Here is a 225354-nt window from a genome sequence, read left to right as displayed (position 1 = left end):
CAGCGCCCGGTCGGCGCCCTGTTCGTCGGCGGCGGCCACATACAGCGCCAGCAGCCAGGGTGCCGTCGCGTTGATCGTCATCGAGGTGTTCATCTTCTCCAGCGGGATCTGCGAGAAGAGCGCGCGCATGTCGCCGAGATGGGCGACCGGGACGCCGACCTTGCCGACCTCGCCGCGCGCCAGCGCGTGGTCCGGGTCGTAGCCCGTCTGCGTCGGCAGGTCGAAGGCGACGGACAGGCCCGTCTGACCCTTGGCGAGATTGTTGCGGTAGAGCGCATTGGAGGCGCTGGCCGTCGAGTGGCCCGCATAGGTGCGGAAGATCCAGGGCCGGTCCCGTGCCGGCCCTCCCGCCTGCGCGCCCGTCTTTGCGGCTTCGCCCTTGTGGCTCTGGCTCATGGATCGTCTCCTCGAACGTCTTTGCCCGTCCGCCGCCGGATCGCGCGCGCGGACGTCTCCCTTTTTTCGCCGGCCTGCCGCAGCGGTCGCAACCGCCCGCAGGCCGCCCTCCCGCGCGCCCTGCACACCGCCTTCCCCGACGGTCATTCTAGGTGCAATGCAAAAAACACTCTTGGGCAATTGCGAGAATTAAGCAATAGTCCAATAGCGGGGCACGTGTTTTTGGCACGATAGTTTCGTGAAGGCGACGAAGCGCCCGGCAAAGCACCGGAATCGATAATGCGTCGCAACATGAAACACATCGCGGCCAGAGCCCGGGAGGGGGCACGCCATCGTGCGACAGCGGTTGAAGAGAAGGACGGGAGGACTTCGGGAAATGGGTAATGCGGAGCAGGCGAACGACAATCGGGAGATGGGAGAGCGTCCGATGAAGGACCTTTACGAGATCGGCGAGATCCCGCCGCTCGGTCATGTGCCGAAGAACATGTACGCCTGGGCGATCAGGCCGGACCGGCACGGACCGCCGGAAGAGGCGATGAAGCTGGAGGTGGTTCCCACCTGGGAGCTCGACAGCAACGAGGTGCTTGTCCTCGTGATGGCCGCCGGCGTCAACTACAACGGCATCTGGGCCGGCCTCGGCGAGCCGATCTCGGTCTTCAAGGTGCATGATCTGCCCTATCACATCGCCGGCTCGGACGCCGCCGGCATCGTCTGGGCGGTCGGCTCCAAGGTGAAGCGCTGGAAGGTCGGCGACGAGGTCGTCATCCACTGCAACCAGGATGACGGCGACGACGAGGAGTGCAACGGCGGCGACCCGATGTTCTCGCCCACCCAGCGCATCTGGGGCTACGAGACGCCCGACGGCTCCTTCGCCCAGTACGCCCGCGTCCAGTCGCAGCAGCTCATGCCGCGCCCGCAGCACCTCACCTGGGAGGAGAGCGCCTGCTACACGCTGACGCTCGCCACCGCCTACCGCATGCTCTTCGGCCATGCGCCGCACCAGCTCCGTCCCGGCCAGAACGTGCTGATCTGGGGCGCTTCCGGTGGCCTCGGCGTCTTCGGCGTGCAGCTTGCGGCGGCTGCCGGCGCCAACGCCATCGGCGTGATCTCCGACGAGGACAAGCGCGATTACGTGCTCTCGCTCGGCGCGCGCGGCGTCGTCAACCGCAAGGATTTCGACTGCTGGGGCCAGATGCCCACGGTCAATTCGCCCGAGTACAACACCTGGCTCAAGGAGGCCCGGCGCTTCGGCAAGGCGATCTGGGAGATCACCGGCAAGGGCAATGACGTCGACATGGTGTTCGAGCACCCGGGCGAGGCGACCTTTCCGGTCTCCTGTCTGGTGGCGAAGCGCGGCGGCATGGTCGTCTTCTGCGCCGGAACCACGGGCTTCAATCTCACCTTCGACGCCCGCTACGTCTGGATGCGACAGAAGCGCATCCAGGGCTCGCATTTCGCCCACCTGAAGCAGGCCTCCGAGGCCAACAAGGCGGTCATCGAGCGGCGCATCGACCCCTGCATGAGCGAGGTCTTCCCCTGGGAGGACATTCCGCGCGCCCACACCAAGATGTGGAAGAACCAGCATGCGCCTGGAAACATGGCCGTTCTCGTCAATGCCCCGGTGACGGGCCTGCGCTCCTTCGAGGACGTGCTTGCCGCCGGCCGCGGCTGACGCGCAAGGACCAGGCCCGGCGCGAGGGCTCCCCGCCCTCGCGCCGGGCCGTTCGTTTCGGACCCGCAAACGGATGACGGTGTGCCGCGGCGTTCCCCGGCGGGCCCTACTCGCTCATGGCGAAGATGCGGACCTGCTTGGAAAAATGCGAGTGCCGCAGGCTGAAGAGGTGATGCAGGATGCTGTCCACGTCATCCGGGTAGAAGGGCTTGCGCAGGAAGGCGCGGGCGTTGACCTTCTGCGCCGACTGGTCGAGCGTGTCGTTGTATTCCGTCGACATCAGGATGACATCGGAGCCGCGCGCCAGTTCCGCCAGCCTGTCGGCGAGTTCGATCCCGGTCATGTTCGGCATGTTGAAGTCCGAGAAGATCACCCGGTACGGCCGCTCGCGGATCTTCTCCAGCGCCGCCTTGCCGTCCTCCGCCTCGACCACGTTGAGGCGGAAGATCGACCGGTCCAGGACCTTGCGCACGATGCGCCTCACGGTCGAGGAATCGTCCACCACCAGAACGTCGAAGCGCGTGTTGATCGTCTCGTGAACGTCGAGGACATGGGCCACCTGCGACGCGGTGAAGGGTTTGGGCAGGAAGTCATAGGCCCCGAAGGCCTTGAGCTGCTTTTCCGCCGCCTCGCTCAGCCGGTTGGACATGGCCACCGCGAAGGTCCGCGATCCGAGCACATGGATCGCCGCCATCACCTCGATGCCGGAAAGCTGCGGCATGTTGATGTCGAGGAAGGCAACGTCGAATTTTTCGCTGCCGAGCAACCGGACCGCTTCCTTGCCGTCGGCGGTGGCGACGATGTCGACTTCTCGGCCCGTTCCAGTGATGGCGCGGGCGATAAACTTGCAAACGACGGAACTGTCGTCGGCGATCAGGATCCTGATCCGGTCTTCGGATGTATCGGCCACGAGCAGTCCGTTTTTTTGCTGCGTTCTGCAGCAGATAGCCCGGAAAACCTTGCGTTCTCGTGAACAGTCCCGTCTCTCCGCCATCCGGCGGAAACGGATTTTCAATCCCGTCGGTGATAGATCTCCTCACCGCCGGCCCGCGTCGCCGCCGTTCCGACACGAGAACGGGTCAGTCTGCGCGCTTGCCGCCGGCCGAATCCGCGTGCCGCATCCCGGCCGACCGGCCATTCGACCCGTTTTCGCGAGGACCGCATGCCTTCCTTCCGCTCGCTTCGCCTCCCGGCCTCCGCCGCCGCACTTGCCCTTGTCGCCGGCCTCCTGGCCGCCTGCACCCCCGACCGGGTCTCCGTTCCGCCCTATTACGCCGATCTCGCCCGCGTCGACGCGCGGATCGACAGCGCCACGGCGGCGCAGATGATCTCGACCTACCGCGAGAAAAACGGCAAGGGCGCGCTCACGGTCGATCCCGTGCTCATGCAGGTGGCGCGTCGCCAGGCCGAGGCGATGGCCGCCGCCAACGATGTGCGCGCCTCGCTGCTGCCCGGCAACACGCTGAAGGCCCGCCTGGCCAGTACCGGCGAGACCAAAACCTACGCCGTCGAGAACGTCAGCGCCGGCTACCGCACCCTCGCCGAGGCCTTTTCCGGGTGGCGCGAGTCCCCGCGCCACAACGAGGTCCTGCTCGACGGCAAGGCCACCCGCATGGGCATCGCCACCGCCTACGCGTCCGGATCGAAGTACAAGGTGTTCTGGTCTCTGGTGCTGGCGGGCCCGGCGGAGTAAACCTGCCGCACCGCACAACACCGCCCGCGACACGGGCGATTGAACGGAACGCCCGCCATATGCTTTCGCCCGCAACCTCTCTCGCCGAACTGACAGACCGCTTCCGCTGGCAGATCCCGTCTGCCTACAACATCGCGGAAGCGGCCTGCGGCCGTTTCGCCACCTCGCAGCCGGAGCGGATCGCGCTGCTGCACCAATGCGCCGACGGCGGCACCCAGCGCTGGAGCTATGGCGCGCTTCACGCCGCCTCGGGCCGCCTGGCCAACGCGCTTGCCGCCCTGGGGATCGTCCCCGGCGACCGGGTGGCGCTGCTGCTTCCGCAGACGCCGGAAACCCTGATCGCCCATCTTGCCATCTACCGCATCGGCGCCATCGCCGTCCCCCTCGCAAGCCTCTTCGGCGTCGAGGCGTTGCGCTACCGTCTCGAGCACTCGGGCGCCGCCGCGATCATCACCGACGCGCCCGGCCTGGCCAAGGTCGAGGCGCTCGCCGATGCCCTGCCGGCGCTGCGCCTGCGCATCCTCACCGGCCCGGTAACGGGCGCGCTGGCCGAGGGTGTCCACGGCTTCGACGCGCTGCTCTCGAGGGCCCGCGACGGGTTCGCCAGCCTCGCAACGGGTCCCGATGATCCGGCGCTGATGATCTACACCTCCGGCACCACAGGCCAGCCCAAGGGCGCGCTGCACGGCCACCGGGTGCTCGCCGGCCACATGCCGGGCATCCAGATGTCACAGAACTTCATGCCGCAACCCGGCGACATCCTCTGGACGCCGGCCGACTGGGCCTGGGCGGGCGGGCTGCTCAACGCGCTCTTCCCCGCTCTCAGCCTCGGCGTGCCGGTGGTCTCGTGCCACCTGGGCAAGTTCGATCCCGAGCAGGCCTTTGCGCTGATGCGCGATCATGGCGTGCGCAATGCCTTCATTCCGCCGACGGCGCTGAAGATGATGCGCGCCGTCGCCAATCCGCGCGCGCGCTACGACCTGCGCCTGCGCAGCCTCGGCTCGGCCGGCGAGGCGCTCGGCCGCGAGACCTACGACTGGGCACGCGAAACGCTCGGGCTGCCGGTCAACGAGTTCTACGGCCAGACCGAATGCAACGCCGTCATCGCCTCCTGCGCCGAAATCGGCGTGTCGCGCGCCGGCGCCATCGGCCGCGCCGTGCCCGGCCACGAGATCGCGGTGCTTTCCGCCGAGGGCGTGCCGCTCGCCGCCGGCGTGCAGGGGCAAATCGCCGTGCGCCGCCCCGATCCGGTGATGTTTCTCGGCTATTGGAACGATCCCGAGGCGACGGCGGCGAAGTTCGTCGGCGACTGGATGACCACCGGCGACCAGGGTCTCATCGACGACGACGGCTACGTCCATTTCGTCGGCCGCGACGACGACATCATCACCTCCGCCGGCTACCGCATCGGGCCGAGCGAGATCGAGGATTGCCTGCTGGCCCATCCGGCGGTGGCGCTGGCCGCCGCCGTCGGCAAGCCCGACGCGCTGCGCACGGAAATCGTCAAGGCCTTCATCGTGCCGGCCGCCGGCGTCACGCCCGACGACGCGCTTGCCGACGAGATCCGCGCCTATGTGCGCACACGGCTTTCGGCCCATGAGTATCCGCGCGAGATCGCCTTCGTCGACGCGCTGCCGATGACCACGACCGGCAAGGTCATCCGCCGCCTGCTGCGCGACGAGGACACCGCCCCCGCCGCCATCGGCTGTTCCTGACCGGGGTCAGACGTCTCAGCGCCGACGTAGCAGCGCCTTGACCACGGCCCGCGCCCGGTGCTCCAGCGCTAGATCGGCCCCCCCGAGCCACAGGCGCAGGTCGGCGAACCGCCCGCCCGCGACAAGCCCCGTCGCATAGGCGACCCGGCCCGGCCACAGCGGCTCGATCATCGAATGTCCCGGTATGGCCAGGGAATCCGCATCCACGATGCCATCGGATGCAAGCGTGTGGCGCATGGCGATCCGCGCGATCTGCGATCCCGGCGACAGACGTCCATGATCCTCGTCGAAGGCGATCTTCCACGACCACGCCCGCGCCCCGTCGCGCAGCATAGCCATCATCGCCACCGGCCGGCCGTCGAGCCTGAGCGCGTCGATGCGCAGCCGCCCGGCCCGCGCGCTTGCCTCGAGGAAATCGCGGGCAAAGGCCGCCCGTCCGGGGTCGGCGACCAGCGCCGTGCCGGCCCGCCCCTTCCAGCCTGCCGCCTCCAGCTCGAGAAACGCCTCGATCGCCTCGGGCAGCGTTTCCACCGTGTCGGCACGGGTGGCGGAGACCGCGCCAAGATCGGCAAGCCGGCGCATCTGCCGGTCAAGCTCCTTGACCCGGTGGCGGCTCACCGCCCGCTGCTGCGCAGCACCTTCGATACCCGTTGCATGCCCGGCGCGCAGGCGTGCGCCGCAGAGCGCCAGTCGCGGGCCATTGCCGTCGCGCGTCGCCGCCATGCCCGAAAGCAGTGCCGCCACGGGGCCGTCGGTACGCAGATACGGAAAGGCGACGAGCCCCGTTCCCAGCGCCTCCGCCGCCGCCGCGCACAGGCTTGCCGCCGTCTCGGCATCGGCCTCGGGCGCGAACAGCGGCGTGCCGAGCGGGCCGTAGTCGCCGGCATGGGCGACGGCCGCCGGCGTCAGCAGGCCGACGCGCCGACGGCTGAAGGGAGCAAGCGCCAGGAAGGCGCCGTCCGCCTCGCGTCGGATCGCGACGACGCGTATCTCCCTGCGGTCGAGCCGTGCCGCCAGCGGCCGCAGGAACTCGGGGCGAAAAAACGGGTTCGGTTCGATGGCGCGGTCGGCGAGCCTGTTCCACGCGGCCAGAGGCGCGTCGGCGGCATCCACCGCGAAGATCAGGCTGCTCGTCCCGCTCACCGTGCGCACCCGCTCTCCCCCTCGTGCGGCGCCACGGTCGGCGTCTTGCCTCCCCGCGTCCCGCACCGTCGCCCTTTTGCCGGCAATTGCCATACCGCACGTCCTCCGCCCGCCCGCGCGGCCAGGCGCGGGTGCGAACGCAAGTGTGCCACAACCGCGTGGCTTGCGCCTTCGCGGCGTTAGCATTTGGTTAACCCTGCGCGCGCCCCGTGTTGGAGCGCCAGACGAGAGGATCGATCCCCAGCCGCCGGCGCGCCTGCCAGGCCAGCGCCGCCGCCTCGAACACCATCGCGCCCGCTGTGGCGACCGCCGCGCCGAGAATGCCGAGCAGCGGGATCAACACGATGTTGAGCCCGATGTTGACGGCGAAGGCCGCCGCATAGACGCCCGCACAGGCCTTCTGCTGGTCGGCCATGGTCAGCAGCGCGTCGACCGGCCCGACGGCGGCGCGCGCCAGCACCCCGGCAAGCAACACCAGGATCACCGGATAGCCGCTGGTAAAGCCGTCTCCGAACAGCGCCAGCAGCAGCGGCCCGACCGCCGCCAGCAGGCCGGCGAGCAACAGCGTCGGCCAGAAGGTCCAGCGGGCGCTTTCGTCGACGAGCCGAGCCAGCTCGGCATGCTCGCCCGCGTGATAGAGCCTGGAATAGCGGTGCGCGGTGGCCGAGCGCACCGCGAAATAGACGAAATGGGCCAGCGCCGGCGTCTTCGAGGCGGCGAAATAGATCGCCACCTGGTCCGGCGGGCACCAGAAGCTCACCATCACCACGTCGGCGCTGGTGATGAGCTGGAAGAAGCCCTCGACAAGCAGGATCGGCACCGACAGCCGCAGCCACTCGCCGATGGTCCAGGCCTCGCGCGGCGGTCGCGCCAGCCGCTGCGGCGCGAGCATGCGCGCCAGCGCCAGCCCCTGCAGCAGCGTCACCGTCCAAGTGGCGACGATGGTCACGATCACCGCCGAACTCGCGGTTGCCGGCACGCCCGCCGCCACCGCCGCCGCCATGCCGGCGAGGATCGCCAGCGGCCGCCAGATGAAGGTCGGCAGCATGGCGGTCAGCGTCCAGTCGTGGGCGCGCGCGATGCCGTCCTGGATGCTGCCGATGGTGAACATCGGCAGGCAGACCGCGCCGAGCACCAGCGGCAGCACGTAGTGGGAGGAGATCCGCTCGCCCGCCAGAACCACGACGGCGATGCCCGCGAGCGCCACCGCCGTCGCCGCGAGCCCACCCGCCGCGCGGCTGCCGATCAGCAGCGCGGCAAGCCGCCCCTGCTCGCCGCGCGCGCGGTATTCGGGAATCAGCCTGAGAACGGAGGAGGAAAAACCGAGCGGCGTGAAGATGCCGAGAATGACGACCAGCGTCCACACGACCGCGTAGATGCCGTATTCGTGCCCGCCCATCAGCCGCGCCAGCACCACCTGCATGACATAGGCAAGCGCTGCGCCGAGCACCCGGGTGGCGAAGACGACAAGCGCCATGCGCTGCGCCCGCGCCGTGTCGAGCTCGCCGGAAACGATTCCGCGCAGGCGGTCGAGCATCGGCAGCACGCGACGCGACGCCGCCTCCGGCAGCACCCATGCCGCCATCCGCTCGGTCAGGGCAAGCCCCCCGGCCAGAATCCGTGTCAGCATGGGCAGGCGCTGGACAGCGGCGCGCATCGCAGGGCGCATTCCTGCGGCGCGGAGCGCGGGCGCAAACAGACCCGCGCCGGTTCGCGCGTTTCTGCCCCGATCCGATGGCCCCGGCGGTTCGTCACCTTGTTCCCCGTCCCTTGTCCCTTGCGACAACAACCATGTGCCACCATTCTGCCGCCGGGCAAAGTCCCTGGCGGCAAACGGCATGGCGGCGTGGTCCCAACCGTGCTTCGCGCCCGTGCGGGCGGGCCCGTCGGCGGGCCTCCTCAAGGCTGCAAGCCTAGCGGGCGACTTTTAATTTTCCGTCGCCCGCCGCCGGCGGAGCCGGGCGGCGCGCCGGTCACGTTTGCGTGAGGCGCCAAACCGCTGACCGGCGACGGAATCGGGACGGCTGTCGAAAACCCGGGGCGGACACGTTCAATCCCTCTTGCGCACCGCCTCCTTGTCCGCTATCAAGCGGCCACCTCGGCACGGTTCCCGGTCAGGGCGGTTCGGCTTATGCCACCGCGGAGCGGGCAGGATCGGGGCGGCGGATGCAAAATCCGCCCGGCGATACGGTCTTCCGCATCGCCACGACATAGCGGGCCGTCTGGACCCGCGTTTGGTGCGCCGGTGTAGCTCAGTTGGTAGAGCACGTCATTCGTAATGATGGGGTCGGCGGTTCGAGTCCGTTCACCGGCACCACTCTTTTTCTCCCGAACACATCCGAAACGCGCGTATCGCCTGTGCGCGCGGCGCGAGCTTGACCCATCCGGCATTCCGACGGAGGCTCTCTTCAGAGTTGAACCTGGGGAGGGGGTCATGTTGAAAAAGGCATGTGGAAGAGTGGCGCTTTCGGCTGCGCTGGCGATGTTTCCGGGGCTTTGCGCCGCAGCCGGCCAAGATGTCCGCGCTCAAGCCTATGACGCGGGAAACGACAACCTCTGGTACGCCTCGCCAAATGTGGCCGTCATTTCCCGGCTTCCCTTCGACACCCGCTATGTGATCCACCTTGCCGGGGCCAACGACTTTACCCATCGGGTCGAGATCCTGCGCGACATGCGCCGCCTCTCCTACGGCGGATCAGCGCTGGTGATCGAGGAAGAGGCAACCGCCCTCGTCGCGGGACGCGACATCGCCCTGTTCGCTCCCGCCACCGCACTGCCGCCGAACGTGCCTCTTGGCACCTACGCCCTGCAAGGGCTCGACAAGGGACGCCTTACCTTCAACCAATGGGGCGGAACACTCGGCGTCAGGCTTATCCACCACGACAGCACCACGGCGCCGGCGGATCTTCCGGTCCTGCGCTTCAAGACGGAGCAGTTCCTGCGGGTCTGCATCGACGGGGTGGTTGCGAACGCCGCTCCCGCAGGCACGCCAGACCCGCTCGTTGCCATTTCCGTCGACGGCAAGCTCATCCTGCGTTCCGCCCCGGGAGCGCCGCCGGAGCCGGCGCTCTGGCGGCGGGGCTGCGTCGACACGGTTGGTCGCAAGGTCGACGTCACCCTTGTCGCGATCGCAAGGCCGGACACGGACCTGCCGCCTCCCCAGGGCCTCCATCGCGTAAGCGGGAAGGTCTTTTTCGCCCCGCTTGCCGAGGTGCGGGCCGAAACGGACCTGGCGAACACGCCATTTCCGCATCGGCCACCGACCGGCCGCAGCTTCACCGCCACATGGAGCTCGACCCTTCGGCAATCGGTGATCGCCTCCGACCTGCCGGAGCCCGAGCGCTACCTGCTGACCATGGATGACGACTTCGATGGCACGCCTGCAAACCTCGAGGTTTCGAGCACGGGCGGAACGCCCGATGCGCAGCTCCACGAAGGCGGCGGCCTTGCCCTCGAAACCGCAAACCTGCGGCTGGATGGCCTTCCGGCCCTTGGCAGCTTCACGCTTCTCGGCTATGGAGAGGGCGACTTCCGTCCGGTCCGGTTCGCGGTCGAGGGCAGCCCTCGCAACGCCAACAGCTACATGCCGACGAGCATCGTCGCGCGCTTCGACAGACCGCAATTCGTAAGGCTGTGTGTCGACGGCTCGCGCCGCACGGACACGGCCGACCCGTCCGAGCCGACGGCTGTCCGGGGCCCCCATCTCGTGCCTTTCCGAAACGGCCAGCCGCTCGGGCCATCTGGCAGGGTCGCGGCGATGGACGCCGGTTGCACGGATTTCGTCGCCTGCGACATCGACGCCGGCATGCTCGGCGACAAGCTGGTTCCGGGCCTCAGGCGCATTGACGCGACGCTCTACCACCGCCCCCTGCCCGCGCCATCGGCTGCCTGCCGGTAGCCCCCCTCACCTCGACAGGTACGTCGACTTGATCTGGTTGGCGATCCTGGCGAATTCGGCGATCAGGTCCTCGTCGCTGTCGGCGCGGTAGTAGTTGTCGGAGCCCGACGCGCAGTCGCTCATCACCTTGTCCGCGGCCGATCCCTTGGCGATCTGGAAGCCGACGGTGATGATGGTGATGCCCTTCGCCTTGATCGCCGTGCACAGCGCCCGGGCGCGCGTCGCGCTCTCGCTGCCTTGTTGGGCGATCCAGTCGTAATTCACCCGCCCGACCCGGTCGGGCGAAAACCAGGTGTTAAAATCGCCGTCGGTCATGACGACGAGATATTTCACCACGCGCTCGTCGCTTGCCGGCGCCGGCGCACTCTTCGACGGCCACAGCGACGACCAGTTCGAGGACAGCATGTACCAGCCCCAGGCAATGCCCGTCTGACCGGCGGTGTTGCCGCCTGCGCCCAGCCGCGCGACCTCGTAGAGCAGCGTGCCCGGCTTCTTCGTCGAGCCGGGATCGAGCGTCAGCGGCACCGCCACCGCCGTCGGACAGACATAGCCCGAGGAGGACCGTATCTTGCTGCCCTGGCGGTAGAAGGCGGTCATGTACCCGGCCTGCTGCGCGCCCGGGCCGATCGGCGCCACCATATGGGAGGCATCCGTATAGGCCTGCGCCCCGTCGCGCTCGCTCACGCAATAGGGATAGCTGGTGCGGCTCTTGCTGGCGCCTCCGGTTGCCTCCGCGGCCAGCGTCGCACCGATGTTGACGCCGGCGCTGTAAGGCACCAGCGCGACGCGCACCTTCTCGTTGGTGGAGACGCTCGCCGGCGGGATCAGCGTGTTGACGAAGCCGGCAGCCGCCTCGCGCAGCCCGGCTATCTTCGTGCCGGCCATCGAGCCGGTCACGTCGACGACCAGTGCCGCCTCGACGCTCTTCGGGTAAATCGCCTGCGCGCCACTGCTGACCGGGATCGTCTTCGGCCCCATGCCGGCAAGGCGGATGAAATAGGTCGGAACCTCCGAGCGGGCCGAGACAGCGATCCGCCGCGCCTTCGTGTCGATGGAGGGCATGTCCACCACGATCTCGACGCCGGGGATCGCCGACCCTTCCGCGTTGGCGCCGAAGTAGGCCTCATAGTTCTTCTTCAGGTAGTCTTGGATTTCCGTTTCGCTCATGTTGCGCGTCGACAGCTCGCGCGCCACCGCCAGCATCGCCGCGTCGAGACCGCGGGCAATCGCCTGGCGCTGGTTGATGGCGCGGGCAAAGTCGATCCCCGCCCCGGCGATGACGATGATCAGCACCAGCACGATGGCGAGCATGGGAACGATCGCGCCACGACGCTCGACGACGAGCGCCCGCGCCTGGACATTGAACCGGCGAAACAGACGAGACGGCATGTGGACCCCTCCACGCCGGCTCGCCGGCGCCTATGACAGATCCGATCATCCCATGGCGGTCATGCCGGAAGGTTAAGGCACGCGCCGGAACGCGGTGATTCGCGCGCCTCGGTTGACGCAGACTTAACGCGGCGGCGGGACCACCCGCTCACGGCTCCAGTTCGGTATCCCAGTAGAGGAAATCGAGCCAGCTCTCGTGCAGGTAGTTCGGCGGGAACAGGCGGCCGTTGTTGTGAAGGTCCTGGACATGCGGGGCGAAAGGCATGTGCATCGGCCACATGTTGATGTCGCGGCAGGACTTGTTGGCCTTGCGCAGGTTGCAGGGAGAGCAGGCGGTGATCACATTGTCCCAGGTCGTCTGGCCGCCCTTGGAGCGCGGGATCAGGTGATCGAAGGTCAGCTCCTCGCGGGAGCCGCAGTACTGGCACTGGAAACGGTCGCGCAGGAAAACATTGAAGCGGGTAAAGGCGGGGTGCCGGCTGGGCTTGATGTAGCTCTTGAGGGAAACGACGCTGGGAAGCCTGAACTCGCTGCTCGGACTTCGAACCAGCACGTCGTACTCGGAGACAATATTGACCCGGTCGAGGAAAACCGCCTTGAGGGCGTCTTGCCACGACCATAGCGACAACGGGTAGTAAGCCAGCGGACGGTAGTCCGCGTTAAGCACCAGGGCCGGATGAGCACCTGGAGAGATGGCGACGTTCACACCTTCGCTCCTCATGCCGATGCCTCGGAACCGCCTCGTGACGATCCCGGATGCCCGCATAGTGTAGAGCGAGAGTGACAGTCTTGTGAAGTCGCTTCGGACGCGACGTCATGCGAAAACGCGCGCGGGAAGGCTCTCCCCGCGCGCGGTCGTGTCAGTCGTCCGCGCCGATGCGGCGCGCGGCCGCGTTCAGCCCTTCGGCCACTCGCGAATGTCGACGAAATGCCCGGCAAGAGCCGCCGCCGCCGCCATCGCCGGCGACACCAGATGGGTGCGGCCCTTGAAGCCCTGGCGTCCCTCGAAGTTGCGGTTCGAGGTCGAGGCACAGCGCTCGCCGGGGGCGAGCTTGTCGGCGTTCATGGCAAGACACATGGAGCAGCCCGGCTCGCGCCACTCGAAGCCGGCGTCCTTGAACACCTTGTCGAGGCCCTCGGCCTCCGCCTGGACCTTCACCAGGCCGGAGCCCGGAACGACCATGGCGCTGACGCTCTCCTTGACCTTGCGCCCGCCGATGACGGCGGCGGCGGCCCGCAGATCCTCGATGCGCCCGTTGGTGCATGAGCCGATGAACACCCGGTCGACGGCGATGTCGGTGATCGGCGTGCCGGCGGCAAGGCCCATGTACTGGAGCGCGCGACGCTTGGAATCGCGCCGGTTCTCATCGGCGATCTGCTCGGGATCCGGCACCCGGCCGGTCACCGAGATCACGTCCTCCGGGCTGGAGCCCCAGGTGACGATCGGCGGCAGGTTCGCCGCGTCGAGCCGGATCTCCTTGTCGAAGTGGGCGTTCTCGTCGGTGAAGAGCGTCTTCCAGTAGGCCACCGCCTTGTCCCAGTCGGCACCCGTCGGCGCCTTCGGCCGGCCCTTGATGTAGTCGAAGGTCTTCTCGTCGGGTGCGATCAGGCCGGCGCGCGCGCCACCCTCGATCGACATGTTGCAGATCGTCATGCGCCCTTCCATGGACAGCGCACGGATCGCCTCGCCGGCGTATTCGATGACATGGCCGGTGCCGCCGGCCGTGCCGATCTCGCCGATGATCGCCAGGATGATGTCCTTGGCGGTGACGCCGTCGGGCAGAATGCCGTCGACGGTCACGCGCATGTTCTTCGCCTTGTTCTGGATCAGCGTCTGGGTGGCGAGCACATGCTCGACCTCCGAGGTGCCGATGCCGTGGGCGAGCGCGCCGAAGGCGCCATGCGTCGAGGTGTGGCTGTCGCCGCACACGATGGTCATGCCCGGCAGGGTGAAGCCCTGCTCGGGACCGACGATGTGGACGATGCCCTGGCGGTCGTCGGTCTCGCTGTAGTACTCGACGCCGAACTCGGCCGAGTTCTTCGCCAGCGTCTCCACCTGCAGCGCCGATTCCGGATCGTCGATGCCGTGACTGCGGTCGGTGGTCGGCACGTTGTGGTCGACAACCGCGAGCGTCTTGCCGGGCTGGCGCACCTTGCGGCCGGTCATGCGCAGACCCTCGAAGGCCTGCGGGCTCGTCACCTCATGCACCAGGTGGCGGTCGATGTAGAGGAGCGACGTGCCGTCCTCCTGCGTGTTGACGACATGGTCGTCCCAGATCTTGTCGTAAAGGCTGCGTGGCGTGCTCATGGCTGGCTCCTCGGAAAAGGGCGTCGGAGAATTTCGCGAAACGGAAAGGGGCACCGGGTCGGGTCGGTCCCGCCGGACCGCGCGAAAGGCGCGTCGGGTCCGCTCAGGCTGACAGCTTCGGCGCGGGCGCAAGCGGGCCGGCGTCGAACGTGGCGCTCAGCCTGGCGTGGAAGCGTGCGGGCAGACGGCGGCGGTCCTGCATGACGATGCGGCACAGGCGGCGCGTGGAACAGGCGGGCACGGGCGCAAGGATGCGGCCGGCGCCGGTCGGCGCGCCGTCGATCCCGGTCCCCCGGTAGTCTGCCCGGGCGTCCACCTGTCGGTCGCTCACCCTGTCCCTCGATACCGCGCTGTCCGCATGTCGCCAAGGCTCCCCCGCCGCGGTTCCGCGGAGGCCTTGCCGTGCCCAAGCCTCTTCAATGGCGCAAAACGGCGATGCGGGTCAAGGCGCGATTGCGCGCCCGCGCCGCGCCGCCGCCTCAGCGCATCATGTTCGGCAGGAACAACACCAGCGCGGGAACGCTCGCGATCAGCGCCAGCCGCACCACGTCGGCGATGACGAAGGGAACGATGCCGCGAAAGATCTTGCCCATCGGCACATCGGGCATGACCGTCTTCAGGACGAAGACGTTGAGCCCGACGGGCGGGGTGATCAGGCTGATCTCGGTCACCACCACGACGACGATGCCGAACCACACGAGGTCGTAGCCGAGGCCGCCCATCAGCGGCGCGAAGATCGGCACCGTCAGCAGAACCATGGACAGGCTTTCGAGCACCATGCCGAGGCAGAGATAGACCAGCAGCACCAGCGCCAGGATCGCCGGCGCCGGCAGGTCGGAGGCCCGCGCCATGTCGGCCAGCGCCGTCGGCAGACCGGCGATGTTGACGAAATTGGAGAACACCAGCGCCCCGATCAGCACCATGAACATCATGGTCGTGGTCGCCGCCGTGTCGGCGAGCGTTTCAAGCAGGTTCGACCAGGTCAGCCGTCCCCGGAAAAGGGCAATGAGGAAGGCGCCGCTGGCACCGATGCCGGCGGCCTCCGTCGCGGTGAAGGCGCCGGCGTAAATGCCGCCGATGACGAGCGCGAAAAGCGCCAGGATGCCGGTCACGCCGCGCAGGGCGGCGAAGCGCTCGGCGTAGCCCATGCGCTCCGCCGGCGGCCCGGCCAGCGGGTTCACCCAGCACACGACGCGAACCGCAGCCATGTAGCCGAGCATGCCGAGCACCCCCGGCACGATGCCGGCGATGAACAGCCGGGCGATGTCCTGCTGGGCGGTGACGCCGTAGATCACCAGGATCACGCTCGGCGGGATGAGGATGCCGAGCGTGCCGCCGGCGGCGATGACGCCGCTCGCCAGTCCGTCGTCGTAGCGGTAGCGCCGCATCTGCGGCAGCGCCACCTTGCCCATCGTGGCAGCCGTCGCCAGCGACGAGCCGCAGGCGGCGGAAAAGCCGCCGCAGGCGACGGCGGGCGCCATCGCGAGGCCGCCGCGCCGGTGCCCGAGCCAGGCGTGGCAGGCGGCATAGAGTTCATCGGAAAGCCCCGCCCGCGTCACCAGGTTGCCCATCAGAACGAAGAGCGGCACCACCGAGAGCGAGTAGGAAAGGCCCGTGTCGAAGGTCGTCTGCCCGATGATCGCCATGGCCGGGGTAAAGCCGAGGATCAGGGTCAGGCCGACGCCGCCCACCGCCGCCATGGCAAAAGCGATGGGAACGCCGGCGAACATCACGACGAGAAGGAGAAGAAGGCCGGGAAGCCAGGTTTCCATGCTGAAATCCTTGGGAATGCCCCGTCAGGCGCGGCAACGCTTTGGTGGGTCCAGGGCGCGGGGCCCCAGGGTCCCGCGCCGGGATCGGGACGGCCGGCGCGGCGTCAGTCGCGCCGGAAGACGAGGACGAACGCCACCAGCGCGGAGATACCGGTGAAACCGGCCATCACCCCGGCGACGGGTCCGAGCGGGATGCCCAGGTAGACCGTGGCGTCGCCATAGGCCGAGAAGTCGCGGGCGCTGATGCCAAGCCGCCAGGCGAGGATCGCCAGCATGACCGCCGTCGCCGCCAGCGCGAGCCGTGCGAGCACGGCGCGCGGCAGCCGCGGCAGCCGTGCCGTGACGAGATCGACGGTGACATGATCGCGGCGCGCGGTGACGATCGGCAGGCCGACAAAGATGACGAGCGCCAGCAGCACTTCCGTCAGCTCGAAGGCGCCGGGCAGCGGGGCGTTGAAGAGATAGCGGCCGATGACGTCGACGAAGGTGACGAGCATCATTGCCAGCAGGATCAGCGCCGCGAGCACATGCAGCACGCGCCCGGCGATGGCGACGGCGCGTCCGGGGCCGTCAGGCTCCGGACGCTTCGCCGGACCGGAGGTCGCATCGGTCATTTCGCCGCGGCGACCTCGGCCCTCAGCATGTCGAGGGCGGCCTTGCCGTCGATGCCGGCGGCCTTCGCCGCCGCGAGAAAGCCGTCGTTGATGCCTTCCAGCTTTTCGACGATCGCCGCCGTCATGGCGTCGTCGGCGGGGGCCAGCGTCACGCCCTTGTCGAGCATGGTCTTGGTTCCGGCCGCGTCGGCCGCGTCCCAGGCCTTGCCCGCGAGCCGGGCCATCGCCTCGCCCGACACCTTGTCGATCGCCGCCTTGTCCTCGTCCGACAGCCGGTTCCAGCTGTCCCGGTTCATGATGACGAAGAAGGACGTGTTGTAGAGGCCCCCGGGCACCGAAATGCCATGACGGATAACCTCGTCGATGCGGAAGAAGGGCACGGATTCAGCCGGGAAGAGAATGCCGTCGGCCACGCCGTTCGACAGGATCTCGTAGACCTGCGGCGACGGCGCCTGCACGCCGATCATGCCGAGCCGCGAGGCGACCTCGGAGACGATGCCGCCGCCGATGCGCATCTTCAGCCCCGAAAGGTCGTCGAGCGAGGCGACCTCCTTCTTGGTCGTGTAGATCATGCCCGGGCCATGGGTGAAGACGGTCAGCAGCTTGACGCCGTCATGCTCGTTGGCCTTGGACAGCATCGCCTCCTGCACGCGCCAGTAGGCAACGGACAGCGCCTCGGCGCTGTCGGAGAGGAACGGCCCCTCGACCAGCGGCGTCAGCTTGAAGCGGCCGGGCGTATAGCCGTGCACGCTGTAGCCGACGTCGGCGACGCCGGAGCGGATCAGGTCGAACTGCGCCGGCGGCTTGCCGATCGGCGAGGCCATGATCTCCACCTTGACCCGGCCGTTGGTCGCCTCCGCCACCTGCTCGCCCCAGGGCGCGAGAATGTCCTTCACGATCGGGTGCGACGGCGGCAGCCAGTTGGAGACGCGCAGGGTGGTTTCCGCCGAGGCGGAGGTGGCAAGGCCGAGCGCGGCAACGCCGGCCAGCATCGCAAGAAATTTCCGCATGTTGTTCCCCTCATTGACAAAAGAACGCGGTGCGGGTCAGGCCTTCTTTGGGTCCTTGACCGTGTCGCGAACACTGCCGCTCCGCCCACCGAGTGCATCCTCGGCGATTTTACGGAGCATATCCAGTTTGATCTTGCCGAGCGCGTTGCGCGGCAACTCCTCCACCAGAACGACGGATTTCGGGTGTTTGTAGCGGGCCAGCCGACCATCGAAGCCGGCAAGCACCGCCTCGGGCGTCACGGCCGTGCCGGAGCGCGGCACCACCACGGCGACAGGACTTTCGCCCCAGCGTGCGTCGGCGACCCCAACCACCGCCGCCTCGCTCAACCCGGCGATCTCGCCAAGAACCCGCTCCAGCTCCGCCGGATAGATGTTCTCGCCACCCGAGATGATCACGTTCTTGATCCGGTCCTTGAACCAGAAGACACCATTCTCGTCCTGCAACGCCAGATCGCCGGTGCGGAACCAGCCGCCGTCGAAACTCTCGCGCGTCGCGTCCTCGCGCCCCCAGTAGCCCGTGGTGATGTTGCCGCCGCGCAGCTGGATCTCGCCGATCTCGCCAGGTGCGGCCGGACGGCCGTCGACCACCACCCGCGCCTCGGTCATTGGCCCGGCGCGGCCAATGGCGCCGAATTCGGCGCGCGGGTCGGCGCGGCGCTGGTAGATCGCGACCGGCCCCGTCTCCGTCGCGCCATAGACCTGCAGCACCGGCACGCCGCGCTCCATGACGGCGCGCATCAGCACCAGCGGCACGTCGGAGGAGCCGGTGGCGACGAGCCGCAGCGACGAAAGATCGGCCCCAGGCCAGTCGGGATGCGACAGGGTGGCGACCAGCGTCGCCGGAACCAGCACCGTCATTGTCGGCCGGTGGTCGGCGAAGGCCTGCAACGTCGCCGCCGGATGGAACCGGTCGTGCAGGATCACCGTCGCACCCTGGCGCAGCGCCGGGGTCGTCTGGATGTTGAGCCCGCCGACGTGGAACATCGGCAGCACCGTCAGGATCGTATCCTCGCCGGTGATCTCCTGCATGTGGCAGGCGTTGTCGGCGTTGGCCTCGAGCGCCGCCTGGGTCAGTACCGCGCCCTTCGGCCGCCCGGTGGTGCCGGACGTGTAGACGATGAGAAGCGGATCCTCGGCGCGGCCCGCGCCCGCGCCCGCCGCCAGCGACGCGCCGCCAGCGGTTTGCGCGATCAGCCCGCCGCGCGCCGGATCGACCGGGCGCGTGGCGATGCCGCCGGCAATCTCGGCGACGGTCGCCGCAAAATCCGGATGGTGATAGAGAAGCCGCGCGCCGCTGTCGGCGAGCGCATGGGCAAGCTCCGGCGGCGCCAGCCGCCAGTTGAGCGGCACCAGGATGGCGCCGATCCTGGCGCAGGCGAAGAGCAGCGCCAGCATGTCCGGCGCGTTGGTGCCCAGATAGGCGACCCGCTCACCGTGGGCGATGCCTTCCGCATCGCGCAGATGGCGGGCGATGCGACCGACCGCCCGACCGAGATCCCCGTAACCGAGACGCTCGCCGGCGAAGAGGATGGCGCATTTGTCGGGCCGTTCCGCCGCATGCGCCTCGATCCAGCGGTCGAGGGTCGTCACGCGTCGCTCTCCCCCGGCAGATAGAGGCTCTCGCGGCCGATCCGGTCGAGGCAGATCTCCGCCGTCCACGGCAGCATCAGCGATCCGCAGCGGCTGTCGCGATAGAGCCGCTCCAGCGGCAGCGACTTCAGCATCGACTGGCCGCCGCAGGTCCTGACCGCGAGCTGGCAGATCTCGTTGGCGTTCTCCATCACAGTGTAGTGCGCCGCCCAGGCCCTGAGCATCTGCTCGCGGGAGGGGTCGGGGCGTGCGTCGGAGATCGCCTGGAACCACAGCGCCTTGGTCTGTTCCAGCATGATCTGCATCTGGGCGACGCCGATCTGCTTGGTCGGGAACATCCGCCGCTTCACCGGCGGCAGGCCCGGCCATTCACCGCGCAGGTATTTCACCGTGAAGTCGTATGCGGCCTGGGCGATGCCCATGTAGGTCGGTGACAGCGTCATGAACATGTGCGGCCAGCGGTTGGCGGCCTGATAGTAGACGCCGCGCGGCATCAGCTGCTCGTCGTCGGAGACGAAGACGTCCTTGAACAGAAGCGTGCGCGAGACCGTGCCGCGCATGCCGAGCGGATCCCAGTCGCCGACGACGGAGACGCCCTCAGCGCTGGCCGGCACGGCGATATACATCGTGTCCCGGCGCGAGGGTTTCTCGCCCTCCTTCATCTCGCCGCACAGCACGCCGTAATAGTCGGCATGGCCCGAGAGCGAGGCGAAGATCTTCTTGCCATTGATGATCCAGCCGCCGTCGACGCGCTTCGCCGAGGTCGAGAACGGGGCCGCGCCCGCGGCCGCCGCGCCGCCTTCCGAGAACGGCTGCGAGTAGATCGCGCCATCCTTGAGGATGCGTTCGTAGTGCACGGCGCGCCGCCGGCGGTGCAGCTCGCGGTCCTGCGCGCTCATCTCCAGGTCGTCGGTGAGCGCGCCGGTCCACAGGCAGGAGCAGACGTGCATGTTCCAGGTCAGCGCCGTCGCGCCGCAGTAGCGGCCGATCTCGGCCGCCGTCATCATGTAGGCGCGGAACGGCGCGCCGTGGCCGCCGTCTTCCTTCGGCACGCAGATGCCGAGAAGCCCGGCCTCGTGCATGTCGCGGTAGTTCTCGACCGGAAAGGTCGCCTCGCGGTCGTATGTCTCCGCCCGCGGCGCGAATTTCGCCTTCGCCACCTTGCGCGCCAGAGCCGTGAGTTCGGCCTCCTGCCCGGTCAGGCGAAAGGCGTCGGGATCGAAGATCGGCTTGTCCTGGTCCTCGACGGCGGCATCGCCGAGCTTTGTCTCGTGCAGCGTCATGAAGAGGCTCCTTGCCTGTCGTTGGCGGGATGGGCGGGGGCGGAATGGGCGGTGCCGGAAAGAAAGTCGCGCAGCAGCGCCGTATAGGCTTGCGGGCACTCCAGCGGTGCCAGGTGGCCAATGCCCTCGAATTCCGCATAGCGGGCGCCGGCGATCTTTTCCGCCATCTTGCGCATGGTCGGCGCCGGCCCGTTGCGGTCCTGAGACCCGGCGACGACCAGCGTCGGCACCGCAATGCGGGCAAGCGTCTCGCGCCCGTCGAAGGTGGCGAGACAGCGGATCGCGGCCCGATAGGTCGCCTCCGGCACGCGGGCCATCGCCTGCGTTGCAAGCGGCACCGCGGCCGGATCGCTGGCCGAGCCGACGAGATCAGGCACAAAGGCCCGCGCAAGCTCGGGGATCGTGCGCCCCTCGTCGAGGGGGGCGAGCCGTTCGGCGACGAAACGGGTCTGGAACGAGCCGTCGCGGCTGCCGAACGCGGGCACGGTCGCCGACAGCACCAGCGCCTCGACCCGCTCCGGGTGCCGGGCGATGAAATCCTGCGCCACCATGCCGCCGATGGAATGGCCGAGCAGCGTCACGCGCCGCAGGTCCAGCCGGTCGAGAAACCCCAGCAGCGCCGCCGAAAGCGCCTCGAAGGTCATCGGGTCGACCAGCGGCGTGCCGCCGTATCCCGGCAGGTTCCAGCCGATGGCGTCGAAGCCCGCGCCCAGCCCCTCGATCTGCGGCTGGAACATTTCCGCGCCCGCGCCGATGCCGTGCAGGAAGACGACGGCCCGGTCTCCGCGCGCCGCGCGGATGTGATCGCCCACGCCGCTCATCGCAGCGCCTCGATCAGCTCGCCGTCGACAACCGCCGGCACCCCGTCCAGCGAGATCGTGCAACCGCGCACGGGGATGTCGAAATGGCCCTTGGTGTAGCGGCCGGCGAACTCGTTGGCGCCGGTGGAGAACAGGAAGTTGCCGGCATAGGCGCGCACTTCCGTGCCATTGGTCTCGCGCTGGTCGTACATGGTCAGCGCCTCGTAGCGCGCCGCCTCGCTCATGCCGAAGCCGACATGGGCCACCGCATAGGCCTCGCGCTCGCCCCAGGCGGCCAGGTAGCGCCGCGTCAGCTCCGCATCCGTCCCCTCGCCCTCGATCCGCGTCACGTAGTCATCGACGATGGTCAGGCGTACCGGGCGTTCCAGGTAGCGCTTGAAGGTGAGGTTGATGTCGCCGGCGTCCAGCACCAGCGTGCCGTTGACGCTGTGCGCCGCGGGGAACGAAACGACCAGCCCGGCCGGCCAGTGGGCAACCGAACCCGGCCGGTCGCACCAGCCCCATACGCCGACGGTCGAGGCCCCGGTCATCGCCACCGTGAGATCGGTGCCCGCCGCCGAGGTGACGCGCATCTCCCGGGCCTCGCGGATCAGCTTCACCGCCTGGCGCACCCGGTCCTTGTCGCGCTCGGCCGGCACCAGCCGCTCCAGCGCCTCGGGATGTTCGTTGGAAATCATCAGCACGCGCGCGCCGTTGGCGATCACCCGTGGCAGTTCGGGCGCATGCAGCAGCCCTTCCACGGTGAGGTCGACGACAAGGCCGCTGGCGGCGAGCGCCGCGAGCGCCGCGTCGTGACCGGCCAGCGCCGTCGAGGCACCAGTCGAGCGCACCGGCACCGGCGCGTCCTGGCGCGGCGTCGGCACCACCACGTGGAACACCTTCGCGCCGAGGCGCTGCAGGGCAAGTTCCGCGATATGGACGTTGAGCGTCCGCGACTGGGTTTCCGAGAGGATCGCGACCTGTTCGCCACGGGTGACCTTGCACAAGGCGAACACCCGCTCGAAGGCGTCGATCCATTTGCCCTCGATCCTGTCGGCCAGCATCAGCGACCTCCCCCTTTTCGCGCCACGCGGACGACGCCGGGGCGCATCGCCGCCCGGCCCCCGCTTCGCGTCCCCCTCGCCCGCGCCGGATGGATCCGGTCTGATCTTGCGCGAACCTCCCGTTTCACGCAGCAAGCGAAAAGAACTTGGAGGATCGTAGCAACAGAGTTATTATATGAAAAGGAATATTTTTAGGCATGAACTTTGTAACCCGCCCATCCGGCGGGCACGCGGGGAGGAAACGCCATGACCGACGACGCGCGCGCCGACACCGGGAAGGACGCCGAACCGGGGCCGGGGCTGGCGCCGGAGGATGCCCGCCGATTTCGCGCCGCGCTCGGGCGCTTCGTCACCGGGGTGACCATCGTCACCACGCTGGACGACGCCGGCCGGCCGATCGGCCTCACCGCCAATTCCTTCAATTCGGTCTCCCTCGATCCGCCGATGGTGCTGTGGAGCCTGGCGCGACGCTCGCGCAACCTCGCCCTGTTCGAGGAGGCGCGCCACTACGCCATCAACATTCTCGCCGCCGACCAGCACGGCCTGTCCGACCGCTTCGCGCGCCCGGCAGAGGACCGTTTCGCAGATGTCGACTGGACCCCGGGCGTCTGCGGCATGCCGGTGATCGCCGGTGTCACCGCCGTCTTCGAGTGCCGCAACGAAACCCGCGTCGAGGGTGGCGACCACATCGTCTTCCTCGGCCGCGTCGAGGCCTTCGAGGAGGCCGATCGCGTACCGCTGATCTTCCATTCCGGCCGCTACGCCCGGCCGCACTACGCCGTGCCCGGCCTTGCCTCCGCACGGGGCCGCTGAGGTGGGGGACCCCGCAAGTCCGGCACGGGGCCGCTTCGTCGACGGCTACCTGCTCTACCTTCTGGCGCGCGCCTCCAGCATCGCCAGCGCCGAGTTTCACGAGGAGCTGCGCGGCCTCGGCGTGCCGGTGCCCGTGTGGCGGGTGCTCGCCTCGCTCAAGGGCACGCCCGGGCTCACCATCGGCGAGCTCGCCCGCCGCTGCCTGGCCAACCAGCCGGCCATGTCGAAGACCGTCGAGAAGCTCGTCGCCGGCGGGCTCGTCACCCGGATCGCCGACGAGAACGACCGCCGCCGGGTCTGGGTGCGGCTGAGCGACGAGGGCGAAAGCCGCGTCGACACGCTCATTGCCAGGGCCGAGGTGCATCAGGCGCGCCTTGTCGAGACCATCGGCGAGGACGAGGCGGAGGCGCTTCGCATCGCCCTCGCCCGCGTCGTCGAAAAGGCCTCTGCGAAACCGGCAAGCGACTGCTGAGAAACACTTTTTCCTGAAGCTCTCCCCCTCTCGGCGCGACCACCGTCACCCGCGCGGCGGTGGCCCGTATTATCCCAATGTCGCGGTTCGCCCGCTTTCCGCTTGCGGTTAAGGTCGGGATCGAGACGGTGCGCGCGCAACCTTGCGGCGTGCTTCGTTGGCCGGCTGGCCGCCTTCAGGCGGTGCTCCGGCAGCCGGGACGGGGGCGGCCCGCGGTGCTGGAGGAGCACCCGTGAAGCCACGATACGGAAAGACGCAGCGGCATGGCCCCATGGGGCCGATCGGCGCGGCAATCCGAAAGACCCTTGTCCCGTGCGAGCAAGAAGTCGTGAGTGGAGGAACTTCTATGAGCACTGGCAATGAGTCCGGCCGGGCCTATTGGAAAGCCAATCTGGCCCTGATCCGGAATTCTCTGATCGTCTGGTTTGTCGTCTCCTTCGGGATGGGCATCCTGCTTCGTCCCGTCCTTTCAGGCATCAAGGTCGGCGGCACCGACCTTGGTTTCTGGTTCGCCCAGCAGGGATCGATCCTCGTATTCCTGGTTCTGATCTTCTTCTACGCCTGGCGCATGAACGCCATCGATCGCCAGTTCGGCGTCGAAGAAGAATAAGCGGGAGACATCAGTGATGGATCAAACAACCCTCAACTACATCGTCGTGGGGCTGTCTTTCGCGCTCTACTTCGGCATCGCCATCTGGGCCCGCGCGGGCACGACCGGCGAGTTCTATGCCGCCGGCCGCGGCGTTCACCCGGTCATGAACGGCATGGCAACCGCTGCCGACTGGATGTCGGCCGCCTCCTTCATCTCCATGGCCGGCCTGATCGCCTTCACCGGCTATGACAACTCGACCTTCCTGATGGGCTGGACCGGCGGCTACGTGCTGCTCGCCATGCTGCTCGCCCCGTATCTGCGCAAGTTCGGCAAGTACACGGTTCCCGAGTTCATCGGCGACCGCTTCTACTCGACCACGGCCCGCGTCGTGGCCGTGATTTGCCTGATCGTCATCTCCGTGACCTACGTCATCGGCCAGATGACGGGCGTCGGCGTGACCTTCGCCCGCTTCCTCGAGGTGGATGTGACCACGGGCCTTCTGATCGGCTCGGCGGTGGTGTTCGTCTACGCGGTGCTCGGCGGCATGAAGGGCATCACCTACACCCAGGTCGCCCAGTATGTGGTTCTGATCACCGCCTACACGATCCCGGCGATCTTCATCTCCATCGCGCTGACCGGCAACGCCATCCCGGCGTTCGGCCTGTTCTCCGACCACACCGCGAGCGGTGTGCCGCTGCTGACCAAGCTCGACCAGGTGGTGACCGACCTCGGCTTCGCCAGCTACACCGGGCACCACTCCAACACCTTGAACATGTTCCTGTTCACCATGTCGCTGATGATCGGCACCGCGGGCCTTCCGCATGTCATCATCCGCTTCTTCACGGTGCCCAAGGTGGCGGATGCGCGCTGGTCGGCCGGCTGGGCGCTGGTCTTCATCGCCCTTCTCTACCTCACCGCCCCGGCGGTCGGTGCGATGGCGCGTCTCAACATCATGGACACGATCCAGACCGGCCCTGTCGGCGCGGAGGACGGCAACCTGCTCTATACGGAGCGTCCGCAGTGGATCAAGAACTGGGAGCAGACCGGACTTCTGAAGTTTGACGACAAGAATGGCGACGGCCGCATCCAGTTCTACAACGACAAGAACGCGGCCTATGCCACGAAGGCGGAAGGCTTCGGCTGGAAGGGCAACGAGCTGTCCGTGAACCAGGACATCCTGGTGCTGGCCAACCCGGAGATCGCACGGCTTCCCGGCTGGGTGATCGCACTCGTCGCCGCCGGTGGCCTCGCCGCCGCCCTGTCGACGGCAGCCGGTCTGCTGCTCGCCATTTCCTCGGCGATCTCGCATGATCTGATCAAGTCGGTGTTCAACCCGGGCATTTCCGAGAAGGGCGAGCTCAACGCCGCCCGTATCGCGATGACCGGCGCGATCATTCTGGCCACCTACCTGGGTCTCAACCCCCCCGGTTTCGCGGCCCAGACCGTGGCGCTCGCCTTCGGCCTCGCCGCCGCCTCGATCTTCCCGGTCCTGATGATGGGCATCTTCTCGAAGCGCATCAACTCGGCCGGCGCGATCACCGGCATGCTCGTCGGACTGGTCGTGACCGTCGGCTATGTGTTCACCTACCTCGGCATGTTCTTCATTCCGGGCACGAACCTGCTGCCGAACACGCCGGCAAACTGGCTCTTCGGCATTTCGCCGGCCTCCTTCGGCACGATCGGCGCGATCTTCAACTTCGCGGCGGCCTACATCGTCTCGATGCAGACGGCGGAGCCTCCGCTGGAGATCCAGGAGCTTGTCGAGTCCGTGCGCGTTCCGCGCGGCGCCGGCGCGGCCACCGACCACTGATGTCCCGGCCCGGATCCCGCGATCCGGGCCGCTCGAACCCGAACCCCGCCCCTCACCGGGCGGGGTTCGTCTTTGCCCGCTTCGCCCGGGACAGACGGCCTTTCCTGCCGTAGCATCGGAACACCGCCGCCGTTCCCGGGAGGAGATGCGGGTCATGACGTCCGACACAGCCACGTTCAGCAGTCCCGACAAGTGCCGCTTTTTCGAGCGCCACCATCCGTTCGACCTCCTGCCCATGCGCGAGCTGGAAGCGCTGGCCGCCGCCGCCACGCCGCGCGACATCCCCCCCGGCACGCAGCTCTTCGCCGCCGGCGAGACGGTAACGGCGCTCTATGCCGTGGAAACCGGCGAGGTCGACCTGACCTCGGCGGAAGGCGCACTGATCTCGCGCTGCCTGTCGGGCGAGGGCTTCGGCGCCCGCAGCCTGATGCGCAACGGCATCGCCCAGCTCACCGCCACGGCGACGACCCCGACCCGCGTCCTCGTCATCCCGGCCGCCTGCTTTCACGATCTTGCCGCCCGCTACCCGGCCTTCGCGGCCTATTTCGACCGGATGCGCGACGTCGGTCATCGCCGCATCGCCGCCCAGGCAGAAGGGGCGGCGGCCGAGATCTCCGTCGACCTCCGGGAACTGATGACCACGACACCGGTGATCGTCCCCACCGACATGAGCGCCCGCGCCGCCGCCGGCATCATGGCGGAGAAGTCGATTTCCTGCGTTCTGGTCGGCACCGCCGAGCGGCTTGCCGGAATTCTCACCTCCGGTGACCTCACCGCCCGCGTCCTCGCCGCCGGCCGCGATCCGCTCGTGCCCGTCTCTGCCGTGATGACGCCGGATCCCGCCGCCCTGCCGCCGAGCGCAACCATGTTCGACGCGCTGCTTGTCATGAGCGGACGCGGCATCGGCCATCTGCCCGTCGTCGAGGATGGCCGCCCCGTCGGCATCGTCACGCGCACCAATCTGGTCAGCCGCCAGTCGCTTTCCGCCGCCGCGCTGGTTGCCGACATTGCCCGGCTGACCGACATCGACGCGCTCGCCGCCGTCGTCGGCCGCGTGCCGCAGCTTCTCGCCCAGCTCGTCGGCCTCGGCGTCGAGGCCTACCGCATCGGCCATCTCGTCACCTCCGTCACCGACGCGCTGACCCGGCGGCTGATCGCGCTCGCCGAGGCCCGCCTCGGTGCGGCGCCGGTTCCCTATCTCTGGCTTGCCTGCGGCTCGCAGGGGCGGCGCGAGCAGACCGGTGTTTCCGACCAGGACAATTGCCTGATCCTCGACGACGCCTTCGATCCGGCGCGACATGACGGCTGGTTCGCCGAGTTCGCCCGCCTCGTTTCCGAAGGGCTCGACGCCTGCGGCTATTTCTTCTGTCCCGGCGACATGATGGCGACCAACCCGCGCTGGCGGCAGCCCGCTTCCGTGTGGCGCGACTATTTCGCCGGCTGGATCGCCCGGCCCGATCCGATGGCGCAGATGCTGGCCAGCGTCATGTTCGACCTGCGTCCGATCCACGGCGATACGGCGCTTTTCGCCGGCATGCAGGCAACGACACTGGAGGCGGCGCGCAGGAACTCGATCTTCCGCGCCCATATGGCTGCCAATTCGCTCAAGCACACGCCGCCGCTCGGCCTGTTTCGCGGCTTCGCCCTGATCCGTGGCGGCGAGCACAAGGACACGCTCGACCTGAAGCACTCCGGCGTCGTGCCGGTCGTCGATCTGGCCCGCCTTTACGCGCTCACCGGCGCGCTCAGCCCGGTCAACACCCGCGAGCGCCTGTTCGCCGCCCGCGACGCCGGCGTGCTCAGCCAGTCCGGCGGCAGCGACCTGATCGACGCCTACGACCTGATCTGCAACATCCGTCTCGCCCATCAGGCGCGCCAAGTGCGCGAGGGCGGGAAGCCCGACAACTTCATGGCCCCGAGCACCCTTTCGGCGCTCGAGCGCAACCACCTCAAGGACGCCTTCGGCGTCATCAAGACCTTGCAATCGGCCATCGGTCACGGCAACCAGATGGTCTAGGCTCGCGGCGGGCCGGCCCGAAACAGCCGGTCGCGCCGACAGCCCTTTTACGCCCTTTCGTTCACGCGCCGGCCTCTCGCGGCCCGGCCCGCCAGTCAGGAAAGTCCAGACCGACGATGTTTCTTCTGCTCATGAGCACCGTCGCCCTTGGCGCGGCCCTCGCCGGCCTCGTCATGATCGCCAATCGCCTTCTCGGCGGCCGCCTGCCGCGCTGGCTCGCCCCGGCGGTCGCCGGCATCGGCATGTTCGGCTTCACCGTCTGGATGGACTACGGCTGGTTCGACATGACCTCCGGCAGCCTGCCGCCGTCGATGATGGTCGTCGGCAGCTACGAGACCAGCAACCCGCTCCAGCCCTGGACGCTGGTGCGGCCGAAGATCAACCGTTTCGCCGCCGTCGATCTCGACACGATCGAGCCCAATGCGAAGGACCCGCGCTTCCGCCGGATCCGCCTCAGCCTCTTCACCCGCTACGAGCCGGTGCGCCACATCGTCCAGATCTACGACTGCGAGAGCCGCCGCCGCATCGACCTGCTGCCCGGCGAGACCGCCGACCCCGCCGCCGTCGCAGACGCGGCCTGGGCACCTGTGACCGATGATCCGCGCGCCGTCGCCGCCGTCGAGGCGATCTGTTCGAACTGAGGGACGGATCCGCCTTCGCGCCGACCCGCGGGACGTGCCTCTATCCCCGTCCAGGGCCGGGTGCGCATTGCAGGCGCCGCCGCGCCAGGACGCCCGTAGCCGCGTGACAATCTCGTCTTCGAAAGCGACAAGTTTGCGTTGTTTTCATTGCAAACTTGCAGGAAACGCCGCGCTTTGGCGTAGTTGAGGGCACCCTGCAAAAAGGGCGGCCCGGTTTCCCGGCCCGCCCCTTTTTCACATGCGTCTCGACGCGTGGCCTTGCGACCCGGCAGGCCGATCAGGCCGGCCGGTTCTGCCGGTTCTCGATCAAATCCTCGACCACGGCCGGATCCGCCAGCGTCGAGGTGTCGCCAAGGTTGTCGAAGCTGTCCTCGGCGATCTTGCGCAGGATGCGGCGCATGATCTTGCCGGAACGGGTCTTCGGCAGGCCCGGCGCGAACTGGATCAGATCCGGCGAGGCGATCGGTCCGATCTCCTTGCGCACCCAGTCGCGCAGCTCCTTGGCGAGCGCGTCGCTCGGCTCCTCGCCCTCCATCAGTGTCACATAGACATAGATGCCCTGGCCCTTGAGGTTGTGCGGATAGCCGACGACCGCCGCTTCCGACACCTTCGGATGGGCGACCAGCGCCGACTCCACCTCGGCCGTGCCCATGCGGTGGCCGGAGACATTGATCACGTCGTCGACGCGGCCGGTGATCCAGTAATACCCGTCCGCGTCGCGCCGGCAGCCGTCGCCGGTGAAATACATGCCCTTGTAGGTCGAGAAGTAGGTCTGCACGAAGCGCTCGTGGTCGCCGTAGACCGTCCGCATCTGCCCCGGCCAGCTGTCCAGCAGCACCAGGTTGCCTTCCGTAGCCCCTTCAAGAATAGAGCCTTCCGCGTCGACCAGCGCCGGTTGCACGCCGAAGAACGGCAGCGTCGCCGACCCCGGCTTCAGGTCCGTCGCCCCGGGAAGCGGCGTGATCAGGATGCCGCCCGTTTCCGTCTGCCACCAGGTGTCGACAATGGGACAGCGTCCGTCGCCGACGTGGTCGTAATACCACTGCCAGGCTTCCGGGTTGATCGGCTCGCCGACCGAGCCCAGGATCCTGAGCGACGAGCGATCGGTCTTGGCGACATGCTCGACACCGGCGCCCATCAGCGAGCGGATCGCCGTCGGCGCGGTGTAGAAGATCGAGACCTTGTGCTTGTCGACCACCTCCCAGAAGCGGGCGGGCGAGGGATAGGTCGGAATGCCCTCGAACATCAGCGTTGTCGCGCCATTCGCGAGCGGGCCGTAGAGGATGTAGGAGTGGCCGGTGACCCAACCCACGTCCGCGGTGCACCAGTAGATATCCTCGTCCTTGCAGTCGAAGACATATTCATGCGTCATCGAGGCATAGACGAGATATCCGCCCGAGGTGTGCAGCACGCCCTTGGGCTGGCCCGTCGAGCCGGAGGTGTAGAGGATGAACAGCGGATCCTCGGCGTTCACCTCGACCGGCTCGCAATGGTCGGAGACCCGCTCGACCTCCTCGTGATACCAGACATCGCGCCCGGCCTGCATGGCGATGTCGCTGCCGGTGCGGCGCACCACCACCACCTTGTCGACGGAAAGCTTCTCGACCGCCTTGTCGACATTGGCCTTCAGCGGCACCTTGCGGCCGCCGCGCAGACCTTCGTCGGCGGTGATCACCACCCTGCTTTCGCAGCCGGAAATGCGCTGCGCCAGGCTGTCCGGGGAAAAGCCGCCGAAAACCACGGAATGCACCGCGCCGACGCGCGCACAGGCGAGCATGGCATAGGCCGCCTCGGGGATCATCGGCAGGTAGATCGTGACCCGGTCGCCCTTCTTCACCCCCATCGCGTGGAGCACGTTGGCGAAGCGGTTCACCTCGTGGGCAAGCTCCTTGTAGGTGATCACCTTGTGCTCGGACGGATCGTCGCCCTCCCAGATGATCGCCGGCTTGTCGCCGCGCGTCGCCAGATGCCGGTCGACGCAATTGGCCGAAACGTTGAGCGTGCCGTCCTCGAACCACTTGATCGACACGTCATGCGGATCGTAGCTGGTGTTCTTGACCTTGGTGTAGGGCTTGATCCAGTCGACGCGCTTGCCGTGCTCTCCCCAGAACGCCGAGGGATCGGACACCGACGCCTCATACATTTCCCGGTACTTGTCCTTGTCGACGAGCGCGTTGGCGGCAACCGACGCCGGAACCGGATAGATGGTCTCGGACATATAATCCTCCCGAATGCATGTCGCGGCACGCCGGAGCGTCAGGCGCCCCGGTCTTCGCAGCGCATTATGGTGTCGCGCACGGCGGGCGTCCACTTCACCCGCTTCGTTCTTTCGTATGTTGAGGAGGAACCCGTAGACGCCCGGACGCCAAAGCGCGGGCGGACGCAGCGTCCCCAGCCCGACCGCGGTTCAGTCGTTCTGGCCGATGCCGCCCTCGAGATCGTCAAGCACGTCGCGCCGCGAGGCCGCATCGCCGGCCAGAAGGTGCACCAGCGCGACAAAAGGTCGCCGCCCCGCCCGCGGCAGCGGCGCCCCCCGGCGGCGGCCGTCGCGGTCGACCTCGCCGAACCACACCGGCACGACCGGACCGGCCGGCGCCCCGTCTGGGTCATCCTCACCGACGGCGGCCACGGCATCCTCCGCGTCACCGGCCGTCTCCCCGCAGACGATCTCCAGCTCGGGCTGGGCCAGGCCGCGCTTGCGCCGCGGCGCGGGCCGCTCAAGCACGACCACGGCGCCGCGATAGTCCTCGAGGCTGTCAAAGGAAACGCGCGTAAAGAGATAGCGACGCCCGGAGGCGCCGACGAGATACCGGTATCGGTCGCCAAGACCGAGATCTTCCACAGCGCGCGGGGCCGGCGCATCGCCAGCCACCGGCTGCGCCTTAGCGCAACCCTTGGTCATGGCCACAATATAGAACGGACAGGGAACAGGCGCCAGAGCAAATGCAGCGCCCCGGGTTCGGCTCGCCGCGCCCCGTGCAGCCCCTGGCGGGAGAGCCCGCTCAGGAGAGGTTCAGCGGCTTGCCCCGCGCCGCCATGCGGGCGGCGGCGCGCTCAATCACCGGCGAGCGGCAGCCGGAGGCCGCAGCCTCGCCGATCAGCCGGTCTGAAGCCTCCTCGACGGCTTCCACCATCTCCCCGTAGAAGGTCTCGATATCCTTGCCAGGAGGGATCGGCGGCAGGAACTCGACGATCACCTTGCCTGGAAAGAGCGCCCAGCCCCGGCGCGGCCAGTAGAGGCCGGAGTTGACCGCCACCGGCAGCACCGGGCAGCCGATCTGGCGGTAGAGATAGGCAACGCCATGCTTGTAGCGCGGCTCCTCGCCGGCGCCGCGCCGCGTTCCTTCGGGAAAGATCAGGATCTGCCGCCCCTTCTCGACCGCCTCGCGCGCGCGCTCGGTCATAGCGGCGAGCGCCACCGAGCGCTTGCCGCGATCAACCGGGATCTGATTGAACTTCATCGTGTACCAGCCGAAGATCGGAATGTACTGCAGCTCCCGCTTCAGCACATAGACCGGAGCCGGAAAATGCGGCAGCAGCGCAAAGGTCTCCCAGGCCGACTGGTGCTTGGCGGCGACGATGAAGCCGCCCTCGGGAATGTTCTCCAGACCGCGAAACTCGACCCCAAGCCCGACGATCCAGCGCAGCAGCGCCAGATTGACCCGCGCCCAGAATGGCACCACCGGCCAGCCGGTGCTGCGAGGCAGCGCGAAGACCGGCAGCGAGACGACCATCAGCACGAGCGTCGAGACGTAGAACAGGAACTGGAAGACGAGGGAACGCAGGAGGATCATGGTGGGTCCGGCCGGCAAAGAGGTTCGGATCTGGAATGCAAGGTCCCGTCGCCGGGACCCGCGGCATCGCGGCGCGCCCTCAGCCCGGCAATCTGCCGGTCGACATGACGATCCTGAGCCAGGAGAGCATATACTTCAATTGCTCGCGCAGAAGAAGCAGCGAAACCTGCGGATCGAGATACCAGCGGCGAAACTCCATGCCGTTCGCCTGCACCGCGACCGGGATGAGGTCCACATCGTCGGCGGCCGAGCGCAGCTCCAACAGGGCGCGCGGCATGTGATAGGCGCTGGTGACGACGAGCAAGCTCGTATAGCCGCCGTCATGCGCCCATTTCGCCGTCTCCGAGGCGTTCTCCAGCGTGTTGTTGGCATTGCGGTCAAGATCGACGCAGCAGTCGAAAAGCGCCATGTCGCTCTCGGTCAGGCTGACGATCTGGCGCGGCGTCGTGTCCGGATGGACGCCGGAGATGAGCAGGCGCTCGGCGCGCCCCTCGGCCAGGAGGTCGAGCGCGATCTTGACCCGCTCGCTGCCCCCGGTCAGCACGACGATGGCGTCCGCCTGGGGCGCGGCTTCCGGAGCATCAATGGCGCTCAGCCGCGCCACCGCATCGGCAAAGCGGATGAAACTGCCCACATAGAACCCGATCAACAGCGCGAGCGCGACGAGCAGCGCGACCGGCCAGACCCGCCGCCGCTTCCCCCGCGATCCCGGTGCGACGGCCGGGTCCGCGCTGCCGGAACCGGACGCAAGAGGAGCGGCAGCCGGAGATGCTCCGTCTTCCGTCACCTTCGTCCGGGGGTCAGTCTGGGTCATCATGCCTTCGTGCTGGAAAAGGACGCCTGGAGAGATCAAGCGGGGCGACTACATCATCCCGTCTTCTCCCATCCCTGCCGAAATTGAACCGGTTGGCAAGCGCCACGCGGATTTCCACAAGCCGACGCGGGGAGCCTGAGCCGCCATCGCATGCGATGGCGGCGGGAAAATGGAAGACCGTCAGGCAAACATGGCGAAGAAGCGGCGAACCGCAACCGCAGCCGCGCCCGCCGCACGCAAAATCGCCTTGCGCAGGCGCGCGGCCAGCCGGTCGAAGCTCTCCCGGGAACGCCGCGCGCGGCTTTCCGCCCCCGGCATTTGGTAGAGACCGAAACGCACGGCCAGGATGACGGCGAAGGTCAGCCCCCAGGCAAGCAGCGTATCGGAGAGGAAGTGGCCGCCAAAGGCGACCCGGTTCAGCGACAGCGCCAGGCAGAGCGGCAAGACGGCGGCCAGAACCCCGGCCCGCCAGGCAACCGGAACGAGAAAGGCAAGCGACACCAGCCAGAAACTCGACGAGCCCTCGCCGGAGACAAAGGAGCAATTGGTGTCGCAGTAAGTGCTGATCTGCCAGACCGGAACATAGGGCGCATCGCCGCCGAACGCCTCGACCATGACAGGCCGCGGCCGGCCCCAGTTGTTCTTGAGCACCGCATTGACGAGCAGGCCGGGCCCGAGCGCCAGTGTCGAGAGCAGGAACAGCTGCGGGCGCAGCGCGATCCGCCGGCCGAGATCAGGCAGGAAGGCAGCGGCAAGCACCAGCGCAACGCAGGCCCCGGCGATCAGCTTGACGAGAAACGGCCCCAGCTCACGCAGCCGCATGAAGAAGGGATGGGCGGAAACCCAGAAGCCGGCCGTCGGATCGTAGAAGAGCCGCGTGGCGGCCAGGTCGAGCGCTGGAAAGAGCAGGAACAGCAGACTGACACCGGCGATCCAGCCAAATGCCACACAGGCAAGCGACCAGGTCTCGCCAGCGGCGAGCGCGCGCCGGAAACCGCGGCGTCCTTCAGGACCGGTGGCCGGCGGGGTCGGTGTGTCGGACGGCATGGCGGAACCCCGGACAGGTGACAACTGCGCCACGCGAGGGCGTGCGGGCGCGGCGGATCGCGCCGGTTATAGACGCGGGCCGCGGTCACGTCCAACAGCGCGGCGCGGCGACGCAGCCGCTCCGGAGTCGCGCGGCACCGCATCGATGGCGGGCAGGCGCGAAACCGGCTATGAAAGCGGACTGACCGGGCAGGGATGCCCCGCCGGCCCCGCGCGCTTTCAGGAGCCTGCTGCATGAGCTTCATTCCCGACGTGCCGACGATGCTCACCTTCACGCTCGCCTGCGTCATTCTGGTGCTGACGCCGGGTCCCGACATGACGCTCTTCATCGGCAGGTCGCTTTCGCAGGGCCGCGCCGCGGGCATGGTCTCCATGCTCGGTGCCGCCGCCGGAAATGTGGTGCACACGCTGCTTGTCGCCTTCGGCCTTTCGGCGCTGATCGCCGCCTCGGCGGAAGCCTTCCTCGCGGTCAAGCTGGTCGGCGCGCTCTACCTGCTCTGGCTCGCCGTCCAGAGCCTGCGCCATGGCTCGGCCCTCAGCATCGCTCCGGGACAGGACCGCACGCCCAGCCCGCTTTCGCGCGTCTTCGCAACCGGCTTGCTGGTCAACCTGCTCAACCCCAAGATCGTGCTGTTCTTCCTCACCTTCCTGCCCCAGTTCGTCGCCGCCGACGATCCCGACGCGGCCGCCAAGCTGATCTTCCTCGGCCTGTTCATGGTCGTGGTGGAACTGCCCATCTGCGCGGCGATGGTGCTGACGGCGGAAGGTTTCTCCAAAAGCCTGCGCCGGTCGCCACGGCTCATGCGCGCCATCGACTGGCTCTTCGCCGGTGTCATCGGCGGCTTTGCCGTCCGGATCCTGATGACCAGTCGGGGCTGAAACGCGCCGTGCCAAGCTCTTGCCGTCTTTTTCGACAAGCTAGGACAACGGAAACGCATCCGCGCCCCGGACCGGGACACAGAGCAATCGGGCGAACATGACCCAGACGAACGCGCGCACGACCGGGCGGATGGGCCTCGCGGTCCTTGCCCTTGCCACCGCCCTGCCCGCGCACGCGGGCAATGGAAGCAAGGACGGAGACGGTCCACCGCCGGCCTGCCTTGCCGACAGCAAGGCTCCCGTCGAGATGCTTGACCTGCGTGGCCCCGATGCGCGGGGCGACTTCCAGGATGCAGGGGGGAGGATCTACATCAGCGCCGACCTCGTGCCGCTCGCCGCCGCAAGCGGGAGGGAGCCGGGTCCCGGCGCGTTCCGCAAACTGAGCTTCGTCGATGTCGCCGGGCGGCCCGACCGCTGGCAACGCCGAAGCGGCCACCTGAGCAACGCCGATGGCCGGGGCTGGCTTGCCCGGGACCTCGTCGAACGCGGCGAGGCGGCGGTGATGCCGGCGCTGCTCTCGCCGGATTGCCTGGCCCCGCTGCTGCGCGCCGAGGAGACGGCCCGGCGGGAAGCCCGCGGCGGCTGGGCGCGTGAACAGGCCTTGCGGGCCTCCGACACCGCAGCCATCGCCGCGCGTGCCGGGCACTTCGCGCTGGTTGTCGGGCGGGTTCTTTCGGTTGGCGAAACGGACAGCACGCTCTATCTGAACTTCGGTGGGCGCTGGAGCACGGACTTCACAGTGACGATCCCGGCACGCAAAAGGAATGAATTCGCTGCCGCCGGGCTTGACGTCGCGGGTCTCGAAGGGGCAGCTATTCGCATACGCGGGAGCGTTCGCAATTCGGGAGGGCCCGCGATATCGGTCTCTCACCCCGCGCAGATCGAACGGCTCGACAAGGATGGCACGCGCCGGTGACAAGGCTTTCCCTTCGCGACATGACCAGGTTTTTCGCCAGGGACGATCGGGCGAAGGCCGGCACGCATCCGCGCCGGCGACGCATTGCCGTTGTCGCGACGCTGGCCGCGCTGGCCCTTTCCGGCTGCCAGTTTTCCGGATCCGGGCCGATCGACATCGGCACCCCGGCACCCGGCACGCTGCGCCCGGGCCTGGCAGACGTCGGCGCGCGCGAGCACCCGCGCGTCGTCGCCACCTATGGCGGCGTTTACGAGGACCGTGGCGCTGAACGCGCCGTTGCCCAGGTGGTCGGCCGGCTGGTGGAAGCCTCCGACGACCCCTCGCAAACCTACCGCATCACCATCCTGAACTCGCCCGCCGTCAACGCCTTCGCCCTGCCGGGCGGCTATCTCTATGTGACACGCGGCCTGCTGGCGCTGGCGACCGACACCTCGGAAGTGGCGGCCGTGCTCGCCCACGAGATGGCCCACGTCACCGCGAGCCACGCGATCAAGCGCCAGCAGCGCGCCGAGGCGACGGAACTGGCCGGACGCGTGCTCGGCAACGTGGTGCGCGATCCCGACCAGGCGCGCGCGGCGATCATCTCCTCTCAGCTCTCCTTCGCCCGCTTCTCGCAGATCCAGGAGCTGGAGGCCGACGCCGTCGGCGTGCGCACACTGGCGCGTGCCCACTACGATCCCTTCGCCGCCGCCCGCTTCCTTACCGCCATGGGCAACTTCGCCGCCTACCAGAGCGCGCAAGGCGCGGGCAAGGGCGCCCCGGACTTCCTGTCCTCGCATCCCACCACGCCGGAGCGCGTGCAGACGGCGGTGCGCGCGGCGCGCCAGATCGGCGCGCCGGGGCTCGGCGAGCGCGACCGCGACGCCTATCTCACCAAGATCGACGGCATGCTCTACGGCGACGATCCGCTGGAGGGCTACATTCGCGGCCGCACCTTCCTGCACAAGGCGCTTGGCATCACCTTCTCCGCCCCCCAGGGCTACATCATGGAGAATTCGCCCGAGGCGGTGCTGGCCAGCAACCCCTCCGGGACGGCACTGCGCTTCGACGGCGCCGACCTGACCGACTTCAGCTCGCTGCGCGCCTATATGACCAGCGGCTGGATCAATGGGCTGATCGCCGACAGCGTGCGCGAGGAAACGGTGAACGGACTGCCGGCGGTCACGGCCTCGGCGATCACCGACGGCTGGTCGTTCCGCATCGCGGTGGTGCGGATCGGGCGCACCGGCTACCGCTTCATCTTCGCCTCGCGCAGCGGCGGCAGCAGCTTCGACCGCGACTATCAGGCAACACTGGAAAGCTTCCGCCAGCTCACGCCGACCGAGGTCGCGCGGCTCCGGCCGCTGCGCATCAAGGTCATCCGCGCCGACGCCGGCGACACGCCGGAACGGCTTGCCGTGGGCATGAGCGGCGTCGAGCCCGAGCGGCGGCTGCAGTTGTTCTCGATCCTGAACCAGGTCACCCCCGGCGAGGCGATCCCCGCCGGCACGGCGCTGAAGCTCGTCGTCGACTGAAGCGCGCGGCGAACGCGCCGGCTCAGTCGCCGTCGACCTTGCGATAGGGCTGGGACTGGTAACCGGTCAGATAGGCAAGCGACCCGAGGCCCGAAGCGACCTGCTTCGCCGCCTTGAAGGCCTGGCGCTTGCCCTTCGCCGGAACCACCATCAGCGCCAGCGCCAGCGGGGTCTCGAAGAGCACCCCGCCAGCAACCCGGCCAAGCCCCTTCACGAGACTGCGCATCATCGCATTCGCTCTGCCGGCGCGCTTCTCGTGCAGGCGCGAGATATTGCCGGCGACGCGGAACGTGCGCACAAGCTGCCACCCCAGCCGGGTGCGGCTTTCAGGCACCAGTTCCTCGACGACCGCGTCGGGGATCCAGACGATCTTGCCGCCCACATCATGGACACGGGTGAAGAAATCCGTGTCGCTGCCGCCGGTGAACCGCAGCGCCATGTCGAAATGCAGCGCCAGCCCGCCGTCGGACTTTTCCTTGAAGACGCAGGTATCGACGAGCGTGTTGTGGCCTTCCGCCTTGCCCAGCACCGTGCCGTGAGGCCGCTTGTTGACCTGCTTCGGGATCATCCAGTCCGGCGTGCCCGGCGGATAGGTGTAGATCACGCGCCCGTAATGCACCTCGCCCGGATGGGTCTTCGTCGCCTCGACCATGGTGGCGAGCCAGTTCGGCAGCGCCACCTCGTCGTCGTCGATGTAGAGCACACGGTCGAACCCCGCATCGGCTGCGAAGACGCCGCAGCGGTCGCGGGCGAAGGGAATGCCCAGTTCCGTCTCGAGCACATAGTGGACTTTCCAGCCCGTTTCCCGCTCGACCTCCTCGCACACGCCGCGCGAGGTCTCCCGGTCGTGGTTCTCGACGACGACGATCTCGGCCGACACCCAGTCGGGAACGGCCTGCGCGCAGACGGAGTCCAGACAGGTCCGCAGCAGGCGGGGGCGTTCACGCGTGCAGATCGCGACACATAGCTTCATCCGGCCATTCATCCGGCATGTCCTTTCCCGACGCCCGTCCCGGCGTCCGTTTTCCCTGGAGGCCGCGACGGTCCGCGGCCTGATCGCGGGCTAGACCAGGATCCAGCCGCGCGGAAACAGCTCGTCGACATAGACCCGGCGCAACTCGTCGCGCGCAAACCACTGGCGCGGCGCGATCACCTGTCGCTGCGGGTTGCGGCCAAGCCACGCCCCCCACCAGCTGAAGCTGGAGTTGGCGATGACGTGATGCGCGCAACGGCTCATCAGGTGAAGATCCTGCTCGCGGGTCTGACCTTCGACAAGCCGCCTGTTCGGCCAGTGCGCGGTCAACTCCGCCGCCGCCGCGATGTCGTCCGAAAACACCAGGAACTCCGCCCCCGGCACCAGCCGCGCCATCAGCGCCGCCGCCCGGTCGTAGTGCTCGGCACCCAGCACGCCATGCACCGCCGTCGTCGCCGCGTTGGCGACATAGTCGCCCCGGCGCACATGGACGGAGACGCTCGTCTCGCGCTCGGCCAGGGCCAGCAGATCCGGTGCGATGGTCGGCGCGACGCGCTCCAGATCGAACAGCGACCGCACCTCCCCGGCGCAATCGGCGAAGAACTGCTCCGACTGGAAGTAACCGGCGACATAGGTGCCCGGCGCGATGTCGAAATACCCGTCGGCATGGCACATGCCGTCCTGAAAGAACCGCGGCCCCTTCCAGAGCCGAAACCGCTTCTTGCCGCGCCGCGAGCGTCCGGAAGAAAGCCTGCCGAACAGGCCGCCCGGCTCCGGTGGCTGCCAGATGCGTGGCGCGATGCCGAAGACGTCGAGCGCCAGCCTGGCGTGGGCCGGCTCCGTCTCCAGCGGATCGATCAGCAGCGGAACCCCAAGCCGGCGGGCGGCGGCATGGCCGGCGGCATACTGGAACATCTGGTTCCCGAGCCCGCCCCAGACGCGCATGCAGACCGGCGCGACATCGCCCATCGCTTCCTTGCTGCCCGTTGCTTCCTTCGTCACGCGCCTGTCATTCCCTGCGGTTTGCCTTCAGCCCTTGTTAGTCGCCAACGCCCGGCGGAACAAGCGTCCTTCGCCCGGCCACGCGCCGCAGCACCGCTCTTGCGCGAATTGAGCAGGATCAAGGCAGCACGCCCGCGGTTCTTGTATTCATGATATGGAATATCTTGAGAAGACCCCATGCCTGGGAGACGGACAATGGACCTGACCGGCCTGATGGACGCAATCGGCGAGGCGGAGACATCCGCGCTCGGCGGCCTGCTGATCGGTGCCGCCTTCGGTGCCTTCGCCCAGCGCAGCCGCTTCTGCCTGCGCGCCGCCGCCGTCGAATTCGCGCGGGGCGAGATCGGCATCCGCGTCGCCATCTGGCTCGTCACCTTCTCCTCGGCCGTGTTCCTCACGCAGGCGCTGATCGCGCGGGACCTGCTCGATGTTTCGGAGGCCCGGCAATTCGCCGCCCGAGGCTCGCTGTCCGGCGCCATCATCGGCGGCGCGCTGTTCGGCTGTGGCATGGTGCTGGCGCGCGGCTGCGCCAGCCGCCTGCTTGTGCTGTCGGCGACTGGAAACCTGCGCGCGCTGCTCTCCGGCCTGATCTTCGCGGTTGCCGCCGAGGCCTCGATCCACGGCATCCTGTCGCCGCTGCGCGACCGTCTCGCCGGCCTGTGGACCATCGGCGGGCGCGACAGCCTCGATCTGCTGCAGGCGCTGCACCTCCCCGAGGGCGCCGGGATCGCCATCGGCCTCGCCTTCGTGCTCGGCACCGTCGTCCTTGCCCTGCGCGCCCGGCTCGGGCCCTGGGGATGGATCGGCGCGGCCGGCGCGGGCGCCACCGTCGCCGTCGGCTGGTGGTTCACCTATCAGCTCGCCACCCAGGCCTTCACCCCGATGAGTGTCAAGAGCATGACCTTCACCGGCCCCTCGGCCGACACGCTGATGGTGGTGCTGACGCCGCCGGGCAGCAACATCGACTTCGACGTCGGGCTGGTGCCGGGGGTCTTCATCGGCTCGGCGCTCGCCGCGCTCATTGCCCGGGAATGGCACCTGGAGGGCTTTCGCGACGGCCATTCCATGCGCCGCTACATCCTTGGCGCGGTGTTGATGGGCTTCGGCGGGATGCTCGCCGGTGGTTGCGCGGTGGGTGCCGGCGTCACCGGCGGCTCGATCTTCGCGCTCACCGCCTGGGCAACGCTCTTCGCCATGTGGGGCGCGGCCGGGCTGACCGACCTTCTCGTCGACCGGCTGCCGGAGCATCTGGCGGCGCGCCGGGCCGTGGCCCGGGGCCACCCGGCGGAAGCCGGCCGCGCGCCCCTGGCTCCCTGATATCGCTCTTCTGCCGTCGCAGGGCTGCGGTGCGCTCCCCCCGTCCCTACCAGGGATGTTCGCTGCCGTTCCATTGCAGGAAGCGGCCGGTGTCGGCCATCGTCAGGCCGCACGCCACCTTGCGAATGCCGGCGGCACTCTCCTCGACCGAGAGCTCCGCCTCCGGCCCGCCCATGTCCGAGCGCACCCAGCCCGGATGCAGCACGGCGACGGCAATGCCCTCGCCGGCAAGATCGAGCGCAAGCCCCTGCATCGCCTTGTTGAGCGCGGCCTTGGTGGAGCGATACGCATAGCTGCCGCCGCGCGGACGGGCGAACGAACCCATCTGGCTCGAAACCGTGACGATGCGCGGGGTCTCGGCCCGGCGCAGGCAAGGCCGCAGCGCCAGCGCAAGACGCATCGGCGCCAGCGTGTTGACGCGAAACTCCTGCTCCCAGGCGTCGAAATCGAGATCGTCGAGCGACTGATGCGCGCCCAGCACACCGGCATTGTTGAGGAGAAGGTCGACCGTCTCGTGCTCGAGCCGCTTGGCGAAGACCGCGACGGAGGCCGGATCGGCGACATCGAGCGGCCGCACAACAAGCCGCCCGGCGTGGGCGTCGCCAAGAGCGGCAAGCGCTGCGGCCGTTTCCGGGCGACGGCAGCCGGCGATCACCCGCCAGTCGCCCGCTTCGAGAAAGAGCCGCGCGAGCGCGAGGCCGATGCCGCGGTTGGCACCGGTGAGAACGATGGTCGAGGGCATGGGGAAGCTCCTGAGGGAAAGCTGTCGCAGGAGGCGCAGCGTGCGCCGCCGCGCCCTTGCCGGTCAAGCCGTCCTCAATAGCCTTTCTGTCGGCGGCGCAGGGAGACCTGCCGGTTCGAAGCGGCGATCGCCTGGTCGAGCGTGACGATACCCTGCACCTCGAGCAGGCCGACAAGCCGCAGCAGCACCTCCGCCGTCGCCAGCGCATCGCCGAGCGCCGTGTGCCGGTCCTTCTCGGGAATGACGATGTTGAAGCGCGCGGCAAGCGCGTCGAGCGTCAGGCTCTCGCCCGCGCCGAAGACATGACCGGCCAACAGCACCGTGTCGAGCACCGGTTGGTCGAAGACCACCCCCGCCTTGTCCCGGTTGCGGGTCAGGAAACTCATGTCGAAGGCTGCATTGTGCGCGACGAGCACGCTGTCGCCGACAAAACGGTGAAAGGCCGGAAGCACCGCACCGGCCGTTTCCGCGCCGACGACCATCGCATCGGTGATGCCGTGCACCCGCGTCGAGGCGGCCGGGATCTTCCGGCCCGGGTCGATCAGCGTGTCGAAGATCTCGCCGCGCAGCACCCGGCCGTTGACGATGCGCACGCCGGCGAGCGACACCAGCTCGTCGCCACGCGAGGGCTCAAGCCCCGTCGTCTCCGTGTCGAAGACCACGCAGGCGAGCGCGCGCAACGGCGTCTCGCCGATCTCCGCCGGGGTCTCCCGGGCGAAGAGGTCGAAATCGTAGAACTCCGGCCGCGCATCGTCCGGCGAGAGCGTCGCGACAGGCGGTTCCGGCTGTTCCCGCTCGGCGGCCAACGCCAGCGGCAGGCGCAGGCGGGCCCGCCCGTCCGGATCCCGGTCGGGCCACATCTCGGTCTTGTGCCGGCTGAGAACATCGTGCCCCGTCATCAGACCGAGGCTTTCGTCGAGCGGCTCGTCGAGCCACTCCTCCATCCGCGCCACCGGCAGGGTCTCCCCGCTCCAGGCCAGCTCGAGGCAGGCGCCGCTGCGGTGGCGCGACACGGCAAGGCGGAAGCTGCGCGTCCCCGCATCGACCGCGATCCGGTTCAGCACCCGGTCGACCAGTTCCACCATCGAGGCGCTGTCGCAGGAGAGCCACAGCGGATCGCCCCAGGTCTCGACCTCGATGGTCCGCCCCTCCGAGCGGCGGGCGAGAATGCAATCGACCAGCGTCGTCGAGTAGACCTCGCTCATCGGCCAAGCCCCCGACAGCAGGTCGCCGGCAACCTCGTCGAGCCGGTCGAGCCGCTCGCCAAGCACGCGCGTCTCGTCGTTCACCGTCTTCTTCATGGCCGCGAGGCGTCCGTCGGCCGGCCCGGAACGGCGCAGCAGCACCTCCGCCGCCATGGCCAGGGAGGCGACGCGCTGGCGCATGTCCTGCGTCACGTCGTGAAGCAGACGGTCGCGCCAGATACCGGCGGCCAGTTCGTCCGTCACCCGGTCGAAACTCACCACATAGCCTATCGGTACGGTCGCGCCGGCGTCGAGCACCAGCGACATGCGGCCACGCAGGGAGTCGTGCGCGCCCTTCGTGGCGCTGACGAAGGAGGCGGAAAGCCCGTCCTTGTGCCCGACGTGGCGACCGCTGGCGAAACGGCGGCCGAGCCGCTCCAGCGAATGGCGCAACGGCTGGGCGACGACGAGATCCGTCAGCGCCCGCCCGAGCCCGCAGGCGGCCTGCTGGGTGCCCCGGTCAAGCAGTTTCCGGGCGAAGCGGTTGTAGAGCAGGATGCGATGATCGGTGGTGCAGATGACGACGCCCTGCTGCAGGTCGCGCAGGACCGCCTCCAGACGTCCCTTCTGGTGCTCCGCCTCGGCCGTCGCCCGCGCCACCTGGGCATCGACCTCGCGGCGCGCTGAAGAAAGCGCCTCGCTCGCCTCTCGCATGGCCGGGGCAAGCGCGCCGAGATAGCGGGCGCGCGCATCCTCCATGCGCCCGCGCCCGCCCGCATGGACAGCGGCACGCAGCTCCGCGCCCAGCGCGTCGAGCGGGCGCACGACATGATCGTCGAACTTCAGCCAGACCCATGTGACGAGGCCGGCGATGGCAAAGCCCGAGACCAGTCCGGCCAGAACAAGGCGGTCAACCGATGGCGCATTGGGACCACGCGCCAGATAGAGCCCGGCGGCGACCAACACCGCCACGGCCCCTCCGGCAATGAGCGCGAAAAACAGAAAGACGCGAAGCCTCAGGCTCCAGCGCGCGACGCGCTCAGGCATGGCCGGCGGCCACCGCCGGACACGCACCCAGAAGCCGCCCGACGGTGCCGGTCAGCGCGTCCGCGGAAAACGGCTTGCCAAGAAAGGCGTCCGCCCCCAGCGCCAGCCCCTTTTCCTCATCCACCGGCCGCGAGGCTGCGCTCATCAGGATCATCGGCATGTTCCGCGTCGCCTCGGCGGCGCGCAGCTCCTGGCACAGCGCATAGCCCTTGCCATCCGGCAGGGCGGCATCGATCAGCAGCAGGTCCGGGGCGGCGTCGGCGATCGCACGGCGCGCGGCCTCTACCGTTCCCGCCATTCGCACCGAGTATCCGTCGTCCTCGATCACGTCCCTCAGAAAGCCCGTCAGGTCCGTCTCGTCGTCGACGATGAGCACAGTCTGGGTCATTTTCGCAGTCCTCCCGGTCCGGGATAATGGTACGCCGCGACCGGGGTTTCCAGAACGTCCTTCGTCTATAGGTGAAGTTGCGCGCCCGCGCACTGGCCATGACAAGACCGGCAATGCCGGGTACAAGGGCCGAAACGACCCGCCACCTTCCCTCTCCAGTCGCGAACGGCCGGCCACATGACCAGCATTTCCATTTCCCCTTTTCTCGGCACCTGGATCCTCGATCTCGACGAGAGCGAATTCGACCAGAGCGACCTTCCGCGCGCGGCGACATGCCGGATCGAGGAGGAGTTCGGACTGGTGACGATCCGCACGTCGATCGTCTCGGTCGAGGGCGAGACCATCGAGGGCGAATTGTCCGGCGTTCCCGGCGGTCCGGGCCAGCGTCTGTCGGAAAGCGGCCTTGCCGACAGGCTGACGCTGTTCTTCGAGGATGAGATGACGCTGACCTCGCAGGCCTCGCGCAAGGGCATCGTGCTGATGAGCGCCCGGCGCACCCTGTCGGAGGATGGCGGCACGCTGGAGATCGAGCAGACGGTCTCCGTCCCCGGTCAGGGCGACGTGGTCAACACCGGCGTCTACCGCCGCGCCCAGTAGACAGAAAGCGCGCCGCTACAGAAGCTGCGGCCAGCGCATCACGGCGAGCACGAGCAGCCAGGCGGCCAGCGAGATGCAGCCGGCGGTGCGGAACCGCGAGATGGTGCCGCGCGAATCCACCTGGTCAAGCAGCCGCCAGGCGGTGACGAAGCGCAGCAGCAGCCCGTTGAGCCCCGCCAGCGCGATCAGCGCGATCTTCGCCACAAAGGCCGGATCGGCGCTGTGCGCGAAGGGCCGCTGGCTGAAAAGCGCAAAGCCCGTGACAAAGGCCACGGCGAAGGCGACGAGCACCGTGCGGCCGAGCACACGGGAAATGTCGGCAAGCGGCACGCTCCGCCAGAAGCCGATGAGGCGCAGGTCGAAGGGCACCACCGCGCCGACGAGGATCGTGGCGGAAAGCGCATGGACTGCCGTGACCGCCGCACGCAGATCGGCCGAGCCGGCAAGCCATGCGGCCGGGGCGGAGTCCGCCAGATAGTCGAGAAAGGGCGCAATCTCCTGCATGACGCTGGGTTCCGATGCGTGGCGCGGTGACGGCCGGATTTCCCAGCCTGCCCTCCCGACATAGACTGATTCTTCGCGGTCCGGCCATTGCGCCCGGCGTTGCCGCCGCGATACACGCATTTGTCCGCGCTTGTTTCTGCTTGCAACCCGGGCGAAGCGGACTATCAAACGTGGATCCGTGCGGGCCCGCGGAAGACGCCAACCGGATATCGTGCTCCGCCTGTCTCCGCAACGTCCGGCGGCATTCCGCCGCGAGAAAGAGATGCCTTGTCGATGACCACATCCGCCATCTCGATCCTTCCCCATGTCCGTCCCGGCGACGAGGCCGCCGCCACGCGGATCTATGTCGACGCGCTGATCCAGAAGCTCAGACCGTTCTTTGGCACGGCGGAGGCAGCCGCCGGTTTTCTCGGCCCCCATATGCGCCGCGACCGGGCGGTGACCGCCATTCGCGACGGGCGGATCGTCGGCATCGCCGGCTTCAACCTCGACGGAAAGGGCCTGTTCGAGCCGCGCTGGCGGGATTTCCGCTCGAAGTTCGGCGCCTTCGGCGCGGCGATCCGCGTTGCCGGCCTGTCGCTTCTGGAAAAGCAGGACGAGCCGGACTGCCTGGCGATGGACGGCATCGCCGTTGACGAGACCGCGCGCGGCACAGGCATCGGCAGCGCCCTGCTGGAGGCGGTCGTCGCCATCGCCCGCCGCAAGGGCAGGAAGACCGTGCGGCTCGACGTGATCGACACCAACCCGCGTGCCCGTGCGCTCTACGAACGGCACGGGTTCGTCGCCGGCGCGCCTCGCGCGCTCGGCCTGTTCGAGCCGATCTTCGGTTTCACGAGCTCGACCCCGATGACCCGGCACGTGGCGGGGGGAACCGGAGACGCATGAGGCGAAACGAGGACGCGCTCGGCGAGGCCCCCGCCACCGCTCCGGTGAGCGCGTGGCACGCGACGCCGGATGATGTTGCCGGCGATGCGGCCGGCGCGCCGCGCACCCTCGATCGCACCGCCATGGCGGTGGTGCTGCTGCTCGTCGCCGTCTTCGGCCTGGCGCAGGGGCTGAGCTACCCGCTGCTTTCCTTCATTCTCGAACGCCAGGGCGTGCCGGCCTGGCTGATCGGCACCAACGCGGCGATGATGGCCATCGGCCTTCTGGTCTCGGCGCCGCTGATCCCCGGACTTGCCCGACGCCATGGCGCGGCCCGCCTCGCCCTTGTCGCCGCCCTCGCGCTGGCCGCGCTCTTCGCTACAATCGGCCTCTTCCAGTCGTTGTGGGTGTGGTTTCCGGCCCGTTTCCTGATGGGGATTGCCGTCAACACGCTCTATATCGCCAGCGAGACCTGGGTGAACCAGCTTTCCCCCGACCGCATCCGCGGCCGCATGCTCGGCCTCTATGCCACCGCGCTCGCGGCCGGCTTCGCCGCCGGCCCGGCGACACTCTCGGTGACCGGCACCCTGTCACTCGCCCCCTTCGCCATGTGCACCGCGATCGCCCTCGCCTGCGCGCTGCTGATTGTCGCAGTCGACGCGCGCCTGCCACGCTTCAGCGGCGGCGAGGTCGGCTCGATCCGCGCCATCGTGCCGAAGATCCTGTTCCTGCTGGCGGTGACGGCAACAGCCGCCGCCTTCGACCAGGCAATTCTGACGATCCTGCCCGTCTACGGCCTCGCCAACGGGCTTGATACACGCGCCATCACCCTGGCGCTGGCGATCATGGTCGTCGGCAACATCCTCTTTCAGGTACCCATCGGCATCGCCGCCGACCGCTACGGCCCGCGCCGGGTGATGGCAACGCTCTGCGCGCTGGCCATTGCCGGCGCGGCGCTCCTGCCCCTGCTGATCGCCACCACCTGGACGCTCTGGGCAATGCTTTTCGTCTGGGGATCGGCCGCCTACGGCGTCTACACCATCGCGCTGATGGAACTCGGACGGCGCTATTGCGGCGCCATGCTGATCGCCGGCAACGCCGGCTTCGCGCTGATGTGGGGCGTCGGCGGCTTCGCCGGGCCGGCCCTCTCGGGACTCGCCATCGACACCATCGGCAATCACGGCTTTCCGCTGCTGCTCGGCGCGGTCTATGTGGCGCTCTTCCTCGCAACGCTGATGCGCCCCGCCGGGCAAGACCGGGCGGAGCGCGAGTCAATGACGGCCCCGCCGGCTCAATAGCCGGCGGCAAGAGCTCCCTGGCGGCGCGGATCGGCAGCTCCCGCGAGACCACCTTCAAGCACCATAACCGACTGGGTCGAGCCCATGGTCGGCTTCTCCGCTATGGTGTGGCCCTTCTCCTTGAGGATCGCCAGCGTGTCGGGCGAGAAGCCCTCCTCGATGCGGATCTCGTCGGGAAGCCACTGATGGTGCATGCGCGGCGCCGCGCTCGCCTCGGCGATGTTCATGCCGTGATCGACCACATTGAGCACGATCTGTAGCACCGTGGTGATGATGCGGCTGCCGCCGGGCGACCCGGTCGCCAGCACCGGCTTGCCGTCGCGAAACACCAGCGTCGGGCTCATCGACGAGAGCGGCCGCTTGCGCGGCTCGACCGCATTGGCATCACCGCCGACCAGCCCGTAGGCGTTCGGAACACCGGGCTTGGCCGAGAAATCGTCGAGCTCGTTGTTGAGAAGGATGCCTGTGCCAGGCGCCACCAGGCCGACTCCGTAGGAGAAGTTCAGCGTGTAGGTATTGGACGCCGCATTGCCGTCCTTGTCGATGACGGAATAATGCGTCGTCTCGTTGCTCTCGTAAGGAGCAGGCCGACCCGGCGCGATCTTCTCCGCCGGCGCCGCCCGGGCGGGGTCGAAATCCGCCATCCGCTTTTTCGCGTAGGCCTTGTCGGTGAGGCCCGCGACCGGCACATCGACGAAATCCGGGTCGCCGAGATACTCCGAGCGGTCCGCATAGGCCCGCTTCATCGCCTCGGCCATGACGTGCATCGTCGCCGCCGACCCGAAGCCGGAGGCCTTGAGATCGAAGGGCTCCAGCATGTTCAGAATCTCGACGATGTGTACCCCGCCGGAGGACGGTGGCGGCATCGAGGCGATCTCGTAACCGCGGTAGGTGCCGGTGACGGGCGTACGCCACTTGGCCTCATAGCCGGCCAGATCCTCCACCGACATCGACCCGCCCGCTCCGCTGACGCGTGCGGCGATCGCCTCGGCGATCGAACCGCGATAGAAACCCGCCGGCCCTTCGCTGGCGATCTGCTTCAGCGAGGCGGCAAGCTGGGGCTGACGCAGGATTTCGCCCGGCCGATAGAAGCTGCCGTCGGCCTTGTAGAAGATCGCCGCCGCCTCGGCGTCCTTCGAGAGACGCGCGTGCACCTGCTCCAGCGAGCCGGCGAGATCGTCGGAAACGACGAAGCCCTCGCGCGCCAGCACGATGGCCGGCGCGATCAGCTCGGCGAAGGTGAACTTTCCACTGCCGAAACGCCCGTGCGCGGCATGCATCCCAGCGACAGTGCCCGGAACGCCGATGGCCAGACCGGTGTAGCGCGACTTGGTGCTGTCGGCATTGCCCTCGCCGTCGAGGAACATGTCGCGCGTCGCCCCGGCCGGTGCCAGTTCGCGGTAGTCGAGCGCATGGGTCTCGCCCGTCTCCGCCATGTGGATCATCATGAAACCGCCACCACCGAGATTACCGGCGCGCGGCAGGGTCACGGCAAGCGCAAAGCCCGTCGCCACGGCAGCGTCGACCGCATTGCCGCCCTTGGCAAGGATCTCGCGCCCGACCCGCGTCGCCAGCGCTTCCTGGCTGGAGACCATCCCGCTGCGGGCAAGAACCGGGTGGAACCGGTCGTCGCCCGACAGGATCGGCAGCGGCTCGGCCGCCTGCGCCCCAGGTACCGCCTGTTCGGCACGCACGCCGCCGCCCGTGCCAAGAGCGATGGCCAATGCGACGCCGCCAAGGGCCAGCCCCCTCATCCAGTTCCCCAACACGCCGCCCGTCGCGACATGCCTCTCGTCTTGGCGCATTTCCGCCCTCCCCCTTGGGTGTCCCGCCGGCGCGCGTATCGAACCGGACCTTGCTCCCCAGTCTGTCGGCAATCGGGTGCGGAAGGAAGTCTCTTCGCGTCCTGCGCGAAGACAACGAGAAAACGCGGCCGGATTTCTCCGGCCGCGTTTGCGAAATCATCGAAAAAGGTGGCCCGGGATCACGGCCGCCAGGCTGCTCAGGCAGCGGCCTTCTTCGGCTTGATCAGGCCGCGGTTGACCAGCACTTCGGCGATCTGCACCGTGTTGAGCGCGGCGCCCTTGCGCAGATTGTCGGCGACAACCCACATGTTGAGACCGTTCTCGACCGTGGCGTCCTCACGGATTCGGCTGACGTAGGTCGCATCCTCGCCGGCGGATTCATAAGGCGTCATGTAGCCACCGTCTTCATGCTTGTCGATGACGAGCACGCCCGGCGCCTCGCGCAGGATGTCGCGGGCCTCCTCGGCGGAGATCGGCTTCTCGAACTCCATGTTGACGGATTCCGCATGGCCGATGAAGACCGGCACGCGCACGGCGGTGCAGGTGAGCTTGATCTTCGGATCGAGCATCTTCTTGGTCTCGGCCAGCACCTTCCACTCTTCCTTGGTGTAGCCGTCCTCCATGAAGACGTCGATGTGCGGAATGACGTTGAAGGCGATGCGCTTGGTGAATTTCTCCGGAGTGATCGGATCGTTCACGAAGACGGCGCGGGTCTGGTTGAACAGCTCGTCCATCGCGTCCTTGCCGCCGCCGGAGACGGACTGGTAGGTCGAGACGACGACACGCTTGATGGTGGCCGCGTCATGCAGCGGCTTCAGCGCCACGACGAGCTGCGCGGTCGAGCAGTTCGGGTTGGCGATGATGTTCTTCTTGGTGAACCCGACGATGGCGTCGGCGTTCACCTCCGGCACGATCAGCGGCACGTCGGCGTCGTAGCGCCAGGCGGAGGAATTGTCGATGACGACGCAGCCCTGAGCGGCGATCTTCGGCGCCCATTCCTTGGCGACGGTACCGCCGGCAGACATCAGGCAGATGTCGACGTCGGAAAAGTCGAAATGATCGATCGCCTGACAGGTCAGCGTCCTGTCGCCGAAGGAGACGTCCACGCCCTGCGAGCGGCGGGAGGCAACCGCCACCACTTCGCTTGCCGGAAAGCCGCGCTCGTCCAGGATATCGAGCATTTCGCGGCCGACATTGCCGGTGGCGCCAACGATTGCAATCTTATAAGCCATTGATTTAGATCCCTTTCTACCACTCCCCGCTTCCGGAGCCAAGGCGAGTGCCATGGCTTCGGGTCCTCCGGTCCCCCTGAACCGGGGGAGCACGGAACGGGAGGGCCTTCAGAACGTCGTTTTGCGGGTCGTCGTCGTCGTGAGGCCGGCAGCAGATGCCTGGCCCGCGCTGTCCAGCGCGCGCACGTTCGCTTTCGCGGCTTTCGTCGCGAAACGGAACGGGGCAGCAGGGGCGCGTCGATCGGTCATGTGATCCTGGCGGGTCGGACGAGTCCGCCGGGCGCGCATCGAAGGAAGCGCGCCTCGGGCTCGGATGGCGTTTAAATGCCGTCAGCGGGGGAAATTGTCAACCGCCGCCCGGGCACGCGCCACGCATCCGAACATCTCGAATCCGCGACAAACGGCGGATTACGCAGGGTCGAGACGAAAGCGCAGAAGCAGCGTACGCTGCAGGATCGAACGGTTGTCATCGGAAATGATCGTCAGGATCGTCTCGCCGGCGGCGTTGCGATGGACAGCCAGACCTTCCATGTTGTCGATCTGGTCGGTGTAGCCGGCCTCCAGCAGCACGCTGCCCCGGACGTGGCCGCCAGGAACCAGTTCGGCTGCCGGCAACAGGCGGATGCGCATGCCGATGCCGTGGCGCAGCGTGAAGCGCCGCTCGAGCAGCAGCAGATCGCCATCGGCCAGGAAGGCGGCATCCGTTGCATCATAGGCGTTCTGGCGCTCGACGGTGAAGGTGCCCGGCCGCGGCCCGCCGATCAGGAAGCCCGGCAGGTCGGCCTCATTGTCCGGCCCGCGCTCGGCGATAACCACCAGCGCGCCTTCCAGCGGACCGCTGTTGGCGGCCGCCATCGCCTCCATGCCCTTGTTGTGGCGCAGGTGCTTGATGCCCTCGGGCGTCGCGATCTCGCGGCCCGGCGCTGCCGGATCGAGCGGCCACGGAAAGGCGTAGATCCGGGGATCGCGCTCGGTGGAGACGAAAAGCTCGTCGCCCTCGGGCGCGCGCCGGAGCGTCACCGCCTCGCTGTCGTTGCGCCCCACGTCGGCAAGTGACAGGCCTCCGGGGCCGATGATCGGCGCAATGCGCCCGTCACGCACATCCGTCGGACGCCCCGAGGCATCGGCGACGATCTCGGCCTCGAACCAGAGCCCGTTGTCGGCGATGGCGATCATGCGGCCGCCATCGGGCGTCACCACAAGACCGGACAGGCCGCCCATGTTGCGGTTGCCCGACTGGAGCTCGAGGCCACCGAGAAAGGTCAGCCGCCCGAAACGATCGTCGTCGCGTCCAATGGCAAAGGACGGGATCGGTGTCACCCGCAGCGACACCGCCTGCGGCTCGATCCGCGCGGCGCGCGCCTCGGGCGCAAGAAAGCCGAGCCCTGTCGCCACCGCCAGAGAAGCGACAACAAGGCCTGTGGCGAGCCGCCGGACCGCGTTTCGCGCCCGGCCGCCCCTCGCCTCAGCGCATCGCACGGCGGCGCGTCCGGCCCGTCGGGCGCGTGGTCTGCTCGTCGAAGAGATCGGCGAGCTGGTCGGTCATCGCCCCGGCGAGTTCCTCTGCGTCGACGATGGTCACCGCACGGCTGTAGTAGCGGGTCACGTCATGGCCGATGCCGATGGCGATCAGCTCCACCGGCGAGCGCGTCTCGATCTCGTCGATCACATAGCGCAGGTGCTTTTCCAGATAGTTGCCCGGATTGACCGACAGCGTGCAGTCGTCCACCGGCGCGCCGTCCGAGATCATCATCAGGATCTTGCGCTGCTCGGGCCGGCCCAGCAGGCGCTTGTGCGCCCAGTCGAGCGCCTCTCCGTCGATGTTTTCCTTCAGCAGCCCCTCGCGCATCATCAGGCCGAGGTTGCGCCGGGCCCGCCGCCAGGGCGCATCGGCAGACTTGTAGACGATGTGGCGAAGGTCGTTGAGCCGGCCGGGCTGCGCCGGCTTGCCGGCGGCGAGCCACGCCTCGCGCGACTGTCCGCCCTTCCACGCCCGCGTGGTGAAGCCGAGGATCTCGACCTTGACGCCGCAGCGCTCCAGCGTGCGCGCCAGAATGTCGGCGCAGGTGGCCGCGACCGTGATCGGTCGGCCGCGCATGGAGCCGGAATTGTCCAGCAGCAGCGTCACCACCGTGTCGCGGAAGTTGATGTCGCTTTCCTGCTTGAAGGCCAGCGGCTGGTGCGGGTCGATGACGACGCGCATGAGCCGCGCCGTGTCGAGCAGGCCTTCCTCGAGATCGAACATCCACGAGCGGTTCTGCTGCGCCAGCAGCTTGCGCTGCAGCCGGTTGGCAAGTCGCGCGACCGCGCCCTGGAGATTGGTGAGCTGCTTGTCGAGATGACCGCGCAACCGGTCGAGCTCGGCCGTGTCGCACAGCTCTTCCGCCGTCACCATCTCGTCGAAACGGGTGGTGAAGACCTTGTAGTCCGGTCCCGCCGGCTGATTGGAGAAGGGCATCTCCCGGCGCGGACTGTCGCCTGGCTCCTCGGCCTGGTCGGCGCTCTGGTCGTCGGCGAGTTCGTCGAGATCGCCGTCGAGACCCTCGGTCTCGCCGGCTTCCATCTCGTCCCCGGAGACTTCCATCTCCTGCGGGGCGCCCTCGTCCTCGCCGCTGTTTTCCTCACCCTCGGCCGAGGTCTCGCCGCGGTCGTTGCCGCCCTCGGACTCCTCGCCCTCGTTTTCCTCGTCCTCGCCCGGCTCGCCGAAGTCATCGTCCATGTCGAGGGAGGAAAGCACGGAGCGCAAGCGCTTGCCGAAGTCCTGCTGGTCTTCCATGCGCTCGGCCAGCCGGTCGAGCGCGTCGCCCGCCTTTTCCTCGATCCAGGCGCGCCACTGCTCGATCATCGGCTGGGCGCTGCGAGGCGCCGGCCGGCCCGTCAGGCGCTCGCGCACCATGTAGGCGACCGCCTCCTCGAGCGGGGCGTCCTCGCGGCTCGCCACATCCGAATAGGCCGCCTTTCGGCAGCGGTCCTCGAGCATCGCCGAGAGATTGTCGGCGACGCCAGGCATGCGGGTCGCGCCCACGGCCTCGCAACGCGCCTGCTCGACCGCATCGAAGATCGCACGGCTGGTGTCGCCCTGCGGCACCATGCGCCGGTGCAGCGCCGGATCGTGGCAGGCGATCTTCAGCGCCATGGAATCGGCCAGGCCCCGGGTGATCGCGATCTCCGCCTCCGTCGGACGCCGCGAGGGGTCCGGCAGGCGCGCCGTGTGGCCGGCAAGCGACGGCCGGTCCGAGGTGTAGAGCACCTCGAGTTCCGGATCGCCGGCAATTGCGCGCATGGTCTCGCCGATCGCCCGCTTCAGCGGCTCGGTGGTCGGCTTCGACTTGTCGGATGGCGGATTTCGCATATCGGCGGCTTAGCTCATCACCACGTTGGCGGCGGATTCCGGCAATTCCTCGCCGAAGCAGCGCTGATAGAACTCGGCCACCAGCGTGCGCTCCATCTCGTCGCACTTGTTGAGGAAGGTGACGCGGAAGGCGAAACCGATGTCTCCGAAGATCTCGGCGTTTTCCGACCAGGTGATGACCGTGCGCGGGCTCATCACCGTCGACAGGTCGCCGTTGATGAAGGCATTGCGCGTCATGTCGGCAAGGCGGACCATGCGCGACACGACCTTCCGGCCTTCCTCGTTCTGGTAGTGCTTGGCCTTGGCCAGCACGATCTCGACTTCGTTGTCATGCGGCAGGTAGTTCAGCGTCGTGACGATCGACCAGCGGTCCATCTGGCCCTGGTTGATCTGCTGCGTGCCGTGATAGAGGCCCGAGGTGTCGCCGAGGCCGACCGTGTTGGTCGTGGCGAACAGGCGGAAGGCCGGATGCGGGCGGATGACGCGGTTCTGGTCGAGCAGCGTCAGGCGGCCGGAAACCTCGAGCACGCGCTGAATCACGAACATCACGTCCGGGCGGCCGGCGTCGTATTCGTCAAACACCAGCGCGATGTTGTTCTGCAGCGCCCAGGGCAGGATGCCATCGCGGAATTCCGTGACCTGCAGGCCGTCGCGCAGCACGATCGCGTCCTTGCCGACGAGATCGATACGGCTGATGTGGCTGTCCAGGTTGACGCGCACGCAGGGCCAGTTGAGGCGGGCGGCGACCTGCTCGATGTGGGTCGACTTGCCGGTGCCGTGATAGCCGGTCACCATCACGCGGCGGTTGCGCGCGAAGCCTGCCAGGATCGCCAGCGTCGTTTCCCGGTCGAAGAGGTAATCCTCGTCACGGTCCGGAACATGCTCGCTCGGCGTGGAATAGGCGGGAACCGTCAGGTCGGTATCGATGCCGAACACCTTACGCACCGAAACGGTGGTATCGGGAAGATTGTCGGCGGCAAGGGTCGTGTCAGTCATGAATCCTCCGCTGGCCCGTGGGAGAACGGGTCCGGGACAGGTGCAACACATCCGCTGGCGCGGACGAAGTTCGGCAGGCTTGCCAGTGCGCCGGGCTTCCGGTTCGCCACACGGCCATTGCCGCGCGCGAAAGCGAACCTTCGATCCGAAATCGCACTAGACCCAAGTATTTGCAGGCGTCCTTATCGAGACCGAAGTTCGTGCGGGGAATGCCGCAGGGTCTGACGAACTCCGGCATCGGGACACTAGCCCTAGAGATCGGCCCGGCCAAGTGAAAATGGTTGAGCCGCGACAGCAGCCACGCGCTGCGGGGCCCGTCGGGCTCAGCATAAACCGGCCTTCTTCAGCAGCGCATAGGCCTGGATGATCTCGCGAAGCCGGTCCTCCAGCGACCGGTCGCCGCCGTTGGCGTCCGGATGCAAGCGCTTCACCAGCTCCTTGTAGCGCGCCTTGATTTCCGCATCCCGCGCCGTCTGGGTAAGTCCCAGCGTATCGAGGGCGCGCGCCTCCAGCGGCTTGAGCTTCGGCCGCCGCGCCCCCGAAGTCCCGTCGCGTCCGCCAGATGTGCGCGAGCGCGAGCGGGCCTCCGCCCGGGCCTTGGCCGCCGCGCGCGGATCGATGTCCGACCACGCCGCCGCATTGGCGGCCTTGGCGTTGACGCCCAGCTTCCAGGTCGGGCGGTGACCGGTCAGCGCGTCGCGCTGGTAGGCGCGCGTCTCGTCGTCGTCCATGCCGGAGAAGTAGTTGTAGGACTTGTTGTAGAGACGGACGTGGTCGAGGCAGAAATGATAATACTGACCGTCCGCGCTGCGACCCTTCGGCGCACGGTGCGTTCCCGCCGCGTCGCAGCCCTCCCACTCGCATGTCCGCCCGACCGTCTCGGCCCGTGCGCCGGGCGAGGTCTTGGGTTTGATGCGTATCCGGTCGAAAATGTCGGAAGTCACCGCTTCGTGTCCATCATCCGTTTCAGGTTCCCGTTCCCGATCCCGTCGCGCCCCGTTCGAGGCTCTCGGCAAAGCGGCCGAACAGGATATCCGCGCAAGCCGCGCGGCGCAAAGTGGAGGAACGCCCATGAAGCGCGGCGGCGCTACGCGAGCACGGGCCGGCCGAAAGGCGAAGCGCATAGATAGGCCCGCCGCACCCGGTTCGGCAAGATCTTGACGCCGGCGAATTCTCGGCCAAATGAATAGGCATGAGCATTCGAGACGAAATCCAGAAAAGCCTCTCCGACGCCTTCGAGCCGGAACTCCTCGAAGTGGTTGACGAGTCGGAGAAACATCGCGGTCACGCAGGCTGGCGCGAGGGTGGGGAAACCCACTTCCGCGTTCGCATCGTCGCGCCGAGCTTCGCCGGCATGACCCGCATCGCCCGCCACCGCGCGGTCAACGATTGCCTGGTCCCGGCCTTCGACAAGGGCATGCACGCGCTGGCCGTCGAGGCGCGCGCGCCCGGCGAGCCGGACCCACGCGGCGGCGGACGCGCCAACTCCCCGGAGTAGGCGCGCAAGGCACAAGCGCGGTTTTTCGAAGGATTACCCCGGCCGGAAACGGCCGGGGCGCTTGCGCTGACTGATGCGCTCAGGCTACCGGAGCCGACGGCGCGACGGGCGGGGCAACGGGCACCGCCGCGCTGATCTGGCGCACGGTGCCGGCCACGCTCTTCGACAGCGGCAGGATGCGCAGCCGCGTGATCCGGTTCTTTTCCCGCTTCAGCACCGTGAACCGATAGCCGTGGAAGGTGAAGGCCTGCCGCTCGTCGGGGATCATCCGCGCCTCGTGAATGACGAGACCCGCGATGGTCGTGGCCTCGTCGTCGGGAAGGCGCCAGTCGACGGCGCGGTTGAGATCGCGGATCGGCACGGATCCCTCGACGATGATCGAGCCGTCGGGCTGCGGACGGACGCCGGCAAGCTCCACGTCGTGCTCGTCGGAGATCTCGCCGACAATCTCTTCCAGGATGTCCTCCAGCGTCACCAGTCCCATCACCTCGCCATACTCGTCGACGACAAGGGCGAAATGCGCCTTTCGCTTCAGGAAGGCGTTGAGCTGATCCTGCAGGCTGGTGGTTTCCGGCACGAACCACGGCGGCGATGAAAGCTGCTCGATGTCGATCATCGCCGGGTCGCTGCCCGCCTTGGCGAGCGCGCGCAACAGGTCCTTGGCGTGCAGCACGCCGATGTAGTTGTCGGTCTGCCCGCGCCACAGCGGCAGGCGGGTGTGCGGGCTCTCCAGAGCATCACCGATCAACTTGGCCGGATCATCGTCGGCGTTGAGGGCGATCATCTTGGTGCGGTGAACCATCACATCGGACACCTCGAGCTCGGCCAGGTCGAGCAGGCCGCCGATGCGGTCACGCTCCGCCTTGACCAGGCCGCCCTCGAGATGCTGGAGATCGACGGTGCCGCGCAGCTCGTCATGCGCGGAAATGAAGTTGCCGTTGGTCGAGACGTCGACGCCGAAGAGACGCAGGATGGCGCGCACAATGACCTCGACGCCCATGACGACCGGCGCGAAAAGCGTCACCACGGGACGCACCACCGGAGAGACGGCAAGCGCGAAACGATCCGGATTGGAGATCGCCCAGGTCTTGGGCAGCACCTCGGAGAAGATCAGCACCAGCGCGGTCATGACCAGCGTCGCATAGACCACGCCAGCGTCGCCGAAAATGTTCAGCAGCACGTTGGTGGCAAGCGCCGAGGCCAGGATGTTGACCAGGTTGTTGCCGAGAAGCAGCGCGCCGATCAGCCGTTCGCGGGCAAGGATCAGCCTCGAGACGACGCTCGCCCGCTTGTCGCCGCTCTTCTCGTATTGCAGCATCCGGGCGCGCGAGGCTGCCGTCAGGGCCGTCTCCGAACCGGAGAAGAAGCCAGACAGCGCCAGCAGGACGAGGATGGCGAAAACCGACAACCACAGGCTTGCGTCACTCATGTCTCAGCTCCATTCGCAAGGACGACGGGCCCGCGGCGGTTCCGCGCTCAGGCGTCGGCCAGTTCGTCCCGCAGGAAGTCGCGCAGCAGGTCCGGATCGACCCCACGCTCGACGAAGGCCTCGCCAATCCCCCTGACGAGGATCAGCGTCAGCGCGCCGCGGCTCACCTTCTTGTCCTGCGCCATGATGTCGAGGAAGGTTTCGGCCGGCGGCATCTGTCCGGGCACATCCGCGATATGGGTCGGAAGGCCGACGGCCGCAAGATGGGCGCTCACCCGTTCCGCCGCTGCCGCCGGGCAGAGCCCCATGCGCACCGACAAGGAGAAGGCGAGCCGCATGCCGATCGCCACGCCCTCTCCATGCACGAGGCGCGCGCCATCATAGGCGACAATCGCCTCCAGCGCATGGCCGAAGGTGTGGCCGAGATTGAGCAACGCACGGGCGCCCGCCTCGAACTCGTCGCCGGCGACAACCCGGGCCTTGGCCTCGCAGGAACGCGCGATCGCCTCTTCGCGCTCGCCCGAGCCTGAGAAGACCGCGCCGTGGTTTTCCTCCAGCCAGGCGAAGAAGTCGGCGTCCCCCAGAAGCCCGTATTTCGCCACCTCGGCATAGCCGGCACGAAACTCGCGCGCGCTCAGCGTGTCGAGCAGCGCCGTGTCGGCGATGACCAGCGCCGGCTGATGGAACGCGCCGATCAGGTTCTTGCCGTGCCGGGTATTGATGCCGGTCTTGCCGCCGACGGAGGAATCCACCTGGGCAAGCAGGCTCGTCGGCATCTGCACGAAGGGCATGCCACGGCGCACGCTCGCCGCGACGAAGCCGGCGAGATCGCCAACGACACCGCCGCCCAGCGCGACAATTGCGTCTCCGCGCTCGAGGCGGGCCTCGAGCACCCGGTCGCAGACGGTCTCATAGACATCGAACCGCTTGCTCGCCTCGCCGGGCGGCAGCAGGATCGCCGAGTGGCGAACGCCGGCGTCGTCGAGCGCCGCCTGCAGCCGCTCCAGATGAAGCGCGGCGACCGTCTCGTCGCTGACGATGGCGACCCTCGCGCCGGGCAACGCCGAAGCGACATGTCGGCCCGCCGAGGCGAGCAGCCCCCGGCCGATCAGGATGTCGTAGCCGCGCGCCCCGAGTTCGACGGCGACCCGCCGCACGGGCGCATCACCGCAGGAAGCTTCATCATGGGCAGGGGTCATCGGGATCTCGCGAGTTCGGAATCGGAATCGGCATCCGCGTCCAGGACGATGCCGAGATGGGCTTCGAGCGCCTCGACAATGTCGAGGACGACCTGTTCATGCGGCACATCCCGCGACAGCACCATCAGGTCCGCCTCGGCATAGACCGGCTCGCGCTCGGCCAGCAGCGCGGCGAGCGCGCCCTTGGGGTCCGGGTTTTCGAGCAGGGGCCGCGTCGGCTTGCGGCGCACCCGGTCGAAGACGATGTCGAGTTCGGCCTTGAGCCAGATCGACAGCGCCGCCTCGCCAACGGCCGCGCGCGTCTCCGCGTTCATGTAGGCACCACCGCCGGTCGCCAGGATCTGAGCACCGTTCTTCAGCAGCCGGGCGATCACACGCTGCTCGCCGGCGCGGAAATAGGGCTCGCCGTGCTGGGCGAAGATCTCCTTGATCGTCAGGTTCGCGGCGATCTCGATCTCGGTGTCCGCGTCGACGAAGGGCAATTCCAGCGCCTGCGCCAGCCGTCGGCCGACGCTCGACTTGCCGCACCCCATGATGCCCACCAGCACAAGCGGCCGGTCGCCGAGCGCATCGACGATGCGGCGCGCCCGCGCCGGAGCGACAGTTCTCGTCATTGCGCACATGGACCTGGCAACCTCCCCGTATTCCTCCAAGGCTTTGCCCTTGTCGCGCCCGCCTCGTCAAGCCCGCCGACCGGTCGCCCTTGCATTGAGGGCGCGGATTGTTCAAAAAATCGGACGAAGCTTTCGCCCTCGAGAAGACCGAAGCCGCCATGCCAACCCTGTCGCGCCTGATCATTGCCCTTGTCGTGCTGTCGGGTCTGGCGGTCGCCGGCGTCTATGCCCTGGGCACATTCGTCACCCCCGAGCCGCATGAGATCACCGTCCGCCTCAAGATGGACGGCTTCGGCCGCTAGGTCTCCCGAGCGCGGCAAGCGCGGTGCAACGATGATGTGCGAAAGAAGCGCATGGCGAATGACGAATACCTGATCGAGAGCTTTCTGGAGATGCTGTCGGCCGAACGCGGCGCGGCGGCGAACACGCTGGAGAGCTACCGGCGCGATCTCGAGGGCTTTCACGAGTTTCTCGGCTGCACCGGCCGGACCGCCGTCGAGGCGACCAAGGACGACGTCACCGGCTACCTGTCCGACCTCGCCGCGCGCGGCTTCGCGGCCACCACGCAGGCGCGCCATCTCTCCGCGTTGCGCCAGTTCTTCCGCCACCTCTATTCCGACGGCCTGCGCACCGACGACCCGACCCGCACCGTGGCCAGTCCCAAGACCCGCGCGCCCCTGCCCAAGGTGCTCACGGTCGGCCAGGTCGATGCGCTGCTGGACGCCGCGCGCGCCGCCGCCGAGGCCGAGCACGACACGCCGGCGAAGGCGATCCGCGCTCTGCGCATGCACGCGCTGCTGGAGGTGATCTACGCGACGGGCCTGCGTGTCTCGGAGCTGGTGGCGCTTCCCGCTTCCGCCGCCAGGCGCGAGGAACGCCTGATCGCCGTCACCGGCAAGGGCAACAAGGAGCGCCTGGTGCCCCTGAGCCAGGCCGCGCGCGCCGCCATGCGCGCCTATGTCGCCCGGCGAAAGACCCAGGGCGCGCGGACGGAAAGCCGCTGGCTGTTTCCCTCCCATGGCGACAGCGGCCACCTGACCCGACAGGCCTTCGCCCGCGATCTCAAGGCGCTTGGCGTCGCCGTCGGCATCGACCCTGGATCGTTGTCGCCGCATGTCATGCGCCACGCCTTCGCCTCGCACCTGCTCCAGAACGGCGCGGATCTGCGCGTCGTCCAGCAGCTTCTCGGCCATGCCGACATCTCGACGACGCAGATCTACACCCATGTGCTCGACGAACGGCTTCGCGCTCTGGTCGAGGACCACCATCCGCTGTCTCGCGGAAGCTGACCGCAACAGCCGGCCCCTGGCGTCTCTAGACCGCGATCCCCGCTCCCCGTCCGCAGGCCGCGCGGTAATAGGCCCAGAAGAGCCGCGCTGCAGTGCCCCGCTCCGGCGCCCAGCGCGCGGCGATGCGGGCAAGCTCGGCCGGTTTCGGCCGCGCCTCGAGCCCCAGCGCGCGGCGCACCGCCTCCTGGAGCGCCAGGTCGCCAGCGGGAAAGACATCCGGGTGCCCGGCGCAGAACAGCAGGAAGATGTCTGCGGTCCACGGACCGATGCCCCGGATGGCGACGAGCCGGCGATGGGCCTCCTCCCCCGGCATCACGGCGAGGCCGGCGAGATCGAGCCCTGCGCCGATGGCGCTGGCAATCGCCCGCAAGGTGGCGATCTTCGGCCGCGACAATCCGGCGCCGGCCAGATCCGCGTCGGCAAGACCGTCGAGAGTGTCCGCCGTGAAGGGCGCGACCAGCACCTCGAGCCGGGCAAAGATCGCCGCGGCGCTCGCCACCGACACCTGCTGCGCGGTGACGATGCGGGCGAGCCCGGCGAGATCCGCCTGCTGCCGGCGCAGCGGCAGCGGCCCTGCGACATCGGCGATGGCCGCGAGATCGGGGTGGGCGGCGACGAGGCGCGCCAGCCCGGCAGCGAGATCCGCCTCCTCATGAATTCCCGAAAGCATGACGCACCCCGCCCTTGTTCGCATGCCTGCGTGCCCGAGCCGGTGACGGCGGTCAAGCCGCCAGCGCGAAAGCGGTCATTGACCACGCCCGGCTTTTCCCCGATTGAGGCAGGATGACGCGCCCTCCCGTCTTCCGCTTCGCCCCCTCGCCGAACGGCCGGCTCCACCTCGGCCACGCGCTCTCCGCGCTGCTCAACCACGATCTGGCGCGGGAGCGCGGCGGACAGTTCCTGCTGCGCATCGAGGACATCGACACAACCCGCTGCACGCCGGAGCTGGAGGCAGGCGTGCTCGAGGATCTCCGCTGGCTCGGCATCGACTGGGACGCGCCGCCGCGACGGCAGTCGGAGCATTTCGACGACTACGCCGCCGCACTGTCGCGGCTTGAGAGCGAGGGGCTGGTCTATCGCGCCTTTCTGACCCGTGCCGAGGTCCGCGCCGCCGTCGCCGCGCGCGAGGCGGAAACCGGCGCGCCCTTTCCCCGCGATCCCGACGGCGCGCCGCTCTACCCGGGCGACCGGGCGCTGCTGCAGCCGGAGGAAATCGCCGCGCGCGACGGCTCCGGCGCCCCCTTCGCCCTGCGCCTGCGCATGGAGCTGGCGCTCGAGCGCCTTGCCCACCCGCTTGTCTGGCGCGAGGAAGACGACGACGGCGCGACGCGCGAAATCGTCGCCGATCCGTCGGGCTGGGGCGACGTTGTGCTGGCACGCAAGGACACGCCGACGAGCTATCACCTGGCGGTGACGCTGGACGACGCGCTGCAGGGGATCACCCACGTCGTACGCGGCGCGGATCTCTTCGAGGCGACCTCGGTCCACCGGCTCTTGCAGGAACTGCTGGGCCTGCCCGCCCCGGTCTACCGCCATCATCGGCTGATCACCGGACCGGACGGGCGCAAGCTCTCCAAATCGCACGGAGCCACAGCACTTGCCGCCCTGCGCGCGCAAGGCGCGACGCCCGAGGGGATCCGCGCGATGGTCGGCATGACCGCAGAGCGCCTGTCGTAAGCCGGATCAGCTGCCGAGGAAGACCAGCCACAGACCGGTCGTCACCACCGCAAGCGCCGTCGTCAGCGTGATCGAGTTCGCCGACATGGCGTGGCCGGTGCCGAAGCGGTTGGCGAAAAGGAAGGCATTGATGCCGGTCGGACAGGCCGCCGTGAGCGTCGCCACCGAGATCCACAACGGCGGCAGGTGCACCACATAGGTCGCCATTGCCCAGACGATTGCAGGCATCGCGCCGATCTTGAGGACGGACAGCACCAGTCCGGGCGCGAGATTGCCGCGGATGCCGTAGGCAACCATGCTCATGCCCAGCGAAAACAGCGCCACCGGGATCGTCGCGCTGGCGATACGGCCGAGCACGTCGGCGAAGATGCCGGTGACGGGCCAGCCCGTGAGCCGCCAGAGGCCGCCGCAGACGATGCCGATGATGATCGGGCTGGTGGCGAGGTTCATCGCAACGCCCGCCATCAGCTGCGGCAGCGGCTTGGGCTGCTGCGTGCCGTCGAGGACGGCGGCGCGCTCCATCAGCAGAGCGCAGACGACCGTCAGCACCGGCAGATGGATCGAGATCAGCACGAAGAGCGGCACCAGGCCGGCCTCACCGTGGACGGCGGTGATCAGCGGCACGCCGACGAGCACGGTATTGGCGAAGCCGGCGTTGATGCCGGCGATGACGCCGGCGCGCGCGTCGCGCCTGAACACCTTGCGCACCACCAGCGTTCCCAGCGTCCACACGACGGCGACGCCGGTGAAATAGGCGAACCAGAACCCCCACGGCGAAACCCCGTCGAGCGAGCTCGTCGCCAGCGTGCGGAAGATCAGCACCGGGATGGCGATGACATAGACGAAGCGCCCGAGCGCGTCGCCGATGCCCGCGTCGAGCACACCGGTACGCGCCGCCGCATAGCCAAGGCCGATCAACACGAAAAGCGGCAGGACAATGGTGAGGATCTGATCGATCATGCCGCTGTTTCGCATGCCCCGCGCACGCCGACAAGCACGCAGGCTCCGGGCTCAGGCGGCGATCTCTCCCAAGGCGGTCGCAAGGCTTGATTTGGCCGGCGGCCTCGGCAAAGTGAGCAAGGGTCGAATCCCGTGCGGCGGCCATGTCGCGACGGGCTACCGGCCGGAGCGGAAAGGCCGAGGATGACTGACGGACCGGATGACTGCGCAACGCCTCGCGAAGCGGCGCCGGACGAGCTTGCCGTTCTGCTGCACGACCTGCGCACACCGCTTTCGGCGATGCGCACGGCGGTGGAGATCGTTTGCACCGACCCCACGACACCGCGCCAGGCCGACGCCTTGAAGACGCTGGAAATGGCGATCGATTCGCTGCTGGCGATCACCCGCGCCGCCCTGCCCGGCGACGACCTGCCGGCCCGCGCGGAAACCCGCGACACCGCCCGAGACACCATCGAGGCGGTCGCCGACCTGTTTGAGCCGCATGCCCGCTCCCGCGGCCTGTCGCTGTCGCGCGACATCTCCGACGAACTCGCGAGCTACGGGCTCACCGACCCGCTCGGCCTCAGGCGGGTGCTCTCCGTGCTGTTCGACAACGCGCTGAAATACACCGGCGAGGGCGGCCTGCGGCTGACGGCCAGCGTGCGTCGCGGAGGCCCCCACCCCGAGCTCTCGCTGACGCTTGCCGACACCGGGATCGGCATCGAGACGGACGAGCGCCAGCGCCTGTTCCGCCCCGGCGGTCGCGGCCGCCGCGCGGAAGGCCGCGCGGGCGGATCGGGCCTTGGCCTGTGGAGCGCCGCCCGGCTCGCCGCCGCCGAAGGCGGCCGGCTGGAGCTTGTCGCGACCTCGCCGATGGGCAGCACCTTCGGTCTTCGCCTGCCACTGCTCGCGCCGGCTCCCGCACCAGGATCCGCCGCCGCGACCTCAGAGCAGGCAGCGCGCGCCGTCGCCGCGGACGAGGCGGCGGCCGACAGCCGGCGAAGGCGGCTTCTCGTCGTCGACGACAATGCCGCGAACCGCCGGATGATGCGGGCGATGCTCGAAGCGGTCGGCTTCGACGTGACACTTGCCGAAAGCGGCGAGGAAGCACTGGAACGGCTCGCCGACGCCGTGCCCGACGGAATGCTGCTCGATCTCACAATGCCGGGCATGGACGGCGTCGAGACGCTGGCCCGAATCCGCGCGCAAGCCGAGACGCGAACGCTCCCCGTCGTCGGCATCACCGCCGCGATGGCCCCGAACCGGTCCGACCTGGCCCGCGCCGGCTTCTCGAGCGTGCTGACCCGGCCCGTGCCGCCGGCGCATCTGTTGAAGGCGATCGACCGGGCGTTGACCGGCCCCCGCGACCGGCAGGACTGAGCCACCGCGCCGCGCAGGCGCGGTTCAGATGACGACGATGCCGGTGTGCTTGGCTTTCTGCTCGGGCTCCACATGGATCGTGGTGCGCGCGCCCGGCACGTCCCGGGAGATTGCATCCTCGATCCGGTCGCAGATCTCGTGGGCCTGTTCGACCGTCATTCCCGCCGGCACCACCAGATGGAAATCGACGAAGATGACATGCCCGGCCGAGCGCGTGCGCAGGTCGTGGGCCTCCAGGGCGCCTGCCCCGGAGTTCGAGATGACCTCGCGGATCCGGTCCTGCAGCGAGGGGGCGACCGCCTCGTCCATCAGCCCGCCGACGGACTCCTTCATCAAGCCCCAGCCCGACCACAGGATGTTGAGCGCCACAAGGCCCGCAAGCAGGGAGTCGAGCGAGCGGATGCCGGTGAGATAGACCAGCCCGACGCCGACAAGCACGCCGACGGAGGAAACCACGTCGGTCACCAGATGCTTGCCATCGGCGGCAAGCGCCATCGAGCGATGGCTGCGTCCGACGCGGATCAACACCCACGCCCAGGCGCCGTTGAGCACGCTGGCGAGCGCGTTGACGCCAAGGCCCTCGACCGTGAAGGCGATCTCGCGCGGATTGTTGAAGGCGATCCAGGCCTCGCGGGCGATCGACAGGGCGGCAAGCACGATCATCACGCCGACGATGACGGCCGCAAGGTATTCCGCCTTGTGGTGACCATAGGGATGATTGGTGTCGGGCGGCTTGGAGGCGAACCACACCGCGACGAAGGCGGCCGCCGCCGAGGCGACGTTGACAACCGATTCAAGCGCATCCGAATAGAGCGCGACGGAGCCGGTCCACCAGTAGGCCAGCGTCTTGAGGGCGAGCACGACGACCCCGACGACGATGCTTGCAAGCGCGATGCGCAGGCGAAGGCTCATGAACGGCGACCTTTGCGACGTGTCTCGCGCCGCAGCGGCCGGGTGCCGGGGGGCGCGGCAAAGGCCTAGCCGGTTTTACCGTCCGTGACAAACCGCCGTGCCCGCTTCTCACAGGGTACGACGCAAGGCTTTCGCCTCAGAGCGTTCCCGCCCCCAGGATGCGGCCCGGCCGGCCGGCTTTCTCGATCTGGACGAGGGCGGCGCAGCCGCCGGCATTGAGCTTGCGGATCTCGCTGGCCGGAATCTGGAACACGGCCTTGCCGCCTTCCCAGACGCCCACCGCCCGCATCGCCTTGACCACATGGTGATAGGTGATGTTGCGCCCTCGGTTTTCCCCGCGCGGGATCGCCACATCCACCGGAGGCGCGACGAAGGCGACCATGACCGTCGCCATGCCCGTGCCCGCCGGCAGTCGCCCCTCGACGCTGATCTCGATGCGCTCGTCGATCCGGCGCAGCGACACCTTGACGGGAAGAGCCGGGCTTGTCTCGAGCACCTGGCCCAGCGCCTTCCTGTCGCTGCCGACGACATGGGTTGCGCCGTTGACGACGACCTGCGGCGTGTAGACCGCGCGGTCGCCGCGCGCCTCGGCATAGTCGCGCTGGCGGCGGCTGTTTTCCGGCGAGGCGAGCGTGTCGTGCCAGCCGAGATAATCCCAGTAGTCGACGGGATAGGTCAGCGTCACCAGATCGCCGCGCCGCACCAGTTCTCCCATCAGCCTGTCCGCCGGCGGGCAGGAGGAGCAGCCCTGGCTCGTGAAGAGTTCGACAACCGCGCGCGGCGGCTCAGCGCGCGCCGGAGCGGCGGCGAACGACAACGCGATCAGCGTCGTCAGAAGCGCGGCAAGGGCCGCGCGCGAAAACTGCGCAGGTGCAGGCATCTGGAAACCGCGGCGTCGGATGTGGCGGCGGGAACCGGGCGGCTCCCCCTCTTGTCGAAAGCAAGATAGGCCGCGTCGGGATCAAAGGCCATTCACGAGGACTTGAGACCTCCGGCCACCGGCCGTCAACCGCGCGGGTCGGCCAGGACCTTTTCGAGCTCGGGCAGGAACACCTGCCGGTAACTCGCCTCGGAGAGCGGGCCGATGAACTTGTAGCGGATCATCCCGGCCGCATCGACGATGAAGGTCTCCGGCACGCCGTAAACGCCCCAGTCGATCGCCGCCCGGCCCTTGTCGTCGGCTCCGACCCTGTCGTAGGGGTTGCCGAGCGCTCCGAGGAACCGGCGGGCATTCTCCGGCTTGTCCTTGTAGTTGACGCCGAGAAGCTGGGCCTTTCCCGTCGCCGCCAGTTCCTCCAGCAGCGGATGCTCCTGCCGGCAGGGTGCGCACCACGAGGCGAAGATGTTGACGACGCTGACCTTGCCAAGCAGGTCGACCCGGGCAAAGCCCGGCACCGGGTCCCCCTTGGCAACGAGACCCGGGACGGCGGGCAGTGTGAACTCGGGCGCCGGCTTGCCGATCAGCGCCGAGGGCACCTCGGACGCATCCTTGCCGCTCAGCAACTGGGCCAGGAACAGGGCGGCGAGCAGCCCGAAGACGACGAGCGGCAGCAACGCCATCAACGGCAGGCGGCGTCGCTCGCGCGTCGGGGTCTCCGGGTTTACCGGCTCGTTGCTGCTCATGATCCGGTCTCCGCGGAGGCGGGCCTGGACCGACGGTTCACGCCCTCGGCCTCCAGCGCCGCGATCTCGCGCGTGATCCGCGCCCGCGCGGCAAAGAGCCAGACGAAAAGCGCGGCGACAACGCCGGCGGTGATCCCGTAGCAGGCGAGGATGAAGCCCGCGTGCGGACCGAGCAGCTCGACAGGCATCATTTCGCGGCTCCCATGCCGGGCTGGGCCCTGGTCGTCGCCGGACGGGCGGTCGCGGTATGCCGGCTTGCCGCCTGCAGGCGCATGGTCCGCAACCGGCGCGCCAGGATGCCGTTGCGGATCGCCATCAGGTGCATGACCAGAAAAAGCAGCGTGAAGGCCACGGCCATGACGATGAGCGGCCATAAAATCGTCGGGTGGATCGCCGGCCCGCCGACGCGCAACACGCTCGCCGGCTGGTGCAGCGTATTCCACCAGTCGACCGAGAACTTGATGATCGGCAGGTTGATCGCACCCACGAGCGTCAGCACCGCCACCGCCTTGCCGGCGCGGATCGGGTCCTCGACCGTGCGCCACAGCGCGATGAGCCCGAGATACATGATGAAGAGCACCAGAAACGAGGTCAGGCGCGCGTCCCAGACCCAGTAGGTGCCCCACATGGGCTTGCCCCACAAGGCTCCGGTGACCAGCGCCACGAAGGTGAAGGCCGCCCCGATCGGCGCCGCCGCGCGCGCCGACACGTCGGCGAGCGGGTGCTTCCAGACAAGCGTTCCGAGCGAGGCCATCGCCATGACGGCATAGCACATCATCGCCAGCCAGGCCGCGGGCACGTGCAGGAACATGATCTTGACCGTCGCGCCCTGCTGGTAGTCGTCCGGGGCAACGGCGAAGGTCAGGTAGAGGCCGACCGCGAAGGCAATCGCGCAGAACGCGGAAAGCCACGGCAGGACCCGCCCCGAAAGGGTCAGGAAGCGGGTCGGATTGGCAAGGTCGAGAAGGGCCATGGAACGTTTCTAGTGTGGGTTGGTCCGGCTTTCAATGGAGGCGTGCGCGACATGCCGTCCGACGGCAGGCGCCAGGTCAGTCGCTGGAGAAGCGCAGCGCCGCCCCGGCCGCGACCGGCCCGACGACCGCGGCGACCAGTGTCAGCGCCGACAGGAACAGGAACGGTGTCTGGAAGGGCGTGGGCCCGCCCGCGGCAGCCCCCGCCGCGCTGACGCCGAAGATCAGCACGGGGATGCTGAATGGCACCACCAGCACCGCAAGCAGCAGACCGCCGCGCCGCAGCGAGACGGTGAGCGCGGCGCCCACCGCGCCGATCAGCGTCAGCGCCGGCGTGCCGACCAGAAGCGTCAGCGTCACCGCGCCGGTCGAAACCGGCTCCAGGTTGAGAAAGATCGACAGGAACGGCGCGGCCGCGACCAGCGGCAGGCCGGTTCCAAGCCAGTGCGCAAGACACTTGACCAGAACCAGCAGCTCCAGCGGCCGTCCGGCCATCAGCATGAGGTCGAGAGAGCCGTCGTCCCGGTCGGCCTGGAACAGGCGGTCAAGGCCGAGCAGCGTCGCCAGCAAGGCGCCGATCCACAGGATCGCCGGGCCGATCAGCGCAAGCAGCTTCAGGTCGGGGCCGACGCCGAAGGGAACAACCGTGATCACCGCAAGGAAGAACAGCACGCCGATCAGCGCACCGCCGCCGACCCTGAGCGACAGTTTCAGTTCGCGCAGGAAGAGGGCACTCGCCCAGCCGCGCGGCGCGGCCGGAGCCGGCCTGAAGGAAGTCTCCCCGCTCATTCCGCCTCCAGCCTGAGATCGAGGACACTCGGCAACGCCAGTTCCTGATGGGTTGCGGCGACGATCATGCCGCCGGCAGCAAGATGCGCGGTCATCAGCTCTGCCAGCGTCGCTTCGGAGGCGGCGTCGAGTGCCGAACTCGGTTCGTCGAGGAGCCAGATCGGCCGTGGCACGACCAGCAACCGCGCCAGCGCCAGCCGCCGCCTCTGCCCGGCGGACAGATAGGCGGCCGGAAGGTCCAGCGTATGGGCGATGCCGAGCGTCTCCAGCGCGTCGACGAGGCTCGCCGCCCGCCTCAGCCCGCCGCCCTCGGTGGGGGCGAGGAAGGCAGCCCAGAAATCGAGGTTCTCGCGCACGCTGAGCGCCGGCTTCAGCGCATCGAGATGGCCGAAATAGTGGCAGTGCTCGGGCGGCGTCCGCTCGGCCATACCACCTTCAAGGCGGATGTGCCCGGCGGCCGGCGCAACGAGGCCGGCGATCACCCGGATGAGGCTCGACTTGCCGACGCCGTTGGCACCGGTGACCACCAGCGCCTGCCCGCTCTCGAGGGAAAACTCCACGCCGGAGAGCACACGACGACCGCCGCGCTCGCAGGCCAGGTTTTCGACAATGAGGCGCATGGACCGGATCCGTTGGGGCGACAGGGGGGCGAAAACGCCTTGGCGAGGCGGCGCAAGACCGCATCCATGACCGAAGGGTTTGCCCGAGCCGGGGGCACCGATCAAGACGCAATCGCCCGGATGGCATGCTGCGGCCCCTGCCCTAACCGATTGGCCTAGGAAGAAGGAGGCTCTATCCGCTGGCCCCGGGCGCTGAAATTCGCTATACGGGCGCCGAAACGCGCGCGTTCGTGATCGCACGCCCGCGGAACGTCATTCCTCCGGTCCCGGCGCTCCCCAAGACGGCGCCTCGATACCGGACGGTGCAAGCGTGGCGCGGGTGGCCAAGGGGGCCCCGCGCGCCCGACAGACAAAAGGGACCGCCAGCCGTGACCAAATCGCTCGACAGTTTCAAGGCCAGGAAAACCCTCAAGGTGGGTGACAAGACCTACACCTACTTCTCGATCCCCGAGGCCGAGAAGAACGGGCTGGAAGGCGTCTCGCGACTGCCCTACTCGCTCAAGGTGGTTCTTGAGAACCTGCTGCGCTTCGAGGACAACCGCACTGTCACCGCCGACGACATCCGCGCCGTCGCCAAGTGGCTCGTCAGCCGCACCTCCGAGCACGAGATCTCCTACCGCCCGGCCCGCGTGCTGATGCAGGACTTCACCGGCGTTCCCGCCGTGGTCGATCTGGCCGCGATGCGCGACGCCGCCGTGAAGCTCGGCGGCGACCCGAAGAAGGTCAACCCGCTGGTGCCGGTCGACCTCGTCATCGACCACTCGGTGATGATCGACTACTTCGGCACCAAGGACTCCTTCCGCCGCAACGTCGAGCTCGAGTACGAGCGCAACGGCGAGCGCTACGAGTTCCTGCGCTGGGGCCAGTCGGCCTTCGACAACTTCCGCGCCGTTCCCCCGGGCACCGGCATCTGCCACCAGGTCAACCTCGAGTATCTGGCCCAGACCGTGTGGACCCGCGACGAGGATGGCGAGACCGTCGCCTATCCGGACACGCTGGTGGGCACCGACAGCCACACGACGATGGTCAACGGCCTCGCCGTTCTGGGCTGGGGCGTCGGCGGCATCGAGGCCGAGGCGGCCATGCTCGGCCAGCCGATCTCCATGCTCATTCCGGAAGTCGTCGGCTTCAAGCTGAGCGGCAAGCTCAACGAGGGCATCACCGCGACCGATCTGGTGCTGACCGTCGTCGAGATGCTGCGCAAGAAGGGCGTTGTCGGCAAGTTCGTCGAGTTCTACGGCCCTGGTCTCGACAATCTCTCCCTCGAGGACGCGGCAACCATCGCCAACATGGCGCCGGAATACGGCGCCACCTGCGGCTTCTTCCCGGTTGACGACGACACGATGGGCTACCTCCGCTCCACCGGCCGCGACGCCGACCGCGTTGCCCTGGTCGAGGCCTACTCGAAGGCGCAGGGCATGTTCCGCACCTCCGAGACCGCTGACCCGACCTTCACCGACACGCTGGAGCTCGACCTGTCGAGCGTCGTGCCGTCGATCGCCGGCCCGAAGCGTCCGCAGGACCGCGTCGCGCTCACCGAGGCCGCTCAGAAGTTCTCCGTCGCCCTCGACGACATCAAGGGCGGGCGCAAGAACCAGGACTCGGTCCCGGCCGCCAACGGTGAATCCCGCTTCGTCGACGAAGGCGCCACCGGCGTCCTCGACCGTGCCGGCCAGCGCCACGCCGTCGACGGCCGCGACCACGGTCTCGCCGATGGCGACGTCGTGATCGCCGCCATCACCTCCTGCACCAACACCTCGAACCCGAGCGTGCTGATCGGTGCCGGCCTCGTCGCCCGCAACGCCCGCAACAAGGGCCTCAAGGTCAAGCCGTGGGTGAAGACCTCGCTGGCGCCGGGCTCCCAGGTCGTGACCGACTATCTCGCCAAGGCCGGCCTCCAGGAAGATCTCGACGCGCTCGGCTTCAACCTGACCGGCTACGGCTGCACGACCTGTATCGGCAACTCCGGCCCGCTGGCCGAGGAGATCTCGAAGGCGATCAACGACAACGACCTCGTCGCCTGTTCGGTGCTCTCGGGCAACCGAAACTTCGAGGGCCGCGTCAATCCGGACGTGCGCGCCAACTACCTGGCCTCGCCGCCGCTCGTCGTCGCCTACGCCATCGCCGGCAGCCTCAACGTCGACCTGACGAGCGACCCGCTCGGCGAGGACGCCGACGGCAATCCGGTCTACCTCAAGGACATCTGGCCGACCACGCAGGAGATCACCGACCTGATCCGCTCCTCGATCACCGAGGAGATGTTCCGCACCCGCTATTCGGACGTCTTCAAGGGCGACGAGCACTGGCAGGGGATCAAGGTCGAGGGTGGCATGACCTACTCCTGGCCGACCGGTTCGACCTACGTGCAGAACCCGCCCTATTTCGAGGGCATGACCATGGAGCCGAAGCCACTCGAGGACATCGAGAGCGCCGCGGTCCTGGGTCTGTTCCTCGATTCGATCACCACCGACCACATTTCCCCGGCCGGTTCGATCAAGGCGGAGTCCCCGGCGGGCGTCTACCTGCAGGAGCACCAGGTCGCCAAGAAGGACTTCAACTCCTACGGCTCGCGCCGCGGCAACCACGAGATCATGATGCGTGGCACCTTCGCCAACATCCGCATCAAGAACCAGATGGTTCCCGGCGTCGAGGGCGGCGTCACCATGAAGGACGGCGCGGAGAAGTGGATCTACGACGCGGCGATGGAATACAAGGAGGCGGGCACGCCTCTGGTGATCTTCGCCGGCAAGGAATACGGCACCGGTTCCTCGCGTGACTGGGCGGCCAAGGGCACGACCCTGCTCGGCGTGCGCGCCGTCATCGCCCAGTCCTTCGAGCGTATCCACCGTTCCAACCTGGTCGGCATGGGCGTTCTGCCCTTCACCTTCAAGGAAGGCGAGAGCTGGCAGTCGCACGGCATCACCGGCACCGAGCGGGTGACGATCAAGGGCGTCACCGACCTCAAGCCGCGCCAGATGGTCGACATCGAGGTCGTCTTCGCCGATGGCACCGCGAAGACCATCGAGGTGCTCTGCCGCATCGACACCGAGGACGAGCTCGAATACGTCCGCGCCGGCGGCATCCTCCAGTACGTGCTGCGCAACCTCGTTTCCAGCTAAGCAACGCAACCAGCACCGCAAACGGAAAAGGCCGGCGTTTCGCCGGCCTTTTTCTTTGGTCTCCAGAAAGCCCCCTCGGAATGGACGGCCGTTGCCCTCTAGCAGCCGAGCAGCGCATCGAGCAGCGCCTCGTAGATGCGCTCGACGGTTTCAGCCGCATCCCCGCCAAGGCGGTGGAAATAGGAAAGCCCGGGCGCGGCATTGACCTCAAGCACCGCCGGCGCCGGGTCCCCGGGACCGCTCGCCATCAGGTCGACGCCGGAAAAGCGCAGGCCCAGCGCCGCCGCTGCCCGCACCGCCGCCTCCGCGAAGTCCGGCGAGAGTGCGTCGCTCACCTCGACCGCCGCGCCGCCGGTCGAGAGGTTGGCGTTGGCGAGAAGCGCGACCTTCTCGCCAAGCGCCGGCACCGTCTGCGGCCCACGCCCGCCGGAGGCGAGATGGGAGAGAATGCGCGGATCGTCGGCGGCGATGCGCGTGCCGCGGCCACCAGCCGAGAACCCCTCCAGCGCATGGGCGATCAGAACCGACAGCGGACTGGAGCCATCGCCGGTCACCGAAAGCGGCCGTCGTTCGAAGGCGGCAAGCACTTTCCCGTCGAGCACGACGACCCGGAAATCCCGACCAGCGACCGTCTCCTGCACGAGCACCCGCTCATGCCGCGCGAAGAGTGTCGCAAGGGCGCCGTCGAGCCCGTCGGGCGCGCCGACGCGCATCACGCCATCGCCCTCAGACCCCTCGTTCGGCTTGACGAAGACGGGATATCCGGCTGCCTCGGCGAAGGCCAGGGCATCTGCGTTGTCGGGAAGACGGCGCGCCACATCCGGGTTCTTGAGACGAAGCGCGGCCCGGCGGGCCGGCGAATGAAGCAGCAGCCCGCGCGGCACGCGCAGGCCCGCCTCGGCCAGGAAGCGGGCGGCGTAGTCCTTGTCCTTGGCCAGCGCCGCAGCGCCCGCGCCATTGATGTCGAAATTGGTGCCCTTGAAGAAATGCCGGCGACCGTCGGCCCCGACGATCGAACCGGCATAGCCATAGATCGGCTCGATCTCGATGCGCGCCCCGCGCTTTGCGCAGGCGCGCGCCAGGATCGACACCCAGACCGGCAGGCGCGCGCCGGTCACGGAAGAGGAGGCGGAGCCCTGAACGCTGCCCACCGGCACGACTTCCCGTTTTCGATCAGTTGTTGCCGCGACGCTGCATCAGGTTGGCGTTGTAGTCGATGGTGAAGAGCTTGGGGTTGGTCGGCCCGTTGACCTTGGTGTTGTAGATCGCGACCGAGGTGTCGTAGCCCTGCGCGTCCGTCACGGTCCACTGCTTCAGCTCGGTCGACTTGGCGTCGAAGATCAGCGTCAGCTTGCCCGTGCCGAAGGTCGACGTATCGGAAAGCACCACGGTGACCAGGTCCGGCTCGACCGAGACGGAGGCAACCTCTGCGTCCTTTTCCAGGTTGATCTGGCTGGCCAGCAGGAACCGCAGCGGCGTCTCGCTGAGCGGCCAGATGTCCTGGGTCGCGAGCTTACGGTCCTTCACCGACACAGACTTGCCGTCGGCGATGATGTCCACCTTGGAGGGCGGGTTGTAGTAGAAGCGGATCTTGCCAGGCCGGGCGAGGTAGAACTTGCCCTCGGCGCGCTCGCCGTTGGGGCCGAACTGGATGAAGTCGCCGTGCATCGTCTTGACGCTGTTGAAATAGGCGTTGACCTCGGCAAGCGTCTGCTTCTGTTCCGACGACAGGGCCGCGGCGCGGGCGGTCCCACTGATCGGCAGGGCGAACGCCGCGCAAAGCACGGCAATGCGCAGCAGGAATGAGCGGCGGGCGATTGTCATTCTGTCAGGCTCCGTCGATGTCTCGTGCACTGGCGCTATCAGGCGGCTGTGGCGAAGTTGCGGCTTCCCGCCGCCGGTTTCAAGCCGTCGGGAAGAATGAATGGCGGGGTGCGGGCCGCGCCCGCCGGGCATCCTGCCAAGGGGGATGGCACGGGTCCGTTGCCGGCCAGCCCCCTCAGAAATCCTCCTCGACGCCGTTCTGCACCAGGATCTCGCGCTTTCCGGCGTGGTTCGCCGCGCCCACGAGGCCCTCGTTCTCCATCCGCTCGATGAGAGAGGCGGCGCGATTGTAGCCGATCGACAGGCGTCTCTGGATATAGGAGGTCGAGGCCTTCTTGTCGCGCAGGACGATGGCCACCGCCTTGTCGTACAGGTCGTTGCCCTCGCCGTCGGAACCGCTGGCAAGCGCATCGTAGGGGCTGTCGCCGCCCTCGTCCTCTTCCGTCACAGCCTCGAGATACTGCGGCGTGCCCTGGCGCTTCAGGTGGCTCACCACGTCCTCCACCTCCTCGTCGGCAACGAAGGGGCCGTGGACACGCTGGATGCGGCCGCCGCCGGCCATGTAGAGCATGTCGCCCTGGCCAAGCAGCTGTTCGGCACCCTGCTCTCCAAGGATCGTGCGGCTGTCGATCTTCGAGGTCACCTGGAAGGAGATGCGCGTCGGGAAGTTCGCCTTGATCGTGCCGGTGATGACATCGACAGAGGGACGCTGGGTCGCCATGATCAGATGGATGCCGGCGGCACGCGCCATCTGCGCCAGACGCTGGATCGCGCCCTCGATGTCCTTGCCGGCAACCATCATCAGGTCGGCCATTTCGTCGACGATGACGACGATATAGGGCATCTGCTCGAGGCTCAGCTCCTCGTCCTCGAAGATCGGCTCGCCGGTGTTGCGGTCGAAGCCGGTCTGCACCGTGCGCGTGAAGACCTCGCCCTTTTCCGCCGCCTGGGCGGCGCGGGTGTTGAAGCCGTCGATGTTGCGCACACCCATCTTCGACATCTTCTTGTAGCGCTCTTCCATCTCGCGGACGGTCCACTTGAGCGCGACGACGGCCTTCTTCGGGTCGGTGACGACCGGGGTCAGAAGATGCGGAATGCCGTCGTAGATCGACAGTTCCAGCATCTTCGGGTCGATCATGATCAGTTTGCACTGCTCCGGCGTCAGCCGGTACAGGATCGACAGGATCATGGTGTTGATCGCCACCGACTTGCCCGAGCCGGTGGTGCCGGCGACGAGCAGATGCGGCATGCGCGCCAGATCGGCGATCACGGGCTCGCCGCCGATGGTCTTGCCGAGCGTCAGCGCCAGCTTGGCCTTGCTCTTCTCATAGTCGGAAGAGGCGAGAAGCTCACGCAGGAACACCGTCTCGCGGCGCTGGTTCGGCAGCTCGATGCCGATGGCGTTCTTGCCCGGGATGACGGCCACACGGGCCGAGATCGCGCTCATCGAACGGGCGATGTCGTCGGCCAGGCCGATGACGCGGCTCGACTTGATGCCCGGTGCCGGCTCCAGCTCATAGAGGGTGACGACCGGACCCGGGCGCACCTCGATGATCTCGCCGCGCACGCCGAAGTCCTCCAGAACGCCCTCCAGAATGCGCGCGTTCTGCTCCAGTGCGTCGGTGTTGACGGCGGACTGGCGCGTGCCGGCCTTCGCCTCGGCGAGCAGATGCAGCGCCGGCAGCTCATAGGTTCCCGGATTGCGCAGGAAGGAGGGTTGCGCTTCCTCACGCACGCGGCGCCCGGGCTTCGGCCGGCCGGCCGGCGGCACGACGCGTCCCGGCGCCGGCGCGGTTTCGGCACGGCTGGCGGGACCGGCGATGGCGCGCGGCAACGGCATCTCGTCGAGCGGATCGTCGTCGAGATCGGGCAGGTCGTCGATGGTGCCGGCGGGAGCGTCCGGGACGTCGTCGTCCAGTTCTTCCGCCTCGGCGGGATAGAAGGCGTCGAGACCGTCGTCCTCCTCCGGCATCAACCGCTTGGCCAGCGTGCGGCGCAGCCGCGCGAAGCCGCCGTGACGGGTGACGGGATCATCGTCCTCGGTCTCGCGGGGCGCATCCGCCTCGTCCTCCCAGCCGCCGTCCCAATCCGCGTCGTCATAGTCGTCCGCACCGGCGGACGCGCGCACGGGGCGGCGTGCCGCCTTGCGGCCGGAGACCATGCGCCGGAGCGTCGTCCGCGCCAGCAGCGCGGCATGAGTGGCCGCCCCCATGAGGGCGGAAAGCCGGCCGCCACGCTCGTCTTCGTCGTCGTCATCCTCGTCAAAGTCGGGAACCGTTCCGACGGAGCGGGCATGACGCGACGGCTCGGGCAGCGGCGCAAGGAAGGGCTCAGGGTCGCGACCGAGCCAGCCGGCCGCCCGCAGCATGAACAGCACGGCGGGAATGCCGAGGCCGAAGACGCCAAGGATGACCGCCATGCCGGCGGTCATGCCGGAGGTCAGCTTGCCCGGCAGAAGATGCACGAAATCGCCGAGAAACCCGCCGAGACCGGTCGGCAGCGGCCAGCTCCCCGGCACCGGCAGCGCCGCCAGCGCACCGGCGGAAAGCAGGGTTCCCGCGATCCAGAAGCCGATGCGGCGCGTTGCGATGCGCGTCTGGCGCGCCGTCAGCAGACGCCAGCCCCACAACACCACGGGCACGAGGAACACCGCCGAGGCAAGGCCGATGGACTGTATGAAGACATCGGCGATGACCGCGCCGACCGGGCCAAGCGCGTTGCGCACCGGAGCCGATGTGGCGTGGCTGAGGCTCGGGTCGGCGGTCGACCACGTGGCAAGCGCGGCCGCCAGCGCCGCGCAGAGCGCGATCAGCGAAAGGCCCATGGCACCGATCATGTTGCGCTTCATGAAGCGCTTGAACGGTCCCTGCGTGTCTTCCAGGCCGAGAGCCGCGGCGCGGCCGGGGCGGACGGATGTGGCGCGGCGCATGGTTCAGCCTCCGAGCACGGCGACGACGCGCGAAAGCGCCGTCTCGATGGTTTTCGCGTCGTCGACGAGCGCGAGACGGATGTAGTCCGCGCCCGGATTTCCGGCGGCTCCGTCGAGCGCCAGATAGGCGCCCGGCAGCACTTTCACCCCGGCCTGCGCCCACAGCTTCCGCGTCACCTCGACGCCGCCGCCGAAGCGGGCGACATCGAGCCACAGGAAGAAACCGCCCTCGGGCACGACCGCGCCGAAGAGCGGCGAGAGGATGCGTTCGGCGACCGCGTATTTCTCGTTGTAGAGACGCCGGTTTTCCGCCACATGCGCCTCGTCGGCGAAGGCCGCGGCAGCGACAGCCTGCAGCGGCAGCGGCACCTGCGGCGCGGCAAGCCCGCGGAACCCCGACCAGGCGGCGAGAAAGTCCGGGTCGCCGGCGGCAAAGCCGCAGCGCAGGCCGGCGAGGTTCGAGCGTTTCGACAGCGAGTTGACCGTCACGATGTTGGCATAGCCCGCGCCCATGGCGTGGGCGGCCTCGAGCACGCCCGCCGGCGGCGTGCTCCGGTAGATCTCCGAGTAGCACTCGTCGGCGACGATGAAGAAGCCGTGGCGACGGGCCAGTTCGATGAGCTTGCGCCAGGTCGCCAGATCGGCAACCGCGCCCTGAGGGTTGGCCGGCGAGGCGTAGTAGAAGGCGAGCGTGCGGTCGAGCAGGTCGGGCGAGAGCGCGTCAAGGTCGGGCAGGAAGCCGGTCGCCCGTGTGGCGTCGAGGCCGACGAACTCGGCGTCCGCCAGATGGGCGGCGGCGGCATAGGTCTGGTAGAACGGATTGGGCATCAGCACCGCCGCGCGGCCGGCCGGCGCAACGCGACCTTTCGCCGCGAGATAGTCGCGCACGCCAACGGCGGCGAACGTCAACCCCTCGCGCGAGCCGTTGAGCGGCAGGATGCCGCGCGCCGCGTCGAGCGATCCTGCAAGGCCGTAGCGCCGGTCAAGCCAGCCGGACACGGCGGCGCGAAACGCATCGGTGCCGCGAATGTTGGGGTAGCGGCTGAAGTCGGCCAGATTGTCGGCGATCACCTTGCCGACGAAGGCGGGCATGGCATGGCGCGGCTCGCCGATCGTCATAACAAGCGGATCGAGCCCGGGTTCAACGCCCGCGATCAGCGCGGCCAGCCGCTCGAACGGATTGGACGAGGGCAGAGCCTGGCGCGCGGACGGGGCGGACGGAGACATTGCGGCGGGTGCGGACATGCTATTCGACAGACTCCATCGATCGGACCGGGGGCCTTGCGCCGAAGCAAAAGGGCCCGTTGTCCGACTGCGACCATGCGGCGGGCACCGCGCCGCACGGCCTGCGACCGCGCGACGGATCTGCCCGTCTTTGCCGCAAGCCTATCGATGGGTGGTAAATCGCTCATTAACCAAGCCGCATTCCGCGCAGGGAAATGCAATCAGCCCGGCCGGAGGCAGGTGCGACACCGCTCAGAAGTCGCAGGCGATGCCCTTGACTTCCCAGTCCTCGTAGCGGGTCGGCTCCAGCCCGCCGCGCCCGTCGACCTCGCGCGGCAATGTTTCGGCGCGCGCATCGATGGCCTGGCGTCTGGCGTCGGCTTCGCGCAGCGCGCGCTGCGCCGCCGGCGGGAGATCCTCGAACCGCCGACGCGTTGCCTCGGCCGCATCGCCGCCGGAAACCGCGATCTCGGTCTGCGAAAACCCGGAAGCAGGGTCGGTTTTCTTGGTCGATGTGTCCATCTGATGCCTCCTAGTGCGCAATCCGTCCGGCTGTTCGCTCTTGCGAAGCCGCCGCTCGCCGCCAACATATAGGATGAAAGGCGCGCCTGTGAAACGGCGTCCGCGTGTTGCTGGAGGGCAGAGACCCCTATGAACTATTTTCGCACGGCACTTCTTCTTGCCGCGATGACGGCGCTGTTCATGGGCATCGGCTACATGATCGGCGGCCAGGGCGGCATGATCATCGCGCTGGTCGTGGCCGGTGCCATGAATCTCTTCAGCTACTGGAACTCCGACAAGATGGTGCTGAGGATGCACCATGCCGTGGAGGCCGACGAACGCCAGGCGCCGGAGCTCTTCCACATCGTGCGCCAGCTTGCCGCGAACGCCGGCCTGCCGATGCCGAAGGTCTATCTGATCGACAACCCGCAGCCGAACGCCTTCGCCACCGGCCGCAACCCGCAGAACGCCGCCGTCGCCGCGACAACGGGCCTGCTGCAGAGCCTGACGCGCGAGGAAGTGGCCGCCGTCATGGCGCATGAGCTTGCCCACGTGAAGCACCACGACACGCTGATCATGACGATCACCGCGACCATCGCCGGTGCCATCTCGATGCTCGCCAACTTCGCCTTTTTCTTCGGCGGCAACCGCGACAACAACAACCCGTTCGGCTTCGTCGGCGTGCTGCTGGCGATGATCGTCGCCCCGCTAGCCGCGATGCTGGTGCAGATGGCGATCAGCCGCACGCGCGAATATGCCGCCGACCGCGAGGGTGCCGCGATCTGCGGCAACCCGATGTGGCTCGCCTCGGCCCTGCAAAAGATTGCCGGCGGGGCGGCGCAGATCCGCAATCCGGATGCGGAACACAATCCCGCGACCGCGCATATGTTCATCATCAACCCGCTGTCGGGCGAGAAGATGGACGGCCTCTTCTCCACCCACCCGAACACGGAAAACCGCATCCGCGCGCTGATGGAGCTCGCCGGCGGCGGCGGAAGCCCCGCGCCGATGACCGGCGGCGCGCCGCGCACCGATCCGCCCGGCCCCTGGGGTCGCCGCGCACGCGCCTCCAGCGAGCCCCGTCGCGGGCCCTGGGGATAACCAAGCACCATGCGCGGGCCGCGCCCCCGAACGACCGGGGGCGGCGGCCCGTTTCGGCCTTTTTCCTTGTGAAGCGCCACGCAAAGCGTGCATAAGCGCTCTTCGCCCCGCAGGCGCGCGTCAAGCGCGACGCGCCAGACCACGCGGGCGCCAACCCCCCGAAAGCCGACGAACGTGACCACTTCCGACCGAAATTCCGCCAAGGGCCGCACCGGCTCGAAACCGCCGCACCGTTCAGGGGCGCCCGCTGGTCGCGGCGGCACCGGCAAGCCCGGCGGACCGGCCGAGCGGACGCAGGATCGCGACAGGACGCCACGCCGGAGCGACGTCACGGTCGAAGGTCTCGCTGCGCGGCTGGCGGCGATCGATATTCTTGGCCGCGTGATCGCCGGCCGGCGCACCCTCGACGAGGATCTCGACGAGACGCGCGGTCATGCGGGCTACGGTGCGCTCGACGCGCGCGACCGCGGCCTGGTGCGCGCGATTCTCGGCGCCGCGCTCCGCCGGCGCGGTCAGATCGCGGCAATGCTGACCCGCCTCGTCGCGAAGCCGGTCCCGGAAAAGAGCGGCATCGTTCACGATATCCTTCATGTCGCGGCAGCGCAGATCCTGTTTCTCGACGTCGCCGACCGCGCCGCCGTCGACCTTGCCGTGCGGGCGGCAGAGCGCGACGAGCGCGCGCGCCCCTACAAGGGGCTGGTCAACGCGGTGCTGCGCCGCCTTTCGCGGGAGCGCGAGGCGCTGCTCGAGGCGACCAGCGAGCCCTGGCGCACCGCGCCGGTGTGGCTCTACGCCAACTGGCAGCGCGCCCACGGCGAGGAAGCCGCCCGCGCCATCGCGCTGATGCACCGCCACGAGCCCAACCTGGATCTCACGGTGCGCGGCGACATCGACGGCTGGGCGGAAAAGCTCGGTGCGGTGAAACTCGGTCCCCAGACGCTCAGGCTCTTCCACGGCAGCGGCCGCGTCGACCAGCTCGCCGGCTATGATGAGGGCGCCTGGTGGGTGCAGGACGCCGCCGCCTCGATCCCCGCCCGGCTTCTCGGTCCGGTCGAAGGGCTCGAGGTCGCCGATCTCTGCGCCGCGCCCGGCGGCAAGACCGCCCAGCTCGCGGCCGCCGGCGCCCGGGTCACCGCCGTCGACATCTCGCAGCGCCGGCTGCGCCGCCTGTCGGAAAACCTGAAGCGCCTCGGCCTCGACGCCAGGACCGTCACCTCCGATCTTTCCGCCTTCGAGCCGGCCGAGCGTTTCGACGCCATCCTGCTCGACGCGCCCTGCTCGGCGACCGGCACCATCCGACGCCACCCGGAAGTCGCCTGGACCCGGGGCAAGGAGGATGTCGCCGCCCTTGCCGAGCGGCAGGCCGTGCTTCTGCAGCGCGCCTCCGGCTGGCTGAAACCGGGCGGACGGCTGGTCTTTTGCACCTGTTCGCTGGAGCCGCAGGAGGGCGAGGCGGTGGTCGATGCCTTCCTCGCCGCCAACCCGGATTTCGTCCGAGATCCCGCCAGCGCGGAGGAAACCGGCATCGACGGGCTCGAAGCCGCGATCACGCCGGCCGGCGACCTCAGGACGCTGCCGGCGCAGCTCTCCCGCCCCGAGGCGGCCGAGGGCGGCCTCGACGGCTTCTTCGCCGCCCGCCTCCGTCGCGTGCCGCGAAACGCCCCGGTAACCGCTCCCTGAAGACATCCGCACGAATTGTCGGCTCAAGCGTAACGGATCGCTAACCCTGTTCCGTGAAACTGGCCCGGCGACGGTGGCCATTGATTCAAACGTTCGGGAGGGATCTTGACGCAGATGACGCTTTCATCCTTCGCCGAACGGGCACGGGTCTGGCGTCTTCTCGCGCAGACGGCCTGGGTTAACCTCTTGCGGTGGGTCCATGGCGGCCCGTTGTTCCGCTGGCGGCCGTTTTCCGGGTCGCCGCAGCGCCTGCTCATCGCACCGCAGGACCTGCGCACGGCCGACGGCACCAATGCCGCCGACATCTACGCGGGACGCTTCCTCTTCGCCGGCCAGATCGGCGAGACACTCGGCCGCACGCCGTTCGAGATCGAGCCGCCCTCGGCCGACTGGGCGCGGGCGCTCCATGGCTTTGGCTGGCTGCGCCACCTGAAGGCGGCCGAGACCATCGTCGCCCGCCAGAACGCCCGCGCGCTCGTCGACGACTGGATGCGCCACTGCGGCTACTGGCACGACATCGGCTGGGAACAGACGGTGGTCACCCGCCGGGTGCTCGCCTGGCTGTCGCAATCGCCGCTCATTCTCGACGGGTGCGACCGGGAGTTCTACCGCCGCTTCCTGCGCTCGCTCGCGCGCCAGGTCCGCTACCTGCGCCGCACCATCAACGAGACGCCCGACGGCGTGCCGCGGCTGCAGGCGACGATCGCCGTCGCCGCCGCCACCGTCTCCATGTCCGGCCAGGGGCGCTACGTGCGCCAGAGCATGCGCCGTCTCGACCAGGAGCTGGCCCGCCAGGTTCTGCCCGACGGCGGCCATGTCTCACGCAACCCGGCCGCTCTTCTCGACATTCTCGTCGACCTGCTGCCGGTGCGCCAGGCTCTGACGGTGCAGGGCATGCCCTCGTCTCAGACGGTCATGCAAGCCATCGACCGGATGATGCCGATGGTTCGTTTCTTCCGCCATGGCGACGGCGCCTTCGCCCATTTCAACGGCATGGGCTCGACACCGGCCGATCTCGTCGCCACGATCCTTGCCTATGACGATGCGCGCGGCCAGCCCCCCGTCAACGCGCCGCATTCCGGCTACCAACGCATGACAGCCGGCGACACCGTGGTGCTTGTGGAAACGGGCCGGCCGCCGCCGCTGCCGCTCAGCCACAATGCCCATGCCGGCTGCCTCTCCTTCGAGCTGTCGTCGCGGCGCACGCGGATCATCGTCAATTGCGGCGTCTCCAACACCGAGCGCGGCGCCTGGCGCGAGGTGGCACGCGCCACCGCCGCCCATTCGACCGCGACCCTCGGCGACATGTCCTCCGCCCGCTTCCTCTCCGACACCCGTTATGGCGGCTGGCTCGGCTCGCCGATCCTCTCCGGCCCGACCAGCGTGCCGGTCGAGCGCGAGGAAGGCCCGGCCGGCATCCGCGTCGTGGCCAGCCACAATGGCTACCAGGATAGCCATCACATGGTGCACCAGCGTGATCTGACCCTGTCGGAGGATGGCACCGTGCTCGACGGCATCGACCGGTTCAAGGCGACGGGCAAGGTGCCGGTGCGCGACGAATTCGCCATCCGTTTCCACCTGCATCCGGCGATCAAGGCCTCGACACTGCGCGGCGGCACCGCCATCGTTCTGCTCGCCGCCGATGGCGAGGCATGGGAGTTCGTCGCGCCGGGATGCGAGATGGCTATCGAGGAATCCATCTATCTCTCCGACACGTTCGGCCATCGCCGCACCGAGCAGATCGTCATCTACGGCCGTTTCGCCCATCGCCGCGAGGCGGCCTGGCAGCTTCGACGCACGGCCTCGGCCCGCACCGCGCGCCGGCGCGTCAGCGACGGTCAACCCGGCGAGGAACTCGACCTTTAGCCATCAACGGTTTCCGTAACGGCATTTCGGCTTTTCAGGCGCTTCCGGCTTCCGGTTGGCGCTGCTTCGTGCTACGGCGCTGCCATCGTCTCCCCCGCCGAAAGCCGAAGGATCCGTACCATGGCCGTTGCGTCCAAGCGCATCCCCGTTCCCGATCTCGTTCCCGTCAAACGCGCCCTCCTGTCGGTTTCCGACAAGACCGGCCTGATCGACTTCGCCAAGGCGCTCTCGTCGCGCGGCGTCGCGCTGGTTTCGACCGGCGGCACCCGTAAGGCGCTGGCCGACGCGGGCCTTGAGGTCACGGACATTTCCGAGGTCACCGGCTTTCCGGAGATCATGGACGGCCGCGTCAAGACGCTGCATCCCTCCGTCCATGGCGGGCTTCTGGCCATTCGCGACGACGCCGAGCACCGCGCCGCGATGGAGGCCCACGGCATCCAGGGCATCGATCTCGTCTGCGTCAATCTCTATCCGTTCGAGGAAACCGTCGCCTCGGGCGCCGACTTCGCGCTGGCGATCGAGAATGTCGACATCGGCGGTCCGGCGATGACCCGCGCCGCGGCCAAGAACCACGCCTATGTGACCATGGTCAGCGATCCGGCGGACTATGCGTCGGTGGTCGAGGCGCTGGACGCCAACGACGGGAAGGTGCCGCTGGAGCTGCGCCGCAAGCTCGCCCAGAAGGCCTTTGCCCGCACCGCCGCCTATGATGCGGCCGTCTCCAATTGGTTCGCCGGCGAGATCGGCGAGGATGCGCCCGCCCATGTCGCCTTTGGCGGCACGCTCGCCAGCCTCATGCGCTACGGCGAGAACCCGCATCAGCAAGCCGCCTTCTACAAGACCCCGGAAACCCGCTATGGCGTCGCCACCGCCCGCCAGGTGCAGGGCAAGGCGCTGTCCTACAACAACATCAACGACACGGACGCCGCCTTCGAGCTGGTCTCGGAGTTCGATCCCGCCGTTTCGCCCGCGGTCGCCATCATCAAGCACGCCAATCCCTGCGGCGTTGCCACCGGCAAGACCCTGAAGGCCGCCTACGAGAAGGCGCTGGCCTGCGACCCGGTCTCCGCCTTTGGCGGCATCGTCGCCCTCAACCGGCCGCTCGATGCCGAGGCCGCCGCCGAGATCGTCAAGATCTTCACCGAGGTGATCATCGCGCCCGACGCCAGCCCCGAGGCAATCGAGATTGTCGCCGCCAAAAAGAACCTGCGCCTGCTGCTGACAGGCGGTCTCGCCGACACCCGTGCCGAGGCCAAGGTCGTCAAGTCCGTCGCCGGCGGCCTGCTCGTTCAGGACCGCGACACCGGCAATGTCGACGATCTCGACCTCAAGGTGGTGACCAAGCGCCAGCCGAGCGCTCAGGAACTGGCGGATCTCAAGTTCGCCTTCCGCGTCGCCAAGCACGTCAAGTCGAACGCCATCGTCTATGTCCGCGGAGGCGCGACAGTGGGCGTCGGCGCCGGGCAGATGAGCCGTGTCGACAGCGCCCGCATCGCCGCCCGCAAGGCCCAGGACGCCGCCGAGGCGGCCGGTCAGGAGACGCCGGCGATCATCGGATCGGTGGTCGCCTCCGATGCCTTCTTCCCCTTCGCCGACGGCCTTCTGGCGGCAGCGGACGCGGGCGCGACAGCGGTGATCCAGCCGGGTGGCTCCATGCGTGACCAGGAAGTCATCGATGCCGCCGATGAGGCCGGCCTTGCCATGGTCTTCACCGGCATGCGCCATTTCCGCCACTGAGCATCAGGCCTTATGACAAGACAAAGGGCCGCCCCTGAGGGCGGCCCTTCGATTTTCTTCCCGGGTTCTGCGCGAAAACCTCCTGTCAGAACTGTCCAGCGCGCTTGTGTCGCGGCGCGGGACTGTCGCGCCGCCTTTGCAATTGACGTCTAGACTTCCCAAATAAGAAGAGGTCGCAAGCGCCCTTGCGGAACCGAACAGGGTTCCGGGAGGCGAAAAGACGGTCTCGACAGGGAGGACGTGACATGGGCAACGGTTCCGAAAATCCGGGCTTCGATGCGGACTATCTCGGCCCCGAGCAGGAAGAGCAAAAGGCCAGGGTCTCGGCGCGCATCTTCGATGCCGCCCGCAAGGCCGCAGGCCAGATCCCCTTCATGCAGGACGTGATTGCCAGCTACTACTGCGCCCTCGACCCGGCGACGCCGGTGCGCGTGCGCGGCGGCATCCTGGCGGCGCTGGCCTATTTCGTCATGCCGATGGATGCCATTCCCGACATGCTGGTCGGCATCGGCTACACGGACGACGCCAGCGTGCTGATGGGCGTGATGGCGCTGGTGCGCGCCCACGTGCGCGACGAGCACATCGAAGCCGCGCGCAGCTCCTTGAACGGCTTGAAGAAAAAAGCGGCCTGAAGCCTGGCGCAAGCGGCGGTGTTAACGCGGTCGCTTGCCTGGCTCGGAGCGTTCCGGATCCGAATCCGTTGAAGGCGGCGCGTTTACGCGCCAGCAGCCCGCCTGTCTCCCGGCGACAAGCCAGTAGACGAAGCCAGCCACAAAGCCGGCAGCGGCCGGCACCAGCATGCCGCGCGCCGCTGCTTCGCCTGCGCGCGCGCCATCTCCCATCATCCACATGACCGCGCCGATCGCTCCGCCCACGGCGAGGTGAAACACGATGCCGCGCAGGCGGAACAGCTCGGAAACGAGAATGCCGACGAACGCCGGCGTGAACGCCAGCCCGCCAATCACGCTGGTCCCGACGATGGCAAAGCCGAACGCAGCGCCCGCGCCAACCGGATCGGTCGCCGGATCGAGGGCTCGGAACAGGCCGAAGGCGATGAAAAACCCCGCCGCGACGATGGCCAGCACCAGCGCGAAGACGATGCGAATGGACTGGGCGAGAAGCCGCCCGCCGTCAACCATGCCGGCCCTGCTCAGGCGTTGCCGGCGGAGGCTTCCAGCGCCGCCCGCTCACGCGCCCTGAGGCGTTCGGTCTCGGACTTGAGCTGGCCGCAGGCGGCGAAAATGTCGCGCCCGCGTGGGGTGCGGATCGGCGACGCATAGCCGGCGCGGTTCACCACCTCGGCGAACGCCTCGATCTGCTCCCAGTCGGAACAGGCATAGGGCGAGCCCGGCCAGGGGTTGAACGGGATCAGGTTGATCTTCGCCGGGATGCCCTTGAGCAGCCGCACCAGCTCGCGCGCATCGGCAAGGCTGTCGTTGATGCCCTTCAGCATCACATATTCGAAGGTGATGCGGCGGGCGTTGTTGAGGCCGGGGTAGTTGCGGCAGGCCTCGAGCAGCGCCGCCAGGTTCCACTTCTTGTTGATCGGCACCAGTTCGTCGCGCAGTTCGTCGCGCACCGCATGCAGAGAGATCGCCAGCATGCAGCCGATTTCCGCGCCCGTGCGCTCGATCATCGGCACAACGCCGGAGGTCGACAGCGTGATGCGCCGCTTCGACAGCGACAACCCGTCGCCATCGGAGGCGATCAGCAGCGCCGTCTTCACCGCGTCGAAATTGTACAGGGGCTCGCCCATGCCCATCATCACGATGTTGGTGACGAGACGGCCCTCGCTTGGCACAGCCGCGCCGGCCAGTGTCTCCCCCTTGGGGAAATCGCCGAGCCGGTCGCGCGCGACCAGCACCTGGGCCAGAATTTCTTCCGCCGTCAGGTTGCGCACCAGCCGCTGCGTGCCCGTATGGCAGAAGCTGCAAGTCAGCGTGCAGCCGACCTGTGACGAGACGCAAAGCGTGCCGCGCCCCTCCTCGGGAATATAGACTGTCTCGATCTCGACCGGTCGGCCGGCGCCGCGCGGCGGAAAGCGGAACAACCACTTGCGGGTGCCGTCGCTGGACACCTGCTCGGACACCATTTCCGGACGTGCGATCGTGAAGGCGGTCTCGAGCAAGGCGCGCATGTCCTTGGAGACATTTGTCATTTCCGAGAAGTCGGACGCACCGCGGACATAGAGCCAGTGCCAGAGCTGGCCGACGCGCATGCGGATCTGACGGTCGGGCACGCCGATGCCGGCGAGCGCCTCGCCAAGCGCCTGGCGGTCGAGGCCGATGAGGCTCGGCTTTTCGGCGGATCCGGCGGCGGACGGCTTCACGGCGGCCGCACCAGTGGCATCAAGCAAGGTCACAGTCATGTCGCGATCCAGGAAACAGCTCCCACCAGGGTCATCCGCAGCGGGCGGCGCCCGTCGGAGCGCCTTGTGGCAAACGCCAAAAGGCGGTGTCAGGACGGCACCGCCTCATCTTCGTCGTGCGCGCTTATACCCGATTATGCCGGGCTTGTGACCCCCCTGTCGCTCACGGGGTTGGCCTTTGGTTCCACGGCAACGCGAAAAGGGCGCCGCGCGCCCTTTTCACATCGGTCTTTGCCGCGGCTCCACCGGTGTCGGCGGCGCTGCGGTCCGTCTTTCCTACTGGCAGGCCTTGTCGGCCGCGCTGATCGACGCGGTCACGCCCGAGAGCGAGAACGTATAGGTGGTCTGGGTGCCGCGCGACGAGACGCCGCTCACCACCATCGACCGCCCTGCCTTCATCGCCCCGACGAGCTGACGCTCTTCTGTCGGATTGGCCATCCAAGCGCCGTCGTTCTTCGTGAACATGGTGAACTTGTTGCCGTCAATGTCGACCGACACCGAGGACTGCTCCTTGAAGGAATAGCCGACGATCACGCTCGGTTCGTTGTTGACGTTTTCACCCGGACGATTGGAGATGAAGAAGAAGACATCGCCGTGATTACGATCGGACGGTGCGAGTTTGGTCGGCTTCGACAGTGCGTAGCAAACCTTCCCCTTGGCTCCGCCGTAGGAATATGTGTCCCAGTCATTGTTCTGGCCGATAAGAGTCGGCGTCTGAGCCTGCGCCGACGCGCCCGTGAGGGCGACTGCCAAAAGGGCCGGGATGAGCGTTCGTGCCTGCATCATTTCCTAAACCGCTACTGCTGACATTCGGATTTTGGACGAATTCGATGCGCTTCCGTCACCTTGCTTTAAGGTTACCGCATCGCAAGTTACGAAAGGGTTGATGACGCCACTCCCACATGGTGTCGCGGCAAAAACCCGCTATGATTGTTCGCGGGCCACGCTGGCGATAAAAATCGGGCGAGAGTGTGACAGTGGCCGGAATGGCCGATATGCGCGCCGTTCGCGCCCTTTTCGCCCAGCCGGCAAGCCTCGCGGTGGACCAGGCGGTCGTTTCTTGTAAACGTGCAGGATCGGCCTTTTGGAAACGGGGGGCGCGCCGCGCGCGACGGCGACCGGGAAGGAAAGCGACCGGCTGTTGTCCGGTCGGGAGACGACGGGGTCGAATGACACGGTTCTTTTTCCGCCCGCCCGAACATGGCGGGGCGGCGTGATGTCTTCGGCGGCGGAGCATTTCTCGAGCCTGATCCGGCGCGTGGCCGAAGCACGCGACCAGACCGCTTTTGCCACACTCTTCGACCATTTCGCACCCCGGCTGAAATCCTATCTGGTGCGCCTGGGCACCGACGCGACCGAAGCGGAGGAACTGGCCCAGGAGGTGATGATCACCCTCTGGCGCAAGGCGCATCTCTTCGACCCGGGCCGCGCCAGCCCCTCGACCTGGCTCTTCCGCATCGCCCGCAACCGGCGCATCGACGCGCTGCGCCGTGACCGCAGCAGCGAGATCGACATCGACGACCCGGGCCTGCGCCCGGCAGCCCCTGACGACGCCGACGACCTCATAGACGCGCGCACCCGCGAGGAGCGCGTGCGCGCCGCCCTCGCCGACCTGCCCGACGACCAGGCCGACCTGGTGCGCCGCGCTTTCTTCCTGGGCCGCTCGCACAGCCAGATCGCCGAGGAAACCGGCGTGCCGCTCGGCACGGTCAAGTCGCGCATCCGCCTCGCCTTCGCCAAGCTGCGCAAGCGCTTCGAGGACGATGCCGCGGTCGACACCGACTGATCCCCCTTGCCATCGCCTCCCCGCGAAGCTGCCCACCAAACGAGAACGGGCGCCCGCATCAACTTGATGCAAGCGCCCGGTTCAAAAGGATAATTAGCCAGCTAGACTACGTCAGTTGCTAACCCCGAGCAGCCGGCAGATCTCGTCGAGTTGCTCGACCGAGGCATATTTGATCTTCAGCTCGCCGGTGCCCTTGTTGGCCTTGTGGGCAATCGCGATCTTGAGCCCGAGACTGTCGGCAAGCCGCTTTTCCAGCGCCTTGGTGTCGGCGTCCTTCTCCGGTCTTGCCGCCGTCTTGCCGCCCTTCTTGAGCGCATCCGGGTCCTGCGCGAGACGCTCCGCCTCGCGCACGTTGAGCCCCCTTTCGACGATCAGCTCCGCCAGCGCGGCCGGGTCCTCGGCCGTGATCAATGCGCGCGCATGGCCCGCCGTCAGCAGCCCTTCCGCCAGATAGTCCTTCACCGAGTTCGGCAGCTTCAGCAGCCGCAGCGTGTTGGCCACATGGCTGCGGCTCTTGCCGATCACCCGGGCAAGCTCGCTCTGGCTATAGCTGAATTCCTGCACAAGCTGATCGTAGCCGAGACCTTCCTCGATCGGATTGAGATCGGCGCGCTGGACGTTCTCGATGATCGCCAGCTCGAGCGCCTCCTGATCCGTGACGTCGCGCACGACGACGGGCACCAGGTGCAGACCGGCGCGCTGCGCGGACCGCCAGCGGCGCTCGCCGGCGATGATCTCATAGGCGTTGTCGCGCCCCTGCACGGGACGCACCAGCAGCGGCTGCACCACGCCCTTCTCGCGGATCGAGTTGGTCAGATCCTCGAGATCCGCCTCGGCGAAGCTCTTGCGCGGGTTGCGCGGGTTCGCCGTGAGAAACTCGATCGGCACCTTCCGCGTGTCGCGCGGCGGGCGCGGATCGGCCGGCGGTTCGGTGCCAACCTCGCCAATGAGCGCCGCAAGGCCCCGTCCCAGCCGCTTCTTCTTGCTACCCTCTTCTTCAGCCATCGACCGTCACCCGCTTGCCGTTTCGACGACCCGCGCGGCGCTTTGTCGCGCCTGCCGGGGCCGTCCGTTCTTGTCGTTCAAATGCCCTGCCCCGTCCGTCATTGCCGACGTTGCGGAGGCGAATCGATTGCCGCGCCGGCTCTCGGCCCTCAGGCCGCGACGCCTCGCAGCGTGCGCTCACGCTGAATGATCTCCGAGGCAAGCCGCAGATAGGCCTGGCTGCCCGAGCACTTGAGATCATAGAGAAGTGCCGGCTTGCCGTAGGACGGCGCCTCCGACACCCGCACATTGCGCGGGATCACCGTGTCGTAAACCGCATCGCCCATGGTCTCGCGGACATCCGCCACGACCTGCGCGGAGAGATTGTTGCGGCTGTCGTACATGGTCAGCACGATGCCATGGATCGAAAGCTCGGGATTGAGCGCCGTCTTGACCTGCTGGACGGTCGACAGCAACTGGCTGAGGCCCTCCAGCGCGAAGAACTCGCACTGCAGCGGCACCAGGATCGAGTGCGAGGCCGAAAGCGCGTTGATCGTCAGAAGGTTCAGCGACGGCGGACAGTCGATCAGCACATAGGTGAAGTCCGGCGCGCCCTCGGTCCGCCCGTGCTCGGCCAGCTCCGAGATCGCCTTGCGCAGCCGGTGCGCCCTGTCGGAGCTGCCCGCGATCTCCAGCTCGACGCCGAGCAGGTCCATCGTCGACGGCGCGACCCAGAGACGCGGAACATCCGTGTCCTGAAGCGTTTCGGCCAGGGAACAGTCGCCGGTCAGCACGTCATAGGTCGAGAGGTCGCGGTTACGCCGGTCGATGCCCAGGCCCGTGGAGGCATTGCCCTGCGGATCGAGGTCGATGACCAGCACGCGTTCGCCGATGGCGGCCAGCGCGGTGCCGAGATTGATTGCCGTGGTGGTCTTGCCGACCCCGCCCTTTTGATTGGCAAGTGCCAGGACACGCGGCGATTGAGGAAGCATGCTCATCCGGATCTAGCCTTTCCCTGTCGCACGACGGGGCCGGATCCGCGCTAGCGTCAGGATCCGGCTGTCGGGATCGATGAGACTTTCTCTTTCTACCAGATCGAAATCCCATTGGTGAGACGCTTGCGCGACCTCCTCGCGGAAATTTCTTCCCTTGTGGAAAATGGAAAGGGCGCCCGTCGCCGAAAACGGTTCGGCGTAGGCGCAAAGTTGCGAAAGATCGGCGAGCGCGCGCGCCGAGACCGCCGTCACCGGGCCGGCATCGCCAGGCTCCGCAACAAGCCGTGCACCGACCTTCTCCACCCGATCCGCGTGAACGCTCGCCGGACAGCCGGTCTCCCGGATCACCGCCCGGAGGAAGGCGACCTTGCGCTGGTTGCTCTCAATGAGATGCACATGCCCCCCTCCCCGCTCCATCATCACAATCGCGGTGACAAGACCGGGGAAGCCGGCGCCGCTGCCAAAATCGGCCCACACGCGGGCATCCGGCGCGCAATCCGCGACCTGCAGACTGTCGGCCACATGGCGCAGCCACACCTCGGACAGCGTCGACGGCGCGACGAGATTCTGCGCCTTCTGCCAGTGCAGCAGCAAATTCACATAAAGCGTCAAGCGCTCGACTGTTTCACGTGAAACGGAGAACCGTCCGTGAAGCACTTCCGGGCCATCCGTGGGGCTGAGAACCGCCGGTCTGCTCATGCCGCGTTCTCCCCGCCAGCCGCCTGGGCCGCGCGTCCCTCGACCGGTCGCGCGCTCTTTTTCACATAGGACAGCAGCAGCGTCAGCGCCGCCGGCGTCACCCCGTCGATACGCCCGGCCTGTCCGAGGGTCTCCGGACGCACCGTCTCCAGCTTCTGGCGCGCCTCGTTCGAAAGCCCTCTCACAAGCTGGTAGTCGAGATCGGCGGGAAGCCTCAGGGCCTCGTCGCGGCGCAGCGCCTCGACGTCGGCCGACTGGCGCTTCAGATAGACCGCATAGAGCGCATCGATCGCCACCTGTTGCGCACAGGCCGGATCGAGCGCCGCGATTTCCTCCGGCCACAACCGCGCAAGCGCGGCAAGGTCGATGTCTGGATAGGAAAGGAGATCATAGGCCGAGCGCCGAACGCCGTCCTGATTGATATGCAGGCCGGCACGGCGTCCGTCCTCGGGCGTCGCCGTCAGGCCATGCAGCCGTTCGGTGATGTCGGTGAGCATCCCCTGTTTGGCGCCAAAGGCCTCGCGCCGCCGCGCGCCAACGCAGCCAAGCGCGATGCCGAGCGGTGTCAGACGCTGGTCTGCATTGTCCGCGCGAAGCGACAGCCGATACTCGGCGCGCGAGGTGAACATGCGATAGGGCTCCGAAACGCCGCAAGTAACGAGATCATCGATCATCACGCCGAGATAGGCCTGGTCCCGGCCGAAGACCGCCGGCGCCGATCCGCCGACCTTGAGCGCCGCGTTGAGCCCGGCGACAAGCCCCTGGGCCGCGGCCTCCTCGTAGCCGGTCGTGCCGTTGATCTGCCCGGCAAGGTAGAGCCCCGGCAGGCGGCGCGTCTCCAGCGTCCGCGACAGCTCGCGCGGATCGACATGATCATATTCGATGGCATAGCCGATGCGCCGCACCTCGACATGTTCCAGCCCAGGGATGCTGCGCAGAAACGCCATCTGCACGTCCTGCGGAAGCGAGGTGGAAATGCCGTTCGGATAGACGGTGTCGTCGTCCAGGCCCTCGGGCTCCAGGAAAATCTGGTGCCCGTCCCGGTCGCCGAAGCGGACCACCTTGTCCTCGATCGAAGGGCAGTAGCGCGGCCCCTGACCGGTGATATTGCCGGAATACATCGCCGAGCGATGCAGGTTCTCGCGGATGATCGCGTGCGTCTCGGCCGTCGTGCGGGTGATGTGGCAGGAGATCTGCGGCGTCGTGATTGCATCCGTCAGCGCGGAAAATGGTTCCGGGTCCGAATCGCCCTTCTGCTCGTCCAGCCCACTCCAGTCGATGGTGCGGCCGTCGAGCCGCGCCGGCGTGCCGGTCTTGAGCCGGCCGAGCTGGAAGCCATGAGCAAGCAGCGACTCCGCCAGCCGCACCGCCGGCGCCTCGTCGGCCCGTCCTGCGGCAATGCGCTCGTCGCCGATATGGATGACGCCACGCAGGAAGGTGCCTGTCGTCAGCACCACGGCAGGCGCGGCAAGCTCCCGCCCGTCGGCAAGCCTGAGACCCGAGACCGCGCCACCGGAGACGAGCAGCTCCGCCGCCTCCCCCTCGACGACCTCAAGTCCGGCCGTGTCCAGGATCGCCGCCTGCATGGCGGCACGGTAGAGCTTGCGGTCGGCCTGGGCGCGCGGTCCGCGCACCGCGGGTCCCTTGCGCCGGTTGAGCAAGCGAAACTGAATGCCGGCGATATCCGCAACCCGCCCCATCAGACCGTCGAGCGCATCCACCTCGCGCACCAAGTGGCCCTTGCCGAGCCCACCGATCGCCGGATTGCATGACATCACGCCGACGGTGTCGAACCGGTGGGTGACCAGCGCCGTGCGCGCACCCGTCCGCCCGGCCGCCGCGGCCGCCTCGCAGCCGGCGTGCCCGCCGCCGATCACCACCACGTCGAAACGCGCGCCGCCCGCTGTCGGAACCTTCGGTCCGCGCGTTGATCCCGTCTCCGTCATTCCGTCGATCTCGTCCAGATGCTCAAGCCCTCGAGCCCGCCCGTGCCGGGCGTCCCGCGTAATCTGCGTGTCTTACACCATCCCGCCGGTGAAGACGACGACCATCCTAGACCGGAACGCATCCGAGTCGGTCGCCCCATTTCCGCGAACAGGCAGAATGCCGGAAGGCTCGGGACCGGCAAAGCGCGCAAGATCCGGCCTTTGCGTCTGTCATTACGGAGGAGTCTTCATATCGGTATGGAATCGATCCCGGGATTCCGCTGTTTCACGTGAAACGACCGTTTACTTGCCGATACAAAACTCGCCGAAAATCACGTCCAGCAGATCTTCGACGCCGAAACGGCCGGCAATCCTGCCAAGTGCCTCGCCCGCCAACCTCAGGTCTTCCGCCCTCAGTTCGAGCGGACGCGAGCTGTGGAGAGCCGCTTCGAGCGCCGCCACGGCGGTGTGCAGATGCACCTTGTGGCGCTCGCGGGTTGCTACCGCCTCGCCGATGCGCCCCATGCGGTCCTCCGCGAACCGGGCAAGATCGGCAATCAGCGCGTCGACCCCTGACCCTGTGCGCACCGAGATCCGGTGCCGTGGAGCACCGCCGGCATCGCTTGCCTCCGCCAGATCGGCCTTTGACGCGATCCGCCACAGCTCGGCGGCAAGATCCTCCGGCGGGCTCTCCGATGCGGTCGCCCCGTCTGTGTCCCCGGCCACCAGCCACAACGCGAGGTCGGCCGAGGCCGCCCGCGCCAGCGCCCGGCGGATGCCCTCGCGCTCGACCGCCCCACCCGCCTCGCGCAGGCCGGCGGTGTCGACCAGCGTCAGCGGATAGCCTCCGAGATCGAGATGCACCTCGATAACATCGCGGGTCGTGCCCGCCTCCTCGGCGACGATGGCGACATCCCGCCGCGCCAGCGCGTTGAGCAGGCTCGACTTGCCGGCGTTCGGCTTTCCGAGCAGCACCACCTGCAACCCGTCGCGGATGCGCTCGGCGCCCTTTGAGCGGTCGAGGTGTTCGCCGATGTCCCGCGCCAGCCGGGCCACATCCGCCCACATGCCCGCCGAAACATCGTCGGGCACATCCTCCTCGTCGGCGAAATCGAACTCCGCCTCGATCAGCGCCCGCGCCCGTACGATCCGTGATCGCCAGCCGTCGTAGAGCGCGCCAAGCGCGCCCCCGGCCTGGGCCAGTGCCATGCGCTGCTGCGCCTGCGTGTCGGCGGCGATCAGGTCAGCCAGTCCCTCCACCTCAAGAAGGTCGAGCCGGTCGTTGTCGAAGGCGCGCCGGGTGAACTCGCCGGGCTCCGCCGGCCGGCAGCCGTCGATGGCCGCCAGCGCCTCGAGCACGGAGGCGACAACCGCGCGCCCGCCATGGCAATGGATCTCGGCGACATCCTCGCCGGTGAAGCTCGCGGGGCCGGGAAGCCACAGCACCAGCGCCATGTCGAGAAGCGCGCCCGAGTGCGGATGACGCACCCGTTGCATCGTCGCGCGACGCGGCGCCGGCAGTCCCCCACACATCGTTTCGAGAACGAATCCGCTTTTCGGGCCGGAGACCCGGACAACGGCGACGCCGGCGGGAAGTGCACCGCTCGACAGGGCATGAATGGTGTCGTCGCTCACCGTTGCGTCTCCGAATCGAGGCGGGCGCCAAGGGCAGGCACCCTCGCCGGTGCGACAATGCAGCCCTTTGCCTTGTGTTCGTCGGTCACTGCCTTAACTCTCTCCATAGGGACCCGCGCCGGGACCGTCATCTCATAGCCGGGAACAGACATGACCGACAACCGCCTCGCAGGGGCCACCAGCCCCTATCTTCTTCAGCACAAGGACAATCCCGTTGCCTGGCGGCAATGGGGGCCGGAGGCGCTTGCCGAGGCGCGCGAGGCCGGCAAGCCGATCCTCCTGTCGGTCGGCTACGCCGCCTGCCACTGGTGCCACGTCATGGCCCACGAGAGCTTCGAGGACGACGAGGTCGCCGCCGTGATGAACGAGCTGTTCGTCAGCATCAAGGTCGACCGGGAGGAACGCCCGGACATCGACCAGATCTACATGAGCGCGCTGCATGCGCTTGGCGAACAGGGCGGCTGGCCGCTCACCATGTTCCTGACCAGTGACGCCGAACCGTTCTGGGGCGGCACCTATTTTCCCAAGACGGCGCGCTGGGGCCGTCCCGGTTTCATCGACGTGCTGCACGCGGTGGCCACGGCCTACAGGTCGGATCGGGAGCGAATCGAGCAGAACCGCGCCGGGCTGATGGCCCGCCTGCGGCAGATGCCCCGCGATATCGGCGCCAGGAACGCCATCGTCTCCGGGGCGATCGTCGCCGCCGCCGGCTCGCGCCTCGGCTCCCTGCTCGACCCGGTACACGGCGGCCTTCGCGGTGCCCCGAAGTTTCCGCAAGCACCCGTTATGGAGCTTCTGTGGCGGGCTGGCCTGCGCAGCGACCTGGGTCTGCGCGATGAAGTGCTCAAAGCCCTGCGAGAAATGAGCAACGGCGGCATCTACGATCATCTCGGCGGCGGCCTGTCCCGCTACTCGGTCGATGAACGCTGGCTCGTCCCCCACTTCGAGAAGATGCTCTACGACAACGCCCAGTACCTGCGCCATCTGTCACTGGCCATCGCCGCCGCCACCGACGCGGAGACCGTGGATTTGTTCCGCAGGCGACTCGATGAAACCGTCGCCTGGCTTCTGCGCGACATGCGCAACGGCGACGCCTTCGCTTCGAGCCTTGATGCCGACAGCGAGGGCGTCGAGGGCAAATACTATGTCTGGCAGGCGGATGAGGTGGTCGACATTCTCGGCCCCGACGATGCCACCCTCTTCAACCGCACCTACGATATTTCCAACGGCGGCAACTTCGAGGGCGCCAACATCCCCAACCGCCTGGCCGGCGACGACGACATCATCGGCGATGTTTCCGAGGAAGATCTGAAGGTCTGGCGCGACCGCCTGCTCGCGGTCCGCTCCGAACGGGTCCCTCCGGAACGTGACGACAAGGTTCTAGCGGACTGGAACGGCCACATGATATCGGCTCTCGCGGAGGCTGCCCTGCTTGTTTCACGTGAATCGTGGCGCGATGTCGCCGTCGATGCCTGGCACTTCATCGAGCGTGAGATGGACGGCAGCCAGGGCCTTGCCCATGCCTGGCGGGACGCCCGCGCCACACGTCCGGCCTTCGCGACCGACCACGCGGCGCTGATGCGTGCCGCCCTCTCGCTTGCCGAAACCGCGAAGGACAGCGAGGAGGCGGAGGCCTGGGTGTCCCGCGCCATGGACCATGCGGAACGTCTTGAGGCCGGCTATGCGCATGAAAACGGCGGTTACTGCCTGACTTCGTCCGCCGCCTCGGATGTGATCGTGCGGCCCTACTCCCCGCTCGACGAGGCGGTGCCGAACGCCAACGCCGTTGCCGCCGAGGCGCTGCTCCGGCTCTGGACGATCAGCGGCAGGCCGATATTCCGCAGCCGCGCGGAAGCCACCTTCAATGCCTTCGCAGGCGAAATCGCGGAAAATGTCTTTGGCACCGCGGGTCTGCTCTCAGCCCTCGACACCCGCGACAACGCGGTGCTGGCGCTTATCGTGACTGCGGACGGACAGCGCCCGACGACATTCGACGCCGCGCTCAGCGGTCTCGCCGATCCGGCCCTGGTAACCTTCCTCGCCCGGGACGGCGCCGACTATCCGGCAGAAGACCCTCGCCATGGCAAGATCGCCCAGGCCGGACGGCCGACCCTCTATCTGTGTCGCGAAGGGGCTTGCGCCGCCCCCCTGACCGATCCTTCCGCCATTGCCGAGGCTCTCGCCGGCCTTCGCTCCCGCGACTGAGGTTGCAAGCCCTAGGTGGCAGGGCGCGCCAGCCGGTAGAGCACATGGCGTGACAGGCGGTGATCCGGCGGCAGCAGCGGATGGGCGAAGTCGCCGTGTTCGTCGCGCGTCATTGCGATGCGACGCATCACGGCCTGGGACGGCAGATTGCCTTCGGCGGTGAACGCCACGATCTCATCGAGCCCAAGGGTTTCGAAGCCGAATCGAAGCCAGGCCTGGGCTGCCTCGGTGGCGATGCCACGCCCCCAGGCATCGCGGACCAGGCGCCAGCCGATCTCCATCGTCCCTTCTGCCCCGGGCACCACATAGCCCGGCCGGTTCAATCCGACAAAGCCCAGAAATCGCCCGGTCGCCTTCTCCTCCACCGGCTGAAAAGTAATATCCCCCGCCGCCTGCTTCTCCATCAGCCGCGCGAAGAACGTGTCGTTCTGGCTCGGCGACAGCGGCTCGGGGAAATGACGCATCACGTGCGGATCGGCGTTCATCGCGGCCAGATCGGAGCGGTCGGCTTCACGCCAGGGTCGAAGCACCAGCCGCTGCGTGGCAAGGATGGTCCCGTTGTCATCTGCTTGCATTGGCATTCTCATGCGGGCCTGCGCCGGATCTGTTTCAGACCCGAATCCATATGATTCACGTGAAACAGTCTCACACCCGTTCCGGTACCGAATCCACCCTTGACGCAAAACACCCGCACCGGAGGACCGATGCGGGTGTTTCACGTGAATCCCGATACCTGCCGGCGCGCCCCAGGCGCGTCGGAGTCAACAGGAGTTATCAGGTGTTCATGCTGTCGAAGAAATCGTCGTTGGACTTGGTCTGGCGCAGCTTGTCGAGCAGGAACTCGATCGCGTCCACGGTGCCCATCGGATTGAGGATGCGGCGAAGGACAAAGGTCTTCTTGAGCTTGACCGGATCGACCAGCAGCTCTTCCTTACGGGTACCGGAGCGCTGGATGTCGATGGCCGGGAACACGCGCTTGTCGGAGATCTTGCGGTCGAGGATGATCTCGGAATTGCCCGTGCCCTTGAACTCCTCGAAGATCACTTCGTCCATGCGGCTGCCGGTATCGATCAGCGCGGTCGCGATGATCGTCAGCGAGCCGCCCTCCTCGATGTTACGCGCCGCGCCGAAGAAGCGCTTCGGGCGCTGCAGGGCGTTGGCGTCGACACCACCGGTCAGCACCTTGCCCGAGGACGGCACGACAGTGTTGTAGGCGCGGCCGAGACGGGTGATGGAATCGAGAAGAATGACAACGTCGCGGCCGTGTTCGACCAGGCGCTTGGCCTTTTCGATGACCATCTCCGCGACCTGTACGTGACGCACCGCCGGCTCGTCGAAGGTCGAGGAGACGACCTCGCCATTCACCGTGCGCTGCATGTCCGTGACTTCTTCCGGACGCTCATCGATCAGCAGGACGATCAGGTAGCACTCGGGATGATTGGTTGTGATGGCCTTGGCGATGTTCTGCAGGAACACCGTCTTGCCGGTGCGCGGCGGCGCGGTGATCAGGGCGCGCTGGCCTTTGCCGAGCGGCGCAACGAGATCGATGATGCGCGACGAGTAGTCTTTCGTCGGCTGGCCTTCGACTTCCATCTTGAACCGGTCATCCGGATAGAGCGGCGTCAGATTGTCGAAGTGGACCTTGTGGCGGGCGTTTTCCGGGTCCTCGAAATTGATCTTGTTGACCTTGAGAAGGGCGAAATAGCGCTCGCCTTCTTTCGGGCTTCGGATCTCGCCCTCGACCGTATCGCCGGTGCGCAGGGAAAACCGGCGGATCTGCGACGGTGAAATATAGATGTCGTCCGGGCCGGGGAGATAGTTTGCGTCCGGGGAGCGAAGGAACCCGAACCCGTCTTGCAGAACCTCAACGACGCCCTCGCCGATGATGTCGATATCCTGCGCAGCGAGCTGCTTGAGGATCGCGAACATGAGCTCTTGCTTGCGCATCGTGCTCGCGTTTTCGACCTCATGCTCCTCGGCGAAGGCAAGGAGCTCGGTCGGCGTTTTGATCTTGAGATCGGAGAGTTTCATTTCCCGCATGGGCAAGGGACGGTCTTCTGCTAGAGGGATGATATTTTGCGTCGATCCTGCCAGACGTGCCGCCTGGCATGGGAATCGAAGGAAAGAAGGGATTTTCTGCGGGTCGCGAACCGGACAGGCCAGTGTCCGGTCTGGAGACGACCGGTTCCGTGAATTGGAACCTGAAACCATGCCCACAGGATTGAGGTTGGGCGAACCTACATTCTTCGTGCGCCTCGAGCAAGCGCGTTTTCGCGCCTCCGGCAAAGAACGTATAACAAAATTCGAAAGGAAAGGCGACAGGGAACGCTGCGTCACCTCGCCTTTCCGATCAGAACGGCTTGAGTACCACCAGAAGGACGATGCCGATCATCAGAACCGTCGGGATTTCGTTGACGATGCGATAGTGTCGGTCGGACTTCGTATTGGCATCCTTGGCGAAAGTCTTGACGCATTTCGACAGATAGCCGTGCAGGCCGCTCATCAGCAGCACGAGCGCAAGCTTTGCGTGGAACCAGCCGTCACGAAACACGTCCGCCTCGATCGCCACCCACAGACCGAAGATCCAGGTCGCGATCATCGCCGGGTTCATGATCGCCTTGAGCAGGCGACGCTCCATCACCTTGAAGATCTCGCTCCGCTCGCTGCCGGCGGGAACCTGCGCGTGGTAGACGAAAAGCCGTGGCAGATAGAACATCGCCGCCATCCAGGCGATGACCGACATGATGTGGAAGGCCTTCAGCCAGAGATAGAGCATCGCCTTATCCCCTCGGATCCGGAGCGGAGCGCACCAGTTCGATCATGCGGCCGACCTCTTCCGGGTCCGCCTCGGGGGTAACGCCATGCCCAAGGTTGAAGACCAGCGGTCCGTCGCCCAGAGTTTCCAGCACCCGCGCCACGCCTTCCGTCAGCGCCTCGCCGCCGGCGACCAGCCGCATGGGATCGAGATTGCCCTGTACCGGCACGATCTCCTGGATCTCGCGGGCAAGCGCGCCCGGCACCGTCCAGTCGAGGCCAACAGCATCAACGCCGGTCCCTTCGATGAAGCGTTTGATCCGTGCCGCGGATGCCTTCGGAAAGCCGATGATCTTTGCGTCCGGAACTTGTGCCCGAACCCCCTCGACGATGGCCCGCGTCGGCGCCACCGACCAGCGCTCGAAACCGGCATCGTCCAGGACGCCCGCCCAGGTGTCGAAGATCTGCACCGCGTCGGCCCCCGCCTGGAGCTGGCGCACCAGATAGCGGATCGAGGCAGTGACCAGTTCGTCGATGAACGACTGCATCAGCGCAGGATCGCGATAGGCGCCGATCCGGGCGGCGGTCTGGTCCTGGGTGGTATGCCCGGCGACCGAATAGCAGGCGACCGTCCACGGGGCACCGCAGAAGCCCAGGAGCGTGGTTTCCTCAGGAAGCTCGGCGCGCAGGCGCCGCACGGTCTCGATGACCGGATCGAGATGGCCCTCGGCGCGGGTCTGGTCGAGCGCCTCGACAAGGCTCGCCTTCAACGGCTCGAGAACCGGACCGCGCCCTTCCTCGAAGCGAACCGGGTATCCGAGCGCGTCCGGGACGACGAAAATATCAGAGAACAGGATCGCCGCGTCGAAGCCATAGCGCCGGATGGGCTGAAGGGTGACCTCCACCGCCAGATCCGTGTCGTAGCAGAACTCCAGAAAATTAACCTTACTTAAACGTGTACGGCGGTACTCAGGGAGATACCGGCCCGCCTGACGCATCATCCAGACGGGAGGGGGCCAGAGCCGTTCTCCGGCAAGAACCCGCATCACGCGCCGCGAACTGGTTTCCGTCACGAAGACCCCCATAAAAATAGAAAGAAGAATCCTTGAATAGGATTCTGTTGTTTTTGTTAGTCGGTGATGATCCGGGATTACCGGTTCTCGACACCCGTCCACATGACTCATTCGCATCGCGCTTGTCGAGCCGATGCGGTTGACGGCAAAACCGACTGAAGTCTTGATAACACGAAAATGTTCGCAGCTTCAATCGCTTGTCGGATCGTTAACGCTTTGTTAACTTTTAAGGCGGAGTGGCAAAACCTGGGGACGGGGAAGGAACAATCGGGTTGTCCACCTTTCACGGATCGTTTTCGGATCCGTCTCGCGCGCTGCTGTGGGCTGTTGATTGTTTCGAGACATCGGGCATGCTTTTCGGCGGCCCTCTCCAAAAGGCCCGATTTATGAGTCTTTTGAACACGTTGGCTGCGAGGCGGGGATAACAGCTTGGGAAAAGGTCGTAACTTCTTCCACCTGCACATGGTTTCGGACTCCACAGGCGAGACGCTGATGACCGTCGCCCGTGCCGCCGCCGCCCAGTATGAGGACGTGCAGGCCATCGAACATGTCTATCCGCTGGTACGCACGTCCCGGCAGCTCGACGACGTGCTGGCCGAGATCGAGCATGCGCCGGGCATCGTGCTCTACACGCTTGTCGACCCGGAACTGGCCGAGCGGCTGGAACGGGCCGGCCGGGCCCATGGCGTGCCCTGCGTCAACATCCTCTCGCCCGTCTTTTCCGTTTTCCAGTCCTATCTCAACGTGCGGGTGACAGGCCGCATCGGCGGCCAGCATGCGCTCGACGCGGAGTATTTCGACCGCATCGAGGCGCTGAACTTCACCATGCTGCATGACGACGGCCAGATCCCCGAGGATCTCGACGAGGCCGATGTGGTGCTTCTCGGCGTCAGCCGCACGTCGAAGACGCCGACCTGCATCTATCTCGCCAACCGGGGCATCAAGGCCGCGAACATCCCCATCGTTCCCGACATTCCGCTGCCGCCGCAGATCAACCATGTGCGCCGGGCGATGGTCGTTGCCGTGATTGCCTCGGTCGAGCGCATCCAGCAGGTCCGGCAGAACCGCATCCTGTCGCTCAACGCGGCCAGCTTCGGCAACGAGAGCTATGTCGACCGCCGCTCGATCGCCCGCGAGATTGCCATCACCCGCAAGCTCTGCGCCGAGCGCGGCTGGCCGGTGATCGATGTCACCCGTCGGTCCATCGAGGAGACGGCGGCGGAGATCATGAGCCTCTATCGCGCCCACAAGAGCGCGCTGGCCAAGGCTTTCTCCGCCTGATATCGCCTTTGGCGACACGGATTTCGTGACCAGAAGACCATGCCGGGAGACCTCATGACCGATCTTGTGCTCGCAAGCGGCAGCCGCATCCGCGCCGAACTCCTGACCAATGCGGGATTGTCCTTTGCCGTCGATCCCGCGCAGGTGGACGAACGTGCCGCCGAAGCCCCGCTGCTCGCGAGCGGGTCGTCGGCCGAGGACATCGCCAGCGTTCTCGCCGAGGTGAAGGCCCAGGACGTCAGCGCCCGCCATCCGGGCGCGCTTGTCATCGGCGCCGACCAGGTGCTCGAGTTCGATGGCGAGCGTCTGGTCAAGCCGGAGGACATGGAAGCCGCCCGCCGCCAGCTCCTCGCCATGTCGGGCAGGACCCATGCGCTCCACTCCGCTGCGGCGGTGGTGCGCGATGGGGAAACCCTGTGGACGCATGTTGGAACGGTACGCCTCAAGATGCGGAAATTCGGGCCGGAATTTGTCGGGCGCTATCTGGCGCGTGTTGGCGAGACGGCGTTGACAAGTGTCGGCGCCTATCAGCTCGAGGGGCCCGGCATCCAGCTCTTCGAGGCGATCGACGGCGACTATTTCACCGTTCTCGGCCTGCCCCTTCTGCCCGTGCTCGACGAACTTCGCCGGCTTGGAGCCATCGAGGCATGACGCGCCGCGTCGCCATCACCGGATCGCCGGTCGCCCATTCGCGCTCGCCGGTCATTCACCGCCACTGGCTGGCCGCCCATGATATCGATGGCACCTACGACAGGCTGGAGGTTGCCCCGGAAACGGCCGCGGATTTCTACCGCGATTTCGCAGCAAGCGGTCTCGTCGGCTGCAATGTCACCGTTCCCAACAAGGAAGCGGCGGCGGCGTCCTGCGACGAGCTCGACGATGCGGCGCGGGCCATGGGCGCGGTCAACACCATCTGGCTCGACGCCGAAGGCCGTGTCATGGGGGCCAACACCGATGGCCTCGGCTTCCTCGGCAATCTCGACCAGATCGTCCCGGGCTGGGATGGCGAGGTCGCGCACGCCACCGTGCTCGGCGCCGGCGGCGCTGCCCGCGCGGTGATCTGGGCGTTGCTCTCGCGTGGTGTGAAAACTGTGGCCATCGTCAACCGAACTCGCGACAAGGCCAGTGCCCTGGCCGAGCGTTTCGGAGCCGACTCCATCGCCATGGGATGGGATCAGCTTGGGGAGATCCTGGGGAAGACGGATCTCCTCGTGAACACCACCTCGCTTGGCATGCACGGCCAGCCGCCGCTGCAGATCGACCTCTCCCCGCTGTCGAAAACCGCGATCGTCAACGACATCGTCTATGTGCCGCTGGAGACGCCGCTGCTCGCGGCCGCCAGGGCGCGGGGCAATCGCGTGGTCGATGGCCTCGGCATGCTGCTGCATCAGGCGGTGCCCGGCTTCGAGCGCTGGTTCGGCGTCCGTCCGCGGGTGACGGAGGATCTTCGCGCCGCTCTTCTCGCCGATCTCGGGATGTCGGAATGATTGTCCTCGGCCTCACCGGGTCGATCGGCATGGGCAAGTCGACGACGGCCGGGATGTTCGCCGACGCGGGCGCCGCCGTCTATGACGCCGATGCCGCCGTCCACGCGCTCTACCGGGGCGAGGCGGTGCCGCTGGTCGAGGACGCCTTTCCCGGCACGACAAGCGGGGGAGCCGTCGACCGCAAGCGTCTCGGCCGGCTGGTGATCGGCGACGCCGACGCGATGAAGCGGCTGGAGGCCATCGTCCATCCGCTTGTCCACGCGCGCGAACGGGCGTTTCTGGACGATGCGCGCGCCACCGGTGCCCGTGTCGCCGTTCTCGATATTCCGCTGCTGTTCGAGACCGGGGCGCAGGGGCGCGTCGGTCCGCGCGTCGTTGTCACCGCCAGTCCCGAGGTCCAGCGCGCCCGCGTGCTGGCGCGTCCCGGCATGGATGAGGCGACCTTCGAGGCGATCCTCGCCAAGCAGATGCCCGATGCCGAAAAGCGCCGCCGCGCCCATTTCCTTGTGGATACCGGCCAGGGGATCGACCACGCCGGCCGCGCGGTTGCCTCAATTCTGCGCGCCGTTGCAGCCCTTGGCTGAGCTGCGGGGCATGTGTGAAGGTGGTGGAAAACACGTCTCACAAATCCTGGACGGATTGTTGAGAACGGATGTGTTCTTGTCCGTGCGAGACAGGTCCCGGAGACTTGCCTAAGACAGGTGCCGGAACGCGCGCCCCGAGCCGGGTCCCCGGCCCGCCATCCCGCAACACATCATCCGCACAGGCTTCCCCGACATGCGCCGCGAAATCGCCTTCGACACCGAGACCACCGGCCTTGATCCGCGAAACGGCGACCGGCTGGTGGAAATCGGCGGGGTCGAGCTCGTCAACCACGTGCCGACCGGGCGCACCTATCACGTCTACCTGAACCCCGAGCGCGACATGCCGATCGAGGCGTTCAACGTGCACGGCCTGTCCGAGGAGTTCCTGTCGGACAAGCCGAAGTTCGCCGAGGTGGCGGAGGAGTTCCTCGAGTTCGTCGGCGACGGTCTGCTGGTCATCCACAACGCCAGCTTCGACATGGGCTTCATCAACATGGAGCTTGCCCGCATCGGCCGCGGTCCCATCCCGAACGAACAGGTGCTCGACACGCTCGCCATCGCCCGGCGCAAGCATCCAGGCTCCCCGGCCTCGCTCGATGCGCTCTGCTCGCGCTATGGCATCGACAATTCGCGACGCACACGGCACGGCGCGCTTCTCGACAGCGAGATCCTCGCCGAGGTCTATATCGAGCTGATCGGCGGCAAGCAGGCCGGTCTGTCCTTCGCCTCGGCCGAGGAGGAGGAGCAGAGCCTGCGCGACGCTGGCGGCCTGGGTGCCACCCGCAAGCCCGCCCGCCAGCGGCCGGTGCCGCTGCCCTCCCGCCTCGACGAGGCGGCCCTTGCCCGTCACCGCGCGTTTGTCGCCGGCATGGGCGACAACGCCCTGTGGCGGGCCTACGACGGCGAGACCTGAGCGCCCAGCTCGATTGATTTCCTGGCGGAAACGAAAAACGCCCCGGTCTCGGCCGGGGCGTTTTCATGAAAGCAGGGAGGCGGCGGCGCCTCACAGCATCGACGGCAGCACCCGGTCGGGCGGACGGTGGCCGTCCATGAAGGTCTTGATGTTGATGATCACCTTCTCGCCCATGTCGACGCGACCCTCGACGGTGGCCGATCCCATGTGCGGCAGCAGCACCACCTTGTCGGAGGCGACGAGCTTCGGGTTGACCGCCGGCTCGTGCTCGAACACGTCGAGCCCGGCGCCGGCCAGGTGGCCACTTTCGAGCTGACGGATCAGGGCCGCCTCGTCGATCACCTCGCCGCGCGCGGTGTTGACCAGATAGGCATTGGGCTTCATCAGCTTCAGCCGGCGAGCGGAGAGCAGGTGATAGGTCGCCGGCGTGTGCGGGCAGTGCACCGAGACGACGTCCATGCGGGCGAGCATCTGGTCGAGGCTTTCCCAGTAGGTCGCCTCGAGCTCCTCCTCCACCGCGTCCGGAACGCGGCGGCGGTTGTGATAATGGATCGACATGCCAAAGGCCTTGGCCCGGCGCGCCACCGCGCGGCCGATGCGGCCCATGCCGATGATGCCGAGCCGCTTGCCCCAGATCCGGTGACCGAGCATCCAGGTCGGGGACCAGCCGGTCCACGCGCCCTGCTCCAGCACCTTGATGCCTTCCGACATGCGCCGCGGCACGCTGAGGATCAGCGCCATGGTCATGTCGGCGGTGTCCTCGGTCAGGACCCCCGGCGTGTTGGTGACGGTGATGCCGCGGTTGTTGGCGGTGATGACGTCGATGTTGTCGACGCCATTGCCGAAGTTCGCGATCAGCTTGAGGTTGGGCCCCGCCTGGGAAAGAACGGCGGAATCGATACGGTCGGTGACGGTCGGCACCACCACATCGGCGGTCTTCACTGCCTCGACGAGTTCCGCCTGGCTCAGCGGATGGTCGGTCTCGTTCAATCGTGTCTCGAAAAGTTCGCGCATGCGCGTTTCGACGACATCCGGCAGTTTCCGGGTCACGACGACCAGCGGCTTCTTCTTCGGCATGCTCCTCGCCTTCCGCACTCTATTGAGGGCTCGTTAACCCTGCCTGATCCAAACTGCGTCGTCTCCTGATCCCGACGATGCAACAGACCCGTCCTCATTACCAGATGACCGGGTCAAAACAAGGGATCGGCTTCGATTGATTCCGCCCGCACCCCTCCCGGATGCCGGGGGGGATCGGCGAAACTGCCTTGAAATCGCGCGATTCGCGCGGTCAGGGTGGCGACACGTTCCCGACGAAAGTGCAAGGCTGGATGCGCGCCCTCCCCGCGCGGGTCCGCCCGCCGATTGCCCGGCGAAGAAGAAGGATTGTCCAGAGATGTTGCGTCGTCCCTCAGGCAGAAACGGTGTCCAGGCGTTCGCGACCCCGGTTCTCGCCGTGACGCTCGCCCTGGCGCTTGCCATCCTCGCCTGCTGGCCCGCGCGCGAGGCCGCGGCGCAGGCCACCACCACCGGCCCGAGCGGCTTCCCGGTGCCCCGCTTCGTCAGTCTCAAGTCGGACCGCGTCAACGTGCGCGTCGGCCCGAGCCGCGAGCACCGCATCGGCTGGACCTTCGTGCGCTCCGGTCTTCCGGTGGAGATCGTCCAGGAGTTCGAGAACTGGCGTCGCATCCGCGATTGGGAGGGCGACGAGGGATGGGTGTTCCATTCGCTGCTGACCGGCCGGCGCACGGCGCTGGTCACCCCCTGGGAGCAGACGGGGGTGACGCCCCTGCGCGCCGATCCGCGTTCGGACGCCGGCGTTGTCGCCGAGCTTGAGCCCAATGTGCTTGCCAATGTCGAAAGCTGCGCGAAAGGCTGGTGCAGCATTTCCGGCCGTGGCTTTTCCGGCTGGGTCGACCAGACGCGGCTCTTCGGCGTCTACCCGGACGAAACCTTCAACTGAACCCGTCCCGCCGGATCGCTTCGGCGGGTGTCAAACGCAAACGGCCCCGCGGGCTTGCGCCGGCGGGGCCGTGGAAACGTTCGCGCGTGTCGCGAGCGGTTGCCGTTCAGGCTTCCTCGCTCTCGAGAGCCTGGGCTTCCTGCGTCTTCAGTGCGCCAAGGCGCGGCATCGACACGGTGTTGTAGCCGCTGTCGACGAAATGAACCTCGCCGGTGACGCCGGACGACAGGTCGGACAGCAGGTAGAGCGCCGAGCCGCCGACCTCGTCGATGGTGACGGTGCGGCCAAGCGGCGAATGCTGCTTCTGGTAGTTGAACATCACCCGCGCGTCGGACACGCCGGAGCCGGCGAGCGTGCGCACGGGGCCGGCGGAGACGGCGTTGACGCGCACGTTCTTCTCGCCGAAGTCCATCGCCAGGTAGCGCACGGAGGATTCAAGCGCCGCCTTGGCCACGCCCATGACGTTGTAGTTCGGCATCACCCGGTTCGATCCGCCGTAGGTCAGCGTCACCATCGACCCGCCATCGGTCATCAGAGCCGCCGCCCGCTTGGCGATTTCCGTGAAGGAGAAGCAGGAAATCACCATGGTACGCACGAAATTCTCGCGCGTCGTGTCGGCATAGCGGCCGCGCAGTTCCGACTTGTCGGAAAAGGCGATGGCATGGACGAGGAAATCGATGGAGCCCCACTCTTCGCGCAGCGTGTCGAAGACGCTGTCGACCGTGGAGACGTCCTCGACGTCGCACGGCAGCAGCAGCTTCGCGCCGACGCTTTCGGCGAGCGGCTTCACACGGCGTCCGAATGCTTCGCCCTGATAGGTGAAGGCAAGTTCCGCGCCGTGCTCGGCGAGCGTGCGTGCGATGCCCCATGCAATGGAGTGATCGTTCGCGACGCCCATGACGAGACCGCGTTTGCCCTTCATAAGCCCGCTCATTCCCTACTCCTGCAAGAGAACCGGCCGGCGGGTGCAAGACCCGCGCACGCCGGTGGTATCGTGTTGTCCGTCAGGCGCCGTATCGGCGAAGCACAACGGTTGCGTTGGTGCCGCCAAAGCCGAAGCCGTTGGACATGATCGTGGTGAGGCCGGCGTTGTCGATGCGTTCGCGCACGATCGGCACGTCCTCGAAGACGGGATCGAGTTCTTCGATATGCGCCGAGGCGGCGATGAAATCGCCCTGCATCATCAGCAGCGAATAGATCGCTTCATGCACGCCGGCCGCGCCGAGGGAATGACCGGACAGGGACTTGGTCGCGGAGATGCGCGGCATGTTCTTGCCGAACACCGTGCGCATCGCCTCGACTTCGCGCTCGTCGCCGACCGGGGTCGAGGTCGCATGCGGATTGACGTAGTCGATCGGGTCCTTGACGTCCTGCAGCGCCAGCTTCATGCAGCGCGCCGAACCCTCGCCCGAGGGAGCGACCATGTCGTATCCGTCCGACGTCGCGCCATAGCCGACGACCTCGGCGTAGATCTTCGCGCCGCGCGCCTTGGCGTGCTCCAGCTCCTCGAGCACGACGATGCCGCCGCCACCGGCGATGACGAAGCCGTCGCGGTTCTTGTCGAAGGCGCGCGAGGCGTTGAAGGCGGTGTCATTGTACTTGCTCGACATGGCGCCCATGGCGTCGAACAGGTTCGACAGCGTCCAGTCGAGATCCTCGCCGCCGCCGGCGAAGACCACGTCCTGCTTGCCCCACTGGATCAGCTCGGCCGCGTTGCCGATGCAGATGTTGGTGGTCGCGCAGGCCGCGGAGATCGAATAGTTGACGCCGTGGATCTTGAACGGCGTGGCGAGCGTCGCGGAATTGGTCGAGCTCATCGCCTTGGGGACGGCCGTCGGGCCGATGCGGCGCGGGCCCTTCTCGCGGGTGATATCGGCGGCCTCGACGATGGTGCGGGTGGACGGACCGCCCGAACCGACGATGATGCCGGTGCGCTCGTTCGAGACCTCGTTGTCCTCAAGGCCCGCGTCGGCGATTGCCTGCTGCATCGACATATAGGCCCAGGCCGAGCCCGGACCCATGAAGCGCGTGGTGCGGCGGTCGAGCGCCTCGAAGGGGTCGACGGTCGGCGCGCCATGGACGTGGCATCGGAAGCCCAGCCGAACGTAGTCTTCCGCGGGGACGATACCCGACTTGCCTTCGCGAAGGCTCGCCGTGACTTCCTGGGTGTTGCCGCCAAGCGACGACACGATCCCCATCCCGGTAATAACCACCCGCCTCATTGCGGTCTCCCGTATCTTCCGGCCGTGCGCGCTGCGTGCGGCCCTCGAAATCTGCCTTGTCTGGATCGCTCACGCCAAGCGGGGCGTGAGGACATGCGCGCGTACCGCGCCGCGGCCGCCAGTGTCCGGTCCGCCGGGCTTGCGACCCGCATCTGCGCGTCGTCTCCCGAACAACCAGATAGGCGGCATGGCGGCGCGGATCAATCATCCGTCTTGCGGCGATGCAGCAAGTAGCGCCTGGCGCTGCGTAATCAGGCGGTGCGGAAAAGCCCGACGCGCAGATCGGTCGCCTGGTAGATCTTTTCGCCGTCCGCCTTCAGCCAGCCGTCGGCGATGCCGAGCACCAGCCGTCCGCGCCGCAGCTTCTTGATGTCGACGCCGTATTCGACCAGCTTGACGTCCGGCGTCACCATCTTGGAAAACTTGATCTCGCCGGTCGACAGGGCGCGGCCCTTGCCCGGCTCGCCGAGCCAGCCGAGGAAGAAGCCGGTCATCTGCCACAGGGCGTCGAGACCGAGACAGCCCGGCATCACCGGATCGCCCTGGAAATGGCAGGGAAAGAACCACAGGTCCGACTTGATATCGAGTTCGGCGCGGACATGGCCAAGGCCGTGCTCGCCACCGTCTTCCGAGATCTCGGTGATCCGGTCGAACATGAGCATCGGCGGCAGCGGCAGCTGCGCGTTGCCGGCGCCGAAAAGCTCGCCGCGTCCACAGGTCAGCAGGTCTTCGTAGGAATAGCTCGATTGCCGCACGTTGATCCAATCCCGCATGTTCGTGTTGCTCCGGTTCGCTCTCCGCCAGTGCCTGACGGATGACGCCGAAGTCTGTTGCCGACGCGCTTACTAACATAGGGTCCCGCGCTCCGAAAGCCCGTGGGACGCCGCCGGGGCGGCGAAAATTGCCGCAAGCGGCTCCGGGCGGGGTGAGCGCCGGCGGCCCCGTGCTCCCCGTTCCGGGACCGGGGAAATCCGCACTTCGCGGGGCAAATGCTTTCGTGTACTGTGAAACACGACTGGCGGCGCGGGAACGCCTCCCCATATCAGGGGAAGGAACGGCCTTGTCGACGGGCGGCGGGGATCTCCCTGGGGAGATGCCATTTGACCGCCGGGAAGCGTGCGCTCCGCCTGCCCTTGCGCAAGCAGGGCGGTTCGTGGCAGAAAACCGCCATCGGCGGGGTTTCGAACGCCGCGCCCGGCCCATCCGCGGTTTCGCGGGATGTGGCGGCGGAGACGAACAATCGGTGCGGTGGCGACGACAGGGGTCGCGGCCATCGCGGGAACGACGGCGAAAGGCGGCAAGGCGACGTGAAGGAACGGCAGGAACAGCGCAGGGTTCAGGACATGTTGCGGATCGCGGGGCTTCGCCCGACGCGGCAACGGGTCGCGCTTGCCGAAATTCTCTATTCGCGCGGCAACCGTCATGTCTCCGCCGAGCTTTTGCACGAGGAGGCGGAGGCCGCCAACGTCCCGGTGTCTCTTGCCACCGTCTACAACACGCTGCACCAGTTCACCGAGGCGGGCCTGCTGCGCGAGGTCGCGGTCGAGGGCACCAAGACCTATTTCGACACCAACACCGACGACCACCACCACTTCTTCATCGAGGGAGAGAACAAGGTGGTCGATATCCCCGGCTCCGGCGTCAGCATGGCGAAGCTGCCCGAGGCGCCCGAGGGCATGGAAATCGTCCGCGTCGACGTGGTTGTGCGCCTGCGTCGCAAGGACTGACGCACGGCGGTCGCCCGTCACGCCGGCGCCGGCGTTTCTCTAAAAAAACGACATTTCTTCGAAAATCTGTGTCTCGAATTGCCGGAAACGCCCGGCCTTTCAGCGCGCGAGCGCTTTCTGCTCGTCGCGGCGCGTGTTCTCCGGGCTCTTGCACAAATCCCAGATGAGGCACTTCTCGCACTCCGGCCGGCGCGCCTTGCAGATGTAGCGGCCATGCAGGATGAGCCAGTGGTGGGCGTGCCTGAGGAACTCCGGCGGCACGATTTTCTCCAGCGCCAGTTCGACGGCCAGCGGTGTTTTCCCGGGCGCGAGGCCGATGCGGTTTCCCAGCCGGAAGAGGTGGGTGTCGACGGCGATCGTCGGCTGGCCGAAGGCGATGTTCAACACCACATTCGCGGTCTTGCGGCCGACGCCCGGCAGCGTCTCGAGCGCCTCGCGATCCTGCGGGACGGCGCCGTCGAAGCGTTCGATCAGGATCTGCGACAGGGCAATGACGTTCTTCGCCTTGTTGCGGTAGAGGCCGATGGTCTTGATCGCTTCGCGCAGTCGCTCCTCGCCGAGCGCGACCATCTTTTCCGGGGTGTCGACCTCGGCGAAAAGCGGTCGCGTCGCCTTGTTGACACCAACGTCCGTCGCCTGCGCGGACAGCGCCACGGCGACGAGCAGCGTGTAGGGATTGGTGTGGAACAACTCGCCCTGCGGCTCGGGGTTTGCGGCGCGGAAGCGGGCAAAGATCGCGTGGATCTCGTCCTTGCTGTAGCGCGGTGCGCCGCGCGGCCGTGCCGCGGCCGTGCTCTTCGCAGCCGCCTTTCGAGCGGGCGCGGCGGTGGCCGATGCACGTTTTTTCGGCGCTATCGCCCGGCGGGTTTTGCCGGTTTCCGTCTGGTTCTCGCTCATCGTCCCTCTATACTGTCGCCCCATGACCAGCGGCAATCCGAAAACCGATCCGGACGCGCCCTTCTTCTCGGCGCTGCTGACGCCCTACCGGTCGCTTGGCCAGGGCGGCTTTCGCCTGCTCATGGCGATCCTGGGCGGCACATCGCTCGTCTCCGGCCTGATCTTCCTGTCGATGGGAGCCTGGCCGGTCTTCGGCTTTCTCGGGCTAGACGTGCTCGTTGTCTTTCTCGCCTTTCGCTGGAACTACCGCGCCGCGCGGGCTTTCGAGGAGGTGGCGGTCTCGCGCACCGAGGTGATCGTGCGCAAGGTCAGCAGCGCCGGCCGCGAGCAGCTCTTCCGCTTCAATCCGTTCTGGGCGCGGCTGCAGTTGAGCGAAATCGCCGACGAGGGCGTCGTGCGGATCACGCTTGTCGCCCGGGGACAGGCGGTCGACATCGGCGGCTTTCTCAATCCTGACGATCGCACCAGTTTCGCCGGCGCCCTGCGCGCGGCGCTCGCCACCGCGCGGGCCGGCGGCCCGCCGACGGGTGGGCCGCAACCGGTCGGATAGGCCTGTTTCCTCTTCAGAAAATCCGGCAGGACTGCGGGGTCGCGCCCGGGCGCACCCACATGACGCTGTTGCCGCCGCCCGACAACCGGTAGCCGCGCGCGGCATAGTCGAAGTCGACGTCGCGCGAGCGGTCGGGCAGGGTCACCGGGGACAGGCCGCGCTCGCGCACGATGGCGACATTGCGGGCGTTGTCGATGGTGACGTCCAGATAGCTGCCGCTGTCGCAATCATAGGAAAGCTGAAGCGTGTCGCCGTCGGGGGCCGGATAGGAAAGGCGGGGCGCGACGGGTGCCGGCGGCAACGGCGCCTCGGGCAGGCGTCCGCCTCCGCCACCTCCGCCGGGCCGCAGCGTCACCGTGCGGGATGCGCCGCGCGCCATGTAGATGCCGAGGCAGCGTCCGCCTAGGTTCGACACCAGCCAGGGATGCCCCTGCAGCGTGTCCTGCACCATGCGACCGCCGGGCGGCACTTCGGCCTGGCTGCGCCGGTATCCATCGAAATCGAGCCAATGGACGACGACCGGACGGCGGCGCTCGTTGAGGATGACGAGCCGTGACGGCCGGTCGCTCGCCACGGAACCGACGAAGCCTTCGTCGGCGCAGGACGGGTCGGGATAGCTGTCGGTGGGTGCGGGCCGCGAGGGTTGGCGATAGGTGGTGTCGACGCCGGCGACGTCCTGCTCGCGCGGGGCCTGCGGGGCGCAGGCCTGCTGGAAGCGACGCACCGCTCCGGCGCTGCCCGACAGTGAGATCCGGTAGGCCCAATGCCCGCCGATGCCGACGGTGAGCGTGTTGCCCCGGGCAAGCCCCTCGAAGATCGGGTCGCTGGCGGCGAGCTGGACCACGGGAACCGCGACGCCGGCCTGCGCATCCATCACCGCGCGGGCATCGTAGCGGCGGGTCACGTCGCGGGCCGCAAGGGTCACTCCAAGGGGAGCGCCGTCCGCCGCCGGCTGTCCGCTCGGCGCGAGCCGGAGCGACACCGCGTTGGAGCGACTGCGGCAGGTGGCCAGAAGCGCGGTATCATCGGTCTCGCGAACGCCGTAGACGAGGCGCCATCCCTCCGCGCCGTCGTCCTCCACATACCAGGTTTTGCCCGACTGAACCGGCAGCGCGAGGCCGTCGGAGGGAAGCGAACTGTCGTTGGGAAGACCGCCGCGCGGGCCGGCGACGAAGGTGCCGGCCGAGGTGCCTTGGTCCCGCTCGTCCGCCCTGCGATCTGCTTGCAGCTGATCGGCGGCTTGCGGGCGGTTGCCGGCGGCCTCCTGCCGGTCCGGGGCGGTGGTCGCCGGTGCTGGCGTCTTTTCCTCGTCCCCCCGGCTGCCGCGCAGGTCGCCGGATCCCTCTCCGGCGGCCGGCCGTCGCACACCTCCGGCGCGCGGCGGTGCGCTGGGCGCGGCGGTCGAGGGAACCGCCTGACGCACCGACCGCCCGGCGTCGGCCTGACGCTTCAGCGTCGCCTCGGCGTTCATGGTCACCTTCCAGTCGCCGCAGATATCGACCTTGTCCTGCAGGATACGCCCGTCCGAAAGCACCAGGCGCATGTCGCGCCGGCAATCGATCTGGCCGTCGTTCTTGGGGTTTCCGTCCACCTCGATGAAGACGCGCGCCTTTGAGCGCCGGCGCACCTGGACCGGGCTACCGTCGACGGACACCTCGCGGATCGGTGCCTCGTCGCTGGTCTCGATCATCACCAGCTTGCGTTCGATCCGCTTCTGGCCGCTGTCCTGCGCCTGCGCCAGCGCGGGAACGAGCAGGGAGGCGGTGGCAAGACCAAGGGCAAGCGCCCGGCCCGACCGTCGCGGCGTGAACGAACGTGGAAAAAGAGACATGGGCGTATCCGTCGGAAATGCGGGGCGGGCGTTGCTGCCGCTGTCGGCGGCCGGCACCCTTGCGGGGAACCGGGGCAGAGTGTCGCCTCTTTTTGACCGAAGCAAGACGCGGCATGTCCGTTGGACCTCGCAAATCGGGTGGTTGCCCGCCCGCGCCGGCGCTAGTGTTCTGCCGACAGGAGCGTAGTGCCATGACCCTTGAGCAGACCCTTTCCCCCCTCTTTCCCGACAGTGCCGAGGTGAGCGATCTCGCGCCGGAACAGGCCTGCCGCGATTATGAGATCGTGCGCAGGACACTCAGGGCGATCACGGAGAGCTGGCGGTCGCAGCCCGGTCTCGACGTGCTGGCCCGCGAGGCCGGCGTGCAGCCGATCCAGTTGCAGCGCGTGTTCTCGCGCTGGGCCGGCATCACGCCGAAGCAGTTTCTGCAGGCGATTACCCTCGACCACGCCCGCGACCTGCTGCGCCGCTCGGCGACGGTGCTGGAAACAACCTACGAGCTGGGCCTGTCCGGCCCGGCCCGGTTGCACGATCTTTTCGTCACCCATGAGGCGATGACGCCCGGCGTCTACCGCGCCCGGGGCGAAGGCGTGACGATCCGGTGGGGTTTCCACCCCTCGCCTTTCGGCAAGGCGCTGGTGATGGCGACGGAAAACGGGCTTGCCGGGCTTGCCTTCGCCGATCCGGGAGAGGAGCGCGCGGCGCTCGACGACATGATGGAACGCTGGCCGAAGGCGACCTATGTCGAGGACATGGCGGTGACCGTGCCGCTGGCGCGTCGCATCTTCAACCCCGGTGCCTGGACACCGGAAACGCCGCTGCGGGTCGTTCTCATCGGCACCGATTTCGAAATCCGCGTCTGGGAAACCCTGCTCGGCATTCCCCTCGGCCGGGCGACGACCTACTCGGCGGTCGCGGAGAAGCTGGGCAAGCCGAAGGCGGCGCGTGCCGTCGGTCGCGCCGTCGGCCGCAATCCGATTTCCTTCGTCGTACCCTGTCACCGGGTGCTTGGAAGCAGCGGCGACCTTTGCGGCTATCACTGGGGCCTGACCCGCAAGCGGGCGATCCTCGGCTGGGAGGCGGGACTGGCCGGACCCGTGCTCGAGCAGGTCTGACCCGTGCGGGCTTTCCGGCAAGGGCTTTTCGGGATCGATGAGACGGCCGGCGCCGGAGCGCCGCCCGATTTCAGTTTCGCGTCTCGCGGAGCATGCGCTTCAGGCGGTAGAGCGCCTCGAGCGCGTCGCGCGGGGTCATGTCGTCCGGGTCGAGGCCCTCGATCGCCTCGTGCAGCGGATCTGGGCCGGAGGCTGCCGCGGGAGGTGCCTGCTTCGGTGTGGCGGCCGCGGCGAAGAGTGGCAGGTCGTCGATCAGCTGTTCGCCCGGCGCGCGCCGGTCCTGCTCCTCAAGCTGCGAGAGAACCGCCCTCGCCCGCTCGATCACCGCTGGCGGCAGGCCGGCCAGTTTGGCCACCTGAATGCCGTAGGACCGATCGGCCGCACCCGGCACGATCTCGTGCAGGAAGACCACGTCGCCCTGCCATTCCTTGACCCGCACGGTGGCGTTGGAGAGCCGCGGCAGCCGGCCGGCAAGGGCTGTGAGTTCGTGATAATGGGTGGCGAACAGCGCGCGGGATCGGTTGACCTCGTGCAGGTTTTCGACCGCCGCCCAGGCGATGGACAAGCCGTCGAAGGTGGAGGTGCCACGGCCGATCTCGTCGAGGATGACCAGCGCCCGCGCGCCGGCCTGGTTGAGGATTGCCGCCGTCTCGACCATCTCGACCATGAAGGTGGAGCGCCCGCGCGCCAGATCGTCGGCCGCGCCCACCCGCGAGAACAGCCGGTCGACCACGCCGATGTGGGCGCGCGCGGCCGGCACGAAGGCACCCGTCTGGGCAAGGATCGCGATCAGTGCGTTCTGGCGCAGGAAGGTCGACTTGCCGGCCATGTTCGGACCGGTGACCAGCCAGATGTGGCCGGCCTTCTCGCCCTCGCCCGGTCCCAGCTCCGCGTCGTTGGCGACGAAGCCGTCGCCGCCGTCGCGCTTCAGCGCCTGTTCGACCACCGGATGACGCCCGCCCTCGATGGAAAAGGCGAGGCTGTCGTCGACGATGGGGCGGGTGTGGTTTTCCGCGTCCGCGAGATGGGCAAGTCCGGCGCAGACGTCGAGCACGGCCAGCCCGTCGGCGGCCCCCTTGATGGCGCTGCCCGCCGCCGTGACTTCCGCCGAAAGCTCGGCGAAAAGGGCCAGTTCCAGCGCCTGCGCGCGGCCTGCTGCATTGGCGATGCGGCTTTCCAGATCGGCAAGGTCCGGCGTGGTGAAGCGCATGGCGCCGGCCATGGTCTGGCGGTGGATGAAGCGACCGGGCTCTGCCGTCAGCTTTTCGGCATGGGCGGCCGGCACCTCGATGAACCAGCCCAGCACGTTGTTGTGCTTGATCTTCAGCGCCCGGATGCCGAATTCCTCGATCAGCGCGCCTTGCATTTGCGCGATCACCTTGCGGCTGTCGTCGCGAAGCCGGCGCAAGTCGTCGAGCTCGGGCAGGAACCCCAGGGCAACGAAACCACCGTCGCGGGGCAACAGCGGCAGGTCGTCGGCAAGCGCTGCCTTCAGTCGGTCGCGCAGGTCCGTCGGGGCATTGACGATGCCGGCGAGCGCGCCGGCGATTTCCGTGCCTTCCGCGCTCGGGTCGGCGAAGAGATCGGCGATGTCGGCGGCCGCCGACAGCCCGTCGGCAAGCGCGGCGAGATCGCGCGGACCGCCGCGCTCCAGCGCGATGCGCGACAGGGCGCGGGCCATGTCCGGCACCGCCTTCAGCCGCTCGCGCAGCCGCTCGCGCAGGTAGGTGTCGTCGAACAGGCGCGCCACCGCGTCGGCGCGCGCACGGATTTCCTCGACGTCGGTGAGCGGGCTTGCCAGCCGGGTCGCCAGCAGGCGGGAGCCGGCACCGGAAACGGTGCGGTCGACGACGGACAGAAGCGATCCGGCGCGCTCGCCGGAAAGGGTGCGCATCAGCTCCAGGTTCGCCCGTGTCGCCGGGTCGATGAGCATGCGCGCCGTCTCGCCCTCATGCGCCGGCGGATCGAGCGGCGGGCGGTCGCCGTACTGGGTACGCTCCACATAGGCGATGGCCGCCGCCGCTGCCGTCAGCTCGGCGCGGGAAAAGCGGCCGAAGGCCTCCGCCGTCGCTACTCCGTAGTAGCGCGCCAGACGGTCGGCCGCCGTCGCCCCGTCGAAGAGGCTCCTGGGCACCGGCGACAGCGCCGCTGGCGTGTCTTTCAGGAGAGGCCGCAGATGCGCGTCGTCGAGCAGCGCGTCGGCGACGACGATCTCGCGCGGGTCGATACGGGCGAGATCGGCGGCAAGCCGCCCGCCCTCGCTCGTCGCCACCCGGAAGGTGCCGGTCGAGATGTCGACCCAGGCAAGCCCGAAGACCTCGCCCTCGCCGAGCGAGCCGCCGCGCGCCCGGTGCAGGGTCAGCAGGAAGTTGTTGCGCGCCGCCTCGAGCAGCCGCTCCTCGGTCAGGGTGCCCGGCGTGACAAGGCGGATCACCTCGCGCCGCACCACCGACTTGGAGCCGCGCTTCTTCGCCTCGGCCGGATCCTCGGTCTGCTCGCAAACGGCGACGCGGAAGCCGAGCCCGATGAGTTTCTGCAGGTAGTCGTCGGCGGCATGGACCGGCACGCCGCACATGGGGATGTCCTCGCCCAGGTGCTTGCCGCGCTTGGTCAGCGTGATGCCGAGCGCCCGCGAGGCCTGCTCCGCGTCGTGGAAGAACATCTCGTAGAAGTCGCCCATCCGGTAGAACAGCAGGCAGTCCGGATTGGCGGTCTTGATCTCGATGTACTGCGCCATCATCGGCGTCATGCCGGACGGATCGGGCGCGGGCGCGCCGTGCGCTGCTCCGGCGTCCTTGCCGTTCCTGGCGGTGCTGGGTGTTTCGGCTGTCTCGACCATCGGGCAGACCCTAATTCGCGCGCGGCCCCCCGGAAACCGAAATCTCGGCCCGGGATCACCTTGGATCCTGGCGAAACTGCTTAGCAAAAGAGTTCAGTGCTTTCCGGCCCGGTGACGGCGCGGGCAGCTTGAGTGCCGAATTTTCCGGGGATAAGGTCTTCGTCCGCCGGTCGCCGGCGGCAAGGCCTTAGGGAAGGGAGCGAAATGCCGACGACGGACAAGACGGGTAAGAGCAACGTCAGTTTCACCGAGCAGGAGGCGCTGCAATTCCACCAGCAGGGCCGGCCCGGTAAATTCGAGATCTCGCCCACCAAGCCGATGGCGACCCAGCGCGACCTGTCGCTGGCCTATTCGCCCGGCGTAGCCGTGCCGGTGCGCGCCATCGCCGAGGACCCCTCGCGCGCCTTCGACTACACCACGCGGGGCAATCTCGTCGCCGTCATCACCAACGGAACCGCCATTCTCGGCCTTGGAAACCTCGGCGCGCTGGCCGCCAAGCCGGTGATGGAGGGCAAGGCCGTGCTCTTCAAGCGCTTCGCCGATGTGGATTCCATCGACCTGGAGGTCGATACCGAAGACGTCGACGCCTTCGTCAATTCGGTGCGCTACCTGGGCCCGTCCTTCGGCGGCATCAACCTTGAAGACATCAAGGCGCCGGAATGCTTCATGATCGAGAGCCGCCTGCGCGAGCTCATGGACATTCCCGTCTTCCACGACGACCAGCACGGCACGGCGATCATCGCGGTGGCGGGCCTGATCAACGCGCTGCATCTGACCGGGCGCGATATCAAGGACACCCGCATCGTCTGCAACGGCGCTGGCGCGGCCGGCATCGCCTGCATCGAGCTGGCCAAGGCGCTGGGCGTGCCGCATGACAACGTCCTGCTGTGTGACACCAAGGGCGTGATCTACAAGGGCCGCACCGAGGGCATGAACCAGTGGAAGTCCGCCCACGCGGTGGAGACCAAGGCGCGCAGCCTGCATGACGCGCTGAAGGGGGCCGACGTCTTCCTCGGCGTCTCGGTCAAGGGCGCGCTCACCGACGACATGCTGAAGGAGATGGCGCCGAACCCGATCATCTTCGCCATGGCCAATCCGGATCCGGAGATCACCCCGGAGGAAGCCCATGCGGTGCGCGACGACGCCATCGTCGCCACCGGCCGGTCCGATTATCCCAACCAGGTCAACAACGTCCTCGGCTTTCCCTATATCTTCCGCGGCGCGCTCGACGTACAGGCGACGGAGATCAACGAGGCGATGAAGATCGCCTGTGCCGAGGCGTTGGCCGCCCTCGCCCGCGAGGAGGTGCCCGACGAGGTCGCCGCCGCCTATCGCGGCACACGGCCGAAGTTTGGCCGCGAATACATCATCCCGGTGCCTTTTGATCCCCGCCTGATCTCCGCCATTCCGCCGGCGGTCGCCCGCGCGGCGATGGAGACCGGCGTGGCGCGGCGGCCGATCGTCGACATGGACCGCTACCGCGAGCAGCTCTCCGCCCGCCGCGATCCGGTCGCCGGCACGCTCCAGCGCATCTTCTCCAAGGTGCGCCAGCAGCCCAAGCGCGTGGTCTTCGCGGAGGGCGAGGAGGAGCCGGTGGTGCGCGCCGCGGCGAGCTTCGTCCAGCAGGGGCTTGGCGAGGCGATCCTCATCGGCCGCGAGGACGAGGTGCGCAACGTCGCCCATGGCGCCGGCATCGATCTGGAGCGTGGCGGTATCACCATCCTCAACGCGCGGCTGTCGAACCGCAATTCCGATTACGCCGACTTCCTCTACTCGCGGCTTCAGCGGCACGGTTACCTGCACCGCGACTGTCAGCGGCTGGTCAACAACGACCGCAACTACTGGGGCGCGATCATGGTGGCGCGCGGCGATGCCGACGCCATGGTGACGGGCCTGACGCGCAACTATTCCGTCGCCCTCGACACCGTGCGCAGCTGCATCGACACCAAGCCCGGCCACAGGGTCATTGGCGTGTCGCTGGCGCTGTGCCGGGGCCGCACGGTGCTCGTCGCCGACACGGCGGTGATCGACATGCCGACCTCGGAGGAGCTTGCCGATATCGCCGAGGAGGCGGCCCACGTCGCCCGCCGGCTCGGCTACGAGCCGCGTATCGCCATGCTTGCCTATTCCACCTTCGGCCATCCGCGCGGGGAGCGTTCGGAGAAGGTGATCGAGGCGGTGAAGATCCTCGACCGGCGGCGCGTCGACTTCGAATATGACGGCGAGATGGGCGCGGATGTCGCCCTCAACATGGACAAGATGGCGGCCTATCCGTTCTGTCGCCTGACGGCCCCGGCCAATGTGCTCGTCATGCCGGCGTTCCACTCCGCCTCGATCTCGACCAAGATGCTGCAGGAGCTCGGCGGCTCGACGGTGATCGGCCCGCTGCTCGTCGGCCTCGACAAGCCGGTGCAGATCCTGCCCATCGGGGCCAAGGACAGCGACATCGTCAACATGGCGGCCATCGCCGCCTACAACGTGACGTGAGGCAGGAAGGCGCCATGAGCGGTCTCGTCAAGATCTGCGGCCTCTCCGAGGAGGTCACGCTTCAGGCCGCGCTGGACGCAGGGGCCGACATGATCGGCCTCGTCTTCTTCGAAAAGAGCCCGCGCCACGTCTCCCTGGAGACGGCGGCGCGGCTTGCCGGGCTGGCGCGCGGCAAGGCGGAAGTGGTGGCGCTCACCGTTGATGCGCCCGACGCGCTGCTTGATCGCATCGTCGCCGAGGTTGGCCCCGACTGGCTGCAGCTTCACGGCCGAGAGACGCCGGAGCGGGCAGCCGCCATCGCCGCGCGGTACGGCCGCAAGGTCATGAAGGCGCTGGGCATCTCCCGGACGGCTGACATTGCCGCCGCGGCGCCCTATGTGCCTCATGTCGACCGTCTTCTCTTCGACGCCAAGCCGCCGAAGGGGGGCGAGGTTCCCGGCGGCAATGGCGTCAGCTTCGACTGGCGGCTTCTCAAGGATCTTGACCTCGGGCTGCCCCTCATGCTTTCCGGGGGGCTCGACGCGGACAATGTGGCGCAGGCCATCCGCATCGGCGGGATTTTCGACGTCGACGTTTCCTCCGGCGTGGAGCGGGAACGCGGCGTCAAGGACACAGACCTCATCCGGGCGTTCGTCGCGGCGGCGCGCGGCGCAACACGGGCGGCCTGAAGGGCCGCCGAACAGGGACCGAAAGCATGACGATCCAGCTGAACAGCTACCGCACCGGGCCGGACGAGCGCGGGCACTTCGGCATTTTCGGCGGGCGTTACGTCGCCGAGACCCTGATGCCGCTGATCCTCGATCTCGAGCAGGCCTACAAGGACGCGAAGGCCGACCCGGCCTATCAGGCCGAGATCGATGATCTCAACGCCCATTACACCGGCCGCCCCTCGCCGCTCTATTTCGCCGAGCGGCTGACGGAGGAGCTCGGTGGCGCGAAGATCTACTTCAAGCGCGACGAGCTCAACCACACCGGCAGCCACAAGATCAACAACTGTCTCGGGCAGATCCTGCTTGCCAAGCGCATGGGCAAGACGCGCATCATCGCCGAGACCGGCGCCGGCCAGCACGGCGTGGCGACGGCGACCGTCTGCGCCCGCTTCGGCCTGCCCTGCGTCGTCTACATGGGCGCCACCGATGTGGAGCGGCAGAAGCCGAACGTTTTTCGCATGAAGCTTCTGGGCGCCGAGATCGTGCCGGTCACGGCCGGAGCCGGCACGCTCAAGGACGCGATGAACGAGGCGTTGCGCGACTGGGTGACCAATGTCTCCGACACCTATTACCTGATCGGCACCGCCGCCGGCCCGCACCCCTATCCCGAGATGGTGCGCGACTTTCAGTCGGTGATCGGCACGGAGACGCGCGAGCAGATCCTCGCGGCCGAGGGCCGGCTGCCGGACGCCATCGTCGCCGCCGTCGGCGGCGGTTCCAACGCCATCGGCCTGTTTCATCCGTTCCTCGACGATGACAGCGTCAAGATCTACGGCGTCGAGGCTGGCGGCCACGGTCTGGAGGGCAACGAGCATTGCGCCTCGATCAACGCCGGCAAGCCGGGCGTGCTGCACGGCAACCGCACCTATCTGCTGCAGGACGATGACGGCCAGATCCTCGAGGGCCATTCGATCTCCGCCGGTCTCGACTATCCGGGCATCGGGCCGGAGCATTCCTGGCTGAAGGACACCGGCCGCGTCGACTATGTGCCGATTACCGACACGGAGGCGCTCGACGCCTTCCAGCTCCTGACCCGCGTCGAGGGCATCATTCCGGCGCTGGAGCCGGCCCATGCGCTTGCCCAGGTCATCAAGCTGGCGCCGCAGATGGGCAAGGACCAGATCCTGGTCATGAACCTGTGCGGGCGCGGCGACAAGGACGTCTTCACCGTCGGCAAGATCCTCGGCTACGACCTGTAACAGCGTGGCCCCCGCGCGGCGCGCCCATGCACCGCGCGGGGGCGGCTCCCCTGGCCCAGGGGGTGCGGTGGCACGACGGCTCTCAGTACCGCGTGTGCGATCCAGGCTGTATTGGTTCAGAAAACGGTCGCGCCGTCCCGCTTCCAGCGACCTGGCGGCGCCTCGCACGGACGGCGCGCCCGTTGCCCGCCCGTCCCATGGCGTCCACAAGTGCACCACGCCATTTGCCCTGGGCGCGGGCTGCGGGACAAAAACCGTTGCCTCGCCCCGGCGGATCAGATATCGGTTCGACAATTCGCCGCGTCACGCAGGCAAGGCACCCGTAGCTCAGCTGGATAGAGCGCTGCCCTCCGAAGGCAGAGGTCACAGGTTCGAATCCTGTCGGGTGCGCCAAATACCGCCGATTCCACGCTACAGCCCGATCAATTTTGAAGGCCAGCAAACGGCAACTCCCGACCCCATTGCGGTCGTTAGTGTCGGCGATCATCAGTCCTGAAACCGGAAATCACGAGCTGCAGTGGTTGTCATAGCTTTCTCTTCAACGAGAAGCCAACAGACACCGTACATCCATTGTCATAGCTTCGGACCAGGCCAGCGGTTATTTGGAAATAGTGTTTCGATGATCGCAGATAAGGAAAGAACCGCCCTGTCATCGAGGTGACGGCCCATGATTTGCAAGCCAATCGGGCGGCCGTCATTTGTGAAACCGATCGGAACTGAGGCCGCAGGTTGACCCGTAAAGTTTGCGAGCGCCGAGAATGGAACCCACGCTGACGGAGGAAGAGCTTGCCCCGCTATTTCTGCCGGGCCGTCTGTATCTATCGGAAACGCCGCGGTTGCGGTTGCCGGCGTTAGCAGAAAATCAAAGTCGGCCATGAACTTGGTGGTAATATTGACAACCCGCTTCCGCTCCAAAAGTGCGGCAGTGAATTGGTCCGCGCTCCACTTGCGTTCAAGGATACTCCCTATCCAGCCATCCAATCGGATGCCTTGCTCGGCGGCCATGGCCTTGAGCCCCGCGCGATCCGTCTCCAGCGCAACGAGGGTGTCCAGTAGGCCTTCCGTGTTCCCGACGGCCGGATAAGCGCAGACAATGCTGCCAATGATCTTCTCCAGTTCCCGGATTATATTTTCGAAGACCGCACGTACTTCGGGATCGACGGGCGCAAAACCGAGGTCATGCGTATATGCGATACGGACATCTTTCATCGTTTCCATGCCATCCAAAGCCCAATCGCTGACACTCGATGGAATCGAATGCCTGTCATAAGGGCTAGGGCCGCTGATGACAGATAAGGCCAGAGCGGCATCCGCCGCGTTTCGGGTCAATGGGCCGATGTGCTCCAGCGACTCCCAACTGGATTGGCCAGGATAGCGTTCGTCGCGACACCCTGGATAGAGCGGTACACGCCCCCAGGACGGTTTCATGCCGAAGATGCCAGACAGCGACGCGGGGATTCGTATTGACCCGCCGCCATCACTCCCCAGGGCCAACGGAACCATCCGTGCGGCGATAGCAGCGGCCGAGCCGGCACTGGAGCCGCCCGGGGTCAGAGCCGTGTTCCATGGGTTCCGTGTCGTAGGGAAAAGGTGATTGTGGCCGACAGCGCCGTAGCCAAATTCAGAGGCATTCGTTTTGCCGACAATGATCGCATCCGCCGCTCTGAGGCGTTCGATAACGATATCATCCTGATCGGGCACAAAATTGCCATACAGACGCGAACCAAACGTAGTGCGTAGGCCTCGGGTGCATATCAGGTCCTTAACAGCCACGGGAACACCTGCCAGCGGTCCCACGGGCAATCCAGCAGCAAGGCGGCGATCGACGTCCTCTGCCTGAGCAATTGCCGTTTCGTCTAAGGTGCAGAAGGCATGTAGATCGCGGTCAAGCTCTCTAATACGGGACATAGTTGCCTCAGCAACTGCGCGCGCAGTCCACTGTCGCTCGATGAGCGCTTTCGATAGCTGTGTTAAATCAAGCTCCAACGGCGACTGATTAGGCATGTCCGATCCGATTCCAGAAATACGAGTGATTCACCTGTTGGGCTGCAATAGACGGCTTCTAGCGTCCGCTTATGAAATTTCCGGCCTGAAAGCGGACTGTCCACTTTCCACCTAATAGGAACCATTCACTCGTGCCTCAATTTAGAGGGCCATAGCGTAAACGTAGTTGTCATCTGCAACAGGTGCGAAACACCATAGAATCCATGAAAATCAATTTCTTATGTAAGATTTCCTTGTGACCAATTCGGGCTCACGATTTTCTGGCACCCATTTGGCTCATCCGTCACAGAACGGGAGCGATCCAACTGGAAACTATCCGCGAAAAGCCCCTTTTCAGTGGTCGGTCCAGATCAGGCGAACAGACCAACCTCAAATCGAGAGCATTTCAGGGGAGCTGGTCACTGTCGAAGTGAGGCTGGTCGCCAAGATCAATCGGTTTTGGTCGGTTCCTCTCGACCTGTCCCGGCCTTCCTGAGCAGGGCGTCGAGGGCGGTGCGGTCGGCGGTGTCGAGTGGGGCGAGGAGGCGGGCCTGGGTCTCGACGTGGTCCGATACGGCGGCCTCGATGCGATGGAAACCTTCCGGCGTCAGTGAGACGACGAAGCCGCGGCCATCCTGCGGATTGGGCTTGCGGACGACCAGGCCGGCCCGTTCCAGCCGGTCGATGCGGTTGGTCACCGTGCCTGACGTCACCATGGTCGCGTCCATCAGCGCGCCCGGCGAGAGCGCGTAAGGGGGCCCCGACCGGCGCAGGGTGGCGAGCAGGTCGAAGCTCGCCTGGTTGAGCCCGTGGCGGGCAAAGGTTGCATCCATCTCGCGGGAGAAGGCGCGCACGAGGCGTCCAAGGCGGCCGATGATGGCCATCGGTCCGGCGTCGAGATCGGGGCGTTCCCGGGTCCATTGATCAATGATGCGGTCGACATGATCCATGATCGACATATCGCCGGAGTTTTATCTTGACGTCAAGATTTATGGTCATATCTTGACGTCAAGATAAATGGAGATCGGCCATGAGCCCACGTCTGGACCTTCTGCTGACGGCGCTTGCCCCCGCGATCTGGGGCAGCTCCTATTATGTCGCCACGACCTATCTGCCCGGCTGGCATCCGCTGCTGGTGGCGTTGCTGCGCGCCCTGCCGGCGGGCCTGCTGCTGCTGGTCATCGTCGGGCAGTTGCCCCGCGGGGCGTGGTGGGGGCGGGTGTTCCTGCTCGGCGCGTTGAATTTCTCGGTCTTCTGGGTGCTGCTCTTCGTCGCCGCCTACCGGTTGCCCGGTGGCGTTGCGGCGACGGTGGGCGCGATCCAGCCGCTGCTGGTGGTGCTGCTGTCGCGGCCGCTTCTCGGCACGCCAATCGCCATGATGGCGGTGCTTGCCGCTCTTGCCGGCATCGGCGGCGTTGCCATGCTGATCCTGACACCGGGCGCGGAGCTCGATCCGCTCGGCCTCGCGGCCGGCCTTGGCGGGGCGGTGTCGATGGCTTTCGGCACGGTGCTCTCGCGCCGCTGGCAACCGCCGGCCGGCCCGCTCACATTCACCGCCTGGCAGCTCGCCGCCGGCGGCGTCCTGCTGCTGCCGGTGGCGCTCCTGCTTGCGCCCATGCCGCAGACTGTCGACCTCGGCAATCTCGCCGGCCTTGCCTATCTCGGTCTGATCGGCGCGGCGCTCACCTATCTCGTGTGGTTTCGCGGAATTTCCCGGCTCGAGCCCTCGGTCATCGCGCCGCTCGGCTTCCTGAGCCCGGTGACCGCCGTCGTGCTTGGCTGGGCGCTGGTCGGCGAGACGCTCTCGCCGATGCAGATGGCGGGCGTTCTCGTCATCTTCGCCAGCATCATCGCAGGTCAGCGGGCACAGGCAGCGCGTGCGAAACGGGCTCTCGCGGCCACGCAGCTGGCGGTGCGCTAGGCCCTTGAAACGGCCGGCTCCCGGAAACCGGCGAGCCGGCCGTCTGTGCTGGCCAGCCGCCGCTCAGGCGTGCGGGATCGCCACGACGGCGCCGGACGCCGTCTCGACACCATTGACGAGAAGCCGCCGCGTCTCGCCTTGAGGCAGCAGGATGGTCGCCTCCGTGAAGCCCGGGCGGTGACCGCCCTGACGGGAGATCTGGAGCTCTACGCATTCGTCGTCGCCGGAAAGCGCCAGCCGGGTCAGCGCGTGGCGGGCGGCAAGTGCATCGGCGGCGAACCCGTCGTCGGCGTATTCGAGGCTCTCCTGCGTGTCCGCGCAAGGGCGCTGCGGGAAGACCATGTAGCTGCGGCGGGTGTCGCGCGCCGCATTGGCGCGCGTGAGACCCTCGGCAAGGGGCAGCACTGCCCCGGCCCGCACGAAGAGCGGCATCGAGGCGAGGTCGACCGGCAGGTCGACGGTCTGTCCGCCCGCATGATGGCACCCGGTGTGGAAGTTCCACCAGCCGGCACCGTTCTCGGGCAGGTAGACGCGGCGGCTGCGCGCGCCTTCCTCCACGACGCTCGCCACCAGAAGGTCGCGGCCGATCAGGAAGTCGTCGGTTTCCGCGAAGGTCGCCGCATCGTGCCCGTGGTCGAGGAATGTCGGCCGCAGCATTGGCTCATCCTCGACAACCGCCCGGTAGAGCGCGGTGTAGAGATAGGGCAGCAGCCGGTAGCGCAGGCGGATGGCATCGCGGATGTGATGCGTGACCTCGGGATACATCCAGGGTTCGTTGACCGTGCGGTCGTCGTTCCAGGAGTGGATCGTGAAGCGTGGATGGAAGACGCCGTTCTGCACCCAGCGCACGAAAAGCTCCGGCCCCGGCTTCGGCCCGGCGAAACCGCCGACATCGTGGCCGATGTTGTAGAGGCCCGAAAGCGACATGCCGAGGCCCATGCGGATGTTGTAGCGCAGCGTCGCCCAGTTGGTGCGGTTGTCGCCCGACCAGGTCTGCGCGTAGCGCTGCAGCCCCGGCGCGCCGGAGCGCGAGATCAGATAGGGGCGGCTGTCGGGCGCATGGGCGCGCTGCGCCTCGTGGCTTGCCCGCGTCATCAGCACCGGCATCAGCGGCCGGATGAGGCCGACCGGGATTTCGCGGCCGAAACCGTTGCAGCGTGCGCCGGCGTCCCAGATCTCATACTCGTTGTTGTCGTTCCAGGTCGAGCCGATGCCGTTTTCGAGCAGCTTTGCCGTTACGTTCTCCTGCCACCAGCGCACCGTCGCCGGATTGGTGAAGTCGAGATGCGAGCCTTCGTCGTCCCAGAAGGAGGAGCGCTCGGGTGCGTCTGTCTCGCTGTCGCGCACGAACAGTCCGGCCTGTGCCGCTTCGTCGTAGCGCGGGTGGTCCTGCAACAGGCAGGGCTTGATGTTGGCGGCAAGATGCAGGCCGGCATCGGCGAAACGGGCCGACATCGCCTTCGGATCCGGCACCTTCTCGTGGTTCCAGTTGAACACGTAGCGCTTGTCGCCGATCGAGGTGTAGCCGGAGGAAAGCTGGAAGCTGTCGCAGGGGATGTCGTGCTGTCCGACAAGCCGGACAAAGCCCTCCAGCTGCTCCTGCGCGTTCGGTGCGTCGGTGTAATGCATGGTGGAGCCGGAATAGCCGAGGCTCCAGAGCGGCGGGAAGGCGGTGCCGCCGGTGAGGCGGACATGGCGCTTGACGACGCCGAGCAGCTCCGGCGCCCAGCTCATGTAATAGTCGAGATCTCCGTCGCCGGCGCGATAGGCGCGATAGGGCCGGTGATAGTTGTCGAGCTCGTTGCCCAGGTCGAACCAGCAGCTCGCCAGATTGTCGTAAAACAGGCCATAGGCGCCGGCCTCCGGCGTCAGCGTCAGCGTTAGGGGGATGTGTTTGTAGAGCGGATCGGTGGCGCTGGCGTCATAGCCCATGGCGTCGAGATTGCGCATCTCGTAGCGTTGCCCCGAACGCTCCAGCTTGCCGGCCTTCTCGCCGAGCCCGTAAATCCGCTCACCCGGATGGCGCAGCAGGAAGTGGGCGTGGGCGTGGTCCCTGACGCCGAGCATGTAGGCCCCGGTGGGACGTTCCTCGGCGAAGCGGCGGAAGCTGCCGTCGGCCTGGCGCGCCGACCAGGCGAGGGTCAGCGGGGCATCGATCTCCAGGCGCAGCGTATCGCTTTCCAGCACGAGGCGGTCCTCGCCCTCCTCCAGGCTGAAGGCGGGACAGGAGAAGCCGGAAAGGTCGAGCCGCTCTCGCCCCTCCCAGGCGACATCCGCCCCGCCCCCGGCAAGTTCCGGTGCGATCGACCAGGTGCGCGACTGGCGGAAGGCGCCGTCCTTGCGCAGCACCACGCGCCACAGCGTGTCCTCGAGAACGAATACGGACAGGATGTGGCGGTCGTCGACGCGCAGTTCGATCCCGGCGTCGAGACGGGCGGCAAGGCGGAAGGTCTTCAGCGTTTTCATGGCGAACCCGGGAGATTGTCAAAGTGGCGGCGGACATTCGCCCGCCGCGCCGGTGTCAGTAGCCCAACAGCAGGCGTGGCAGGGTCAGGCTCAGCGCCGGCACATAGGTGACGAGCAGCAGCAGGACGAAGAGCACGCCGTAGAAGGGCAGCAGCGGTTTCAGCACCTGGCCGATGGAGACCTTGGCGACCGAACAGCCGACGAAGAGCGCCGAACCGACGGGCGGCGTGCAGATGCCGATGCACAGGTTGAAGGTCATCACCACGCCGAAATGAACCGGATCCATGCCGAGGTCCTTGACCACCGGCAGGAAGATCGGCGTGAAGATCAGCAGCGCCGGGGTCATGTCCATGAAGGTGCCGACGACGAGCAGCGCGATGTTGATGATGAGCAGCAGAACGAGCGGATTGTCTGAGAGCGCCAGCAGTGCGTCGGAGATCGTGTAGGGGATGTCGGCGAAGGCCATGACCTTGGACATGGCGATGGAGCAGCCGATCATCAAAAGCACGATCGAGGTGGTGACGGCGGATTCCAGAATGATGCCGGGAAGGTCGCGGATGCCGATCTCGCGGTAGACGCCAAGTGCCAGGATCAGCGTGTAGACCACCGCGGCCGCCGAGGCCTCGGTCGCGGTGAAGACGCCGCCGATGATGCCGCCCATGACGATGACGATGAGGCCGAGCGGCAGGATCGCGTCCGCGGTGGTGGCGACGATCTGGCGGAAGGTCGGGCGCGGCGTTACCGGATAGCCGCGACGCTTGGCGATGATGCCGGCCACCAGCATCAGCCCGAGACCCATCAGCAGGCCAGGAATGTAGCCGGCGACGAACAGCGCGGCGATCGAGGTACCGTTGGTGATCAGCGAATAGACGATGAAGGTGGTCGATGGCGGAATGAGCAGGCCGGTCGGGCAGGAGGCGATGTTGACGGCGGCCGAATAGGCCGGGTCGTAGCCTTCCTTCTTCTGCAGGGGCGACATGACGCCGCCGACCGCGGCCGCCGAGGCGACCGCCGAGCCGGAAATCGAGCCGAACATCATGTTGGCGAGCACGTTGCAGTGGGCGAGAGAGCCCGGCAGCCGTCCGCCGAGGATCTTGGCGAAATCGATCAGCCGCAGCGCGATGCCGCCGCGGTTCATGATGTTGCCGGCCAGGATGAAGAAGGGAATGGCCAGGAGCGTGAAACTGTCGAGGCCGGAGGCCATCTGCTGCGCCGTGATGTAGACCGACTGGTCGAAGGTCATGAACAGCAGGAAGGTGGCGACCGAGGCGATGCCGATGGCGAAGGCGATCGGAACGCCGATCACCATCAGAAGGGCGAAGACACCGAAGAGGGTGAGCGCGCTTTGCAGTTCTTCCATGTCGGGGTCCTCAGTCGAGCGGTCCGCCGGCCGCCCCGGGGGCGGCGGTCTCGGCCTCGTCGGGGTCGAGCAGCTCGCCGCGCAGCAGCGCAACGAGGAAGTGGAGGCAGTAAAACAGCATCATGGCGCCGGAAAACGGAATGGCGCCATAGACATAGCCCATGGGCAGGCGCAGGGCCGGCGAGACCTGGCCGCTGGCCAGCGTCCGCGACATCAGGTCGATTCCGCCGTAGATCATGACGACGGCGGCGAAACCGGCGATCATCAGCATCACCAGTATGTGCAGGTAGCGCGCCCGCGCCGGCCCCAGCATCAGCGGCAGCGCGTCGATCGCCAGGTGCCGGCGTTGTCCCAGCGTGTAGGCCGCGCCCACGAGCCCGGTCCACATGAACAGGAACCGCGCCATCTCGTCGGTGATTGTGCTCGGCGTGCCAAGCACATAGCGCGACACCACCTGCCAGACGACGCAGGCGACAAGAATGGCGAAGACGAGTGAAATGAGCCAGCCGAGCGTCCTGTCGACGCGGGCCTTTAGTCCCTGCATTGGCGGGGCCTCCGTCCTGGGCAGGTCGTCGGCCTCGCGCCGCGCCCGCATGTCTCCTCCCTGCCGGCAGCTTGCCGGGCCGGTCCCGTGCCGGACCTTGCCGTCCACATTGCCCATTCGACAAAATTGGTCAACCAATTTTCAAAACTGGTTGACATGCTGATCCGCTTGGCCATCCTTTGCGCCGGGTTCGGCTAGGGGCCAGACGGCCAGGCGCACCCTCATCCAATGCCTCGACGTGTCACAATGCGTCGAGGTCAAGAAAATCGGCCAGAAGCGGCAGCCGGTTGCTGACGGGAGGATCGTCGGCGCCGAGCAGAGCCGCGTGTCGTTTGGCCGGACCAATTTCGGGAGGTATCCGAGAATGCGCATGTCCCGTCGCATCGCTGCGCTCGCCGGCGCGGCCCTTTTCGCCATGGCCACCACGGCCGAGGCGCGCACGCTGAAGCTCAACCACAACAACCCTGAAGACCATCCGCTGCACCAGTCGATGGAATTCATGGCCAAGCGCGTCAACGAGCTGACCGACGGCGATCTGAAGATCCGCGTCTATGCCAACGCCCAGCTCGGCAACCAGCGCGAGTCCATGGAGCTGATGCAGAACGGCTCGCTCGACATGGCCCGCTCCAACGCCAGCGAGCTCGAGGCCTTCGAAGAGTCCTACGCCGCCCTCAACCTGCCGTTCATCTTCGCCAACGAGGACCATTACTACAAGGTTCTCTCCGGCGAGATCGGCGAGGACATCCTGATGTCCTCGCGCGACAAGGGCTTCATCGGCATCGCCTATTACGTCGAGGGTGCCCGCTCCTTCTACGCCAACAAGGAAATCCGCTCGCCCGACGACCTTGCCGGCATGAAGATCCGCGTCCAGCCGAGCCCGTCGGCGATCCGCATGATCGAGCTGCTCGGCGCCAGCCCGACGCCGATCTCCTGGGGCGAGCTCTACAGCGCGCTTCAGCAGGGTGTGGTCGACGGTGCGGAAAACAACCCGCTCGCGCTCACCTCGGGTCGCCACGGCGAGGTTGCCAAGGTCTATTCCAACGACGAGCACACGATGATCCCGTCGGTGGTGATGATCTCGACCCAGACCTGGGACTCGCTGAGCGAGGACCAGCAGAAGGCGGTCAAGCAGGCCGCGCGCGAGTCCATGGACTTCCACCGGGACAACTGGAACAAGCAGGTCGCGGCCGGCATCGAGGTCGCCAAGAACGAACTCGGCGTCAAGTTCATCGAGGTCGACAAGGGCCCGTTCGTCGAGAAGGTGCTGCCGATGCACGAGGAGGCCGCCAAGGCGTCTCCGCGCGTCGCCGACCTGATCGCGCGCATCAAGGCGGCCGCCGAGTAAGACTCCTCTCGGGATCGCGCCGGCGCGGGCCTTCGGGCACGTCGGCGGCCCGCATCCGGTCGCGGCCCCATGCCGCGGCCGGCTCCCTTCGTGCCTGAAAAGCCGTCGCTTCCCGCCTCCCCACTTCGCCGGAGACCCGTTGTGCTCGAACGTTCCGACCTTGCCGAAAACGCGATCCAGTGCCTGCATGACGAGGATTACGGTCGCCCCTTCGACAGCCGCTCGCTGAATGCCGCCACGATGATCTTCACCGGCGGGCGCACGGCGACCAGCCTCGACGGCGACTGGAACTTCTGCGTCGACCTGCTCGACACCGGACTGCGGCAGAAGTGGTTCGCCATGGAGCCGATGGTTGCCGAGGAGCGCGAAGAGCCCTGGGATTACGACCCCTACGAGGGAGAGACCGTTCCGGTCCCCTCCTGCTGGCAGATGGTCAAGGAGAAGTGGTACTTCTTCGAGGGTAGCGCCTGGTACACCCGTCCGCTCGACATCGCCGCTCCCGATGACGGCAAACGCCGCTTCCTGCGTGTCGGCGCCGCGCAATACGACTGCAAGGTCTTCCTGAACGGCAGCTTTCTTGGCAATCATCTCGGCGGTTCGACGCCGTTCTTCTGCGAATTGACCGACCATCTGCGCCCGGGCCGCAACTGGTTGATGCTGATGGTCAACAACACGCGCACCCTCGACCGGGTGCCGATGCGCAACACCGACTGGTTCAACTATGGCGGCGTCTACCGCGAGGTGGCGCTCTACGAGACGCCGCAGACGGTGATCCGCGATTTCTTCATCCATCTTGTTCCCGACGGCAGCGACACGCGAATTCGCGCCGAGGTCACGGTGGAGGGCGCGGCGTCCGTCGCGCGTCTTGCCATCGCCGGCCTCGGGCTCGCGCTCGACATTCCGCTCGGGCCGGACGGTCGCGGCGAGATCGTCTTCGAGGCACGCCCCGAGCTGTGGTCGCCGGAAGACCCGAAGCTCTACGATGTGACCCTCGAGGCCGGCGGCGACCTTGTCAGCGACCGGGTCGGCTTCCGCCGCATCGAGCGCGTCGGCGACGAGATCCGCCTCAACGGAAAGTCGGTGTTCCTGCGGGGCATTTCCGTGCATGAGGACGACGCGGACCTCGGCAAGGTGACGAGCGAGGAAGATCTGCGCCGCCGCTTTGCACATGCCCGCGCGCTCAACTGCAACTACCTGCGCCTTGCCCACTATCCCCACCACGAGATGGCGGCACGGCTTGCCGACGAGCTCGGCTTCATGCTGTGGGAGGAGATCCCGGTCTACTGGGCGATCGCCTTCGAGGATCCGGCGACCTATGCGGACGCCAGCAACCAGCTCGCCGAGCTGGTCCTGCGCGACCGCAACCGCGCCAGTGTCATCATCTGGTCGGTGGGCAACGAGAATCCGGACACCGATGCCAGGCTGTCGTTCATGAAGGGGCTCGCCGATACGGCCAAGCGCCTCGACCCGACGCGTCTCACCTCCGCCGCCTGCCTCGTCAACCACGCCCGCAATCGCATCGAGGACAGGCTGGCCGAGCACATCGATGTCATCGGCATCAACGAGTACTACGGCTGGTACGAGGAGAATTTCGACGACCTCGTCGCCATCGGCGCCAATTCCGACCCCGGCAAGCCGGTGGTCATTTCCGAGACCGGTGCCGATGGCGCCATCGGTGAGGGTGCCCCGGTGCGTGGCCTGTTCAGCGAGGCCTATATGACCGAGGTCTACGAGAAGCAGATCGCCACCCTGCGCGGGCTTGCGTACGTCAAGGGCATGTCGCCCTGGATCCTCTATGACTTCCGTGTCGAACGCCGGCAAAATATATTTCAGCGCGGCTACAACAAGAAAGGTCTGATCGCGGCCGACAAGGCGACGCGCAAGAAGGCCTTCGACGTGCTTGCCGACTATTATGCCGAGCGCCGCGACGCGGAGGCGGAGCAGGAGGAGGAGAGATGATCGGGAAAGGCGGAAAGCGCCGCTACGAAGAGGTGGCCGAGGCGCTCAGGCGGGAGATCACCGAGGGAAACTATGCCCTTGGCGACCGCCTCAAGACCGAACGCCAGATCTCCGAGGAGATGGGCGTCAGCCGCTCGCTGGTGCGTGAGGCGGTGATCATGCTGGAGATCGAGGGCTTCGTCGACGTGCGCAAGGGGTCGGGCATCTATGTTGCCCGCCTGCCCGCCGGCGAGACGCGGGACGCGCGCGGCGACATCGGTCCGTTCGAGCTGCTGCAGGCGCGCCAGGTGCTGGAAAGCTCCATCGCCGCCTTCGCTGCGACCATGGTCACCAAGGCCGACGTGCTGCGCATGCGCGAGGCGCTGGAAATGGAGCGCCGCGCCATCGAGGACGGTACCGGCGACTACGCTGGCGACGAGCTGTTTCATCACCTTATCGCCGAGGCGACGCAGAACAGCGTGCTCGTCGACATGATCGATGAGCTCTGGCGCAAGCGCGAGCAGAGCCCGATGTGGGCGCGGCTGCACACGCGCATCTTCGATCGCGGCTACCGCGATCGCTGGCTCGAGGATCACCAGCGGATTCTCACCGCGCTGCAATGCCGGGATCCGGGAGCCGCCCGCCAGGCCATGTGGCAGCATCTGGAAAACGTGCGGCTGACCCTGCTCAAGCTGTCGGATGTCGAGGACCCGCAGTTCGACGGCTATCTTTTCGACAGCGGGCCGGTGGCTGTCGCCGGCCCCTGAGGCCGGCCGCGGCCAGGACTTTTCGCGCGCCGCCCGGTCGGCGCGCCTTTCCCCCTCCCCAATCGGAAGCAAGAACGATGTTTCACTCCTGGCGCTGGTTCGGACCGGCCGACCCGGTCACGCTGAGCGATATCCGTCAGGCCGGCGCGCTCGGCGTTGTCACCGCCCTCCACGACGTTCCCAACGGCACGGTCTGGCCGGCGGACCGCATTGCCGCACGCAAGGCCGAGGTCGAAGCCGCCGGCCTGGTGTGGAGCGTGGTCGAGAGCATTCCCGTCCATGAGGACATAAAGACCGGCGCGCCCGGCTGGGAGGAAAAGGCCGATGCCTGGGCGCAGAGCCTGACCAATCTCGCCCGGGCAGGCGTCAAGACCATCTGCTACAACTTCATGCCGGTTCTCGACTGGACCCGCACCGACCTCGTCCACGAGCTCGAGGACGGATCCCGCTGCCTGCGGTTCGACCAGACCGCGCTGGCTGCCTTCGATCTCTTCATCCTCGAGCGCGAGGGAGCCGCGGCAGACTATCCAGCGGAACGGATCGCCGCCGCCCGCGCCCATTTCGATGCCCTTTCCCAAGCCGCGCGCCAGTGTCTCGCCGATACGGTCATTGCCGGGCTTCCCGGTTCGGAGGAGAGCTATTCGCTGTCGGCCTTCCGGGAGAGGCTTGCCGCCTATGACGGGCTCGGGGCCGAGGGCCTGCGCGGCAATCTCGCCGCCTTCCTGGCGCGCATCGTGCCGGTGGCCGCGCGCGAGGGGGCGGTTCTCGCCATTCATCCGGACGATCCGCCGCGCCCGCTCTTCGGTCTTCCGCGCATCGTTTCCACCGTCGATGACATGGCGGCCATCGCTGCAATGGCAGACACGCCGGTGAACGGCTTTACCTTCTGCACCGGGTCCTATGGCGTGCGGCCGGACAATGACTTGCCGGCGATGTTTTCCCGCTTCGCCGACAAGGTGCATTTCTTGCATCTGCGGGCGACGAAGCGCGAGCAGGATCCACAGAGCTTCCACGAGGCGGCGCATCTGGCCGGTGACGTCGACATGGTGGCGATGGTCGCGCGGATCGTTGCCGAGGAACGCCGGCGCGGCGTCAGTCTGCCGATGCGGCCCGACCACGGCCATCAGATCCTTGAGGATCTGCGCAAGACCTCGACGCCCGGCTACCCGGCCATCGGCCGCCTGCGCGGCCTTGCCGAACTGCGTGGCGTCGAACATGCGGTGGCCGTCCTCACCTGAGCGCCGGCCGGCGCGCGAAAAGGGCGTTTCGCACGCAGGCCGTTTCGCTCTAGGCTCGCCCGCGTAAGGGGCGGCGAGAGGACGGGATGGACGACGAGGGGATCGATCTCCGGCTTTGCCGTGACGGTGCGGCCAATGACCCCGTGGCCACCGGGCCGTGGATTGAGGTGCTTTGCACGGCCGAGCGGGAGCGCATGGCGCGGTTTCGCTTCGACGGTCTGCGTCACCAATATGGTCTTGCCCACGGTCTCGTCCGGCAGGCGCTCTCGCGCGTCCGACCGGGCGTCGCGCCGCGTGACTGGCGTTTTGTCGAGGGCGCCAACGGCAAGCCTGCCGTCGCGCCGTCGCTGCCACGCGTCGCCTTCAATCTCTCTCACACGCGCGGACTGATCGCCCTCGCCGTCTCGCGTGGGCTTGCGCAGGCACCGCTCGGCGTCGATGTGGAGGACGCCGGCCGCGATGTCGAGCTTTCGGTCGCCGAGCGCTTCTTCGCCCCCGAGGAGGTGGCGGCCCTGCGGGCATTGCCGGCAGGCGAGCAACGTCGCCGCTTCTTCACGCTGTGGTCGTTGAAGGAAAGTTTCATCAAGGCGACGGGGCTCGGCATGTCGCTGCCTCTGGCCGGCTTTTCCTTCGCCTTTTCCGGCAATGGCCGGATCGTCTTCCGCCGCCATCGCGACCGGTTGCCGGAAGCGCTCCGGCAGATGGCGGGCGTTGGGCGGGCGCTGTCTGCCGACGGCCGGGATTTCTGCTTCCGCCAGGCGACAATCGCCGGGCCGGATGGCGACCGCCACGCGCTGGCGCTGTGCGCGGAAGGTACGGCGGCGGGCGAAATGCCGCCCGTCCGCCTGTTCGAGACGGCGCCGTCCGCGATGTCGGTGATTGCCGACCGGGCGGTCGCCATCGCCTGGGACTGGCGGACGGAAGCGCGATAGGCCACCGTCCGCCCGGTCGCGACCGACCGTCAGTCCTTCTTCAGTTCCTTGGCGTGCAGCCAGGCGGCGTGCTGAGGCGCGCGCTTGGTCTTCGACCATTCCTCCAGCATGTCCCACTTCACAGCGTCGAGGCGGGCGATCATCGCCTCCTCTTCCGGATCCGGGCAGGCCAGCTCGATGCGGTGGCCGTTCGGATCGAAGAAGTAGATCGAATGGAAGATCGAGTGGTCGGTAACGCCGAGCACCGGAATGCCGTTCTGCTCGAGCTTCTCCTTGTAGGCGACCAGCGTCTCGCGGTCCTTCACCTTGAAGGCGATGTGCTGGACCCACTCCGGCGTGTTGGGGTCCTTGCCCATCTCCGGCTTGGTCGGAAGCTCGAAGAAGGCGAGCACGTTGCCCGCGCCTGCATCGAGGAAGACGTGCATGTAGGGATCGGGCTCATGCGTCGAGGGCACCTTGTCCTCGGCGATGGCGAGCACGAAGCCCATGTTCAGGTTGTCGACATACCAGTTCACGGTCTGCTTCGCGTCCTTGCAGCGATAGGCGACGTGATGGATCCGATCGATCTTCAGCTCAGGCATCGTAGTCATGAGGTAGCTCCTGTCCGACAGTGAGTGCAGGAACGCCCCGTCCGCGTTCGATATTGGGTTCCTGCCCGGTGGAGCCCTCTCTTCCGCCGGGCGGAAACCGGTGGTCAGTCTCCCCGTTCCGGGAGCTTTGCGGCGGCAAGCGCGGCATCGAGTGTCGCGCGGTCGCCGATATGGTTGGCGAGGATCAGCACGAGGCGTGCATTGAACGCCTCGCTCTCCTCGCGGCCGAGGCCTTCATGCGCGCGGATCAGCGCGGCATAGAAGCCGTCGGGGTCGGTGATGTTCGGATCAAGCCGCAAGGGGCCGGCCGATGTGTGACGTGCGTTCATCGTGTCCTCTCCTCAGCCGCGCGCCGTCGCCCGACGCAGGGCGCCCGCGACGGCGTCCGCGTCATAGGTTGTCCAGCGGGCCGCGACATGCTGGTCGGGGCGGATCAGGTAGACCGCCGATGCGGCCGTTCCCAGATAGCGCTGGCGCAGCGCATCGCTTGCGTCGTGCGCGGTCGACACCGAGATGCCGTCGAGCGCGATGCCGTCGATCTCCAGCCGCTCGGGCACCTGTGCATCGATGGCGAGAAGCTGGAAGCCGCCGCCCAGCCTGTCGATGAGCCAGCCTTCTGCGAGCGGTGCGTCGCTCGCGGGGGCGCCGGGACGGCTGCGCGCCGGCATTCCGGCGGCATCCGGACCGTTGAGCGGCGAGCCGTCGTAGATCGCCGGCAGCGACAGCCGGCCGGAGTTGACCAGGGGCCTGGCGAAGGCGTGATGCTCGGACAGCTCCAGTACCGCGTCGCGGAAGACGCGGCTGGCGTGGCTCTTCGGCGTGATGAAGTCCGTCGAGCGTGACGAGTTCAGAATGTTCTCGTCTGCCGCGAAGATACGCTCCTCGTCATAGCTGTCGAGGAGCCCGTCCGGCGCCAGCCCGTCGATCACGAGCTTGAGCTTCCAGGCGAGATTGTCCGTGTCCTGGAAGCCGGAGTTCGCCCCGCGCGCGCCGAACGGCGAGACCTGATGCGCCGCGTCACCGGCGAACAGCACCCGCCCGTGGCGGAACTTCTCCATGCGCCGGCACTGGAAGGTGTAGATCGACACCCACTCAAGGTCGAAGTCGACGTCCGCGCCAAGCATGGCCTCGAGTTTCGGCCGGATCCTTGCCGGATCCTTCTCCGCCTCGCGGTCGATGTCCCAGCCGAGCTGCAGATCGATCCGCCACACGTCGTCCGGCTGGCGATGCAGAAGCGCGGACTGGTCCTTGTTGAAGGGAGGATCGAACCAGAACCAGCGTTCCGTCGGGAAGTCCGCCTTCATCACCACGTCGGCGATGAGGAAATTGTCCTCGAACACGCGGCCCTGGAAGTCGAGGCCGAGCATGGTGCGCGTCGGCGAACTGGCGCCGTCACAGGCAACCAGCCAGTCCGCCTCGAGCCGGTAGATCCCTTCCGGTGTCTCCACCGTCAGCATCACACCGGCATCGTCCGGCCCGACGGCACTCACGCGGTTGCCGCCGCGCAGCGAGATCAGCCCGGTCTCGTCGGCGATCTCGCGGGCGCGCTCGACCAGATACTGTTCGAGATAATATTGCTGAAGGTTGATGAAGGCGGGGCGCTTGTGCCCGTCCTCGGGAAGCAGGTTGAACTCATAGACCTGCCGGTCGCCGAGGAACACCTTGCCGAGGTTCCACACGACACCCTTGTCGACCATGGGCTGGCCGCAGCCGAGCCGGTCGAGGATCTCCAGCGGGCGCTTGGCGAAACAGATAGCCCGCGAACCGAAGCTGACCTTGTCGTTTTCGTCGAGCACGACCACCGGCACGCCCGATTGAGCAAGATCGATGGCCATGGCAAGGCCGACCGGCCCCGCACCCAGCACCACGACCGGATGACGCACGGGCGTGTCGGCGTCCTGGTCGCGCGAGCGCGCATACGGATAAAGCGGGGTTTCGAAAATCTTCGTCATGCGTCCTCCCGAAAGCCCTCTCCGGCGGTTCCGGTCCTCCACCGAAACCCGCCCCGGGCCGTCTTGCCGGCCTTGGTCCGCCGCCGGCGAGATCTTTCTCCCGCCGGCGGCGACGTCCGGCCTATTCCGCTCCCGCGGCGATTTCGTCCATCTGCGCCTTGAGCGACGTGGGCTCGCCGTCCATTGGCGTGACGATGTCGTCGATCGCCGCATGGCCGCCCACTTCCACGACGAGGAAATGAGCCTCCTGGCGAATCTGGAACTCTTCCCCGGGCCCGAAGCAGGTCGTGCCCTGGAAGCTTGCCACGACGTGAGCAGCGCCTCCCTCGACGCCGGTCTGCGCGATCTTGATGTTCTTGAGCGGGCAGCCGTCCTGACCGTTGACGATCACGTCGTAGTCGAAGGGCGTGCCCATCTCCTTGGCGAAGGGCGTCTCCGCCGCCTTGCGATATCGGGCGGCGAAATCCGCGCTGTAGAGCGTCGAAAGGCGCTCCTCGGAAAAATAGTCCTGATAGTCCTGGGGCGGATCGGCCCAGTTGGCCTCCGCCGCCTCCATCACCGCGCGTACGGGCGCTGTGACGTCGGCGGCGAGGGCCGGAAGCGGAAGCGTCAGGGCGAAAGCGATCAGGCAAATCGTCTTCATCTGGATCAACCTCTGTCAGTGACCGCGAACCCGTCGCGGCCTCAGGGTCATATCACGTCCGCTCGGCCTCGCCTCCGTCGAACGCGGGTGCGCAGGCGGCGCGCCCGCGTTCGACGGATCCGGCTTAGGCCTTTTCGTATTTCTCGACCGTCTGCTCGATGGCACCGAAGATGGAGTGGCCCTCGGCATCGAGCATCTCGATGCGCACCGTGTCGCCGAAGCGCATGAACGGCGTCTTCGGGGCTCCGCTCTCGATCGTCTCGATCATGCGGATCTCGGCGATGCAGGAGTAGCCGACGCCGCCCTCGGAGACCGGCTTTCCGGGGCCGCCGTCGAGCTTGTTGGAGACCGTGCCGGAGCCGACGACGGCGCCGGCGGCCAGCGGCCTGGTCTTCGCCGCATGGGCGATCAGGGTCGGGAAGTCGAAGGTCATGTCGATGCCGGCCTGGGCGCGGCCAAAGGCCTTGCCGTTGAGGTCGACATGAAGCGGAAGCGCGACCTTGCCGCCGTCCCAGGCGCCGCCCAGCTCGTCCGGCGTCACCGCGATCGGCGAGAACGCCGAGGACGGCTTGGACTGGAAGAAGCCGAAGCCCTTGCCAAGCTCGGCCGGAATCAGGCCGCGCAGGGAGACGTCATTGACCAGCATGACGAGGCGGATGGCGGCGCGCGCCTCCTCGACGGTGGCGCCCATCGGCACATCGCCGGTGATGACGGCGACCTCGCCCTCCATGTCGATGCCATAGGCCTCGTCGGCCATCAGGATCGGGTCACGCGGAGCGAGGAAGCTGTCGGAGCCACCCTGATACATCAGCGGATCGGTCCAGAAGCTTGCCGGCATCTCGGCATTGCGCGCCTTGCGCACCAGCTCGACGTGGTTGACGTAGGCCGAACCGTCCGCCCACTGGTAGGCGCGCGGCAGCGGCGACAGGGCGTCGTGCTCGTGGAAGCGCATGGACGGCACGGCGTCGTGCTCGAGGCTTTCCGCCAGCGTCGCCAGCTTCGGCGCGATCTCGTCCCAGTTGTCGAGAGCGGCCTGCAGCGTCGGCGCGATGTGGCCGGCTTCGGTGCAGCGGGTGAGCGCGCGGTTGACGAGGACGAGCTTGCCGTCGCGGCTGCCGTCGCGGAGTGTTGCGAGTTTCATGTGATCAATCCCAATTGCCTTCGAGGGTGCCGTCGAACCGCTTCTTCAGCGGCGTCCAGCAGTCGAGGTAGCTGTCCTGCAGGGTGTCGAGTTCCGCCGCGAAGCGCGTCAGGTGCTGCGGGAAACGGGTCTCGAACATGAACGCCATCGTGTCGGTGAGCTTCACCGGCTTGAGGTCGGCGCGGCTCGCCTTCTCGAAGCCGGTTGCATCCGGCCCGTGCGGCAGCATCATGTTGTGCAGGCTCATGCCACCCGGCACGAAGCCCTCTTCCTTGGCGTCGTACTGGCCGCAGATCAGGCCCATGAACTCGGACATGATGTTGCGATGGTACCAGGGCGGGCGGAAGGAATGCTCGGCCACCATCCAGCGCTCGGGGAAGATCACGAAGTCGATGTTCGCGGTGCCTTCCTCGCCCGAGGGCGCGGTCAGAACCGTGAAGATGGACGGATCCGGGTGGTCGAACAGGATCGCGCCGACCGGCGAGAAGGTCGTCAGGTCATACTTGTAGGGCGCGTAGTTGCCATGCCAGGCGATCACGTCGAGCGGTGAGGCCTCGAGCGTCGTCTCGTGGAACTCGCCGCACCACTTGACGACGAGGCGGCAGCGACCGTCCTTGTCCTCGAAGGCGGCGACCGGCGTCTTGAAGTCGCGCGGGTTGGCGAGGCAGTTGGCACCGATCGGGCCGCGGTCCGGAAGGGTGAACTTGGCGCCGTAGTTCTCGCAGGCATAGCCGCGCGCCACCCCGTCCGGCAGTCGCACACGGAAGATCATGCCGCGCGGGATGACGCAGATCTCCTTCGGCGAGACCTCCATGATGCCGAGCTCGGTCGCCACCTCGATGCGGCCCTCCTGGGGCACGATCAGCAGCTCGCCGTCGGAATTGAAGAAGAACTCGTCTTCCATGTCCTTGTTGGCAACATAGACATGCGAGGCCATGCCGACCTGGGTGTGCACGTCGCCGGCCGTCGTGACCGTGCGCATGCCCTCCAGGAAGGTCGTCGGGGTCGACGGCATTGGCACCGGATCCCAGCGCAGCTGGCCAAGTGGAAGGTTGTGCTCGCCAATGTGCGGCGCGCTCTTCCAGTCGGGAAGCGCGGTGGCGGCGTAGCGGCCGGAGTGCTTCACCGAGGGGCGGATGCGGTAGAGCCACGACCGTTCGTTGGTTCCGCGCGGTGCGGTGAACGGAGACCCGGAAAGCTGTTCGGCATAGAGACCATAAGGCGCGCGCTGCGGCGAATTCTGGCCCTGCGGCAGGGCGCCCGGCAGCGCCTCGGTCTCGAAATCATTGCCAAAGCCTGGCATGTAGGCAAGCGGCATGTCTGATCCCTCCTGATCCAGACGGTTGATAGTTGCATGTGTAACTGTTTAGCTTGTAACTATCAACGGTCATTCCGACGCTAGGAAGCAAACGGGATGCAGGCAGGACTGGGGACCAGGACGATGCACCAGAACGACGGGACGGGCGACGGGGTCGGGGAGTTGGAGCAGGGTGACGCCGGCGTGGCGGACGTGCCCGACCGCCTCGTGCTCGAGGCCTTCCTGCCCTACCGGCTGGTGCGGGCCTCGGAGCTTGTCAGTCGTCGTTTTGCCGAGGCCTACCGCGCCGCGCACGACATCACCAGGCAGGAGTGGCGCTGCTTCGCCATCCTCGGCGAGGCGGGGCGGACCACGGCGACGGAGATCTCGCGCCGCTCGACCATGCACAAGACGAAGGTGAGCCGCGCGGTGGCGGCCCTTCAGGCGCGCGGCTGGCTGACACGCCGGGTCGATGCGGCGGACCGGCGCATCGAGCATCTGGAACTCACCCCCTCGGGCGAGGCGGTCTACCGCGAGCTCGCCGGGCTTGCCCGCTCCTACCAGAAGTCCCTGTGCCGCGAGCTCGGACCCGAGGCGCTGAGGGCGCTGGAGGCGGGGCTGGCGGTGGTCGAGGCGCGGCTTCTCGACGAGGCCGGCATCACCGACCTCAGACGCATTGCGCCGGGCGAGCGCGCCGACGACCTCGACTGAGCCATGCGCAGGCGCAGGATCAGTGCGCCTCGTCCCAGTTGTCGGCGGCGCGCGCATCCACCTGCAGCGGCACGGAGAGCGTCACCGCCGGCTCGGCGGCGGTTTCCATCACCTCGCGGATGAGCGGAATGGTCCGCTCGACCTCATCTTCCGGCACCTCGAAGATCAGCTCGTCGTGCACCTGCAGCAGCATCCTGGCGGCAAGCGTCGAAGCTGACAGGCGCTCTTCCATCCGCAGCATCGCCCGGCGCAGGATGTCGGCGGCCGAACCCTGGATCGGAGCGTTGATTGCCGCCCGCTCGTAGAAAGCGCGCATGTTGGGGTTGGAGGTGTTGACCTCCGGATAGTTCGCATGGCGGCCGAAGATCGTGGTCACGTAGCCATTGGCATGAACGAACTTCTTGGTCTCGTCCATATAGTCGCGAATGCCCGGGAACCGCTTGAAGTAGGTGGAGATATACTCCGCCGCCTCGCCGCGCGAGATGCCGAGCTGGGCCGCCAGGCCAAAGGCGGAGATGCCGTAGATGATGCCGAAGTTGATTGCCTTGGCGCGGCGGCGGACCATCGGATCCATGCCTTCGATGGGCACGCCGAACATCTCCGAGGCCGTCAGCGCGTGAATGTCGAGCCCCTCGGCGAAGGCCTGCTTGAGCTGTCCGATGTCGGCCATGTGGGCGAGCACGCGCAATTCGATCTGGCTGTAGTCGGCCGAGATCAGCTTCATGCCCTTTTCCGCCACGAAGGCCTTGCGGATCTTGCGTCCCGCCTCGGTGCGCACGGGGATGTTCTGCAGGTTCGGTTCCGAGGAGGAGAGCCGCCCTGTCGTCGTCGCCGCCAGCGAGTAGGACGTGTGCACCCGCTTCGTCTCGGGATTGATGAAGCCGGGCAACGCGTCCGAATAGGTCGACTTGAGCTTCGAGAGCTGGCGCCAGTCGACGATCCGCGACGGCAGCGCGTGCCCCTCGGCGGCGAGGTCGTCGAGCACGGAAACCGACGTCGACCATGCTCCGGTCTTGGTCTTCTTGCCGCCGGGAAGGCCCATCTTGCCGAACAGGATGTCGCCGAGCTGCTTCGGCGAGCCGATGTTGAAATTCTCGCCGGCGAGTTCGTGGATCTCGGTCTCGAGCGCGGCCATCCCTTGCGCGAAGTCGCCGGAAAGCCGCGACAGCATCTGCCGGTCGATGGAGATGCCGCGCATTTCCATGCGCGCCAGCACCGGCACCATCGGCCGTTCGAGCCGCTCGTAGACGCTCGCCATCCCCTCTGCCGCGAGCCGGGGCTTCAGCACCTGCCAGAGGCGCAGCGTCACATCCGCGTCCTCCGCGGCGTAGGCGCTCGCCTTGTCGATCGGCACCTTGTCGAATGTGATCATCGACTTGCCGGAGCCGGCCACCTCCTTGAAGGGGATCGGCGTGTGGCCAAGCCACCGCTCCGCGAGGGCGTCCATGCCGTTTCCGCCCTTGCCCGCGTCGAGCGCGTAGGAGAGCAGCATGGTGTCGTCGAACGGACCAACCTCGATGCCGTGACGCTTGAGGACAACCCAGTCGTACTTGAGGTTCTGTCCGATCTTGAGGACGCCGGGATGCTCGAGAAGCGGCTTCAGCGCGGCAAGCGCCTGCTTGATCGGGATCTGTCCGGCGACCAGGCCGCCACCGCCGAGCAGGTCGCCCTCGCCGTCCACATGGCCAAGCGGAATGTAGCAGGCCTCGCCCGGCGCGGTTGCCAGCGACACGCCGACGAGTTCGGCCTGCATGGCGTCGAGCGATGTCGTCTCGGTGTCGACGGCCACGTAGCCCGTCTCCATCGCCGCCGCGATCCAGGCCTCGAGCCTGTCCAGGTCGCGCACGGTCTCATAGGCGGAGGCGTCGACAGGGATGGCAGCTGCCTGGGCGGCGGCTGCCTCTGCGCGCGCCTGCGGTGTCCAGGGGCCGGTGGTCGAACCCGGATCGGCCGCGGCTGTGGCTGTGACCGCGCCTGCCGCCGGGGGCGACGTCTCGGCCGCGGCTGGCGCTCCGCCGGCGGCCGGGGCCATCGGCGAGAGCCGGCCCTTGCCGTCCGGCTCGTCCCAGCCGCGAATGGTGAACTGCGCCGGCTCCACACCACCGGCGTCGAGGCCGGTGGTCTCCGCCACGCGCCGCGTCAGCGTGGTGAATTCCATCGCCTTGAGAAAGGCGAGCGCACGGCTGGCGTCGAGATCGCGCACCTTGAACGCCCCGCCGGGCAGCTCGACCGGCACGTCATCCTTCAACGTCACCAGCTTTCTGGATATGCGCGCCTGTTCGGCGAATTCGATCAGGTTCTCGCGCCGCTTCTTCTGCTTGATCGTATCGGCTTTCGAGAGCAGCGTTTCCAGGTCGCCGAACTCGTTGATGAGAAGCGCGGCCGTCTTCAGGCCGATGCCGGGAACGCCGGGCACATTGTCGACGCTGTCACCGGCAAGCGACTGCACCTCGATCACCTTGTCCGGTCCGACGCCGAACTTCTCGACCACCTCCGGTTCGCCGAAGGTCTTGTTCTTCATCGTGTCGATCATGCCGACACGCGGACCGATGAGCTGCATCAGGTCCTTGTCGCCGGAAACGATGGTGACCCGCGCGCCCTGCGCCGCCGCCGCCCGCGCATAGGTGGCGATCAGGTCGTCGGCCTCGAAGCCTTCCTGTTCGACGCAATGCACGGTGAAGGCCCGCGTCGCCTCGCGGATCAGGCCGAACTGCGGGATCAGATCCTCCGGCGGCTCCGGGCGCTGGGCCTTGTACTGGGGATAGATCTCGTTGCGGAAGGTCTTCGCCGAATGGTCGAAGATCACCGCCATGTGCGTCGGCTCGTCGCCCGGCTCTGGCGTCAGGCCCTCCTGCAGCAGCTTCCACAGCATGTTGCAGAAGCCAGACACCGCGCCCACCGGCAGTCCGTCGGACTTGCGGGTGAGCGGCGGCAGCGCGTGGTAGGCGCGAAAGATGAAGGTGGAGCCGTCGACCAGGATCAGGTGGTCGTCGGCGGTGAGGGCGGAGGCGGCATCATTCGACATGGCGCGGATCATGCCCGGCCCGGCGGCACGAGGAAAGCCCGGAGTTGCGGATTTGCAGCCCTATTCCGCCGCCTGCGTCACGGGCTTGCGCGGAGGGGCCGGCTCGAGCCGCGCCCAGGCCGGGCGGCGGAACAGGAACCAGCCCTTGCCGGTGCGTTGGACCAGCCACAGCAGCACCAGCGGCGCGATAACGCCGGCGGCCGTCACCAGTACGGAGATCAGCCCGATGTCGGTGATGACGCCCGTCCTGAGCAGGATGATGCGGGTCGCGGCCATCGGCAGGAAGAAGGCTAGATAGATGACGATCGAGTTCTGGCCGCAATAGGCGAGCGGCCGGTAGAGGCGCACCTCGGTCAGCAGGCCGGCGGTGACGATGACCGCGAGCGCCCCGGCGATCCCGAGCGCGAGGCTGACGAGCGGGAGCGTCGAATACCCGGTGAAGACGACCGTGCCGTTGAGCAGGCCCCAGGCCAGCAGGCCGGCGAAGCCGAGGCCGAGGTGGGCGCGGGCCCAGGCGGCGAGCGCGAAGGCGCGATCGGCGAAGATGTAGCCGGCATAAAAGTAGACATAGCGCGAGGCGAATTCGTCGATCAGCACCGAGCCGGTCTCGATCGGGGCGATCTGCAGCAGCGCCGCGCACGCGATGACCGCCTGCCATGGCACGCCGGCCTGGCGCAGCAGGCGCGTGACAACGAACATCACCGGCAGCATGTAGATGAACCACAAGGTGCCGAAGGGCTGGACATAGGCGAGGAGATATTCGGAAAGCGGAGCCTGCCAGCTGCCGTCGGCGGCCATGCCCGGCGCCTTGAAGGCGAACTGGATCGTCAGCCACAAGATGTAGAAATAGAAGAAGTGGACGACCTTGCGGTCGAGGTAGCGACGCCATGGCCGGTCGATGACCTGGGCCAGGAACAGGCCGGAGATCATGAAGAAGTCGGGCATCCGGAAGGGTCTTGCGAATTCGACGAGGTGACCGAGCCACCCGGTCTGGTCGGCCGCCTTCTCGACGCCCAGCGTCGAGTGCATCATGACCACGAAGATGATGCAGATGCCCTTGGCGGTGTCGACCCAATCGACACGCGCGCCGCTCGTCTTGCCCATGCCTGCCCTTTCGCCATGCCCCCGCCCGGCGCAACGACGATAGGTTGCAAGACTTTAGGAGCTGTTAATCGGGACGTCGCCCGTTGCCGGTCTCCGGCTCGTCGTCCGGCCGCTGCCGGTCGTCGGCGATCCAGGGAGAGTTCTGCGCGCCGGGATTGCGCCCCCGGCCCTCGTTGCGCTGCCATTCGTCCGCGTCGAGGTCAACGACGCCGGCCTCGCGGCGGGACGTTCCGCCCGCGTTGACAACCGTCACCCGCGCGTTGCGGATGACGAAGCCGGCGATGAGGCTGCGCACAGGCGGCACGAACAGCAGCAGGCCGAAGGCATCGGTGACGAAGCCGGGGATCAGCAGCAGGATGCTGGCGACGACGATCAGCGCCCCTTCGACCAGATCGCTGCCGGGAACGAGCCCGGCGTCCATCTCGCGACGCATGCGCGTCAGCAGGGTCAGCCCCTGGATGCGCAGCATCACCGAGCCCGCGATTGCGGTGGCGATTGTCAGCAGGATCGTCCAGGCGGCGCCGATTTCGGACCCGACCTCGATGAAGACGGTGATCTCGACCAGCGGCAGGCCGATGAGAAGAAGCAGTATGACGAGACCGATTGGCATGGCGTGTGGCTGTCGCGCGTCCCTGTTGCGTTGCATCCGGCAGACCGGCGACCGCGCGGTGCGCGCGATAGGGTCTCAAGCCTTTCCGCCACATGTAGGGAAGTCTTGCCGGAATTGCGAGCGGATCGTGGAAAGTCATTCGGCGACTTGCCCGATTTTCCGGCTATGCTGGCTGTCGCCAACAGTCAGCGGGAGGCCCTCGTGGGGAGAAACGACCGCCTGATGGAGAAAACACTGTCCGGCTGGCGTGATCGAGTCTGGATGTTGCTCGCGCGGGACTTATATTGGACTCGGGCAAAAGGATGTGTCAGAGAGCGGGCCGGACACCTTGGGCGGGCGCTTTGCCAGCTTCATCGCTTCCGGTGCGAGGTGCCGTGCCGGTACGGTCCCAGGCGGGTTTGGGTCGGCCGGCCCTGCCGCACTCCGGGCAGCCCGTCCTGAAATACCGGCCGAAGGCGAAATGGGTCATATGTTCGACGTCACCACACTCATCTTTCTCATTCTGGCGGTTGTGATCCTGCTCAGGCTGCGCAGCGTGCTTGGCAAGCGCACCGGCAGCGAGCGGCCGCCCTTCGACCCCTATTCGGCGCAGGATCGCGACGCCAAGGGCGGTCCTGGTCCTGTCGAGGACAATGTGATCTCGCTGCCCGGTCAGGCCGATGCGTCCGTGCCCTCGCAGGGCGCGAGCGCGGCGACGCTCGACAAGGTCGCGCCCCAGGGGTCCGCGCTCAACGAGGCGCTGCGGCAGATCCTGTCGGCCGACCGTTCCTTCGAGCCCCAGGGCTTCCTTCAGGGCGCGCGTGCAGCCTACGAGATGATCGTTACCGCGTTCGCCGCGGGCGACCGCAAGGCGCTCAAGGGGCTTCTGTCCAAGGAAGTCTACGAGGGCTTCGTGGCGGCCATCTCCGACCGGGAGTCGCGCGGCGAGACCATTGAGTCCACCTTCGTCGGCATCGACAAGGCCGATATCGTCGAGGCGGCGATGAAGGGCAGCACGGCGCAGATCACTGTCCGGTTCCGCAGCGAGCTCATTTCCGCCACCCGCGACAAGGACGGCGCCATCGTCGACGGCGATCCCAATGCGGTGAGCGATGTCACCGATATCTGGACCTTTGCCCGCGACACCACCTCGCGCGATCCGAACTGGCGTCTGGTCGCGACTGAATCCGTCGAGTAGGCGAGGATGCGCCGCCGCGCGGCGCCCTTGTCCGCGGCCTCCGGGTCGCCGGCGCGCCGATCTCCGGGCGAAGGGCTTTCCGGGTGCGCACCTTGCGGGCGCGCCCGGCTTGCATTTCGCGCTCCAACCGGCGGCCGGGGCGTTCCCGCCGGGATGGCGGGGATACTCGCCCTGCCCCTTCTCGCGGCCGGCCTTTGCCTTGCCGCCCTGCCCGCTTCGGCAAAGGACGCCCGGCCAGAGATGACCTCCCGCCCGATTTCCTTCTCCGATATTCCAGGCTGGGCGGAAGACGATCATCGGGCTGCCCTGTCGGCCTACCTGCGCCATTGCCGGGCTGGCGGGCGCGCGCCTGAGCGGCTCTGCGCGGCGGCGCGAAAGGCCGAGGCCCGGGAGAGCGAGGCGGCGGCCCGTCGTTTCTTCGAGGATGGCTTCCGGCCGGTGCGGGTCTCCGAACCGGCCTTTCTCACCGGCTACTTCGAGCCGGAGTTCGAGGGCGCGCGCCATCGCGACGCCCGTCACCGCTTCCCCCTTCTCCTCCGCCCGCCGGAACTCGTTGCCGTCACCGGCAAGCGCCCCGATGCCCTGCCCACCGACGCGCCCTTCGCGATGAAAGGGGCCGACGGGCGCCTTTCCATGCCGCCGGATCGGGGCGCGATCATGGACGGGGCGTTGTCCGGGCGCGGGCTCGAACTCGTCTGGCTCGCCGATCCGGTCGATGCCTTCTATGTGCATGTCCAGGGTTCGGCGCGCATCCGCCTCGCCGAGGGCGGCACCATGCGGGTTGGCTACGCGGCAAAGACCGGCCATCCCTATTCGCCCATCGGGCGGGTGATGATCGAACGCGGCCTTGCCGAACCGGGCACCGTGACCATGCAGGTCCTGCGCGGCTGGCTGGCCGACAATCCGCAGGAGGTCGACGGCGTCCTGCGGCGCAACCGGTCCTATATCTTTTTTCGCGAAGTCACGGAGACCGGCACCGACGACGGACCGATCGGCGCCGCCGGCCTGCCGCTGGTCGCCGGCCGCAGCCTGGCCGTCGACGCCACCCGCCATGCTTATGGCACGCCGGTTTTTATCGCCGCCGACCTGCCGCGCACGCAAAACGGCGCGCTGTATCCTTTTCGTCGGCTGATGATTGCCGATGACACCGGCTCCGCCATCGTCGGGCCGGCGCGCGCCGATATCTTCGTCGGCTCCGGGGCTGCGGCCGGCGCTGCCGCCGGTCTGATCCAGCATCGTGGCGTGATGTTCGTGCTTGAGCCCGTGCCGGAGGCCGGCCGATGAGCAGCCGGCGCAAGGGACGCACTCCCTCGCCGGAGGAGCGTCAGCTCTGGGAAAAGGTCACCGCCGACGTGACGCCCATCGTCGTGCCGCGGCGCGCCCGCGCCAGGGCGGACGCGGTGGAGCCGCCGTCGGCGCCCGATCCGGCCGAGGCCGAGGCGCAGACCGCGCCGCGCCGCAAGGGGGTGGTCAGCAAGACCGCCCTGCGCCCGACGCCCCCGCCAAAACAGCTTGTCCCACCACCGCCGCCGCTTGCCCCGCTGGAGCCGCGCCAGCGCCGCCGCCTGGTGCGTGGCACCCGCGCGATCGACGGGCGCATCGACCTGCACGGCCTGACCCAGGCGGAGGCGCATGTGCGCCTGCGCGGGTTCCTGTCGCAGGCGCAGGCGCAAGGATCCACTGTCGTGCTGGTGATCACCGGCAAGGGTGGACCGGGGGGCTCGCTTGCCGCCGACGGGCGCGGCATCCTGCGCCGTGTCGTGCCGCAATGGCTGTCCTTCGCCGAATTTCGCGGGCTGGTGGTCGGTTTCGAGGAGGCCCACACGGCCCACGGCGGCGCGGGCGCGCTCTACGTGCGCATTCGCAGGTCCGGGCGCGGGAGCGGCAGATGACACCTTTCGGCGCGAAAATCCGGGAAATCCGCCGCAAGCGCGGCCTCACCCTGTCGGAAATGGCTGCGGCGCTCTCCGTCTCGCCGGCCTATCTCTCGGCGCTCGAACACGGCAAGCGGGGGCGCCCGACATGGTTCATGGTTCAGCGCATCATTGCCTATTTCAACGTCATCTGGGACGAGGCGGAAGAGTTGCAGCGCCTCGCCGAACTCTCCGATCCGAAGATTTCCATCGACACGGCGGGGCTGGAACCCGAGGCGACGGAGCTGGCCAATGTGCTGGCCGGCAAGATTTCCGGCCTGTCACGGGAAAGTCTGGCACATCTCCTGCATCAGCTTCGCGCAGCGGCGGCCCGCGACCGGGTCTGACGCCGAAATCCACGAAGTTGCAACCCTTTCGGGGCAGTATGTGGGGGCAGCCTGCGGCTTGTGCCGGAGGACGCGGCGGACTCGACCCCGGGCCGGCGCGCGCGTACCCTGCCGCTGCGTCGCAGGGCGAAGCAGGGACAGACCAACCGACATGACGAAAACGCAGGATCCATTCTCCGGCCTTGTCGACGCCGACGGGTTGCGCCAGCGGCTGACGGCGCTGACCGCGACGAGCGGCGGCGACGGATCCGAGCACTCGGTGCGTGGCCAGGTGCTGGCCGAGCTCAAGACGGCGATGCGCGATGCCCGCGCCCGCGTCGAGGAGCTTCTCTTCGAGGATGGCGGCGGCACGCTCTGCGCACAGCGCCTCAGCCACGTCCAGGACGAGATCCTGCGGGTGATCTACGATTTCGCCGTGCATCACGTCTACCGGGTAAAGAACCCGTCCTCGGCCGAACGCATGGCGATTGTCGCGGTCGGCGGCTACGGCCGCGGCACACTTGCGCCGGGTTCCGACGTCGACCTGCTGTTCCTGCTTCCCTACAAGCAGACGCCCTGGGGCGAGCAGGTGGTCGAATACATCCTCTACATGCTCTGGGATCTCGGACTGAAGGTCGGCCATTCCACCCGCAACATCGAGGAATGCCTGCGCCTGTCGCGCACCGACATGACCATCCGCACCGCCATTCTCGAGACCCGTCATGTCTGGGGCGACACCGGGCTGACCGACGAGCTGATGGAGCGTTTCGACAAGACGGTGGTGGCCGGCACCGGGCCGGAATTCATCGCCGCGAAGCTTGCCGAGTGCGATGCCCGCCACACCCGCCAGGGCGCCTCGCGCTATCTGGTCGAGCCCAACGTCAAGGAGGGCAAGGGGGGCTTGCGCGACCTGAACACGCTGTTCTGGATCTCGAAGTACTTCTACCGGGTGCGCACCGGTTCCGGCCTCGTCAAGGCCGGCGTCTTCACCCGCGCCGACTACAAGCGCTTCCGCAAGGGCGAGGATTTCCTCTGGGCGGTGCGCTGCCACCTGCACTTTCTCACCGGGCGGTCTGAGGAGCGTCTTTCCTTCGACCTGCAGCGCGACATCGCCGTGCGCCTTGGCTACACCCAGCACCCCGGCATGAAGGATGTCGAGCGCTTCATGAAGCACTACTTCCTCGTGGCGAAGGACGTGGGCGACCTCACGCGCATCTTCTGCGCCGCGCTGGAGGAGCAGCACGCCAAGGCTCCGCAGCCGCTTTCCCAGCTCATCGGCCGCATAACGGGCCGCTCGCAGCGTCGCCCGGTGAAGGGAACGACCGACTTCGTCATCGACAACGGCCGCCTCAACGCCGCCGCGCCGACGATCTTCGAGAAGGACCCGGTCAATCTCATCCGCCTTTTCGCCATCGCCGACCGGCTTTCGGCCCTGCTGCACCCGGAGATGCTCAAGCTGGTGCGCCGGTCGCTGAAGCTCATCACCTCGGCGGTGCGCGAGGATGCGGAGGCGAACCGCCTGTTCCTCCAGGTCCTGACCTCGCGCAACGATCCGGAGACCGTGCTGCGGCGGATGAACGAAACCGGCGTTCTCGGTCGCTTCGTGCCGGATTTCGGCAAGGTCGTGGCGATGATGCAGTTCTCCATGTACCACCACTACACGGTGGACGAGCACCTGATCCGCTCGGTCGGCATCCTCGGCGAGATCGAGCGCGGCGAGGCGGGCGAGGACCATCCGCTCTCGACCGATCTGATCAAGACGATCCAGAACCGGCGCGTGCTCTTCGTCGCCATGTTCCTGCATGACATCGCCAAGGGCCGGCCGGAGGATCATTCCATTGCCGGCGCCCGCATCGCCCGCCGCCTGTGCCCGCGCTTCGGCCTCAGTGCGTCGGAGACCGACACGGTCGCCTGGCTGATCGAGCATCATCTCGACATGAGCACCACCGCCCAGTCGCGCGATCTGGCAGACCGCAAGACCATCGAGGACTTTGCCCGCGAGGTGCGCAGCCTCGAGCGGCTGAAGCTGCTGCTGGTGCTGACGGTGGCCGATATTCGCGCCGTTGGCCCCAATGTCTTCAACGGCTGGAAGGGGCAGCTCCTGCGCACGCTCTACTACGAGACCGAGCCGGTGCTAACGGGCGGCCATTCGCACCTCCCCCACGACATGCGCGTCGCCCGCGCCAGGGACGAGCTCGCCGAGGCGCTCCGGCACTGGGAGCCGGCGGAGCGCGAGGCTTATCTGGAGCGGCACTATCCGGCCTATTGGCTGCGCGTGCCGCTGGAGCGCAAGGTCGCCGATGCGGAAATGATCCGCGCCGGCGACCGGGCCGGCACCGGCTTCGCCTCCCGCGTTGCTCCGCATGCCTTCGAGGAGGTGACCGAGATCACCGTGCTCGCCGCTGACCACCCGCGCCTGCTGTCGGTGATCGCCGGCGCCTGTTTTGTCGCCGGCGCCAACATCGTCGATGCCCAGATCGACACCACGACGGACGGCTTTGCCCTCGATACGATCTTCATTTCGCGCGAACTGCCCGGCGACGAGGACGAGGCGCGGCGGGGCGCGCGCATCTGCCGGTTGATCGAGAAGGCCCTGCGCGGCCAGGAGCGCCTGCCGGACAGCGTCGCCAGCAAGGTGGCCTCGCGAGGGCGCATGAAGGCGTTCCGCATCGAGGCGGAGGTGCTGGTGAACAACGCCCTGTCGAACCGCTATACGGTGCTGGAAATTTCCGGCCTCGACCGTCCTGGCCTGCTCTACGACCTGACGCGGGCGATTTCGGATCTCAACCTGAACATCAATTCCGCCCATGTGGCGACGTTTGGCGAGCGCGTCGTCGACGTTTTCTATGTCACCGACCTCACGGGCCAGAAAATCGCCAACATCGGCCGTCAGGAAGCGATCCGGGAGCGCCTGAGCGAGGCGGTCGAGGGCGAGGCGGGCGAGGATCCCGCAAGACGGCGGCCGCGCCGCGCCGGCGCCGCCTGACAAGAGCCTTCCCCCGCTTTCCCGCGCTCCCGGAGCACCCTGCATGAGCCTCTTGCGCAATTTCGCCACCGTCGGCGGCGCGACCATGACGAGCCGTGTGCTCGGCTTCGCCCGCGACGTGATGATCGCCGCCTTCGCCGGCGCGGGCCCGGTTGCCGATGCCTTCTTCGTCGCCTTCCGCCTGCCCAACCTGTTCCGCCGGCTGTTCGCGGAAGGGGCCTTCAACTCGGCCTTCGTGCCGCTTTTTGCCCGGTCGCTGGAGGAAGAGGGCGAGGCGGGCGCGCGCCGGTTTGCCGGCGAGATCCTGGCTGCACTGTTCTGGACGCTGATGGCGCTCACCGCCATTGCCTTCGTCGGCATGACGGGCCTCGTCTTCGTGCTGGCGCCCGGATTTGCCGAGGATCCGGAGAAGTTCGACCTGGCGGTCCTGCTGTCGCGGATCACCTTTCCCTATCTGCTGTGCATGTCGCTGGTCGCCTTCCTGTCGGGCATTCTCAACACCTTCCAGCGCTTCGCGGCCGCCGCCTTCGCCCCGGTGGTGCTCAATCTGGTGATGATCACGGTGCTGCTCGGCATCTGGGCCGTCGGTCTCGAGACCGGTGAGACGCTCGGCATGGTGCTTGCGGCCGGCGTCACCGTCGCCGGCGTCGCCCAGCTTGCGCTGCTCGTTGTCGCCGTGCGCCGCATGGGATTTTCCGTCCCGCTGCGACGCCCGCGCCTCACGCAGGGGGTGCGCCGGTTGTGGAAGCTCGGCGTGCCCGGCGTTGTCGCCGGCGGCATCACACAGATCAATATCGCCGTCGGCACGGTGATCGCTTCCGCCCAGGCCGGCGCCGTCTCCTATCTCTATTACGCCGACCGCATCTACCAGCTGCCGCTCGGTGTCGTCGGCATCGCCATTGGCGTGGTGTTGCTGCCGGATCTCTCCCGGGCGCTGCGATCGGGAGCGGAAAACGCCGCCGCGGATGCGAACGACAGGCTCAACCGGGCGCTGGAGTTCTCCCTCGCGCTCACCCTGCCGGCGACGGTGGCGCTGATCGTCGTGCCAGGCCCCGTCGTGTCGGTGCTTTTCCAGCGGGGCGAGTTCGGGCCGGAGGCGGCGGCCGCGACGACGGGGGCGCTCGTCGCCTTCGCCGTCGGCCTGCCGGCCTTCGTCCTCAACAAGGTGTTCTCGCCCGCCTTCTTCGCCCGCGAGGACACCGTCACGCCGATGTGGTTCGCTGGCATCGGCATGGTGGTGAATGTCGCCGGCGCGCTGGTGCTGGCACCCTTCCTTGCCCATGTCGGCATTGCGCTGGCGACCAGCCTTGCGGGCTGGATCAACACCGGCCTGCTCGTTGCCGTCTTGTGGAAGCGGGGCCATTTCCGCTTCGACTCCCGCTCTCGAAAGCGCCTGCCGCTGCTGGCGCTGGCAAGCCTGCTGATGGGCGCGGGCGTTCACTTCGGCGCCGGGCTGCTGGCGCCCTGGCTCACCGCGGAGGCGGTCGCCGCCCGCTTCGGCGCGCTGGCACTGCTGGTTGCCGCTGGAATGGTGCTCTTCGCCGTCTTCGTGCAGGTCACCGGCGCCGTCGACATCAGGAGCTACATCCGCAGGGGCAAGGCCTCGCAGGCCCGCCGCAAGGCGGCGCGGCAGAGCGCGCCAACCACGCCCCCACCCTCCGGCGCGGACGAAAATTGAGACAGACGCCGGGTCAATTTTTGACCAAATGATCAAATCCTGTCCATTTGATCAAGAAAATGAGCCGGCGCACCGGTCCCTGCATTGTCGGTTTTCTGGGAATGTGGTCCAATCGCGGCTTGTGATGATCGGCCGGGATGCGGAGACGCGCGACCGGTCGGGGAAAGTCCGGCGCGCCGGGCGAGGGGGCAGGTTCTGATCCGCCGGACAGCCGTCCGGCCGGGGCTTCCCGTGCGGCGCCGGATCGCGGGCGATGGAGGCGAACTCCACGCCGCTTGCCGACATTCGGCGCATGCAGGGGAAAGCTGATGACGTTCCAATCCAGTTTCGCGTGGACGCGCCGGGCCGTGCTCGGTCTTGCCGTCGGCGCGGCCGCCTTCGCCGGCGCTTCGATGCCGGCCTTTGCCAAGGACAAGCCGCTCAAGGTCGCGGCGATCTACACGGTGCCGGTCGAGCAGCAGTGGGTCGGCCGTCTCCACGAGGCGCTCAAGGCCGCCGAGGCGCGCGGCGATGTGACCTACACCTATTCCGAGAATGTGGCCAACACCGACTATGAACGCGTCATGCGCGAATATGCCGAAGGCGGCATGGATCTGATCATCGGCGAGGCCTTCGCCGTTGAACGCGCCGCGCGCTCCGTGGCGGCCGAATACCCCGACACCGCCTTCCTGATGGGCTCTTCCTTTGGTCCGGCGCAGCCCAATTTCGCGGTCTTCGACAACTGGATCCACGAGCCCAGCTACCTGACCGGCATGATCGCCGGCAAGGCGACCAAGTCCAATGTCATCGGCATGGTCGGCGGCTACGCCATTCCGGAAGTGAACCGGCTGATGAACGCCTTCATGGACGGCGCGCGCGCGGTCAATCCGGATGTGAAGTTCCTCGTGACCTTCATCAACTCCTGGTACGACCCGCCGAAGGCCAAGGAGTCCGCCTTCGCCATGATCGAAAAGGGCGCCGACATTCTCTACGCCGAGCGCTTCGGCGTGTCCGACGCGGCAAAGGAGAAGGGCGTGCTGGCCATCGGCAATGTCATCGACACCGCCGGCGACTATCCCGGAACGATCCTCGCCAGCGCGCTGTGGCACATGCAGCCGACCATCGACAAGGTGGTCGAGGCGGTCGCCTCCGACAGCTTCGAGCCGGCTGACTACGGCCAGTATTCCTTCATGAGCTATGGCGGCGGCAGCTTTGTCGTCGACGAGACGCTTGCCGATGCGGACGCCGTCAAGGCTGCCCGTGAGAAGGAAAAGGAGATCGTCGACGGTCTCTTCCGCGTCAACGTCAACGACGGCGAGCCCAAGTCGACGATGTGACCGGCTTTCCCGGTGGCGGGGTTTTCCACGCCACCGGTCCCGGCCCGGCAGTGGCGGCTTGCCGCGCCCGCGTCCGCCCGATATGACACGCGGCGGCAGATGACAGGCGCTCCGTCCCCGGCCGCCATGACGATCAGGCCCGCTCCGGACCGGTTCCGGCCCGAGCGCCCCCCGCAAGACCGGAAAGAGGGTCCCATGCCCGCCTCCCCGCAGGACGCGGCCCGGCAGACGCAGGCCATCGCGCCCGTTGTCCTGTCGCTTGCCGGCATCACCAAGCGCTTCGGCCCGCTTGTCGCCAACGAGGGCATCGACCTCGATCTGCGCCGCGGCGAGATCGTCGCGCTGCTCGGTGAGAACGGCGCCGGCAAGACGACCCTGATGAACATTCTCTTCGGCCATTATGTCGCCGATGAGGGAGAGGTTCTGGTTGATGGCTCCGGTTCAGGCGGCCGTCTGGCCCCGCTCGAGCCGGGATCGCCGCATGCCGCGCTCGCCGCCGGCATCGGCATGGTGCACCAGCATTTCACCCTCGCCGAGAACCTGACGGCGCTGGAAAACATCCTGCTTGGAACCGGTCCTCTCTTCGCCCCGCGCAGCGCCCCGGCAGGCGCGCGCGCAAGGCTCGAGGCGCTGATGCGTCGCTGCGGCCTCGTCGTCGATCTGGACCTGCGCGTCTCGCGGCTTTCGGTCGGTGAGAAGCAGCGCGTCGAGATCCTCAAGGCGCTTTACCGGGATGCCCGCGTGCTGGTGCTCGACGAGCCGACCGCGGTGCTTACTCCGCAAGAGTCCGAGCAGCTCTTCTCGACCCTCAAGACGCTTGCCGCCGACGGGATCGCCATCGTCTTCATTTCGCACAAGCTTGCCGAGGTGCTCGCTGCCTCCGACCGGGTGGCGGTGCTGCGTCACGGCCGCAAGGTCGCCGACCTGCCCACAGCCGAATGCGACCGCAAGAAGCTGGCCGAGCTGATGGTCGGTCATGCGCTGACCCAGACCCTGCGCGAACCAGGCACGTCCGGTGGCGTGCTGCTGGCGATGGCCCGCGTTTCCGCAGGATCCGGCCGCGACGCGCTCACCGACGTGGATCTCGAGTTGCGCGCTGGCGAGATCCTCGGTATCGCCGGCGTCTCGGGCAACGGCCAGGCGACGCTTGCCCGCCTGCTCTCCGGCCTGACGCCCGCCACCGGCGGTGCGCTCCGTCTCGACGGCCGACCGATCGAGGCCCACGACGCGCGGGCGATGATCCGCGCCGGCCTCGCCCGCATTCCCGAGGATCGGCATCGCGACGGCATCGTCGGCGCCATGACGGTCGCCGAGAACCTCGTCATCGAGGAGATCCGCTCGCCGCGCTACCAGCGCCTGGGGTTTCTCGACTTCGGCGCGATCGCGGCGCGGGCGAAGGAGGCGATTGCCGCCTATGACATCCGCTGTTCCGGCGGTCACGCTGTGGCGCGGCTCCTGTCCGGTGGCAACATCCAGAAGATCGTGCTCGCCCGCACCCTCGACGCCGATCCGCGCGTGGTGCTTGCCGCCCAGCCCTCGCGCGGGCTCGACATCGGCGCGACCGGCGACGTGCACCGCCGCCTGCTCGCGGCGCGCGGGCGTGGCGCCGGCGTCATCCTGATTTCCGAGGATCTCGACGAGCTTTTCGCCCTGTCCGACCGTATCGCGGTGATCCACCGTGGCCGGCTGTCCGCGCCGGCGGCGACGGAAGAGCTCGACCGTGCGACCGTTGGCCTGATGATGGCCGGCCACGACCATGAGGACGCGGTGGCATGATCCGCTTCGAACCACGCGAAAGCGTCTCGCCCGCCCGCCGCATCGCGGCCCCCGTCATCGCCGCGCTGGCGGCACTCGCTCTGGCCGCGATCCCGATTGCGGCGGCCGGTGCGCCGGTGCTGACCGCCTACGGTCTGATGGCCAAGGGCGCCTTCGGCTCGCTCTTCGCCCTCTCCGAGTTGCTGGCGCGGGCGACGCCGCTGATTCTGACCGGCCTTGCCGCGGCCATCGCCTTCCGTGCGCGGCTCTGGAACATCGGCGGCGAGGGGCAGCTCTACGCCGGCGCGCTCGCCGCCGTCGCCATCGGTTCGGGCACGGTGTCGATGCCGCCGGCGGTGATGATCCCGACCGTGCTGCTCGCCGGCTTCCTCGCCGGCGGCCTGCTCATGCTGGTTCCTGCCCTCCTCAAGGTTCGGCTCGGGGCAGACGAGGTGGTGACGACGCTGCTTCTCAATTTCGTCGTGATCTATTTCGTGCAGATGATGCTCGAGGGGCCGATGAAGGATCCGATGGGCATGGGTTGGCCCCAGTCCGCGCCGATCCTGGCGGAGGCGAGCCTGCCCAAGCTGATGGCCCGCATGCGCGTTCACGCCGGGCTGATCGTGGCGCTCGTCGCCGCCATCGCCATCCATATCGTCATGAAGCGGACCGTGGTCGGCTACGAGATCCGCGCCGTCGGCGAGAACCAGGATGCCGCCCGCCACGCGGGCATTCCCGTGACGGCGACCTTCCTGCGGGTCGCCCTCATCAGCGGCGGGCTCGCGGGGCTCGCCGGCGTTGGCGAGGTCGCCGGCCTCAAGGGTTATCTCACCGCCGACATCTCGCCCGGTTTCGGCTATTCCGGCATCGTCGTCGCCATGCTCGCCGGCCTGTCGCCGCTCGGCGTGGTCGTCGCCGCGCTCTTCATCGCCGGCATTTTCGTCGGCGCCGACAGCATGAGCCGGGCCATTGGCGTTTCCAATTATCTGGCCGACCTTGTCGTTGCCACGTCGCTGATCGCGGTTCTGGTCTCGGGCCTGTTCGTGCGTTTCAAGGTGCGCATCACCGGCCCCTTCGGCAAAGGCGGGAAAGAGGCATGACCGAGGTCCTCGACATTCTCGCCTCGGCGAGCTTCTGGGCGGCGGCGCTGCGCATCGCGACGCCGCTGATCTTCGGCGTTTTGGGCGCGCTCCTGTGCGAGCGTGCCGGCGTCCTCAATCTCGGCATCGAAGGCATCTTCACCGCCGGTGCCATGGCCGGCTGGATGGCCGCCTGGCTTGGCGCGGGCCTGTGGGGCGGCGTGCTGGTCGCCGCGCTCGCGGGGGCGGCCTTCGGCCTTGTCCACGCCATCCTCACCGTACCGCTCGGCCTGTCACAGCATGTCTCGGGCATCGGCGTTACGCTCTTCGCCACGAGCTTCAGCTATTATGCCTACCGCACGGCGCTGCCCGACGTGAGTTCGCCGCCGCGCATCGAGGCGTTCCAGCCGCTCGACATTCCAGGCCTCTCCGACCTGCCGTTCATCGGCCCGGTGCTGTTCCAGCAGACCGCGCTCACCATGCTGGCGCTGGCGCTCGTCCTGGCGGTCGGCTTCGTGCTCTACCGAACGCCGCTCGGCCTGGCGATCCGCGCCGTCGGCGACAATCCCTCTGCCGTCGAGGCGCAGGGGCTTTCGGTCATGTGGCTGCGCATGGGGACGGTGGTCGCGGGTTCGGCGTTGATGGCGCTGGGCGGGGCGTTCCTGACCATGTCGGCCTTCGACGCCTTCTTCTTCGGCATGGTCAACGGCCGTGGCTGGATCTGCATCGCGCTGACCGTCTTTGCCTCCTGGCGGCCGGGCAAGGCCCTGCTCGGGGCGCTGCTCTTCGGCGCGTTCGATGCCTTCCAGGTGCGGCTCCAGACCGAGGTCGGCGCCTTCGTGCCCGGTCAGGTCTTCCTGATGATGCCCTATCTTCTGTCCATCGCCGCGCTCGTCGTCGTCGCCCGCAAGGCCGACTACCCGCGCGCCATGCTCAAGCCCTATTTCAAGGGCCAGCGCTGAGCAGCGGGCGCGCGGGGTTCTAGCCCGCGCGCGTCAGCCGGTCGACCTCGGCAAGCAGCCTCTCCGTCATCGCCGCTGCCGGCCGGCTCGCCGCCGCGAAGGAGCCGAGTTCCTCCCAGTCGAGCGCGCGCAGACCCGCCCCGCCCTCGCCCGTCTCGCTGTCGGCGATCTCTTTCAGCGCATCGACGAGCGTGATGTCCTGCGTGCGGGTCTTCGCCGCCGCCGCCTTTACCAGGTCCTGCGAGCGGGCGCGCCCGACATGCGGGACGAGCGCGAAGGAAAGCCGTTCTGCTAGCAGTGCGCCGCCGCCTTGCGTGACGATTTCCCCCATCCGCCGCACCTGTGGCTCCAGCGTGTCGACGAGCGCGCCAGCCTGCAGAAGCAGCGCTCCGGTGACCGGCAGGAGCTGCGGCAGGATCAGCCATTCGGCCATCCAGCCGGCGCCGTCGCGTTCGTCCTGATGGGCGGGCGTTCCTGACAGCATGGCGGCAAGGCCGCGCCCCTGGCGCGCCAGCGCCACCACCGCCTCGGCCCGGACCGGGTTCTGCTTTTGTGGCATGGTGGAGGAGCCGCCGGCCCCCTTCAGCCGGAGCTCGCCGATCTCGGAGCGCGCGGCGATGAGCACGTCGGCGGCGAGCTTCTCGCCGGCGGTGCAGATCGCACCGCACAGGTCCGCGACCTGCACCAGCGGTTGTCGGTCGGTCATCCAGGGCGGGGCGTCGGAAAGGCCGAGTTCGCCGGCAAGCCGCGCGCCGAAATCATCTGGGAGCCCCTTCGCGCCGGCACTCTCGAACAGTGCGGCGAGGTCGCCCGAGGCGCCGCCGAGCTGTACAGCAAGCCCGTCGCGGGAAAGCCGCCGCGTGCGGGCAAGCGCGCGGGCGAGCGGCAGCGCCCAGCCGGCGACGCGAAAGCCGAAGCTGACCGGCGTCGCGCCTTGCGTGCGGGTGCGTCCGGCCATCGGCGTCGTGCCGTGGGCGCGGGCAAGGGTGGCAAGCGCGTCGACGAGTCCGGCGAGACGCTTCTCCAGCACTGCAACCGCCTTGCCGAGGCGCAGCATCAGGCCGGTGTCGACGATGTCCTGCGAGGTGGCTGCGAAGTGGAGATGGTCGGCCGCCTCGCGACCGATCCGGCGGCGCAGCGCCGCAACCAGCGCCGGCACGGGAACGCCGGCCGATGCCGTGCCTTGCGCCAGTTCCTCCGGCGTCGGCAGATCGCCCCGGTCGGCCAGCGCCGCGAGTTCCCGGTCGACCGCCGCCGCCGCTTTGCCCGGTATCAGGCCGAGCCCGCCCTGCACGCGGGCGATGGCCCGTTCCACCTCGACCATGGCGGCGATTTCCGCCTCGTCGGTGAACAGCGCAAGGGTTTCCGCGTCGCCGAAAAGGCCGGCATAGAGCGGGGAATGAAGGGGCGTTTCGGCCATGTCGGATCGCTTCCCGGCGGGGGTCTTGGAGTGTGTCGCCGCAGACTATCCGCCTTTGTGCTCAGATGTCGAAAAACGCGGTCTCGCCCGTGCCCTGAAGCCGAATGTCGAACCGGTAGCGGTCGGCTGTCCCCTCGACGGCACGTGCGATCAGCGTCTCGCGCGTCGCCGGATCCATGCGCCCGAAGTCGCCGTCGGCTGCGATGGCCGTGCGGTCCTCCTCGAAGTAGATGCGGGTGTGCAGATGGATGTTGATGCCGCGCGCGAAGATCAGCAGCGCGATGTGCGGAGCGTGTCCTTCCGCGTGAACGCCCGGCTTTACCGTCCTGAAGCGGAACAGGCCGGTGGAAAGATCGGCCGTTGCGCGGGCGAAGAGCCCGTGCTCGCCCACCCGGCCCCTGCCGTCCGCCTGCCAGATTTCCAGCATGCAGTCGCGCACCGGCGCACCGGCCCCGTCGAAGACGGTGCCCTCGATCTCGATCGCCGGCCCCGTGTCGCTGTCGATCTCCGCGCCCGGCATGTTGATCGCGGCGTTGCGCCCTATCGCCTGCGGCGCGGTGCCAATGTGCACAAAGGGGCCCGCCGTCTGCGACGGGGTTTCGGCCAGTCTTTCGGCCAGTCTTTCGACCAGTCGCGCGGTCAGTCCTTCGTCGCCCATCACATGCCCTCCGGCTGGCTCTCGAAATGCGTCTGCCGGCGTCCGCGCAGGACGATGTCGAACCGGTAGGCGAGGCAGTCGAACGGCTCCTGATTGCGCATGTCGAGCCGTGCCACCAGCCGCTCGACGACGCTCTTGTCGGGGATGGTGTTGACGATCGGGCAGAGCGGGATGAGCGGGTCGCCCTCGAAATAGAGCTGGGTTACCAGTCGCTGGGCGAAGGCCTCGCCGAACACCGAAAGGTGGATATGCGCCGGTCGCCAGTCGGATCCATTGTTCGGCCAGGGATAGGGGCCGGGCTTGATCGTGCGGAAGAGATAGCGGCCGTCCGCGTCGCTGAGGCAGCGCCCGCAGCCGGAAAAATTCGGGTCGAGCGGCGCCAGATAGCCGTCGTTGACATGGGCATAGCGTCCCGCGGCATTGGCCTGCCAGACCTCGATCAGCGCGTCGGGCACGGGGCGCGCGTTCTCGTCGAGAACCCGGCCGAAGACGTAGATGCGCTCGCCGAGCGCGTCGCCGCTCACAGCGGCGTTGCGGATGAGGTCGTGGTCGAGCGGTCCGAGCGGGCGCCGGCCGAGGGCCGGGCCGGTCTTTTCCAGTTTCGTCTGCTCCAGCGAGACGAGCGGGCGGACCGGCGCGCGCAGCACCGAGCTCTTGTAGGCCGGCGTCAGCGACGGCGGGTGCCCGCTCCTGTCGCGGCGATAGAAAGCGGGCCCCTGCCCGCGCGCGGTTTCAGCCATCGCTTTCCTGCTCCTCCCCCGGCGCGCCGGCGGCGCTGTCGTTCTCTTGCGTCTCCGTCTCGGCGAAGGCGGCCCGGGCGATGCGGATTGCCCGGTTGGCGGCCGGCACGCCGGCATAGATCGCCACATGCATCAGCGCCTCGCGCACATCGTCCGCGCTTGCCCCGGTGCGGGCGCAGGCGCGGCAGTGCATGGCCAGTTCCTCATCCTGGCCAAGGGCCGCGAGCAGCGCGACGGTGATCATCGAGCGTTCCCGCCGGGTGATCGCGTCGCTCGACCAGACGGTGCCCCACGCCCCGCGCGTGATCAGTTCCTGGAAGGGCGCGTCGAAGGCGGTCGCCGCCGCCTGGGCGCGCGCCACATGCGCCTCGCCCAGCACCGCCCTGCGTGTCGCCACACCGTCGTCATAGGGGTCCCGGCCCTCGCTCATGCGATCCTCTCCTCCACGAAACCGACAAGGAGCCCGGCGATGTCTTCCGGTGCCTCGACGCAGGGCAGGTGCCCGGCCCCGGCGATTTCGGCGAACTCCGCCCCCTCGATTGCCCGCGCCAGAGCGCGCACCGTTTCCGGCGGCGTCGCCAGGTCCTGCGAGCCCGCGATGCACAGCGCGGGGCGGCGGATCGTGGGTGTCAGCTCCCGCAGGTCGGCGGCGGCGATGGCGCGCGCCAGCGCGCAATAGCCGTCGGCCGGACAATGGGCGAGCATCGTCCGCCACAGGGCAAGCTCGGCCGGCTGGTCGCGGCGGAAGCGTTCCGAGAACCAGCGCTCCATCGTTGCCTCGGCGATCGCCTCCATGCCACCGGCCGCGATCGCCGCGATCCGCGCCTCCCACATCTCGGGCGCGCCGATCTTCATGCCGGTGTTGGACAGGACGAGGCCGGCGACCCGATCCGGATGGCGGATCGCCAGATCCTGCGCGATCAGCCCGCCGACGGACAGTCCGACGACAACGGCCCTGCCGATGCCGAACGTGTCGAGGAGATGAGCGAGGTCGTCCGCATGGTCAGAAACAGAGGGAGAGCGGGCGGAGGCCCCCCCGGAGGAAAGCCCGTGGCCGGCGGTATCATAGCGCAGCAGGCCAAAGGCTGCCGGCAGGCGCTCGGCGACGGCGTCCCAGACGCGCAGGTCGGTGCCGAGCGAATTGGAAAACGCCAGCGTCACCGCGCCAGTGCCCGGCCTGTGGCTTGCGTGAAGCACGCGTCCGTCCCGAATGACCGCTCTCACACTTTCCTCCGCCTCCCCGCAGGATCTTCAGTGTTCAGCATGGCGATGGGGTTTGGTAATGTAAAATAAGAAATCGGCGTATTTGCATAACCAAATCGCTCAATCTGCGGAGGCAGCGCATGCGGGTCGGCATGGGGTTGAAGTTGCGACATCTCGAGGCCTTTCTCGAGATCGCGCGCCGGCGCAGCCTCTCGGAGGCGGCGGATGCGCTCAGTGTGACGCAGCCGGCGATCTCGAAGACGCTCAAGGAGCTGGAAACCCTGCTCGGCGTGACGGTGATGGAGCGCGGACGCGGCGGCGTGGCCCTGACCCAGGCCGGCGAGGTTTTCCATCACTACGCGAGCCTGTCGGTCTCCGCCCTGCGTGAGGGGCTCGACGGCATCGAGCAGGCGCGCAGGGGCAGCGACCGGGTGCTGAGCGTCGGCGCCCTGCCGAGCGTGGCCGCCAGCGTCATTCCCGAGACCGCGCGCCTCTATCTGGAGCAGGGCCACGGCGCGACGCTCGAGATCGTCACCGGCCCGAACGGCCATCTGCTCGATCAATTGCGCTCCGGCGCGCTCACCGTGGTGATCGGCCGGCTCGGCCGCCCCGACGCGATGCAGGGCCTCAGCTTCCGCCAGCTCTACGCCGAGCAGGTTGCATTCGCCGTGCGTCCGGGGCATCCGCTCATCGCCGATCCCGATCTCGCCCGGCTCGGCGCGTTCCCGGTGCTTTTTCCGAACCGTTCTGCGGCGATCCGGCCGCTGGTGGAGCGGCTGATGGTCGCCAATGGCATCGGCCACCTGCCACGCCGGATCGAGACCGTCTCGAACGCCTTCGGTCGGGCCTTCACCCGTTCCGGTGATGCGGTCTGGATCATCTCGCACGGGGTGATTGCGGCTGATCTTGCCGAGGGCGCGCTGGTGGCGCTGCCCGTCGATACGGCGCTGACCCTCGGTCCGGTCGGCATCTCGACCCGCGCCGAGGAGACGCAGACGCCGGATCTGGTCGCCTTCATTGCGGCCTTGCGCAAGGCGGTCTGCGGGCGTGGCGGCCTGGCCGGCTAGCGGCTCATCCGTCGCCGTCCTGCGGTCCGCCGGTGCGCGTCGCCGACGGGCCCGGGCGCGGATCTGCGGGGTCCGTATCCCGGTGCCGCTCCAGCATCGCCATGCGCCGCTCGCTGCGCTCCGGATCGTGCTGCGTGACGCCGGCGACCAGCGTTTCCGCGATGACGAGGAGGGCGGCGGCCGAATCCCAGGGCGAAGGCACGGTGACGCGCGCCGGCAGCACATGGGCGGCGACACTTGCGATCGGCGACAGCCAGCTGTCGGTGACGAGCACCACCGTCACGCCAAGCGCCGACGCGCTCTCCGCCATCCGCCCGAGGTCGGCCTGATAGCGGCGGATGTCGAAGACCACCAGCACGTCGCGGCGACCCATGTCGAGCAGCAAGTCGCGCCAGTTGCCTTCCTGCCCGGGCAGATGCACCACGCCGGAGCGCACGATGCGCAGATGCGCGGCCATGTAGCGGGCGAGCGCGTCGGTGAAGCGCCCGCCGAGCAGGTGGACCGTGCGGCGTTCGTCGGCCAGCAGCGCGACCACGGCGGCAAGTTCGGCCTCGGGGAGCTGGCGGAAGGTCTCGGCGATGTTGGTGCGGGCGGCGTCGGCCAGCGCGCCGATGCCTTGTCCCGCCACCGGCTTGCCGACGCCGCCGCCGGCCTGCGCCTTGGCCAGAGGCGAGCGCAACTGATCCTCAAGCTCGGTGCGCAGCCGGGTTTGCAGGGCGGCATAGGTGGCAAAGCCCATCCGCGTGGCGAAGCGCAGGATCGTCGGCGAACTGACGCCGGCGGCCGCCGCGAATTGCGCGACCGTTCCCAGCCCCAGAACGGGATAGTTGCCAAGCAGCGCCAGCGCCGCACGCCGCTCCGTCGCCGTGCATTCCCCGAGCCTTTCGCGGATCTCTTCCGCCAGCGATTGCGTCATGTGCCGCCTCGGCAGTGCCGTTTTTGAAACCCGATTGACAATCGGAACCATGGTGTATCAAATCATACAGAAGGGCGCAGGCAACGCAATTCTGTAACAAATATAACAAGCGTTGCCGGTTCGCAGTGCAGCCACGGGGCCGTTTCCAGCCGGCGCCCGGAGCGGGGGAGAGGCGCATGACGCCGCAGCCGGCATCAGGCATGCCGAACGGGGAGCCCCTCGGGGATGCCCCCATCGTCACGGAGAACGCCGGCGGCCGGGGCCGCGTCGTTATCCTGTGCGACCACGCGTCAAACCGGATTCCGGCGGAATTCGGCGACCTCGGCCTCGATGCCGAGGCGCGGCGCGCCCATATCGCCTGGGATCCGGGCGCACTGGGGGTCTCGCGCCATCTTTCCGCCGCGCTCGATGCGCCGCTGGTGTTTCCCGATGTTTCCCGCCTCGTCATCGATTGCAACCGCGACGTTTCCGCGCCGGATCTCGTGCCGGCGGTGAGCGAGACGACGCGGGTGCCGGGCAATCAGGATCTCGACGCGGCGGCCCGTGCCCGCCGCATCGCGCTGTCCCATGCGCCCTTCCACGCCCGCGTCGAGGCGCTTATCGAGGCGCGCGCCGGCTCTGGCATCGAGAGCATCGTCGTCTCGATCCACACGTTCACGCCGGTCTACAAGGGCGTCTCCCGTCCCTGGCCGGTGGGCATCCTGTCCAACCATGACCGCCGGCTTGCCGATGCGATGCGCGCCGACCTGGCGGCGCAGTCGATCTCCGACATCGGTGACAATGAGCCCTATGCGCCGCGCGACGGGGTCTATTACACGCTTCACCGCCACGGCGAGAGGCGCGGCCTCGCCTGCGCCATGGTCGAGATCCGCAACGACGAGGTGGCCGATCCGGCCGGAGAACGGCTGTGGGGAGAAAGGCTCGCGCGGGCGCTACGCGCCGGCGAGGCGGCTCTTGTCGAAAGAGGGGCGCGCAATGGGTAGTCTGGCGCGGGCCTACGTGCGCGGTGTCGACAGCTTCAACCGCGTCCTCGGCTGCATTGTCATGTTCGGCATCTTCGTGATGATGGCGATCCTGCTCTGGTCGTCGATCTCCAAGACCTTCTTCCTGCCGTCCCAGTGGACGCTGGAGATCGCCCAGTTCGCCATGGTCGCCTATTACATTCTCGGCGGACCCTATTCGATCCAGCTCGGCTCGAACGTGCGCATGGATCTCTTCTATGCAAACTGGTCGGTGAAGAAGAAGGCCTGGTTCGACGCCTTCACGGTCTTCGTGCTGATCTTCTACCTGGGTGTCCTGCTCTATGGCGGCCTCAACTCAATGGCCTATTCGCTCGGTCATTTCGGCACCGAGCCTTTCGTCTTCTTCAAGGATCTCGTCGTTGCCTTCGTTACCGGCGGCCCCGACGCGGCCGGCGAGGTGATCGGCTATGTCGAGCGCAGCCCCACCGCCTGGCGGCCGTATCTGTGGCCGATCAAGGGCGTGATGGTGCTCGGCTTCTTTCTGATGCTGCTCCAGGCGATCTCGGAACTGATCAAGGACATTGCCCGCATCCGCGGAGAGGAGATCTGATGTCCTATGAAATGATCGCCCTGCTGATGTTCTCCTCGATGATGCTGATGCTTCTGACGGGACAGCGGGTCTTTGCCGCGATCGGCGGCGTGGCTGCGGTCGCGGCCCTGGCGCTATGGGGCACGGGCGGCGCGGACATTCCCTTTTCCTCGGCCATGAAGCTGATGAAGTGGTATCCGCTGCTGACGCTGCCGATGTTCATTTTCATGGGCTACGTCCTGTCGGAATCGAAGATTGCCGACGATCTCTATCGCATGTTCCACGTGTGGATGGGGTCGATGTCCGGCGGGCTGGCCATCGGCACCATCGGCCTGATGGTTCTGATCTCGGCGATGAACGGCCTGTCTGTCGCCGGCATGGCCATTGGCGCCACCATCGCCCTGCCCGAGCTGCTCAAGCGCGGCTACGACAAGCGCATGGTCACCGGCGTGATCCAGGCCGGCTCGTCGCTCGGCATTCTGGTGCCGCCTTCCGTGGTGCTCGTGCTCTACGCCATGATCGCGCGCGCGCCGGTCGGCCAGCTCTGGTTGGCCGGCATCGTGCCGGGGCTGATGATGGCGGCGATGTTCGTCGTCTATATCTACGTGCGCTGCCGCATCAAGCCCTCGCTCGGACCCGCGCTCAGCGCCGAGGAGCGCAACGTCTCTCGGGCCGAGAAGCTGCGGCTGCTCGGCGCCGGCATTTTGCCGCTGGTGATTTTCGCCGCCATGATGGTGCCCTTCGTCAATGGCTGGACGAGCCTTGTCGAAAGCTCGGCCATCGGTGCGATCACCGCCTTTCTCGCCGCTGTCCTGCGCCGCCGGATGAACCGGAAGGTGTTCATCACCTGCGTGCGGCAGACGTTGGCGATCTCCTGCATGTTCATGTGGATCATTCTGGCAGCGCTGGGCTTCGGCGCGGTCTTCGACGGTCTCGGTGCGGTCAACGCCATCTCGGACCTCTTCACCGAGCGGCTCGGCCTCAATCCCTGGATGATCCTCATCCTGATGCAGCTGTCCTTCCTGGTGATGGGCACCTTTCTCGACGACACCGCCATGCTGGTGATCGTGGCGCCGCTCTACGTGCCGCTGGTCGGCACGCTGGATCTCGGCCTGCCGCGCGACGAGGTGCTGATCTGGTACGGCGTGCTCTACACGGTCACCACCCAGATCGCCTACATGACGCCGCCGTTCGGCTACAATCTGTTCCTGATGCGCGCCATGGCTCCGCCGGAGATTTCCATGCGCGACATCTACGGATCGATCACGCCCTTCGTCATCGTGATGGTGCTCGCGCTGGTGATCCTGATGGTCTTCCCGCAGATCGCTCTGTGGCTGCCTGATTATGTCTACGGCCGTTGAGGAGATGCGGAACCGGGGGAGAGGAAATGCGGGGCCGAAGGCCAAGACCCGGGGAAACCGGGCGGGATGAGAGGTCCCCGCGGAAAACAACGAGAACGGGCTGAAAGCACGCGGTGTCGAAATGACGTTTGGGCTCCCGGGAAACCCGGGTGCCGAAAGATCGACCAACCAGAGGGGAATGATACCGATGACCAACAGACGCGATTTTCTCAAGAAGGCCGGCCTCGGCTCCGTCGCCGCCGCAGGAGCCACCACGCTTGCCGCGCCGGCCGTCCTGGGCCAGGCGCCGATCAAGTGGCGGTTGCAGACCTACGCCGGCCCGGCGCTGGCCGAGCATGTGATCAAGCCGCATATCGACGCCTTCAACAAGGCCGCCAACGGGCAGATGGAGATCGAGCTCTATTTCTCCGATCAGCTCGTGCCGACGGCCGAGCTCTTCCGCGCCATGCAGCGCGGCACCATCGACGCGGTGCAGTCGGATGACGACTCCATGGCCTCGCCGACGGAAGTGACCGTCTTCGGCGGCTATTTCCCCTTTGCCAGCCGCTATTCGCTGGATGTGCCGGTGCTGTTCAACCAGTACGGCCTGAAGGAGATCTGGGAGGAGGAATACGCCAAGGTCGGGGTCAAGCACATCTCCGCCGGCTCGTGGGATCCCTGTCACTTCGCCACCAAGAACCCGATCCGCAGCCTCGCGGACCTGCAGGGCAAGCGCGTGTTCACCTTCCCGACCGCGGGCCGCTTCCTGAGCCAGTTCGGCGTCGTTCCGGTGACGCTTCCCTGGGAGGACATCGAGGTGGCGGTGCAGACCGGCGAGCTTGACGGTGTTGCCTGGTCGGGTATCACCGAGGACTACACCGTCGGCTGGGCCGATGTGACCAACTACTTCCTCACCAACAACATCTCCGGTGCCTGGGCGGGCTCCTTCTTTGCCAACATGGATCGCTGGAACGAGCTGCCCGAGCATCTCAAGGTCATGCTTCAGCTCGCCATGGACGCCTCTCACTATTATCGCCAGTGGTGGTACTGGGGCGGCGAGGCGAGCCTGCGCGTGGACGGAACCAAGATGGAGCTGACCTCGATCCCGGACGCCGAATGGGCGACGGTGGAGGAAGCCGCGGTCAAGTTCTGGGACGAGATCGCGGCGGAGTCCGAGATCAAGGCGAAGGTCGTGGAGATCTTCAAGAAGTACAACTCCGACATGCAGAAGGCTGGGCGGCCCTACCGCTACACCTGAGCGTGACGCGTCCGGGGGCGGCGACATCGCCGTCCCCGGCCTTTCCCGCCGGCGTGCCCGGCCGTGATACCGCAGCTTTCTGCCAAACCGAGAACGATGATCCATGGCTGGCAATCTGACCTTCGAAGCGCTCATCAAGGCCGTCGACGACGGCTCGATCGACACCGTGCTGGCCTGCATCGTCGACATGCAGGGCCGGCTGATGGGCAAGCGCTTTCACGCGCGCAACTTCATCGAGCACTCCTTCGAGGAGACGCATTGCTGCAACTACCTGCTGGCGACCGACCTGGAGATGTACACGGTCGAGGGCTATGCGGCGACGAGCTGGGCCGGCGGCTACGGCGACTACGTGATGAAGCCGGACCTTTCCACCCTGCGCCCCCTGCCCTGGCTGGAGGGCACGGTGATGGTGCTGTGCGACGTGCTCGACCATCACACCCATCAGGCGGTTCCCCATTCGCCGCGCGCCATGCTGAAGACGCAGGTCGCGCGGCTCGAGGCCATGGGCCTCACGGCGATGATGGCCACCGAGCTCGAGTTCTTCCTGTTCGAGAAGAGCTTCGAGGAGATCCGCAAGTCCGGGTTCCGCGACCTCGAGCCGCTGTCGGCCTACAATGAGGACTACTCGATCCTGCTGACCAGCCGCGAGGAGGCCGTGATGCGGCCGGTGCGCAACCATCTGGTCGCCGCCGGCGTTCCGGTCGAGAACTCGAAAGGCGAGGCCGAGGCCGGACAGGAGGAACTCAACATCCGCTACGCGGAGGCGCTTGCCTGCGCCGACCACCATGCCATCGCCAAGCATGCGACCAAGGAGATCGCCTGGCAGCACGGCCATGCGGTCACCTACATGCCCAAGTGGCACCATGCGAAGGTCGGCTCCTCCGCCCATGTGCACCAGTCGTTGTGGACGAAGTCGGGCGAGCCGGTCTTCTTCGACAAGGACGCTCCGCACGGCATGTCGCAGACGATGCGCCATTACATGGCCGGCCTCATCCGCTATGCGCCGGACTACACCTGCTTCCTGGCGCCCTATATCAACAGCTACAAGCGTTTCCAGAAGGGAACCTTCGCGCCGACCAAGACAGCCTGGTCGATCGACAACCGCACCGCCGGCTTCCGGCTCTGTGGCGAGGGCTCGAAGGCGGTGCGCGTCGAATGCCGCATCGGCGGCTCGGATCTCAACCCCTATCTGGCGCTTGCCGCGCAGCTTGCGGCCGGCATCCGCGGCATGGAGGAGAAGCTCGAGCTCGACGATCCGGTGACCGGCGACATCTATCAGGCGCGCCGGCTGAAGGACGTTCCCCGCTCGCTGCGGGCGGCGTCCGAGACCCTGCGCAAGTCGAAGATGCTGCGCGAGGCCTTTGGCGACGCGGTGATCGACCACTATGTGCGAGCCGCCGAGTGGGAGCAGGAAGAGTTCGACCGCGTGGTCACCGACTACGAGATCGCGCGCGGCTTCGAGCGGGCATAGGGTCCGCGGCCGCCGTTTGCCTGCCGCGCGGTTGGCGCGGCGTTTCTGTTGCGGCCGCATGGCGCGGCCGGATGACGATTGGGTGCTGAATGTCCGACACGATCAAGCTGATTTCCCCGGTTGACGGCTCGGTCTATGCCGAACGTCCCGTGGCCACGGGAGCGGAGATCGACCAGGCGGTGGCCGAGGCGCGCGCCGCGCAGGTTTCCTGGGCGGCGACGCCGCTGTCCGAGCGCTGCGATGCGGTGCTTGCCGCGGTTGCGGCGCTCGAGGCGATGAACGACGAGATCGTCCCGGAGCTCGCCTGGCAGATGGGCCGGCCGATCCGCTACGGCGGCGAACAGGGCGGCACGCGCGAGCGCACCGACTACATGGTGAAGATCGCCGAAGAGGCGCTGAAGCCCCGCCGTCACACCGACCGCCCGGGCTTCACCCGCTATGTCAGACCCGAGCCGCTCGGCGTCGTCATGGTCATCGCGCCCTGGAACTATCCCTTCATGACGGCGATCAACACCATCGTCCCGGCGCTGATCGCCGGCAACACGGTGATCCTCAAGCACGCCGCCCAGACCCTGCTTGTCGGTGAGCGGCTGGACAAGGCCTTCCGCGCCGCCGGCCTGCCGAAGGGCGTTTTCCGCAACATCGTGCTCAACCACGGCCAGACCGAGGCCCTGCTCGGCTCGGGGCGCATCGATCACATCAACTTCACCGGCTCCGTTGCCGGCGGGCGCGCCATCGAGAAGGCGGCGGCCGGCACCTTCGCCTCGCTCGGTCTCGAGCTCGGCGGCAAGGATCCTGCCTACATCCGCGCCGACGCGGATGTGGCGGCGGCGATCGACGGCATCGCCGACGGGGCGTTCTTCAACTCCGGCCAGTGCTGCTGCGGCATCGAGCGCATCTATGTGCACGAGAGCCACTTCGACACGGTGGTCGAGGGGCTGGTGAATTTCGCCTCCAGCTACAAGCTCGGCAATCCGCTCGAGGAGGCGACGACGCTCGGGCCGATGGCCCAGGCGCGCTTCGCCGCCCATGTGCGCGAGCAGACCGCCGAGGCCCTGCGCAAGGGCGCGCGGGCGCTCGTCGACCCGAAGCTCTTCCCGGCCAATGAGGAGGGCACGCCCTATCTGATGCCGCAGGTTCTCGTCGACGTCGATCACCAGATGTCGGTGATGCGCGAGGAGAGCTTCGGCCCGGTGGTCGGTGTCATGAAGGTGCGCGACGACGAAGAGGCGGTCTCGCTGATGAACGACAGCCCCTACGGGCTCACCGCCTCGATCTGGACCGCGGACGAGGCGGCGGCGATTTCGGTCGGCGACCGCATCGAGACGGGCACCGTCTTCATGAACCGCTGCGACTATCTCGACCCGGCCCTGGTGTGGACCGGCGTCAAGGAGACCGGCCGGGGCGCGGCCCTGTCCGAGTTCGGCTACATGTCGCTTACCCGGCCGAAGTCCTACCACCTGCGCACCTCGCTCTGAGGCGCGTCCCCAACCGGTTCCCCGTTCCCGGCGCGTTCTCCGCTCCGGGGACGGCTCGTTTCTCCCTCGCTCTCAAGGTCGAACGCTCATGAGCTCCACGCCTTCCGTCAACTGGTCCTATCCGACTTCCGTGCGTTTCGGCGCCGGGCGCATCCAGGAGCTTGGCTCCGCGGCGAAGCGCCTGGGCATGTCACGCCCGCTCCTCGTCACCGATCCGGGCCTTGCGCGCCTGCCGATGGTCGGCGAGGCGCTCGAGATCCTGAAGGCCGCGGGCCTCGAGCCCGGCCTCTTCAGCGAGGTCAAGCCGAACCCGACCGGCGCCAATGTCGAGGCCGGCGTTGCCGCCTACCGCGCCGGCGGCCACGATGGCGTCATTGCCTTCGGCGGCGGCTCGGGACTGGATGCGGGCAAGGTCATTGCCTTCATGTCCGGCCAGACGCGGCCGATGTGGGACTTCGAGGACATCGGCGACTGGTGGACGCGCGCCGATCCGGACGGCATCGCCCCGATCCTCGCCGTGCCGACCACCGCCGGCACCGGCTCCGAGGTCGGCCGCGCCGGCGTCATCACCAACGAGGAGACTCACACCAAGAAGGTCATCTTCCATCCCAAGATGCTGCCCGGCATCGTCATTTGCGATCCGGCGCTGACCGTGGGCATGCCGCGCTATTTCACCGTCGGCACCGGCATGGACGCGCTCGCGCACTGCCTGGAGGCCTATTCCTCGACCTTCTACCATCCGATGGGCGACGGCATCGCGGTGGAGGGCATTCGCCTCGTCTTCGAGAACCTGCGCCGCGTCGCCGACACGCCGGACGATCTTCTCGCCCGCGGCCACATGATGTCGGCCGCAGCCATGGGCGCGGTCGCCTTCCAGAAGGGGCTCGGCGCCATCCATGCGCTCTCCCATCCGGTCGGCGCGCTCTACGACACCCACCACGGCATGACCAACGCCGTCTTCATGCCCTATGTGCTCGCCTTCAACCGCGACGCCATCGAGGAGAAGATCGTGCGTCTGGCCGGCTATCTCGGCATGTCCGGCGGTTTCGACGGCTTCATGAAGGAGATCCTGGCGCTGCGTGCCGATCTCGATGTGCCGCAGACGCTGGCCGGGTTGAAGATCGACGGCGCCCAGGCGGCGAAGATCGCCGAGATGGCCGTGGTCGATCCGACCGCCGGCGGCAATCCGGTCGAGCTTACCGTTGACGGCGCCCGCGCCATCTTCGACGCGGCGCTTGCCGGAAAGCTCTGATCCCCGCCCCTTCCGGTGCGCCGGAAGGAGGCAACGAGACGGCGCGCGGGCGGGATCGGCCCGCGCGCTTTTTGCCGCACTTGGCGCGCGCGTCGTCGCGCCGTCGATTGACAGCGGCGGGCTTCCCCCCCTACATGCCCCTTTGCGATTTCCGGACGCCGACGCCGGGTTCCGGGGCAAAGAGACGACGGGCACAGGACGGGCAGATGACTGAGACGCGGATCGACCGCCGCTTTGCGGCATGCCGGGCCGAGAACCGGCCGGCGCTGGTGACCTTCGTGACCGCCGGCGACCCGGACCTTGCGACCTCGCAGGCCATTCTCGACGCGCTTCCCGGCGCCGGCGCGGATGTGATCGAGCTGGGCATGCCTTTCTCCGACCCGATGGCCGAGGGCATTCCGATCCAGCTTGCCACCCAGCGCGCGCTGGCCGGTGGCCAGACCATGGCCCGCACGCTCGACATGGTGCGCGCCTTCCGCAAGCATGACGACGACACGCCGATCGTGCTGATGGGCTACTACAATCCGATCTATGTGCGCGACCCGGAGGCCTTCGTCGCCGAGGCGAAGGAGGCTGGCGTCGACGGGCTGATCGTCGTCGACATTCCGCCCGAGGCCGACGACGAGCTCTGCCTTCCCGCGCTGGCCGCGGGGCTGAACTTCATCCGCCTGACGACGCCGACGACCGACGACCGCCGCCTTCCTGCCGTGCTCGCCAACACCTCCGGTTTCGTTTATTACGTCTCTGTGACCGGCATCACCGGCGCAACCATCTCGAGCCGCGCCAATGTCGCCGAGGCGGTGCGTCGCATCAAGCGCCACACGGATCTGCCGGTTGGCGTCGGCTTCGGCGTCAAGACCGCCGAGGACGCCGAGGTTATCGGCCGCGATGCGGATGGCGTCGTTGTCGGCTCGGTGCTGGTCGAGGCGGTGCGCAACAGCCTCGATGCCGAGGGACGCGCCACCGGCGCGACGGTGGAGGCGGTCTCCGCGCTGGTGCGCGAACTTGCCGGCGGGGTCGCCCGTTCCCGGGCGGCCGAAGGGGTCAACTGACGAATTTTCGCGCGGGGGCCGAGAGCGCTCGCCGCGCGCCGAACCAACACAACGGACGGTAACTGCCTTGAACTGGATCAACAACGTCGTTCGCCCGAAGATCCGCGGCTTCCTGCAGAAGCGGGAGGTGCCGGAGAACCTCTGGATCAAGTGTCCGGAGACTGGCGAGATGGTCTTCCATCGCGATCTCGAGGCCAACCAGTTCGTGGTGCCGAACTCCGGCCACCACATGCGCGTCTCGGGTGCGAAGCGGCTGGAGCTGTTTTTCGACGACGGCGCCTACGAGAAGGTCAAGACGCCCGAGGTGGTGGCCGACCCGCTCAAGTTCCGTGATGGAAAGCGCTATACCGACCGCATCCGCGATGCCCGCACCAAGACCGGTACGGACGACGCGGTGACGGTGGCGACCGGCACCCTGCGCGGAATGCCGATGACGGCGGCGGTGCAGGATTTCGCCTTCATGGGCGGATCGCTCGGCATGGCAGCCGGCGAGGCGGTGCTTACCGGGCTGGAGACGGCCGTCGAGCGCGGCACGCCGTTCGTGCTCTTCGCCGCGTCGGGCGGCGCGCGCATGCAGGAGGGCATCCTGTCGCTGATGCAGATGCCGCGCACCACCATCGGTGTGCAGATGATGCGCGAGGCCGGGCTGCCCTTCATCGTCGTCTTCACCAATCCGACGACCGGCGGCGTCACCGCTTCCTATGCCATGCTCGGCGACGTGCATCTGGCGGAGCCGGGCGCGCTGATCGGCTTCGCCGGTCCGCGCGTCATTGAGCAGACCATCCGCGAGAAGCTGCCGGAGGGCTTCCAGCGCTCCGAGTATCTGCTCGATCACGGCATGGTCGACATGGTGGTGCACCGTCACCACCTGCCGGAGACCATCGCCCGCATCTGCCGCATCCTGACCAAGACCGAGGTATCCGTGCCGGAGATGGCCGAGCTCGAGGCGCCGGCGGAAGACGCTGCGCCGGTGCAGGGCGAAGCGGCCGCGACCGATCAGGGCGCGACCTGAGGAGAGCGTCGGGGCAGGATCGGTCATGCCGGAAAACCGGCGAGGCCTGTCGCCCGTCCGACACCGCGCCTGAAACGGGCTTGCGGGCGGCGGCGGCGATATCCTAACCAGACTGGGCGAGCGCGCGTCTCGCGGTGTGCGGAGGCAGCGGCTTCCGGCGCGCCGGACCATAGCCGCAACGGGCAGCGACATGGATCAGGTCACCGCAATTCTCGACAGGCTTCTGGCGCTGCATCCGCGCGAGATCGACCTGTCGCTCGGGCGCATGGAACGGCTTCTCGAGGCGCTTGGGCGTCCTCAGGACCGCCTGCCGCCGGTGATCCAGATCGCCGGCACCAACGGCAAGGGCTCGACCACGGCCTTCATGCGCGCCATCCTCGAGGCGTCGGGCAGCCGGGTTCATGTCTACACCTCGCCCCATCTCGTCAGCTTCAACGAGCGCATCCGCCTTGCCGGACGCATCGTCGACGATGCCCGTCTCATCGCCGCCCTCGATATCTGCGAGCAGGCCAACGCCGGCAACGAGATCACCTTCTTTGAGGTGACGACCGCCGCCGCCTTCCTGCTGTTCGCCGAGGAACCCGCCGACGTTCTGCTGCTCGAAGTGGGGCTTGGCGGGCGGCTCGACGCCACCAATGTCATCGACGCGCCGCTTGCCGCGACGATTACGCCGGTCTCCATGGATCACGAGCGCTACCTGGGCGAGACCCTGGCCGAGATCGCCGGCGAGAAGGCCGGCATTCTCAAGCGCGGCCGGCCCGCGGTCATCGCGCCGCAGGGCGAGGAGGCCCTTGAGGTCATGCGCGCGCGCGCCCGCGAGCTTGGCGCGCCGCTTTCCGTCTTCGGTGAGGATTTCATGGCCTGGGAAGAGGCGGGCCGGCTCGTCTATCAGGACGAGGCCGGGCTTCTCGACCTTCCCGCCCCGCGCCTTTACGGCCGTCACCAGTTCGTCAACGCCGGCATGGCGATCGCCAGTCTGCGCCTGGCCGGCCTGCTGCCCGCCGTGCCCGCCATCGAGCGCGGGCTGCGCGCGGTCGACTGGCCGGGGCGCATGCAGCCGCTCAGCCACGGCCCCCTGTTCGATCTCTGCCCGCCGGGCACCGAGCTCTGGCTCGACGGTGGCCACAATCCCGGCGCGGGCGTTGCCATCTCCGCCGTCATGGCCGAGCGCGAGGAGGCGGATCCGCGTCCGTTGCGCCTTGTTACCGGCATGCTGAAGACCAAGGATCCTGTCGGGTTCTTCCGTCCCTTCGAGGGGCTGGCCTCGCACGTCGCCTGCGTGCCGCTGACGTCGACGCAAAGCGGACGCGATCCGGCCGAACTCGTCGTCGCCGCGCGGGCCGCCGGTCTTTCGGCGACGCAAAGCCCTTCGCTCGCTGCCGCGCTCGCTGCCGTCGGCGAGGGGCTTGCCCCTGGAACCGCGCCGCGCGTCCTCGTCTGCGGCTCGCTCTATCTCGCCGGCGAGGTGCTCGCGCTCAACGGCCTGAAGCCGGTCTGACGCCGGTTCCAGGTCCGTCGGGAGGGGCGAGCCGCCTGCCCGCCGGGGGGCTCACAGCTTGCGCAGGCGAACCTCGTCGATGGTGTGGTTTCTGGCCTTGTGCAGGATCAGGTCGGCGCGCGGGCGTGTCGGCAGGATGTTGTCCTGCAGGTTCAGCAGGTTGATTTCCCGCCACAGGTCCTCCGCGATTTCCAGGGCGTCCTCGTCGCGGGTCAGCGCGTATTTGTTGAAATAGGACCCGGGGTCGCGGAAAGCGGTCTCGCGCAGCCGCATGAAGCGCGACACGTACCAGTCGTGCAGCACGTCCTCCTCGGCGTCGATATAGATCGAGAAGTCGAAGAAATCGGAGACGAAGGGCACTTCCTTACCGTCGCGCGGCAGGTTCGAGGTCTGGAGCACGTTCAGACCCTCGAGGATGAGGATGTCCGGCCGGTCGACGGTGACGAACTGGCCCGGCATCACGTCATAGTAGAAGTGGGAATAGACCGGCGCGCGCACATGCCGGCGCCCGGCCTTCAGGTCGGAGAGGAACTTGAGCAGCGTCGGCCGGTCATAGCTCTCCGGGAAGCCCTTGCGCCGCATCAGGCCTTCCGCCTCCAGCACCGCGTTGGGGTGGAGAAAGCCGTCGGTCGTCACCAGGTCGACCTTCGGGCTTGCCGGCCAGCGGGCGAGCAGCGCCTGCAGCAGGCGCGCCGTCGTCGACTTGCCGACGGCAACGGAACCGGCGATGCCGATGATGAAGGGGTTCTTCATCTCGTTGCTGCCCAGGAAGCCGGTGGTCGCCCGGTGCAGCTGCTGGGCAGCTTCCACATAATAGGCGAGCAGCCGCGAGAGCGGCAGCAGGATCGATTCCACCTGGCCGATGGAAACCGGGTCGTTGAGGCTTTGCAGCCGGCTCACCTCGGCTGCGGTGAGCGTCATCGGCGTGTCGGCGCGCAGGCGCGCCCACTCCGCCTCTGTGAAGACCCGGTAGGGAGAAAGTTCATCCTCCCGGTATTTGTCGAGGCTCTGTTCCATGGCGACGGTCTGTTGCCACCCACGCTGCGGCCCTCCCCTCGACGCGGTGTTTCCCGGTCGCGCGGCTGGCCTCGATCCTTTCGCGCCCGGGCCGCACCTCGCGACCGGAGCCGATGCCGTCACGCTTCGCGGCGTGACGCCTTTTCCTCAAGTCCCGTCTGGCCGGTCCTGCGTGCCAGTTCCGCCATGACCTCGTCGAGCGGCAGGTCGCGGGCGTGGAGCAGCACGAGAAGATGATAGAGCAGATCGGCGGCCTCGCCCCGCAGCCCGTCGCGGTCGCCTTCGACGGCGGCGATGGCGGCTTCCACCGCTTCCTCGCCGACCTTCTGGGCGATCTTGGAAACGCCCTTCGTCATCAGCCGGGCTGTGTAGGACGACGGGTCGTCGCTTTGCGCCCGCTTGCGCACGATGGCATCGAGTTCGCCGAGAGTGAAGGTCGTTTCCGTCATGGGTTTGGCGCCTTCGCTTGGCCGTACGTCACGGGTCCAGCCGCATGGCGATACCGGCCTTGGCCATGTGGGTCTTGGCCTCGCGGATCGTATGCGTGCCGAAATGGAAGATCGAGGCGGCGAGAACCGCCGTGGCATGGCCGTCGCGCACGCCCTCGACCAGATGATCGAGCGTGCCGACGCCGCCGGAGGCAATCACGGGAACGCTCACCGCGTCGGCGATGGCGCGTGTCAGCGCGAGGTTGAAGCCGGTGCGCGTACCGTCCCGGTCCATCGAAGTCACGAGCAGCTCGCCGGCGCCGAGGTCCACGGCTTTCCTGGCGAACTCCACCGCGTCGATGCCGGTCGCCGTGCGTCCGCCGTGGGTGAAGATCTCGAAGCGCTCCGGCTCGCCGGGCGCGTTGACCTGCTTGGCGTCGATGGAGACGACAATGCACTGCGCGCCGAACTTCTCCGCCGCCTCGCGGATGAACTCCGGGTTCTTCACCGCCGCAGTGTTGATTGACACCTTGTCGGCGCCGGAGATCAAGAGCTTGCGGATGTCCTCGACCGTGCGCACGCCGCCGCCCACCGTCAGCGGCATGAAACAGGCCTCGGCGGTGCGCCGCACCACGTCGAAGATCGTCGCCCGGTCCTCGTGACTTGCGGTGATGTCGAGGAAGCAAAGCTCGTCCGCGCCCGCCGCGTCATAGGCCTTGGCGGCCTCCACGGGGTCGCCGGCGTCGACGAGGTTGACGAAGTTGACGCCCTTGACGACGCGGCCGTCCTTCACGTCCAGGCAGGGAATAACTCGAGCTTTCAACATCTTAGGCGGTTATCCAGCGTATTTCGCGGTCGCAGCATACAGCCCCTGCCCTCCGGTGCAAAGCCGGGAAAAGGGGGAAGGACCCCGCCCGCGCCGCGCGGAACCGGGGCTTGCGGGATCTCAGCTGCCGGAAAGCACCGCCAGCGCTTCGGCCGGGTCGAGGCGGCCGTCGTAGAGCGCGCGGCCCGAGATCGCGCCGTCAAGTCTGGCGCATTCCGGCGAGGCGAGGCGGCGGACGTCGTCGATGGAGGCAAGGCCGCCAGAGGCGATCACCGGGATCGAGGTCGCGTCGGCCAGTTCCAGCGTCGAGCTCCAGTTGATGCCGGCGAGCACCCCGTCGCGGTCGATGTCTGTGTAAATGATCGCTGCGACGCCGGCGTCCTCGAAGCGGCGTGCCAGATCCACCACCGAGAGCTCAGAGGTTTCCGCCCAGCCCTCGACGGCGACCTTGCCGCCGCGTGCGTCGATGCCGACCGCGATCCGCCCCGCAAAGGCAGCGCACGCCTGGCGCACCAGCTCCGGGTCGCGCACTGCCACCGTGCCGAGGATGACCCGCGCGATGCCCTTCTCAAGCCAGGCCTCCACATGGGCGAGGCTGCGGATGCCGCCGCCGAGCTGCACCGGGTTGCGGGTCGCGGCGAGAATAGCGTCGACGGCCGCGCCATTGCGGCTCTCGCCGGCGAAGGCGCCGTCGAGGTCGACCACGTGCAGCCAGTTGAAGCCCTGTTCCTCGAAGCTCAGCGCCTGCGCGCCGGGATCGTCGTTGAAAACCGTCGCCTGGTCCATGTCGCCGAGCTTGAGGCGCACGCACTGGCCGCCCTTGAGGTCGATGGCGGGGTAGAGAATGGGCATGGGATGTCCGTGTCTTCTTGCGTCGGGCGGCCGGCTCAGGGCGCCCAGTCGATGAAATTGGCGATCAGCGCGAGGCCGAGGCGCTGGCTCTTTTCCGGGTGGAACTGGGTGCCCACCATCGTGTCGCGCGAAACGACGGCGGTGATCGTTCCGCCGTAGTCCGCGGTGGCGAGCACGTCCTGCTGCCGTTCCGCCTTCAGGTGGAAGGAGTGGACGAAATAGGCGTGCAAGCCGTCCGGGCCGGTGTCGATGCCGGAAAACAGCGGGTGGGTCGCGTCGCGCAGCGAAATCGTGTTCCAGCCCATGTGCGGGATCTTCAGCGCCGGGTCATCGGGGGTGATCGCGGTGACGTCGCCGGGGATCCAGCCGAACCCCTCGGCCCTCTCGAACTCAAGGCCGCGGCTCGCCATCAACTGCATGCCGACGCAAATGCCGAAAAAGGGGCGGCCCTTCGCCTCCACCGCGTGGACCAGCGCCTCCTCCATGCCGTCGACCGCGCGCAGGCCGCGCCGGCAGTCGGCGAAGGCGCCGACGCCGGGCAGCACGATGCGGTCGGCCCGCGCCACCACGTCCGGATCGGCGGTCACCCGCACCTTCGGGCTCCGGGCGTGCCCGTGCGCCGCCCGCTCGAAGGATTTCTCGGCGGAGCGCAGGTTGCCGGATCCATAGTCGATGATGGCGATCAGCATGGGATGTGTCCGTTCGGGGAGGTGCATTCGGGAGAAAGTGAAGGGAAGCTCAGGGGCGCGGGCGGGCGAGGCTCAGGCCGACGACATGCCCGCCACCCAGCTGCGGCGTAGGGCCGTGGCGGTGGAAATCCGCATCGCCGGCCGGATTGCCGGGAGGAGATGCGGCCGGCGGGCCGGCGGCGGGGGCGAGCGCGGCCGTGAAGAAGCGCCGTTCGGCATCGTCCCGGTTGCCCGCCTCGACGACGGCGGCAAAGCGCCAGCCGCGCTGCTCCAGCGTCCAGCGGCGCAAGCCGTTCGCCTCGAAGGCGAAGAGCGTCGTTGCCAGCAGCGTCACCACGCCGGGTGCCGGGCCGCCGATCAGCCTGGAGGCGACTTCCGTGGCGACGACGAAGAGCAGACAGACGATGAGGACGAGCCACAGCCGCCGGACGAGCAGCCACGGCAAGGGGAGGAACAGCGCCGGCCAGCAGAACCCGTCCTTGATGAAGACGATCCGCTCCAGCTCGGCCTTGGAGGCGGTCGCCGGGCTGCCTTTCATGTCGGGCGGCAGCATCACCATGTGGATCGCCATTCCAGCCTCTCCCTGTCTGCGCCGGCCTGGTTGCGGGCCCGTGCCGAGCCCGCACGGACCGTGCGGAAAACGATGCGGCCGGGCGGCTTGCGCGCGCGGCCGGGGCGTCGCTCAGCCGCCGAGCTGGCCCTTGGTGGAAGGCACCCGGCCAGCCTGACGCGGGTCCGGCTCGATTGCCTGCCGCAACGCCCGCGCGACCGCCTTGAAGCAGGTCTCGGCGATGTGGTGGCAGTTGGAGCCGTGGAGATTGGCGATATGCAGTGTGATGCCGGCGTTCATGGCGAAGGCGCGGAAGAACTCCTCGAAGAGCTCCGTGTCGAAATCGCCGATCTTGGCGCGCGGGAAGGTCACGTCCCAGACGAGGAAGGGGCGGCCCGACACGTCAAGCGCGCAGCGCGTCAGCGCCTCGTCCATGGCGAGGTGACAGTCGGCATAGCGGGTGATGCCGGTCATGTCGCCGAGAGCCTGGCGCAATGCCTGCCCGAACGCGATGCCCACGTCCTCCGCCGTGTGGTGGAAGTCGATATGGATATCGCCTTTGGCGGCGACCGTCATGTCGATCAGTGAATGGCGGGAAAGCTGCTCGAGCATATGGTCGAGAAAGCCGACGCCGGTCTCGATCTGGAACGTGCCGGTGCCGTCAAGCGCGACGGTCACGGCGATGTCGGTTTCCTTGGTCTTGCGCGAGATCGACGCTGTGCGCATGGGCGAAAGGATCCTCTGTCGGCCGCGAATGTGCGCGGCCCCGCCAAGATGATAGGTGGCTTGTAACAGGTGCACCGCCGCAATGAAATACCCGCGCGGATCGCGCTGCTCTGGTCAATTCGGGCCGGCTTGGCTAAGACGGAGGGAACCGCGCCCGCCGGCCCCCGGCCAGAGGCGGCCCGGGCGCGGCGCACCGACCATCCGGAGACCCGAAAAATGCCGTCCGACACTCTCGCCGTTGCCGCCGATCCCGAGCCTTCCCCTATGTCCGCCTTCCGCCCCGCCAGCGCCCGAGACCGCCTGATCCTTGGCCTCGACGTGCCGACGGTGGAGGAGGCACGCGAGATCGTGCGCGAGACGGCCGGGTCGGTCGGCACCTACAAGATCGGCATGCAGCTCCAGTTCGCCGGCGGTCTCGCGCTTGCCGAGGAGCTTGCCCGCGAGGGGCACGGCATCTTTCTCGACGTCAAGCTTCTCGACATCGACAACACGGTGATGAAGGCGGTGGAGAACATTGCCCGAATGGGCATGCGCTTCGTCACCATCCACGCCTATCCCAAGGCGATGCGCGCTGCCGTCGAGGGGCTTGCGGCCGGCGGTGGCAAGGTCTGCCTGCTCGGCGTCACCGTGCTCACCTCGATGGACGAGGACGATCTGCATGACGCCGGCTATGCCGGTTCGGTCGAAGATCTGGTGGTGGCGCGCGCCGCGGCGGCTCGGGCCGCCGGCATGGGCGGCATCGTCTGCTCGCCGCAGGAAGTCGGCGCTCTGCGCGATGTGCTTGGCCCCGGGCTCGTCGCCGTCACCCCGGGCATTCGCCCGTCGGGCGCGGCCGCCGGCGACCAGAAGCGCATCATGACGCCGGGCGATGCGATCCGCGCCGGCGCCGACTATCTGGTCGTCGCCCGTCCGATCCTTGGCGCCACCGACCGTCGTGCCGCGGCGGACGGCATTGTCGCCGATATCGAGGCGGCTCTCTGACGGCTTACTGTATCTGACGCGAAAAGGCCCGGCGGACTGCCATCCGCCGGGCCTTTTCGTGTTCGCGTCGGGGTTTGGCCGCCCACCCGCATCGGCGCTTTGTCAGCGCGCGCGTGCCACCGCATCGGCCAGATGGGTGACGGCTGCCTGCACGCCACCCGATCCGTGCGGAATCGCAAGCGCCTGCAGGCCCATCTCGATGGCGCCCAGCGTGCCCAGGATCATCGGTGCGTTGACATGGCCCATGTGGCCGATGCGGATGCCCTGGCCGGCGATCTCGCCGATGGTGCCGCCGATGGTGACGCCGCAGACCTCCTCGCAGAAGCGCCGCAGTCCGGCCGGATCGAAGCCCGGTGTCAGGAACACGGAGACGGAGGCCGAGCGCTCCGCCGGCTCCAGGATGTTGAACTCGATTGCTCCGCCCTCGGCCCACACGGCGATGGCTGCCTTGACCGCGCCGGAGAGCGCCGCATGGCGGCGGAAGGCGGCTTCCAGCCCCTCGTCGAGCAGCAGGTCGAGCGCCTGGCGGAAGCCAAAGAGCAGGTGCTCCGGCGGCGTGCCGCAGTATTTCATGTAGTGCTCGTCGCCGAGCCGCCGGGTCCAGTCCCAATAGGCGGTGCGCAGCTTGGCGCTCGCATGGGCCTCGAAGGCACGCGGGCCGGCGGCGATGAAGCCGAGGCCGGGCGGGGTCATCAGTCCCTTCTGGGCGGCGCTGATGGCAAGGTCGACGCCCCAGGCGTCCATCTCGAAGGGGGCGGTGCCGAGCGAGGCGATGGTGTCGACCATGAAGAGCGCCGGATGGCCGGCCGCGTCGATGGCCCGGCGCAGCGCCGGTATGTCGTTGAGCACGCCCGAGGCGGTGTCCACCTGCACCGTCATCACTGCCTTGATCGTGCCGTGCGTGTCGGCCGCCAGCCGCGCCCGCAGGGCATCCGGATCGACCGCGCTGCGCCAGCTTCCCGGCAGCACCTCGACGTCGACGCCGAGCGCGCTGGCGATCTCCCCCCAGCCGCGGGCGAAGCGGCCGCAGTCCAGCACCAGCACCTTGTCGCCGGGCGACAGGGTGTTGGAAAGCGCCGCCTCCCAGGTGCCGTGCCCGTTTGCCGCGTAGATGAAGGTCTTGGCCGTCTCGGTGCGGAAGATCGCCTTCAGGTCGGCGAGGCAGCGGTCGGTGAGTTCGACCAGCGGCCCCTGGCGAATGTCGATCGCCGGCCGGTGCATGGCGCGCAGCACCTCGTCGGGAACATTGGTGGGACCCGGAATCATCAGGATCTCGCGGCCTTTGGCGAGCATGGTGCACCTCTGCGGGAAAGGAGCGCGGCGGCGGGCCTGCCGGCTCCGGGCCAGGCCCATGCGGGCCGGTCCATGTGGGGGGATGGGCGGCGGCGTCGCGGTCGCCCTGAAAGGAATGTCAGACCACGTTATTTTCAGACAGCTTGCGCCCTTCCGCAAGTCTGTCGAAGGCAAGCGGCGAAAGATCGAGCGTCGTGTAGCGTCCGTGAACCAGCAGTTCGGCAAGCCCGCGGCCCACCGCCGGCGCCTGCTGCAGCCCGTGACCGGAGAAGCCGGCCGCGACATGGAGCCCGGGCACGGCGGCGACCGGTCCGACAAAGGCATTGTGGTCGAACAGGTTCATGTCGTAGTGCCCGGCCCATGCCCGGCCAGGCTTGATCGCCTCGAAGGCGGGCACGCGGGCGGCGAGCGTCGGCCACAGATGGTCGTCGAAGAAGCCGTGCTCGACGTCGAAGTCGCCGGTCTCCGGGTCGGCCGCCTCCTCCGGCGCGGAGCCGCACAGGAACCCCGTGCCCTCCGGGCGCACATAGGTGCCGTTCGGATCGATCATCAGCGGGCAGTCGGCGACCGGCTCGCGGCAGTCGAAGGTGAAGATCATCCGCTTGCGGCTCTCGATGGGCAGCTCGACGCCCAGGTCCCGGCAGATCCGCCGGGCGCCGCTGGCGCCGGCCGCGTTGACCAGCCGTTCGCAGGTGATGGCGCTGCCGTCGGAGAGGGTCAGGCGGAAGCCGGCGCCGTCGCGCTCTGCGCGCAGCACCTCGGCCGCGAGATAGGGAACGCCATGCGCGCGGGCGCGCTTGCGAAACGCCTGCATCAGCCCGTAGCCGTCGAACCAGCCTTCTCCGCTCCGCCCCCAGCAGCCGGCGGCAATGCCATCGGTGCTGAGCCAGGGGAAGCGCGCGGCAAGCGCCTCCGGCTCGAGAAACAGGATGTCGGCGCCGAGTTTCGTCTGCAGCGCGTGGTTCGCCTCCAGGATCGTCCGCTTTTCCGGCGTGGCGAGGAAGAGATAGCCGCCCTCGTGCAGGTCGATCGCAGGTCGCTCGTCGCCAACGGCGAGGCGCGCGCCGATGTCACGCAGGAAAGCGATCCCGTAGAGCGAGATCTCGATGTTGATGGCGGTGGAGAATTGCTGGCGGATCGAGGCGGCCGACAGCGCCGAGGCGCAGAACTGGTAGGAGGGATCCTTCTCGATGACGAGATGGGAGCCGGTCCAGCGGGGATCCATTGCCAGGTGGCAGGCGATGGACGATCCCGTCACCGCGCCGCCGACGATGGCGATGTCGACATGCCGCACGCTCTTGCCCGTCCCGCTCATCGCGTCCCCTGCTCCGCCGTTCGTGTCTCCCGTACGTCGGGGCCGGGCAATCCCCGCCCCCAAGGCCGGCGCGAGAGCCGCGCCGGCCGCTTTTCATGTCGATATCAGAAGAACGCCTGCAGGCCGGTCTGGGCGCGGCCGAGGATCAGCGCATGGACGTCATGCGTGCCCTCGTAGGTGTTCACGGTCTCCAGGTTCTGCGCGTGGCGCATCACGTGGTATTCTTCCTGAATGCCGTTGCCGCCGTGCATGTCGCGGGCCTGGCGGGCGATGTCCAGCGCCTTGCCGCAATTGTTGCGCTTGACGATGGAGATCATCTCCGGCGCCGCGCGGTTCTCGTCGAGCAGCCGGCCGACGCGCAGGGACCCCTGCAGGCCGAGCGAGATCTCGGTCTGCATGTCGGCGAGCTTCTTCTGGAAGAGCTGCGTCTGGGCCAGCGGCTTGCCGAACTGCTTGCGGTCGAGGCCGTACTGGCGGGCGCGGTGCCAGCAGTCCTCGGCGGCGCCCAGCGCACCCCAGGAGATGCCGTAGCGGGCGCGGTTGAGACAGCCGAACGGCCCCTTCAGGCCGGAGACGTCGGGCAGCAGCGCGTCTTCGCCGACTTCCACATTGTCCATGACGATCTCGCCGGTGATCGAGGCGCGCAAGCTGAGCTTGCCGCCGATCTTCGGGGCGGAGAGGCCCTTCATGCCCTTTTCCAGAACGAAGCCGCGGATCGCGCCGTCATGGGCCTCCGACTTCGCCCAGACGACGAAAACGTCGGCGATCGGCGAGTTGGAGATCCACATCTTGGAGCCCTTGAGGCGGTAGCCGCCGTCGATCTTCTCGGCGCGGGTGCGCATGCCGGCGGGATCGGACCCGGCGTCCGGCTCGGTCAGGCCGAAACAGCCGACCCATTCGCCGCTCGCGAGCTTGGGCAGGTACTTCTTGCGCTGCTCCTCGGTGCCATAGGCGTAGATCGGGTACATCACCAGCGAGGACTGCACCGAGTTCATCGAGCGGTAGCCGCTATCGACCCGCTCGATCTCTCGGGCGACGAGACCGTAGGCCACGTAGGAGGCGCCGGCGCAGCCGTACTCCTCCGGGAGCGTCACGCCGATCAGGCCGAGTTCGCCCATCTCGTTGAAGATCTCGCGGTCGGTCTTCTCGTGGGCATAGGCCTCGAGCACGCGCGGCTGGAGCTTTTCCTGCGCATAGGCGCGCGCCGTTTCCATGATCAGGATCTCGTCCTCGGTGAGCTGGTCGCGCAGCAGGAACGGATCGTCCCAGGCAAAGCGGCCGCCACCGGTCGGATCGGACTTGGTGTGGGCGGATGTGGCGGTCATGTTCATTCCTCCAGGTGGCCGGACGGCTGTCGCGCGCGATGGGTCGCGGTCGCCAGGCACGTCCGCTCGTATCTTGAAACCGGCGGGAGTGTCCGGTCTGTGCAGGCCCGCGCAAAGTGATATGTTGTCGCGGGTTCATGAGCGAATGGAATAGGTTTTGAAACGCGGTTTCGTCCCCCATGCCGACAGTCTGATCGCCTTCGAATGCGCGGCGCGCCACGGCAGCTTCACCCGCGCGGCGGAGGAGCTGCACCTGACACAGGGCGCGGTGTCCAAACAGGTGCGCCATCTCGAGACCCGCCTTGGTGTCGAGCTGTTCAAGCGGGTACGCCAGCGCATCGTGCTGACCGACGCCGGCCGGCTTTATCTTCAGGACGTGCGCGGTGCGCTGGAGAGCCTGATCTCCGCCACCCGCCAGGTCATGTCCTTCGCCGGCAACGAGGATGTGCTGAATCTCGCAACGCTGCCCTCCTTCGGCACCCGCTGGCTGGCGCCACGGCTCTCGCGTTTCATCGAGGACTGTCCGACGGCGAGCTTCAGCGTCGCCGTCCGCCTGCGGCCGTTCGATTTCGCCAAGGAGCCGTTCGACATGGCGATCCACTACGGCGATCCGGTCTGGGCCGGCGCGGTCGCCGAGCCGCTGTTTCGCGAGGATGTGATCGCCGTCGCCTCCCCGGGTTTTCGCGAGCGTCACCGGATCGACGCCCCCGCCGATCTCGCGCCGCTGTTGCGGCTGCACCAGTCGACGCGCCCGCTGGCCTGGCGGCAGTGGTTCGAATGCGCCGGCGTCGAGACCGACCTCGCCTTTCAGGGGCCGCGTTTCGAGCAGTTCGTGATGATGGCGGAAGCTGCCGCCAGCGGTCTCGGCGTGGCGCTGGTGCCTCGCTTCTTCGTCAAGAGCGAGCTCGACGAGGGGCGTCTGGTGCAGCTTTTCGACACGGTGCTGCGGCTGCCGTCGGCCTATCATCTCGTCTATCCGGAGAACCGGACGCTGCGTCCGGTGGCGGAGCGGTTTCGCCGTTGGCTGAAGCACGAGGTCGCGGCGGAGACGCTGTAGTCGATTTCAACGATTGAAGTTCCACGTATGTTTTTGGGGTTTGCAGGTTCCGCGAATCCTGTTGGTATCAATCTTGTCTTCAGTCATGGAGATGCGGCGGTCCTGATCGTGAGGCTCCCCCCTCCCTCCTCGCGGTCAGGACCATTTTTCCTTCTGGTCGGTAACCTTCTGGTCGGTAAAATGAAAACTTGGGGTCTTCCGTCCGGAAGGCCCTTTCTTCTTTTGGCCGACAGGGCGCCGCGATCGTCTTCCTAGCGGCACTTGGGAACGGCCTGCCCGGGAACATGAACCCGGACGCGGGTCACGCCGCGGCGCAGGAACCGGAGTTCGCGCGCCGCGCGCCGCGACACGTCGATGACCCGCCCGCGCACGAACGGCCCCCGGTCGATCACCGTCAGCACGACCTTGCGGCCGTTGGCGAGGTTCTCGACCACGACCTTGGTGCCGAAGGGCAGGGTGCGATGCGCGGCCGTCATCTTCTCCGGATCCGCCATCACGCCGCTGGCCGTTTTGCCGGTCAATTGGTACCAGGAGGCCTTGCCGCACTCTGCCGCGACTGGCGAACCTGCGCAAAAAACCGCCACGAACGCTGCGGCGATTGCGTATGGACGAGGCTTGCGAATCATCTGTTGCGGTCCATAATCGTTTTCGTGGGCGCGGCACAAGGGACACAGGGCAGCCAGCCAGTGTCTCATGATTTTGGCTGTGCGGGCGAATTGCCTTTTATTTTTTGGGGGCACGCCGGGGGGCAAGGCGGAATGGACGCCTTTAATGGATACATGCATGACAAAGGCTGAGCACGACGGGCACGCATGGGGGCGCCCCGGCGATAGCCATCTTCACTCCGCGATTATCGCGGCCTGCAGTGATCCGATCTACTTCTGCACGCCCGACTTTGTCATCTGCGAGGCGAACGAGGCCTACGCGCAGATCACGGGCGTCCGGCGCAAGGACGTGATCGGACGCACGGTCGGCGATGTGGTTGGCGCCGCTGTTTATGTGGACCGCGAGGAGCACCTGAAACGCGCCCTGTCGGGCGAGATGGGGACTTTTCAGGGCTGGATCTCCACCTCCTACCTCGGCCAGCGTTTCTACGATGTGAAGTACCAGCCGGTCTTCGACCGGGCGGGCGATCTGCTCGGCATTGCCACCTTCGGCCGCGACATTACCGATCTCAAGGAGGCCGACGACGCGCTGCGGCTCTACGGTTCGATCATCATGCAGATGTCCGACCGCATCTCCGTCGTCGACCGGAACTATCGGTTTCTCCACACCAACGAGAGCAACGCGCGTTGGTACGGGTGCACGGTCGAGGAGATCGTCGGCCGGCCGGTGGTCGATTTTGTCGGCCCCGAACGTCTCGAGCACGAGGTCCGACCGTCGCTTGAGCATTGTTTCTCTGGCCAGACCTACGAGTATGTCCTCCCCCAGACAGCGCCGGACGGTCGCGAGGTGGTGTTCTCGGTGCGGGCCGAGCCTTTCCGGGGTGCCGAGGGGGAGGTCCTGGCTGCCATTACGACCATGCGCGACGTGACCGAGACGTACCGGCTTTCGGCCGGGCTCGAGCGCCTCGCTCTCATTGACGACCTGACGGGCATATCCAACCGTCGCGCCTTCGAGGACTGGATCCGCGAGCGCATTGAGGCGCACGATATCTCGACCGGCTTTGCCGTCGCCTTCCTCGACCTCGATGGCTTCAAGCTGGTCAACGACACGATCGGCCATGGTGGCGGGGACCGCTTCCTTGCAGAGATCGCCTGCCGGCTCGCCGGTTTCGCGGGAAAGACGGTGCATGTTGCGCGCATCGGTGGCGATGAATTCGGCCTGGTCGTCGATACGGATGATGCGGTGGCGATGCGGGTCCTGTGCGAGCGGGTTCTTGCAAGCCTCAACAGCTATCATTTCTCCTGGGAAGGCATGACGTTTCGCGGTGGCGTCAGCATCGGCTTTGCCATCATCGAGACCAATTGCGAGCGCGGCGGCGGGCTCGACGTGAGCCGTGTCCTGCAATGGGCGGATCATGCCTGCATGGATGCGAAGGCGGCCGGTGGGCGTCAGGTGGTGGAGCATGACGGTTGCGACACGCTCGCCGCCGCCCAGCGTGCCGAACTCCGGCATCTCGCGGTGATCGGCGATGCCCTGGAACGCCAGACTTTCCAGCTGGAGCGCATGGCGATCGTCGATATCGAGAGCAACGCGCCGCGGTTTCACGAGGTGTTGCTGCGCGTCGCCCTGCCGGACGGCTCGTTGCACGGGCCGACCATGATCCAGGCAACGGCGGCGCGGCACGGGCTTCTGCGCGAGGTTGATGCCTGGGCCGCGAACCAGGTGCTCGATCGCCTGGGCGCCGGCGGCGACGGCCTGCCGGTGTCGCTCAACCTCTCCGCCGAGGTCCTGTGCCACGATGAGTTCGCCCGCGCGCTGCAGACCCGTCTCGAGGCCACCCCCGACCTCGCCCTGCTCCTGATGCTCGAGATCTCGGAAACCCAGGTCGCCCGGCTCGACGCCGCCGCATGGATCCTGTTGAAACGCCTGCGCCGCCTGGGTGTCAGGGTCGCGCTTGACAATTTCGGCGGCGGGTTCGGGGCGATCACGCAGATCCGCGACGGGATGTTCGATATGGTCAAGATCGACCGGATGCTTGTCGCCGATCTGGCCGACGAGCCGGTGAAGCGCGCCGCCGTGATCGGCGCCGTCGCCCTGGCCAATGCGCTGGGCCTGCCGACGGTGGCGGAATATGTCGACGGCCCGGCGCTTGTACCGGTGCTGCGCGATCTCGGCGTGCGCTTTGTCCAGGGGCATGGCATCGCCCGTCCCGTGCCCTGGCCGGCCATCGGCTAGGGCGCGTCGCAAAAGCCGGCGTCCTCGGGAAAGCGCGCCCGCGCCCGCGCGGCGATGGCCGCCGCCCGCGGTGCGTCGCCGCCAGCGCGCGCCGCCGCCAGCGCCTGATGCCAGAACGTCTTGCGCCAGCGCTTGGGCTGGGCGGCAAGCGACGGGTCCGCCTCGTTCAGAGCGATCGCCGTCTCGAGCAGCGCCAGCGCCGCGTTCGGGCTGCCCTCGCGCAGGAATGCCTGCGCGGCGAGCAGCGCGTGACCGGGGTTGCCGGTCGTGTCCAGCTCTTCGGCAAGCGCCGCGCCCGACAGGCCGTCACCATCGGCGAAACGCTCTCCCGCCACGCCGAAAGCAGACGCAAGGCCATGCGCGGCCTCAGGTGCGATCAGCCCCCGCTCGGCGCAAAGTCCGCCAAGGTCCCGGTCGAAGCGGACGATCAGCTTGCGGATGATGTTGAGCGTGTAGAGATGGTCGTGGCTGGCGTGCGGGGAGCGCAAGGCGAGGAGCCGCAGGTGCTCGGGACGCGGCTGTGCGGCCAGCCGTGCAAAGCCTGCCGCATCGACCGGATCGTGCAGCCCGAAGACCAGCGTCAGCGGATGCGGCGTCGTCGGTGCCAGGAGCGCGCCCGCGAGGTCCGGCTCGCCCTGTTGTCCGCGCACGCGGGAGAGCGCGCTCTGGCTGCCCGGCACGCCGAGCTCAAGCTCGGGTCCGAAGGCGAATGCCGGCCCGTCGCCACGGCGCAGCGCCGTCAGCAGGGCGCCATAGGCTCCCTTGGAGGCGCCGTAATGGATGATCCTCCCCGGCCGTGCCGCCACGATGGCCGCATCGATGGCGGCGTCGCTCGCCGCCTCGCAGCCGAGATACCAGCTCTCGTCCGGGCCGTTGAGAAAGAGGCAGGCATGGCGGGTCTTGGCGAACAGCCGCTCAAGCCCGAACCGGCCCTGGGGAACCCGCGCCTGGGACTGGACGACGACGAGCGTGTCGCTGCCCCGGCCCGGCCGGTAGCGCCAGGTAAGCCCGGTGCCGGCATCATGGCCGTCCAGCGTCGCGTCTTGTGCCGCCATGCGTTCCCGTTTCAGATCTGCGGGCCGATCCAGAACGGCCCCGGCGTTGCCTTCCGCGGCCGTCGCGCCTCGGCGATATGCGCCGTTTCCGGGTCGAGCGCGGCGAAGGCCTCATATTGCGTCAGGAACACGGATCCGGTGAGATGGGCAAGGAATTCCGTGCCCTTCAGCCTGTCGGCCACCGGTCCCTTGACCTCGGAAAGGTGGAAGGTGACGCCGCCGTCGCCAAGCCTGCGGTTGATTTCCTCCAGGCTTTCCAGCGCCGAGGCGTCGATCTCGTTCACCGCCGTGCACACGAGCACCATGTGCTCGATTGCCGGGCGCTCGGCGACAAGCTCCAGCAGCCGGTCTTCCAGATAGCGGCTGTTGGCGAAGAACAGGCTCTCGTCGACGCGCACCGACAGCACCTTGTCGCCGGTGATCACGTCGTGCCGGTTGATGTTGCGGAAGTGCTCCGTGCCGGGAACGATGCCGACGACGGCCATGTGTGGGCGGGCGCTGCGGTAGAGATGCAGCGCCAGCGATACGCCGACGCCGGCGAGGACGCCTGGCTCGACGCCGAAGCCGAGCGTGACAAGGATGGTGCCGGCCATTGCCGCGAAGTCGCTCTTCGAATAGGCCCAGACCCGGGTCAGCGCCTTGAGATCGACGAGCGAGAGCACCGCGACGATGATCGTGGCGGCAAGCGTTGCCTGCGGCAGGTCGGCGATGAGCGGGGTCAGGAACAAGGTGGCCAGTGCGATGCCGATGGCGGTATAGGCACCGGCCGCCGGCGTCTCGGCGCCCGCGTCGAAATTGACCACCGAGCGGGCGAAGCCGCCGGTCACCGGATAGCCGCCGGAGATGGAGGAGGCGATATTGGCCGCGCCGAGGCCGATCAGCTCCTGGTCCGGCGCGATCCGCTGGCGTTTCTTGGCGGCCAGCGTCTGGGCGACGGAGACCGATTCAACGAAGCCGATCACCGAGATCAGCAGCGCCGGCACCAGCAGGTCGCGCAGCAGCGCCGGGTCGAAGCTCGGCAGCGTCGGCGTCGGCAGGCCGGAGGGAATGTGGCCGACGAGCTTCACGCCCTTGTCGCCGAGGGCGAACTGATGGGCGGCGAGCGTCGTCAGCGCGACCGCCGCCACGGGTCCGGCCTTGACCAGGATGTCGGCGGCGCGCGGCCCGAGGCCGGCCCGGCGCAGCAGCGGTTTTGCCCTGGCGCGCATGAAGAACAGGAAGGCGGTCGCCGGCACGCCGACGGCCATCGCATAGACGTTTGCCGTGCCGATCCGCTCGACGAGGCTGGCCAGGATCTCGATCAGCGTGTGACCCGAGGCGGAGACGCCGAGGATGTGCTTGAGCTGGCTGGCCGCGATCAGCAGGCCGCTTGCGGTGATGAAGCCCGAGACCACCGGATGACTGAGGAGATTGGCGAGAAAGCCGAGCCGGAACAGGCCCATGGCGATCAGGATCAGGCCGGAGAGGAAGGCGAGGAGGATCGCCGCGCCCAGATATTCGGGTGTCCCCTGCGTCGCCAGCTCGCCGACGGCGGAGGCGGTCATCAGCGAGACGACGGCGACGGGCCCGACCGCGAGCGCCCGGCTGGTGCCGAACAGCGCATAGGCGACCAGCGGCAGGATCGAGGCATAGAGGCCGATCTCCGGCGGCAGGCCGGCGAGCAGCGCATAGGCAAGCGACTGCGGGATCAGCATGATTGTCACGATCACCGCCGCGATCAGGTCGTCGGTCGCCTGCGCGCGGTTGTAGCGCCGTCCCCAGTCGAGGATGGGCAGATAGGTGGAGAGCGTCTTCATCTTGCGGGTTCCGGGGCTTGGCGGTCGGCACGGCGGTGCCGGCCCCGGGCGCGTGGTGTGGGCGTCCGGGGGCGGTGTCGTCTGGTGTTGTCGAATGCGGCCCGTTGCGCGGCCGTCAGCCGGCTTCGGAAAGCCGGCGCAGGGTCGGCGTGAGGCCGGAAAGATCGTAGCCGGCGGCGCTGGCGAGGCTGGCGAGTTCGCCGGCGTCGCGTTGGCGCGCCTGCGACAGCGCCCAAAGGTTGATCGAGCGCGTGCCCGTCCGGCAGAAGGCGAAGACCGGGCCGTCGGCCTCGTCCATCGCCGCGCGGAAGCCCTCGATCAGCTCCGGCCCGATGCCGTCGCGCCCGACCGGCAGTTCCAGGTAGGCGAGGCCGGCGGCTTCCGCCTGTGCGCGGATCTCGGCCCCGGCCGGCTGGTCGGGAGCCTCGCCTTCCGGGCGGTTGTTGATGATCGTGACAAAGCCGGCGTCGCGGATCGCGACGACATCGGCGGGGTCGATCTGGTGGGCGACGGTGATCGTGTCGTCGACCTTGGCGCTCAGCATTGGCATGTCCTTAAAGGGTATTGATCGGCACTTTGAGGAACGTCGTGCCGCTTTCGTCCTTCGGCGGCAACTGTCCGGCGCGCATGTTGACCTGTATGGAGGGAATGATCAATTTCGGCATGTCGAGGGTCGCGTCGCGCGCGGTGCGCATGGCCACGAACTCCTCCTCCGTGATGCCGTCACGGGCATGGATGTTGTGCATCCGCTCTTCCGCCACGGTCGTTTCCCAGCGGATATCGCGCCCGTTCGGGCCGTAGTCGTGGCACATGAACAGGCGGAAGGCGGCGGGCAGCGACAGCACCTTGCGGATCGAGCGGTAGAGCTCACCCGCGTCGCCGCCGGGGAAGTCGGCGCGCGCCGTGCCGCCGTCCGGCATGAACAGCGTGTCGCCGACAAAGGCCGCGTCGCCCATCACATGGGTCATGCACGCCGGCGTGTGGCCGGGCGTGTGCATGGCGAAACAGCTCATCGCGCCCACCGTATAGGTGTCGCCATCGGCGAACAGGCGGTCGAACTGCGAGCCGTCGCGCTGGAACTCGGTGCCTTCGTTGAAGATCTTGCCGAACGTGTCCTGCACGATGCGGATGTTCTCACCGATGCCGATCTTGCCGCCGATCTTGTCCTGGATATAGGGAGCGGCCGACAGGTGGTCGGCATGCACGTGGGTTTCGATCAGCCATTCGGGCTTGAGCCCGTTGGCGCGGACGAAGTCGATGATCCGGTCGGCGGATTCAAAGGAGATGCGGCCGGCCGCATAGTCGATGTCCATCACGCTGTCGACGATGGCGCAGGCGTTCGAGCCCGGATCCTTGACCACATAGGAGATGGTGTTCGTCTGCGGGTCGAAGAAGGACGTCACCTGCGGCTTCACGGAGCCGTCGACGGGAAGGGCCTTGCTGTCGGTCATGAAAAAGCTCCTTTGCGGATGGGGCGGCGGACCGGCGGGTGCCGCCGGTCGGAACTGTAAGGGGACCGGTTTGCGCCGGTCAGGCGGCTGTCGCCTGCGTGCGCCGGGCGCGGGCCTGCTGGACTAGACGTGTCGCAAGCATACCTGCAATCAGCGCGCCGACGAAGATCACCGGTTCGCTCCGGCCGAGGCCGAGGGCCGGCACGGCGCCGCCCGGGCAGAAACCGGCCATGCCCCAGCCGATGCCGAAGATCGCCGCCCCGGCGACGAGCCGACCGTCGACGGACTTGATCGCCGGCAGCGAGAAGGCATCGGCCAGCAGCGGGTGGTCCGCCTGGAAGGCGAGCCGGTAGCCGATGGCGGTGACGATCAGGGCCGCGCCCATCACGAAGGCGAGGCTCGGGTCCCAGCCGCCGCTGCCGATGGCGGCAATGTCGAAGAAATTGAGAACCTTGGCCGGATTGGCCATGCCGGCGACGAGAATGCCCGTGCCGAACAGCAGGCCGATGACGAAGGCGGAGACGATGCGGGTCATGGCGTCAGGCTCCGATCAGGTGGCGAAGGACGAAGACGGTCGCGGCCGTCGTCGCCATGAAGGTGAGGGTCGCGACGATGGAGCGGGTCGAAAGCCGCGCCATGCCGCAGACGCCGTGGCCGGAAGTGCAGCCGCTGGCGAGCGAAACGCCGATGCCGACGATAACGCCGCCGATCACAAGCAGCGCCGGCGAGGAGGGCACCTCGATCTGAGGCGTCCAGCCGGTGAGGAACAGCAGAGCGGTCGGCGCGGCAATCATGCCGAGCAGGAAGGCTGCCCGCCAGCCGCGTTCGCCGGCGGCGGCGGTGGGGGGCAACAGGCCGCCGATCATGCCGCTGATGCCGGCGATGCGGCCGTTGAGCACCATCAGCAGAACGGCGGCAAGGCCGATCAGCGCGCCACCAAGGGCGGAAAGTATGGGTGTGAATTCGGTCATGCGTGATCCGGAGTCGAGGGGCTGGCCAGTGCGTGGTGCGGATTGCCAGCTTGTGTGAATTTCCTGATTGCGAATATATTATGCTTTGCTAAATTAGCAAGTATGAATATTCAAGATCTGGAACACAATGCCGACCGGGCAGCCTCGCTGCTGACCTCGATGGCCAATGCCCGGCGCCTGATGGTGCTGTGCCATCTGCTTGAGGGGCCGCGCAAGGTCGGGGATCTGGCCGCCGCCGTCGGCCTCAGCCAATCGGCGTTGTCCCAGCATCTGGCGCGCATGCGCGCGCAGGGGCTGGTCGAGGCGCGCCGAGCCGGTCAGGCGGTCTTCTACAGCCTTGCCGGCGATGAGGTGAAGGCGGTGCTCGCCGCGCTCTACGGCATCTATTGCACGCCGGAAGGCGCCTCTGCCCCGGAGTCCGTGCCCGTCCCTGCTGGGTTGTCGGAGACCTGACCGGCAGCTGTCGCCGGCGTCTGCGGCGCCATCGTCTCCCGTGCCATGACCCCGCTGGCGATGCCGAGAGCCACTTCCGATCCGTCCGCGCGGGTGCGCCGCGTCACCCCCGGCAGCAGCAGAACCGGGTTCTCCCAGGTGTTGGGCAGGTCGCGGTCCTTGCGCGGCGCCGACAGTTCGTTGAGCGGACGCAGGATGCGTTCGTGAATGAGCGAGCCGACATGGATCGGCACGCTGCCGCCCGCCTCGGTGTCGAGGTCGAAGCGCGTCGGCCACAGCCGCAGCACCCACCGCCCGCCCGATGAGGGGTCCTCCCCGGTGGCGCTCGGCGCGATATTCGCGTCCTGACGCACCAGCACCAGTTCCGCGCCGCGTCCGTTCTGGATGCGCGGCAGCGCCGGCAGGTCTTCCGGCAGCGTCTGGCCTGCCAGGAAGCCGGCGAATGTGGCGACGGACCATTGCGGCGCGCGCACGTAGCCATGCGGCTTCAGCGCCTCGGCGAGAGCCGCCGGGTCGCCCGCCCATTGCACGACGAGGGGCTCCTCCTGCTCGCCGTTGAGTTCGATCCGGTGCCCGGGCAGGGTCTTCCATCCGCCGGACAGCCATTCGTCCCGGGTCATTGCCACGATCGGCGACACCGGGCGGTAGAGCTCGACCGCATTGTTGAAGTTGCGCATGACATGCGCCCCGCCGACGCCGGCAAGCGTCACGGTGACCAGCGCCGCCAGCGCCCAGCGGCCGACCTTCTCGTTGTGCACGGAGCCGAAGACGAAGGCGAAGGCAGCCACCATCGCCGTGCCGAAGGCGAGCCCGCCGGCGACGTCGCTGGCCCAGTGGGCGCCAAGATAGACGCGCGAGAAGCCGATGGCGCCGATCAGCGAGACGGCGACGGAGAAGACCCCGGCCTTGGTCAGCGGCGAGCGGTCATGGGCGACGAGCACGGCGATCAGCCCGTAGAGCACGGTGTTGATCGTCGCGTGGCCGCTCGGAAAGGAGAAGGCGTCGGCGCCGGAATAGATGTCGATCGGCCGTTCGCGGTTCATCAGCAGCTTGAACAGGGGCACGAAGACCGCGGTGCTGGCGATGGCGATGAGGAAGCCTGTCGCCCTGCGCCAGGCGCGGCGGACGAACAGATAGGCGACGGCGACGATGGCGACGATCGAGGTGACGAGGCCGTCGCCGAGCATGGTGATCGACACCATGATCTGGTCGCCGACCGGCGTGCGCAGGTCCTGGAACAGGTTGCGGATCGCCGTGTCGGCCCGCTGCAGCCCGGCGTCCGGCGAGATCGCGGCGGCCAGGGCCACGAACAGCGGCACGGTGACGAGCAGCAGCAGGGCCGAGACCAGCATCCCGGCCGAGCGCGGATGCGCCGGGTCGAACATCCGCGCCAGCCAGCGCGCCACCCGGTTTTGCCGCGCCGCCAGCCAGGCGACGAAGCGCACGCGGCTGCCGGCATAGAGCGGCAGCACGATCAGGATCAGCCAGCGCGCCAGCATCACCGCCAGGAACAGCAGCACCAGGAAGACGCCGAGCATCGTCGCCAGGCGGCCGCTGATCTTGCCGAGCGCGCCGAAGGCGGTGCCGGCGATGACGCCGGGGCCCAGGTGAACGATGGTCCAGGCGATCGCCGAGGTGACATTGATCACCGTGAAGCGGCCGGCCGGCATGCCGACCATGCCGGCGATCCCGGGCACGATCGCCTTCACGCCGGGCACGAAACGGCCGATGAAGACGCTCTTGCCGCCGTGACGGCGGAAATAGGCCTCGCCCCGTTCCACCAGCGTCGTATAGCGTGAGAACGGCCAGACCTTCTTGATCCGGTCCTTGTAGATGTGGCCGATCCAGTAGGATATGGCGTCACCCGCCGTCGCGCCGAGCACGGTCCAGATGAAGATCGGCCAGGGATCGAGCTTGCCGAGGCCCACCAGAGTGCCGGCGCCCACCAGCACCACGGTGGAGGGCACGACCATGCCGATGAGAAACAGCGCTTCTCCCATGGCGATCAGAAAGACGACGGCGTTGGCGAGCGTGGGGTGTTCGCCGATGAGGTTCACGAGCTGATTGAGTAGATCGGTCACGGGTCCATGCTCGAAATCGCTGCGCCGGGTTGGCCTGCCCGTCGGGCCCGCTACATGTACGCGCTGGAGCCCGGATCGCCAATGCTTGACGGTGCGGTTTGTTTCGCGCGAAGCGATTGTGCACGATGGGGAAAACAGCTTGCGCGGCATGAGCCGCCTTGCACTTGCCCGCGCGGCTTGAAAATCTGCCCGCGAAAACCGCATGAGCCGGCGACCCGCCGAGAAAGACCCGAGACCTTGTTCCAGTCCGCGAGCCTGCCTGTCGCCCTGTCGAAATCCGAGTACGAACGGCTCGAGCCGGCCCTTCGCACGGCCTTGCTCGCCGCCCAGCAGCAGGTCGTCGACCGAAAGCCCTTTTCGGTGATGATCCTCATCGCCGGCGTCGACGGCGCGGGCAAGAACGACGCCATCGCGCGGCTGCACGAATGGATGGACGTGCGTTACCTCACCTGCAACGCCTATGAGGAGAAGGAGACGGAAGGCGAGCGCGAGCGTCCGCAGCTCTGGCGCTACTGGCGCGACCTGCCGGCCCGCGGCGAGACCTCCGTCGTCGTCGGCTCCTGGTACAACACGCCGCTGCGCCGCTTCGTTCTCGGCGACCTCGACGAGGACGGATTCGAGCGCGCGCTTGCCCGCATCAACCGTTTCGAGGAGCTCCTCGCCCGCGAGAACGTGCTGGTGCTCAAGTTCTGGTTCTCGCTGCAGCCGAAGGTGCAGAAGGAGCGGCTGAAGGCCTTGAAGAAGAAGGCCCGCGCCCGGCGCATCCTTGCCGAATGGACCGACATCGCCCATGCCTCCGACGCCCAGGACGCCTTCGAGAAGGCGGCGCTGACCACCTCGACCGCCGCCGCGCCCTGGATCGTCATTCCCTCCGGCGACCCGCAGTCGCGCGACATCGCGCTCGGCCGCTGCATCGAGATGGCGATGCGCCGCCGGCTGGCGGCCGCGCCCGCCGATCCGCTGGCGGTGCCGACGGTGGTCGCCCGCGTCAAGCGGATCAGCGCCGTCGACGCCATCGACCTGTCGCAGCGGCTGCCCAAGGCGCGCTATTCGGCCGAGCTCGAGCACTGGCAGGCGGAGCTTGCCCGGCTCGTCGACAAGAAGGCCTTTCGCGACCTCGGCCTCGTCGTCGCCTTCGAGGGCAATGACGCGGCCGGCAAGGGCGGCGCCATCCGCCGGCTGATCCGGCCGCTCGATCCGCGCCGCTATCGGGTGCACCGCATCTCCGCGCCCTCGCGCGAGGAGAAGGCGCATCCCTATCTCTGGCGCTTCTGGACGCGGCTGCCGCGCCAGGGGCATGCGGCGGTCTTCGACCGGTCCTGGTACGGGCGGGTGCTCGTCGAGCGGGTCGAGGGCTTCTGCACGGAAGCCGACTGGATGCGCGCCTACAACGAGATCAACGAGTTCGAGGCGGAGCTGGCCGCCGCCGACACGCTGGTCGTCAAGTTCTGGCTGGCGATCAGCAAGCAGGAACAGCTTGCCCGCTTCAAGGCGCGCGAGGAGACCCCCTACAAGCAGTTCAAGATCACCGATGATGACTGGCGCAACCGGCTCAAGTGGGACGCCTACGCCGAGGCCGCCGGCGACATGATCGACCGCACCTCGACCCCCGATGCGCCCTGGGCGCTGATCGCGGCGGAGGACAAGCGCCATGCCCGCGTCGCCGTCGTGCGCCATCTGGTCGAGCGTCTCAAGGACGCCCTCTAGCGCTCACGCCGCGCTCAGCCTTCCGCCGGCGTTCCAAAGAGGGTGACGGCAGCGGCGGCGAGCGCCATCAGCGCGAAGCCCGCGGCCTTGCCCGTCCTGCCTTGCGCCCGGGCGCCCACCGCCGCGACCATCGCCTGCAGCGCGTAGTAGAGCGCGAAGGCGCGCGAGGCGTAGGAGATGATCTCGAAGACGCCGGAACTCCACGTCAGCAGCAGGCCGATCACGACCAGCAGCACATAGGCGTGGCGCTCAGGAATGCGCCGGCGCGTCTCCTCCTCGACAAGGCCGCCGCAGCCGCTGGTGTCGGCGATGGCGGCGCTGAACTGGGCGCTCAGAGCGGCGACCACCAGCAGGACCGGCAGGACCGGCGCGATCTGGGCCATCATGCCGATGATGGCGGTTTCCGTCAGCTTTCCCGACGGCATGACCAGGTCGTAGGAAACGAGGCCGATATAGGCGAGGTAGATCACCGTTGCGATGATCTGCGCCAGGGCCATCGAGCGGATGCGCGTTCTCGCGTCATAGGTCGCGCCGAGATAGCGCGAGGTCTCGAAGCCCTGCACGGTGACGATGAGGCCGAAGCCGAGGGTCACGGCGCTCCAGCCGGTCACCTTCGCCGGATCGAACTTCAGTCCGCCCGTTGCCGCGGTGTCGCCGAAATGCAGGACGAGGCCGGCCAGCAGCCCGGCGATGACGGCGAGCTTCACGGTCACCGACACCTGCTCCAGTCCCTCCAGCGCCCGAAAGCCCCAGGTCCAGCCGACGACGAGGATGACGCACAGGACCGCGCTCGTCAGAAGCCGCGCGTGCAGGCTTTCGTGCAGCGGCGTCAGGCTGACGCCGAAGGAGCCGAACAGGTTGAGGTAGTAGGTGACGGAAATCACATAGGCGAAGGACAGCGCCCAGGAAGCGGCCATGTCGAGCCGCTCCTCCGTTGCCGTGCGCCTGCCGGCGGTCGTCTCCAGCCGGGTGATGTTGAAACGCACGGCCGACCCGATGAGCCACGCGCCCAGGCACAACAGCGCCATGGCGACCGGCGCATAGGCTCCGTAGGAGGTGCCCAGCACCGGCCCCAGCACCAGGAAGCCGCTGCCGATGATCGACGCCAGCGGCGTCACCGTCGCCCGCCAGAGCGGTAGCCGGGCAAGCGCGGGGCGGGCGAGAAGGGCGGCGCACAGCAGGGTGGCCGCCAGGATGACGATGTCGAGGCGCATTCCCCAATCTTGTCCGCCGCCCTTTCGATCCGGTCAAGCGGAAGCTGCGGCACCGGCCCGATGCGGGTGCGTCACTTCGGCCGCGTGAAGCCTCGGCGGAAGGCGCGCGGCGAGGTGCCGGTCTGCGCCGAGAACTGCCTCGAGAAATAGCCCGGGTCGGCAAACCCCAACCGGTAGGCAATGCCGGCCACATCCTGCTGGGTGTAGGCAAGCAGCCGGCGGGCCTCCAGCATCTGCCGTTCGCGGATCAGTGCCGAGGCGGGCTTTCCCGTCTGTTCGCGGCAGACGCGGCTCAGGTGTGGCGGGCTGACGGACAGCGCGCCGGCGAAGCCGGTCACGGTCATCGGCACGTCCTGCCGCTCCGCGCCCGCGCGTCCCGGCGCGCCGAGGCCGATGCACCGGTCGAGCAGCGCCGCGAAGCGGGCGAAGAGCCGGCCCGCCGCATCGCCTGCCGCCGCCTGTTCTGCCGGCGCGCCGGCGCCTGCCCGCCGGACCAGCCAGATGCAGAGCAACGTGGCGAGCGCCGTCATCGCCTCCGCCCGTCCGGGCGCGGAGGCGGCGTGCTCGCGGTGAAGCGCCTCCAGCATGTCCGGGGCGTCGCCGGTTCCGCCAAGCGCCATCGCCCTGTCGAGCCGCCGGCCGGGATCGAGCCTGGCGCGCAGCGGCTCGAAGACGGTTGCCGGAAGCGTCACGACGCTGCCCTCGGTGTTTTCGCGAAAGCGGAAGCCGTGCACGCTGCCGGCGGGAAGGTTGAGCGCCGTTGCACCGCCGAGCGCGATGTCCTCGTCCTCAAGAAGGAGGGTACCGCCGCCCCGCGCGATCCAGAAGATCTGGTGCAGCGCCGGATGGCGGTGCTGCGCGATGCGCCAGCGATGTGGGCCGCTGCGCGCCGAGATGCGTTCGATATGCAGCGTATCCGGAAAGGCCGGCCCGGCCGGTTCCCCATAAAGTCCGTAGTCCGGCGCGCGCTGTCTTGTTCGATTCATCCATCTATTGGAACGGTATCGGCCTTCCCGGCGCAAGCGCTTGTGCGCATCATCGGCGGAAGAAGTCGGCTAGGCGGCGGGGATGGAACCTTCCGGGGAGGGAAGGCGCCGGCCGGTCAGGGGAGGAAGGCATGGGCGGGATTTCAGCACCCGGCGGCGCGCGCACGCGCACGCAGGTTCTCATCATCGGCGGTGGCCCGTCCGGCCTGCTGCTGTCGCAATTGCTCGATCTCGCCGGCATCGACACGGTGGTGCTCGAGCGCCGGTCGCGCGCCCACGTTCTCTCGCGCATCCGCGCCGGGGTGCTCGAGCAGGGCACCGCCGATCTGCTGCGCCGCGCCGGGGCAGGCGGGCGCATGGACAAGGAGGGTCTTGTTCATGACGGCGTCGAAATCGCCTTTGGCGAGGAGCGCCTGCGCATCGATCTCGCCGGCCTGACCGGCGGCAGCACGGTGATGGTCTACGGGCAGACCGAGGTGACGGCCGATCTTTACGCCGCCCGCGACGCGCGCGCCGGGGTGGTGATCGACCAGGCCGAGGATGTGGCGCTCTTCGGTCTCGAGGGCGAGGCCCCCCATGCGACCTTCCGCCGTGACGGGCTGACACACCGCATCGACTGCGATTTCATCGCCGGTTGCGACGGGTTCCACGGCGTTTCGCGCCGCTCGATTCCGGCGGATCGTCTTGCCGGGTTCGAGCTGGTCTATCCGTTCGGCTGGCTCGGGATGCTTGCCGACGTGCCGCCGGTCTCCGACGAGCTCATCTATGCCAGCGGCCCGCGTGGCTTCGCGCTCTGCTCCATGCGCTCGCCCACCCGCAGCCGCTACTATATCCAGTGCGCCAGCGACGAAGAGGTCTCCAACTGGTCCGACGACCGCTTCTGGGAGGCGCTGGCGGATCACCTGCCGGCGGATGTCGCCGCCGGTCTCGAGACCGGTCCCGCCATCGAGAAGAGCGTCGCGCCGCTGCGCTCCTATGTCTGCGAGACCATGCGTCACGGGCGGTTGTTCCTTGCCGGCGATGCCGCCCACATCGTGCCGCCGACGGGGGCCAAGGGGCTCAACCTCGCCGCCTCCGACATCCATTACCTCTCGCAGGCGCTGATCGACTGGTATGGCCGGGAGGGCCGGGGCGGTGGCGAGGAGGCGGCCCTTGTCGCCTATCCGCAGCGCGCGCTGGCGCGTGTCTGGAAGGCCGAGCGCTTTTCCTGGTGGATGACGACGCTGCTCCACGATCTGCCCGAGCGCGGCGCCTTCGGCCGGCGCCTGCAGCAGGCGGAATTCGACTATCTGAAGGCCTCGCGGGCGGCGCGGGCGGCGCTCGCGGAGAACTACGTCGGCCTGGCCTACTGAAGCGTGGTGAGCGCGGCCGCCATGACCGCGACGAGGCCGATCAGGCTTGGATAGAAGGTCAGCGCGAAGCCGAAGGCGCGGGCCGGAGCACCTTTGGCGTAGCCGCGCCAGAAAGCCGCCCGACCGAGGCAGAACAGCAGCGCCAGCGCGGTGACGACGGGCACGGCGCTTTCCAGCAGCACGGCGAGCGCCAGATGGACCGGCAGTGCCAGCGCCGCCTGCTCCAGCGTGTTCTGCAGGACCGCGCGGCCGCGGCGTACGGCCTCGCTCTCCTGCGCCCCGCTGCTGCCGGCGATGTCGACGGGCGAGAAGAACCGCAGTCGAGCCACATTGGCGATCGCCGCCGCGAGCCAGAAAACGACGAGAAGGTCGACCCGCAGCGTGGCGGCCACGCGCTCCGCCAGCGCCGGCGTGGGGGCCTTCAGGCCAAGGTAGGCCGCCGCCGCGAGGACCAGCAGCGCAAGCCCCGCCGCCCGTGCCATGCCGAAGGCAACGCCGCGTTGTTCGGCGCGAAAGGGATCCTGGGAGGTCATCTCGCCTGTCTCCGTCGTCTCGGGCGCGCGCATCTTCCCGCCATCGGTGCAGCAATGCGTGGAGACATGCCCGTCCCGGGCTTGAGGTTCCCGCTGAATTTGCCGAAACTCGGCGCGGATCGCCGCCGCTGCTGCGCATCCGCGCGTCTGGCACCTGCCTGCGTCGCCATCATCACCATAGCCCAGAGCCCGACCTCATGTCCCTCGACCTTCTCGTCAAGAACGCGACCCTGCCCGACGGGCGCACGCGCATCGACATCGCCTGCCGCGACGGGCGGATCGTTGCCGTCGAGCCGGGCATCGAGGCGGAGGCGGGCCGTGTCGTCGAGGCGGGCGGGCATCTGGTCTCGCCGCCCTTCGTCGACAGCCATTTCCACATGGACGCGACCCTGTCGCTGGGCCTGCCGCGCATGAACGAGAGCGGCACGCTGCTCGAGGGCATCGCGCTGTGGGGCGAGCTGAAGCCGCTCCTGACCGTCGAGGCGGTGGTCGAACGGGCGCTTGCCTATTGCGACCTCGCCGTGTCGCAGGGCCTGCTTGCGATCCGCTCGCATGTGGATGTCTGCGATGACCGGCTGACCGGCGTCGAGGCGCTGCTGGAGGTCAAGCGCAAGGTCGCGCCCTATCTCGACCTGCAGCTTGTCGCCTTCCCCCAGGACGGGCTGTTCCGCTCGCCCACGGCCGAGCGGAACCTGCTGCGCGCACTCGACATGGGCGTCGATGTGGTCGGCGGCATTCCGCATTTCGAACGCACCATGGACGATGGCGCCCGCTCGGTGCGCCGGCTGTGCGAGATCGCGGCGGAACGCGGCCTGATGGTCGACCTGCATTGCGACGAGAGCGACGATCCGATGTCGCGCCACATCGAGACGCTGGCCTACGAGGCGCAACGCCTCGGGCTTCAGGGCCGGGCGACCGGCTCGCATCTCACCTCCATGCACTCCATGGACAATTATTACGTTTCCAAGTTGCTGCCGCTGATCGCCGAGGCCGGCGTTTCGGCCATCGCCAACCCGCTCATCAACATCACCATCCAGGGGCGCCACGACACCTATCCCAAGCGTCGCGGGCAGACGCGGGTGCCGGAGCTGCGCGCCCACGGCGTCACCGTCGCCTTTGGCCACGACTGCGTCATGGATCCCTGGTATTCGATGGGCTCGGGCGACATGCTGGAGGTTGCCTCCATGGGCACCCATGTGGCGCAGATGATGAGCCGCGACGACATGCGCTATGCCTTCGATTGCGTGACCGCCCATCCGGCGCGGATCCTCGGGCTCGAGGGCTACGGGCTCGCGCCGGGCTGCAACGCCGATTTCGTGCTGCTGCAGGCGGCCGACCGGATCGAGGCGATTCGCCTGCGCGCGCGCCGGCTCGCCGTCGTGCGCCGGGGCAGGGTGATCGCCGAAAGCGCGCCGGCGCTCTCGCGCCTGTCGCTGGAGGGGCGCCCCGAGATGATCGACCCGGCCGCCTATGCGCCCGCCGCAGGCCGCGCGCAAGGCTGAACACCCGCCGCGCGGGCGGCAAATGGCACCAAGACGGGCAAGGGAGACGGCATGGCCGAGAATACGGGCGTCGGGGACGGGCGCGAGACCGCGCAAGCGGCCGCCACCGAGGCGCCCTTCGTGCCGCCCTATCCCTTCCGCCCGGCCGGCGCGCCACCTGTGTGGAAGCTTCTCGGCCTAGCCCGGCGCAGCCTTCTCAACATCTGGCCGGCCCCCGCCTTCTCCCGGCCCTGGTTGCGGATCGCCATCCTGCGCAAGCAGATCTTCGTCTGCAACAGCCCGGAGACCGTGCAGGAGGCCTTCGTGCGCAAGCACGCGAACTTCGAGCGCAAGAGCGCGCAGATGCGCCACGCGCTGGAGCCGCTGCTCGGCGACGGCCTGTTCGTCTCCGACGGCGAGACCTGGCGCCGGCGCCGGCAGGTGGTCGCGCCCATCATCCATGCCTCGCGGGTGCGCGACTTCTTCCCCGTGATGGCCGAGACGGTTGCCGAGCGGCGCGCCGCCTGGCGCGCGCTGGGCGCCGGGGCGCAGGTCGACGCGCTTCAGGAGATGGCGCATCTGACGGCGGAGATCATCTGCCGCACCATCTTTGGCAGCGCGCTCGGCCGCGACTACGCCGCCGAGGTGGTCGAGGCCTTCACCGACTACCAGCGCCACATCGACCAGATCGACCTCGCCTCGCTGCTTGGCCTGCCGGACTGGCTGCCGCGCCGGCGCGGCCGCGCCATCCGCCGGGCGGTGGCGCGCATCGACAAGGTGCTGGAAGAAGTCATTTCGCGCTTCGAGGAGCGGCGGCGGGCGGGAGAGACTTCCGTCATCGGCGGCCTGCTCGACGCCCGCGACGAGGACGGCCGCCCGCTCTCGCGCGAGGCGATCCGCAACGAGGCCGCGGTGATCTTCATGGCCGGCCACGAGACGACGGCCAACACGCTGGCCTGGGCCTGGTATCTGCTGTCGCAGGCGCCCGGCGTCCGCGACCGCCTCGAGGCGGAGCTCGACAGCGTGCTCGGCGACCATGATCCGCGGTTCTCCGAGATGTCGGAACTGCCCTTCACCCGCGCCGTTGTCGAGGAAACCCTGCGGCTCTATCCGCCGGTGCCGATCCTCGCCCGCGAGGCGCGCGCCGACGAGACCGTGGGCGGCATCGCCACGCCGAAGGGTTCGCTGGTGATGGTCGTGCCCTGGCTGCTGCACCGCAACCCCGAGCTCTGGCCGCGCGCCGATCATTTCGAGCCGGAGCGCTTCCTTGGTCAGGCGCGCGGCGGCCAGTCGAAATTCGCCTATGTGCCGTTTGCCATCGGCCCGCGCATCTGCGCCGGTCTTGCCTTCGGCATGACCGAGACGATCCTGTCGCTTGCCATGCTCGCCCGCGACTTCCGCCTCGAGCTTGGCGAGGGCGTGTCGGTCGAGCCGGTCTGCCGGCTTACCCTGCGCCCGGGCGAGAGGCTGCCCATGCGGCTGATCCCGCGCGCGGGTCGATGACCCCGCCGCGCCGCCAGCCGGATCTGCCGTTTTCCGAAACCCTGGCGGCGGAACCGGACGGCTATCGAGCGGGCCTGTTCGACCTGCTCAAGGCTGGCGTTTACGCACTGCTTCGTCGGCTTCCCGTCGGCTTCGCTCCGGCCTTCGGCAGTGCGGTGGCGCCGCTGGCGCAATGGCTCAACCGCCGCCGTATCTTCGCCCGCCGCCTCGCCTGGAACCTTGCCTGCCTTCATCCGCAGGCGCCGCTGTCGGACGCGCAGGCGTTGGCCGGCGAGCGCCTGTGGTGGCGTGGGGCAGGGGCAATGCGCGCCGAATACGCGGTTCTGGAGCGTTTTCGTGACGCGGGTCGCGTCACCTGCGAGGGACCGTTGCCACCGTTGGGCCAGGTGATCTTCGTCGCTGTCCATCTCGGGCCGTTCGAACTGGCTTTCGACATGGTCCTCAACGGTCTCGGTCGCTCGGCGGTCGGCACCTGGCAGCCGGAGCCCTCGGTCCTGTCCAACCGCATCGTCTCGCGGCTGCGCGTGCGCTACGGGCTTTTTGCCTTCCCGCCCGGCCAGCGCTCCGCCCGCCACCTGCATCGCTGCGTGGTCGGGCAGGGGTTCGACGCGATTCTTTTTGTCGACGAGGTGCGTGACCGGCAGGTGCATCTGCCCGCCTTCGGACGGCCTCTGCCGGAGCGCGGCAACGCGGTCCTGGCGGTGAAGCTGGCGCTGAGGACGGGGGCGTCGATCGTCCCGGTTCATGTGCTCAGGCAAGGGGGAGGGCGCTATCGCTTCGTCACCGGCGCGCCGCTGTCCTTTGACCGCTCGGGCGGCGGCGGACCGGCGCTGACGGCGGGCGTTGCGGCCATTGACGCGGCCATCGAACCGCTGGTGCGCGCCAATCTGGCGCAATGGTACATGCTGCCCGAGCTGCGCCTTCCCGGCTTCGCGGCCTTTCCTGGCACGCCGGCTCAATAGAGCCAGTGCACCATGAAAAGCGTCAGTCCGGGGAAGACGACGAGCAGCGCCACGCGCAGGATGTCGCTGGCGATGAAGGGCACCACGCCGCGGAACGTCTGCGACAGCGGCACGTCGGGCGCCATCGAGTTGATGACGAAGAGGTTCATGCCCACTGGCGGGGTGATCAGCCCGACCTCGACCACGATCAGCACGATGATGCCGAACCACAGGGCGAAATCCTCCGGCGCGAGGCCGAAGTCGAGCGCCGAGACGATGGGGAAGAAGATCGGGATCGTCAGCAGGATCATGGAGAGCGAATCCATGATGCAGCCGAAGACGAGGTAGCATAGCAGGATCAGCACCAGCACCACCCACGGGTCGAGCCCGAGGCCGACGACATAGGCGGCCGACTGTTGCGGAAGCTGCGAGAACGCCAGGAAGCTGTTGAAGATGTTGGCGCCGAGCACGATGAAGAAGATCATGCCGGTGGCGCTCGCCGTTGCCAGGAAGGCCTCGACAAGGCTGGTCCGCGTCAGCCCGCCGTTGAGCAGCGCGACGATGCCGGTGCCGGCCGCACCCACCGCCGCACCCTCGGTCGGCGTGAAGAAGCCCGAATAGATGCCGCCGATCACGGCGATGAAGATCAGCAGCACCGGCCAAACGGCGACGAGGGCTGCCCCGCGCTCCGCCCAGCCCGCCCGCTCCCGGCTGCCCGCGCTCGCCGGGTTGAACCAGACGTAGAGCGAGACCGTGAGCATGTAGCCGACAGCGGCAAGCAGTCCCGGCACGAAGGCGGCGACGAAGAGCTTGGCAATGTTCTGCTCGGTCAGGATCGCGTAGATGACCAGCACGACCGAGGGCGGGATGAGAATGCCGAGCGTGCCGCCGGCGGCAAGACAGGCGGTGGACAGCGCGCCGGAATAGCCGAAGCGCCGCATCTCCGGCAGCGCCACCTGACCCATGGTCGCGGCCGTGGCCAGGGACGACCCGCAGATCGCGCCGAAGCCGCCGCAGGCCGCCACCGCCGCCATGGCGACGCCGCCGCGACGGTGGCCGACCATGGTCTCCGCCGCCTTGAAAAGCGCGCGGGACATGCCGCCGCGCGTGGCGAACTGGCCCATCAGCAGGAACAACGGCACGATCGACAGCGAGTAGTTCGAGAAGGTGCTGTAGACCTGCGACTTGAGCTGGCCGAGCACTGGCGCGAAGGTTCCGGTGACCAGCGTCGTGCCGGCCACGCCGACGAGGAACATGGCAAGTCCGATGGGCATCCGCAGGAAGATGAGGACGAGCAGTATCGGGAGCGACCAGAGGCCGTATTCAAGCGATGTCACGCGGCATCCTCCCGCAGGTCGCCGGGATCGGCGGGAGGTCGCCCGGCCAGCGCCTCGGCGAGGCTCCGCCAGACGGTGAAGGCGCAGGCGATGACGAAGACGATCGCGCCGATCATCGCCGCCGCATACCCCCACCACAGCGGAAACTGCAGGATGAAGGTGGTTTCGCCATAGGCCTTCTTGTCGAGCAGGCCGAGCCACAGCCGCCAGGCGATCAGGGCGCTGGCGGCGGTCATCAGAACGTTGGCGAGCGTGTCGACGGCGGCGTTGACGCGTGCGCCGAAGCGGGCGAGGAACAGGTCGACCGTGACGTGGCCGCGCTTCATCTGGCACCAGGGCAGGAAGGCGAAGATGGCGAAGGCCGTGCCCGCTTCGACCAGCTCGTAGTCGCCGGGGACGGGCCTCAGCCCGATGCCGATGAGCGCGCGGCCGGTGATCGAGACCATCGTCGTCGCCGTCAGCAGGACAAGCACCGCCCCTCCGGCGATGGCCAGTCCCGCGCAGATGCGCTCAAGCGTCTTCTCGGTTTGCCGCAGCACGGCTCTCCCCCCTCCTTCGCCCGCCCCGCCGCCTTCCGGCGCGGCGAGCGTCCGTCACTTTCCGGCCTGGCTGTCGATCAGCGCCCGGGCGCGCGCGACCAGCGCCGCCCCGTCGAGGCCCCTTGCATCCATCTCGGCGATCCATTCGGCGACCACCGGCTCGGCCGCCGCCTTCCAGCGCGCGGTCTCCGCCTTGTCCAGCGTGACGATGGTGTTGCCAGCGGCGACCGCTTTCTCCTCGCCGATGATGTCGACCTCGTCGTCGGCCCGGCCGAACAGCGCGGCCACCTCCACGCCGGAGTTGTCGTCGATCACCTTCTTCAGGTCGTCCGGCAGGCTGTCGTATCTGGCCTGGTTCATGGCGAAGATGAATGTCGCGGTATAGAGCGCGCGCGGATCGTCGAAGCGCGTGTGCGTGTCGACCAGTTCGGCGAGTTTCAGCGGCACCGTCACTTCCCAGGGTACCACCGCGCCGTCGATCACCCCCTTGGAGAGTGCCTCCGGCACCGCCGGCACCGGCATGCCGATGGCCGTTGCGCCCAGTGTCTCGATCAGCCGGGTGACGATGCGGGTCGGGCCGCGCAGCTTCTTGCCGGTCATGTCCTCGAGCGCGTGGACGCCCTCGCCGCGCACGTGGATCAGGCCGGGCCCGTGAACATGCGCGGCGATCAGCTTGACGCCGGCGAACTCGTCGAGCGCGTTCTCCTCGACGTAAAGCTGGAAGGCGCGCGAGGTGGTTTCCGCGTCCCCGGCCATGAACGGCAGCTCGAAGGCTTCCGTCTTCGGAAAGCGGCCGGGAGTGTAGCCGGGCAGGGTCCAGACGATGTCGACGACGCCGTCGCGAACCTGATCATAGAGCGCCGGAGGCGCGCCGCCGAGCTGCATCGAGGGATAATGCTCGATCTTGATGCGACCGTTCGATTCCGCCTCGACCTTCTCGATCCAGGGGGCGATGGCCCGCGCGGGAACCGCCGCCTGCAGGGGCAGGAACTGATGGATCCTGAGGGTCACGTCCTGCGCCAATGCCGCGCCCGCGAGGCCGAAGGTCCCGGCCGTCATCGTCGCGACAAGGGCCGCCGTTCCCAGCAACCGTCCGATCATTCCGACATCCTCCCGCTCGCGCCGCGCCCGCACCCTTCCTCCACAAGCTTGCGGCCGGCGCAGGGTGTTCCGCGCAATTGGTAATGTAAAATGAGTTTTGTCGCAGTTTGTATAACCTTTCGCGCCAGAGGCTGAAACGCCCCTCTTGCGAAAACGGACAGGGTTCGTGTCAACTGCCGCAAGCGGCGCGCCTCCTGCCCCGCCGTCCCGCGAGAAGGACAGGCCATCGTGACGAAACGTGCGCGCGACATCCTCTTCATCATGTTCGACCAGTTGCGCTTCGACTATCTGTCCTGCGCCGGTCATCCGCGTCTGGAGACACCCAATCTCGACCGGCTGGCGGCGCGCGGCGTGCGGTTCACCAACGCCTATGTGCAGTCGCCGATCTGCGGTGCCTCGCGCATGAGCTTCTACACCGGCCGCTACGTCCAGTCGCATGGCGCGGCCTGGAACAACTACCCGCTCAAGGTCGGCGAGATGACCCTTGGCGACCATCTGCGGGCACGCGGCATGGATGCGGTTCTGATCGGCAAGACGCACATGAAGGTGGATGACGCCGGCCTCGACCGGCTTGGCATCTCGCGCGGGGGCATCATCGGCGCGCGCCTTGCCGAATGCGGCTTCGATGCCGAGGTGCGCGACGACGGGCTCTGGGCGGAAGGCCCGGACGGTCCCTATGATGCAAGGCCCTCGCCCTACAACGCCTTCCTGCGCGCCCGCGGCTATGGTGGCCGCAACCCCTGGCACGACCACGCCAATTCCGCCCTGTCGGACGCGCGCGACGCACAGGGGCGCGGCGACATCGAGAGCGGCTGGCTCATGCGCAACGCGCCGAAGCCGGCCAATGTCGCGGCGAAGGACAGCGAGACAGCCTGGCTCACAGACGAGGCCATCGGCTTTCTCGACAAGCGCGCGCGGCAGCGGCGCGCGGTGCCCTTCCTTTGCCACCTCTCCTACATCAAGCCGCATTGGCCCTATGTGGTGCCGGCGCCCTATCATGCGCTCTACGGGCCCGGCGACGTCGTGCCGGCGCGGCGCGACGAGCGCGAGCGGCGCGATCCGAACCCGGTTTACGCCGCCTTCATGGCCTCGCGCGCTTCGAAGAGCTTTTCGCGCGAGGAGGTCCGGCTCGCCGCCATTCCCGCCTACATGGGCCTGGTGCGCCAATGCGACGACGAGATCGGCCGGCTGCTCGACCACCTTGAAGCGACGGGCCGGTTCGACGACACGATTATCGTCGTCACCTCGGACCATGGCGACTACCTCGGCGATCACTGGATGGGCGAGAAGGATCTCTTCCACGAGCCCTCGGTGAAGGTGCCGCTGATCGTGGTCGATCCGTCCGCGGCCGCCGACGCCACGCGCGGCACCATCTGCGACGCGCTGGTCGAGGCCATCGACCTTGCCCCCACCTTCGTCGAGCTTGCCGAGGAAGGGCGCGGCGCGCCCGATCCCGCCGCCGCCGTTCCCGGTCACATTCTCGAGGGCCGCTCGCTCGTTCCCTTCCTGCGCGACGGCACGGCCTGGGAGGCCCGCCGCCGCGACTGGCGCGACGTCGTCATTAGCGAGTACGACTATTCCTGCACGCCCATGGCCGACCGGCTCGGCGTGTCGGTCGAGGACGCCCGCCTGTTCATGGTCTTCGACGGGCGCTTCAAGCTTGTCCACGCCGAAGGCGGCCTGCCGCCGATGCTCTTCGACCTGCAGAGCGACCCGGATGAATTCTCCGACCTGGGACGCGATCCGGCCTTCGCCGGCGAGGTCGCGCGGCTGACCGACCGGCTCGGCCTCTGGGGGCGGCGGCTCAGCCAGCGCACCACCGTCTCCGATGCCGAGATCCTTGCCCGTCGTTCCGGCGCGGGCGGGCGCACCGGCGTTCTCATCGGCGCCTATGACGAGAGCGATGTCGCGGCCGAGGCGCTTGCCTTCTATCAAGGACGCGTCGACCCGAAGGGCTGAGACAGCCGGCGGGGATAAGTCCGCGCGCCGGGCCGATCCGCCAGCGCGGTGGCGTCCTACGAAAAAGCGCGGCGAAATCGCGTTTCGCCGCGCTTCATTTTCGAAAGTCTGCGCCGAAATTGTCCGAAATGCACAATTATCGGCCGGAAATGCCGTCGCTTCAGCTTGCCGCCGGCTGCTCGGCGAACTTGCGCGCCTGCTCGATCCAGCCGTCACGGGCGATGCGGCCGCGGAAGTCCAGCTTCCCGTCCAGAGCCTCGATCTGCGCTTCGTTCAGCGCCGCGATCTGCCAGAAATGGAAGATGCCGGCGCCGTTGAGCGCGGTCTGCAGCTTGGGCCCGATGCCGGTGATCGCCGTCAGGTCGTCGGCAACGCCGCGCGGCTCGGCAAGCAGGATCTCGCCCAGCGGATCGCGGGTCGCCGCCGGCTTCGCCTTGGTCGGGGCAGGTGCGACGGCGGGGGCGGTATCCCCGGCCTTTTCCGCCTCGGCGACCGGCGTGCGCCTGCTCGGCACCGCCGGCGCCTGCTCAGGCTGGGAGGGATGCGAGCGGATGAAGTCGAGAATGCGCGGGGCGATCTCGGCGCGGAACCGCGAGCCGTTGAAAACGCCGTAGTGCCCGACATTTGGCTGCATGTAGTGGGCCTGCATGTCGGCGGCGAGGCTGGTGCACAGGTCATGCGCCGCCTTGGTCTGGCCGCGCCCGGTGATGTCGTCCTTCTCGCCCTCGACCGTCAGCAGCGCCGTGCGGCGGATCGCGCCGCAATCCACCAGCTCGCCGCGGTGGTGATGCTCGCCCTTGGCCAGGGAATGCTTGATGAACACCGTGTCGACTGTTTGCAGGTAGAACTCCGCCGTCAGATCCATCACCGCAAGATATTCGTCGTAGAAATCGCGATGCTTCTCGGCGCTGTCACCATCTCCGGCCACCAGATGCTGGAAGTAGTCGTTGTGCGCGCTGACATGCCGGTCGAGATTCATGCTCATGAAGCCCGAAAGCTGCAGGAAGCCGGGGTAGACGTCGCGCATGAAGCCCGGCTGCGGGAACGGAACCTTCATGATGACGTTGCGCTCGAACCATTCGATCGGCTTGTGCTCTGCGAGGTCGTTGACCGCCGTCGGATTGATCCGCGTGTCGATCGGCCCGCCCATCAGCGTCAGGCTGGCGGGTGCGCAGGGGTCGCCGTGCTGTTCCATCACCGCCGTCGCGACAAGGGCCGGAACCGAGGGCTGGCAGACCGCGACGACATGCGTGTCCGGTCCAAGATGATGAAGCATCTCAATGAGATAGTCGACGTAGTCGTCGAGGTCGAACTGGCCCTCCGCGAGCGGCACCATGCGCGCGTCGATCCAGTCCGTGATGTAGATGTCGGCCTTCGGGAGAAGTGTCTCGACCGTGCCGCGCAGCAGCGTCGCGTAGTGACCGGACATCGGCGCGACCACCAGGATCGTCGGATCCTTGTGCTTGCGCTGGCCGACCTTGCGGTCGAAATGCAGAAGATTGCAGAACGGCTTGCTCCAGACGACCTCTTCTCGCACCTGCACCTTGACGCCGCCGACCGTCGTCTCGGGCAGCCCGAACTCCGGCTTGCCATAGCGCCGGGTCAGCCTCTCGACCAACTCGCAGCCGGCGGCAACCTGCCGCCCAACTGGCGTATGTGTGAGTGGATTCAATGGGTTCTGGAAGTATAGACGCGTCATGTCAGCGGCCGCCCGGACAGGGCTCATTGCCGCATGATTGAACTCGTAGAATTGATAGAACACTGACCGACCTCGCAGTCCGACGGGCGTCGCGCGACTGGCGGCGTCACCGGCATTTTTCGCATTGCAAAAAGAATATGCGTAAAACACTGCGTCGTTCAACTGTCAGACGACGGCAAGCCTTGCATCCGGCGGGCGGGATGCCCGCCGGATCGCTCTGGCGAGGGCGAATCAGCTCCGAATCGGGAGCCGTTCCAGAAACTTCGCAAAAGACGCAAGTAGCCGGTAAATTTGTTTGCCTTGTCCGAAAGTTCAGGCGGCGAGATCGGCCACGACGGCGTCGAGAACAAGAAAACCGCCAGGAGTCGCCCGAACGCGGTCGCCGTCGAGTCGTTCCACCATGTCATGCTCGACCAGGTCGGCGATGCGGCGCGGGTTGATCCGCCGCCCCGAGATCGCCTCATAGCGGGCGAGGTCGACGCCCTCGACGAGCCGAAGGCCCATCAGCAGGAACTCGTCGCCCTGTTCCTCCGCGGTCAGCGACAGATCCTCGACGAGCCCGTCGCCGCGCGTCTCGACCGCCGCCAGCCAGGTCTCGGGGTGGCGCTCGGTCGCGGTGGCGAACTTGCCGTTGCCGCCCGAAAGCCGGCCATGGGCGCCCGGCCCGACGCCGACATAGTCGCCATAGCGCCAGTAGACCAGGTTGTGCCGGCATTCCGCGCCGGGTCTTGCGTGGTTCGAGACCTCGTAGGCCGGCATGCCGTTGGCGGTGCAGATCTCCTGGGTCAGCTCGTAGAGGTCGGCGCCATGGTCGGCATCCGGCACCACGAGCGCGCCCCGGCGGTAGAGCTCGAAGAACGGCGTGCCGGGCTCGATGGTGAGCTGGTAAAGCGACAGATGGTCGGCCGCCAGTGCAAGCGCCTGTTCCAGCTCGGCTTTCCAGTCGGCCGCCGACTGGTCGGGGCGGGCATAGATAAGGTCGAAGGAGATCCGCTCGAAGGTTGCCCGCGCCGTCTCGATGGCGCGTCGCGCCTGCGCCGTGTCATGCAGCCGGCCGAGGCGCTTGAGGTCGGCGTCGTTCATCGCCTGCACGCCGAGCGACAGGCGGTTGACGCCGGCCGACCGGTAGCCGCGAAACCGTTCGGCCTCGACGGACGAGGGGTTCGCCTCCATAGACACCTCGACGCCGGGCGCGAGCGACCAGTGCTTCGCGACCGCGTCGAGAACCCGCTCGACCGTCTGCGGCAGCATCAGCGACGGGGTGCCGCCGCCGAGAAAGACGGAATCGACCACCCGCCCCCGGGTGCGCCCGGCCATGGTCGCAAGCTCCGTCTCGAAGGCGGCGGCAAAGCGCGACTGGTCGATCCGGGTGTGGCGGACATGGCTGTTGAAGTCGCAATAGGGACATTTGGATTCGCAGAACGGCCAGTGCACGTAGATGCCGAAGCCGCCCTCGACGGCGACGGGCGCGATCGGGCCACCGTCCTTCCGGTCCACGATCGCCGCGAAGCTGTCCACCCTGCGCTCCTGCCTGTCCCTACCGGTCATTGTGCCTCCAGACACTCCCGAGCGAGCGCCAGAAAGGCGCGCGCGCGATGCGACAGAGCCTCGTCCGGCCGAGACCAGCCGTGCTTTTCCTCCGACGACATCTCGCCGAAGGTGGTCTCATGGCCGTCTGGCTGGAAGATCGGATCGTAGCCGAACCCGCCGCTGCCGCGCGGCGGCCACACGGCGGTGCCCTCGACCTCACCCCGGATCAGCTCCACATGGCCGTCCGGCCAGGCAAGGCAGAGCACGGCGACGAAGGAGGCGCGGCGCGCCTCCGGTGTCAGGGCGCCCGCCGCCTGCAGCTTCTCCTCGATGGTGCGCATGGCCATGGCGAAGTCCTTCTCCGGCCCGGCCCAGCGGGCCGAGTAGATGCCGGGGTCGCCGCCGAGCGCTGCCACGCAGAAGCCGCTGTCGTCGGCCAGCGCCGGCAGGCCCGTGGCCTCGGTCGCCGCCCGCGCCTTCAGCTCGGCGTTCGCCTCGAAGGTGGTGCCGGTCTCCTCCGGCTCGGGCAGGCCGAGCTCGCCGGCCGAGACCACCTCGAGACCAAAGGGGGCCATCAGCTCGGAGAACTCGCGCAGTTTGCCCTTGTTGTGGCTCGCCATCACCAGCCGGCCCGGGCCGAGCCTGCGGCGGACTTGCGTCTCGCTCATCGGCTGGACCTCACAGGATCGCCATCTTCTGGAAATCGACGAGCCGGGCGATACCGGTCTTGGCGAGCCCCATCAGCGCTGCGAACTCCTCCTCGGAGAAGGGCGCGCCCTCGGCCGTTCCCTGGATCTCGACGATGCCGCCGGAGCCGGTCATGACGAAATTGGCGTCCGTATCGGCTTCGGAATCCTCGGCATAGTCGAGGTCGAGCACCGGCGTTCCGCCATAGATGCCGCAGGAAATCGCCGCGATGTGGTCCTTCAGCACCGGCTTCGTCACCATGTCGCGGGTGCGCATCCAGTTGATGCAGTCGTTGAGTGCGACCCAGGCGCCGGTGATCGCCGCCGTGCGGGTGCCGCCATCCGCCTGGATGACGTCGCAGTCGACGGAAATCTGCCGCTCGCCGAGCGCCGGCAGATCGACGACGGCGCGCAGGCTGCGGCCGATCAGGCGCTGGATTTCCTGGGTGCGGCCCGACTGCTTTCCGGCGGAGGCCTCGCGGCGCATGCGCTCGCCCGTGGCGCGCGGCAGCATGCCGTATTCGGCCGTCACCCAGCCGCGCCCCTGACCGCGCAGCCAGGGCGGAATGCGCTCCTCGAGGCTGGCCGTGCACAGGACGTGCGTATCGCCGAACTTGACCAGGCAGGAGCCTTCCGCGTGCTTCGAAACACCGCGCTCCAGCGTGACGGCGCGCAATTCGTCGGCTGCGCGTTTGGATGGCCGCATGTTGTCTCCCTCTCGTGGCTTCGGCAGTCGACAAAGGCCCCCCGCGGGCCGGCCGACCATGGCGCGGCTTCGTGCCGGCGCCGTTCATTCGGCACCGTCTTAAACCAGGACGGAGCGCGAGGAAATCGCCTGTGGACGGAAAAGGCAAGGCATGCTCCTCGCGCCGCCCGCCGCTTGGGTTGTGACATGCCGGCGTCGGAGCATTATATAGGGTTCTTGGCGACCGCCGCCGGCGGTGCCGGGGCGGGGTGCGTCGCGGCTTTCGCCTGTTCGAGCGTCCGCAAGCCCGCGGTCGCACGACGCGCCAGCAATTCGAGGATGGCAAAGTGACCCTGGGCGTTCCTTCCGTCAGCCTGCGCGATCTCGACCAGCGCTCGCGCGAGATCTTCCGCTCCATCGTGGAGACCTATCTCGACACGGGCGAGCCGGTGGGGTCGCGCAATCTCTCGCGCCTGCCGTCGATCCAGCTCTCGCCCGCCTCCGTCCGCAACATCATGGCCGACCTGGAACATGCCGGTCTGCTCTATGCGCCGCATACGTCCGCCGGCCGACTGCCGACGGAGGGCGGCTTGCGCTTCTTCGTCGACGCGCTGCTCGAGGTCGGCGATCTCACACGCGAGGAGCGGGACCGCATCGAGGTGCAGGTGAAGGCCGCGCGCAGCGAACGCACCAGCGAGCAGCTTCTCACCGAGGCGAGCCAGATGCTGTCCGGCCTGTCGCGCGGCGCCGGCGTCGTCTTCACCCACAAGACCGATGCCCGCCTGCGCCATGTCGAGTTCGTGCGCATCGAGCCGCTCAAGGCGCTGGTGGTGCTTGTCGGCGACGACGGCTCGGTGGAGAACCGGGTGATCGACCTGCCTGCCGGCCTGCCGCAGTCGGCGCTGGTGGAGGCGTCGAACTATCTCACCAACCTCATTCGCGGGCGCACGCTCGCGCAGGCGCGCACGGAGCTGGAGACGCAGCGCGATCGCCATCAGAAAGAGCTCGACGAGCTCACCGCCAAGCTGGTCGAGACCGGCATTGCCACGCGCGCCGGCGACGTCGGCCAGTCCGGCTCGCTGATCGTGCGCGGCCGCTCCAACCTTCTGTCGCAGCTCGAGGCGGAGCGCGATCTGGAGCGCATCCGCCTGCTCTTCGACGACCTGGAGAGCAAGCGGGACCTGATCCAGCTTCTCGCCGCCGCCGAGGGCGGCGACGGGGTCCGGATCTTCATCGGCTCGGAAAACAAGCTGTTCTCGCTCTCCGGCTCCTCGATCATCGTTTCGCCCTTCCGTGATCAGGACGAGCGCATCATCGGCGTGCTTGGCGTGATCGGGCCGACGCGGCTCAACTACGCGCGCATCATTCCGATGGTCGACTACACCGCCCGGCTGGTCGGCCGGCTGCTCGGCTGAGGCCGCCGGACCGCGCCTGGCGCAAGACATGAAATCTTCAAGGACCGACATGACCCTGAGCCCTGCCGAACTCGAACGCTATGCCCGCCACATCGTGCTCCAGGACGTGGGCGGACCGGGGCAGCAGAAACTGAAGGCGGCGCGCGTGCTCGTCATCGGCGCGGGCGGGCTCGGCGCGCCGGTGCTGCAGTATCTGGCCGCCGCCGGCGTCGGCACGCTCGGCATCGTCGACGACGACACGGTGTCGCTCTCCAACCTCCAGCGCCAGGTGATCCACGACACCGACCAGCTCGGCGAGCCCAAGGTGGCGAGCGCGGCGGAGGCGATCGCCCGGCTCAATCCCCATGTGAAGGTCGAGCCGCACCCCGTGCGGTTGCAGCCGATGAACGCCCTGGCGCTCGTCTCCGCCTATGATCTCGTGGTCGACGGGTCCGACAATTTCGACACGCGCTATCTGGTCTCCGACGCCTGCTTCTATGCCGGCAAGCCGCTGGTGAGCGGCGCGGTCGGCCGGCTCGACGGATCGCTGACGCTGCTCAAGCCGCATGAGAAGGGCGAGGACGGGACGCCCAATCCGACCTACCGTTGCATCTTTCCCGAAAAGCCGCCGGCGGGGCTGCTTCCGACCTGCGCCGAGGCCGGCGTGCTCGGCGCGCTCACCGGCATGGTCGGCACCATGCAGGCGATGGAGGTCATCAAGGAGATTGCGGGCTTTGGCGAGGGGCTGCTCGGCCGGCTGCTGCTGATCGACGCGCGCAACATGCGTTTCGAGACCATCCGCTATCGCTGGTCGCAGAAGAACCCGCTGAACGGGAGCGCACCGAGGCGCGTCGAAGAGATGATCGGCGGCGCCGAGGTTCACGACGAAAGTCATGGCGAGGACCGGTGAAGGCACTGTTGAAACGCATCGTGTCCGGTGCCCCGGCACCGCTTCCCGAGGCGGTGAGCATCGAGGTCGGGGGCGGGTGCCAGCGGGTTGTCCTGCGTCGCAACGCCCGGGCACAGCGATATATCCTGCGGGTTCCAAGCGGCGGCGGCGATCCGGTGATGACGGTTCCCGCCAAGGGCACGCTGGAAACGGCCCTGCGCTTCGCCGAGAGCCACAAGGGCTGGCTTGAAAAACACCTGACCGCGCGGCCCGATCCGGTCGCCTTCGCCGCCGGCGGGGTCGTTCCCGTGCGCGGCGTCGAGCACCGGATCGAAGCCACGGGCCGGCTGCGCGGCCTGGTCTCGCGCCGTGAGGACGGGGACGAGCCGATCCTGGCAGTTCCAGGAGGGCCGGATCACCTTGCCCGCCGTCTCACCGACTGGCTGCGTCGCGAAGCCCGCGCCGATCTCGAGGCGGCGGTTGCCCGGCACGCCGGGGCGCTCGGCCGGTCCCCCGCCGGCATCGCCCTGCGTGATACCAGAAGCCGCTGGGGGTCGTGCAGCGCCAGCGGCCAGCTCTCCTTTTCCTGGCGGCTCGTGCTTGCGCCGCCGACGATCCTCGATTACGTCGCAGCCCATGAGGTTGCCCATCTGGCCGAAATGAACCACGGTCCGCGCTTCTGGGCGCACTGCCGCCGGCTGGCGCCGCAGACCGATGAGGCGCGCGACTGGCTTCGGCGCGAGGGCGGGCGGCTGCATCTCTATGGGTAGGGACCTCGGCGGCTTTCCGTCCGGGCCCTCCCATCCTGTCCTGTCGCGCCGTCCGGCGCACCGATCAAGGCCCGTGCCATGCTCAAGCCCGACACCTGGGCCCTGACGATCCTGCTTGCCTCGCTGACCGCGCTGGGGCCGATCTCGACCGACATGTACCTGCCGGCACTGCCCGGCATCATGCGCGAGCTTGGCACCGACCACGCGGTGGTGCAGCTGACCCTGTCGATGTTTCTGGTCGGCTTCGCCGCTGGCCAGATCTTCTACGGTCCGCTCGCCGACAGGCTCGGCCGCAAGCCGGTGCTGCTTGCCGGGCTCGGCATCTATGCGGTCGCGAGCCTCGCCTGCACGCTCGCGCCGACGGTGGACCTGCTGATCGTCGCCCGCTTCTGCCAGGCCTTCGGCGCGGCCGGTCCGATCGTGCTGGCGCGCGCCGTGGTGCGCGATCTCTACGAGGGACCGCGCGCCGGCCAGGAGCTGGCCCGCATGGGATCGATCATGGGTCTGGCACCGGCCGTCGCGCCCTTCTTCGGCGGCCTGATCTCGGCCACCGGCGGCTGGC

Annotated in this window: 201 protein-coding genes and 2 tRNA genes (2 of these 203 cut by a window edge); 86 read left to right on the top strand and 117 right to left on the bottom strand. The window is 67.8% G+C overall.

Going from position 1 to position 225354, the window contains the following annotated elements; genetic code table 11:
* Nucleotides 1-396, bottom strand: partial view of a protein meaA gene (locus ACN0WF_RS03830; protein ID WP_417771455.1) — the 5' portion only. 1632 nt of this gene lie to the left of the window's left edge; only the first 396 of its 2028 coding nucleotides appear in the window; it begins with the start codon at nucleotides 394-396; its stop codon lies off the left edge, out of view.
* Nucleotides 397-772: 376 nt separating this feature from the next.
* Between ACN0WF_RS03830 and ccrA the strand changes: the two genes are divergently transcribed.
* The gene (gene ccrA / locus ACN0WF_RS03825) at nucleotides 773-2068 is read left to right on the top strand and encodes a crotonyl-CoA carboxylase/reductase (protein ID WP_417771454.1); all 1296 of its coding nucleotides are present in this window, start codon (nucleotides 773-775) and stop codon (nucleotides 2066-2068) included.
* A gap of 106 nt (nucleotides 2069-2174) precedes the next feature.
* On the opposite strand, the gene ACN0WF_RS03820 is transcribed toward ccrA, so the two are convergent.
* Nucleotides 2175-2978, bottom strand: a complete 804-nt coding sequence (locus tag ACN0WF_RS03820) for a response regulator (protein ID WP_417771453.1) — start codon at nucleotides 2976-2978, stop codon at nucleotides 2175-2177.
* A 252-nt stretch (nucleotides 2979-3230) separates the two neighbouring features.
* Between ACN0WF_RS03820 and ACN0WF_RS03815 the strand changes: the two genes are divergently transcribed.
* Together ACN0WF_RS03815 and ACN0WF_RS03810 are read left to right on the top strand one after the other, a co-directional pair.
* On the top strand, nucleotides 3231-3761 hold the full coding sequence (locus tag ACN0WF_RS03815) for a CAP domain-containing protein (RefSeq protein ID WP_417771452.1): 531 nt from the start codon (nucleotides 3231-3233) through the stop codon (nucleotides 3759-3761).
* Between the two features lie 59 nt (nucleotides 3762-3820).
* Entirely contained in the window at nucleotides 3821-5476 is a 1656-nt protein-coding gene (locus tag ACN0WF_RS03810; RefSeq protein WP_417771451.1) for an AMP-binding protein, read from the top strand.
* Between the two features lie 15 nt (nucleotides 5477-5491).
* Here the strand turns inward: ACN0WF_RS03810 and ACN0WF_RS03805 are convergent, their stop codons facing one another.
* Both ACN0WF_RS03805 and ACN0WF_RS03800 read right to left on the bottom strand, forming a co-directional pair.
* Nucleotides 5492-6619, bottom strand: a complete 1128-nt coding sequence (locus ACN0WF_RS03805) for a GNAT family N-acetyltransferase (RefSeq protein ID WP_417771450.1) — start codon at nucleotides 6617-6619, stop codon at nucleotides 5492-5494.
* A 190-nt stretch (nucleotides 6620-6809) separates the two neighbouring features.
* Nucleotides 6810-8276 (bottom strand): lipopolysaccharide biosynthesis protein, encoded by a 1467-nt coding sequence (locus tag ACN0WF_RS03800; protein ID WP_417771449.1) that lies wholly within the window; start codon nucleotides 8274-8276, stop codon nucleotides 6810-6812.
* 584 nt (nucleotides 8277-8860) lie between these two features.
* On the opposite strand from ACN0WF_RS03800, the gene ACN0WF_RS03795 reads away from it, so the two are divergent.
* Nucleotides 8861-8936, top strand: a tRNA-Thr gene (locus tag ACN0WF_RS03795).
* A 117-nt stretch (nucleotides 8937-9053) separates the two neighbouring features.
* Nucleotides 9054-10517, top strand: coding sequence for a hypothetical protein (locus tag ACN0WF_RS03790; protein ID WP_417771448.1), 1464 nt, complete (start codon nucleotides 9054-9056; stop codon nucleotides 10515-10517).
* Between the two features lie 6 nt (nucleotides 10518-10523).
* On the opposite strand, the gene ACN0WF_RS03785 is transcribed toward ACN0WF_RS03790, so the two are convergent.
* The 11 genes from ACN0WF_RS03785 to ACN0WF_RS03735 form a co-directional block, all read right to left on the bottom strand.
* Nucleotides 10524-11906, bottom strand: coding sequence for a pilus assembly protein TadG-related protein (locus ACN0WF_RS03785; RefSeq protein WP_417771447.1), 1383 nt, complete (start codon nucleotides 11904-11906; stop codon nucleotides 10524-10526).
* A 148-nt stretch (nucleotides 11907-12054) separates the two neighbouring features.
* Nucleotides 12055-12627 (bottom strand): HNH endonuclease, encoded by a 573-nt coding sequence (locus tag ACN0WF_RS03780; RefSeq protein ID WP_417771446.1) that lies wholly within the window; start codon nucleotides 12625-12627, stop codon nucleotides 12055-12057.
* A gap of 174 nt (nucleotides 12628-12801) precedes the next feature.
* A complete protein-coding gene (gene leuC / locus ACN0WF_RS03775; protein ID WP_417771445.1) occupies nucleotides 12802-14214 on the bottom strand; it encodes a 3-isopropylmalate dehydratase large subunit in 1413 nt (470 codons plus the stop codon).
* Nucleotides 14215-14317: 103 nt separating this feature from the next.
* Nucleotides 14318-14545, bottom strand: coding sequence for a hypothetical protein (locus tag ACN0WF_RS03770; protein ID WP_417771444.1), 228 nt, complete (start codon nucleotides 14543-14545; stop codon nucleotides 14318-14320).
* Nucleotides 14546-14693: 148 nt separating this feature from the next.
* Nucleotides 14694-15986, bottom strand: coding sequence for a TRAP transporter large permease (locus ACN0WF_RS03765; RefSeq protein ID WP_417771443.1), 1293 nt, complete (start codon nucleotides 15984-15986; stop codon nucleotides 14694-14696).
* Nucleotides 15987-16090: 104 nt separating this feature from the next.
* A complete protein-coding gene (locus tag ACN0WF_RS03760; protein ID WP_417771442.1) occupies nucleotides 16091-16600 on the bottom strand; it encodes a TRAP transporter small permease in 510 nt (169 codons plus the stop codon).
* A complete protein-coding gene (locus ACN0WF_RS03755; protein WP_417771441.1) occupies nucleotides 16597-17610 on the bottom strand; it encodes a TRAP transporter substrate-binding protein in 1014 nt (337 codons plus the stop codon). The genes ACN0WF_RS03760 and ACN0WF_RS03755 overlap by 4 nt, the downstream gene beginning before the upstream one ends.
* A 36-nt stretch (nucleotides 17611-17646) precedes the next feature.
* Nucleotides 17647-19200, bottom strand: coding sequence for a class I adenylate-forming enzyme family protein (locus ACN0WF_RS03750; protein WP_417771440.1), 1554 nt, complete (start codon nucleotides 19198-19200; stop codon nucleotides 17647-17649).
* Complete coding sequence (locus ACN0WF_RS03745; protein WP_417771439.1) at nucleotides 19197-20483, bottom strand: acyl-CoA dehydrogenase family protein; 1287 nt, start codon at nucleotides 20481-20483, stop codon at nucleotides 19197-19199. Before ACN0WF_RS03745 ends, ACN0WF_RS03750 begins: the two co-directional genes overlap by 4 nt.
* Complete coding sequence (locus ACN0WF_RS03740; RefSeq protein WP_417771438.1) at nucleotides 20480-21304, bottom strand: alpha/beta fold hydrolase; 825 nt, start codon at nucleotides 21302-21304, stop codon at nucleotides 20480-20482. The genes ACN0WF_RS03745 and ACN0WF_RS03740 overlap by 4 nt, the downstream gene beginning before the upstream one ends.
* Nucleotides 21301-22347 (bottom strand): peptidase M29, encoded by a 1047-nt coding sequence (locus tag ACN0WF_RS03735; RefSeq protein ID WP_417771437.1) that lies wholly within the window; start codon nucleotides 22345-22347, stop codon nucleotides 21301-21303. The genes ACN0WF_RS03740 and ACN0WF_RS03735 overlap by 4 nt, the downstream gene beginning before the upstream one ends.
* Nucleotides 22348-22593: 246 nt before the next feature.
* Between ACN0WF_RS03735 and ACN0WF_RS03730 the strand changes: the two genes are divergently transcribed.
* The 6 genes from ACN0WF_RS03730 to ACN0WF_RS03705 all read left to right on the top strand — a co-directional run bounded on the left by ACN0WF_RS03730 (nucleotide 22594) and on the right by ACN0WF_RS03705 (nucleotide 28692).
* Nucleotides 22594-23160, top strand: a complete 567-nt coding sequence (locus ACN0WF_RS03730) for a flavin reductase family protein (RefSeq protein ID WP_417771436.1) — start codon at nucleotides 22594-22596, stop codon at nucleotides 23158-23160.
* Nucleotide 23161: 1 nt separating this feature from the next.
* Complete coding sequence (locus ACN0WF_RS03725) at nucleotides 23162-23632, top strand: MarR family winged helix-turn-helix transcriptional regulator (protein WP_417771435.1); 471 nt, start codon at nucleotides 23162-23164, stop codon at nucleotides 23630-23632.
* 346 nt (nucleotides 23633-23978) lie between these two features.
* Nucleotides 23979-24242, top strand: coding sequence for a DUF4212 domain-containing protein (locus tag ACN0WF_RS03720; RefSeq protein WP_417771434.1), 264 nt, complete (start codon nucleotides 23979-23981; stop codon nucleotides 24240-24242).
* A 16-nt stretch (nucleotides 24243-24258) separates the two neighbouring features.
* Complete coding sequence (locus tag ACN0WF_RS03715; RefSeq protein WP_417771433.1) at nucleotides 24259-26034, top strand: sodium:solute symporter family protein; 1776 nt, start codon at nucleotides 24259-24261, stop codon at nucleotides 26032-26034.
* Between the two features lie 154 nt (nucleotides 26035-26188).
* The gene (locus ACN0WF_RS03710; RefSeq protein WP_417771432.1) at nucleotides 26189-28051 is read left to right on the top strand and encodes a DUF294 nucleotidyltransferase-like domain-containing protein; all 1863 of its coding nucleotides are present in this window, start codon (nucleotides 26189-26191) and stop codon (nucleotides 28049-28051) included.
* Between the two features lie 116 nt (nucleotides 28052-28167).
* Nucleotides 28168-28692 carry a hypothetical protein gene (locus ACN0WF_RS03705; RefSeq protein ID WP_417771431.1) on the top strand — a complete coding sequence of 175 codons (525 nt, stop codon included), beginning with the start codon at nucleotides 28168-28170 and terminating at the stop codon, nucleotides 28690-28692.
* Nucleotides 28693-28969: 277 nt separating this feature from the next.
* On the opposite strand, the gene acs is transcribed toward ACN0WF_RS03705, so the two are convergent.
* The 5 genes from acs to ACN0WF_RS03680 form a co-directional block, all read right to left on the bottom strand.
* Nucleotides 28970-30910, bottom strand: a complete 1941-nt coding sequence (gene acs / locus ACN0WF_RS03700; protein WP_417771430.1) for an acetate--CoA ligase — start codon at nucleotides 30908-30910, stop codon at nucleotides 28970-28972.
* Nucleotides 30911-31099: 189 nt separating this feature from the next.
* Nucleotides 31100-31594 (bottom strand): hypothetical protein, encoded by a 495-nt coding sequence (locus tag ACN0WF_RS03695; protein ID WP_417771429.1) that lies wholly within the window; start codon nucleotides 31592-31594, stop codon nucleotides 31100-31102.
* Nucleotides 31595-31694: 100 nt separating this feature from the next.
* The gene (locus tag ACN0WF_RS03690) at nucleotides 31695-32486 is read right to left on the bottom strand and encodes a lysophospholipid acyltransferase family protein (protein WP_417771428.1); all 792 of its coding nucleotides are present in this window, start codon (nucleotides 32484-32486) and stop codon (nucleotides 31695-31697) included.
* Between the two features lie 79 nt (nucleotides 32487-32565).
* Nucleotides 32566-33300: a YdcF family protein gene (locus ACN0WF_RS03685; protein WP_417771427.1), complete on the bottom strand. Its 735-nt coding sequence runs from the start codon at nucleotides 33298-33300 to the stop codon at nucleotides 32566-32568.
* 180 nt (nucleotides 33301-33480) lie between these two features.
* Entirely contained in the window at nucleotides 33481-34347 is an 867-nt protein-coding gene (locus ACN0WF_RS03680; RefSeq protein WP_417771426.1) for a phosphatase PAP2 family protein, read from the bottom strand.
* Between the two features lie 234 nt (nucleotides 34348-34581).
* Here ACN0WF_RS03680 and ACN0WF_RS03675 point away from each other — a divergent pair, with 234 nt between their 5' ends.
* The 3 genes from ACN0WF_RS03675 to ACN0WF_RS03665 all read left to right on the top strand — a co-directional run bounded on the left by ACN0WF_RS03675 (nucleotide 34582) and on the right by ACN0WF_RS03665 (nucleotide 37656).
* Entirely contained in the window at nucleotides 34582-35226 is a 645-nt protein-coding gene (locus ACN0WF_RS03675; protein WP_417771425.1) for a LysE family translocator, read from the top strand.
* Between the two features lie 97 nt (nucleotides 35227-35323).
* Complete coding sequence (locus ACN0WF_RS03670; RefSeq protein WP_417771424.1) at nucleotides 35324-36142, top strand: hypothetical protein; 819 nt, start codon at nucleotides 35324-35326, stop codon at nucleotides 36140-36142.
* A gap of 20 nt (nucleotides 36143-36162) precedes the next feature.
* Complete coding sequence (locus tag ACN0WF_RS03665) at nucleotides 36163-37656, top strand: M48 family metalloprotease (protein ID WP_417771709.1); 1494 nt, start codon at nucleotides 36163-36165, stop codon at nucleotides 37654-37656.
* Between the two features lie 22 nt (nucleotides 37657-37678).
* Here ACN0WF_RS03665 and ACN0WF_RS03660 read toward each other — a convergent pair whose 3' ends face one another.
* On the bottom strand, nucleotides 37679-38629 hold the full coding sequence (locus ACN0WF_RS03660) for a glycosyltransferase family 2 protein (protein WP_417771423.1): 951 nt from the start codon (nucleotides 38627-38629) through the stop codon (nucleotides 37679-37681).
* A gap of 90 nt (nucleotides 38630-38719) precedes the next feature.
* Nucleotides 38720-39631: an alpha-1,2-fucosyltransferase gene (locus ACN0WF_RS03655; RefSeq protein WP_417771422.1), complete on the bottom strand. Its 912-nt coding sequence runs from the start codon at nucleotides 39629-39631 to the stop codon at nucleotides 38720-38722.
* Nucleotides 39632-39826: 195 nt separating this feature from the next.
* Between ACN0WF_RS03655 and ACN0WF_RS03650 the strand changes: the two genes are divergently transcribed.
* Nucleotides 39827-40948 carry a YeeE/YedE family protein gene (locus ACN0WF_RS03650; RefSeq protein WP_417771421.1) on the top strand — a complete coding sequence of 374 codons (1122 nt, stop codon included), beginning with the start codon at nucleotides 39827-39829 and terminating at the stop codon, nucleotides 40946-40948.
* 46 nt (nucleotides 40949-40994) lie between these two features.
* On the opposite strand, the gene ACN0WF_RS03645 is transcribed toward ACN0WF_RS03650, so the two are convergent.
* The 3 genes from ACN0WF_RS03645 to ACN0WF_RS03635 form a co-directional block, all read right to left on the bottom strand.
* A complete protein-coding gene (locus tag ACN0WF_RS03645; protein ID WP_417771420.1) occupies nucleotides 40995-41690 on the bottom strand; it encodes an SDR family oxidoreductase in 696 nt (231 codons plus the stop codon).
* Between the two features lie 74 nt (nucleotides 41691-41764).
* A complete protein-coding gene (locus ACN0WF_RS03640) occupies nucleotides 41765-43921 on the bottom strand; it encodes an exonuclease domain-containing protein (protein WP_417771419.1) in 2157 nt (718 codons plus the stop codon).
* The gene (locus ACN0WF_RS03635; RefSeq protein ID WP_417771418.1) at nucleotides 43914-44309 is read right to left on the bottom strand and encodes a response regulator transcription factor; all 396 of its coding nucleotides are present in this window, start codon (nucleotides 44307-44309) and stop codon (nucleotides 43914-43916) included. Before ACN0WF_RS03635 ends, ACN0WF_RS03640 begins: the two co-directional genes overlap by 8 nt.
* A 177-nt stretch (nucleotides 44310-44486) precedes the next feature.
* Here ACN0WF_RS03635 and ACN0WF_RS03630 point away from each other — a divergent pair, with 177 nt between their 5' ends.
* Complete coding sequence (locus ACN0WF_RS03630) at nucleotides 44487-44906, top strand: hypothetical protein (RefSeq protein ID WP_417771417.1); 420 nt, start codon at nucleotides 44487-44489, stop codon at nucleotides 44904-44906.
* Nucleotides 44907-44921: 15 nt separating this feature from the next.
* On the opposite strand, the gene ACN0WF_RS03625 is transcribed toward ACN0WF_RS03630, so the two are convergent.
* Nucleotides 44922-45410: a hypothetical protein gene (locus ACN0WF_RS03625; protein ID WP_417771416.1), complete on the bottom strand. Its 489-nt coding sequence runs from the start codon at nucleotides 45408-45410 to the stop codon at nucleotides 44922-44924.
* A gap of 273 nt (nucleotides 45411-45683) precedes the next feature.
* Here ACN0WF_RS03625 and ACN0WF_RS03620 point away from each other — a divergent pair, with 273 nt between their 5' ends.
* Nucleotides 45684-46295 carry a GNAT family N-acetyltransferase gene (locus ACN0WF_RS03620; protein ID WP_417771415.1) on the top strand — a complete coding sequence of 204 codons (612 nt, stop codon included), beginning with the start codon at nucleotides 45684-45686 and terminating at the stop codon, nucleotides 46293-46295.
* The gene (locus ACN0WF_RS03615) at nucleotides 46292-47572 is read left to right on the top strand and encodes an MFS transporter (RefSeq protein ID WP_417771414.1); all 1281 of its coding nucleotides are present in this window, start codon (nucleotides 46292-46294) and stop codon (nucleotides 47570-47572) included. Before ACN0WF_RS03620 ends, ACN0WF_RS03615 begins: the two co-directional genes overlap by 4 nt.
* On the opposite strand, the gene ggt is transcribed toward ACN0WF_RS03615, so the two are convergent.
* The 7 genes from ggt to ACN0WF_RS03580 all read right to left on the bottom strand — a co-directional run bounded on the left by ggt (nucleotide 47566) and on the right by ACN0WF_RS03580 (nucleotide 55901).
* The gene (ggt, locus tag ACN0WF_RS03610; protein WP_417771413.1) at nucleotides 47566-49377 is read right to left on the bottom strand and encodes a gamma-glutamyltransferase; all 1812 of its coding nucleotides are present in this window, start codon (nucleotides 49375-49377) and stop codon (nucleotides 47566-47568) included. The genes ACN0WF_RS03615 and ggt overlap by 7 nt on opposite strands.
* Nucleotides 49378-49574: 197 nt before the next feature.
* The gene (locus tag ACN0WF_RS03605) at nucleotides 49575-50609 is read right to left on the bottom strand and encodes an aspartate-semialdehyde dehydrogenase (RefSeq protein WP_417771412.1); all 1035 of its coding nucleotides are present in this window, start codon (nucleotides 50607-50609) and stop codon (nucleotides 49575-49577) included.
* A gap of 108 nt (nucleotides 50610-50717) precedes the next feature.
* Nucleotides 50718-50858, bottom strand: coding sequence for a hypothetical protein (locus ACN0WF_RS03600; protein ID WP_417771411.1), 141 nt, complete (start codon nucleotides 50856-50858; stop codon nucleotides 50718-50720).
* 159 nt (nucleotides 50859-51017) lie between these two features.
* On the bottom strand, nucleotides 51018-52088 hold the full coding sequence (locus tag ACN0WF_RS03595) for an esterase-like activity of phytase family protein (protein ID WP_417771410.1): 1071 nt from the start codon (nucleotides 52086-52088) through the stop codon (nucleotides 51018-51020).
* A complete protein-coding gene (gene cobT / locus ACN0WF_RS03590; RefSeq protein ID WP_417771409.1) occupies nucleotides 52075-53961 on the bottom strand; it encodes a cobaltochelatase subunit CobT in 1887 nt (628 codons plus the stop codon). Before cobT ends, ACN0WF_RS03595 begins: the two co-directional genes overlap by 14 nt.
* A 9-nt stretch (nucleotides 53962-53970) precedes the next feature.
* The gene (gene cobS / locus ACN0WF_RS03585) at nucleotides 53971-54957 is read right to left on the bottom strand and encodes a cobaltochelatase subunit CobS (protein WP_417771408.1); all 987 of its coding nucleotides are present in this window, start codon (nucleotides 54955-54957) and stop codon (nucleotides 53971-53973) included.
* A gap of 323 nt (nucleotides 54958-55280) precedes the next feature.
* Nucleotides 55281-55901: a J domain-containing protein gene (locus tag ACN0WF_RS03580; protein WP_417771407.1), complete on the bottom strand. Its 621-nt coding sequence runs from the start codon at nucleotides 55899-55901 to the stop codon at nucleotides 55281-55283.
* Nucleotides 55902-56149: 248 nt separating this feature from the next.
* On the opposite strand from ACN0WF_RS03580, the gene ACN0WF_RS03575 reads away from it, so the two are divergent.
* Entirely contained in the window at nucleotides 56150-56455 is a 306-nt protein-coding gene (locus ACN0WF_RS03575; RefSeq protein WP_417771406.1) for a BolA family protein, read from the top strand.
* Between the two features lie 79 nt (nucleotides 56456-56534).
* Here the strand turns inward: ACN0WF_RS03575 and ACN0WF_RS03570 are convergent, their stop codons facing one another.
* The 3 genes from ACN0WF_RS03570 to ACN0WF_RS03560 are packed head-to-tail and all read right to left on the bottom strand — an operon-like array spanning nucleotide 56535 to nucleotide 59697.
* Entirely contained in the window at nucleotides 56535-57884 is a 1350-nt protein-coding gene (locus tag ACN0WF_RS03570) for an HlyC/CorC family transporter (RefSeq protein WP_417771405.1), read from the bottom strand.
* Nucleotides 57885-57931: 47 nt separating this feature from the next.
* Nucleotides 57932-59083, bottom strand: coding sequence for a 3-dehydroquinate synthase (gene aroB, locus ACN0WF_RS03565; protein ID WP_417771404.1), 1152 nt, complete (start codon nucleotides 59081-59083; stop codon nucleotides 57932-57934).
* Entirely contained in the window at nucleotides 59080-59697 is a 618-nt protein-coding gene (locus ACN0WF_RS03560; RefSeq protein WP_417771403.1) for a shikimate kinase, read from the bottom strand. Before ACN0WF_RS03560 ends, aroB begins: the two co-directional genes overlap by 4 nt.
* A 158-nt stretch (nucleotides 59698-59855) precedes the next feature.
* Between ACN0WF_RS03560 and ACN0WF_RS03555 the strand changes: the two genes are divergently transcribed.
* Together ACN0WF_RS03555 and xerD are read left to right on the top strand one after the other, a co-directional pair.
* Nucleotides 59856-59999, top strand: a complete 144-nt coding sequence (locus ACN0WF_RS03555) for a hypothetical protein (protein ID WP_417771402.1) — start codon at nucleotides 59856-59858, stop codon at nucleotides 59997-59999.
* A 51-nt stretch (nucleotides 60000-60050) separates the two neighbouring features.
* The gene (gene xerD / locus ACN0WF_RS03550; protein ID WP_417771401.1) at nucleotides 60051-60986 is read left to right on the top strand and encodes a site-specific tyrosine recombinase XerD; all 936 of its coding nucleotides are present in this window, start codon (nucleotides 60051-60053) and stop codon (nucleotides 60984-60986) included.
* Between the two features lie 25 nt (nucleotides 60987-61011).
* Here the strand turns inward: xerD and ACN0WF_RS03545 are convergent, their stop codons facing one another.
* Entirely contained in the window at nucleotides 61012-61656 is a 645-nt protein-coding gene (locus tag ACN0WF_RS03545) for a DNA-3-methyladenine glycosylase family protein (RefSeq protein ID WP_417771400.1), read from the bottom strand.
* 113 nt (nucleotides 61657-61769) lie between these two features.
* Between ACN0WF_RS03545 and gluQRS the strand changes: the two genes are divergently transcribed.
* Nucleotides 61770-62663 (top strand): tRNA glutamyl-Q(34) synthetase GluQRS, encoded by an 894-nt coding sequence (gene gluQRS / locus ACN0WF_RS03540; RefSeq protein ID WP_417771399.1) that lies wholly within the window; start codon nucleotides 61770-61772, stop codon nucleotides 62661-62663.
* Nucleotides 62664-62669: 6 nt separating this feature from the next.
* Here the strand turns inward: gluQRS and ACN0WF_RS03535 are convergent, their stop codons facing one another.
* Nucleotides 62670-63623 (bottom strand): AEC family transporter, encoded by a 954-nt coding sequence (locus ACN0WF_RS03535; protein WP_417771398.1) that lies wholly within the window; start codon nucleotides 63621-63623, stop codon nucleotides 62670-62672.
* A 183-nt stretch (nucleotides 63624-63806) separates the two neighbouring features.
* On the opposite strand from ACN0WF_RS03535, the gene ACN0WF_RS03530 reads away from it, so the two are divergent.
* Nucleotides 63807-64982: a hybrid sensor histidine kinase/response regulator gene (locus ACN0WF_RS03530; RefSeq protein WP_417771397.1), complete on the top strand. Its 1176-nt coding sequence runs from the start codon at nucleotides 63807-63809 to the stop codon at nucleotides 64980-64982.
* Between the two features lie 24 nt (nucleotides 64983-65006).
* Here ACN0WF_RS03530 and ACN0WF_RS03525 read toward each other — a convergent pair whose 3' ends face one another.
* The 7 genes from ACN0WF_RS03525 to ccmA all read right to left on the bottom strand — a co-directional run bounded on the left by ACN0WF_RS03525 (nucleotide 65007) and on the right by ccmA (nucleotide 69897).
* Nucleotides 65007-65894, bottom strand: coding sequence for a cation diffusion facilitator family transporter (locus ACN0WF_RS03525; RefSeq protein WP_417771396.1), 888 nt, complete (start codon nucleotides 65892-65894; stop codon nucleotides 65007-65009).
* A 136-nt stretch (nucleotides 65895-66030) separates the two neighbouring features.
* A complete protein-coding gene (locus ACN0WF_RS03520) occupies nucleotides 66031-66774 on the bottom strand; it encodes a DUF1223 domain-containing protein (protein ID WP_417771395.1) in 744 nt (247 codons plus the stop codon).
* 125 nt (nucleotides 66775-66899) lie between these two features.
* Nucleotides 66900-67517 (bottom strand): DsbE family thiol:disulfide interchange protein, encoded by a 618-nt coding sequence (locus ACN0WF_RS03515; protein WP_417771394.1) that lies wholly within the window; start codon nucleotides 67515-67517, stop codon nucleotides 66900-66902.
* Complete coding sequence (ccmD, locus tag ACN0WF_RS03510) at nucleotides 67514-67708, bottom strand: heme exporter protein CcmD (RefSeq protein ID WP_417771393.1); 195 nt, start codon at nucleotides 67706-67708, stop codon at nucleotides 67514-67516. The genes ACN0WF_RS03515 and ccmD overlap by 4 nt, the downstream gene beginning before the upstream one ends.
* Nucleotides 67705-68490, bottom strand: a complete 786-nt coding sequence (locus ACN0WF_RS03505; protein ID WP_417771392.1) for a heme ABC transporter permease — start codon at nucleotides 68488-68490, stop codon at nucleotides 67705-67707. The genes ccmD and ACN0WF_RS03505 overlap by 4 nt, the downstream gene beginning before the upstream one ends.
* Nucleotides 68491-68566: 76 nt before the next feature.
* On the bottom strand, nucleotides 68567-69277 hold the full coding sequence (gene ccmB / locus ACN0WF_RS03500; RefSeq protein WP_417771391.1) for a heme exporter protein CcmB: 711 nt from the start codon (nucleotides 69275-69277) through the stop codon (nucleotides 68567-68569).
* Complete coding sequence (gene ccmA, locus ACN0WF_RS03495) at nucleotides 69274-69897, bottom strand: heme ABC exporter ATP-binding protein CcmA (RefSeq protein WP_417771390.1); 624 nt, start codon at nucleotides 69895-69897, stop codon at nucleotides 69274-69276. Before ccmA ends, ccmB begins: the two co-directional genes overlap by 4 nt.
* A gap of 368 nt (nucleotides 69898-70265) precedes the next feature.
* On the opposite strand from ccmA, the gene acnA reads away from it, so the two are divergent.
* The gene (gene acnA, locus ACN0WF_RS03490) at nucleotides 70266-73016 is read left to right on the top strand and encodes an aconitate hydratase AcnA (RefSeq protein ID WP_417771389.1); all 2751 of its coding nucleotides are present in this window, start codon (nucleotides 70266-70268) and stop codon (nucleotides 73014-73016) included.
* 98 nt (nucleotides 73017-73114) lie between these two features.
* Here the strand turns inward: acnA and ACN0WF_RS03485 are convergent, their stop codons facing one another.
* The 5 genes from ACN0WF_RS03485 to ACN0WF_RS03465 form a co-directional block, all read right to left on the bottom strand.
* Nucleotides 73115-74167: an ATP-dependent carboxylate-amine ligase gene (locus ACN0WF_RS03485; RefSeq protein WP_417771388.1), complete on the bottom strand. Its 1053-nt coding sequence runs from the start codon at nucleotides 74165-74167 to the stop codon at nucleotides 73115-73117.
* Nucleotides 74168-74189: 22 nt separating this feature from the next.
* The gene (locus ACN0WF_RS03480; RefSeq protein WP_417771387.1) at nucleotides 74190-74840 is read right to left on the bottom strand and encodes an outer membrane lipoprotein carrier protein LolA; all 651 of its coding nucleotides are present in this window, start codon (nucleotides 74838-74840) and stop codon (nucleotides 74190-74192) included.
* Between the two features lie 175 nt (nucleotides 74841-75015).
* A complete protein-coding gene (locus ACN0WF_RS03475; protein ID WP_417771386.1) occupies nucleotides 75016-77769 on the bottom strand; it encodes a DNA translocase FtsK 4TM domain-containing protein in 2754 nt (917 codons plus the stop codon).
* Nucleotides 77770-77772: 3 nt separating this feature from the next.
* Nucleotides 77773-79014 (bottom strand): aminotransferase class I/II-fold pyridoxal phosphate-dependent enzyme, encoded by a 1242-nt coding sequence (locus ACN0WF_RS03470; protein ID WP_417771385.1) that lies wholly within the window; start codon nucleotides 79012-79014, stop codon nucleotides 77773-77775.
* A 231-nt stretch (nucleotides 79015-79245) separates the two neighbouring features.
* Nucleotides 79246-79515, bottom strand: coding sequence for a DUF1674 domain-containing protein (locus ACN0WF_RS03465; RefSeq protein WP_417771384.1), 270 nt, complete (start codon nucleotides 79513-79515; stop codon nucleotides 79246-79248).
* A 129-nt stretch (nucleotides 79516-79644) separates the two neighbouring features.
* On the opposite strand from ACN0WF_RS03465, the gene htpX reads away from it, so the two are divergent.
* The 5 genes from htpX to ACN0WF_RS03440 all read left to right on the top strand — a co-directional run bounded on the left by htpX (nucleotide 79645) and on the right by ACN0WF_RS03440 (nucleotide 86510).
* Nucleotides 79645-80595, top strand: coding sequence for a zinc metalloprotease HtpX (htpX, locus tag ACN0WF_RS03460; protein ID WP_417771383.1), 951 nt, complete (start codon nucleotides 79645-79647; stop codon nucleotides 80593-80595).
* Nucleotides 80596-80769: 174 nt separating this feature from the next.
* Nucleotides 80770-82275 (top strand): RsmB/NOP family class I SAM-dependent RNA methyltransferase, encoded by a 1506-nt coding sequence (locus ACN0WF_RS03455; RefSeq protein ID WP_417771382.1) that lies wholly within the window; start codon nucleotides 80770-80772, stop codon nucleotides 82273-82275.
* A 114-nt stretch (nucleotides 82276-82389) separates the two neighbouring features.
* Nucleotides 82390-84141 (top strand): heparinase II/III family protein, encoded by a 1752-nt coding sequence (locus ACN0WF_RS03450; RefSeq protein WP_417771381.1) that lies wholly within the window; start codon nucleotides 82390-82392, stop codon nucleotides 84139-84141.
* A gap of 120 nt (nucleotides 84142-84261) precedes the next feature.
* On the top strand, nucleotides 84262-85878 hold the full coding sequence (purH, locus tag ACN0WF_RS03445; RefSeq protein WP_417771380.1) for a bifunctional phosphoribosylaminoimidazolecarboxamide formyltransferase/IMP cyclohydrolase: 1617 nt from the start codon (nucleotides 84262-84264) through the stop codon (nucleotides 85876-85878).
* A 245-nt stretch (nucleotides 85879-86123) separates the two neighbouring features.
* Nucleotides 86124-86510: a YkvA family protein gene (locus ACN0WF_RS03440; RefSeq protein WP_417771379.1), complete on the top strand. Its 387-nt coding sequence runs from the start codon at nucleotides 86124-86126 to the stop codon at nucleotides 86508-86510.
* A gap of 21 nt (nucleotides 86511-86531) precedes the next feature.
* Here the strand turns inward: ACN0WF_RS03440 and ACN0WF_RS03435 are convergent, their stop codons facing one another.
* The 3 genes from ACN0WF_RS03435 to ACN0WF_RS03425 form a co-directional block, all read right to left on the bottom strand.
* Nucleotides 86532-87017, bottom strand: coding sequence for a translation initiation factor IF-3 (locus tag ACN0WF_RS03435; protein WP_417771378.1), 486 nt, complete (start codon nucleotides 87015-87017; stop codon nucleotides 86532-86534).
* An 11-nt stretch (nucleotides 87018-87028) separates the two neighbouring features.
* Nucleotides 87029-88246: a 23S rRNA (adenine(2503)-C(2))-methyltransferase RlmN gene (rlmN, locus tag ACN0WF_RS03430; RefSeq protein ID WP_417771377.1), complete on the bottom strand. Its 1218-nt coding sequence runs from the start codon at nucleotides 88244-88246 to the stop codon at nucleotides 87029-87031.
* A gap of 276 nt (nucleotides 88247-88522) precedes the next feature.
* Complete coding sequence (locus tag ACN0WF_RS03425; RefSeq protein WP_417771376.1) at nucleotides 88523-89032, bottom strand: invasion associated locus B family protein; 510 nt, start codon at nucleotides 89030-89032, stop codon at nucleotides 88523-88525.
* A 430-nt stretch (nucleotides 89033-89462) separates the two neighbouring features.
* Between ACN0WF_RS03425 and ACN0WF_RS03420 the strand changes: the two genes are divergently transcribed.
* Nucleotides 89463-90032, top strand: a complete 570-nt coding sequence (locus ACN0WF_RS03420) for a sigma-70 family RNA polymerase sigma factor (protein ID WP_417771375.1) — start codon at nucleotides 89463-89465, stop codon at nucleotides 90030-90032.
* 111 nt (nucleotides 90033-90143) lie between these two features.
* Here ACN0WF_RS03420 and ACN0WF_RS03415 read toward each other — a convergent pair whose 3' ends face one another.
* The 5 genes from ACN0WF_RS03415 to mnmE form a co-directional block, all read right to left on the bottom strand.
* Nucleotides 90144-91037 carry a ParB/RepB/Spo0J family partition protein gene (locus tag ACN0WF_RS03415; RefSeq protein WP_417771374.1) on the bottom strand — a complete coding sequence of 298 codons (894 nt, stop codon included), beginning with the start codon at nucleotides 91035-91037 and terminating at the stop codon, nucleotides 90144-90146.
* Nucleotides 91038-91186: 149 nt separating this feature from the next.
* On the bottom strand, nucleotides 91187-92014 hold the full coding sequence (locus ACN0WF_RS03410; protein ID WP_417771373.1) for a ParA family protein: 828 nt from the start codon (nucleotides 92012-92014) through the stop codon (nucleotides 91187-91189).
* Between the two features lie 6 nt (nucleotides 92015-92020).
* Nucleotides 92021-92710 (bottom strand): 16S rRNA (guanine(527)-N(7))-methyltransferase RsmG, encoded by a 690-nt coding sequence (gene rsmG, locus ACN0WF_RS03405; RefSeq protein ID WP_417771372.1) that lies wholly within the window; start codon nucleotides 92708-92710, stop codon nucleotides 92021-92023.
* Nucleotides 92707-94656, bottom strand: coding sequence for a tRNA uridine-5-carboxymethylaminomethyl(34) synthesis enzyme MnmG (gene mnmG, locus ACN0WF_RS03400; protein ID WP_417771371.1), 1950 nt, complete (start codon nucleotides 94654-94656; stop codon nucleotides 92707-92709). Before mnmG ends, rsmG begins: the two co-directional genes overlap by 4 nt.
* A 282-nt stretch (nucleotides 94657-94938) precedes the next feature.
* A complete protein-coding gene (mnmE, locus tag ACN0WF_RS03395) occupies nucleotides 94939-96270 on the bottom strand; it encodes a tRNA uridine-5-carboxymethylaminomethyl(34) synthesis GTPase MnmE (protein ID WP_417771370.1) in 1332 nt (443 codons plus the stop codon).
* A gap of 150 nt (nucleotides 96271-96420) precedes the next feature.
* On the opposite strand from mnmE, the gene ACN0WF_RS03390 reads away from it, so the two are divergent.
* Nucleotides 96421-98475 (top strand): thioredoxin domain-containing protein, encoded by a 2055-nt coding sequence (locus ACN0WF_RS03390; protein WP_417771369.1) that lies wholly within the window; start codon nucleotides 96421-96423, stop codon nucleotides 98473-98475.
* Between the two features lie 11 nt (nucleotides 98476-98486).
* On the opposite strand, the gene ACN0WF_RS03385 is transcribed toward ACN0WF_RS03390, so the two are convergent.
* From ACN0WF_RS03385 to hemE, 4 genes are all read right to left on the bottom strand, one after another.
* Complete coding sequence (locus tag ACN0WF_RS03385) at nucleotides 98487-99050, bottom strand: GNAT family N-acetyltransferase (RefSeq protein ID WP_417771368.1); 564 nt, start codon at nucleotides 99048-99050, stop codon at nucleotides 98487-98489.
* Between the two features lie 199 nt (nucleotides 99051-99249).
* The gene (gene rho / locus ACN0WF_RS03380) at nucleotides 99250-100515 is read right to left on the bottom strand and encodes a transcription termination factor Rho (protein ID WP_417771367.1); all 1266 of its coding nucleotides are present in this window, start codon (nucleotides 100513-100515) and stop codon (nucleotides 99250-99252) included.
* Nucleotides 100516-100825: 310 nt separating this feature from the next.
* A complete protein-coding gene (gene hemJ, locus ACN0WF_RS03375; RefSeq protein WP_417771366.1) occupies nucleotides 100826-101251 on the bottom strand; it encodes a protoporphyrinogen oxidase HemJ in 426 nt (141 codons plus the stop codon).
* 4 nt (nucleotides 101252-101255) lie between these two features.
* Nucleotides 101256-102302 (bottom strand): uroporphyrinogen decarboxylase, encoded by a 1047-nt coding sequence (hemE, locus tag ACN0WF_RS03370; protein ID WP_417771365.1) that lies wholly within the window; start codon nucleotides 102300-102302, stop codon nucleotides 101256-101258.
* A 462-nt stretch (nucleotides 102303-102764) separates the two neighbouring features.
* Between hemE and ACN0WF_RS03365 the strand changes: the two genes are divergently transcribed.
* The 5 genes from ACN0WF_RS03365 to dnaQ all read left to right on the top strand — a co-directional run bounded on the left by ACN0WF_RS03365 (nucleotide 102765) and on the right by dnaQ (nucleotide 106567).
* Nucleotides 102765-103583 carry a pyruvate, water dikinase regulatory protein gene (locus ACN0WF_RS03365; protein ID WP_417771708.1) on the top strand — a complete coding sequence of 273 codons (819 nt, stop codon included), beginning with the start codon at nucleotides 102765-102767 and terminating at the stop codon, nucleotides 103581-103583.
* Nucleotides 103584-103637: 54 nt separating this feature from the next.
* On the top strand, nucleotides 103638-104234 hold the full coding sequence (locus ACN0WF_RS03360) for a Maf-like protein (RefSeq protein WP_417771364.1): 597 nt from the start codon (nucleotides 103638-103640) through the stop codon (nucleotides 104232-104234).
* Complete coding sequence (locus tag ACN0WF_RS03355) at nucleotides 104231-105070, top strand: shikimate dehydrogenase (protein ID WP_417771363.1); 840 nt, start codon at nucleotides 104231-104233, stop codon at nucleotides 105068-105070. Before ACN0WF_RS03360 ends, ACN0WF_RS03355 begins: the two co-directional genes overlap by 4 nt.
* Complete coding sequence (gene coaE, locus ACN0WF_RS03350; protein WP_417771362.1) at nucleotides 105067-105654, top strand: dephospho-CoA kinase; 588 nt, start codon at nucleotides 105067-105069, stop codon at nucleotides 105652-105654. Before ACN0WF_RS03355 ends, coaE begins: the two co-directional genes overlap by 4 nt.
* Nucleotides 105655-105847: 193 nt before the next feature.
* Nucleotides 105848-106567, top strand: a complete 720-nt coding sequence (dnaQ, locus tag ACN0WF_RS03345; RefSeq protein WP_417771361.1) for a DNA polymerase III subunit epsilon — start codon at nucleotides 105848-105850, stop codon at nucleotides 106565-106567.
* A 90-nt stretch (nucleotides 106568-106657) separates the two neighbouring features.
* Here the strand turns inward: dnaQ and ACN0WF_RS03340 are convergent, their stop codons facing one another.
* Nucleotides 106658-107644 (bottom strand): 2-hydroxyacid dehydrogenase, encoded by a 987-nt coding sequence (locus tag ACN0WF_RS03340; protein ID WP_417771360.1) that lies wholly within the window; start codon nucleotides 107642-107644, stop codon nucleotides 106658-106660.
* A gap of 316 nt (nucleotides 107645-107960) precedes the next feature.
* Here ACN0WF_RS03340 and ACN0WF_RS03335 point away from each other — a divergent pair, with 316 nt between their 5' ends.
* On the top strand, nucleotides 107961-108527 hold the full coding sequence (locus ACN0WF_RS03335) for an SH3 domain-containing protein (protein ID WP_417771359.1): 567 nt from the start codon (nucleotides 107961-107963) through the stop codon (nucleotides 108525-108527).
* 106 nt (nucleotides 108528-108633) lie between these two features.
* On the opposite strand, the gene fabI is transcribed toward ACN0WF_RS03335, so the two are convergent.
* The 3 genes from fabI to fabA all read right to left on the bottom strand — a co-directional run bounded on the left by fabI (nucleotide 108634) and on the right by fabA (nucleotide 111510).
* Nucleotides 108634-109461, bottom strand: a complete 828-nt coding sequence (fabI, locus tag ACN0WF_RS03330; protein WP_417771358.1) for an enoyl-ACP reductase FabI — start codon at nucleotides 109459-109461, stop codon at nucleotides 108634-108636.
* A gap of 70 nt (nucleotides 109462-109531) precedes the next feature.
* Nucleotides 109532-110749 carry a beta-ketoacyl-ACP synthase I gene (gene fabB / locus ACN0WF_RS03325; RefSeq protein WP_417771357.1) on the bottom strand — a complete coding sequence of 406 codons (1218 nt, stop codon included), beginning with the start codon at nucleotides 110747-110749 and terminating at the stop codon, nucleotides 109532-109534.
* 251 nt (nucleotides 110750-111000) lie between these two features.
* The gene (fabA, locus tag ACN0WF_RS03320) at nucleotides 111001-111510 is read right to left on the bottom strand and encodes a 3-hydroxyacyl-[acyl-carrier-protein] dehydratase FabA (protein ID WP_417771707.1); all 510 of its coding nucleotides are present in this window, start codon (nucleotides 111508-111510) and stop codon (nucleotides 111001-111003) included.
* A gap of 546 nt (nucleotides 111511-112056) precedes the next feature.
* On the opposite strand from fabA, the gene irrA reads away from it, so the two are divergent.
* On the top strand, nucleotides 112057-112476 hold the full coding sequence (gene irrA, locus ACN0WF_RS03315) for an iron response transcriptional regulator IrrA (RefSeq protein ID WP_417771356.1): 420 nt from the start codon (nucleotides 112057-112059) through the stop codon (nucleotides 112474-112476).
* 99 nt (nucleotides 112477-112575) lie between these two features.
* On the opposite strand, the gene nth is transcribed toward irrA, so the two are convergent.
* Nucleotides 112576-113373 carry an endonuclease III gene (gene nth, locus ACN0WF_RS03310; protein ID WP_417771355.1) on the bottom strand — a complete coding sequence of 266 codons (798 nt, stop codon included), beginning with the start codon at nucleotides 113371-113373 and terminating at the stop codon, nucleotides 112576-112578.
* A 22-nt stretch (nucleotides 113374-113395) separates the two neighbouring features.
* Between nth and ACN0WF_RS03305 the strand changes: the two genes are divergently transcribed.
* Nucleotides 113396-113923, top strand: a complete 528-nt coding sequence (locus tag ACN0WF_RS03305) for a DUF2244 domain-containing protein (RefSeq protein WP_417771354.1) — start codon at nucleotides 113396-113398, stop codon at nucleotides 113921-113923.
* Between the two features lie 13 nt (nucleotides 113924-113936).
* Here the strand turns inward: ACN0WF_RS03305 and ACN0WF_RS03300 are convergent, their stop codons facing one another.
* On the bottom strand, nucleotides 113937-115754 hold the full coding sequence (locus ACN0WF_RS03300; RefSeq protein ID WP_417771353.1) for a hypothetical protein: 1818 nt from the start codon (nucleotides 115752-115754) through the stop codon (nucleotides 113937-113939).
* Between the two features lie 191 nt (nucleotides 115755-115945).
* On the opposite strand from ACN0WF_RS03300, the gene ACN0WF_RS03295 reads away from it, so the two are divergent.
* Nucleotides 115946-116869 (top strand): methylated-DNA--[protein]-cysteine S-methyltransferase, encoded by a 924-nt coding sequence (locus ACN0WF_RS03295; protein WP_417771352.1) that lies wholly within the window; start codon nucleotides 115946-115948, stop codon nucleotides 116867-116869.
* Nucleotides 116870-116939: 70 nt separating this feature from the next.
* Here the strand turns inward: ACN0WF_RS03295 and mutS are convergent, their stop codons facing one another.
* Nucleotides 116940-119606 carry a DNA mismatch repair protein MutS gene (mutS, locus tag ACN0WF_RS03290; RefSeq protein ID WP_417771706.1) on the bottom strand — a complete coding sequence of 889 codons (2667 nt, stop codon included), beginning with the start codon at nucleotides 119604-119606 and terminating at the stop codon, nucleotides 116940-116942.
* A gap of 306 nt (nucleotides 119607-119912) precedes the next feature.
* Here mutS and ACN0WF_RS03285 point away from each other — a divergent pair, with 306 nt between their 5' ends.
* From ACN0WF_RS03285 to ACN0WF_RS03270, 4 genes are all read left to right on the top strand, one after another.
* Complete coding sequence (locus ACN0WF_RS03285; RefSeq protein ID WP_417771351.1) at nucleotides 119913-122195, top strand: NADP-dependent malic enzyme; 2283 nt, start codon at nucleotides 119913-119915, stop codon at nucleotides 122193-122195.
* Nucleotides 122196-122209: 14 nt separating this feature from the next.
* Nucleotides 122210-122863 carry a phosphoribosylanthranilate isomerase gene (locus ACN0WF_RS03280; protein WP_417771350.1) on the top strand — a complete coding sequence of 218 codons (654 nt, stop codon included), beginning with the start codon at nucleotides 122210-122212 and terminating at the stop codon, nucleotides 122861-122863.
* Nucleotides 122864-122889: 26 nt separating this feature from the next.
* Nucleotides 122890-124104 carry a tryptophan synthase subunit beta gene (trpB, locus tag ACN0WF_RS03275; protein ID WP_417771349.1) on the top strand — a complete coding sequence of 405 codons (1215 nt, stop codon included), beginning with the start codon at nucleotides 122890-122892 and terminating at the stop codon, nucleotides 124102-124104.
* A 316-nt stretch (nucleotides 124105-124420) separates the two neighbouring features.
* Nucleotides 124421-124497 (top strand) — tRNA-Arg (locus ACN0WF_RS03270).
* A 180-nt stretch (nucleotides 124498-124677) separates the two neighbouring features.
* Here ACN0WF_RS03270 and ACN0WF_RS03265 read toward each other — a convergent pair.
* The gene (locus ACN0WF_RS03265; protein WP_417771348.1) at nucleotides 124678-126108 is read right to left on the bottom strand and encodes an amidase; all 1431 of its coding nucleotides are present in this window, start codon (nucleotides 126106-126108) and stop codon (nucleotides 124678-124680) included.
* Nucleotides 126109-126536: 428 nt separating this feature from the next.
* Nucleotides 126537-127037 carry a MarR family winged helix-turn-helix transcriptional regulator gene (locus tag ACN0WF_RS03260; RefSeq protein WP_417771347.1) on the bottom strand — a complete coding sequence of 167 codons (501 nt, stop codon included), beginning with the start codon at nucleotides 127035-127037 and terminating at the stop codon, nucleotides 126537-126539.
* A gap of 80 nt (nucleotides 127038-127117) precedes the next feature.
* Between ACN0WF_RS03260 and ACN0WF_RS03255 the strand changes: the two genes are divergently transcribed.
* Nucleotides 127118-128008, top strand: a complete 891-nt coding sequence (locus ACN0WF_RS03255) for an EamA family transporter (protein WP_417771346.1) — start codon at nucleotides 127118-127120, stop codon at nucleotides 128006-128008.
* 63 nt (nucleotides 128009-128071) lie between these two features.
* On the opposite strand, the gene ACN0WF_RS03250 is transcribed toward ACN0WF_RS03255, so the two are convergent.
* From ACN0WF_RS03250 to ACN0WF_RS03240, 3 genes are read right to left on the bottom strand one after another with little or no spacing between them, the layout of a single operon-like run.
* On the bottom strand, nucleotides 128072-130474 hold the full coding sequence (locus tag ACN0WF_RS03250; RefSeq protein WP_417771345.1) for a TIM-barrel domain-containing protein: 2403 nt from the start codon (nucleotides 130472-130474) through the stop codon (nucleotides 128072-128074).
* 55 nt (nucleotides 130475-130529) lie between these two features.
* Nucleotides 130530-131834 (bottom strand): TRAP transporter large permease, encoded by a 1305-nt coding sequence (locus ACN0WF_RS03245; RefSeq protein ID WP_417771344.1) that lies wholly within the window; start codon nucleotides 131832-131834, stop codon nucleotides 130530-130532.
* 10 nt (nucleotides 131835-131844) lie between these two features.
* Nucleotides 131845-132378, bottom strand: a complete 534-nt coding sequence (locus ACN0WF_RS03240; protein WP_417771343.1) for a TRAP transporter small permease — start codon at nucleotides 132376-132378, stop codon at nucleotides 131845-131847.
* 370 nt (nucleotides 132379-132748) lie between these two features.
* On the opposite strand from ACN0WF_RS03240, the gene ACN0WF_RS03235 reads away from it, so the two are divergent.
* From ACN0WF_RS03235 to ACN0WF_RS03215, 5 genes are all read left to right on the top strand, one after another.
* Nucleotides 132749-133723, top strand: a complete 975-nt coding sequence (locus tag ACN0WF_RS03235) for a TRAP transporter substrate-binding protein (RefSeq protein ID WP_417771342.1) — start codon at nucleotides 132749-132751, stop codon at nucleotides 133721-133723.
* Between the two features lie 141 nt (nucleotides 133724-133864).
* A complete protein-coding gene (locus tag ACN0WF_RS03230; RefSeq protein ID WP_417771341.1) occupies nucleotides 133865-135682 on the top strand; it encodes a glycoside hydrolase family 2 protein in 1818 nt (605 codons plus the stop codon).
* Complete coding sequence (locus tag ACN0WF_RS03225) at nucleotides 135679-136428, top strand: FCD domain-containing protein (protein ID WP_417771340.1); 750 nt, start codon at nucleotides 135679-135681, stop codon at nucleotides 136426-136428. The genes ACN0WF_RS03230 and ACN0WF_RS03225 overlap by 4 nt, the downstream gene beginning before the upstream one ends.
* Nucleotides 136429-136505: 77 nt before the next feature.
* Nucleotides 136506-137666, top strand: coding sequence for a mannonate dehydratase (gene uxuA / locus ACN0WF_RS03220; RefSeq protein WP_417771339.1), 1161 nt, complete (start codon nucleotides 136506-136508; stop codon nucleotides 137664-137666).
* Nucleotides 137667-137752: 86 nt separating this feature from the next.
* Nucleotides 137753-138598 (top strand): 4'-phosphopantetheinyl transferase family protein, encoded by an 846-nt coding sequence (locus ACN0WF_RS03215; RefSeq protein WP_417771338.1) that lies wholly within the window; start codon nucleotides 137753-137755, stop codon nucleotides 138596-138598.
* 29 nt (nucleotides 138599-138627) lie between these two features.
* Here the strand turns inward: ACN0WF_RS03215 and ACN0WF_RS03210 are convergent, their stop codons facing one another.
* The 6 genes from ACN0WF_RS03210 to hmgA form a co-directional block, all read right to left on the bottom strand.
* The gene (locus ACN0WF_RS03210) at nucleotides 138628-139170 is read right to left on the bottom strand and encodes a VOC family protein (protein ID WP_417771705.1); all 543 of its coding nucleotides are present in this window, start codon (nucleotides 139168-139170) and stop codon (nucleotides 138628-138630) included.
* Between the two features lie 122 nt (nucleotides 139171-139292).
* Nucleotides 139293-139517 (bottom strand): DUF2783 domain-containing protein, encoded by a 225-nt coding sequence (locus ACN0WF_RS03205; RefSeq protein WP_417771337.1) that lies wholly within the window; start codon nucleotides 139515-139517, stop codon nucleotides 139293-139295.
* A gap of 12 nt (nucleotides 139518-139529) precedes the next feature.
* Nucleotides 139530-141140, bottom strand: coding sequence for an FAD-dependent oxidoreductase (locus ACN0WF_RS03200; RefSeq protein WP_417771336.1), 1611 nt, complete (start codon nucleotides 141138-141140; stop codon nucleotides 139530-139532).
* Nucleotides 141141-141261: 121 nt separating this feature from the next.
* Entirely contained in the window at nucleotides 141262-141783 is a 522-nt protein-coding gene (locus tag ACN0WF_RS03195; protein WP_417771335.1) for a hypothetical protein, read from the bottom strand.
* 124 nt (nucleotides 141784-141907) lie between these two features.
* Nucleotides 141908-142924, bottom strand: a complete 1017-nt coding sequence (locus ACN0WF_RS03190; protein WP_417771334.1) for a fumarylacetoacetate hydrolase family protein — start codon at nucleotides 142922-142924, stop codon at nucleotides 141908-141910.
* 4 nt (nucleotides 142925-142928) lie between these two features.
* Nucleotides 142929-144242 carry a homogentisate 1,2-dioxygenase gene (gene hmgA, locus ACN0WF_RS03185; protein ID WP_417771333.1) on the bottom strand — a complete coding sequence of 438 codons (1314 nt, stop codon included), beginning with the start codon at nucleotides 144240-144242 and terminating at the stop codon, nucleotides 142929-142931.
* Between the two features lie 192 nt (nucleotides 144243-144434).
* On the opposite strand from hmgA, the gene ACN0WF_RS03180 reads away from it, so the two are divergent.
* On the top strand, nucleotides 144435-144932 hold the full coding sequence (locus ACN0WF_RS03180; protein WP_417771704.1) for a MarR family winged helix-turn-helix transcriptional regulator: 498 nt from the start codon (nucleotides 144435-144437) through the stop codon (nucleotides 144930-144932).
* Between the two features lie 19 nt (nucleotides 144933-144951).
* On the opposite strand, the gene polA is transcribed toward ACN0WF_RS03180, so the two are convergent.
* The 3 genes from polA to ACN0WF_RS03165 form a co-directional block, all read right to left on the bottom strand.
* Complete coding sequence (gene polA / locus ACN0WF_RS03175; protein ID WP_417771332.1) at nucleotides 144952-147969, bottom strand: DNA polymerase I; 3018 nt, start codon at nucleotides 147967-147969, stop codon at nucleotides 144952-144954.
* Nucleotides 147970-148017: 48 nt separating this feature from the next.
* Nucleotides 148018-149061, bottom strand: coding sequence for an acyltransferase family protein (locus ACN0WF_RS03170; RefSeq protein WP_417771331.1), 1044 nt, complete (start codon nucleotides 149059-149061; stop codon nucleotides 148018-148020).
* 64 nt (nucleotides 149062-149125) lie between these two features.
* Nucleotides 149126-149671, bottom strand: a complete 546-nt coding sequence (locus tag ACN0WF_RS03165) for an FxsA family protein (protein WP_417771330.1) — start codon at nucleotides 149669-149671, stop codon at nucleotides 149126-149128.
* A 460-nt stretch (nucleotides 149672-150131) separates the two neighbouring features.
* Between ACN0WF_RS03165 and ACN0WF_RS03160 the strand changes: the two genes are divergently transcribed.
* The 10 genes from ACN0WF_RS03160 (at nucleotide 150132) to ACN0WF_RS03115 (ending at nucleotide 162863) form a co-directional block, all read left to right on the top strand.
* Nucleotides 150132-150848 carry a Tim44/TimA family putative adaptor protein gene (locus tag ACN0WF_RS03160; RefSeq protein WP_417771329.1) on the top strand — a complete coding sequence of 239 codons (717 nt, stop codon included), beginning with the start codon at nucleotides 150132-150134 and terminating at the stop codon, nucleotides 150846-150848.
* 240 nt (nucleotides 150849-151088) lie between these two features.
* Nucleotides 151089-152132, top strand: a complete 1044-nt coding sequence (locus tag ACN0WF_RS03155; RefSeq protein WP_417771328.1) for a murein transglycosylase A — start codon at nucleotides 151089-151091, stop codon at nucleotides 152130-152132.
* On the top strand, nucleotides 152129-152740 hold the full coding sequence (locus tag ACN0WF_RS03150; RefSeq protein ID WP_417771327.1) for a Smr/MutS family protein: 612 nt from the start codon (nucleotides 152129-152131) through the stop codon (nucleotides 152738-152740). The genes ACN0WF_RS03155 and ACN0WF_RS03150 overlap by 4 nt, the downstream gene beginning before the upstream one ends.
* Nucleotides 152737-153108 (top strand): helix-turn-helix domain-containing protein, encoded by a 372-nt coding sequence (locus tag ACN0WF_RS03145; protein ID WP_417771326.1) that lies wholly within the window; start codon nucleotides 152737-152739, stop codon nucleotides 153106-153108. The genes ACN0WF_RS03150 and ACN0WF_RS03145 overlap by 4 nt, the downstream gene beginning before the upstream one ends.
* 151 nt (nucleotides 153109-153259) lie before the next feature.
* Entirely contained in the window at nucleotides 153260-156073 is a 2814-nt protein-coding gene (locus ACN0WF_RS03140; RefSeq protein ID WP_417771325.1) for a [protein-PII] uridylyltransferase, read from the top strand.
* A 43-nt stretch (nucleotides 156074-156116) separates the two neighbouring features.
* The gene (murJ, locus tag ACN0WF_RS03135) at nucleotides 156117-157751 is read left to right on the top strand and encodes a murein biosynthesis integral membrane protein MurJ (protein ID WP_417771324.1); all 1635 of its coding nucleotides are present in this window, start codon (nucleotides 156117-156119) and stop codon (nucleotides 157749-157751) included.
* 308 nt (nucleotides 157752-158059) lie between these two features.
* Complete coding sequence (locus tag ACN0WF_RS03130; RefSeq protein ID WP_417771323.1) at nucleotides 158060-159067, top strand: BMP family protein; 1008 nt, start codon at nucleotides 158060-158062, stop codon at nucleotides 159065-159067.
* A gap of 195 nt (nucleotides 159068-159262) precedes the next feature.
* Nucleotides 159263-160843, top strand: coding sequence for an ABC transporter ATP-binding protein (locus tag ACN0WF_RS03125; protein WP_417771322.1), 1581 nt, complete (start codon nucleotides 159263-159265; stop codon nucleotides 160841-160843).
* Nucleotides 160840-161922 (top strand): ABC transporter permease, encoded by a 1083-nt coding sequence (locus ACN0WF_RS03120; protein ID WP_417771321.1) that lies wholly within the window; start codon nucleotides 160840-160842, stop codon nucleotides 161920-161922. The genes ACN0WF_RS03125 and ACN0WF_RS03120 overlap by 4 nt, the downstream gene beginning before the upstream one ends.
* On the top strand, nucleotides 161919-162863 hold the full coding sequence (locus ACN0WF_RS03115) for an ABC transporter permease (RefSeq protein ID WP_417771320.1): 945 nt from the start codon (nucleotides 161919-161921) through the stop codon (nucleotides 162861-162863). The genes ACN0WF_RS03120 and ACN0WF_RS03115 overlap by 4 nt, the downstream gene beginning before the upstream one ends.
* A 19-nt stretch (nucleotides 162864-162882) precedes the next feature.
* Here the strand turns inward: ACN0WF_RS03115 and ACN0WF_RS03110 are convergent, their stop codons facing one another.
* From ACN0WF_RS03110 to pcaD, 5 genes are all read right to left on the bottom strand, one after another.
* Nucleotides 162883-164283 carry a lyase family protein gene (locus ACN0WF_RS03110; RefSeq protein ID WP_417771319.1) on the bottom strand — a complete coding sequence of 467 codons (1401 nt, stop codon included), beginning with the start codon at nucleotides 164281-164283 and terminating at the stop codon, nucleotides 162883-162885.
* 61 nt (nucleotides 164284-164344) lie between these two features.
* A complete protein-coding gene (gene pcaG / locus ACN0WF_RS03105) occupies nucleotides 164345-164941 on the bottom strand; it encodes a protocatechuate 3,4-dioxygenase subunit alpha (RefSeq protein ID WP_417771318.1) in 597 nt (198 codons plus the stop codon).
* On the bottom strand, nucleotides 164941-165681 hold the full coding sequence (gene pcaH, locus ACN0WF_RS03100) for a protocatechuate 3,4-dioxygenase subunit beta (RefSeq protein WP_417771317.1): 741 nt from the start codon (nucleotides 165679-165681) through the stop codon (nucleotides 164941-164943). Before pcaH ends, pcaG begins: the two co-directional genes overlap by 1 nt.
* Nucleotides 165674-166111, bottom strand: a complete 438-nt coding sequence (pcaC, locus tag ACN0WF_RS03095) for a 4-carboxymuconolactone decarboxylase (protein ID WP_417771316.1) — start codon at nucleotides 166109-166111, stop codon at nucleotides 165674-165676. Before pcaC ends, pcaH begins: the two co-directional genes overlap by 8 nt.
* Nucleotides 166108-166878 (bottom strand): 3-oxoadipate enol-lactonase, encoded by a 771-nt coding sequence (gene pcaD / locus ACN0WF_RS03090; RefSeq protein WP_417771315.1) that lies wholly within the window; start codon nucleotides 166876-166878, stop codon nucleotides 166108-166110. The genes pcaC and pcaD overlap by 4 nt, the downstream gene beginning before the upstream one ends.
* Before the next feature lie 146 nt (nucleotides 166879-167024).
* On the opposite strand from pcaD, the gene pcaQ reads away from it, so the two are divergent.
* Nucleotides 167025-167951 (top strand): pca operon transcription factor PcaQ, encoded by a 927-nt coding sequence (pcaQ, locus tag ACN0WF_RS03085; protein ID WP_417771314.1) that lies wholly within the window; start codon nucleotides 167025-167027, stop codon nucleotides 167949-167951.
* A 4-nt stretch (nucleotides 167952-167955) separates the two neighbouring features.
* Here pcaQ and ACN0WF_RS03080 read toward each other — a convergent pair whose 3' ends face one another.
* A complete protein-coding gene (locus ACN0WF_RS03080; protein ID WP_417771313.1) occupies nucleotides 167956-168867 on the bottom strand; it encodes a MurR/RpiR family transcriptional regulator in 912 nt (303 codons plus the stop codon).
* 176 nt (nucleotides 168868-169043) lie between these two features.
* Here ACN0WF_RS03080 and ACN0WF_RS03075 point away from each other — a divergent pair, with 176 nt between their 5' ends.
* The 10 genes from ACN0WF_RS03075 (at nucleotide 169044) to ACN0WF_RS03030 (ending at nucleotide 180779) form a co-directional block, all read left to right on the top strand.
* Nucleotides 169044-169850, top strand: coding sequence for an N-formylglutamate amidohydrolase (locus tag ACN0WF_RS03075; RefSeq protein ID WP_417771312.1), 807 nt, complete (start codon nucleotides 169044-169046; stop codon nucleotides 169848-169850).
* Nucleotides 169843-170439, top strand: coding sequence for a TRAP transporter small permease subunit (locus ACN0WF_RS03070; RefSeq protein WP_417771311.1), 597 nt, complete (start codon nucleotides 169843-169845; stop codon nucleotides 170437-170439). The genes ACN0WF_RS03075 and ACN0WF_RS03070 overlap by 8 nt, the downstream gene beginning before the upstream one ends.
* Entirely contained in the window at nucleotides 170439-171779 is a 1341-nt protein-coding gene (locus tag ACN0WF_RS03065; RefSeq protein WP_417771310.1) for a TRAP transporter large permease, read from the top strand. Before ACN0WF_RS03070 ends, ACN0WF_RS03065 begins: the two co-directional genes overlap by 1 nt.
* A 187-nt stretch (nucleotides 171780-171966) precedes the next feature.
* Nucleotides 171967-173016: a TRAP transporter substrate-binding protein gene (locus ACN0WF_RS03060; protein ID WP_417771309.1), complete on the top strand. Its 1050-nt coding sequence runs from the start codon at nucleotides 171967-171969 to the stop codon at nucleotides 173014-173016.
* 103 nt (nucleotides 173017-173119) lie between these two features.
* Nucleotides 173120-174487 carry a glutamine synthetase family protein gene (locus tag ACN0WF_RS03055; RefSeq protein WP_417771308.1) on the top strand — a complete coding sequence of 456 codons (1368 nt, stop codon included), beginning with the start codon at nucleotides 173120-173122 and terminating at the stop codon, nucleotides 174485-174487.
* Nucleotides 174488-174576: 89 nt separating this feature from the next.
* Nucleotides 174577-175965 carry an aldehyde dehydrogenase family protein gene (locus ACN0WF_RS03050; protein ID WP_417771307.1) on the top strand — a complete coding sequence of 463 codons (1389 nt, stop codon included), beginning with the start codon at nucleotides 174577-174579 and terminating at the stop codon, nucleotides 175963-175965.
* Between the two features lie 88 nt (nucleotides 175966-176053).
* Nucleotides 176054-177217 (top strand): iron-containing alcohol dehydrogenase, encoded by a 1164-nt coding sequence (locus ACN0WF_RS03045; RefSeq protein ID WP_417771306.1) that lies wholly within the window; start codon nucleotides 176054-176056, stop codon nucleotides 177215-177217.
* Nucleotides 177218-177423: 206 nt separating this feature from the next.
* Entirely contained in the window at nucleotides 177424-178269 is an 846-nt protein-coding gene (gene trpA, locus ACN0WF_RS03040; protein ID WP_417771305.1) for a tryptophan synthase subunit alpha, read from the top strand.
* A 67-nt stretch (nucleotides 178270-178336) separates the two neighbouring features.
* Entirely contained in the window at nucleotides 178337-179281 is a 945-nt protein-coding gene (gene accD, locus ACN0WF_RS03035; protein ID WP_417771304.1) for an acetyl-CoA carboxylase, carboxyltransferase subunit beta, read from the top strand.
* Between the two features lie 190 nt (nucleotides 179282-179471).
* Nucleotides 179472-180779, top strand: a complete 1308-nt coding sequence (locus ACN0WF_RS03030) for a bifunctional folylpolyglutamate synthase/dihydrofolate synthase (protein ID WP_417771303.1) — start codon at nucleotides 179472-179474, stop codon at nucleotides 180777-180779.
* A gap of 51 nt (nucleotides 180780-180830) precedes the next feature.
* Here the strand turns inward: ACN0WF_RS03030 and coaA are convergent, their stop codons facing one another.
* From coaA to hisB, 7 genes are all read right to left on the bottom strand, one after another.
* The gene (gene coaA / locus ACN0WF_RS03025; RefSeq protein ID WP_417771302.1) at nucleotides 180831-181796 is read right to left on the bottom strand and encodes a type I pantothenate kinase; all 966 of its coding nucleotides are present in this window, start codon (nucleotides 181794-181796) and stop codon (nucleotides 180831-180833) included.
* 119 nt (nucleotides 181797-181915) lie between these two features.
* On the bottom strand, nucleotides 181916-182245 hold the full coding sequence (locus tag ACN0WF_RS03020) for a phosphoribosyl-ATP diphosphatase (protein WP_417771301.1): 330 nt from the start codon (nucleotides 182243-182245) through the stop codon (nucleotides 181916-181918).
* Nucleotides 182246-182273: 28 nt separating this feature from the next.
* Nucleotides 182274-183050 (bottom strand): imidazole glycerol phosphate synthase subunit HisF, encoded by a 777-nt coding sequence (hisF, locus tag ACN0WF_RS03015; protein WP_417771300.1) that lies wholly within the window; start codon nucleotides 183048-183050, stop codon nucleotides 182274-182276.
* 120 nt (nucleotides 183051-183170) lie between these two features.
* Nucleotides 183171-183902, bottom strand: coding sequence for a 1-(5-phosphoribosyl)-5-[(5-phosphoribosylamino)methylideneamino]imidazole-4-carboxamide isomerase (gene hisA, locus ACN0WF_RS03010; protein WP_417771299.1), 732 nt, complete (start codon nucleotides 183900-183902; stop codon nucleotides 183171-183173).
* A 35-nt stretch (nucleotides 183903-183937) separates the two neighbouring features.
* Nucleotides 183938-184591 (bottom strand): imidazole glycerol phosphate synthase subunit HisH, encoded by a 654-nt coding sequence (gene hisH / locus ACN0WF_RS03005; protein WP_417771298.1) that lies wholly within the window; start codon nucleotides 184589-184591, stop codon nucleotides 183938-183940.
* A gap of 49 nt (nucleotides 184592-184640) precedes the next feature.
* Nucleotides 184641-185162: a DUF2628 domain-containing protein gene (locus ACN0WF_RS03000; protein ID WP_417771297.1), complete on the bottom strand. Its 522-nt coding sequence runs from the start codon at nucleotides 185160-185162 to the stop codon at nucleotides 184641-184643.
* Nucleotides 185163-185273: 111 nt separating this feature from the next.
* The gene (hisB, locus tag ACN0WF_RS02995; RefSeq protein WP_417771296.1) at nucleotides 185274-185867 is read right to left on the bottom strand and encodes an imidazoleglycerol-phosphate dehydratase HisB; all 594 of its coding nucleotides are present in this window, start codon (nucleotides 185865-185867) and stop codon (nucleotides 185274-185276) included.
* A gap of 216 nt (nucleotides 185868-186083) precedes the next feature.
* On the opposite strand from hisB, the gene pyrF reads away from it, so the two are divergent.
* Nucleotides 186084-186848 carry an orotidine-5'-phosphate decarboxylase gene (pyrF, locus tag ACN0WF_RS02990; protein WP_417771295.1) on the top strand — a complete coding sequence of 255 codons (765 nt, stop codon included), beginning with the start codon at nucleotides 186084-186086 and terminating at the stop codon, nucleotides 186846-186848.
* 102 nt (nucleotides 186849-186950) lie between these two features.
* Here the strand turns inward: pyrF and ACN0WF_RS02985 are convergent, their stop codons facing one another.
* From ACN0WF_RS02985 to ACN0WF_RS02975, 3 genes are all read right to left on the bottom strand, one after another.
* Nucleotides 186951-188141, bottom strand: coding sequence for a pyridoxal-phosphate-dependent aminotransferase family protein (locus ACN0WF_RS02985; protein WP_417771294.1), 1191 nt, complete (start codon nucleotides 188139-188141; stop codon nucleotides 186951-186953).
* A gap of 118 nt (nucleotides 188142-188259) precedes the next feature.
* Entirely contained in the window at nucleotides 188260-189456 is a 1197-nt protein-coding gene (locus ACN0WF_RS02980) for an NAD(P)/FAD-dependent oxidoreductase (protein WP_417771293.1), read from the bottom strand.
* Between the two features lie 104 nt (nucleotides 189457-189560).
* The gene (locus tag ACN0WF_RS02975) at nucleotides 189561-190781 is read right to left on the bottom strand and encodes an acyl-CoA dehydrogenase (protein WP_417771292.1); all 1221 of its coding nucleotides are present in this window, start codon (nucleotides 190779-190781) and stop codon (nucleotides 189561-189563) included.
* Between the two features lie 157 nt (nucleotides 190782-190938).
* On the opposite strand from ACN0WF_RS02975, the gene ACN0WF_RS02970 reads away from it, so the two are divergent.
* Nucleotides 190939-191838 carry a LysR substrate-binding domain-containing protein gene (locus ACN0WF_RS02970; RefSeq protein ID WP_417771291.1) on the top strand — a complete coding sequence of 300 codons (900 nt, stop codon included), beginning with the start codon at nucleotides 190939-190941 and terminating at the stop codon, nucleotides 191836-191838.
* A 251-nt stretch (nucleotides 191839-192089) separates the two neighbouring features.
* On the opposite strand, the gene ACN0WF_RS02965 is transcribed toward ACN0WF_RS02970, so the two are convergent.
* Nucleotides 192090-192422, bottom strand: coding sequence for a septal ring lytic transglycosylase RlpA family protein (locus ACN0WF_RS02965; protein WP_417771703.1), 333 nt, complete (start codon nucleotides 192420-192422; stop codon nucleotides 192090-192092).
* Nucleotides 192423-192621: 199 nt separating this feature from the next.
* Between ACN0WF_RS02965 and ACN0WF_RS02960 the strand changes: the two genes are divergently transcribed.
* A complete protein-coding gene (locus ACN0WF_RS02960) occupies nucleotides 192622-194679 on the top strand; it encodes an EAL domain-containing protein (protein ID WP_417771290.1) in 2058 nt (685 codons plus the stop codon).
* Here ACN0WF_RS02960 and ACN0WF_RS02955 read toward each other — a convergent pair.
* The 6 genes from ACN0WF_RS02955 to ACN0WF_RS02930 all read right to left on the bottom strand — a co-directional run bounded on the left by ACN0WF_RS02955 (nucleotide 194676) and on the right by ACN0WF_RS02930 (nucleotide 199952).
* On the bottom strand, nucleotides 194676-195734 hold the full coding sequence (locus ACN0WF_RS02955) for a hypothetical protein (RefSeq protein WP_417771289.1): 1059 nt from the start codon (nucleotides 195732-195734) through the stop codon (nucleotides 194676-194678). The two genes, ACN0WF_RS02960 and ACN0WF_RS02955, sit on opposite strands and share 4 nt — an antisense overlap.
* 11 nt (nucleotides 195735-195745) lie before the next feature.
* Complete coding sequence (locus ACN0WF_RS02950) at nucleotides 195746-197530, bottom strand: SulP family inorganic anion transporter (protein ID WP_417771288.1); 1785 nt, start codon at nucleotides 197528-197530, stop codon at nucleotides 195746-195748.
* A gap of 115 nt (nucleotides 197531-197645) precedes the next feature.
* Entirely contained in the window at nucleotides 197646-198074 is a 429-nt protein-coding gene (locus tag ACN0WF_RS02945; protein ID WP_417771287.1) for a TIGR01244 family sulfur transferase, read from the bottom strand.
* A gap of 10 nt (nucleotides 198075-198084) precedes the next feature.
* The gene (locus ACN0WF_RS02940; protein ID WP_417771286.1) at nucleotides 198085-198981 is read right to left on the bottom strand and encodes an MBL fold metallo-hydrolase; all 897 of its coding nucleotides are present in this window, start codon (nucleotides 198979-198981) and stop codon (nucleotides 198085-198087) included.
* 79 nt (nucleotides 198982-199060) lie between these two features.
* Nucleotides 199061-199516, bottom strand: coding sequence for a DUF6691 family protein (locus ACN0WF_RS02935; protein WP_417771285.1), 456 nt, complete (start codon nucleotides 199514-199516; stop codon nucleotides 199061-199063).
* 4 nt (nucleotides 199517-199520) lie between these two features.
* Nucleotides 199521-199952, bottom strand: a complete 432-nt coding sequence (locus ACN0WF_RS02930; RefSeq protein ID WP_417771284.1) for a YeeE/YedE family protein — start codon at nucleotides 199950-199952, stop codon at nucleotides 199521-199523.
* 102 nt (nucleotides 199953-200054) lie between these two features.
* Between ACN0WF_RS02930 and ACN0WF_RS02925 the strand changes: the two genes are divergently transcribed.
* A complete protein-coding gene (locus ACN0WF_RS02925; RefSeq protein ID WP_417771283.1) occupies nucleotides 200055-200405 on the top strand; it encodes an ArsR/SmtB family transcription factor in 351 nt (116 codons plus the stop codon).
* Here ACN0WF_RS02925 and ACN0WF_RS02920 read toward each other — a convergent pair.
* Nucleotides 200336-202486: a VTT domain-containing protein gene (locus tag ACN0WF_RS02920; protein WP_417771282.1), complete on the bottom strand. Its 2151-nt coding sequence runs from the start codon at nucleotides 202484-202486 to the stop codon at nucleotides 200336-200338. The genes ACN0WF_RS02925 and ACN0WF_RS02920 overlap by 70 nt on opposite strands.
* 237 nt (nucleotides 202487-202723) lie before the next feature.
* On the opposite strand from ACN0WF_RS02920, the gene pap reads away from it, so the two are divergent.
* Nucleotides 202724-204193, top strand: coding sequence for a polyphosphate:AMP phosphotransferase (gene pap, locus ACN0WF_RS02915; RefSeq protein ID WP_417771281.1), 1470 nt, complete (start codon nucleotides 202724-202726; stop codon nucleotides 204191-204193).
* Between the two features lie 14 nt (nucleotides 204194-204207).
* Here pap and ACN0WF_RS02910 read toward each other — a convergent pair whose 3' ends face one another.
* Complete coding sequence (locus ACN0WF_RS02910; RefSeq protein ID WP_417771280.1) at nucleotides 204208-205407, bottom strand: hypothetical protein; 1200 nt, start codon at nucleotides 205405-205407, stop codon at nucleotides 204208-204210.
* A 71-nt stretch (nucleotides 205408-205478) separates the two neighbouring features.
* Nucleotides 205479-206393 (bottom strand): helix-turn-helix domain-containing protein, encoded by a 915-nt coding sequence (locus tag ACN0WF_RS02905; protein WP_417771279.1) that lies wholly within the window; start codon nucleotides 206391-206393, stop codon nucleotides 205479-205481.
* Between the two features lie 131 nt (nucleotides 206394-206524).
* On the opposite strand from ACN0WF_RS02905, the gene pobA reads away from it, so the two are divergent.
* A complete protein-coding gene (gene pobA / locus ACN0WF_RS02900; RefSeq protein ID WP_417771278.1) occupies nucleotides 206525-207745 on the top strand; it encodes a 4-hydroxybenzoate 3-monooxygenase in 1221 nt (406 codons plus the stop codon).
* Here the strand turns inward: pobA and ACN0WF_RS02895 are convergent.
* Entirely contained in the window at nucleotides 207739-208278 is a 540-nt protein-coding gene (locus ACN0WF_RS02895) for an MAPEG family protein (protein WP_417771277.1), read from the bottom strand. The genes pobA and ACN0WF_RS02895 overlap by 7 nt on opposite strands.
* A 197-nt stretch (nucleotides 208279-208475) precedes the next feature.
* On the opposite strand from ACN0WF_RS02895, the gene ACN0WF_RS02890 reads away from it, so the two are divergent.
* The 3 genes from ACN0WF_RS02890 to ACN0WF_RS02880 are packed head-to-tail and all read left to right on the top strand — an operon-like array spanning nucleotide 208476 to nucleotide 212224.
* Complete coding sequence (locus tag ACN0WF_RS02890; RefSeq protein WP_417771276.1) at nucleotides 208476-209780, top strand: amidohydrolase family protein; 1305 nt, start codon at nucleotides 208476-208478, stop codon at nucleotides 209778-209780.
* A 51-nt stretch (nucleotides 209781-209831) separates the two neighbouring features.
* On the top strand, nucleotides 209832-211262 hold the full coding sequence (locus ACN0WF_RS02885; protein ID WP_417771275.1) for a cytochrome P450: 1431 nt from the start codon (nucleotides 209832-209834) through the stop codon (nucleotides 211260-211262).
* A complete protein-coding gene (locus tag ACN0WF_RS02880) occupies nucleotides 211259-212224 on the top strand; it encodes a lysophospholipid acyltransferase family protein (RefSeq protein WP_417771274.1) in 966 nt (321 codons plus the stop codon). Before ACN0WF_RS02885 ends, ACN0WF_RS02880 begins: the two co-directional genes overlap by 4 nt.
* On the opposite strand, the gene ACN0WF_RS02875 is transcribed toward ACN0WF_RS02880, so the two are convergent.
* The 3 genes from ACN0WF_RS02875 to ACN0WF_RS02865 are packed head-to-tail and all read right to left on the bottom strand — an operon-like array spanning nucleotide 212218 to nucleotide 215180.
* The gene (locus ACN0WF_RS02875) at nucleotides 212218-213540 is read right to left on the bottom strand and encodes a TRAP transporter large permease (RefSeq protein ID WP_417771273.1); all 1323 of its coding nucleotides are present in this window, start codon (nucleotides 213538-213540) and stop codon (nucleotides 212218-212220) included. The two genes, ACN0WF_RS02880 and ACN0WF_RS02875, sit on opposite strands and share 7 nt — an antisense overlap.
* Nucleotides 213537-214079: a TRAP transporter small permease gene (locus ACN0WF_RS02870; protein ID WP_417771272.1), complete on the bottom strand. Its 543-nt coding sequence runs from the start codon at nucleotides 214077-214079 to the stop codon at nucleotides 213537-213539. The genes ACN0WF_RS02875 and ACN0WF_RS02870 overlap by 4 nt, the downstream gene beginning before the upstream one ends.
* A gap of 54 nt (nucleotides 214080-214133) precedes the next feature.
* Nucleotides 214134-215180 (bottom strand): TRAP transporter substrate-binding protein, encoded by a 1047-nt coding sequence (locus ACN0WF_RS02865; RefSeq protein WP_417771271.1) that lies wholly within the window; start codon nucleotides 215178-215180, stop codon nucleotides 214134-214136.
* Between the two features lie 225 nt (nucleotides 215181-215405).
* Here ACN0WF_RS02865 and ACN0WF_RS02860 point away from each other — a divergent pair, with 225 nt between their 5' ends.
* Nucleotides 215406-217139, top strand: a complete 1734-nt coding sequence (locus ACN0WF_RS02860) for a sulfatase-like hydrolase/transferase (RefSeq protein WP_417771702.1) — start codon at nucleotides 215406-215408, stop codon at nucleotides 217137-217139.
* A gap of 160 nt (nucleotides 217140-217299) precedes the next feature.
* Here ACN0WF_RS02860 and phaZ read toward each other — a convergent pair whose 3' ends face one another.
* The 4 genes from phaZ to rph form a co-directional block, all read right to left on the bottom strand.
* Nucleotides 217300-218865, bottom strand: a complete 1566-nt coding sequence (gene phaZ, locus ACN0WF_RS02855) for a polyhydroxyalkanoate depolymerase (RefSeq protein ID WP_417771701.1) — start codon at nucleotides 218863-218865, stop codon at nucleotides 217300-217302.
* A gap of 285 nt (nucleotides 218866-219150) precedes the next feature.
* Nucleotides 219151-220386 (bottom strand): radical SAM family heme chaperone HemW, encoded by a 1236-nt coding sequence (gene hemW / locus ACN0WF_RS02850; RefSeq protein ID WP_417771270.1) that lies wholly within the window; start codon nucleotides 220384-220386, stop codon nucleotides 219151-219153.
* On the bottom strand, nucleotides 220383-221036 hold the full coding sequence (gene rdgB / locus ACN0WF_RS02845) for an RdgB/HAM1 family non-canonical purine NTP pyrophosphatase (protein WP_417771269.1): 654 nt from the start codon (nucleotides 221034-221036) through the stop codon (nucleotides 220383-220385). Before rdgB ends, hemW begins: the two co-directional genes overlap by 4 nt.
* Nucleotides 221037-221046: 10 nt before the next feature.
* Nucleotides 221047-221760: a ribonuclease PH gene (gene rph / locus ACN0WF_RS02840; protein ID WP_417771268.1), complete on the bottom strand. Its 714-nt coding sequence runs from the start codon at nucleotides 221758-221760 to the stop codon at nucleotides 221047-221049.
* A 326-nt stretch (nucleotides 221761-222086) separates the two neighbouring features.
* Here rph and hrcA point away from each other — a divergent pair, with 326 nt between their 5' ends.
* The 4 genes from hrcA to ACN0WF_RS02820 all read left to right on the top strand — a co-directional run.
* Nucleotides 222087-223154, top strand: a complete 1068-nt coding sequence (gene hrcA, locus ACN0WF_RS02835; protein WP_417771267.1) for a heat-inducible transcriptional repressor HrcA — start codon at nucleotides 222087-222089, stop codon at nucleotides 223152-223154.
* A 49-nt stretch (nucleotides 223155-223203) separates the two neighbouring features.
* A complete protein-coding gene (moeB, locus tag ACN0WF_RS02830; RefSeq protein ID WP_417771266.1) occupies nucleotides 223204-224043 on the top strand; it encodes a molybdopterin-synthase adenylyltransferase MoeB in 840 nt (279 codons plus the stop codon).
* Between the two features lie 8 nt (nucleotides 224044-224051).
* A complete protein-coding gene (locus ACN0WF_RS02825; RefSeq protein WP_417771265.1) occupies nucleotides 224052-224792 on the top strand; it encodes a M48 family metallopeptidase in 741 nt (246 codons plus the stop codon).
* A 78-nt stretch (nucleotides 224793-224870) separates the two neighbouring features.
* Nucleotides 224871-225354: the 5' portion of a multidrug effflux MFS transporter gene (locus tag ACN0WF_RS02820; protein WP_417771264.1), read on the top strand. Its footprint extends 704 nt past the window's final position; the window shows 484 of its 1188 coding nt (coding positions 1-484); its start codon is at nucleotides 224871-224873; the stop codon falls past the right edge of the window.

Origin of the sequence: Stappia sp. (assembly GCF_048268045.1) — a bacterium.
Classification (GTDB): domain Bacteria; phylum Pseudomonadota; class Alphaproteobacteria; order Rhizobiales; family Stappiaceae; genus Stappia.
The sequence above is the reverse complement of the archived record's forward strand: the minus strand, read 5'-3'. Positions and strand labels throughout refer to the sequence as shown.

Coding starts and splice junctions, on each gene's coding strand:
- mnmG (WP_417771371.1), bottom strand. CDS start 94,656: ATGACGGAGACGGGATCAACGCGCGGACCGAAGGTTCCGACAGCGGGC.
- ACN0WF_RS03520 (WP_417771395.1), bottom strand. CDS start 66,774: ATGCCTGCACCTGCGCAGTTTTCGCGCGCGGCCCTTGCCGCGCTTCTG.
- ccmA (WP_417771390.1), bottom strand. CDS start 69,897: ATGCGCCTCATTGTCGAAAACCTGGCCTGCGAGCGCGGCGGTCGTCGT.
- ACN0WF_RS03240 (WP_417771343.1), bottom strand. CDS start 132,378: ATGCAGGGACTAAAGGCCCGCGTCGACAGGACGCTCGGCTGGCTCATT.
- polA (WP_417771332.1), bottom strand. CDS start 147,969: ATGATCCGCGCCATGTCGAATGATGCCGCCTCCGCCCTCACCGCCGAC.
- ACN0WF_RS03170 (WP_417771331.1), bottom strand. CDS start 149,061: ATGGGCAAGACGAGCGGCGCGCGTGTCGATTGGGTCGACACCGCCAAG.
- pcaC (WP_417771316.1), bottom strand. CDS start 166,111: ATGAGCGAGGGCCGGGACCCCTATGACGACGGTGTGGCGACACGCAGG.
- phaZ (WP_417771701.1), bottom strand. CDS start 218,865: ATGAGCCCTGTCCGGGCGGCCGCTGACATGACGCGTCTATACTTCCAG.
- ACN0WF_RS03130 (WP_417771323.1), top strand. CDS start 158,060: ATGACGTTCCAATCCAGTTTCGCGTGGACGCGCCGGGCCGTGCTCGGT.
- ACN0WF_RS02960 (WP_417771290.1), top strand. CDS start 192,622: ATGACAAAGGCTGAGCACGACGGGCACGCATGGGGGCGCCCCGGCGAT.
- ACN0WF_RS02885 (WP_417771275.1), top strand. CDS start 209,832: ATGGCCGAGAATACGGGCGTCGGGGACGGGCGCGAGACCGCGCAAGCG.
- coaA (WP_417771302.1), bottom strand. CDS start 181,796: ATGGAACAGAGCCTCGACAAATACCGGGAGGATGAACTTTCTCCCTAC.
- gluQRS (WP_417771399.1), top strand. CDS start 61,770: ATGACGCGCCCTCCCGTCTTCCGCTTCGCCCCCTCGCCGAACGGCCGG.
- fabI (WP_417771358.1), bottom strand. CDS start 109,461: ATGAGCGGGCTTATGAAGGGCAAACGCGGTCTCGTCATGGGCGTCGCG.
- ggt (WP_417771413.1), bottom strand. CDS start 49,377: ATGCGCCAAGACGAGAGGCATGTCGCGACGGGCGGCGTGTTGGGGAAC.
- hisH (WP_417771298.1), bottom strand. CDS start 184,591: ATGCTGATCGCCATCATCGACTATGGATCCGGCAACCTGCGCTCCGCC.
- cobT (WP_417771409.1), bottom strand. CDS start 53,961: ATGCGAAATCCGCCATCCGACAAGTCGAAGCCGACCACCGAGCCGCTG.
- acs (WP_417771430.1), bottom strand. CDS start 30,910: ATGTCCGAGACCATCTATCCGGTTCCGGCGTCGGTTGCCGCCAACGCG.
- hemW (WP_417771270.1), bottom strand. CDS start 220,386: ATGACCGGTAGGGACAGGCAGGAGCGCAGGGTGGACAGCTTCGCGGCG.
- ACN0WF_RS03730 (WP_417771436.1), top strand. CDS start 22,594: ATGACCGACGACGCGCGCGCCGACACCGGGAAGGACGCCGAACCGGGG.
- ACN0WF_RS03480 (WP_417771387.1), bottom strand. CDS start 74,840: ATGACAATCGCCCGCCGCTCATTCCTGCTGCGCATTGCCGTGCTTTGC.
- ACN0WF_RS03060 (WP_417771309.1), top strand. CDS start 171,967: ATGACCAACAGACGCGATTTTCTCAAGAAGGCCGGCCTCGGCTCCGTC.
- ACN0WF_RS03340 (WP_417771360.1), bottom strand. CDS start 107,644: ATGCCGAAGAAGAAGCCGCTGGTCGTCGTGACCCGGAAACTGCCGGAT.
- ACN0WF_RS02925 (WP_417771283.1), top strand. CDS start 200,055: ATGAATATTCAAGATCTGGAACACAATGCCGACCGGGCAGCCTCGCTG.
- ACN0WF_RS03120 (WP_417771321.1), top strand. CDS start 160,840: ATGATCCGCTTCGAACCACGCGAAAGCGTCTCGCCCGCCCGCCGCATC.
- ACN0WF_RS02905 (WP_417771279.1), bottom strand. CDS start 206,393: ATGAATCGAACAAGACAGCGCGCGCCGGACTACGGACTTTATGGGGAA.
- ACN0WF_RS03800 (WP_417771449.1), bottom strand. CDS start 8,276: ATGCGCGCCGCTGTCCAGCGCCTGCCCATGCTGACACGGATTCTGGCC.
- ACN0WF_RS03360 (WP_417771364.1), top strand. CDS start 103,638: ATGACCGATCTTGTGCTCGCAAGCGGCAGCCGCATCCGCGCCGAACTC.
- ACN0WF_RS03415 (WP_417771374.1), bottom strand. CDS start 91,037: ATGGCTGAAGAAGAGGGTAGCAAGAAGAAGCGGCTGGGACGGGGCCTT.
- ACN0WF_RS03280 (WP_417771350.1), top strand. CDS start 122,210: ATGAGCGGTCTCGTCAAGATCTGCGGCCTCTCCGAGGAGGTCACGCTT.
- ACN0WF_RS03680 (WP_417771426.1), bottom strand. CDS start 34,347: ATGCCGTCCGACACACCGACCCCGCCGGCCACCGGTCCTGAAGGACGC.
- hisF (WP_417771300.1), bottom strand. CDS start 183,050: ATGTTGAAAGCTCGAGTTATTCCCTGCCTGGACGTGAAGGACGGCCGC.
- leuC (WP_417771445.1), bottom strand. CDS start 14,214: ATGAGCACGCCACGCAGCCTTTACGACAAGATCTGGGACGACCATGTC.
- ACN0WF_RS03645 (WP_417771420.1), bottom strand. CDS start 41,690: ATGCCCTCGACCATCGTTCTCACCGGTGCCAACCGCGGCATCGGCCTC.
- ACN0WF_RS03575 (WP_417771406.1), top strand. CDS start 56,150: ATGAGCATTCGAGACGAAATCCAGAAAAGCCTCTCCGACGCCTTCGAG.
- ACN0WF_RS03265 (WP_417771348.1), bottom strand. CDS start 126,108: ATGCCTAATCAGTCGCCGTTGGAGCTTGATTTAACACAGCTATCGAAA.
- ACN0WF_RS03695 (WP_417771429.1), bottom strand. CDS start 31,594: ATGACCAAGGGTTGCGCTAAGGCGCAGCCGGTGGCTGGCGATGCGCCG.
- ACN0WF_RS03715 (WP_417771433.1), top strand. CDS start 24,259: ATGGATCAAACAACCCTCAACTACATCGTCGTGGGGCTGTCTTTCGCG.
- ACN0WF_RS02935 (WP_417771285.1), bottom strand. CDS start 199,516: ATGACCCGCATCGTCTCCGCCTTCGTCATCGGCCTGCTGTTCGGCACG.
- ACN0WF_RS02890 (WP_417771276.1), top strand. CDS start 208,476: ATGTCCCTCGACCTTCTCGTCAAGAACGCGACCCTGCCCGACGGGCGC.
- htpX (WP_417771383.1), top strand. CDS start 79,645: ATGAACTATTTTCGCACGGCACTTCTTCTTGCCGCGATGACGGCGCTG.
- ACN0WF_RS03625 (WP_417771416.1), bottom strand. CDS start 45,410: ATGCAGGAGATTGCGCCCTTTCTCGACTATCTGGCGGACTCCGCCCCG.
- ACN0WF_RS03615 (WP_417771414.1), top strand. CDS start 46,292: ATGAGGCGAAACGAGGACGCGCTCGGCGAGGCCCCCGCCACCGCTCCG.
- ACN0WF_RS03605 (WP_417771412.1), bottom strand. CDS start 50,609: ATGGCTTATAAGATTGCAATCGTTGGCGCCACCGGCAATGTCGGCCGC.
- rph (WP_417771268.1), bottom strand. CDS start 221,760: ATGCGGCCATCCAAACGCGCAGCCGACGAATTGCGCGCCGTCACGCTG.
- ACN0WF_RS03260 (WP_417771347.1), bottom strand. CDS start 127,037: ATGGATCATGTCGACCGCATCATTGATCAATGGACCCGGGAACGCCCC.
- ACN0WF_RS03425 (WP_417771376.1), bottom strand. CDS start 89,032: ATGATGCAGGCACGAACGCTCATCCCGGCCCTTTTGGCAGTCGCCCTC.
- ACN0WF_RS03515 (WP_417771394.1), bottom strand. CDS start 67,517: ATGAGCAGCAACGAGCCGGTAAACCCGGAGACCCCGACGCGCGAGCGA.
- coaE (WP_417771362.1), top strand. CDS start 105,067: ATGATTGTCCTCGGCCTCACCGGGTCGATCGGCATGGGCAAGTCGACG.
- rho (WP_417771367.1), bottom strand. CDS start 100,515: ATGCGGGAAATGAAACTCTCCGATCTCAAGATCAAAACGCCGACCGAG.
- ACN0WF_RS03070 (WP_417771311.1), top strand. CDS start 169,843: ATGGGTAGTCTGGCGCGGGCCTACGTGCGCGGTGTCGACAGCTTCAAC.
- ACN0WF_RS03140 (WP_417771325.1), top strand. CDS start 153,260: ATGACGAAAACGCAGGATCCATTCTCCGGCCTTGTCGACGCCGACGGG.
- fabB (WP_417771357.1), bottom strand. CDS start 110,749: ATGAGGCGGGTGGTTATTACCGGGATGGGGATCGTGTCGTCGCTTGGC.
- ACN0WF_RS03110 (WP_417771319.1), bottom strand. CDS start 164,283: ATGGCCGAAACGCCCCTTCATTCCCCGCTCTATGCCGGCCTTTTCGGC.
- ACN0WF_RS03785 (WP_417771447.1), bottom strand. CDS start 11,906: ATGCCGTCTCGTCTGTTTCGCCGGTTCAATGTCCAGGCGCGGGCGCTC.
- ACN0WF_RS03560 (WP_417771403.1), bottom strand. CDS start 59,697: ATGACGAGAACTGTCGCTCCGGCGCGGGCGCGCCGCATCGTCGATGCG.
- ACN0WF_RS03385 (WP_417771368.1), bottom strand. CDS start 99,050: ATGCAAGCAGATGACAACGGGACCATCCTTGCCACGCAGCGGCTGGTG.
- ACN0WF_RS03285 (WP_417771351.1), top strand. CDS start 119,913: ATGCCGACGACGGACAAGACGGGTAAGAGCAACGTCAGTTTCACCGAG.
- ACN0WF_RS03250 (WP_417771345.1), bottom strand. CDS start 130,474: ATGAAAACGCTGAAGACCTTCCGCCTTGCCGCCCGTCTCGACGCCGGG.
- ACN0WF_RS03555 (WP_417771402.1), top strand. CDS start 59,856: ATGCCAACCCTGTCGCGCCTGATCATTGCCCTTGTCGTGCTGTCGGGT.
- ACN0WF_RS02930 (WP_417771284.1), bottom strand. CDS start 199,952: ATGACCGAATTCACACCCATACTTTCCGCCCTTGGTGGCGCGCTGATC.
- ACN0WF_RS03745 (WP_417771439.1), bottom strand. CDS start 20,483: ATGACGCTGCACGAGACAAAGCTCGGCGATGCCGCCGTCGAGGACCAG.
- ACN0WF_RS03690 (WP_417771428.1), bottom strand. CDS start 32,486: ATGATCCTCCTGCGTTCCCTCGTCTTCCAGTTCCTGTTCTACGTCTCG.
- moeB (WP_417771266.1), top strand. CDS start 223,204: ATGACCCTGAGCCCTGCCGAACTCGAACGCTATGCCCGCCACATCGTG.
- ACN0WF_RS03150 (WP_417771327.1), top strand. CDS start 152,129: ATGAGCAGCCGGCGCAAGGGACGCACTCCCTCGCCGGAGGAGCGTCAG.
- ACN0WF_RS03570 (WP_417771405.1), bottom strand. CDS start 57,884: ATGAGTGACGCAAGCCTGTGGTTGTCGGTTTTCGCCATCCTCGTCCTG.
- nth (WP_417771355.1), bottom strand. CDS start 113,373: ATGAGCGAGAACCAGACGGAAACCGGCAAAACCCGCCGGGCGATAGCG.
- trpA (WP_417771305.1), top strand. CDS start 177,424: ATGACTGAGACGCGGATCGACCGCCGCTTTGCGGCATGCCGGGCCGAG.
- pcaH (WP_417771317.1), bottom strand. CDS start 165,681: ATGGCTGAAACCGCGCGCGGGCAGGGGCCCGCTTTCTATCGCCGCGAC.
- cobS (WP_417771408.1), bottom strand. CDS start 54,957: ATGACTGACACGACCCTTGCCGCCGACAATCTTCCCGATACCACCGTT.
- ACN0WF_RS03450 (WP_417771381.1), top strand. CDS start 82,390: ATGACGCTTTCATCCTTCGCCGAACGGGCACGGGTCTGGCGTCTTCTC.
- hisB (WP_417771296.1), bottom strand. CDS start 185,867: ATGCGCACAGCGTCGATCTCGCGCAAGACCAAGGAAACCGACATCGCC.
- ACN0WF_RS03305 (WP_417771354.1), top strand. CDS start 113,396: ATGACCAGCGGCAATCCGAAAACCGATCCGGACGCGCCCTTCTTCTCG.
- ACN0WF_RS02975 (WP_417771292.1), bottom strand. CDS start 190,781: ATGACCGCCACATCCGCCCACACCAAGTCCGATCCGACCGGTGGCGGC.
- ACN0WF_RS03665 (WP_417771709.1), top strand. CDS start 36,163: ATGACCAGGTTTTTCGCCAGGGACGATCGGGCGAAGGCCGGCACGCAT.
- ACN0WF_RS03410 (WP_417771373.1), bottom strand. CDS start 92,014: ATGAGCATGCTTCCTCAATCGCCGCGTGTCCTGGCACTTGCCAATCAA.
- ACN0WF_RS03235 (WP_417771342.1), top strand. CDS start 132,749: ATGTCCCGTCGCATCGCTGCGCTCGCCGGCGCGGCCCTTTTCGCCATG.
- ACN0WF_RS03755 (WP_417771441.1), bottom strand. CDS start 17,610: ATGCGGAAATTTCTTGCGATGCTGGCCGGCGTTGCCGCGCTCGGCCTT.
- ACN0WF_RS03115 (WP_417771320.1), top strand. CDS start 161,919: ATGACCGAGGTCCTCGACATTCTCGCCTCGGCGAGCTTCTGGGCGGCG.
- ACN0WF_RS03365 (WP_417771708.1), top strand. CDS start 102,765: ATGGTTTCGGACTCCACAGGCGAGACGCTGATGACCGTCGCCCGTGCC.
- ACN0WF_RS03215 (WP_417771338.1), top strand. CDS start 137,753: ATGGACGACGAGGGGATCGATCTCCGGCTTTGCCGTGACGGTGCGGCC.
- ACN0WF_RS03000 (WP_417771297.1), bottom strand. CDS start 185,162: ATGGCGATCCACATGGTGATGCTGCCGCCCGACATGAAAGGCAGCCCG.
- ACN0WF_RS03735 (WP_417771437.1), bottom strand. CDS start 22,347: ATGCTGGCCGACAGGATCGAGGGCAAATGGATCGACGCCTTCGAGCGG.
- ACN0WF_RS03020 (WP_417771301.1), bottom strand. CDS start 182,245: ATGACGGAAACGACCTTCACTCTCGGCGAACTCGATGCCATCGTGCGC.
- ACN0WF_RS03390 (WP_417771369.1), top strand. CDS start 96,421: ATGACCGACAACCGCCTCGCAGGGGCCACCAGCCCCTATCTTCTTCAG.
- ACN0WF_RS03440 (WP_417771379.1), top strand. CDS start 86,124: ATGGGCAACGGTTCCGAAAATCCGGGCTTCGATGCGGACTATCTCGGC.
- ccmB (WP_417771391.1), bottom strand. CDS start 69,277: ATGAGCGGGGAGACTTCCTTCAGGCCGGCTCCGGCCGCGCCGCGCGGC.
- ACN0WF_RS03475 (WP_417771386.1), bottom strand. CDS start 77,769: ATGCGCCGCGCCACATCCGTCCGCCCCGGCCGCGCCGCGGCTCTCGGC.
- purH (WP_417771380.1), top strand. CDS start 84,262: ATGGCCGTTGCGTCCAAGCGCATCCCCGTTCCCGATCTCGTTCCCGTC.
- ACN0WF_RS03670 (WP_417771424.1), top strand. CDS start 35,324: ATGACCCAGACGAACGCGCGCACGACCGGGCGGATGGGCCTCGCGGTC.
- ACN0WF_RS03300 (WP_417771353.1), bottom strand. CDS start 115,754: ATGTCTCTTTTTCCACGTTCGTTCACGCCGCGACGGTCGGGCCGGGCG.
- ACN0WF_RS03075 (WP_417771312.1), top strand. CDS start 169,044: ATGACGCCGCAGCCGGCATCAGGCATGCCGAACGGGGAGCCCCTCGGG.
- ACN0WF_RS03640 (WP_417771419.1), bottom strand. CDS start 43,921: ATGCCTGAGCGCGTCGCGCGCTGGAGCCTGAGGCTTCGCGTCTTTCTG.
- trpB (WP_417771349.1), top strand. CDS start 122,890: ATGACGATCCAGCTGAACAGCTACCGCACCGGGCCGGACGAGCGCGGG.
- ACN0WF_RS02945 (WP_417771287.1), bottom strand. CDS start 198,074: ATGCTGAGCGCCAAGGTCGACGACACGATCACCGTCGCCCACCAGATC.
- xerD (WP_417771401.1), top strand. CDS start 60,051: ATGGCGAATGACGAATACCTGATCGAGAGCTTTCTGGAGATGCTGTCG.
- ACN0WF_RS03335 (WP_417771359.1), top strand. CDS start 107,961: ATGTTGCGTCGTCCCTCAGGCAGAAACGGTGTCCAGGCGTTCGCGACC.
- pyrF (WP_417771295.1), top strand. CDS start 186,084: ATGCCGTCCGACACTCTCGCCGTTGCCGCCGATCCCGAGCCTTCCCCT.
- ACN0WF_RS02880 (WP_417771274.1), top strand. CDS start 211,259: ATGACCCCGCCGCGCCGCCAGCCGGATCTGCCGTTTTCCGAAACCCTG.
- ACN0WF_RS03535 (WP_417771398.1), bottom strand. CDS start 63,623: ATGATCGATCAGATCCTCACCATTGTCCTGCCGCTTTTCGTGTTGATC.
- ACN0WF_RS03600 (WP_417771411.1), bottom strand. CDS start 50,858: ATGACCGATCGACGCGCCCCTGCTGCCCCGTTCCGTTTCGCGACGAAA.
- ACN0WF_RS03525 (WP_417771396.1), bottom strand. CDS start 65,894: ATGAGCCTTCGCCTGCGCATCGCGCTTGCAAGCATCGTCGTCGGGGTC.
- ACN0WF_RS03650 (WP_417771421.1), top strand. CDS start 39,827: ATGGACCTGACCGGCCTGATGGACGCAATCGGCGAGGCGGAGACATCC.
- ACN0WF_RS03720 (WP_417771434.1), top strand. CDS start 23,979: ATGAGCACTGGCAATGAGTCCGGCCGGGCCTATTGGAAAGCCAATCTG.
- dnaQ (WP_417771361.1), top strand. CDS start 105,848: ATGCGCCGCGAAATCGCCTTCGACACCGAGACCACCGGCCTTGATCCG.
- hemJ (WP_417771366.1), bottom strand. CDS start 101,251: ATGCTCTATCTCTGGCTGAAGGCCTTCCACATCATGTCGGTCATCGCC.
- ACN0WF_RS03660 (WP_417771423.1), bottom strand. CDS start 38,629: ATGAAGCTATGTGTCGCGATCTGCACGCGTGAACGCCCCCGCCTGCTG.
- ACN0WF_RS03740 (WP_417771438.1), bottom strand. CDS start 21,304: ATGAGCGGCGTGGGCGATCACATCCGCGCGGCGCGCGGAGACCGGGCC.
- ACN0WF_RS03125 (WP_417771322.1), top strand. CDS start 159,263: ATGCCCGCCTCCCCGCAGGACGCGGCCCGGCAGACGCAGGCCATCGCG.
- ACN0WF_RS03160 (WP_417771329.1), top strand. CDS start 150,132: ATGGGTCATATGTTCGACGTCACCACACTCATCTTTCTCATTCTGGCG.
- ACN0WF_RS03465 (WP_417771384.1), bottom strand. CDS start 79,515: ATGGACACATCGACCAAGAAAACCGACCCTGCTTCCGGGTTTTCGCAG.
- ACN0WF_RS02910 (WP_417771280.1), bottom strand. CDS start 205,407: ATGCGCCTCGACATCGTCATCCTGGCGGCCACCCTGCTGTGCGCCGCC.
- ACN0WF_RS03815 (WP_417771452.1), top strand. CDS start 3,231: ATGCCTTCCTTCCGCTCGCTTCGCCTCCCGGCCTCCGCCGCCGCACTT.
- ACN0WF_RS02955 (WP_417771289.1), bottom strand. CDS start 195,734: ATGGCGGCACAAGACGCGACGCTGGACGGCCATGATGCCGGCACCGGG.
- ACN0WF_RS03505 (WP_417771392.1), bottom strand. CDS start 68,490: ATGGCCCTTCTCGACCTTGCCAATCCGACCCGCTTCCTGACCCTTTCG.
- aroB (WP_417771404.1), bottom strand. CDS start 59,083: ATGACCCCTGCCCATGATGAAGCTTCCTGCGGTGATGCGCCCGTGCGG.
- ACN0WF_RS03205 (WP_417771337.1), bottom strand. CDS start 139,517: ATGAACGCACGTCACACATCGGCCGGCCCCTTGCGGCTTGATCCGAAC.
- ACN0WF_RS03145 (WP_417771326.1), top strand. CDS start 152,737: ATGACACCTTTCGGCGCGAAAATCCGGGAAATCCGCCGCAAGCGCGGC.
- uxuA (WP_417771339.1), top strand. CDS start 136,506: ATGTTTCACTCCTGGCGCTGGTTCGGACCGGCCGACCCGGTCACGCTG.
- ACN0WF_RS03190 (WP_417771334.1), bottom strand. CDS start 142,924: ATGAAACTCGCAACACTCCGCGACGGCAGCCGCGACGGCAAGCTCGTC.
- ACN0WF_RS03675 (WP_417771425.1), top strand. CDS start 34,582: ATGAGCTTCATTCCCGACGTGCCGACGATGCTCACCTTCACGCTCGCC.
- ACN0WF_RS03200 (WP_417771336.1), bottom strand. CDS start 141,140: ATGACGAAGATTTTCGAAACCCCGCTTTATCCGTATGCGCGCTCGCGC.
- ACN0WF_RS03355 (WP_417771363.1), top strand. CDS start 104,231: ATGACGCGCCGCGTCGCCATCACCGGATCGCCGGTCGCCCATTCGCGC.
- ACN0WF_RS03225 (WP_417771340.1), top strand. CDS start 135,679: ATGATCGGGAAAGGCGGAAAGCGCCGCTACGAAGAGGTGGCCGAGGCG.
- pcaG (WP_417771318.1), bottom strand. CDS start 164,941: ATGGGCGACGAAGGACTGACCGCGCGACTGGTCGAAAGACTGGCCGAA.
- ACN0WF_RS03545 (WP_417771400.1), bottom strand. CDS start 61,656: ATGCTTTCGGGAATTCATGAGGAGGCGGATCTCGCTGCCGGGCTGGCG.
- ACN0WF_RS03055 (WP_417771308.1), top strand. CDS start 173,120: ATGGCTGGCAATCTGACCTTCGAAGCGCTCATCAAGGCCGTCGACGAC.
- pcaQ (WP_417771314.1), top strand. CDS start 167,025: ATGCGGGTCGGCATGGGGTTGAAGTTGCGACATCTCGAGGCCTTTCTC.
- ACN0WF_RS03065 (WP_417771310.1), top strand. CDS start 170,439: ATGTCCTATGAAATGATCGCCCTGCTGATGTTCTCCTCGATGATGCTG.
- ACN0WF_RS02980 (WP_417771293.1), bottom strand. CDS start 189,456: ATGAGCGGGACGGGCAAGAGCGTGCGGCATGTCGACATCGCCATCGTC.
- rsmG (WP_417771372.1), bottom strand. CDS start 92,710: ATGAGCAGACCGGCGGTTCTCAGCCCCACGGATGGCCCGGAAGTGCTT.
- hisA (WP_417771299.1), bottom strand. CDS start 183,902: ATGCCCATTCTCTACCCCGCCATCGACCTCAAGGGCGGCCAGTGCGTG.
- ACN0WF_RS03765 (WP_417771443.1), bottom strand. CDS start 15,986: ATGGAAACCTGGCTTCCCGGCCTTCTTCTCCTTCTCGTCGTGATGTTC.
- mutS (WP_417771706.1), bottom strand. CDS start 119,606: ATGGCGCAGTACATCGAGATCAAGACCGCCAATCCGGACTGCCTGCTG.
- ACN0WF_RS03710 (WP_417771432.1), top strand. CDS start 26,189: ATGACGTCCGACACAGCCACGTTCAGCAGTCCCGACAAGTGCCGCTTT.
- ACN0WF_RS03255 (WP_417771346.1), top strand. CDS start 127,118: ATGAGCCCACGTCTGGACCTTCTGCTGACGGCGCTTGCCCCCGCGATC.
- ACN0WF_RS03470 (WP_417771385.1), bottom strand. CDS start 79,014: ATGTCCGCACCCGCCGCAATGTCTCCGTCCGCCCCGTCCGCGCGCCAG.
- ACN0WF_RS03685 (WP_417771427.1), bottom strand. CDS start 33,300: ATGACCCAGACTGACCCCCGGACGAAGGTGACGGAAGACGGAGCATCT.
- ACN0WF_RS03630 (WP_417771417.1), top strand. CDS start 44,487: ATGACCAGCATTTCCATTTCCCCTTTTCTCGGCACCTGGATCCTCGAT.
- ACN0WF_RS03045 (WP_417771306.1), top strand. CDS start 176,054: ATGAGCTCCACGCCTTCCGTCAACTGGTCCTATCCGACTTCCGTGCGT.
- ACN0WF_RS02950 (WP_417771288.1), bottom strand. CDS start 197,530: ATGAAGACGCTCTCCACCTATCTGCCCATCCTCGACTGGGGACGGCGC.
- ACN0WF_RS03030 (WP_417771303.1), top strand. CDS start 179,472: ATGGATCAGGTCACCGCAATTCTCGACAGGCTTCTGGCGCTGCATCCG.
- ACN0WF_RS03165 (WP_417771330.1), bottom strand. CDS start 149,671: ATGCCAATCGGTCTCGTCATACTGCTTCTTCTCATCGGCCTGCCGCTG.
- ACN0WF_RS03050 (WP_417771307.1), top strand. CDS start 174,577: ATGTCCGACACGATCAAGCTGATTTCCCCGGTTGACGGCTCGGTCTAT.
- ACN0WF_RS03530 (WP_417771397.1), top strand. CDS start 63,807: ATGACTGACGGACCGGATGACTGCGCAACGCCTCGCGAAGCGGCGCCG.
- ACN0WF_RS03780 (WP_417771446.1), bottom strand. CDS start 12,627: ATGAGGAGCGAAGGTGTGAACGTCGCCATCTCTCCAGGTGCTCATCCG.
- ACN0WF_RS03810 (WP_417771451.1), top strand. CDS start 3,821: ATGCTTTCGCCCGCAACCTCTCTCGCCGAACTGACAGACCGCTTCCGC.
- ccmD (WP_417771393.1), bottom strand. CDS start 67,708: ATGATGCCTGTCGAGCTGCTCGGTCCGCACGCGGGCTTCATCCTCGCC.
- ACN0WF_RS03245 (WP_417771344.1), bottom strand. CDS start 131,834: ATGGAAGAACTGCAAAGCGCGCTCACCCTCTTCGGTGTCTTCGCCCTT.
- rlmN (WP_417771377.1), bottom strand. CDS start 88,246: ATGACTGTGACCTTGCTTGATGCCACTGGTGCGGCCGCCGTGAAGCCG.
- ACN0WF_RS02940 (WP_417771286.1), bottom strand. CDS start 198,981: ATGACCGACAGCAAGGCCCTTCCCGTCGACGGCTCCGTGAAGCCGCAG.
- ACN0WF_RS03620 (WP_417771415.1), top strand. CDS start 45,684: ATGACCACATCCGCCATCTCGATCCTTCCCCATGTCCGTCCCGGCGAC.
- ACN0WF_RS02865 (WP_417771271.1), bottom strand. CDS start 215,180: ATGATCGGACGGTTGCTGGGAACGGCGGCCCTTGTCGCGACGATGACG.
- ACN0WF_RS03080 (WP_417771313.1), bottom strand. CDS start 168,867: ATGACGCAATCGCTGGCGGAAGAGATCCGCGAAAGGCTCGGGGAATGC.
- ACN0WF_RS03195 (WP_417771335.1), bottom strand. CDS start 141,783: ATGAAGACGATTTGCCTGATCGCTTTCGCCCTGACGCTTCCGCTTCCG.
- ACN0WF_RS03295 (WP_417771352.1), top strand. CDS start 115,946: ATGACCCTTGAGCAGACCCTTTCCCCCCTCTTTCCCGACAGTGCCGAG.
- ACN0WF_RS03420 (WP_417771375.1), top strand. CDS start 89,463: ATGTCTTCGGCGGCGGAGCATTTCTCGAGCCTGATCCGGCGCGTGGCC.
- hmgA (WP_417771333.1), bottom strand. CDS start 144,242: ATGCCGCTTGCCTACATGCCAGGCTTTGGCAATGATTTCGAGACCGAG.
- ccrA (WP_417771454.1), top strand. CDS start 773: ATGGGTAATGCGGAGCAGGCGAACGACAATCGGGAGATGGGAGAGCGT.
- rdgB (WP_417771269.1), bottom strand. CDS start 221,036: ATGAGCGAGACGCAAGTCCGCCGCAGGCTCGGCCCGGGCCGGCTGGTG.
- ACN0WF_RS03790 (WP_417771448.1), top strand. CDS start 9,054: ATGTTGAAAAAGGCATGTGGAAGAGTGGCGCTTTCGGCTGCGCTGGCG.
- ACN0WF_RS03705 (WP_417771431.1), top strand. CDS start 28,168: ATGTTTCTTCTGCTCATGAGCACCGTCGCCCTTGGCGCGGCCCTCGCC.
- ACN0WF_RS03760 (WP_417771442.1), bottom strand. CDS start 16,600: ATGACCGATGCGACCTCCGGTCCGGCGAAGCGTCCGGAGCCTGACGGC.
- ACN0WF_RS02895 (WP_417771277.1), bottom strand. CDS start 208,278: ATGACCTCCCAGGATCCCTTTCGCGCCGAACAACGCGGCGTTGCCTTC.
- ACN0WF_RS03155 (WP_417771328.1), top strand. CDS start 151,089: ATGACCTCCCGCCCGATTTCCTTCTCCGATATTCCAGGCTGGGCGGAA.
- ACN0WF_RS03635 (WP_417771418.1), bottom strand. CDS start 44,309: ATGACCCAGACTGTGCTCATCGTCGACGACGAGACGGACCTGACGGGC.
- ACN0WF_RS03435 (WP_417771378.1), bottom strand. CDS start 87,017: ATGGTTGACGGCGGGCGGCTTCTCGCCCAGTCCATTCGCATCGTCTTC.
- murJ (WP_417771324.1), top strand. CDS start 156,117: ATGAGCCTCTTGCGCAATTTCGCCACCGTCGGCGGCGCGACCATGACG.
- pobA (WP_417771278.1), top strand. CDS start 206,525: ATGGGCGGGATTTCAGCACCCGGCGGCGCGCGCACGCGCACGCAGGTT.
- ACN0WF_RS02985 (WP_417771294.1), bottom strand. CDS start 188,141: ATGCTCGCCAAAGGCCGCGAGATCCTGATGATTCCGGGTCCCACCAAT.